Below are 230686 nucleotides of genomic sequence, written 5' to 3'. Positions count from 1 at the left end.
CGGAGAAGAATTTCGCCTGCACGCCCTGTTCGCGCATCTGGCGAACCAGCGGACCGGCTTCCGGGTGACAGCCACCGAAGAACACGACGTCCGGTTTTTGCGCGCCGATCTTGGTCACCAACGCGTTAAAGTCTTTCTCACCGCGAGATAACCCCTCATACATCACATCCTGAACCCCGCGTTTCGCCAGCGCCGCTTTGGTGGCGTCAGCCAGACCCTGACCATAGGTGTCTTTATCGTGAATAATCACCACGCGTTTGGCTTTCAGCTTGTCGATGATGAAGTCGCTGGCAACCTGCCCCTGCTGGTCATCGCGTCCGCACATGCGGAACATATCGCTCATGCCGCGTTCGGTGATCAGCGGGTTAGTTGAGCCGGGGGTAATCGCAATAATGCCCGCGTCGCTATACACCTCGGAGGCGGGCATTGTGGAAGAGGAGCAGAAATGGCCGACCACGGCGTTGACTTTATCCTGGTCAACTAAACGGTTGGCGACGGCCACGGCCTGCTTGGGCTCGCAGGCATCATCCCCCTGAACCAGTTTGATCTTCTCGCCGTTAATGCCGCCTGCGGCATTAATGTCTTCAGCGGCCTGCGTTGCGCCGTGCCAGTACTGATCGCCATAGGTGGCATTCGGACCCGTGAACGGCCCGGCCACGCCAATCACAATATCTGCCCGGGCGGAAAACGCCGTCACCAGGCAACCGGCCAACACAAGAGAAAGAGGAGTTCTGATTAATTTCAGCGACATTATTATGTTCCTTAGCAAAGAGGTTTTTGCACCACGGCGTAAACCCGAACGCCCGACGGCGCAGCCAATCCGAAACACGAGCAAGAACAAAATGCACTAAACGAACAAGATACAGACGGCATCCTGCATATTACGGCGAGATTTCCCTGCGCAGAGGCGCGCGAAGAACGTTAAGCAAAAACGTTGCCAGAATGGTTAACCCATTGACGGGCATGCGACATGTTTGAGTATAGAGCGCCGCGTTATGCCGCCTTGCGGGAGGAGAAGAAATTACAGCGGAGATCACATATCGTTAACAATAAAGCCCATAAGTTGTGCAAAGGTCACGGTTTGCACGTTTTTGCAGCAATAAAGACCTAAACTTCAGCCCGGAGAGGCGTGAGATATGTGTTAGGATCGTTTCCTTTTGCAGGAGTGTCAGCGATGACTGAAGGCCCATTGAATGAAAGCGAAATGGCGTGGCTTGAAGAGACGTTAATGTCTTACGGTCATGATGACGCGTCCGTAATTGACGTGTCCGAACTGGACGGCATGCTTACCGCAGTGCTTTCCGGTCCTGTTGTCGTTGAGCCAGATGCCTGGCTGGTGGCGGTGTGGGGTGGCGAGAAGTACATTCCGCGCTGGAAAAACGATCGTGAGATGAACCGTTTTATCGATCTCTGCTTTAAGCATATGAACGATATTGCCGAGCGCCTGAGCGAGTACCCGGATCAGTTTGAACCGATGTTCGGTTATAACGACGTTGACGGTGAGAGCTATACCGTGGTGGAAGAGTGGTGCTATGGCTATATGCGCGGCGTGGCGCTGACGGACTGGTCAACCTTGCCGGAAGCCCTGAAGGCCGATCTTGGCGTGATTGCGCTGCACGGGACGGAAGAGAACAGCGAAAAGCTGGATGAACTGTCCGAAGAGGAGTATATCGCCAGCATCGAAAGCATCCAGCCTGCGGCACTGCGTTTATATCAATACTGGGTTAACAACCCGCAGCAGCCGGAAGTGAAGAAGCCGACGGTGAACGGCACGAAGGTCGGGCGCAACGATCCGTGTCCTTGCGGCAGCGGGAAGAAGTTTAAGAGCTGCTGTTTGCACTAATAAAAAAGGGGCTGATGATAGCCCCTTTTTTTATTTAACCCACTTCCGGCAGCATCCCGGCTGCAATCAATACCTGCACCAGAATAATCACCACTCCACAGCCAAACACAACGCACAGCAGCGGTTTTCCTCCCGCCACGCGATATCCCTGCTGAGGATGCTGCCGGCGGCTCTTCCACGCCAGCAGGGAAGGGAGCAGCAGGGCCAGGATAGAGAGCGCCACCCCTGCGTAGCCCAGCGCCATCACAAACCCGCGTGGGTAAAACAGCGCAAAAGCGAGCGGCGGCAGGAAGGTGATGGCACCCGTCTGCAACCGTCCGGCCGCGGTATTGCGACGCTGGAACAGGTCGGCCAGATAATCAAACAGGCCGAGCGCCACGCCCAGGAACGAGGTTGCCAGCGCCAGGTCGGCAAACAGGTGTACCGCCAGCTCCACGTGCGGGGAGGTGACGACCTCGCGCAGCGCCAGCAAAAAACCGTTCAGGCCAGCGTGTTGCGCCATCAGCCCAATAAAGGTTGAAGAGTCAATGCTGCCCAGCGTCACCAGCTGCCAGAAAATATAGGCGATCAGCGGGATCGCGCTGCCGATGACAAAGACGCGGCGCAGCTTGCGGATATCGCCGTTCATATAGCTGACGATACTTGGCACGCTGCCGTGGAAGCCAAACGAGGTGAAAATGACCGGGATAGCGGAGAGCGCCAGCCCTTTTTCCAGCGGCAGCGTCAGCAGGTTGACCTTGTGCACGTGCGGCGCCAGCAGCACCAGCATGACGATCAGGAAGAGAATTTTGGCGCTGAACAGAAAGCGGTTAAACAGATCGACCAGCGATGTCCCCACGCAGACCACGCCGCCGCCGATGAGCGCAAAGAAGATAGCCCCCGTCGCCGGGGTGATGTCAGAGCCAAACCAGTCGTTGACGCTTGAGGCGATGAGCTCCCCGGCGCCGCTGATGTAGGCGGCGGTCAGGGCGTACATCAGGAACATCATGCTAAAGCCGGTTATCCACTGGCCGTAGCGTCCCAGATAGCGCGCCGCAAGCGAACCCAGACCGGTGTCGGCGGGCACGTGCTGGTAAACCTCAAGCAGCAGCAGGGCGGTGTAGCACATCAGCGCCCAGAGCGTACCCAGTAGCAGCAGGGTCATGCCAAATCCCACGCCCGCGGCTGCCAGGGGCATTGCCAGCATTCCTGCGCCAATCGTCGTTCCGGCGACGATAAAAATACTTCCCAGGGTTCTGTTTCTCACGCTTTCCTCTACAACGATGCTTAACCGCGACAAAATCTGCGGCGCAGAGTAAGGGAAAAGCCGTAATTCGTCAAATCACCGTTACAAGTAGTGTAATGAATTATTTACGAACTGCTTGCGCTCTGACCCTTTTTAGGCGCAGGCCTACTTCATAAGGGCAATGTTGCCAGGCGACATTCCGGCGTAACGTAAACAATAAATATAAATTATCAAATTAAGTGAGGGTTTTATGGCTGGGGCGAATCCATTCACCGCGGCATGGAGCCGGGGAGGCAACCTGTTGTGCCATGGCCACTGGATAATCAGCTGGCAGAACCAGCCCCTGATACTTCCCGAGTCCCGCCGTGAAAAGGATATGGGCACCTGGGCAATCTACTCGGTTATCGATCCTGAAGACGAAACCTTTGCGCAAGGCTTACAGGAAGATGAATGGATCGTTGAGAATGTCGACTGGTTAACGGATATGTTCTTCGAGGTGGGTATTCCGCTGGAGACGTCCAGCTACCGCTATTTTTACCAGGCGGTGAATCCTCATGACTGGCGCTGCACCAGCTGCGCCGGGTGTATGTAAATTAACGCGGTGCCGGAAACCGGCACCGCGCTAAAATTAATTCTGCGTATCGAGAGTGGAAAGTTCTTTATCAATAAAGTAAAGACCTTCGCCGGATTTACCCACCAGAGATAATTTATCCAGTACGGATTTAAACAGCTTCTCTTCTTCGTGTTGCTCAGCGACGTACCACTGCAGGAAATTAAAGGTTGGGTAATCCTGGCTGGTCATTGCGGCATGAACCAGTTCGTTAATTTTCTGCGTGATCAGCTGCTCGTGCTCGTAGGTGGCGCGGAACAGTTCATCGAGAGAATTATACTCGGCAAAGGGGGACGTCACGGTTTCAATGCGCGGCAGGCTGCCCGTATCCGTAAGATAATCAAACAGACGCTGCATGTGGGTCATCTCTTCCTGAGCGTGACGACGCAGAAACGCGGCCGCACCTTCGAAGCTGTGGTAGCTGCACCAGGCGCTCATCTGCTGGTAGAGCAGGGATGAAAAAAGCTCAAGGTTCATTTGTGCGTTGAGCTTGTCGATCATTTCAGTTTTCAGCATGGTGACGCTCCGGATTATTATTTCTGGTTCACAATGAGCGACACTATAATTTGTTATTTAATTATTTGCAAAACGTAAAATTTTTATTTTATTTATTTAAAATACGAATGGGAATAAAACGCATTGGCGATTTTTATAATTTATTAATGAGAATTGTTTTTGTTCGTAATGAAATATACTGCCAGCAAGCGCTGGCAGCGTTGATTAATACCAGGGATTATTTGACTTAGGGTTAACGGCGTAACCCATACATTTATACTGGATAGTCACGCTCTCGTTCAGGCACAAAGAGCCGCTCGTCAGGGTACAGGTTTTGATGGGCTGACCATAGGCTGAAGCGGTGGCATACCCCATGCTCTGACACGCTTTTGCCGCCGTGCCGTTATTCACATACTCATCGGAATACGCATTTTGCAGCGCTGCCTGGCCGTAATCGAGGCGGACGATGCCGTTCGGCGCGTCGAGGCTGCTGACTTCAGCCTGGCGGTTGATACTACACCCCGCGAGCAGCAGGATTGTGCCGGCTACAATGACTCTTTTCATGGTTCGCTCTGAGTGGATGGAAATACCTTATCGTACCCGCAGATGCCCGCTGCAATGCCTGGAATAGCCGGACAATCTGCCCTCACTCTTCGCAACGGGTCAGAGGGGAGTGCTATCAGGCCAATCCCTCATAAAAATGTGATGAGTATCACAAAATGATTGATTTTTGTGATAATGGTCATATTATAAGCACGTTGACAATAAAGTTGTATAACAAGTTAATGGAGCATCATCGTGAAACTGCGCAAAATCCTGAAAAGCATGTGGGCCAATTACTGCCGCACGTTCAAAGACGTGCCGCCAGGCGCCATGTTCTGATTAAAAAAACCTGCTTCGGCGGGTTTTTTTGTACCTGCAGGCGACGAAGGGAAGATGTCAGGGGGCGTGTTTTGCTACTATGGCGGCCTTTAAATAAGGAGAAAACCCATGTCACAAAACCTGAGCGCCGATCAGGAACTGGTCTCTGACGTTGTCGCCTGTCAGCTGGTTATCAAACAAATCCTTGATGTTCTGGACGTGATTGCGCCGGTTGAAGTGCGCGAGAAGATGTCTACGCAGCTGAAAAACATCGATTTCGCCAGCCATCCTGCTGCCGCTGACCCGGTTACGCTTCGTGCGATCCAGAAAGCTATCGCGCTGATTGAGCTGCGATTCACGCCGCAGGGTGAGTCCCACTAAAGCAGGGGTAGGGGCGACGGCACGTGTCGCCCTTTGAAGCGGTTAAAAGAACGTCTGGACCAGCAGGTAGCTCGCCGCACACGCGCAGCTTACCCCAATCAGCCCTGGCAGAATAAAGCTGTGGTTGATGATAAATTTGCCGATGCGGGTGGTGCCTGAACGGTCAAAGCCGATGCAGGCCAAATCACTTGGATAGGTCGGCAGGACAAAATAGCCGTAGGACGCCGGGAAAAAGGCGATCAGCATTTTCGGGTCGATGCCGAGCATGAGACCCATTGGCGCAACGGCCGTCAGCGCAGCCGCCTGGCTGTTCACCAGTTTTGACACCAGAAACAGCACAATGGCATACGTCCACGGGTGGCTCTTCACCACGCCTTCCAGCGCCAGCTTTAACTCGTCGAGATGCGCCTGGAAAAAGGTATCGCTCATCCACGCCACGCCGAACACCGAGAAGATCGCGACCATACCGGCCTTAAACACCGCGCCGTTGGAAATGGCCGACGCATTAACCTTACAGGCCATCAGCATCACGGCGCCCGCAATTAACATCATCATCTGAATGACAAGGTTCATCGACAGCGCCGTCATTTTGCCTTTCACTTCAAAGGCGGGGCGCAGTTCCGGAAATGCCCCCAGCAAAACGACCACGGCAATACCGGCAAAGAAAATCCACGTGGACCAGTAGGCCTGTTTAGGGAAACGCTGATTCATTAACGTCTCGGTCCCGCCATAGATAAACTCGCGCTGCTTAGGGTCTTTCAGCTTTTCCTGAAACTCTATGTCGTCAGCCAAATCTTTCCCACGGCGTAAACTCCACAGGGCCGCAATGGCTACGCCGAAGAGCGAAGCGGGAACCGACACGGCGAGAATTTCCAGGATCCCCCACGCGTGGCCGATCCCATGCTGGGCCGCCAGGATAGACACCAGCGACACAACGGCAACGGATACGGGGGATGCCGTGATCGCCATCTGTGACGCGACCGACGCCACGGCCATGGGGCGCTCGGGGCGGATCCCTTTTTTCAGGGCGATATCCGCGATGATGGGGAACATGGTGTAGACCACATGGCCGGTGCCGCACAGAAAGGTCAGCATCCAGGTGGTGAAAGGGGCGAGCAGGGTGATGTGCTGCGGGTGTTTGCGCAGCAGACGTTCGGCAAACTGCATCATGACGTTGAGGCCGCCCGCAGTCTGCAGCGTAGCCGCACAGCCAATCACCGCAAGGATGGTCAGCATAACGTCAACCGGCGGTTTACCCGGTTGCAGACCAAAGACAAAACATAAAATAAAAAGACCAATACCGCTGATTAACCCAAGCCCCATACCGCCGAAACGCGTACCCGTCAGCAGGCAGAGGAGAATGACAACAAACTCAATGGTGATCATGATGCTCCCTCGTCAATGATTATGTAACTAAATAAATCATCACACGTTGTGTGGTTAATCATTGGGAGCCAGATCTGATTTGTTAAATTTCAGCAAAAGCAGAAGGTTGGAGATGGGAGGGGGGCCTGCTCCCCGGGACGGAAGCAGGCCAAAACTCAATGGTGCTGGACCGCCACAATGTCGAGCAGATGACGGTCGGTTTGCTCAGGACATAAACCCGCCTGCTGCGCATTATGGATCTCATCCGCCAGCGTCTTCAGCAGCATTCCATCCTGCTGCTGCTCTTTGTCCATATCGCGTAAGAATTTGAGCGTTGTAATATCCTGCTGCGCTTTGGCTTCATCGGCAAGTTTGCTGAGCGTGCTGCAGCGTTGCTCGTACTCTTCAAGCGTTTTCTGAAACAGTTCTTCCAGGCAAGAGTAGTTTTCGTTGATCCCATCAAGGGCTTTAACGACAGGATTTGCCCCTGCGGCTTTCAGAAAGTTAAAGACACGCATCATATGGGTGACGTTACTTTGCGCCTGAGAGCGAAAGAATGTGGCAGACCCCGTAAGGCTATTCTCGGCACACCACGCACTTAAGTGAAGGTGCAGATTCGAGGCGTAGAACTCAAGGTTCATCTGCGCATTAAGTTTTTGCATCATCGTTTGGGTAGCCATACTCATATCCTTATTGACTGTGGGACGTGATGTCCGTTGCGTAACCTGAGCGCCAGGCAAATACGAAGAGAAGAGCAGAAATAGACATTCTGCCGTGACCGAAGTCGACCGAAATTCACTTCCTGTGTTCGATATAAATAAGCATACCCTTGTATTGGGTCTAAGAAAACTCTTAATCAGACTATATTTACCATACATTACAAAGTTTAATATAGTACAGAAATACAATTAGCTCGCCATGAATTGAATGTGACTTAATGGCCTAATAATTAACGGTTTTTATCTTGAGGGCACACTGTTACTCTTTCGAAAATATTAAGTTGGAATATTACTCCGGGAAAAGGAAAAATACGGATTAATCATTTCGAATATATGATGTGTCAATAAAATTGCGCTAAATCAAATTCTGCGGAATAACGTTTTTTCAGGTGCGTTGTACATTCGTGATGAAAAACATGTTGAACCCCTTAACGCCAGGTGCCGTTTTGTCCGCTGAGAGGCATCAGGGATATCTTGGCTAATCTTATGGATAATTCTGCTTAACCCTCTTCTATTTGTCTGACAAATTCTGCCTTTTTTATGTCATTTTTCGCTGAATTTATGTACGCAATTACTGTAATTCTGCGGTGTGATGGGGCTCTCTTATGGATGATTAATTTCCCGCTAAAACTATCACCAGCAATAACGCTTATGACGAGGTAAGCGCTAATGCCTTGTTTTAAGTCCGATTAAATAAGAAGCACGCACTTATTCCCTACAGAAAAGATTGCTAAAGCTGGAGTTTACCATGCACAAATTTACTAAAGCGCTGGCGGCCATCGGTCTGGCTGCCGTTATGTCACAATCCGCTATCGCTGAGAATTTAAAACTCGGTTTTTTGGTAAAACAGCCAGAAGAGCCCTGGTTCCAGACTGAGTGGAAATTCGCAGATAAAGCCGGGAAAGATTTAGGTTTTGAAGTCATTAAAATCGCCGTGCCTGACGGCGAAAAAACCCTGAACGCCATCGACAGCCTGGCGGCCAGCGGTGCAAAAGGTTTCGTTATCTGTACTCCGGATCCAAAGCTGGGGTCGGCAATCGCGGCGAAAGCGCGCGGTTACGATATGAAGGTCATCGCGGTTGACGATCAGTTCGTTAACGCCAAAGGCAAGCCGATGGACACCGTCCCGCTGGTCATGATGGCGGCGACCAAAATCGGCGAACGCCAGGGCCAGGAACTCTATAAAGAGATGCAAAAGCGCGGCTGGGATGTCAAAGAGACCGCGGTAATGGCTATCACGGCTGACGAACTGGACACCGCCCGCCGTCGTACTACCGGCTCAATGGATGCGCTGAAAGCGGCCGGCTTCCCGGAAAAACAGATCTATAAAGTCCCAACCAAATCCAACGATATCCCGGGCGCTTTCGACGCCGCGAACTCTATGCTGGTCCAGCATCCGGAGGTCAAACACTGGCTGGTGGTCGGCATGAACGACAACACCGTGCTGGGCGGGGTACGCGCGACGGAAGGCCAGGGCTTCAAAGCGCCTGACGTGATCGGGATTGGCATCAACGGCGTTGACGCCGTCAGCGAGCTGTCCAAAGCGCAGGCTACCGGCTTCTACGGTTCTCTGCTGCCGAGCCCGGACGTTCACGGCTACAAATCCAGTGAGATGCTCTACAACTGGGTAACCAAAGGGGCCGAACCGCCGAAATTTACCGAAGTGACCGACGTGGTGCTGATTACCCGCGACAACTTCAAAGAGGAGCTGGCGAAAAAAGGGCTGGGCGGTAAGTAATACGCTGTGATTGTGCCCCTCATGCATCGTGAGGGGCCAGACGTACACACTACAGGAATCACGGAGACGTTATGCGACAGTCTGATCCGTATCTCTCTTTTCGCGGCATCGGGAAAACTTTCCCCGGTGTTAACGCGCTGACCGATATCAGCTTCGACTGCTATGCCGGCCAGGTTCACGCCCTGATGGGGGAAAACGGCGCGGGGAAATCCACGCTGTTGAAGATCCTCAGCGGCAACTACGCGCCTACGACCGGCACGCTGGCCATTCGCGGCGAAGAGGTGGCGTTTGCCGATACCACGGCGGCGCTCAATGCCGGGGTGGCGATCATCTATCAGGAGCTGCACCTCATTCCCGAGATGACCGTGGCGGAAAACATCTATTTAGGACAGCTCCCGCACAAAGGCGGTGTGGTAAATCGTTCGCTACTTAATTATGAAGCGGGGCTGCAGCTTAAACACCTGGGTCTGGATGTCGATCCCCAGACGCCGCTGAAATATCTCTCCATCGGCCAGTGGCAGATGGTTGAAATTGCCAAGGCGCTGGCGCGTAACGCCAGAATTATCGCCTTCGATGAGCCCACCAGTTCGCTCTCTGCGCGTGAAATTGAAAATCTGTTCCGCGTGATCCGCGAATTGCGTCAGGAAGGCCGTACGATTTTGTATGTCTCGCACCGCATGGAAGAGATATTTGCCCTGAGCGACGCCATCACCGTCTTTAAAGACGGGCGCTATGTGCGCACCTTTACCGACATGCAGCAGGTTAACCATGACCAGCTTGTTCAGGCGATGGTCGGACGCGAGCTGGGTGATATTTATCACTGGCAGCCGCGTCAGTACGGCCCTGAACGCCTGCGTCTGGACAGCGTCAAAGCGCCGGGCGTACGCACGCCGATTTCGTTATCCGTTCGCAGCGGCGAAATTGTCGGCCTGTTTGGTCTGGTGGGTGCGGGGCGCAGTGAATTGATGAAAGGCCTGTTCGGCGGTACCCGCATTACCGATGGGCTGGTTTCTATTGATGGTGAACGGGTCGATATCCAGAAACCGGCCCACGCAATCAGGGCGGGCATGATGCTCTGCCCTGAAGACCGTAAAGCCGAGGGGATTATTCCGGTACATTCGGTACGCGACAACATCAATATTTCCGCTCGCCGCAAGTTTATTCGCGCAGGCTGCCTGATAAACGATGGCTGGGAGTCGAGCAACGCCGACCACCATATTCGCTCGCTGAATATCAAAACGCCGGGTCCGGAACAGCTGATCATGAATCTATCAGGCGGAAACCAGCAGAAGGCGATTTTAGGCCGCTGGCTGTCGGAAGATATGAAGGTCATTTTGCTGGATGAGCCGACGCGCGGTATCGATGTGGGGGCAAAACACGAGATTTATAACGTGATCTATGAGCTGGCAAAACGCGGCGTGGCGGTGCTCTTCGCCTCCAGCGATCTGCCGGAGGTGCTTGGCGTGGCCGACCGCATTGTGGTGATGCGTGAAGGCGAAATTGCCGGTGAATTGCTTCATGAACAGGCGAATGAACAACAGGCGTTGAACCTCGCCATGCCTAAAGTCAGCCAGGCTGTCGCCTGAGTAAGGAGTTAATGATGTCCTCTGTTACTACATCCGGAGCGCCGAAGTCGAAGTCGGCGCTGAGTTTTGGACGTATCTGGGATCAGTACGGCATGCTGGTGGTCTTTGCCGCACTGTTCCTCGCCTGCGCGATCTTTGTTCCTAACTTTGCCACCTTCATTAATATGAAGGGGCTGGGGCTGGCCATTTCCATGTCCGGGATGGTGGCCTGCGGGATGCTGTTCTGCCTGGCCTCCGGCGATTTTGACCTGTCGGTGGCGTCGGTGATTGCCTGTGCGGGCGTCACGACGGCAGTGGTGATCAACATGACGGAGAGCCTGTGGATTGGCGTTCTCGCCGGTCTGCTACTCGGCGTCATCAGCGGTCTGGTGAACGGTTTTGTTATCGCACGCCTGAAGATTAACGCCCTGATCACCACGCTTGCGACGATGCAAATTGTCCGCGGGCTGGCCTATATCATCTCCGACGGTAAAGCGGTGGGGATTGAAGACGAGCGCTTCTTTACCCTGGGTTACGCCAACTGGCTGGGGCTGCCTGCGCCAATCTGGCTGACCGTGGCCTGCCTGATCCTGTTCGGCTTCCTGCTCAACCGGACCACCTTTGGCCGCAATACCCTGGCGATTGGCGGTAACGAAGAGGCCGCCCGTCTGGCCGGGGTACCGGTGGTGCGAACCAAGATTATTATCTTCGTGCTCTCAGGGCTGGTTTCTGCCGCCGCGGGGATTATCCTGGCTTCGCGTATGACCAGCGGCCAGCCGATGACCTCTATTGGCTACGAGCTGATCGTCATTTCGGCCTGCGTTTTAGGGGGCGTTTCCCTCAAGGGCGGCATCGGAAAAATCTCATATGTGGTGGCCGGTATCCTGATTTTAGGCACGGTGGAGAACGCCATGAACCTGCTGAACATTTCGCCGTTCTCGCAGTACGTGGTTCGTGGTCTGATCCTGCTGGCAGCGGTGATTTTCGACCGTTACAAGCAAAAAGCGAAGCGTACCCTGTAACCCTTTTTTCCGTCTTTTATTGCTCAACTTATAACCATAGTTGACCCCTTAACCGCCCCGCCAGTTTTACTGGCGGGGCGGTTGTCAAATGGCGAGCGACGTCACACTGTCTATACTTACATGGCTATGAAAGAGGTAAAGGCGTTTACCTCTCGTAAACCGTAAGGAGGAAAAGGGTGGCTGACATGTTAACCGCACCGCCTGTACTGCCCGGACACTATGCTTTCTTTTTCGATCTCGACGGCACGCTCGCCGGGATAAAACCGCACCCTGACCAGGTGTCTATTCCGGATGCGGTGTTACAGGATTTGCATCAGCTCTCGCTCATGAACGAGGGAGCACTGGCATTGATATCAGGGCGCTCAATGGCCGAGCTGGATACGCTCGCCAGTCCTTACCACTTTCCGCTGGCCGGTGTACACGGAGCGGAGCGCCGCGACATCCATGATCACACGCATATCGTTTCACTCCCTGACGCACTCACGCAAACGCTCCAGAAGCAGCTTTCTGCTGCGCTGGAAGCGCTGCCTGGCACCGAGCTGGAAGCCAAAGGCATGGCCTTTGCCCTGCATTATCGTCAGGCGCCGCAGCATGAGGAGGCCGTACTGGCGCTGGCTCAAACGGTTGCGGATGCCCATCCACAGCTGGCGTTGCAGCCCGGCAAATGCGTCGTAGAGTTAAAACCGAAAGGGATTAATAAAGGCGCGGCCATCGCCGCGTTTATGGCGTCGCCGCCTTTCAAAGGGCGAACGCCCGTTTTCATTGGGGATGACCTGACCGACGAGGCCGGGTTTCGCGTGGTGAATCAGGCCGGAGGGATCGCCGTCAAGGTGGGGCCTGGTGACACGGTTGCCGAATGGCGACTGGCGGATGTCGCCAGCGTCTGGCAGTGGATATCTGACATCGCTAACCAGCAACAACAACAAATAGCGCAAAGCAAAGGGGGAAACCATTATGGGTCGCTTAGTCGTCGTCTCTAACCGAATCGCACCGCCGGATGATAAAAAAGCCAGCGCGGGTGGCCTGGCGGTAGGGGTGTTAGGTGCCTTAAAAGCCGCTGGCGGGCTGTGGTTTGGCTGGAGTGGAGAAATCAGTGAAGAAGAGAAACCGCTCAACAAGGTGACGCGCGGAAACATTACGTGGGCTTCATTTGCATTGAAAGAGAAAGACTATGACGAGTATTACTCGCAGTTCTCAAATGCCGTCCTGTGGCCTGCGTTCCACTATCGTCTTGACCTGGTCAAATTCCAGCGTGAATCCTTCGAAGGCTACTCGCGCGTAAATGCGCTGCTGGCGGATAAACTGCTGCCATTAATAGAGGAAGACGATATTTTATGGATCCACGATTATCACCTGTTGCCCTTCGCGAGAGAGCTGCGAAAGAGGGGGGTGAATAATCGGATTGGCTTCTTCCTGCACATTCCTTTCCCGACGCCGGAAATTTTTACCGCGCTGCCGCCGCATGAAGAGCTGCTGGAGGCGCTGTGTGATTACGATTTGCTGGGCTTCCAGACCGAAAATGACCGCCTCGCGTTCCTTGACTCCGTGTCTGGCAAAGCGCGTCTGGTGACCAAAGGCGGGAAAACCCATACGGCGTGGGGAAAAACCTTCCACACTGAGGTCTATCCAATAGGGATTGAACCTGACGAAATCGCGGAGCAGGCTTCCGGGCCGCTGCCGCCGAAGCTGGCGCAGCTTAAGAATGAACTCAAGCACGTGAAAAATATCTTCTCGGTTGAGCGCCTTGATTATTCCAAAGGGCTGCCGGAACGCTTCCTGGCGTATGAAACGCTGCTGGATAAATACCCGCAGCATCACGGGAAAATTCGCTATACCCAGATTGCGCCGACGTCGCGCGGTGAGGTTCAGGCCTATCAGGATATTCGTCATCAGCTGGAGACAGAAGCAGGCCGCATTAATGGCCGCTACGGCCAGCTGGGCTGGACGCCGCTGTTTTACCTGAATCAGCATTTTGACCGTAAGATCCTGATGAAGGTCTTCCGCTATGCGGACGTTGGGTTGGTCACGCCGCTGCGTGACGGGATGAACCTGGTGGCGAAAGAGTATGTGGCGGCCCAGGATCCTGCCGACCCGGGTGTTCTGGTGCTTTCCCAGTTTGCCGGAGCCGCAAATGAGCTCACGTCGGCGCTCATCGTTAACCCTTACGACAGGGATGACGTGGCGAACGCGCTGAATCGCGCCCTGACAATGCCGCTCACGGAACGTATTTCCCGCCATGCTGACATGATGGAGACGATCCGGAAGAACGATATTAACCACTGGCAGGCGCGTTTTATTCAGGATCTCCGGAATATCGCTCCGCAAAGCCATGAAGGCGATCTGCAAAAAAAGATCGCGACCTTCCCTAAACTCGCCTGATTTACTGCTGGGGGGCTAATGCCCCCCAAGCGGCACTAACAGCACATCGACCTGGCTCGACGCGACAATAGATTTCGCCGCGCAGGCTGCCCGCGATAAAAAGCTGTGGTTATGGTTCCCGCAAATCACTAAATCTATATTTTGTCTGCGACACATATCGAGAATATGGGCGTTAAGTTCCCCGGTCGCAATAACAGTTTCATAAACAGGATATTGTGCCTTTTCCACTAATTCGCGCAGAAATTGCTGCGTTTCTTCCTGCAGAACCTCGCGAATATCCTCCAGCATGGGTGCGGCCAGCTGATTATACATTTCCGGCTCAGCGGCGAGCGTGATGAGGCTGATGCGGGCATTGTGGGGTCTGGCAATGGAAACTGCCCGGGCGACAAGCTGATGGCTTTCGGGGGAAACTGCAACGGAAACAAGAAGATGGGAGTAACTCATGGCGCACTCCTTTGATGTCTGAAAGACAGCTTTTAACCACCTTTACCGCGAAATCTCCGGTTCTGCAAGAGCAGATTACGACATTAGTGTGAAGCTTATCATAATTATTCATTAATTATTCTTATAAGAAGAATAACTGAAAAATGCGCCTAAATGAAAAAAATTAACAACTTAACGTAAATCACACAAATTCACGCCTTGACTGTTAAATCGTTTTGACCCGTTACAAACTCATTTCGAATGATCACGTCCTGAAACATCTTTTTTGTGCTACCTGCATAACTATATGTTTTTTCACGGTAAGAAAAATGTTTCCAGGAGAGGGGCCTGATGTAAATGTTTCCGCGCGGCGCTTACGGTATGAAAAGCACGTTGCATGCCAGTTCGGATCACCCTTCTGCATGAGTATTCGTCAATTAAGAATACAAAACAGTACCGATTGGCTAAATATTGAACAAATTACAAGTCATACTGATGGATTTATGGGTCATATTCACTTAAATTGTGTGACGTGGATCACATTTTTTTTAAATTTGAGGGTGGCTGGATTGTATGTGTCAAAACTGACGAGTAGAGTTTGCGTCGAATTAGGAAAAATCTTAGTTATTTGTAAGAAATGATAAATCATGTAAGAGACGCATTCGCGGTTTCTCTCTTACGGTTTCAGTGAATACAAACCTAAATTCAACTATGCATTTAGCCTTTTCTTTTTTATACCGGGTGATTTCCCGGCGACATCACGGGGTGCGGTCTTTCCGCATAAAAATAATAGTTGGTTATTCGGGATGGGAACAATGCATACATCCGAGTTGCTAAAACATATCTATGACATCAATTTGTCGTATTTACTGCTCGCGCAGCGTTTGATTAGTCAGGACAAGGCGTCCGCGATGTTTCGTCTGGGTATTAACGAAGAAATGGCAACCATGCTGGGCGGCTTAACCCTCCCGCAGATGGTTAAACTGGCTGAAACGAATCAACTGGTTTGCCAGTTCCGTTTCGATGATTCACAGACAATAACGCGTCTGACGCAGGAATCCCGTGTGGACGATCTTCAACAGATCCATACCGGTATTCTTCTTTCCACTCGCTTGCTTAACGAAATCAGCCAGCCTGATGACGTAGCCCGTAAGAAAAGGGCCTAGCAATGAGCGAGAAAAGCATTGTTCAGGAAGCGCGTGACATACAGTTGGCCATGGAGCTGATTACACTGGGTGCTCGTTTACAAATGCTGGAAAGCGAGACTCAGCTGAGCCGTGGTCGTCTCATCAAACTGTACAAAGAGTTACGTGGTAGTCCCCCGCCGAAAGGCATGCTGCCGTTTTCTACCGACTGGTTTATGACGTGGGAGCAGAATATTCATGCTTCCATGTTCTGTAATGCCTGGCAGTATCTTCTCAAAACCGGTTTGTGTAGCGGCGTTGACGCCGTGATCAAAGCGTACAAACTTTACCTTGAACAATGCCCACAGCAGGAAGAAGGCCCTCTGCTGGCGCTGACCCGCGCATGGACGCTGGTGCGTTTTGTTGAGAGCGGAATGCTTGAACTGTCTCGCTGCAACTGCTGCGACGGCAATTTTATTACCCATGCTCATCAACCTGCAGGCAGCTTCGCCTGTAGTTTATGTCAGCCTCCATCCCGCGCAGTAAAAAGACGTAAACTTTCCCGGGATGCTGCCGATATTATTCCACAACTGCTGGATGAACAGATCGAACAAGCTGTTTAACCCGAACGTGTGGGAAAGATTCCAGCAGCGGTAAGCAATTACCGCTGCTTTTTTTTACCCCGCAAACGGTAAACGCTGCGAGCTGAACGTCCTTGCCATAGTCACTAGCGGAAGGATGATGTCGTGCTTATCTTATTAGGTTACCTGGTAGTTCTCGGTACAGTTTTCGGCGGTTACATGATGACCGGCGGGCAACTTGGAGCACTCTATCAACCGGCTGAACTTATTATCATCGGCGGTGCAGGGGTAGGGGCTTTTATCGTTGGTAACAACGGTAAATCGATCAAGGGCACGCTGAAAGCGATTCCGTTGCTGTTCCGTCGCTCGAAATACACCAAAAGCATGTATATGGATCTGCTGGCACTGCTCTATCGCCTGATGGCGAAGTCGCGTCAGCAGGGCATGTTCTCGCTTGAACGGGATATTGAAAACCCGAAAGAGAGCGAAATTTTTGCCAGCTATCCGCGAATTCTTGCTGATGCCATGATGCTGGATTTCATCGTCGACTATCTGCGACTCATCATCAGCGGCAACATGAACACCTTCGAAATCGAAGCGCTGATGGACGAAGAGATCGAAACCCACGAAAGCGAATCTGAAGTGCCGGCCAACAGCCTGGCGCTGGTCGGCGACTCGCTTCCGGCATTCGGTATCGTTGCCGCGGTAATGGGCGTGGTTCACGCCCTGGCCTCGGCAGACCGTCCGGCAGCCGAGCTGGGCGCGCTGATTGCCCACGCGATGGTGGGGACTTTCCTCGGTATTTTGCTGGCGTACGGCTTCATCTCTCCGCTGGCGAGCGTTCTGCGCCAGAAGAGCGCGGAAACCACCAAAATGATGCAGTGCGTGAAGATCACGCTGCTCTCTAACCTCAACGGTTACGCGCCACCGATCGCGGTTGAGTTTGGCCGTAAAACGCTTTACTCCAGCGAGCGTCCGTCGTTTATCGAGCTTGAAGAACACGTGCGTGCGGTGAAAAACCCAAACCAACAGACGACAACTGAGGACGCATGAAAAACCAGTCCCATCCGATCGTCATCGTAAAAAAACGCAAGCACAAGGGCGGCGGGCATGGCGCACACGGCTCGTGGAAAATTGCGTACGCCGACTTTATGACCGCAATGATGGCGTTCTTTCTGGTGATGTGGCTGATCTCCATCTCCAGCCCAAAAGAACTGATCCAGATTGCCGAATATTTCCGAACGCCGCTGGCAACGGCGGTGGCCGGTGGGCCGCGTATCTCTAACAGCGAAAGCCCGATCCCGGGCGGCGGCGATGATTACACCCAGCAGAAGGGTGAGGTGAAAAAAGAGCCGAACATCGACGAGCTGAAAAGAAAGATGGAGCAGGCGCGTCTGAAGAAACTGCGGGGCGATCTCGATCAGCTTATTGAAGCGGATCCGAAGCTGCGCGCGCTGCGCCCGCATCTGAAGATCGACCTGGTGCAGGAAGGGCTGCGTATTCAGATTATCGACAGCCAGAACCGCCCAATGTTTAAAACCGGAAGTGCGGAAGTCGAACCGTACATGCGCGATATTCTGCGTGCCATTGCACCGGTGCTGAACGGCATTCCTAACCGAATCAGCCTGTCAGGACACACGGATGATTTCCCGTACGCCAGTGGGGAGAAGGGATACAGCAACTGGGAGCTTTCTGCCGATCGTGCCAACGCCTCGCGTCGCGAGCTGGTGGTAGGTGGGCTTGATGATGGCAAGGTACTGCGCGTAGTCGGCATGGCCGCAACCATGCGCGTTTCCGACCGCGGGCCGGATGATGCCATCAACCGTCGTATCAGTCTTTTAGTGCTGAACCAGCAGGCGGAGCAGGCCATCCTGCATGAAAACGCCGAAAGTCAGAATGAGTCACTGGACGATTTAAAACAGCCTGGGGCCGTTCCTTCGGCTGCCGTTCCAACATCGCCACCAGCCAATCCGAGGTGATAGCGTGAGCATGGATATTAGCGATTTTTACCAGACATTCTTTGATGAAGCCGACGAATTGTTGGCCGATATGGAGCAACACTTGCTCGATTTGGTGCCCGAAGCACCGGACTCCGAGCAGCTCAATGCCATCTTCCGTGCGGCGCACTCTATTAAAGGCGGAGCCGGAACGTTTGGATTTACCATCCTGCAGGAAACGACCCATTTAATGGAAAACCTGCTTGATGAAGCACGACGCGGTGAGATGCAGCTCAATACCGACATTATCAACCTGTTTTTGGAAACCAAAGATATTATGCAGGAACAGCTCGACGCCTATAAAAGTTCGGCAGAGCCTGATGCCGCCAGCTTTGAATACATCTGCAATGCGCTGCGCCAGCTCGCCCTGGAAGCAAAAGGTGAAGTCGCTGCAGCCGTTGTCCCTGCGGCGAAACTGAGCGTTGTCGATGCGGTTGCTGCCGACGAGGCCGCGCCAGCCGCTGCACAATCGGGCAAACTGCGCGTTGTGCTGTCACGTCTCAAAGAGAATGAAGTTAACCTGCTGGAAGAAGAGCTGGGTAACCTGGCGAAGTTAAGCAACGTGGTAAAAGGCAAAGACAGCCTTGCCGCGACGCTTGATGACGGTATTGGCCAGGACGATATCGTCGCGGTGCTGTGCTTTGTGATTGAAGCTGACCAGATCGCCTTCGAAACCGAAACGGCTGCGGTTGACGCCCCTGTGGCAGTGGAAGAGGTGGCCGTTGTCGCTCAGGCCGCCGCACCGGCTGTGGCTCCTGCGGCTCCGGCGCTGAAGGCAGTGCCAAAAGAGGCCGCAGCACCTGGCCGCGGTGAGAAACCTGCCGCGCGCTCCAGCGAGTCAACCAGCATCCGCGTTGCGGTTGAGAAGGTCGACCAGCTGATTAACCTGGTGGGCGAACTGGTGATCACCCAGTCGATGCTGGCTCAGCGTTCTAACGAACTGGACCCGGTTACGCACGGTGATCTGATCACCAGCATGGGTCAGCTGCAGCGTAACGCCCGCGACCTGCAGGAATCGGTCATGTCCATCCGTATGATGCCGATGGAATATGTCTTCAGCCGCTTCCCGCGTCTGGTGCGCGACCTTGCCAGCAAGCTGAATAAACAGATTGAACTGACCCTGATGGGCAGCTCAACCGAACTGGATAAGAGCCTGATCGAGCGCATTATCGACCCGTTAACGCACCTGGTGCGTAACAGCCTCGACCACGGTATCGAACTGCCTGAAAACCGCATTGCCGCCGGGAAATCCCCGGTCGGTAACCTGATCCTCTCTGCGGAACACCAGGGCGGGAATATCTGCATCGAAGTGACCGATGATGGCGCGGGTCTTAACCGCGAGCGCATCCTTGCAAAAGCGATTTCGCAGGGGATGGCGGTCAATGAAAACATGACCGACGAAGAAGTGGGCATGCTCATCTTCGCGCCGGGCTTCTCTACCGCAGAGCAGGTGACCGACGTGTCCGGACGCGGCGTAGGCATGGACGTGGTGAAACGTAACATCCAGGAGATGGGCGGCCACGTTGAGATCCAGTCTAAACAGGGTTCCGGCACCACCATTCGCATCCTGCTGCCGCTGACGCTGGCGATCCTCGACGGCATGTCTGTCAAAGTGGCGGACGAAGTCTTTATCCTGCCGCTGAACGCCGTGATGGAATCCCTGCAGCCGCGTGAAGAAGATCTGCATCCTCTGGCGGGCGGCGAGCGCGTCCTCGAAGTGCGCGGCGAATACCTGCCGCTGGTTGAGCTGTGGAAAGTGTTCGAAGTGGACGGGGCGAAGACAGAGGCCACGCAGGGCATCGTTGTGATCCTGCAAAGCGCGGGCCGTCGCTACGCGCTGCTGGTCGATCAGCTGATTGGTCAGCACCAGGTGGTAGTGAAGAACCTCGAAAGCAACTACCGCAAAGTGCCGGGTATTTCTGCCGCCACCATTCTGGGTGATGGTAGCGTGGCGCTGATCGTCGATGTGTCGGCGCTTCAGGGATTAAATCGTGAACAACGTGTGGCGTACACAGCCGCCTGATTAAGTAGAAGGTAATAACATGACCGGTATGAGTAATGTAACGAAACTGGCGGGCGAGCCATCAGGGCAGGAATTCCTGGTATTCACTTTAGGCGATGAGGAGTACGGCATCGATATCCTGAAAGTGCAGGAAATCCGTGGTTACGACCAGGTTACCCGCATCGCTAACACGCCTGCTTTTATTAAAGGTGTCACCAACCTGCGTGGCGTCATTGTGCCAATCGTGGACCTGCGCGTGAAGTTCAGCCAGGGCGACGTTGACTACGACGACAACACCGTGGTGATCGTTCTGAATCTGGGGCAGCGCGTGGTAGGTATCGTGGTGGATGGCGTATCTGATGTGCTTTCCCTGACCTCTGACCAAATTCGTCCTGCGCCGGAGTTTGCGGTCACGCTGTCGACCGAATACCTGACCGGCCTGGGCGCGCTCGGCGAGCGTATGCTGATTCTGGTGAACATCGAGAAGCTGCTGAACAGCGATGAGATGGCGCTGCTGGATATCGCCGCGAGTCACGTAGCGTAGGTAAATGCAAAACGGCAACCCAGGTTGCCGTTTTTTGTGTTTGCTTCCTCTCCCTGTGGGAGAGGGCAGGGGTGAGGGCATCAGGCCTCACCCTTTTTTTCACCTTACGCTTCCTGCTTTACCAGCTCAGCTTCAGCTTCCGCTTCCCGCGCGCCTTCATTCTGTGACAGCATCGCGGTCGCAATACCATTGCCCAGCACGTTAATTGCGGAACGGCCCATGTCCAGGAAGTGGTCGATCCCCATCAGCAGCAGAATACCCGCCACCGGAATATTAAAGCTCGGAATGGTTGCTGCCAGCACCACCAGTGAAGAACGCGGTACGCCGGCAATCCCTTTCGACGCCAGCATCAGGGTCAGCATCAGCACCGTCACTTCAGAGAAGCTCAGGTGAATGTTGTACGCCTGAGCGATAAACATCGAGGCGAAAGAGCAGTACACCATCGAACCCACCAGGTTGAAGGAGTAGCCAATCGGCAGAACGAAAGAGGCGATGTTGCGCGAGCAGCCGAAGCGCTCCAGCTGTTCCAGCGTTTTCGGGTAGGCGGCTTCAGAGCTGCTGGTGGTAAACGCCACCAGAACCGGATCTTTCAGCATGCTGACCAGGCGAAACACCTCTTTTTTCAGCACCATGTAGCCCACGGCCAGCAGCACCATGCAGGTAAGAAGAATGGCAACGTAGTAGCCGCCAATAAAGGAGGCGTAGTTCAGCAGAATGCCCAGACCCTGCGTGGCAATGACGGATGAAATCGCCGCGAAAATGGCCAGTGGAGCAACGTACATCACGTAACCCGTTACCTTCAGCATAATGTGGGAAACCACATCCAGCGCGGCCACCAGCGGCGCGTTGAATTTCTGCCCCAGCGACGCGCCGCCGATGCCGAAGAACATTGAGAACACCACAATCTGCAGGATCTCATTGTTCGACATCGCCCCCGCGATACTGGTCGGAATGGTGTGCGACAGGAACGCTTTCAGCGTCATGCCGCCCACGGCCAGGCCGGTATCCACCGCTTCTGTCGGAACCGTCAGGTTCAGACCGCTTCCCGGATGCTCCAGCGTGACGATGAACAGGCCAACCAGAATAGAGAGCACGGATGAGCTGATAAACCACACCATCGCTTTGCCGCCAACGCGGCCAATAGTGGAGGTTTCGCCCAGCTTCATAATGCCGACGGTGAGCGTGCTGAAGACCAAGGGTGCAATGACCATTTTGATCAGACGGAGGAAAATATCGGTCAGAAGGGTAATATTATCCGACCAGGCTTTGATGGCATCCGCAGATGCGTACTCATGAATTGCTGCCCCTGAAAGAATACCCGCCAGCATGAATATCACGATGAAGAGTGTGAGTTTGTTTGCACTTGCCACGAAAAAAGACCCTCTATGCGCTTCAGATGTAGCCCGCGTCGATACATATAAATTTTTTATTACGATGCGGGAAATTATTCGGCACATAAATTGACGCAAAGTGTAGGGGGATACAACTCCTTTTTAATTTTTATTAATTTTGTTGCTAAAGCGCTGACGATATATTGTGATCGTCGTCACACTTTAATGGATATATTCTCCCCGAATAGAATAAAATCGCTGCCTGAATTAATTTAACTTTCTGTTATTTATAAGAAAATTGAGTCAATAAGACATATGCCTTATGCGTTAACGGGCTGGTGGTCGAAGCGATATCCATAAACTAAATTCTCAATAACCCCCTCAGAGGAACGTTAAGCGGGGCTAACATCTTGAACGACAAAAATAAAATGTGGCAAGGGAACGGAGACGTCTTCTGGAGGGTGGTAAATGAAAAGAAAACTTCTTTTGATCTGCGCAGGCACCTTACTGGCTGCGACAACGGCCCATCAGGCGCTGGCCGTCACCAGCAGCGGCACCATCGGTGCAACGCTGACGCTGACAAACGGGTGTCTGATAAACGGCTCGCCCGCGCAGAGTGGTATTAACTTCGGTACGCTCGATTTCGGTACCCATCCGGCAACCTTTTCCACGCTTACGACGCAGCTGAGCGGCGCCAGCGGCGGAAACACCTTCACCATTCAATGTACGACCGCCAGCTATACGGTCGCGATCACCGGTAATACCCACTCCACCGCGCCCGGCTCGGTTGTCGGTTCGCCGGGCACGCCTGAACGCTATCTGGTGAATACGGCCAACGCGGCACAGGGCGTGGCTTACAGCCTGTACAGCGACAGCGGGTTTAACACCGTGATTGCCAATAACGCCGCGCTGCCGATCGCGTCTACGGCCGGAGGGGTGGACAGTTACACCCTCTACGGACGGATTACCGGCGGCGGTAACAGCGTGACGGTCGTTCCGGGAACCTACACCGACACGATTAACGTCAGCGTCACCTACTAGTCCCGAACCGCCATGAAGGCATCTCTCACAGGTCTGCGCAAACGCGCAGAGGGACGCGTGCAGCCTTTTTTCGCGCTGATCGTCGGATTGCTCATGATGCCCACGGCGGATGCGGTGACATCCCAGTCGTTTAAGGTCAGCGCGACGATTGTCCCGGGATGCGCGGTGGCCACCGGTAGCGGAGGGCTTCTCGGTACGCTGGATTTTGGCAGCCATAACGGCGTCGAGAGCGCGCCGGTGAGCACCAGCTTTGTGCCAAACGGGGCGTTGTCTATTGCCTGTACGCCAGGTGTGGCGCTGAGCATGAGCATTAATGGCGGTCAAAATTATTCATCCGTTCGCCGCATGAAGCGCGCGAACGGCGTCGATATGGTGCCATACCGGCTCTACAGCAGCAGCTCGCTGGCCGCGAACAGCGAAATTGGCGTCAACCAGGCGATAGCGGTGACCTATACCAACAGCAATAACATCGCGCTGCCGCTTTTTGGCGTGGCGCTACTGACCGGGTTTAGCCCGGCGGGAACCTATTCCGATCAGCTCACCGTGACCTTGTCATGGTAATAAAGGGAGAGTGTTGATGAAGCCATTTTTCAGACCGGTTTGTCTGGCGGGCGCGTTGGGAATGGCGGTTGCTGGCCAGGCGCAGGCGGCGGCCACCATCCTGCTCTGGCCCATCGATCCCTGGCTTGCTGCAGACGCCAACGCCACGGAACTGTGGATCCAGAATCAGGGAAACAGCGCCACGACGATGCAGGTTCGCATCGTGCGCTGGAAGCAGGAGGACGGACACGAGCGCTATACCGCGCAGCAGGACGTGGTCGCCAGCCCGCCCATCGTCACGATTGGCACAGGCAACAAGCAGCTTATTCGCCTTATCAAACAGGCTTCGGTTCCCGCTGGGGTCGAACAGGCCTATCGCATTATCGTCGATGAAATTCCCCAGCCAGATGCCAAAGCCGAACCCGCCATCGGCCTGAAATTGCAGATGCGTTACTCCATCCCTCTGTTCGTATATGGACAGGGGATCCCGACCATCAAAGAGGGCGCGCATCACGCGCTGGCGGAGACCCAAAACCTGAGCTGGCGGGTGACGCAGGCGGAGGGGAAGCCTGCGCTGGAGGTCAAAAATCGGGGTGATGTTCACGTCAGGCTGAGCCAGGTGGCGCTGGAGCAGGGCGGTCAGAAACGCACGGTGGCGGAGGGATTGCTGGGTTACGTCCTGCCGGGCAGCACCCGCAGCTGGCCTATACCCGCTGGCGTTCGTCAGCCAGAGCGGATGAGCGCGCAGATTAATGCCAGGGACGAACAATGGCAGTCGACGCCCGTCAACTGAAGCCGGCGATGATGATACTGCTATGCGTCAGTTCAGCGACCCTGGCCGGGCCCGGCGACGACAGTTTACCGCCGCCTCCCCAGGCACAGGCGATAAATGATGAAGCGGTTTTCCAGCTGGCCATCGTGGTCAATCACTACGATACCGGCCTGGTCGTGCCCGTGACGCAGCGTAAAGGCGCTTTCTTTATCTCCAGCGCCGATTTGCTGCGCGCGGGTCTGCCCCCGGCGCATGTTCCCACCGGCGAGGTAAATCTCTCCTCGCTTGCTCAGGTTCGGGTGGAGTACGACAGCGCCGCGCAGCGCCTGCTGCTGACAGTTCCCCGCGACTGGGTGACGGCCCGCGTGACGCCTTTCAGCGCGCAAGCGGCGCAGGCCAAACCGCACTACGGGCGCGGGGCGCTGCTGAATTACGATCTCTACACCAACCACACGGAACATATCGGCGGACAGGCGTCGATCTGGCATGAGTTCCGCTACTTCAACGAGAACGGCTCGTTTTCCTCGACCGGTTACGCGCGGGAAAATTTCACCGGTAACGACGGACAGCAGGAAGGGTATGTCCGCTATGACACGACCCTGCTGTTCACCAACGAAGATGACGCGATGAGCTGGAGCGCCGGGGACGTGATCAGCGATGCCCTGAGCTGGAGCTCCAGCGTGCGGATGGGGGGGATAAGCGTCGGGCGGGATTTCTCCCTGCGTCCTGACCTGGTGACATGGCCGCTGCCCGAGTTCGCGGGGGAAGCCGCGGTACCCACTTCGGTCGATCTTTTTATCAACGGCTATCGCTCCGGCTCAACCCAGCTTCAGCCGGGCCCCTTCACCCTGACTAATCTGCCCTATATCAACGGCGCCGGGGATGCGGTGCTGGTCACAACGGATGCGCTGGGGCGCCAGGTAAGCACCACGCTACCGTTTTACGTCACCAGCGACCTGCTCAAACAAGGGCTGAGCGACGGCGCCGTGACGCTCGGCAGCCTGCGGCGTAATTACGGTATCAAGAATTTTGACTACGGTCCGGCAGCCGGCAGCGGCTCGTATCGCTACGGGATGACGGACTGGCTAACCCTCGAGGGCCACGTGGAAGGGGCGCAGGAGCTGGCGCTGGGCGGCGCGGGGACAGTGATAAAACTCGGCCAGTTTGGCGTGGTGAATACCTCTTACTCGCAAAGCCGCATGCGCGGTGATGCGGGCGGGCAAATCAACTGGGGTTACCAGTACAGTACCAGCGAGTTTAGCGTCGCCACCCAGCACACGCGTCGCGACCGAGGCTTTGGCAATTTGGCCCTTTACGATCAGCCGACGGTGTATGACGAAAACGATAAGCCCATCGCCAGCTTTAGCCGTAATACGGACCAGTATTCGCTGACCTTCAATCTGGGACGGTACGGCAATATCGGTGCGGCCTGGATAGGCGTGGAGAGTTTTGACAGCCAAAAAACCGAGCTGCTCAATCTCTCCTGGAGCCGAAACCTGTGGGGAGCGAGCAGTATTTACCTGGCCGGCAGCCGGGATCGGCAGCGGGGAGACTGGACGGTCGCGCTGTCGCTGCAGGTGCCGCTGGGGGCGCGCGACAGCGCTGCCGTCACCGTTGAAAACACCCCGGATGCAGGCAGTACCCAGCGCATTAACTACAACCACTCCATGCCTTCTGACGGTGGGTTCAGCTGGAACATGGCCTGGGCCAACCAGTCAAGATCCAGTGATTATCAACAGGGTACGCTGGGCTGGCGCAATAACAACATCGAGCTGCAGGGCGGCGGCTATGGCGAAAGGGATACCATGACCTGGTGGGGCGAGGCGATGGGCGCCGTTGTGCTGATGGACGGCGAGCTGTTCGCGGCGAATAAGATCAACGATGCGTTTGTGGTCATCAGTACCGATGGCCACCCGGACGTGCCCGTCAGCTATGAGAACCAGCCCGTCGGTAAAACCAATAACAACGGCTACCTGCTGGTCAGCGGGGTGTCGGCGTATTACCCGGCAAGCTACCGGATTGATACTTTGAATCTGCCGGCGGATACCCGTCTGAAAGAGACCGAGCGGCGGATCGCGATTCGGCGCCACAGCGGCTATCTGGTCGATTTCCCGATGGAGCAGGAACGGGTGGCCAGCGTTATTCTGCATGACGCGCGCGGGAAGGCGTTGCCGGTGGGAAGCCAGGTTCGACGCGCCTCGCGCAGCAATGCGGTGGTGGGGTATGACGGCATCGCCTGGCTGGAAAATCTCAGCGATGTGAACCCGCTGGAGGTGATCGCACCTGACGGGAGGCGCTGTAAGACTACCCTGACCGTGGGGGCCAATCCGGAGCACAAGCTGAAAACCTACGGGCCGCTGGTTTGCCGGGAGGAGCCATGACGCGCCTGCTGCTATTCATCCTGCTGCTGTTCTCCGGCGGCGGCTGGGCGGCGTGTACCGTCAGTACGGTTAATGCGTCGTTTGGCAGCGTCACCTCGTTCGCGCTTAGCGGAACCGGAGAAGTTCAAACCACCGGCACGCTGGTAGTGGCCTGCGATGCCGTACTGAATCTGCTGACCAGCGACTCGGTAACGCTGACCTACACCGCGGCATCGGTTTCGGGCAGCAGCCGGGCCACGATGAAACGCACGGATAATGCGGCCATCACCGACGTGATCCCCACCCGGCTGTGCGGGTTATCGGGATGCGCGAGCAGCAGCGAGGTACAGATAAGTAAATCATATACCTGGAGCGGGAGTACCCTGCTGGGATTGCTGGGGTCAAAGCAGTACAACATTCCGCTCTATTTCCGCACCGTCGCCGGGCAAAACGTCACTGCCGGGCCATATCAGGTGCAGTTAACCTTCAGCATTAACTACAGCGTCTGCTCCGTGGGCGCGCTTGGCATTTGCACAATCAATCAGACGGGAACCGCGACAACCACCATCCTGCTGGATATGACCGTTACCAACGACTGCAGCGCCATGACCACGCCAGATGTTAACTTCAACAGCGCGCCGCTGGTGCAAAGTTTCCCCACCGTCTCGCAGGCGATTGCCGTCACCTGTACCAAAGGAAGTTCGTATACCATCGGCATTAATAACGGTGCCAACGCGCTGAACAACGTGCGGCGGATGGTGAGCGGCAGCAACGCCATGAGCTACGACATCTATAAGGAAGCCACCGGTAACCGCTGGGGCGGCAGCGGCAGCGAGCGCTGGTCCAGCGCGGTATCGTCCCAGGTCAGTACCGACGGTTTACTGCGCACCTACAACTACACCGCGAAAGTCCTGACCAATCAGGCCACGCCGCCCGCCGGAACCTACACCGACACGCTGATTGTCGACGTGGCGTTTTAACCCCGCGCTTTTCCCTTTCGCAAATGTAAAGTTCCTGTGGGCTGTGCCGATAACACCGTTAATAAATCTATGAGAAGGTGTTGTATGTTGAACCGTATCCGCGTTGTCACAATGCTCATGATGGTGCTGGTCATTTTCGCACTTCTTCAGCTCATCTCCGGCGGGCTTTTTTTCTCGTCATTAAAACAGAACCAGGACAGCTTCGCGGCCTCGAACGATCTCCGCCTGCAGCAGAGTGAACTCACCTCAACGTGGGATCTGATGCTGCAAACGCGTATCAACCTGAGCCGCTCGTCCGCGCGCATGATGATGGACCCCAACAATCAGCAGAGCAGCGCGAAAACCGATCTGTTGAAAAATGCCCGTGCCACCCTCGCTGACGCCGCGAAACACTACGACGCCTTCAAAAAGATCGCCCCGCAGCCTGCTATGGAGCAGGTGAGCCAGAATATCGATGAAAAATACAATGCCTACCATACCGGCCTGACAGAGCTGATTCAGTTCCTGGAGAGCGGCAATATGGACGCCTATTTCGCGCAGCCAACGCAGGGGATGCAAAACGCACTCGGCGCGGCGCTGGGGGAATACGCGAAGGTCAGTGGCGATCTCTATCACTCGGCCTTTACGGCAAGCCAGAATGACTACCGCTTTGCAAAATGGCAGATGGCCGTGATGGCGCTGGCGCTGGTCATTGTGCTGGTCGCGGTCTGGTACGGCATTCGCCATATCCTGCTGAACCCTCTCGGCCGCGTCATTGCCCACATTAGTGAAATTGCCGGCGGTGACCTGACCAAAACGCTGACCGTTTCCGGGCGCAATGAGATCACCGAGCTGGCAAACAGCGTTGACCATATGCAGCGTTCGTTAATCGAAACCGTTGCCAACGTGCGCAACGGGTCGGAGGCTATCTACACCGGTACCAGCGAAATTGCGATGGGGAATAACGATCTCTCATCCCGTACCGAGCAGCAGGCGTCCGCCCTGGAAGAGACGGCCGCCAGCATGGAGCAGCTCACCGCGACCGTGAAGCAGAACGCCGATAACGCCCGCCAGGCGTCTCAGCTGGCGGAAAGCGCCTCCGAGACGGCGCAGCGCGGCGGCCGCGTGGTGGATGGCGTGGTGAAAACCATGCACGAAATCGCCGACAGCTCGAAGAAAATCGCCGACATCATCAGCGTTATCGACGGCATTGCCTTCCAGACCAACATTCTGGCGCTGAACGCCGCCGTGGAAGCGGCGCGCGCGGGTGAACAGGGGCGCGGGTTTGCCGTGGTGGCCGGAGAAGTACGCAACCTGGCCAGCCGCAGCGCCAACGCGGCCAAAGAGATCAAGTCTCTGATTGAAGATTCCGTCTCCCGCGTGGATACCGGCTCCGTGCTGGTGGAAAGCGCCGGGGAGACCATGAATGACATCGTGAATGCCGTCACCCGCGTGACGGACATCATGGGTGAAATCGCCTCTGCGTCCGATGAGCAGAGTCGTGGTATCGACCAGGTTGCCCTGGCGGTATCGGAAATGGATCGCGTGACACAGCAAAACGCCGCGCTGGTGCAGGAGTCCGCTGCGGCGGCCGCTGCTCTGGAAGACCAGGCGAGCCGTCTGAAGATGGCCGTCTCGGCGTTTCGTCTCGCTTCACTCGCTGGAAACACGGTCACCCCGCAGGCGACGTATCGCGTGCCAGCCGCTGAATCGGCTGTAAACCGTACGCGCACCGCGACGACCGGACAAGATGAAAACTGGGAAACATTTTGACTGACAATTAAACCGCGGCTGCTTGCCGCTTGATGGGAGCGTGGATGTTAAATCGTATTCGTATCTCGACCACACTGTTTTTGATTCTGATCCTTTGCGGTGTGTTGCAGGTTGGCAGTAACGGGTTGTCTTTTTGGGCGTTTCGCGATGGCTATCAGAATTTGCAGGAAGTTGAGGCGAGTAATCAGCAGCGCTCCGCACTGGCACAAACGCGTGCCGTGCTGTTGCAGGCAAGCACTGCGCTGAACAAGGCGGGAACCTTAACCGCGCTGAGTTATCCGCCGGATGACATTAAAGCGCTGATGGCGACCGCGCGCGACAGTCTGAAGCAGGCTGACGCACAGTTTAAAGCCTTTACGGCGCAGGCCGCCGACAGTGAGAAAGAGAAAGCGCTGAAGGCCGCCATGAAGACGAACTTTGAGCAGTGGTACAGCGATCTGGACCACCAGGCGACGTGGCTTGAGAACAACCAGCTTTCGGACTTTATGACCGCACCGGTTCAGGCCTCGCAGGCGGCGTTTGACGGCAGCTTTAACGCGTGGCAGCAGGATATTAACCAGTCTGTTCAGCGTGCCGGTGACCAGAGTCGTCAAAGCTATCACATGTCGGGCGTCATCTTTGCCGTGGTGGTGATCCTGGCAGGGCTGCTGACCGGCGGGGCACTGCTCTGGTCGCGCAGAATGATCGTGCAGCCGCTGGCGATTATCAGCAGCCACTTCGACAGTATTGCGAAAGGGGACCTGGCGCGTCCGGTGGCGGTGTTCGGCAAGAACGAAATTTCGGCGATCTTTGCCAGCCTGAAGGCGATGCAGGGATCGCTGCGGGAAACGGTGAGCGACGTGCGGCAGGGCAGTTATGCCATGCACACCGGGATCTCTGAGATTGCGGCGGGCAACAACGATCTCTCGTCCCGCACCGAGCAGCAGGCGGCCTCGCTGGCGCAGACGGCGGCCAGCATGGAGCAGTTAACCGCGACGGTAAGCCAGAACGCCGATAACGCGCGTCAGGCGTCTGACCTGTCAAAACAGGCGGCGATGACGGCGAAGAAAGGCGGCGACCAGGCGTCCCATGTCGCCAGCACCATGCAGGAGATTGCCACCAGCTCGCAGAAAATTGGTGACATCATCAGCGTGATTGACGGTATCGCGTTTCAGACCAACATTCTGGCGCTGAATGCCGCCGTGGAAGCGGCGCGCGCCGGTGAGCAAGGGCGCGGGTTTGCGGTGGTGGCGGGGGAGGTGCGTAACCTGGCGAGCCGCAGCGCCAACGCGGCGAAAGAGATTAAGGTGCTGATCGAAGAGTCAGTTTCGCGCGTTCAGCAGGGCTCAACGCTGGTGGATACGGCGGCGAAAACCATGCACGAGATCGTCACCTCCGTGACGCGGGTGAACGACATCATGGGCGAGATTGCCTCTGCGTCGGATGAACAGCGCCGCGGGATTGAGCAGGTTGCCCAGGCCGTCAGCCAGATGGATCAGGTGACGCAACAGAACGCCTCGTTAGTCGAGGAAGCGGCAGCGGCAACCGATCAGCTGGCCAGCCAGGCGGATCGTCTGACCGGACTGGTCGCGGTATTTAATGTGAAAGAGCACGTTGAAGCAGTAACAGAAGTCGGGCGGTCGCAGGCCGTGCCAGTTGTATCCTGAATGTAATTAAGAAGGCGCTATGACATCACCAATGCCCCCTGGGCAAACGTCATTATTGTTGCAGATGACACAGCGCCTCGCGCTGTCCGACGCGCATTTTCGTCGGATATGTCAGTTAATCTACCAGCGTGCGGGGATCGTGCTTGCGGATCATAAGCGGGACATGGTCTACAACCGTCTGGTGCGGCGCTTGCGTACGCTGGGGCTGGATGATTTTGGCCGCTATCTGAGCATGCTCGAGGCGAACCAGAACAGCGCAGAGTGGCAGGCTTTTATTAACTCGTTAACCACCAACCTGACGGCGTTTTTCCGTGAAGCTCACCACTTCCCGGTCCTGGCCGAGCACGCCCGCCGTCGCACCGGGGAGTATCGCGTATGGAGCGCGGCCGCCTCGACGGGTGAAGAGCCGTACTCGCTGGCGACCACCCTTGCTGACACCCTGGGCATGACGCCCGGACGCTGGAAAGTCTACGCCAGCGATATCGATACCGAGGTGCTGGAGAAGGCGCGTAACGGCGTGTATCGCCAGGATGAACTGAAAACGCTGTCGCCGCAGCAGCTGCAGCGTTATTTCATGCGCGGCACGGGCCCGCATGAAGGCCTGGTGCGCGTACGCCAGGAGCTGGCGAACTGCGTCGAATTCGCGCCCGTTAACCTGCTGGATAAGCAGTACAACGTGCCGGGGCCGTTCGATGCCATTTTTTGCCGTAACGTCATGATCTATTTTGATAAAACGACGCAACAGGACATTTTGCGTCGGTTTGTTCCGTTGCTCAAGCCTGACGGTTTACTGTTTGCCGGGCACTCGGAAAACTTCAGCAACCTCGCGCGTGAGTTTAGCCTGCGTGGGCAAACGGTATATGCGCTGAGTAAGGAAAAAGCATGAGTAAAATCAGGGTGTTGTCTGTCGATGATTCAGCGCTGATGCGTCAGATCATGACTGAAATTATCAATAGCCACAGCGACATGGAGATGGTGGCGACTGCGCCCGATCCTCTGGTAGCGCGGGATTTAATTAAAAAATATAACCCCGACGTGCTAACGCTGGATGTCGAGATGCCGCGCATGGATGGCATAGATTTCCTCGAAAAATTAATGCGCCTTCGGCCCATGCCGGTGGTGATGGTCTCTTCCCTGACCGGAAAAGGATCGGAAATCACCCTGCGCGCGCTGGAGCTGGGGGCGGTGGATTTTGTCACCAAACCGCAGCTCGGCATTCGCGAAGGGATGCTGGCCTACAGCGAAATGATTGCGGAGAAGATCCGCACCGCGTCGCGGGCGAAGCTTGCTGCCCATACGCCATTGGCCGCGCCTGCGACCCTGAAGGCCGGTCCCTTACTCAGCTCGGAAAAACTGCTGGTTATTGGGGCGTCAACCGGAGGAACAGAGGCAATTCGTCATGTACTCCAGCCATTGCCGCTTTCAAGTCCGGGTATTCTGATCACTCAGCATATGCCGCCAGGCTTTACCCGTTCGTTCGCCGAACGCCTGAACAAGCTGTGCCAGATCAGCGTGAAGGAGGCGGAAGACGGCGAGCGCGTGCTCCCGGGACATGCCTATATCGCCCCGGGCGACAAGCATATGGAGCTGTCGCGCAGCGGCGCTAACTATCAAATCAAAATTCATGACGGACCGCCGGTCAACCGGCACCGTCCGTCGGTGGATGTGCTGTTTCATTCGGTGGCGAAACATGCGGGGCGCAACGCCGTTGGGGTGATCCTGACGGGGATGGGCAACGATGGTGCCGCCGGAATGCTTGCAATGCACCAGGCTGGCGCCTGGACGATTGCGCAGAATGAAGCAAGTTGTGTGGTGTTCGGCATGCCGCGCGAGGCCATCAATATGGGTGGCGTGAGCGAAGTGGTCGATCTTAGCCAGGTAAGCCAGCAGATGCTGGCGAAAATCAGTGCCGGACAGGCAATACGTATTTGACTCAGGAGTATTATTTTATGGCGGATAAAGAGCTTAAGTTTTTGGTTGTGGATGACTTTTCCACCATGCGTCGCATCGTGCGCAACCTGCTGAAAGAGCTGGGCTTCAACAACGTTGAAGAAGCAGAAGACGGCGTTGATGCGCTGAACAAACTGCAGGCTGGCGGGTTTGGTTTTGTTATCTCCGACTGGAACATGCCAAACATGGACGGTCTGGAACTGCTGAAAACCATTCGTGCTGATGCCGGAATGGCGTCTATGCCGGTTCTGATGGTTACTGCAGAAGCGAAAAAAGAGAACATCATTGCCGCTGCACAGGCGGGCGCAAGCGGCTATGTGGTGAAGCCATTCACCGCGGCAACCCTGGAAGAGAAGCTCGGTAAGATCTTCGAGAAACTCGGCATGTGAGGTGATGGAAATGTTGCAACCTGCTATGAAACCCGTTGAAGAACACTCGCCGAGCGATATCATCGTCCGCATCGGCAGCCTGACGCGCATGCTGCGTGACAGCCTGCGTGAGCTCGGTCTGGATCAGGCGATTGCCGAAGCGGCGGAAGCCATTCCTGATGCCCGCGATCGTCTGGACTATGTTGTGCAGATGACCGCTCAGGCCGCGGAACGTGCGCTGAACAGCGTCGAAGCGTCACAGCCGCACCAGGATGCGATGGAAAAGGGGGCGAAAGCGCTGAGCAAACGCTGGGACGAGTGGTTTGAGAACCCTATCGAGCTGGCGGATGCCCGTGAGCTGGTGACGGATACCCGTCAGTACCTGGGTGATGTGCCGGGGCACACCAGCTTCACCAACGCTCAGCTGCTGGACATCATGATGGCGCAGGATTTCCAGGACCTGACCGGTCAGGTGATCAAGCGCATGATGGATGTTATTCAGGAGATTGAGCGTCAGCTGCTGATGGTTCTGCTGGAGAACATCCCGGAACCGGCGGCCCGTCCAAAACGTGAGAACGAAAGTCTGCTCAATGGTCCACAGCTCGACGCCAGCAAGGCGGGCGTTGTGGCAAGCCAGGATCAGGTAGACGATCTGCTCGATAGCCTCGGCTTCTGATTGTTCTGATTACCCTCAGGCTGCGGCGTCAACCTGAGGGTAGTTCGGTTAGCGAAGATCCATCTTCACCGTCACGTTACCTTCAAAGCGGCCCGGGGCCGGAGAGGCATTGGTCGTGCTGACCGGTACAGCCTGAATTTTGACCACACCGTTTCCCTGCGCGTCCATCGTCACCGGAAACTCATAGGTCCCGTCCAGCGCGACGTTCTGACTGTGTTCATCATATACACGCACCCCGAGGTCGTCCCTGTCCAGAAGTTTTGCAATGTACGGCGTACTGCTGTCCGCGACCCCCTGATCTGCGGTCAGCGTGAGCTTTATCCGGTCCGTGTTTCCCACTGCGTTATCATCACAGTGATAGGCAATATCAACGTTTTTGATGGCATAACGTTTTGGCGGTTGCCCCTTGATGACGAATTGCTTGCTGACAATGCTGCCGAACTCAACCTCAATAGTGCTGCCTTCGTTGATAACGCAGCTTAGCGGCGCAGAAAGCGTGCCGCTAAACCAGATATCAGAGACCTGATCTGCCTGCCCGGGATCGCAGCTTCCCCCCGAGCCGAAATAAAGACAGGCATAGTTTTGCGCGACGATCGTCGAAGGGATCACCTCTTGACCCAGGATGGGTTTTTTAATGTGAAGAAGGATCGCAACGACGTTCCAGCGGAAATTACGCTTTACTGTAGCGGCGTTGCTCGGCTGGGTGCCACTACTGCAAACGTTGGCATCTCCCTCCGTTTTGGCGAGTGCATTCTCGCTAGTGTTACGCATATTAGCTCTGGACGTCGGGTATTCATTGACAGCTATCGGGGTCAAAGAAGTGCCGTCCGGAGAGTTGATTGCATCCGCATAGGCGGTGATATCGGCATCGATCTTTTCTGTCAAATAGCCGTATCCGCTTGTTCCCGGTTTCAACGGGCTTCCGGCGAAGGTTTTTTCATAAACCATGCTCGAAGAAAATATATTCCCGGGACAGCTGCAGTTGGCCACTATCACCGGGCCATTGCCGACCAGATGATTTGGCACATCATAGTCATGATTGGCGATATTTTCGCTGGACGAAAACTCATGATCGAACGTCGTGGTGTAGGCTTGCGGCGCACCGAAGCAGTCATGAAGTAAAGTCGCGGCCATGCTCGGGCTGGTTGCGGTCAGGCTCAGTGCCGTGGCCAATGAAGCCCAGACGGCCCGTTTCTTGAATATAGTTGTCATGTGCTTATTCCTGCTGACAAAGCTCGCTAACCGAGCGAATACCGTTAGGGCTTTCGGTTTGGTTGGCTGACTGTTGCGTAATGCTGGCGCGGCACTGTTGGCCCGTGCCGTTGCCCCACTTCACGGTGAGCTGCGCGGTCTCTCCAATGCCTGACAGATAGACGGTGCTGGTTTCATCGACAATGCCGCTCATCACCGGGTCGCTACTGGTCGCGATGGCGCCGAACGGAACGGGGAGACCGTTTGGACGCTTCAGGGTGACCAGCATCCGGTAGCCTGTGTGGGCATCAAATCTGGCCAGCACCGCCGCGTTGCGCGAGGGAATGACGGTGATGGCGGTATCGCTGCTGTCCACATTTTCCGGCAGGCTCGAGGTATCAATACGAATATTGTTCTCCTGGTACGGAGTGAGTGATGGAATGACTGCGTTACCCTGCCAGTCGGTCTGAATACCCCGCTGGTTCAGGAAACGGACGCCGGAAGCGTCGTTGGCATTGACGATAGCAAACTGGCTTCCTAAAGGTTGAGCCAGCGTGATGCCCTGAGGATGGGCAACAATAGCGCCGCTAATGCCGTAGTTAAGCTGCTGAGAGTGATCGGTGGAAGCGTAATATCCGGCGGTCAGATTGGCGTATTGCGAGCGGTAGCTGCCATAGACGCTGCTGATATCTTCCCCGTCCTGGTTGGAGTGGCTCTGCTGCAACGAGTAGCTCAGACGCTCATCCTCCAGAAGCGTGCCGTTGAGGCCCACGTTTTGCCGCGTGTAGCCATTTTTAGTGTTGCTGATGTTATAGCTACTCCAGGCGCGTGGCAGCCATCTGGCGAGAGGAATGCTAAATCCCAAAGAGACCATCCTGTCAGACTCGTCGCCGTTGGTTTTGCTGTACGTATAGGCAATGTGATAGCTCGTGCCGGCAACAACGGTATTGAATCCCAGAGACAGGCTGCGCTCTTTTTTAGAGGTGCCCCAGTAATCCTGCTGATAACCGTTAAGATACAGACTCACCCCAGCAACGGTTTGGCTAACGCTGGCCTGAATGCGGTTGCGTTTATTGTAACGAAACTGCAGATCGTCTTCGTGAGCGTCAAGTTTTTGGTTGGCGTCGGCAAAGCTGTAATACCCGCGGCTGGAGTATCGGTAGCTGCCGAGGCTGAAGTTGGTATCGGTCGAATCCAGTTTACCGGTATAAAGCAAACGCCATGACTGGCCGGAATGCTGGCTGTTATCGTCTAGCCGGGTATCGGCCATGGTAACGTCAGCGGACAGCGAGCCCAGCGGCCCGAGCGCCAGACCGGCACCGGTATTGGCTGCGTTATAGTCTTTCGAGAGCGTCAGCCCTCCAAACCAGGTGAGAAGGTTATTTAAACCGTAAATCATGCTTCCCTGGAAAAAATCGGGTTCCTTTTGGTCGCTCCCGCTTTCAGCACGATAACGGCCTGCTGTCATTTCGTACTTCATACGCCCAGGCCGCAGCATAACCGCGATACTGGAGTAGGGCTGCGTAAAGCGATGCTCGGTGCCGTCAGCCTCTTTCACCGTAACGTCCAGATCGCCGCTGTTGGTCGTGGAGTAGAGATCGTCGATTTCGAACGCGCCCGGCGCGACATTTTGCTGATAGATGAGGTAGCCATTCTGGCGTACCGAGACTTCCGCATTTGAACTGGCGATGCCGCGTATGACAGGGGCATAGCCGCGTTGGCTGTAGGGAAGCATCTCTTCATCCGACGCAAGGTTAACGCCCCGGTACTGTAAGCTATCAAATACCTCGCCCCGCGTGTTGCTTTCTCCGGCCGTGAACTGTGCCTTGAGGGCGTCAACGTCATGCTGGAGGAAGGTATTGATGTTTTCCCACAGGTTTTCATTCTCTGAATTGCTCCACGTTGAATAGTTGCGCACTCGCCAGCCACCCAGGTTGGCGCCGGTGCGCAAATTCAGATACTGACTGGTGGCGCTGTTGTCGCCGCTCTCCTTATTTTTTGATCCTGAGAAAGCGTAGTCACTGAACAACACGGGAACACCGTCGTCCCACCGAGAGGGATCGATGTAATCGCGACCGGTACCACTTAACGCGGCCTGAGGAATACTCAACGCTAATGTCATGGTTGAAAAATCAAGCCGCGCGGAGGCCTGGGGGATATAGTTGCTGATATCTTTGGGTAAAGCCTTGCCTGGTAACGCAAGCAAGGCGGGATACTGGTCGATAGCAACCCCCCATGCCCGCAGCATATCCGGTGTGAGCTGCGGTATCAGTGACCCTTCCGGCGAGCTGACGTAAGCGATATTGGTGGTGCTCAGGCGGTGTTCGTTCACCTGCACTCGTGAAGAATAGGTGCCGGGTAGCTGAGCATTCGACTTTGAAAAGAGTGAAAGGTCGATATCCTGCTGGGCCAGCATGTCTCCTTCAAGCGATGAGGGAGAGAAACGATACTCACGGGCCAGCGTCGAGAAGCTCGCGATGAGCAAGACACCGCCAAGGCAGCGAAGAAGCGGATTCGGTCTAAAGAGCCGCTCGTATGACATATCATTACGTCCTGTCATCATCGCGGTCTTTTATTCCTGCGCCAGGGTGGCGGTGTATTTTTCGGAAGCATTGCCATAATCGGTTATGCAGCGCCAGGTGACGCTCGTCCCCTGAGCATTGTCAGGGAGAGGAATGTCAGCGTGGGATTTAGGGGCAACCATGTCGGCTTTCTCCACTTTGTGCACTCCCAGCGCAAGTGAATCAAAGACGCTGTAGAACGCCCCCTCGTTGATGACAGTGAGCTGTTGACCATGACGCGCGAAGCGCAGGTTTTTGCAGGATTCAGAGGGCGTACCGCTCAGTCCGACAGGGCGCCAGAACAGTTTCAGACGCGTTTTATAGATTAACCGCAGGACGTTTTTGTCTCCCTCATCCGTAGCCGTGGCAGGAACGGTTCGTACGTTCATATAGAACAGAGACTCTTTATCGCCTGCTAAGGTTGTCCCGTTCCAGGTAATACGCAGGCTTTGCTCTTTTTGCGGATCGAGCCGAAAGAGAGGCGGTGTCACGATAAACGGTCCGTGCGTTTTACCATCACCTGTATCCGTCCATGACTGTATTAACCATGGAAGCTCTTTATCATTATTTTGTAAGGGCAGGGCAACTTCCTTTTTCGCGGCATCGTAGATTATGCGTGTGCGACCGATCTGAATACCTGCTGCGTGACAAAAGGTGCTCGCAATAACAGGGATGCATAATAAGACCTGGAGTGAAATGCGCATAGTGAAACCTTTAATAAAGGAGGTTGAAGGGAAATGATAATAGTCCGAGTCCGGACTATTATCAGATCATGACTCCTTAAATGTCATGACGCCTAAATATATATATTATGAATATCAGTAATACGATTATTAACGGTAAAGAATATTTACCGTCATATCAGCATCTGCCGGACCGGCGGTAACCGCATCTGCAAATGATTTATAGCGGGCATTAAAATCAGCTTTAATCGTATCTTCGGATTTTGTCGCCAGTTCGATATAGATCTGCCCTTCAGCGCCGTCCATCGTGATGAGCTTATCATCTTTACCCGCCGGGCTGACGGCAATGCCGATACCGGTGGCCGCGGTTTCGCCCGTGGTGGTAATTTTACTGACGTCCAGCAGCGTCTTGGTCTTGGTCAGGGTCGTTGGGCCGTTAAAGGTCAGCTGAACAGCCGGAAGCCCAGCGCTTGTTAACGGGCAGTTCGCCAGCGTAATGGAGAACTCCGTAAGTGCGGTCTCCTTCCCAACGGTATTAAACAATGATGTAGGATAGGTACCCAGTGGGATAGTACTGTCTGTGCCGTCGGCACCCTGAATGGTACAGCTTGATTCGATAATTTCACCCGTAAAGTGAATAGTGCCGGCATTCATTTCTGCGGCGAAACCATTCATCGACAGTGTTGCAAGGGCTAAGCCCGCAATAATATTCTTTTTGAAATCCATATTAAATGTCCCTTTAAGTAAAAAGAAATATCTGGCATACATTTTGCTTTCTGGTGAAAAGTAAATTATGTCGTATGAAATTATAACATTTAATTTCCTGCTGGTAAGGTAGTCTCAGGATTAATGTTATATAGATTTATCCATTTTTGGATTATGTAGGGGAATGATTTATATGGTTTCGATTGCTGTGAATTATTAAATTTACATAGTTATATCATTCCTGCAATGCCGGGAGGTTAAAATCGACGGTTATGTTAATTTTCTTTCGGGATATTTTAGAGTGAATGTTCTTTAAAACTGCGCTTAATTCATTTTGTAATATGAAACACATCACAAAAGCTGGAGAATGTTCGTTCGAACATTCCTTGCCCTTTTTTCCCTAACCCGAATTGCGGAGGGGGGCTTAAACAGGATAAAAAGACCCGGTTATAGGGGTTTTTCTGCCCATTGATGAAAGGCGGTGCTGGCATGATACCCGTGACGTAATGGGCTGAGCATGCACTGTGGCAGAAGAGAACGACGACAAAACGGAAGCCCCCACACCCCACCGACTAGAAAAAGCGCGTGAGGAAGGGCAGATCCCCCGATCCCGAGAATTGACCTCCCTGCTGATCCTTATCGTAGGGGTGTGCATTATCTGGTGGGGCGGGGAGTCGCTCGCCCGCAAGCTGGCGGGAATGTTGTCCACCGGGTTACGTTTTGACCACAGCATGGTCAACGATCCGAATCTGATCCTCAGCCAGATTATTCAGCTTATTAAAGGGGCCATGGTCGCGCTGCTGCCTTTGATTACCGGGGTCGTGCTGGTCGCGCTGGTTTCTCCGGTGATGCTCGGCGGCCTGGTTTTTAGTGCCAAATCGCTACAACCGAAATTTTCCAAACTGAACCCGCTGCCGGGTATCGCGAAAATGTTCTCTGCGCAGACCGGGGCTGAGCTGCTCAAAGCCGTTCTCAAATCGGTGCTGATGGGCAGTTCCGCGGGATTTTACCTCTGGTACCACTGGCCGGAAATGATGCGTCTTATCAGCGAATCGCCGCTCACCGCGATGAGCAACGCGCTGAATCTGGTTGGGCTTTGCGCGCTGCTGGTGGTGCTCAGCATTATCCCGATGGTGGGTTTTGACGTGATCTTCCAGCTTTATACCCATTTCAAAAAGCTGCGCATGTCGCGTCAGGATATCCGTGACGAATATAAGCAGATGGAAGGTGACCCGCACGTGAAAGGGCGCATCCGCCAGATGCAGCGTGCCGCCGCCCGTCGCCGGATGATGGACGATGTGCCGAAGGCCGACGTCATCGTCACCAACCCGACACACTATTCCGTTGCGCTGCGCTATGACGAAAACAAAATGAGCGCGCCGAAAGTCGTTGCGAAAGGGGCGGGGCTGATCGCACTGCGTATCCGGGAAATTGGTACTGAAAACCGCGTGCCGATCCTGGAAGCCCCTCCGCTGGCGCGTGCCCTGTACCGCCATGCGGATATCGGACAACAGATCCCGGGACAACTCTACGCCGCCGTGGCGGAAGTGCTGGCCTGGGTGTGGCAGTTGAAGCGCTGGCGTCTGGCTGGCGGTCAGCGGCCTGTGAAACCTGAAAACCTTCCGGTGCCTGCCGCGCTGGATTTTATGAACGAGAAGGACACTGATGGCTAATCTGGTGGCAATGTTGCGCCTGCCCGGCAACCTGAAATCGACTCAATGGCAGATCCTTGCCGGACCGATTCTGATCCTGCTAATTCTGTCGATGATGGTACTGCCGCTCCCGGCATTCATCCTCGATCTGCTTTTCACTTTCAATATTGCGCTGTCCATTATGGTGCTGCTGGTGGCGATGTTCACCCAACGTACCCTGGAGTTTGCCGCGTTCCCGACCATTCTGCTGTTTACCACCTTGCTCCGACTGGCGTTGAACGTGGCGTCCACGCGTATCATTCTGATGGAAGGTCACACCGGTGCTGCAGCGGCAGGTAAAGTGGTGGAGGCATTCGGCCACTTCCTGGTGGGCGGCAATTTCGCTATCGGTATCGTGGTGTTCGTTATCCTCGTTATCATCAACTTTATGGTTATTACCAAAGGTGCAGGGCGTATCGCGGAAGTGGGCGCGCGTTTTGTGCTGGACGGGATGCCGGGCAAGCAGATGGCGATCGACGCCGACCTGAACGCCGGCCTTATTGCCGAAGATGAAGCCAAAAAACGCCGTTCGGAAGTGACGCAGGAGGCGGACTTCTACGGCTCCATGGACGGTGCGAGCAAGTTTGTGCGCGGTGACGCTATCGCAGGCATTCTGATCATGGTGATTAACGTGGTCGGCGGCCTGCTGGTGGGGGTATTGCAGCACGGGATGGACATGGGGCACGCGGCGGAAAGCTATACGCTGCTGACCATTGGTGATGGTCTGGTCGCACAGATCCCGGCGCTGGTTATCTCGACTGCGGCGGGTGTGATTGTGACCCGCGTGAGTACCGACCAGGACGTTGGCGAGCAGATGGTCGGCCAGCTCTTCAGTAACCCGCGCGTTATGCTGCTGGCCGCTGCCGTTCTGGGTTTGCTCGGCCTGGTGCCGGGGATGCCAAACCTCGTCTTCCTGCTGTTTACGGCGGGTCTGCTGGGGCTTGCCTGGTGGATGCGTGGCCGTGAAATCAAACCGGCAGCGGAGCCTGTTCAGGTAAAAATGCCGGAAAATACCCAGGCCGTCGAAGCGACCTGGAACGACGTTCAGCTGGAAGATTCCCTGGGAATGGAAGTGGGCTATCGCCTGATTCCGATGGTCGATTTCCAGCAGGATGGCGAGCTGCTTGGCCGTATCCGCAGTATCCGTAAAAAATTCGCCCAGGACATGGGCTTCCTGCCGCCGGTTGTACACATCCGCGACAATATGGACCTGCCGCCCGCGCGCTACCGCATTCTGATGAAAGGGGTCGAAATAGGCAGCGGTGATGCCTATCCGGGCCGCTGGCTGGCGATTAACCCGGGCACCGCCGCAGGCACGCTGCCGGGCGAGCAAACCATCGATCCGGCCTTTGGTCTGGCCGCTATCTGGATTGAAAGTGCCCTGAAAGAGCAGGCGCAAATCCAGGGCTATACGGTTGTTGAAGCCAGTACCGTGGTGGCGACCCATCTTAATCACCTGATCGGGCAATTCTCGGCAGAGCTGTTTGGCCGTCAGGAAGCGCAGCAGCTGCTTGACCGCGTCACGCAGGAGATGCCGAAGCTGACGGAAGATCTGGTCCCGGGCGTGGTGACTTTAACCACGCTGCACAAGGTGCTGCAAAACCTGCTCGAAGAGAAAGTGCCGATCCGCGATATGCGCACCATTCTCGAAACCCTTGCCGAGCATGCGCCGATACAAAGCGATCCGCACGAGCTGACGGCGGTGGTACGCGTGGCGCTGGGTCGTGCGATCACCCAGCAGTGGTTCCCGGGAACCGGAGAAGTGCAGGTCATTGGCCTCGATACGCCGCTTGAACGCCTGCTGCTGCAGGCCCTGCAGGGCGGGGGCGGCCTGGAGCCGGGCCTGGCGGACCGTCTGCTGGCGCAAACGCAGGAGGCGCTGGCGCGCCAGGAGATGCTGGGCGCGCCGCCGGTGCTGCTGGTGAACCATGCGCTGCGTCCGCTGCTGTCGCGCTTCCTGCGTCGTAGCCTGAACCAGCTGGTCGTGCTGTCGAATATGGAGCTGTCGGATAACCGTCACATCCGCATGACCGCGACGATCGGAGGAAAATAATGCGTAAATGGCTCTGGATTTTGTTCTTCCCGCTGGCGGCGCACGCTGCCGGGGAAGGCACCTGGCAGGCAAGCAGCATGGGTGTGACCCTCAGCAACCGGGGCGTTGCTATGTCATCTAACCCGCTGTCGCCTTCTGAAGGCGTTTCCGGTCAGATGGGCCTTGTGGTCTGGAATTACCGGCTGATTGGCCCAACGCCCGCAGGGCTGCGGGTGCGCCTCTGTTCTCAGACGCGCTGCACGGAAATTGACGGCGAAAATGGCACGACGCAGGCGTTCAACGGCGTACCGGCCATTGAACCTTTGCGTTTCATCTGGGAAGTGCCGGGCGGGGGACGTTTAATCCCGGCGCTGAAAGTACAGAGTAATTCTGTCATCGTGAACTACCGCTAACACCCTGCCTTTTCACCAGCCATCAGCAATTTTGATGGCTGGCTCTCAAAACTGACCTCACCTTTTGATCAAATAGAAACGCTGTTTTATAAATCAGTGACGCGCGTGACGGTACTCTTTGCATTATTGCCATTGACCCTCTTAGTGATGGCAGAAACAGAAAGGTATCAACCGGTCGATGCATTTACTGTAGCCGTCTAAAAGCTCCCGGAAGACGCTTGCTTGCAGGGAGTCTCCCAAAACTGATTAGGGGTGACGGCAATGAGAACACGTAAAATTGGGCTCGCAAATTATCTCGCTTACGGGTCAGGCGATTTCCTCGGGGCGGGTACCACCGCCCTGACGGCGGCCTGGCTTTTATATTTTTATACCACCTTCTGCGGGCTCTCACCGATCGAAGCAACGTTTATCTTTGCCGCTGCAAGGGTGCTGGATGCCGTCGTTAGCCCGTTAATGGGCTTTTTAACCGATAACTTTGGGACGACCTGGCTCGGTAAGCGCTTCGGCCGTCGTAAGTTTTTTATCCTGCTGGGGATTCCGTGCGTGTTCAGCTACTCGCTGATGTGGGTTGGGGACATGAGCTTCTGGTACTACCTGCTGACCTATCTGGTGTTTGATATTGTCTACACCATGATTCTGGTGCCGTACGAAACGCTGGTACCGGAAATGACCGATGACTTTAAACAGAAAACCAAGTTCTCCGGGGCGCGTATCTCTATGGCGCAGATGTCCGCCATTCTGGCCTCCTTCCTGCCGGGGATCCTGTTAACCCACTTCGGGAAAGAAAACGCCATCTCCTTCTTCTACGCAAGCCTGGTCTTCTCCTTGCTCTGCGCGCTGATGCTAACCTTCGTCTGGTTCTTTACCTGGGAACGCCCGCGCGAAGAGTGGTCAGAAGCGGCGCTGCGTGCTGAAGAAGAGAAGAAGAAGCTGACGCTGGGACAGAGCCTCAACCGCCTGATCGTTGAGTTAAGCTCCACGCTGCGCATCAAGATTTTCCGTCAGCATCTGGGCATGTACCTTGGCGGCTATATCGCGCAGGACGTGTTTAATGCGGTATTCACCTACTACGTGGTGTTCGTGCTGATGCAGGAAGCGTCAATGGCGTCCAATCTGCTGGGCACGATGGCTATTTTCCAGTTCTTTGCGGTTATCGCCATGATCCCGCTGTGCATCCGTTTCGGGCTAGCACCGTCCTACCGCATGGTCGTGGTGCTGTTTGGTCTGGCGTCTCTCTCTTACGCCATGCTCTATTACGCGGGCCTGAGTGACGTCTACGCTCTGCTGTTGCTGATCTCAGCGGTTGCCGGTCTCGGTCGCGGCGGTATCAACTACGTGCCGTGGAACACCTATACCTACATTGCTGACGTGGATGAAGCGATCACCGGCCAGCGCCGCGAAGGGATCTTCGCGGGCATCATGACCCTGACCCGTAAGGCGTCACAGGCCGGTGCGGTGATGCTGGTGGGCATCGTGATGCAGATGTCCGGCTTTGTCAGCGGCCAGAAAGTGCAGCCTGCGGAAGTGAGCCACACCATTTTGACGATCCTGAGCGTGGGCACGATCCTGGTGCTGTTCTGCGGCTTCCTCGTTTCCCTGCGCTTCAGGCTCAATTTGCAGACCCACAGCACGCTGCGCGAGGAGACCGCGAAAATGCGTGAGTGTGGTCATGCGATGCCTGAGTCAGCGACGCCACACGCCCGCGCCACCGTTGAGATGCTGGCCGGTATGCCTTATGAGTCACTCTGGGGCAATAACAACATCGGTTATCTGAATCGCAATAAGCCAGCGGCACCCTCGCTGAAGGATCGCGCGGTACTGAATTCGACATACAACAGAGGTTAAGATAATGAAAGTTTGGCCTGTCAAACATAGCCCGTTATTACGTCAGCCAGAGCGCTTTATCGCCCGGGACGAGCTGAAATCGCTGATTCAAAAGGTGACGCATAGCCTGGTCAATATCCACGACAAAACGGGTGAGTTTTTGCTGCGGCTGGACGACGGGCGCGTGAACGACACTAAAGGCTGGGCCGGATGGGAGTGGACGCACGGCGTTGGCCTGTACGGTATCTGGCAATATTACTGCCAGACCGGCGACGAAGGTATGCGAGACATCATCGACAGCTGGTTTGCCGACCGCTTTGCGGAAGGCGCGACCACCAAAAACGTGAATACCATGTCGCCGTTCCTGACGCTGGCTTATCGCTACGAAGAGACCAAAAATCAGGCCTGGCGGCCGTGGCTGGAAAGCTGGGCGGAATGGGCGATGGCCGAGATGCCGCGTACGGAACACGGCGGGATGCAGCACATCACCCTGGCGGAAGAAAACCATCAACAGATGTGGGATGACACGCTGATGATGACGGTGCTGCCGCTGGCGAAAATCGGCAAGCTGCTCAACAAACCGGAATACGTTGAAGAGGCGGTGTATCAGTTCCTGCTGCACGTGCAGAACCTGATGGACCGGGAGACCGGGCTGTGGTTCCACGGCTGGAGCTACGACGGCAACCATAACTTTGCCCGTGCCCGCTGGGCGCGCGGCAACAGCTGGCTCACCATCGCGATCCCGGACTTCCTTGAGCTTGTGGATCTGCCGGAAAACAGCGCCGTGCGCCGCTACCTGGTGCAGGTATTGAATGCGCAGATTGCCGCGCTGGCGAAATATCAGGACGACAGCGGGCTCTGGCATACGCTGCTCGACGATCCACATTCTTATCTTGAGGCGTCCGCCACGGCAGGGTTTGCCTACGGTATTCTGAAAGCCGTGCGCAAGCGCTACGTTGGCGCGGAGTATGCCGAAGTGGCAGAAAAAGCGATTCGCGGTATCGTCAAAAATATTTCGCCGGAAGGCGAGCTGTTGCAAACGTCGTTCGGCACGGGCATGGGCAGCGATCTTGAGTTTTATCGCCAGATCCCGCTGACGTCGATGCCGTACGGACAGGCGATGGCGATTCTCTGTTTAACGGAATATTTGCGGAAGTATTTCTGATAAGAAAAAACCCGGCGCTTGCCGGGTTTTTTGTATTACATGCGTTCTACGGTTTCGATACCCAGGGTATCCAGACCCAGCTTCAGGGTCTTCGCCGTGAGCTGCGCCAGCTTCAGGCGGCTGTTGCGGACCGATTCGTTTTCCGCAGACAGAATAGGGCAGTGTTCGTAGAAGCCGGAGAACAGCCCCGCCAGATCGTACAGGTAAGCACACATCACGTGCGGCGTGCCGTCACGCGCGACAACCGTCAGCGTCTCTTCAAACTGCAGCAGGCGCGCCGCCAGCTGTGCTTCACGATCTTCCGTGATGGTCACTGTCGCATTCGCCAGTACGTTTTCATCAATGTTCGCCTTACGGAACACCGAGAGCACGCGGGTGTAGGCATACTGCATGTAAGGCGCCGTGTTGCCCTCAAACGCCAGCATGTTATCCCAGTCGAAGATATAGTCGGTGGTACGGTTCTTGGAGAGATCCGCGTATTTCACCGCACCGATACCCACGGCGTTGGCCAGTTTTTCCAGCTCATCGGCAGACATGTCCGGGTTCTTTTCGGCCACCAGACGGCGAGCGCGTTCCAGCGCTTCGTCCAGCAGGTCGGACAGCTTCACGGTACCGCCCGCACGGGTTTTGAACGGCTTGCCGTCTTTACCCAGCATCATGCCGAACATGTGGTGTTCCAGCGGCACGCAATCCGGCACGTAACCGGCTTTACGCACGATGGTCCACGCCTGCATCAGGTGCTGGTGCTGACGGGAGTCGATGTAGTACAGCACGCGGTCAGCATGCAGCGTCTCGTAACGGTATTTCGCGCAGGCGATGTCTGTGGTGGTGTAGAGGTAGCCGCCATCCTTTTTCTGGATGATCACGCCCATCGGTTCACCTTCCTTGTTTTTATACTCATCAAGGAACACCACCGTTGCGCCTTCGCTCTCTACCGCCAGGTTTTTGGCTTTCAGGTCAGCCACAATGCCGGGCAGCATTGGGTTATAGAGGCTTTCACCCATCACGTCGTCACGGGTCAGGGTGACGTTCAGACGGTTATAGGTCAGCTGGTTCTGAGACATGGTGATGTCGACCAGCTTGCGCCACATCTCGAGGAAGTATTGGTCGCCGCCCTGCAGTTTTACCACATAGCTGCGCGCGCGCTCGGCAAAGGCTTCGTCTTCGTCGTAGTGTTTTTTGGCTTCGCGGTAGAACCCTTCCAGGTCCGCCAGCGCCATTTCACCCGCGTTTTCCTGCTGCTGTTTTTCCAGGTAAGCAATCAGCATGCCGAACTGGGTACCCCAGTCGCCCACGTGGTTCGCGCGGATCACCTTGTGACCGAGGAACTCGAGCGTGCGCACCGCGGCATCACCGATGATAGTGGAGCGCAGGTGGCCAACGTGCATCTCTTTCGCCACGTTCGGCGCAGAGTAGTCGATCACGACGGTCTGCGCCTCCGGCTGGGAAACGCCCAGACGGTCAGATTTCAGCGCCGCGTCAACGTGGCTTGCCAGGAATGCAGGCTCAAGGAAGATGTTGATAAAGCCCGGACCGGCGATTTCGGTTTTGCTGGCAATGCCGGAAAGATCCAGATGCGTCAGTACCTGCTCAGCGAGCTGTCGCGGCGGCATGCCCAGTTTTTTAGCCACTGCCATCACGCCATTAGCCTGATAGTCGCCAAACTGTACTTTTGCTGACTGACGAACCTGCGGTTCGCAATCCGCAGGTGCGCCTGCGGCAATCAGTGCCTGACTGACTTTTTCGGAGAGAAGAGCCTGAATATTCACCTGGATACCTTACGTTTTTGATGCGGGCTTACAGCCGCCCGCGCCAGTTAAAGAATTTAGGGCGGGAGTATACTGCAAATGCCCTCTGGCGTCAGCATTGCGGGGCCTGAAGATTGCTCAGAATCCAGGCGGTGAAGGTGTGCATAATCATGCAGTCGCAAAAAGCCGGATTCTGCGGTTGGTCAAAACAGGGCAACAGAGTAAATTAGCGGCTTTGCGACATGAAAAGAGAGTGACTTATGGCGAACTGGCAATCCATTGACGAACTGCATGATATTTCCGCAGATTTACCGCGCTTCACCCAGGCGTTCACAGAACTTGCCACCCGTCTTGGTCTGGATATTGCGCCGCTTGAGGCCGATCACATCTCTTTGCGCTGTCATCAGAATGCCACGGCCGAGCGCTGGCGTCGCGGGTTCGAACGGTGCGGCGAGTTGCTCTCCGAGAACATCATCAATGGTCGCCCCATTTGCCTGTTCAAACTGCATGAACCGGTGAACGTGGCGCACTGGCAATTCAGCGTGGTTGAGCTGCCGTGGCCAGGCGAGAAACGCTATCCGCACGAAGGCTGGGAGCATATCGAAATAGTCCTGCCGGGTGAGCCGGAAACGTTGAACGCGCGCGCGCTGGCCCTCCTTTCCGACGAAGGCTTAAGCAAGCCGGGGATTTTTGTGAAGACGAGTTCACCCAAAGGCGAGCGCGAGCGGTTACCTAACCCGACGCTGGCCGTCACTGACGGACAGGTCACGGTGAAGTTTCATCCGTGGACCATTGAGCAGATCGTTGCCAGCGAAGCGTAAGAGATGTGAGTTCACGCCGGGACTGAAAACGGACGGCGTGTCATGATGTTTCGTTTAGTGGAATTTCAGGAGGATTAAATGGCGCTGCTGGAGATTTGTTGTTACAGCGTGGAGTGTGCCGTGACCGCGCAAAAGCACGGGGCTGACCGCATTGAACTGTGTGCGGCACCCAAAGAGGGCGGGCTGACGCCGTCTTACGGCGTGTTGAGGTCTGCCCGTCAGGCCGTCACCATTCCCGTTCACCCGATTATTCGTCCGCGCGGCGGTGATTTTTGTTACACGGCGGGCGAGTTCAGTGCCATGCTTGATGATATCGCACTCGTTCGGGACCTCGGGTTTCCGGGGCTGGTGACCGGCCTGCTGAATGAAGACGGCAACATCGATATACCGCGCATGCGTCAGATTATGAGCGCCGCGCAGGGGCTGGCCGTCACTTTTCATCGCGCATTTGATATGTGTAAAGATCCGCTCCAGGCTTTTGAAACGCTTGAAGAACTTGGCGTGGCGCGCATCCTGACATCGGGTCAGCAGGCGTCAGCTGAAAAAGGACTGCAATTAATTACGGAACTAAAAGCACATTCCGGTGTTCCAATAATAATGGCGGGTGCGGGAGTCCGCGCCAGCAATCTGGAACGGTTTTTAAACGCAGGGGTAGAAGAGCTGCACAGCTCCGCGGGTAAATGGATACCTTCGCCCATGCGTTATCGCAATACAGGATTGTCAATGTCGACGGATGCTGAAGCGGATGAGTATTCACGCTATGGCGTAGAGGGAGAGTCGGTTGCGGAAATGAAGTCGCTGATTGAGCGCCATCACGTGTAGCAACGTACCGATTTTTACCGCGCATCATGTCGCCCAATATGATGCTTGCTTGTACCAGGCCCCTGCAATTTCAACAGGGGCCTTTTTTTATCCCCTCACCCTAACCCTCTCCCCATAGGGGAGAGGGGACGGCTCGGTGCGGTTTTTCTCCCTCGCCCCTATGGGGAGAGGGCCGGGGTGAGGGGAAAACTACGGCTTGGTCGCAATCAACACCGCACGCATCGGGGCTGGATAGCCTTCGATGGTTTTGCTGTGGTCGGCCGGGTCGAGGAACTGCTCCAGCGATTCGGTGATCATCCAGTCGGTGCGGCGCTGTTCCTCAATTGAGGTCACGCTGACGTCGGCAATCCGCACATCCACAAACCCGCACTTCTCCAGCCAGTTCTTCAGCGCCAGCGCGGAAGGGATGAAGTAAACGTTGCGCATCTGCGCGTAGCGATCGCCCGGGACCAGAACGGCATGTTCATCGCCTTCAATCACCAGCGTTTCCAGCACCAGCTCGCCGCCGCTGACCAGCTGATCCTTCAGTTGCCACAGGTGTTCCAGCGGGGAACGACGGTGGTACAGCACGCCCATGGAGAAGACGGTATCAAAGGCTTTCAGGGCAGGGAGTTGTTCAATGCCCAGCGGCAGCAGGTGCGCGCGCTGGTCGTTACCCAGCAGCTTACGCACCGCTTCAAACTGGCACAGGAACAGCTGCATCGGGTCAATACCTACCGCCAGATGCGCCCCCGCGCCAATCATGCGCCACATGTGGTAACCGCTGCCGCAGCCTACGTCCAGAATGGTACGTCCGGTCAGGTCGGAAAGGTGGGGCAGCACGCGATCCCATTTCCAGTCCGAGCGCCATTCGGTATTGATGTTCACGCCGTAAAGTGAAAACGGCCCTTTGCGCCACGGCATCAGGTTACGCATCAGCGTTTCGATGCGGTTGATCTGCCCGACCGGGAGCGGCTCTTCACTCTCGGCGGTTACGCTGTGCAGAAGATCCAGACGATGTGGGGTCAGTTCGGGCAGATACTCCACCGCGTTTGACCACTGCTTTAACAGGCCGTGCTGCTGATCGCGCTGCCAGGCGGCAATCTGCGCGGGCAAGGTTTCCAGCCAGTGGGAAAGCTGGTTTTTGGCAATCAGCTGATAGAAGTTGCTGAATTCGATCATGCGGATTCTCCCGCTTTCAGCGCCACCAGAGAGCCAAAGTTAAAGCACTGGAACCACAGTTCGCTGTGCTCAAAACCGGCTTTGCTCAGACGCGCTTTGTGGGTTTCTACGGAATCCGTCAGCATCACGTTTTCGAGCATGCTGCGCTTCTGGCTGATCTCCAGCTCGCTGTAGCCGTTCGCCCGTTTGAAATCGTGGTGCATATTGAACAGCAGTTCGCCAACCTCGGCATCTTCGAAGCTGAATTTCTCCGAGAGCACCAGCGCGCCGCCGGGATTCAGCCCCTGATAAATTTTGTCCAGCAGCAGCTGGCGGTCTTCAGGCACCAGGAACTGCAGGGTGAAATTCAGCACCACCATCGACGCGTTATTGATCTCAATCTCGCGGATATCGCCTTCCACCACGTCGACCGGAACAGGAGCTTTGTACGCGTTAATGTGGCGTCGGCAGCGCTCAACCATCGCCGGGGAGTTATCGACGGCAATGATTCGGCAGCCTTCGTGGTGAACATTACGACGAACCGACAGCGTTGCCGCGCCGAGCGAGCAGCCCAGGTCATAGACCTGCGTGCCGGGTTGAACGAAGCGCTCAGCCAGCATGCCGATCATAGAGATAATATTGGAATAACCGGGAACAGAGCGCTGGATCATATCCGGGAAGACTTCGGCTACCCGTTCATCGAAGGTCCAGTCGCCCAGGCTGGCGATAGGCGCGGAAAAAAGCGTGTCGCGATCTGACATAACGTAAAAATCCGGGAAAAATAAAGTGGCGTATTGTGCGCTAATGGAGGGAGAAAACCAACTCCCACGGCATATACCACAGGTTAGCCAGCACCATCAGCAAAAGCGAACACCAGGTCGCGCTCATGCCGGAACGACGCCAGCGGATTAAGCGGTGGTGAAAACCGTAATAGTGCATCAGGCGGCCAGCAATAAGAAGCAGGCCACAGATGTGCACCATCCAGGTTTCTGCGCCATTCATCTCCATAAAAAGCAGCAGGATTAAGGCTGCGGGGATGTATTCGACCGCGTTGCCGTGAATGCGGATAGCGCTTTGTAGCTCGGAAAACCCGCCGTCACCGTAAGAGACGCGGTACAGCGTTCTGAGGCGCACAACATCAAATGAAAACTTAATCAGCAGTAATGCACCTAACACCGCATACAGCGCGCTGACCATACAAACTCCCTGTTTTTGGCAGATGGCACTTCACTATGATAGGGGGTGATATCAGAAAAGAGAAGATTGTTGTGGGATGGAAGGGGCGCTGCCCACGGACGGCACCGCAGCCTGCAAGGCCTGCCACAGAGCATCGACCAGTTCGGGCGCCTGGGCGATATCCGGCGTGTGCAAAAAGAGATACGGCGTGGTGGTGTGTTCCCACTTCGCTAACGTTTGCAGCCAGACGGCGAACATCGCCTGATTTTGCTGCATGTTATCGCTGCCGATAAACCTGACCATTGGGTTATGCGCGGTCACGATGGCGTGGACCGGCACTTTGGGTTTTTTACGCTGAGCTTCAACGATGGCTTCGCTATGGGGGACAGCGCTGTGCACCGGCCGGCTATCGAGGATCACCCGGTTAACGGAACGCTCAAGCAGGCCGCGATTGAGCGCTTTTTCTGCTTCGCCCTTCGCAAAAAATTCAGGATGCCTGACTTCAACGCCGTAGGCGAATTCACGGGGCAGGGCATCCAGGAACTGCCAGAGCGCAGGTAAATCGCGCGGGCCAAACGTGGCGGGCAGCTGGATCCAGTACTGACCGATGCGGTTCGCCAGCGGCGACATGCGCGTAAAAAACTCTTCGGTCAAATCCCCGCAGTTGCGCAGCGCGGCCTGGTGGGAAATGGTGGCCGGAAACTTAAAGCAGAAGCGGAAGTCGTCGGTCGTTTGTTCCCGCCAGCGCGTAACAATCTCGGCTTTGGGGAGCGCATACAGGGTGGTGTTACCCTCGACACAGTTGAAGTGCCGGGCATACTCCTCAAGGCTGGTGATGCCAAGGCGCACCCATTTCGGGTGCGACCACTGGGGCAGGCCCACGTACATCATAGCGCGCTGACAATCTCATCCGTGCTGCGCACGCGGCCGATGCGCGGGAAGATATGGGTCATGCTGCCCTGGTGCTGTTCCGCGGAGGCCGCGCTGCAGGCATCTTCGGCGATCACCAGGTTAAAGCCCAGCTCCCACGCGTTGCGGGCGGTAGACTCCACGCCGATGTTGGTGGAAATGCCGCACAGGATGATGGTGTCGATGCCGCGACGGCGGAGCTGCAGCTCGAGATCGGTACCGTAAAATGCCCCCCACTGGCGTTTGGTCACTTCGATGTCGCTGTCGCGTTTGCCGAGTGCGGCCGGGTACGTCCACCAGTTTTCAGGCAGGGCGTGTGCGGAAGCCTTTGCATCAACGGGCTGTTTTAACGCTTCAGCGTAATCCGCAGACCAGCCGACGCGCACCATGACAACAGGCGCACCGCTGGCACGACATGTTTCCGCCAGGCGAGCAGCGCGGCTGACCACATCATCCGCGGTATGCGGGCCACCGGCGAAGGGCAGAATGCCTTCCTGTAAATCAATCACGACAAGTGCGGTTTTACTGGCATCAAGTGTTAACATCGTTACTCCCGTTAAATGAATCACTTCCAGACACCATACGACGTGATGGCCTGTTCCTGGTCGGATAATTTTGTTAATTTTTGTGAGAATGCGCAATAAGAGTGCAGCAAACGACCGCCAGGCCGTGGTTCGCTCTTATCGTCCGGCGGAATTTCCAGTATAATAGCCGCCTTTTTTCATCCAGTTGTGACATACAGAAAGCTGCGACATAGTAGCCTGCATACCAGGCGACATTTAGCCTGCGGCTAATTAAGGGATATCTCATGCGTACAGAATATTGCGGGCAGCTGCGTCAGTCCCACGTTGGACAGCAGGTAACCCTGTGTGGTTGGGTCAATCGTCGTCGTGATCTTGGTAGCCTTATCTTCATCGATATGCGCGACCGCGAAGGTATCGTTCAGGTGTTCTTCGATCCAGATCGCGCAGATGCGTTGAAGCTGGCCTCTGAGCTGCGTAATGAGTTCTGCATTCAGGTTACCGGCACCGTGCGCGCGCGTGACGAGAAAAACGTCAACGCCGACATGGCGACGGGCGCCATCGAAGTGCTTGCGTCCGATCTGGTGATTATCAACCGTGCAGAAGCGCTGCCGCTGGACTCCAACCACGTCAACACTGAAGAAGCGCGTCTGAAATACCGCTACCTGGATCTGCGTCGTCCGGAAATGGCTCAGCGCCTGAAAACCCGTGCGAAAATCACCAGCCTGGTGCGTCGCTTTATGGATGACCACGGTTTCCTCGACATCGAAACCCCGATGCTGACCAAAGCCACGCCGGAAGGCGCGCGCGATTACCTGGTCCCATCCCGCGTTCATAAAGGCAAATTCTACGCGCTGCCGCAGTCTCCGCAGCTGTTCAAACAGCTGCTGATGATGTCCGGCTTCGATCGCTACTATCAGATCGTGAAATGCTTCCGCGACGAAGATCTGCGCGCTGACCGCCAGCCAGAATTTACCCAGATCGATGTGGAAACCTCCTTCATGACCGCCGAGCAGGTGCGTGAAGTGATGGAAGCTCTGGTGCGTAGCCTGTGGAACGACGTGAAAGGCGTTGAGCTGGGCGATTTCCCTATTATGACCTTCGCTGAAGCCGAGCGTCGTTACGGCTCCGACAAACCCGACCTGCGTAACCCTATGGAGCTGGTGGACGTAGCAGACCTGGTGAAAGGCGTTGAGTTTGCCGTCTTCGCTGGCCCGGCTAACGATCCTAAAGGCCGCGTAGCAGCGCTGCGTGTACCGGGCGGTGCGGCACTGAGCCGCAAGCAGATCGACGACTACGGCAACTTCATCAAGATCTACGGCGCGAAAGGTCTGGCCTATATTAAAGTGACCGAGCGTGCGAAAGGTCTGGAAGGCATCACCAGCCCGGTAGCGAAATTCCTTAACGCGGACATCGTGGAAGCGATCCTTGAGCGCACCGGCGCGCAGGACGGCGACATGATCTTCTTCGGCGCAGACAACAAGAAAGTCGTGGCGGATGCGATGGGCGCGCTGCGTCTGAAGCTCGGCAAAGACCTGAGCCTGACCGATGAAAACAAATGGGCACCGCTGTGGGTTATCGACTTCCCAATGTTTGAAGACGACGGTGAAGGCGGCCTGACCGCAATGCACCACCCGTTCACCTCGCCAAAAGACATGACGGCGGCAGAGCTGAAAGCGGCACCGGAAGATGCGGTCGCCAACGCTTATGACATGGTGATCAACGGCTACGAAGTGGGCGGCGGTTCCGTGCGTATTCACAGCGGTGAAATGCAGCAGACCGTGTTCGGCATTCTGGGCATCAACGAGCAGGAGCAGCGCGAGAAGTTTGGCTTCCTGCTGGACGCCCTGAAATACGGTACGCCGCCGCACGCGGGCCTGGCCTTCGGTCTTGACCGTCTGACCATGCTGCTGACCGGCACCGATAACATTCGTGATGTTATTGCCTTCCCGAAAACCACTGCCGCAGCGTGTCTGATGACCGAAGCGCCAAGCTTTGCCAACCCGGCCTCTCTGGCCGAGCTGGGCATTGAAGTGGTGAAGAAGGAAGAGAAAAACTGATATGGCATATAAGCTTCCCGTTTCGGTCCTGGTGGTCATTTATGCAGAAGACACGAAGCGGGTGCTGATGTTGCAGCGGCGCGATGACCCTGATTTCTGGCAGTCGGTTACCGGCAGTCTGGAAGAGGGGGAAACTGCGTCGCAGGCCGCCGCGCGCGAAGTAAAGGAAGAGGTCACCATTGACGTTGCCCGCGAGCAACTGACCCTGAAGGACTGCCAGCGCACGGTGGAGTTTGAAATTTTTAGCCATTTACGTCATCGCTACGCGCCGGGTACCGAGCGCAATACGGAGTCGTGGTTCTGTCTCGCGCTCCCCCATGAACGGGAGATCGTGTTTACCGAACATCTGACCTACCGCTGGGTGAATGCGGCGGATGCCGCCGCACTGACCAAGTCGTGGAGCAACCGGCAGGCGATTGAAGAATTTGTAATTAACGCAGCCTGAGAAGGCGCGATTTTTGGAGAACTTTTTATGGCAGGTCATAGTAAGTGGGCCAACACCAAACACCGCAAAGCGGCACAGGATGCCAAGCGCGGTAAGATCTTTACCAAAATCATTCGCGAGCTGGTGACAGCAGCGCGTCTGGGCGGCGGCGACCCGGCATCTAACCCGCGTCTGCGCGCGGCTGTAGATAAAGCGCTGTCTAACAACATGACGCGCGACACCCTGAACCGTGCAATCGCACGTGGCGTGGGCGGTGACGAAGACGCGAACATGGAAACCATCATTTATGAAGGTTACGGCCCTGGCGGTACTGCGGTGATGGTTGAGTGTCTGTCCGACAACCGTAACCGTACCGTTGCGGAAGTGCGCCACGCGTTCACCAAAACCGGTGGCAACCTGGGCACTGACGGTTCCGTTGCTTACCTGTTCAGCAAAAAAGGCGTCATCTCCTTCGAGAAAGGCGACGAAGATGCGATCATGGAAGCGGCGCTGGAAGCCGGTGCGGAAGACGTGGTGACCTTCGATGACGGTGCTATCGACGTTTATACCGCGTGGGAAGAAATGGGTGCCGTGCGCGACGCGCTGGAAGCGGCTGGCCTGAAAGCGGACAACGCTGAAGTGTCCATGATCCCGTCCACCAAAGCGGACATGGATGCGGAAACGGCACCGAAACTGCTGCGTCTGATCGACATGCTCGAAGACTGCGACGACGTGCAGGAAGTGTACCACAACGGTGAAATCTCTGATGAGGTTGCAGCGACTCTCTGATGAGAGCGTATAAATCCGTTACAGGAGACGCGTGATGTCGATTATTCTCGGAATTGACCCAGGCTCACGCGTCACCGGTTATGGCGTTATCCGTCAGGTGGGACGCCAGTTAACCTACCTGGGCAGCGGCTGTATTCGCACCAAAGTGGACGATCTTCCTTCGCGCCTGAAGCTCATTTATGCGGGCGTGTCGGAGATCATCACCCAGTTTCAGCCGGACTATTTCGCCATCGAGCAGGTCTTTATGGCGAAAAACGCCGATTCAGCGCTAAAGCTCGGTCAGGCGCGCGGTGTCGCCATCGTCGCTGCCGTGAACCAGGATTTGCCGGTATTCGAATATGCGGCACGTCAGGTCAAGCAGACGGTGGTGGGAATTGGGAGCGCGGAGAAAAGTCAGGTGCAGCATATGGTGCGTACCCTGCTGAAGCTTCCCGCGAACCCGCAGGCCGACGCCGCGGATGCGCTGGCGATTGCGATTACCCACTGTCACGTCAGCCAGAACGCGATGCAAATGAGCGAGTCGCGGCTCAATCTGGCGCGAGGCAGGTTACGATAATCAGAAATCAGGCTGGATAAACATCCAGCCTTTTTTTATTATGTCGGCAGTTAATTTCTCTCAGAACGCAGGAGCGTCACGTGATAGGCAGACTCAGAGGCATCATCATTGAAAAACAACCCCCGTTAGTGCTGCTGGAAGTAGGTGGCGTGGGCTATGAAGTCCATATGCCGATGACCTGCTTCTACGAGCTGCCGGACGCGGGCAAAGAGGCGATTGTCTTTACCCAGTTTGTGGTGCGTGAAGATGCCCAGCTGCTGTACGGCTTCAATAACAAGCAGGAACGGACCCTGTTCCGCGAGCTGATTAAAACCAACGGCGTCGGTCCGAAGCTGGCGCTGGCGATTTTGTCCGGCATGTCGGCACCACAGTTCGTGAATGCCGTTGAGCGCGAAGATCCTGCGGCGCTGATTAAGCTTCCGGGCATTGGTAAGAAAACCGCCGAGCGCCTGATTGTCGAAATGAAAGACCGCTTTAAAGGTCTGCATGGCGATCTGTTCACTCCGGCTGCCGATTTGGTACTGACCTCTCCTGGCGGCCCTGCAACGGATGATGATGCCGAGCAGGAAGCGGTTGCCGCGCTGGTGGCGCTGGGCTATAAACCTCAGGAGGCCAGCCGAATGGTGAGCAAAATTGCCAAACCGGACGCCAGCAGTGAAACCCTGATTCGTGAAGCGCTGCGCGCTGCATTGTGAGGTAAAGGATGATTGAAGCAGACCGCCTGGTGTCGGCAGGCACTATTCAGGCAGATGACGTGGTGGATCGCGCGATCCGCCCAAAACTGCTTGATGAGTATATCGGCCAGCCGCAGGTTCGTTCCCAGATGGAGATTTTCATCCAGGCGGCAAAGCTGCGCGGCGATGCGCTCGATCACCTGCTCATTTTTGGCCCTCCGGGTTTAGGCAAAACCACGCTGGCTAATATCGTTGCCAATGAAATGGGCGTCAACCTGCGCACCACCTCCGGTCCTGTGCTGGAGAAGGCGGGCGATCTCGCGGCGATGCTGACCAACCTCGAACCGCATGACGTGCTGTTTATCGATGAGATCCACCGTCTGTCACCGGTGGTGGAGGAAGTGCTCTATCCGGCGATGGAAGATTACCAGCTGGATATCATGATCGGTGAAGGCCCGGCCGCGCGCTCCATCAAAATCGATCTGCCGCCGTTTACCCTGATTGGCGCCACCACCCGCGCCGGGTCGTTGACCTCTCCGCTGCGCGACCGTTTCGGCATAGTGCAGCGTCTCGAGTTTTACCAGGTGGCGGATCTCCAGCACATCGTTGGCCGTAGCGCCCGCTATATGGGGCTCGAAATGAGCGAAGAGGGCGCGTTTGAAGTGGCGAAGCGTTCCCGCGGTACGCCGCGTATCGCCAACCGCCTGCTGCGCCGCGTGCGTGACTTTGCCGAGGTGAAGCACGATGGCTCGATTTCCGCGGAGATCGCCGCTCAGGCGCTGGATATGCTTAACGTCGATGCCGAAGGCTTTGACTATATGGACCGTAAACTGCTGCTGGCGGTGCTGGACAAGTTCTTTGGCGGCCCTGTCGGGCTGGATAACCTGGCTGCGGCTATTGGGGAAGAGCGTGAGACGATTGAAGATGTGCTGGAGCCGTATCTGATCCAGCAGGGCTTCCTGCAACGCACCCCGCGTGGACGTATGGCAACGGTGCGGGCGTGGAATCATTTCGGCATTACGCCACCGGCAATGCCGTAATGTTGTGTTCCCTCTCCTTGAGGGAGAGGGGCAGGGTGAGGGCCTCAGCGCCCTCCATGTTAGTTCGCGGTCTTTTTCATCATACTGAAGATAAACAGCACCGCCGCACTGAGCACCACTGACGGCCCCGCTGGCGTGTCATAGAACGCCGAGAAGGTTAATCCCCCCGTTACCGCAATCATTCCGATAATCACGGCTACGCCGGCCATCTGCTCCGGCGTACGGGCAAAACGACGCGCCGTGGCGGCAGGGATGATCAGCAGCGACGTAATAATCAGCGCGCCGACAAACTTCATTGCGACACCAATCGTTAACGCCGTCACCAGCATCAGCAGCAGTTTTACGCGCTGCAGCTTCACGCCGTCGACAAATGCCAGATCCGGACTGACGGTCATGGCCAGTAAATTCCGCCACTGCCAGAGCAGAATAGCGAGCACCACCACCACGCCAACGGCGATAGCGATGAGATCTTCCGGCGTTACGGCCAGAAGGTCGCCGAAGAGGTAGGCCATCAGATCCACGCGGATGTTCGACATCAGGCTGACCACCACCAGGCCCAGAGACAGGGCACTGTGCGCCATAATGCCAAGCAGCGTATCAATGGCGAGGTGAGGGCGCTTTTCCAGCCAGACCAGACCGGCGGCCAGCAGCAGCGTGACCACAATCACCGCGTAGAAGGGGTTTACATCCAGCAGCAGACCAAAGGCTACGCCCAGCAGGGACGCATGCGCCAGGGTATCGCCAAAATAGGACATTCTGCGCCAGACAACAAACGAGCCGAGCGGACCCGCGGCGCAGGCAAGCATAATCCCGGCCAGCCAGCCGGGCAGTAACAGTTCAATCATGAGTGTCCATTTCCCCGACGCAGTACGATTCGTCCCTGTAAATCATGGCGATGATTATGATGATGACGGTAAATACCCAGCTGTTCAGCGCCGCGGGGGCCGAACATGGAGATAAACTCCGGGTGCATTGACACCACTTCAGGCGTACCGGAACAGCAGATATGGTGGTTGAGACACAGCACTTCGTCGGTTTTTGCCATTACCAGATGCAGGTCGTGAGACACCATCAGCACGGCGCAATCAAGTTCCCGACGGAGCTGGTCGATCAAATCATAAAGCGCAACCTGACCATTCACATCCACACCCTGAGTTGGTTCATCCAGTACCAGCAGCTGCGGGCTGCTCAGCAGCGCGCGGGCAAGCAAAACACGCTGAGTTTCACCGCCGGACAGTTTTTGCAGCGGCGCATCGACAAGATGGCCCGCCTGCACGCGTTTCAGCGCCGGGAGAATATCGGCTTTACGGGTGCCGGGGCGCAGACGCAGGAAACGGCTGACCGTCAGCGGCAGCGTGGCGTCGAGATGAAGTTTTTGCGGCACATAACCAATACGCAATTTTTCCTCGCGCTTAATCACGCCTTCATCGGGTGCGACCAGACCCAGCACCACGCGCACCAGGGTGGATTTGCCTGCGCCATTGGGGCCGAGCAGCGTCAGAATTTTGCCGGGCTTCAGATCGAGCGACACGTCAGAGAGGACGCGGCGCTGCCCGAATGAGACCGAAATATTTTCAAGAGAAACCAATGTCGTCATGTCATTTTAAGCTTGAAGAAGTCAACGAATGTTATAATATCACATTCCACGCATTCACTACGATGATTAGTCGCATTATGTTACATAAAAATACGCTTCTTTTCGCAGCATTATCCGCTGCCCTTTGGGGTACAACCGCACAAGATGTTAACGCTGCGGTTGTCGCTTCGCTTAAACCACTCGGATTCATCGCGTCGGCCATTGCCGACGGGGTAACGGAAACCCAGGTTCTGCTCCCTGATGGTGCATCTGAGCATGACTATTCCCTGCGCCCGTCAGATGTAAAACGCTTACAAAACGCGGACTTAGTCGTCTGGATTGGTCCTGAAATGGAAGCGTTTATGCAAAAGTCAGCAAAACAGGTTGCTGGCGAAAAACAGGTCGCGATTGCCGAACTCTCCGGCGTGAAACCGTTGCTCATGAAAGGGGCGGATGACGACGGCGACGAACATGACCATCATGCCGCAGACGGCGAAAAAGGTGATGGAGATCACCATCACGGCGAGTACAACATGCATCTTTGGTTATCCCCAGAGATAGCGGGGCTTTCAGCGGTTGCAATCCACGACAAATTAGTGGAACTTATGCCGCAAAGTCGAGCCAAACTAGACGCCAACCTGAAGGATTTTGAGGCACAATTAGCCGCAACCGATAAGCAGGTTGGTAATGAGCTCGCACCGTTGAAAGGTAAAGGGTATTTCGTTTTTCATGACGCCTACGGCTATTACGAAAAACACTACGGTTTGACCCCACTGGGCCACTTCACCGTCAACCCTGAAATTCAGCCTGGTGCGCAGCGTTTACATGAAATCAGAACACAGTTGGTTGAGCAAAAAGCGACATGCGTTTTTGCTGAGCCACAGTTCAGGCCAGCGGTCGTAGAAGCCGTGGCCAGGGGAACATCCGTGCGCATGGGAACCCTTGACCCGCTAGGTACGAATATCCAGTTGAGCAAAGCGAGCTATTCGCAGTTCCTCAGCCAACTGGCGAACCAGTATGCGAGCTGCCTGAAAGGAGATTAACGAGGAAGTGAATACGTGCAACAGATAGCCCGCTCTGTCGCCCTGGCATTTAACAATCTGCCACGACCCCACCGCGTTATGCTGGGGTCGCTTACAGTTCTCACCTTAGCGGTCGCCGTCTGGCGGCCCTATGTTTACCACCCGAGTTCTGCCCCTATCATTAAAACCATTGAGCTTGAAAAGAGCGAAATCCGTTCTTTGCTGCCTGAAGCCAGTGAGCCTATCGACCAGGCGGCTCAGGAAGATGAAGCTATCCCGCAGGATGAGCTGGACGATAAAACCGAGAACGAGGCGGGTATCCACGAATATGTTGTCTCTACCGGGGATACGCTGAGTAGCGTGCTGAACCAGTACGGCATAGACATGGGCAATATCAGCCAGCTGGCGGCTGCGGATAAAGATCTTCGTAACCTGAAAATCGGACAGCAGCTCTCCTGGACATTAACGGCGGATGGCGATCTCCAGCGTCTGACCTGGGAAATGTCCCGCCGCGAAACCCGCACCTACGATCGCACTGCAAACGGTTTCAAAATGACCAGCGAAATGCAGAAGGGCGACTGGGTTAACAGCGTTCTGAAAGGTACCGTGGGCGCGAGCTTTGTCTCCAGCGCGCGAGATGCAGGCCTGACCAGCGCTGAAATCAGCTCGGTGATCAAAGCCATGCAGTGGCAGATGGATTTTCGCAAGCTGAAGAAGGGCGATGAGTTCTCCGTCCTGATGTCCCGCGAAATGCTGGACGGCAAGCGCGAGCAAAGCCAGCTGTTGGGCGTACGTCTGCGCTCCGAAGGCAAAGATTACTACGCAATTCGTGCCGAAGACGGTAAGTTCTATGACCGCAGCGGTACGGGCCTTGCAAAAGGTTTCCTGCGCTTCCCGACGGCAAAACAGTTCCGCGTCTCCTCTAACTTTAACCCGCGTCGTCTGAACCCGGTAACCGGGCGCGTCGCGCCGCACCGTGGCGTTGACTTTGCCATGCCGCAGGGCACGCCGGTACTGGCGGTTGGAGATGGCGAAGTGGTGGTGGCCAAGCGTAGCGGTGCCGCCGGATATTATGTCGCGGTACGTCATGGTCGTACTTATACGACCCGCTATATGCACCTGCGTAAGCTGCTGGTGAAGCCGGGCCAGAAGGTGAAGCGTGGTGACCGTATCGCGATCTCCGGCAATACCGGACGCTCTACCGGCCCGCACCTGCACTATGAAGTGTGGATCAACCAGCAGGCCGTGAACCCGCTGACGGCGAAACTGCCGCGCACCGAAGGCCTGACAGGTAAAGATCGTACTGATTATCTGGCGCAGGTGAAAGAGGTGATGCCGCAGCTGAGCTTAAACTAAGCCCTCTGTTTTTGTTAAAAAAGCCGGCGCACACTGACGCCGGCTTTTTCTTTTGTGCGTGGACGACTGCCTCGCTACACTATCTGAATAAAATTTTGCGTCATCAGACCCTGGATCCAGCATGGAAACCAAAAAAAACAATATTGAATACATTCCTGAGTTTGAAAAATCCTTCCGCCATCCGCGCAACTGGGGCGCCTGGCTTGGTGTTTACACTTTTGCGGGGATGGCGATGCTGCCTGCTTCCGTACGCGATCCCGTTCTGGGGAAAATTGGCCGTCTGGCCGGGCGTTTAGGCAAGAGCGCCCGCCGCCGCGCGCAGATCAACCTCTACTACTGTTTTCCTGAGAAAAGCGACGCCGAGCGCGAGGCAATCATTGATGAGATGTATACCACCGCGCCGCAGGCAATGGCGATGATGGCTGAACTGGCGCTGAAAGGGCCGGATAAAATCGTCGATCGCGTTGACTGGAAAGGGCTGGACATCATCGAGGAGATGCGCCGCAATGACGAGAAAGTCATTTTCCTCGTCCCCCACGGCTGGGGCGTTGATATTCCGGCGATGCTGATGGCGTCTCAGGGCCAGAAAATGGCGGCGATGTTCCATAACCAGGGAAATAAAATCTACGATTTTGTCTGGAATACGGTGCGTCGTCGTTTTGGCGGACGTTTGCATGCGCGTAACGATGGCATTAAGCCCTTCATTCAGTCGGTGCGTCAGGGGTACTGGGGCTACTATCTGCCGGATCAGGACCACGGCCCCGAGCACAGCGAGTTTGTCGATTTCTTTGCGACCTATAAAGCGACGCTCCCCGCGATTGGTCGCCTGATGAAAGTCTGTCGTGCCCGCGTGATCCCGCTGTTCCCGGTCTATGACGGCAAAACGCATCGCCTGAGTATTGAGGTCCGTCCGCCGATGGATGATCTGCTGACCGCGGACGACCACACGATCGCGCGTCGAATGAACGAAGAGGTGGAAATTCTGGTGGGGCCGCATGCCGAACAGTACACGTGGATCCTGAAGCTGCTTAAAACGCGTAAGCCGGGTGAAACCGAGCCCTATAAACGCAAAGAGCTTTATCCGCGGAAATAAAAAAAGCCCTCTCCATCTGGAGAGGGCTTTTTAACACAGACATTATTACTCGACGGTCATAACGCGCGTGGTGTTGGTTGAGCCGATGGTGCTCATCACGTCGCCCTGGGTCACAATGACGATATCACCGGACACCAGATAGCCTTTATCGCGCAGCAGGTTTACGGCATCATGCGCCGCAGCTACGCCGTCGTTGGTGCTGTCGAAGTGAACCGGCGTCACGCCGCGGTACAGCGCCGTCAGGTTCAGGGTACGTTCGTGACGGGACATAGCGAAGATCGGCAGACCAGAGCTGATACGAGAGGTCATCAGCGCGGTGCGGCCAGATTCGGTCATGGTGATGATCGCGGTAACGCCCTTCAGATGGTTTGCCGCGTACATCGCAGACATCGCAATCGCTTCTTCCACGTTGTCGAACTGCACGTCCAGACGGTGTTTAGAAACGTTGATGCTTGGGATCTTTTCAGCGCCCAGGCAGACGCGCGCCATAGCGGCCACGGTTTCTGCCGGATACTGGCCCGCAGCGGTTTCCGCAGAGAGCATCACCGCATCGGTACCGTCCAGCACGGCGTTAGCCACGTCCATGACTTCTGCACGGGTTGGCATTGGGTTGGTGATCATCGATTCCATCATCTGAGTCGCGGTGATCACCGCGCGGTTCAGCTGACGTGCGCGACGAATCAGCGCTTTCTGGATCCCTACCAGCTCAGGGTCGCCAATCTCCACGCCCAGGTCACCGCGCGCAACCATCACCACGTCAGACGCGAGGATCACATCGTCCATGGCATCCTGATCGCAAACGGCTTCCGCGCGTTCAACTTTCGCGACGATTTTAGCATCGCAGCCTGCATCACGTGCCAGGCGACGCGCATAGTTCAGATCTTCGCCGCAGCGCGGGAAGGAGACCGCCAGGTAGTCAACGCCGATCAGCGCAGCCGTCACGATGTCCGCTTTGTCTTTATCGGTAAGCGCTTCTGCAGAGAGGCCGCCACCCAGTTTGTTGATGCCTTTATTGTTGGAGAGCGGGCCGCCGACGGTGACTTCGGTGAACACTTTCATGCCCTGAACTTCCAGCACCTTCAGCTGTACGCGACCGTCGTCGAGCAACAGGATATCGCCCGGCACCACGTCAGCCGGCAGGCCTTTATAGTCGATACCGACTTTCTCTTTATCGCCTTCGCCTTTGCCCAGGTTGGCATCAAGCAGGAATTTGTCGCCGATATTGAGGAAAACCTTACCCTCTTTAAAGGTCGATACACGAATTTTTGGACCCTGCAAATCGCCGAGGATAGCAACGTGGCGGCCCAGTTTGGCTGCGATTTCACGCACTTTATCGGCACGTAATTTATGGTCTTCTGGCGTACCGTGAGAGAAGTTCATACGCACCACGTTGGCGCCGGCGGCGATAATTTTCTCAAGATTATTATCGCGATCGGTGGCCGGGCCTAAGGTGGTTACGATCTTGGTTCTGCGAAGCCTTCTGGACATGTAATACTCCGTTGACTGAAACAACTTTGGTGTTGCGTGAACATTGAATCGGCCTTCATCTGCTGCAAGGCAGCGGAGAGGGGACCGAATGCCGTAAATCGTTACATCGTAATTATTGGTTACGTCTTCGTTATCAACTATCAGGGAACATCGCTCTTTATAAGCAATTCTTTATCAAAACGCGATTCCTTCAGCGCTTCCTTGACCCGCTTCAAGTTATCCCGGAATTTTGCGCCCCGACGTAAGGTAAAACCGGTTGCCAGCACGTCAATCACGGTGAGCTGCGCCAGTCGGGAAACCATCGGCATATAAATGTCGGTGTCTTCCGGCACGTCGAGGGTGATCGCCAGCGTCGCCTCACGCGCCAGCGGCGTGCCTGCCGTGGTGAGGGCAATCACCATGGCATCGTTTTCACGGGCCAGCTGCGCCAGCTCTACCTGACTCTTGGTGCGGCCGGTGTGCGAAATCAGTACCACGACGTCATCTTCACTGCAATTCATACAGCTCATGCGTTGCAGCACAATGTCATCGGAATAAATCACCGGGACGTTAAAGCGGAAAAATTTGTTCATGGCGTCATGCGCCACTGCGGCAGACGACCCGAGACCAAAGAACGCAATCCGCTTGGCCTGGGTGAGCAAATCCACCGCGCGATTCACGGAACTCATGTCCAGAGACTGGCGGACGTGGTCAAGCGAAGCCATAGCCGATTCAAAAATTTTCGCGGTATAGGCATCAACGCTGTCGTCTTCATCCACATTACGATTAACATATGGGGTGCCGTTAGCCAGACTTTGTGCCAGATGCAGTTTAAAATCAGGAAAGCCGCGCGTTTCGAGGCTGCGGCAAAAGCGATTGACCGTCGGTTCGCTAACACCCGCTTCCTGTGCCAGAGCGGCGATGCTTGAATGAATCGCCTGAGCGGGGGAGGCGAGAATGACCTCGGCCACTTTTCGCTCGGATTTGCTAAGGTGTTCCAGTTGAAACTGGATTTTTTCCAGCATGTTCATGTTAACAGGACGCTCATGGGTGTAAACGATTTCATAAATTGATGAAATCGTGATTCGATTTAACCGATATTACCCTTGTGGCTTCCATTAAGGGTAACAATCGACAAGATAATGTTGTTGTTTTTTTTCATTACTTGATCGGTGTCGGGTTTTGCTGTGACCCCGTTGCGCAAAGAAACGACGGTTGTTGCGTCATTGCGCCGTCGTAATCCTCCAAAGGGGGAAAAATCGCGTTATCGCACGCGACGATAAGCGCTAATGGTTTCGGGAATGACGTAAAAGCAGTACAGTGCATTGTAATAAAATTACAACGATACCTGGCAGAAGTACCAGGTGATCCAACTGAGGAGAATGACATGGCGGTAACGCAAACAGCCCAGGCATGTGACCTGGTCATTTTCGGCGCGAAAGGCGATCTTGCACGCCGAAAATTGCTGCCTTCCCTGTATCAACTGGAGAAAGCGGGCCAAATTCATCCGGATACCCGTATCCTGGGTGTCGGGCGCGCAGACTGGGATAAGGACGCTTATACCAAAGTCGTCCGCGAGGCGCTCGAAACTTTCATGAAGGAAAAAATTGATGAAAGTTTGTGGGATACCCTGAGTGGACGCCTCGATTTCTGCAACCTGGACGTTAATGACGTCAGCGCGTTTACCCGCTTAGGCGCGATGCTGGATCAGAAAAACCGTGTCACCATTAACTATTTCGCCATGCCGCCAAGCACCTTCGGCGCCATCTGCAAAGGTCTGGGCGAAGCCAAACTGAACGCCAAACCGGCTCGCGTCGTGATGGAAAAGCCGCTGGGTACGTCGCTGGCAACCTCGCGTGAAATCAACGACCAGGTGGGCGAGTTCTTTGAAGAGTGCCAGGTCTACCGTATCGACCACTATCTCGGTAAAGAGACGGTACTGAACCTGCTGGCGCTGCGTTTCGCTAACTCCCTGTTTGTGAATAACTGGGACAACCGCACTATCGACCACGTGGAAATCACCGTGGCGGAAGAGGTGGGGATTGAAGGTCGCTGGGGTTACTTTGACCAGGCCGGTCAGATGCGCGACATGATCCAGAACCACCTGCTGCAAATTCTGTGCATGATTGCCATGTCTCCACCGTCTGACCTGACGGCTGACAGCATCCGTGACGCAAAAGTTAAAGTGCTGAAGTCACTGCGCCGCATCGATCGCTCCAACGTGCGTGAGAAGACCGTCCGCGGCCAGTACACCGCCGGGTTTGCGCAAGGCAAAAAAGTGCCGGGCTACCTGGAAGAAGAGGGCGCTAACAAGTCCAGCAACACCGAGACGTTCGTGGCGATCCGCGTGGATATCGACGATTGGCGCTGGGCGGGCGTTCCGTTCTACCTGCGCACCGGTAAACGTCTGCCGGCCAAATGTTCCGAAGTGGTGGTTTACTTCAAAAACCCGGAACTGAACCTGTTCAAAGAGTCCTGGCAGGAACTGCCGCAGAACAAACTGACTATTCGTCTGCAGCCGGACGAAGGGGTGGATATCCAGATCCTGAACAAAGTGCCGGGGCTGGATCATAAACACAACCTGCAGACCACCAAGCTGGATCTGAGCTACTCCGAAACCTTTAATCAGACGCACCTGGCCGATGCTTACGAGCGTCTGCTGCTGGAAACCATGCGCGGTATCCAGGCGCTGTTCGTGCGTCGCGACGAAGTGGAAGAGGCGTGGAAATGGGTCGACTCCATCACCGAAGCCTGGGCTGCCGATCAGGATGCGCCAAAACCGTATCAGGCGGGTACCTGGGGACCTGTCGCGTCGGTGGCAATGATCACCCGCGATGGCCGCTCCTGGAACGAGTTTGAGTAAGATAATCCTCTAGCTCGAAAGTGTTATTTTACCGGTAACATGATCTAACACAGCTAGTGGCACAATTTTCAACTTTTAAGCTCCGCGTGGATTCACCCGCGGAGCTTTTTTTATTACACTGCCGGAAGTGATTTTGCCCCTGAGCTCCGGACAGCAAGCGTTTCAGCGTTGTTAACAACTGCCAGCGACTTTGTAAACTCCCGAGCCGGACAGATAATTTAGAGGAGCTTTTATGAATCCGACATTGTTACGCGTAACACAGCGCATTATCGAGCGCTCGAAAGAGACCCGTTCGGCCTACCTCGCCCGGATTGAACAGGCAAAGAGCAGCACCGTCCACCGATCACTGCTGGCCTGCGGGAACCTGGCGCACGGCTTCGCCGCCTGCCAGCCTGATGATAAAGCGTCGCTGAAAAGCATGTTGCGTAACAATATCGCCATCATTACCTCCTATAACGATATGCTTTCCGCGCACCAGCCGTATGAGGTCTATCCCACTATCATCCGCAACGCGCTGCACAGCGTAAATGCGGTGGGCCAGGTGGCGGGCGGTGTACCTGCCATGTGCGACGGCGTGACGCAGGGGCAGGACGGCATGGAGCTGTCCCTGCTGAGCCGCGAAGTGATTGCGATGTCTGCCGCGGTGGGCCTGTCACACAACATGTTTGATGGCGCGCTGTACCTCGGCGTGTGCGACAAGATTGTCCCGGGCCTGGTGATGGCGGCGCTGTCGTTTGGGCATCTGCCTGCGATCTTCGTCCCGTCCGGCCCAATGGCGAGCGGTCTGCCGAACAAAGAAAAAGTGCGTATCCGCCAGCTGTACGCGGAAGGGAAAGCAGACCGTCAGGCGCTGCTGGAGGCGGAAGCCGCGTCCTATCATGCGCCGGGGACCTGTACGTTCTACGGTACGGCTAACACTAACCAGATGGTCGTGGAATTTATGGGGATGCAGCTTCCGGGCTCGTCCTTTATCCAGCCGGATGCGCCGCTGCGCAAGGCGCTGACCGAGGCCGCGGCCCGTCAGGTCACGCGTCTGACCGGCAACGGCAACGAATGGATGCCGATGGGCAAAATGGTTGACGAAAAAGTCATCGTCAACGGGATTGTTGCGCTGCTGGCAACCGGGGGCTCAACCAACCACACCATGCACCTGGTGGCCATGGCGCGTGCGGCGGGCATTCTGATTAACTGGGATGACTTCTCCGAGATCTCTTCCGTGGTGCCGCTGATGGCACGGCTGTACCCGAACGGTCCGGCGGATATTAACCACTTCCAGGCCGCAGGCGGTGTACCGCTGCTGATGCGCGAGCTGCTGAAAGGCGGACTGCTGCATGAAGACGTGAATACCGTGGCGGGCTTTGGCCTTCAGCGCTACACCCAGGAGCCGTGGCTGAACAACGGCGAGCTGGACTGGCGTGAAGGGGCGAGCGCGTCCCTTGATGCGCAGGTGATTGCCACGATCGACAAACCGTTCTCTCCTCATGGCGGCACCAAAGTGCTGAGCGGCAACCTCGGTCGTGCGGTAATGAAGACCTCTGCCGTACCGGAAGAGAACCAGGTTATCGAAGCGCCGGCGGTGGTATTTGAAAGCCAGCATGACGTGTTACCTGCCTTTGACGCCGGTCTGCTCGATAAAGACTGCGTGGTGGTGGTGCGTCACCAGGGGCCTAAAGCCAACGGGATGCCAGAATTACATAAACTTATGCCACCACTTGGTGTATTATTGGACCGCCGTTTCAAAATTGCGCTAGTCACCGATGGACGCCTCTCCGGGGCATCCGGTAAAGTGCCTTCAGCCATCCACGTGACGCCGGAAGCCTACGACGGTGGCCTGCTGGCGAAAGTACGCGACGGTGACATGATCCGCGTGAACGGTCAGACGGGCGAGTTAACCCTGCTGGTGGATGAAGCCGAGCTGGCGGCACGTCAGCCTCATATTCCTGACCTGAGCGCATCGCGCGTGGGGACCGGACGCGAAATGTTCAGCGCGCTGCGTGAGAAACTCTCCGGTGCGGAGCAGGGCGCAACCTGTATTACGTTTTAAGACGACTTGATTTTAACGATCTGGCGAGAGAAAACTCTGATGAAAAACTGGAAAACAAGTGCAGAAGCAATCCTGACCACTGGCCCTGTCGTGCCGGTTATCGTGGTAAACAAGCTGGAGCACGCTGTACCGATGGCGAAAGCGCTGGTTGCGGGCGGCGTTCGCGTTCTGGAAGTCACCCTGCGCACCGCCTGCGCGATGGACGCTATCCGCGCTATCGCCAAAGAAGTGCCGGACGCCATCATCGGTGCGGGTACCGTTCTCAACGCGCAGCAGCTGGCGGAAGTGACCGAAGCGGGCGCGCAGTTCGCCATCAGCCCTGGCCTGACCGAGCCGCTGCTGAAAGCCGCCACGGAAGGTACTATTCCGCTGATCCCTGGCATCAGCACCGTCTCTGAACTGATGCTGGGCATGGACTACGGTCTGAAAGAGTTCAAATTCTTCCCGGCCGAAGCGAACGGCGGCACCAATGCGCTGCAGGCGATTGCGGGTCCCTTCTCTCAGGTACGCTTCTGCCCGACGGGCGGTATCTCTCCTGCCAACTACCGTGACTACCTGGCGCTGAAAAGCGTGCTGTGCATCGGTGGTTCATGGCTGGTTCCGGCGGATGCGCTGGAAGCGGGCGACTGGGATCGCATTACCAAACTGGCTCGCGAAGCGGTTGAAGGCGCGAAGCAGTAAGCCATTCGCCATATGAAAAACGGGCCTTCTGGCCCGTTTTTTTATCCTGCAACCTTAACGCTCGCAGCAGCCGCTTTCGCTCTTGCCACAGCGTCGTCAACGTTATCTCCGGTGGCTAATGCCACGCCAAGACGGCGAGTTCCGTCGATCTCCGGCTTGCCGAACAGACGTACCTGCAATCCTGCGCCCACTGCCCCGTCGACGTTATCAAACGTGACGTTCTGGCTGGTTAACTGCGGCAGGATCACCGCCGAGGCGGCAGGGCCATACTGACGTACACCGCCGACGGGCAGGCCGAGGAACGCGCGCACGTGCAGGGCGAACTCGGAGAGATCCTGCGAAATCAGCGTGACCATGCCGGTGTCATGCGGGCGAGGGGAGACTTCGCTGAAAATCACCTCATCACCGCACACAAACAGCTCCACGCCGAACAGGCCATAGCCGCCCAGCGCCAGGACGGTTTTACGGGCGATCTCCTGAGCACGCTCCAGCGCCAGGGTGCTCATCTGCTGCGGCTGCCAGGATTCGCGGTAATCGCCATCCTCCTGACGGTGACCAATCGGGTCGCAGAAATGGACGCCGTCAACGGCGCTGACGGTCAGCAGGGTGATTTCGAAATCAAACTTCACGACGCCTTCGACGATCACGCGACCGGCCCCGGCACGGCCGCCCTGCTGGGCATAATCCCACGCGTTATCTAGGGTACCGCTGTCGCGAATAAAGCTCTGTCCTTTTCCGGAGGAGCTCATCACCGGCTTAACGATGCACGGGTAACCAATTTCCTCGACGGCCTGCAGGAACGCGGCCTTATCGCCAGCAAAACGGTAGCTCGAGGTGGGCAATCCCAGCTCTTCCGCCGCCAGGCGACGAATGCCTTCGCGGTTCATGGTCAGCTTTGCGGCTTTCGCACAGGGCACCACGCGCTGGCCTTCCTGCTCCAGGGCGATCAGCGTATCGGTGGCAATGGCCTCAATTTCCGGCACGACAAAATCGGGTTTTTCGCGCGTAATCAGCTCGCGAAGGGCATCGCCATCCAGCATGTTAATCACATAAGAACGATGGGCGACGTGCATGGCGGGTGCGTCGGCGTAACGGTCTACGGCAATGACTTCCACACCTAAACGCTGGCACTCAATGGCGACCTCTTTCCCCAGCTCGCCCGATCCCAACAGCATCACTCGCGTCGCCGCAGGTCGCAGCGCAGTTCCTAAACGAATCATAACAATCCCCCTGAAAAAGTTGCGCGCAGTATAAACGAAAACGTTTGCGTCTGTCTCGTGCACGGCTAAACGAGGGGACAGAAATTTGCGCTTCTTTAGCCCGACCAGACATTTCCTGACGCCTGCTCGCTTACGCTGTGAAACATGTTCACCGTTAAGTGAGGGAAACCATGTCTGGCTGGTTAAATCAATTGCAATCCCTGTTAGGGCAGAAAACATCGTCTGGCGAGCGGGACCTCAGCAAACTGCTGGTACCCGGAGCGCTCGGCGGGCTGGCAGGCCTGCTGGTCGCGAATAAATCCTCACGCAAGCTGCTGGCAAAGTATGGTACAGGCGCGTTGCTGGCCGGCGGCGGCGCCATCGCGGGCTCCGTGCTGTGGAATAAATACAAGGACAGAATACGGACCGCGCACAGCGATGAACCGCATTACGGCGAGCACACCTCGCCGCTGGATCTGCGTACCGAACGGCTCATTCTTGCGCTGGTTTTTGCCGCGAAAAGCGACGGGCATATTGACGATAAGGAACGAGCGGCGATCGAGCAGCAGCTGCGCGAAGCCGGCGTTGAAGAGAAGGGAAGAGTGCTGGTGGCGCAGGCGATAGAACAGCCGCTCGAGCCGCAGCGTCTTGCCCAAAGTGTGAAAAATGAGGAAGAGGCGCTGGAGCTCTATTTCCTCAGCTGCGCAGCCATCGATATCGATCATTTTATGGAGCGGAGCTACCTTAACGCCCTGGGCGATGCGTTAAAGATCCCTCAGGACGTGCGCGAGGGCATTGAGCGGGATATCCGGGAGCAAAAACAGGCGTTACAGGGATAGTCGTCGCCGTCGCGACGCTGTTTCGCTTGCATCATGCGTGGGTTTTGCCAACCTTATAGGGTGTAAAACTTAAAAGAATGATGACATGCCACCGAAAGCCCGACGTACTCCTTATGCGATCACCACGCATGGCGATACGCGTATAGACAACTATTACTGGCTGCGGGACGATTCGCGCTCCCGGCCAGAGGTACTCGACTACCTGCACGAGGAAAACGACTATGGCCGCAAGGTCATGTCCAGCCAGCAGACGCTTCAGGACCAGCTCCTGAATGAAATGGTGCAGCGTATTCCCCAGCGCGATATCTCCGCGCCCTGGACCAAAAACGGCTATCGCTATCGCCATATTTACGAGCCCGGCAATGAGTATCCCATCTACCAGCGTCAGTCGGTGTTAAGCGCCGAATGGGATGAGTGGGATATTCTGCTGGATGCCAACCAGCGCGCCGCCCACAGCGAGTTTTATACCCTGGGCGGCATGTCCATTTCCCCTGACAACGCGGTGATGGCGCTGGCGGAGGATTATCTCTCCCGCCGCCAGTACGGCCTGCGGTTTCGCAATCTGGAGACCGGCAACTGGTATCCGGAAATGCTGGAAAACGTCTCCCCGGATTTTGTCTGGGCGAATGATTCCGAGACGGTTTACTACGTCAAAAAGCACGCGTCGACGCTGCTGCCTTACCAGGTGTGGCGACATACCGTGGGAACGGACTCCGCTGACGACGAGCTGGTTTATGAAGAGAAAGACGAAACCTTCTATGTCAGCCTGCATAAAACCTCCTCACGCCACTATGTGATTATCTTCCTTGCCAGCGCGACGACGTCGGAAGTCCTGCTGCTGGATGCCGAACTGCCGGACGCCCAGCCGCTCTGTTTCCTGCCGCGCCGTAAGGATCACGAGTACAGCCTGGATCACTTCCAGCACAGCTTTTATTTGCGCTCCAATCGCGAGGGCAAAAACTTTGGTCTCTATAAAACCAAAGTGCGCGATGAGCGCAAGTGGGAGGTGCTTATCCCCGCGCGGGATCAGGTGATGCTGGAAGGGTTCACCCTGTTTACCGACTGGCTGGTGGTGGAAGAGCGTCAGCGCGGGCTGACCAGTATCCGGCAAATCAACCGTAAAACCCGGGAAGTGGTGGGGATTGCGTTTGATGACCCGGCCTACGTGACGTGGATTGGATTCAACCCTGAACCCGAATCGTCGCGGTTGCGCTACGGCTACTCCTCCATGACCACGCCGGACACCCTGTTTGAGCTGGATATGGATACCGGGCAGCGCCAGGTGATTAAACAGACCGAGGTAAAAGGGTTTGAGTCCGAAAACTACCGCAGCGAGCACCTGTGGGTCACCGCCCGTGATGGCGTGGAGGTGCCGGTCTCTCTTGTTTACCATCGTGCTCATTTCCAGAAAGGCAAAAACCCGATCCTGGTGTACGGCTACGGCTCGTATGGCTCAAGCATGGACGCCGATTTCAGCAGCAGCCGGCTAAGCCTGCTCGATCGCGGTTTTGTTTTCGCCATCGCCCATATTCGCGGCGGCGGTGAGCTGGGCCAGCACTGGTATGAAGACGGGAAATTCCTGAAGAAGAAAAACACCTTCAATGACTACCTCGACGTCTGCGATGCGCTGATTGAGCAGGGCTACGGCGATCCGCAGCTTTGCTTCGGGATGGGGGGCAGCGCGGGCGGCATGCTGATGGGGGCGGCGATCAACCAGCGTCCCGATCGCTTTAAGGGGATTGTCGCGCAGGTACCGTTTGTCGATGTGGTCACGACCATGCTCGATGAATCCATTCCTCTTACCACCGGGGAGTTTGAGGAGTGGGGGAATCCGCAGGATGAGATGTACTACCGCTATATGAAAGAGTACAGCCCGTACGATAACGTTGAGGCGAAAGCCTACCCGCATATGCTGGTCACCACCGGTTTGCATGATTCTCAGGTGCAATACTGGGAGCCGGCAAAATGGGTGGCAAAACTGCGTGAGCTGAAAACCGATGACAATCTGCTGCTGCTGTGTACCGATATGGATTCCGGACACGGGGGGAAATCGGGGCGATTTAAATCGTACGAAGGGGTTGCTCTGGAATATGCTTTTTTAATAGGCCTGGCGCAGGACACGCTGCCAGGCCGTGCGGAGCGTTAAGCGTCGCCCAGATAATGTTTCAGCGTTAAGCGCAGCTCCGGGCTCATTCTGTCGAGGTTGTTATACAGCCAGCGCAAATAGCCCGGGTCTTTATCCGCCACCTCGGACACCGGCTTCCCGCGATATTTACCAAAGGTAAACGTGGTCAGCAGCGCGGGACGTCCTGTGATCGTCGCCATGTCATCCGGCGTCCAGCCAGAGATATTCATAATATCAATCAGCAACGCGGCGGTGATATAGCAGTCATACAGGGCGCGGTGATGGTGAAGCCCCTCAGGGGTACGAACGCTGAGCTTGCGGGACTTGTACAGCGCCATGTTGCTGTATTTAATCCCCGGCCACAGACGACGCGCCAGCTTCATGGTGCAAATCCATTCCCCCGGCATTTCAGGCAATACCCGGCGGTCAAAGCTGGCGTTATGCGCGACGTACCACGGGCTACCGTAGTAGTGCGGAATGATCTCTTCGATCCACGGCTTATCCGCCACCATCGATTCGGTAATGCGATGGATAGCCATCGCCTGAGGGCTGATGGGGCGATCGGGACGCACCAGATGGCTCATTGGGTTGACGATTTTACCATCAACCACGTCGACAGAGGCCACTTCCACTATTCCGCCCTGAAGATCGCAAGTTTCGGTATCGATGACGCGCAGCATTGAAAACTCCTGAGCTTAAAACGCCTAGCCTAAAGGAATGATATCGCCTTGCCAACCCTCTCCGCCGAGCGTGCCGGTCACCAGAAGCTCGCCCTTATCCGCGCGCACGATCAGCTGGCCTTTTTCATCCCAGAGCGCGCTGCCGCCGCAGGCGTTCGCCATCAGCACCGCAATGGCATATTTATGCGCGAAGCGCTGCAGGTTACTGATGGACTGCCGCCAGCGATTATCCCCCACCGACTGGCAGCTGGTAACAAGCGTTGCCCGGGGATCGAGATTGGGCGAATCGGGATGTGCATCAAGGATGGTAAGGTGTTTATCCCCCGGCACGAGGCTGGCACCGCCCCCTTGCGGATAGCGCAAAATGCGATGGCGAGCGGGCGAAAACAGCACAAGGCCTTTCTGGCGCTGGCCATTCTGTTCCAGGGGGAGCCCGGCAATAACGGTGATCTGGTGTTGATGTGCCGCGTTGAGCAGCGGCTCCAGCTGCGCGTCATCGGGCGGGGGAGGTAACGTCGGCGAGCCAGAGCCCGTTAATGAGAGTTCAGGGAAAACCAGCAGATCGCACCGCTGCCGTGCTGCTTCGGCGATGAAGCGCAGGTGGTGCGTAACATGGTCATCTACAGTCTGATGCAGCCCGCCATACTGGGCTGCCGCTATATTCCAATGTGACATCGTGACTTCCTTATACACTGAGTCGCAGAGATTTAAGAATACACCTAAAATAATCAGAGTTTTCTTATCCTGCCAGATTCCGCGTAAGGAAATGTAACGACTCGTTAAGCTTATTTAACTTTAGGCTCGTACGGTAAACGGGAGAGGTTGACCGAGGCGAGGCGGTGGGCGATGAGTCTTTCGCGAAACCAGTCGCGCAGATGGGCGGGCTGTTCCCGTTCCACGACTTCAGCCACGACGGGCATGTTGTAACGCTCTTTGAACGCGACGCCAGCGGCAGCGAGATCGACATTCACTTTATCCATCTCGTCCTGCGGAAGGGCGGCCAGATTGATCTTCATTACCTTCTCCTTTTTATGCGGCGGCAACGTTACCGCGATTGCACGACGATGACAAGCGGAGGCAGGATGATCCTCGACTCGTTTATTATACAGCGTTATTCTTTAGCATACAGACATAACAAAAAGGAATGATAGGATGGGTTTCTCCGCTTCCCGCGCGGTCTGCGCACTGGTTTTTGTGGCCTCGACAATGATGACGCCTTCCGTGCTGGCACATGCACATCTTAAACAGCAGATCCCGGCAGCAGACAGCGTGGTGACCGCACCGCAGGCACTTACGCTGAATTTTTCAGAAGGTATCGAACCTGGATTTAGCGGTGTGGTGGTAACGGATGCGCAAAAGCAGGTCATCAAAACGGGAACCGCTACGCGCGACGAAAAGAACAAAGCTCAGCTTACCGTGCCGCTGGAACAAACGCTGGCATCAGGGACTTACCAGGTGGACTGGCATGTGGTTTCCGTGGATGGCCATAAAACCAAAGGCAGCTATCACTTTAGCGTGAAATAGCATGCTGACGCTGTGTTATATCGGGCTACGCTTTATCCATTTCGGGGCGCTGATGCTGGTGTTTGGCAATGCGCTTTACAGCGTCTGGTTTGCGCCTTCGTCTCTTCACCGTCTGCTGTCCCGGCGTTTTCTGTCGCAGCAGAAAGTGGCGGCCTTAGTGAGCCTGGCGGCTGCGGTCCTGATGTTTGTGCTGCAGGGCGGATTGATGGGCAACGGCTGGGGAGATGTGTTTGCGCCACAGGTATGGTTCAGCGTGATGGGAACCCGGTTTGGCGGCGTCTGGCTGTGGCAAATAATCCTCGCTGCGCTGACGGTCGGTGCGGCATGGCTTGCGCCGCTGAAAGGTTCGCGGCTGCTGCTGCTCGCAATGGGACAGCTTATCCTGCTGGCTGGGGTAGGGCATGCGGCGATGAACGACGGTCCGACGGGGGCGCTGCAGCGTCTTAATTATGCTTTTCACCTGATATGTGCCGCCACCTGGCTTGGCGGATTAATGCCCCTGCTGTTCTGCATGCGTCTGGCGAAAGGGCGCTGGCAGAATGCCGCCATCTTTACCATGATGCGCTTCTCGCGCGTGGGGCATTACGCCGTTGCGGGCGTGCTGCTCTCCGGGGTGATAAATGCGCTCATGATACTGGGCCTCGATATTCCCTGGCAGGCTGGCTACGTGCGGTTTTTGTTGTTCAAATGTGCGCTGGTGGCGTTGATGGTGGTAATTGCGCTGGCAAATCGGTATTTTCTGGTGCCACGGTTTCGTCCGGAGAGCGGGCGAGCACAACAGATTTTTATCAGGATGACACAGGCAGAAGTGGTGCTGGGAGCGCTGGTGCTGGCAACGGTCAGTCTGTTTGCCACCTGGGAACCCTTCTGACAAGGTTAAATATCATATGAAAAAGACAGTACTTTCTCTCTTATTGCTGGCCTGTACGGGGAGCGCGCTTGCCGCACCGCAGGTCATCACCGTGAGTCGTTTTGAAGTGGGTAAGGACAAATGGGCGTTCAATCGCGAAGAGGTGATGCTGACCTGCCGTCCGGGCCATGCGCTGTATGCCATCAACCCGAGCACGCTTGTGCAATACCCGCTGAATGATACCGCAGAGCAGCAGGTAGCCAGCGGCAAGAGCAGCGGCCAGCCGATTAGCATTATTCAAATCGATGACCCGGCGCATCCGGGACAAAAAATGAGTCTGGCACCGTTTATCGAGCGCGCCGACAAGCTCTGCTAACGTTCGGGTTTCCAATAAAAAACCGCAGATGCTTGCGAAAGCACTGCGGTTTTTCACTTTTAATGATGCTCTGGCGCTTTTTTTCCGACCGCTTTTGCTGTGGACTGGAAAACCTGGCGTCGTCATCTATTCTTAAAAGGCAAGGCGACTTAGCCTGCATTAATGCCAACTTTTAGCGCACGGCTCTCTCCCAAGAGCCATTTCCCTGGACCGAATACAGGAATCGTATTCGGTCTCTTTTTATCTGTATGTTTTTCAAAGTGTTGTTCGGTGTTGATTCTAAATCACCCGAAACTTTCTTGAACATTCCATATCCTGTCTAAACCATAACATACTCAGGACCGCGTGCGTCCAGGGTTTTTTGGGATCTTTGTTAAAATTTTGTGGCCGAGCGACCGCTGAGCAAACGCCCTCTGGCGAGCAAAAGGGCATCCCTAAGCTAAATAATGAACGCGCTGAATTTGTCTTTGTGGCGGACAATGTACTCCGGGAAGTTTTCAACCGTTAGCTCTTGCTTGATTAATGTCCTGTCCCGACCCCAGATATCTTCCGCATTTTTAATGACCTTCATGATGTGTTCCGGGTTGTTAAACTCAGGAAGATCGTATTCAGTATGGGATATGGTCGACATTTTTTCTGAGATGCGCTCGGGTGTCATTACCCACGAGAAGTGCCAGCCACCATTGTCAATAATGCTGTTGTTAATCTTGAACCAGTTCCACTTTAGCCAGGACCAGTTTTTAACGCTTCGGGTGCGTTTAAGATTCCTGAATGATTCAGGTTCGCCGCCAAAGAAACTAACGAGATTTTTATATTGTGTGGCTCGCGGTAATTTACATTTTCTTGGCGTGTTGTCAGTATTAAAAACCTGCAGGTTGAACTGATAATTATAGAAATTCTGATAAATAGTGGTGCAGAGCTTTTTGGGATTTATCGATGCCACCACCTGTGGTGAAAATATCTCATCGACATCGGAAACTAAAATCAAATCATCATCGTTGGCATGCTTCAAACCCTGCATGATGGCATTCCTCTGCGCGGCTTCATTTGCCCACGCATCCACCACCATTCCCTCTGGCAGACCCGGAATCACCTCCCGAGCAGGGTGTGATTCTTCAGCGGCTTTCGTAATCGGTTCTTTATCATGAACAACGTAGATAATTTTATCTTTAAACTGGCTGTATTTATTAATGTCAAAATGCAGCGGCCTCTTTTTACCGGTAAAGGTATGCGTTGACTCAACGATAACGAAGCGATCGACAACGTCCGCGAGCGTGTTTAGCCTGATTTCGAGAAGCATATCTTCATCGTAATATAAGAAGCAGTCATAGATCATTACCGAAGTCCCTCATTTTTGCGCCCACATTGCGCTCTTCCCAACGCATTCGCCGGTTTCATTTCGCGCAATGCTAACTGAGCGCCCTCGCCCTGTGCAATAGTGGGCTGCTTTATCATTCTTTTTTAAACGGAATGCATCCGCTATGCAGTGAGCGAAGACGCCAGCCAGGCTTAAAAGTGGGACTTAACGGATGCCTCTATTTCATCGAGCAGCTCAAAGCGACGGCGGTATTCGGCGCGTTTTTTACTGGCAATTTCTTCAAGGGATTTACGCTCCATCTGCAGCGGCAGTTGCCAGCAGAAGCTTGAAAGTTTTTTACCGTCCAGAGACGCCCAAAATTCATCGTAGCTGGCGTGGAAATGGCGGCCTTTGCTCAGGCGATATCGCAACGCGCGGAAAACGTGCCCTTCATCGCTGACGGCAAAAATCGCCCGGACAGATGACTGTGCAGCCAGCTGAAAAAGAACTTCCATTAACACGCGCTTAGGGAACAGGCCGTGACAGGCGCGGGTGGCCTGCTTAATGACGTCTCGCGATACGCTGCGGCGGGGCCCCTGAAGCCCGCCGATGACCATGACTTGCTGGCCGTTACTGCGCGCGACGCTAAAGGTCAGGCTGGCCAGCAGCGTATCCTCGTTGTCGCGTAGCCACAGCGTGCTTTCGCCTTCGCGCTCGGCTTTCCCCGCAGAGGAGGCATTGACCGTATAGGTTACGCCGTCTTTGGCGTGGAACTGCACAACAGTTTGCTCCTGCGGGCTGCTCAGGGCCTGAGCGAGACCGCTCTCTCTCAGGCTATCAATCCAGTAGTAATGGTTGACGATAGCGTCGGCGCGATCGTTAGCCGTCAGGCCGCGCATCAGATACTGTCGGTGGGTCTTGCTGGGCAACGTAATTTGAGAGGCCAGCAGCCTGTCGAAATCGTCGCGACCCGAAAGGGCTTCCAGCATGCGATGGGTAGAAGACCAGAACAGAAGCGAGCGTAAAAGGAACTTCAGGCGATATTCGCGTTTACGCCAGATTGGACCCGGCACGCGTTTGCCGTTCACCAGCTCGGAAATAATGTTTGTGCGATGCGGATAGAAAACATCGTTATGCAGGTGCGTATTAGACACGTGAAGACCCCTCTTTTTTTATACCCTTATTCTAAAGAGCCAATAAAAAGGGATTAATAGCGCGAGGATCTTTATTTCTGTTTGGTTTACCGTTTGTTTCACTTCGTGACGACCGCGCCGGTCTGTCGCCTTTTCTGCGGCGGCTATACTGTTTAAAGGAGGTTCTATGTATCAGCGAATTGAAGGTGGGATGTGGCGTCACGTCTGGGTTGTCAGCGATATACACGGTTGTTACCAGTGGCTTATGGATGAGCTTAAACGCCGTCACTTTAACCCGTATGAGGATTTACTTATTTCGGTCGGGGATGTGATCGATCGTGGCCCTGATAGCGTTAAATGCCTGCAGTTAATTCATGAAAAATGGTTTCGTGCCGTGCGGGGAAACCATGAGCAAATGGCTCTCGACAGTCTGGATAATAACGATTTTTCACTCTGGACGATGAATGGCGGAATATGGTTTTCGCATCTTGAACGCGACCAGCAACAGCTTGCCCTGTCGTTGCTCGATGCCTGTCGCGATTTACCGCATATCATCGAGATAACCTGTGCGAACGGTCTGAATGTGATTGCCCATGCTGATTATCCGGCCGCGGAATACCGATGGCAAAAACCGGTCAGTGCCCAGCGCGTCTTATGGAACCGCGACAGGCTGATGGGATTTATGGTGGGTAAAGGAGAGGGCATCAGCGGCGCGGATCATTTCTGGTTTGGACATACGCCTCTCGACAGAAGATACGATTTTAATAATCTTCACTACATTGATACGGGTGCTGTTTTCGACGGTTACTTCACGCTGGCGCAGCTGCAGTAATAAATAACCCGCCTTCGGGCGGGTTCTCTTTAGGTCAGGCAAGACGCATGACCCAGGCATCGGTTTTACTATCGTAATGCTCGCGGTAAAGGACAGAATGTTCGCCATCAAGTATTGCCGGGACGCTGGTGTCTGCATCCCATGCATCGAGCTGCATGCACAAATCCGGGTCGGATTTGCAGGGAATACTTAACGTTCGATCGCCTTGTGCTTCGCCGCGCAGCTCTGCGTCGTCGATCTCAAAAGCGCCAATACGCACGCTGGTTTTCGTCATAGTGCTCTCCGGGTCGGTTGTCAAAATCTGGTATGACCAGTGCGATCACCCATTTTTGATCGTAGACAAGGAGAGCAAAATCGCCAGTAAAAAAATGCGCTTTTTTTCAGGCTGTGCGATCGTTACCGGTAAACAGACGGCCGTCCCGAACCAGCTCGCGCGGATAGCTGTTTTTCAGCCTTGAGCCGACCTTTTTTGCCAGCCCCAGCGGATATCCCTGATACGTCACTATCACTTCATCGCCTGATGGCGTGCTGTCCGGATAGACATCGCGACCACGGTACCACTCTTCGGCTTCCTGATGCGTCAGGGCAAAGGTATTCTCGCATCCGGCAAGGGCGATAACGGCCTCATGCTGCCAGCGATACCCTTTATTATGCACTTCCGCCAGGCGGATACCGATTCGGGAAAAACGGACCTTTCCGATGAGCGGCTCGATCTGTGCCGGGAACAGCCATATCTCTTTATCACGCATCCAGGGGCGCAGGCTCTCATCCCAGACCAGCCCAACCTTTTTGGCGGCGGCTTCAAGCTGTGCTGCATCGCGACCTTTAAGGGGAGCAAACGGGAAGTTGCCGACCTTGAATTTAGGTGCGGGCAGGGGAGCAACCGCCTGCGTTTTACGCAGACGCGCCACAAAGAACCCTTCGCAGTCGTAAATCTGCGGGAACACGTGGAGGAAACCCTCCGGCGTGACCGCCTCCTGTGCCGAGGCGAACAGGCCGTTAAGCGGCAGGAACTCAACTGCCTCCGGGTAGTTCGCTTTCAGCCACAGGCAGACGTCTTCGTTTTCATCGCGGTTTAAGGTGCACGTTGAATAGACCAGCGTGCCGCCAGGGCGCAACGCGTGAAATGCGCTGTCGATCAGCTCGCGCTGCGTGGCGGCGATCTCCAGGTTGCTCTCCACGGACCAGTTCTTTAACGCGTCGGGATCTTTACGCACCACCCCTTCGCCGGAGCAGGGCGCGTCCAGCAGAATGGCATCGAAGGCTTCCGGTAAAGCGGCGCCAAACACGCGTCCGTCGAAGTGCGTCAGGGCAACATTATGAATACCGCAGCGGCTGATGTTGGCATGCAGCACCTTCACGCGGCTGGCGGAAAACTCGTTGGCGAGGATCGCCCCGTGGTTACCCATTCGGGCGGCAATTTGCGTGGTTTTTGAGCCAGGAGCGGCGGCAACATCCATCACGCGTTCAGGCGCATTGCCATTGGCGAACAGGGCGGCCACCGGCAGCATCGAGCTGGCTTCCTGAATATAGAACAGGCCGCTCAGATGTTCAGCGGTACTGCCCAGCGGCAGCGAGGCTTCGTCATCGCGTTCGATCCAGAACCCCTCGGCGCACCACGGTACCGGCGTAAGCTGCCAGCCGTACGGCGAGACCAGCGCCAGAAAATCATCGACGCTGATTTTCAGCGTGTTGACGCGAATACTTCGGCGTAACGGACGCTGGCAGGCGGCGATAAAATCATCTAACGACAGGTGAGAAGGAAGCGCCTCGCGCATCTGCGCCAGGAATTGTTCAGGAAGAAATACGGAGTTTTGAGCCACGGGCACACCACAGGGAAAAGTTCAGGTGCGCAGTGTAACATAAAGGCTCCGGTGCGTTGACACCGGAGCCTTTCAGATTAACGCGGCAGGGCGGTTCCCCATTCGCGCCACTCTTTCGGTTCGCTTTCGAGCAGCAGGAAGTGTTTACCCGGCTGCGCTTTCGGCGCCAGCGGCGTGCCCGGCGGCGTGGCAAACGCGATACCGCCGCGAATGAACTGGTTGAAGGTGCCGGTTTTCACCACGCCTCCCGTCAGGCCAAAGTCCAGCGAATAGCCGGATGCCAGCCAGAATACCGAGTTATTACGGACCAGGTGCTGGTAGCGTTCGCTGATGCGTAACGCCACCATTACGCGGTCGGAGAGCGTACCGAGCGTCAGGCCCGTGACCGTACCCACTTCAATGCCGCGGAACAGAACCGGGGTGCCGATGCTCAGCGAGCCCGCTTCCGGCACTTCCACCACGATGCTCAGGCCGCCAAGATAGCGCGAGTCGGTGATCGTGGCTTCCTGAAGCTCGAAATCACGACGTGCATTGCCCTGGCCCGGCTCAACGTTGATGTACGGCTGCAGGATGGTGTCGAGATGCTCAACGCCTGCGGCCGAGATCTGCGGCGTCACCACCGAGAAGCGCGAACCCGTGCGGGCGAAGGTCTGCACATATTCCGGGTACAGCACGGCGGTGGCCTGCACCTCGTTGCGCGAGGTAATCAGCGTCAGCTTCTGGATCTGTCCAATATCAATGCCCAGATAGCGGATTGGCATGCCTTCCGCCAGCTTGCCGGCATCAAACGCGTGCAGGGTAATCTGTCCACCCACGGCACGCGCGGCGGTTTCGGACGGGAAGAGAATACGCTTATCGCCTTTGCGCAGATTCGCCCCCGCGCCGCTAAGATTATCGAAGCTAATTGCCCCGCGCAGCGCGCGTGAGAGCGGGGAGGCCTGCACGGTCAGCCCGTTACCGTTAAGCTGAACTTTCGCGCCGCCTTCGGCCCAGAAGACGCTGTTTGGCGTCAGCAGCTTGCGGTACTCCGGCTTGATATGCAGTTCGATATCAAACGCGTCCGCACGCGGGCGAACGGCGATCACTTCCCCAACTTCAAACTTGCGATACAGCACCACGGAACCTGCCTGTACGTCCGGCAGCGTCTCGGCGCTTAATGTCAGCGTGGTGGTCGGGAGATCGCTCAGGCTGTTTTCAACCGCTTTCTCCAGGTTGGCATACAGCGGATAGCTGTCGCGAACGGGGCCTTTATCACCGGGCAGAATGCGGATGCCGCCGTTAACCCATTCGCTGGCGCTGGCGCCGAGGAATTCCACGCCGTCCAGTCCCACCTTCACATCGACGCGACTGTTCACCACGAATTTGCTGTCACCGTGCACCAGGTCGCTGTACTGCGGATCGATGGCGACCGAGAAGGTCACGCCATTCGCGGAGAGCTTACGCTCCAGCACCTGGCCGACCTGCACGCCGTGTAAAATTAACGGCTGGCCGGCTTCGATTCCGTAACTTTCTGGCGCATTCAGCGTGACGGTCACTACGCCCGGCTTTTGCAGCAGGGATTTATCCGCCGGGGCAATCACGAAGCTATTGCTGGGCTCACCTTCGCCGGGGATGAGTTCAAACGTATTGCCGGTCAACAGCGTGCTGAGGCTGGCATCGTTCAGGGAGAGCTTTGGACTGCGCATTTCGATACGCGTTTTCTCGCGCAGGAGGTCGACCACGCTCGGGTCGACAGTCATTTCTCCTGTGACCGAGCCGCCCGGGTTGAGCGTCATTTTGGTGAGCTGACCAACCTGCAATCCCTGATACATCAGCGGCGTTGAACCCGCTTTTAGCCCCTTAGCATCGGGCAGAGCGAGTTTGACGATCACGCCGCGCTGGCTGTGCGCCAGGTCTGCGTACAATCCAAATGAGTCATCCGCGGTGGCAGGGCTTGAGTTTTCCGGGGAGTCAAAGGCAATGGCACCATTTACCAGCGCGGCCAGACTCTCCAGCTTCACTTTCGCACCGCTCAGGCTGACGTCCGCATCCACGCCGGAGACGTTCCAGAAGCGGCTGCCTTTTTTCACCAGATTGGTGAAGCGACGCTCGATCAGCACGTCGATGGTGACGCCCTGTTTATTCGGGTTGATCGCGTAATCGTACACGCGGCCAACCGGGATTTTGCGGAAATAGACCAGCGAACCGCTGTTCAGAGAACCGAGATCCGGCGCCTGCAGATGGATCATTAAATCGCCGTTGTTGAGGCGGTACTTGGGCTGTGTATCCAGGGCAACAAAGTGATCCTGCGGCTCTCCTTTACCCGGCATCATGCCGATATAGTTACCGCCCACGAGCGCATCCAGCCCTGACACGCCGGCCAGAGACGCTTTTGGCGTGACCAGCCAGAACTGCGTTTCGCTGCGCAGGGCATCCTGCATGTCAGATTTAATACTGACCCGCACCTGAATCTTGTTCAGCCCTTTTCCAAGGGAGATGTCCTGAACCGTACCCACTTCAACCCCCTGGAAGCGAACGGGCGTTCGCCCGGCGACGATGCCGTCGGCGGTCTGGAAATCAATGGTGACGGTACTCCCGCGATCTTCATAGCTCGTCCAGATCAGCCAGCCTGCAATCATCAGGGCGATGACGGGCAGCAACCAGAATGGCGAAATGCGGCGTTTTGTTTTAATTCTCGCTTCAGTCGGCGAAGCGGGGGTTTCCTGACTCATGTGCATCCCAAAGTAAGCGGCTATCCAGCCATTCCACAGCAAGAATAGTCAATATCACCGCAGAGCCGAAATAAAAAGCCGCGGGTCCCATTGTAAAAGCAAGTAGCTGGTCGCGATTGATGAGCGACATCATCAGCGAAATCACGAACAGATCTAACATTGACCAGCGGCCAATCCAGGTGACGAACCGCAGCAGCAGAATGCGGGTCCGTAAGCCTTGTTCACACTTAAAGTGAATGCTGATGAGCAGGGTAAACATCACCACCACTTTGGTAAAGGGAACCAGGATACTGGCAATAAAAACGATCGCCGCCACCCCGACGTTGCTGTGCGCAAGGGAGATAATCCCGGAGAGGATAGTATCCTCCTGACGCCCGCCATTCACGTAAATGATGGAAATCGGCAGCATATTGGCTGGGATCAGAAACACCAGGGAGGCGATCAGCGCGGCCCAGCATTTTTGCAGGCTGTTGTTGCGCCGCAGTCTCAACGGAATGTGACACCGCGGGCAGCGCCCACGCGCGTCGGGCAAGCCGGTATAGTGGCATCCCAGACAGACGCGCAGATTTTCATCAGGACGCGTGGCGGGGCGCTGAGGGTAAAATCGCTCCCAGAGCTGTTCAACGTTCAGGTGGATCAGCGTCAAAATACTCAGCAATACCAGGCTGATGAAAGCAAAGAGTCCGATGCCGGGCTGCAAAAAGGCGTAGTCCTGCACCTTTATTGACGCAACGCCCACGCCCACCAGATAAATATCCAGCATCACCCACTCTTTGAGCTTATCCAGCATCAGCAGAACCGGGCGAAGGTTCATGCCGAGAATATTGCCAAACCACAGATAGGCAATGGCGGCGACCAGCACCAGCGGCGCGCCAACGGTGCAGAACAGCACCATGGCAGCGGTGATGGGGTCACCCTGACGGGTCATCTGCCAGATACCCTGCAGCACGTTGGCGTCAATGCGTACGCCAAGCAGGTAGAGTTTCAGCAGCGGTTCGCTCCAGGCGAAGGGCATCAGCAGCAGCATGGTGACGGCCATGGCGGCGAGGCGGGTGAGCGACCAGTCGCGGCCGTCGCGAATTTTGGCGTCGCAGCGGGGACAAAAGGCACTTTGGTGCGATTTCATCTTCGGCAACATAAAAAGCGTATCGCACTGGGGGCAACGCTGATAATGTGCACGTGGCAAAGCTTCGCTCACCGTATGGACAGTTATCTTTCTTGTCGGCGTAATTTTGGTTGTTTTTAAGGCCATCAGCTGCGCACAAATAAGTATTGTTGAAAGTTATAATAACTCATGAACGGATTCATCTTGAGCATGAGCGCATTTAATGCTTATTTTAATAGGCTATGCGGTAAATTTGTAAGACAACTAAGTGATTGAATAATGAACAAAACAGAATTCTACGCGGATCTGAACCGCGATTTTAAGGCATTGATGGCGGGTGAGACCAGCTTCTTAGCCACTCTGGCAAATACTAGCGCATTGCTGTTTGAACGTCTCTCTGACGTGAACTGGGCCGGCTTTTACCTCCTGGAAGGTGAAACGCTGGTGCTCGGCCCGTTCCAGGGCAAACTGGCCTGCGTGCGTATTCCGGTAGGGCGTGGCGTATGCGGCACGGCGGTGGCCGAAAATCAGGTCCAGCGTGTGGAAGACGTTCATGCGTTTGACGGGCACATTGCCTGTGATGCCGCCAGTAATTCTGAAATCGTTCTGCCGCTGGTGGTCAAAAATCAGATTATTGGCGTTCTGGATATCGACAGTACGGTCTTCAGTCGCTTTACAACCGAGGACGAACAGGGGCTGCGCGAGCTGGTGGCGAATCTGGAAAACGTACTCGATGCAACCGATTATCAAAAATTCTTTGCGAGCGTCGCAGGATAATCAACGGATAACGTAGCATTTACTGATAGCGTCATTATAATGACGCCTGTTCATGCCTGCGCTTGTTGGCAACGTCCGTTGTAATCAGGAAATTTCATGGAAAATCAACCTAAGTTGAATAGCAGTAAAGAAGTTATCGCATTTCTGGCCGAGCGTTTCCCGCAGTGCTTCAGCGCGGAAGGTGAAGCTCGTCCCCTGAAAGTCGGTATTTTTCAGGATCTGGTGGCGCGTGTTGAAGGGGAAATGAACCTCAGCAAAACTCAGCTGCGTTCCGCCTTACGTCTTTATACTTCGAGCTGGCGCTACCTGTACGGTATCAAACCTGGCGCGACCCGCGTGGATCTCGACGGCAACCCGTGTGGTGAACTGGACGAGCAGCACGTTGAGCACGCGCGTAAGCAGCTTGAAGAAGCCAAAGCACGCGTTCAGGCACAACGTGCAGAACAGCAGGCGAAAAAACGCGAAGCCGCAGCGGCAAACGGCCAGGAAGAAGCGCCTCGTCGTGAGCGTAAACCACGCCCTGCGCCGCGCCGTCACGATAATAACGATCGCAAACCGCGTGCAGACAAACCAGCAGCAAAAGCCCCGCGTGCCCCTCGTGAAGAGCCGCGCCATACGCCGGTTTCTGACATTAACGCCCTGAGCGTAGGTCAGGCGCTGAAGGTAAAAGCGGGTAACAATGCTATGGACGCCACCGTACTGGAAATCACCAAAGATGGCGTTCGTGTACAGCTGACTTCTGGTATGTCAATGATTGTACGCGCAGAACACTTGTTGTTCTGAAACGGAGGCCAAGCCTGGCATGAACACTTTTTTTAAGCTCACCGCGCTGGCGGGCCTGTTTGCCATAACAGGTCACGCTTTTGCAGTGGACGATATCACGCGTGTTGATCAAATTCCGGTTCTCAAGGAAGAGACGCAGCACGCGACGGTGAGCGAGCGCGTGACCTCACGTTTTACCCGCTCGCACTATCGTCAGTTCGATCTCGATCAGGCCTTTTCGGCCAAAATCTTTGACCGCTATCTGAACTTGCTGGATTACAGCCATAACGTTTTGCTCGCCAGCGATGTCGAGCAGTTCGCTAAGCGCAAATCCGAGGTGGGTGACGAGTTGCGTTCTGGCAAGCTGGATCTGTTCTACGATCTCTACAACCTGTCGCAAAAGCGCCGCTTTGAACGCTATCAGTACGCGCTGAAAGTGCTGGAACGTCCGATGGACTTCACCGGTACTGACACCTTTAATCTGGATCGCAGTAAAGCACCCTGGCCGAAAGACGAAGCCGAGTTGAATGCGCTGTGGGACGGTAAAGTTAAATACGACGAACTGAGTCTTAAGCTGACCGGCAAAGACGAAAAAGAGATCCGTGACACGCTGACGCGTCGTTATAAATTCGCCATTCGTCGTCTGGCGCAAACCAACAGTGAGGATGTTTTCTCACTCGCGATGACCGCCTTTGCGCACGAAATCGATCCGCATACCAACTATCTCTCTCCACGCAACACCGAACAGTTCAATACCGAGATGAGCCTGTCTCTGGAAGGTATCGGCGCGGTGCTGCAGATGGATGATGATTACACGGTGATCAATTCCATGGTCGCGGGTGGCCCGGCATCCAAAAGCAAAGCGATTAGCGTAGGCGATCGCATTGTGGGTGTAGGACAAACAGGCCAGAACATGGTCGACGTGATCGGCTGGCGTCTCGATGACGTGGTTGCGCTGATCAAAGGTCCGAAAGGCAGCAAGGTTCGTCTGGAAATTCTGCCTGCCGGTAAAGGCACCAAAACCCGTATCGTTACCCTGACCCGCGAGCGTATCCGTCTGGAAGACCGCGCGGTGAAAATGTCGGTGAAAACCGTGGGTAAAGAGAAGGTGGGTGTTCTGGATATTCCTGGCTTCTACGTGGGGCTGACTGACGATGTGAAGGTTCAGCTGCAGAAGCTTGAAAAGCAGAACGTCAGCAGCATTATCATCGACCTGCGCAGTAACGGCGGCGGGGCGCTGACGGAAGCGGTTTCACTCTCCGGTCTGTTCATTCCATCTGGCCCGGTGGTTCAGGTGCGCGATAACAACGGTAAAGTGCGAGAAGATGCCGACAACGACGGTGTGGTCTACTACAAAGGCCCGCTGGTGGTCCTGGTTGACCGCTTCAGTGCTTCCGCGTCTGAAATCTTTGCCGCTGCAATGCAGGACTATGGTCGCGCGCTGATTGTCGGTGAGCCAACCTTCGGGAAAGGCACCGTTCAGCAGTATCGCTCTCTGAATCGTATTTACGATCAGATGCTGCGTCCGGAATGGCCTGCGCTGGGCTCGGTTCAGTACACCATTCAGAAATTCTACCGCGTGAACGGCGGCAGTACGCAGCGTAAGGGCGTAACGCCGGACATCATGATGCCGACAGGCACGGAAGAGACGGAAACCGGCGAGAAGTTTGAAGATAACGCCTTGCCGTGGGACAGCATCAATGCCGCGACCTACGTGAAAGCGGGTGATATGACGCAATTTGGCCCTGAACTGCTGAAAGCGCATAACGACCGCATCGCGAAAGATCCGGAGTTCCAGTACATCATGAAGGACATTGCACGATTCAATGCCCTGAAAGATAAGCGGAATATCGTTTCTCTGAACTACGCACAGCGTGAGAAAGAGAACAACGAAGACGATGCAACCCGCCTGGCGCGTATCAACGATCGCTTCAAGCGCGAAGGTAAGCCTCTGCTCAAAAAACTGGACGATCTGCCAAAAGATTACCAGGAGCCGGATCCGTATCTGGACGAGACGGTGCATATCGCTCTCGACCTGGCGAATCAGGAAAAAGAGAAACCTGCCGTACAGCCCGCTCCGGCAAAATAATCACCCAACAGGCACAAGGAATTGTGCCTGTTTCTTTTTGTTCTTCATCCTTCCGTCAGCCAGATTTCCAATTGTGTAAAGTTGTGTCTTTCTGGTGACTTACGCCCGCCGGATGCTTGAAAATAGCCGCAATACCCATACGATGTGGGTAATCGCATAGTGCGTTTTGTTAAACTGAGGTAAAAAGAAAATTATGATGCGAATCGCGCTCTTCCTGCTCACCAACCTGGCGGTCATGGTGGTTTTCGGGCTCGTGCTAAGCCTGACAGGAATTCAGTCGAGCAGCGTTCAGGGTCTGTTGATTATGGCGCTGCTGTTTGGTTTTGGTGGCTCGTTCATCTCCCTGCTGATGTCGAAGTGGATGGCACTGAAATCGGTGGGTGGTGAGGTTATTGAACAGCCGCGTAACGATATGGAACAGTGGCTGATGAATACGGTGGCTCAGCAATCCCGTCAGGCCGGGATCGCCATGCCGCAGGTGGCGATTTACCATGCCCCGGACATCAACGCTTTCGCGACGGGCGCCCGTCGCGATGCGTCACTGGTTGCCGTCAGCACCGGATTGCTGCAGAACATGAGCCGTGACGAAGCCGAAGCGGTTATTGCCCACGAAATCAGCCATATCGCCAACGGTGACATGGTGACCATGACCCTGATTCAGGGCGTGGTGAACACCTTCGTGATCTTCATCTCCCGTATTCTGGCGCAGATCGCGGCAGGCTTTATGGGCGGCAACCGTGACGAAGGTGAAGAGAGCAACGGCAACCCGCTGATCTACTTCGCCGTTTCGATGGTTCTGGAACTGGTATTCGGTATTCTGGCCAGCATCATCACCATGTGGTTCTCCCGCCACCGTGAATTCCACGCGGATGCCGGCTCGGCGAAGCTTGTTGGTCGTGAGAAGATGATTGCCGCGCTACAGCGTCTGAAAACCAGCTACGAGCCGCAGGAAGCGAACAGCATGATGGCCTTCTGCATTAACGGTAAATCCAAATCGCTGAGCGAGCTGTTTATGTCTCACCCGCCGCTGGATAAACGTATCGAAGCGCTGCGCAGTGGGGAATACCTGAAGTAACGCTAAGAACCCTAATAAGCCGGGCAGGAGAACACTCCGCCCGGCTTTTTTTATGCCTGAACTTTGGGCTGGGTCACCCGCAGGCCGCTGACGACCGCCGCGAGGGAAGCAAGGGCTCCCGCGGTGAGAAGCGCAACGTGGTTGCCGTTTTGTCCGGCGAGGTTAAACATCAGGGCGACCAGCGCTGCGCCGCTGCTTTGTCCCAGAAGGCGCGCGGTCCCCAGCATGCCGCTGGCACCACCGCTGCGATGGCGCGGCGCGGAGGTGATAATGGTGTGATTGTTAGGGGACTGGAACAGGCCAAACCCTGCGCCGCACAGGATCATGCGCCATATTATGTCCAGATCGGTTGGCGAGGACGGTAGCAGAGCCAGCGCGAAAAGGCCTGTCGCCATCACCGCCAGCCCCAACGCTCCCAATAAACCGGCATGGACGCGTTCAATTAAGTAACCTGCCAGCGGCGCCATCACCATGGTCGCCAGCGGCCAGGGGGTTAACAGCAGGCCGGTCTCCACTTCTGAACGGCCGATCGCGCTCTGCAGAAAGAAGGGCAGAGAAACCAGAGCCAGCATCTGGGCGCAGAACGAGCAGACGGACGTGCAAATGGAGAGGGAAAAGAGGGGAATACGCAGCAGATCGACCGGCAGCAAAGGCACGGGGAGAGTGAGCTGGCGGCGAACAAAGAAGAAGCCGATCGCCAGCAGGGCGATGAGCTCCGCGCCGGTAAGCATCAGGGACTGTCCCTGCGCAAAGCCGCTCAGCGCCGTAATCAGCAGGCCAAAGGTCAGGGCATTCATCACCGCACTCGCCACATCGAAGCGCGGCATGGTGCTTTTGGGGCCGTTAGCGGGAAGAAAGCGCAGGGCAAAGAATATAGCGACAATGCCCAGCGGCACGTTAATAGCAAACAGCCATTGCCATGACGCAACGGAAAGGATCGCCGCCGCTATGGTTGGCCCGGCGGCTGAAGAGACGGCCACGATGAACGAGTTAATCCCCATGCCGCGCCCCAGATGACGCTGAGGATAAATTAAGCGGATTAACGCCGTATTTACGCTCATGAGCGCCGCGCCGCCAAAACCCTGCGCAATGCGGGCAAGCGTCAGGGTATGCAGTGAATCTGAAAGTGCGCATAACAACGACGTGAAGGTGAAAACCACCAGACCGCATTGATACACCCGACGGTAACCGAACATATCGCCCAGGAAAGAGAACGAGAGCAGGGAAACCACAATCGCAATCTGATAGGCGTTAACGATCCATATCGAACTGGCGGGGGAGGCGTGCAGGTCGCTGGCGATGGTTGGCAGGGCAACGTTCGCGATTGCGCCGTCAAGGACGGCCATTGAGATACCAATAATGATGGTCGCTATAGCGCCATACCGCTGGGGTAAAGGCAGGCCATCGGAAAGGGTCTTTTCCATTAGGATTAAAAAAGCTCAGCGTGAAATTATTTTCAGGGTAACTATTTTAGCATTGTTACAGCCGCGATATGTCGCAGATTTGTAACGAAGTAAACGCGGATTGATTGCAGGTGACATGACGGGAACTTATAATAAAAACCGGTTCTGATTTTTATAAAACACTCTCTATGAGGTGGTAAATGGCTATTGCGGATTTGGATAAACAGCCAGATTCTGTTTCTTCCGTGCTGAAGGTGTTTGGTATCTTACAGGCGCTGGGGGAAGAGCGTGAAATAGGTATTACAGAGTTGTCGCAGCGCGTGATGATGTCTAAAAGCACCGTATATCGCTTTTTGCAAACCATGAAGTCGCTGGGCTACGTAGCCCAGGAAGGCGAATCTGAAAAATACTCTCTGACGCTGAAGCTGTTTGAGCTGGGCGCCCGTGCGCTACAAAATGTTGACCTGATCCGCAGCGCTGATATTCAGATGCGTGAAATCTCTCGCCTGACCAAAGAGACAATCCATCTCGGCGCGTTGGATGAAGACAGCATTGTGTACATCCATAAAATCGACTCCATGTACAATCTGCGCATGTATTCGCGCATTGGTCGTCGCAACCCGCTCTACAGTACCGCGATTGGTAAGGTTCTGCTGGCGTGGCGCGATCGTGAAGAAGTGAAGCAGATCCTCGAAGGCGTGGAATACAAGCAAAGTACTTCCCGAACCATTACCAGCACGGACGCGCTGTTAACGGTGCTCGATCGCGTACGCGAACAGGGCTATGGCGAAGATAACGAAGAGCAGGAAGAGGGGCTTCGCTGCATCGGCGTTCCGGTATTTGACCGCTTTGGGGTTGTGATCGCGGGCTTGAGTATCTCCTTCCCGACCTTACGCTTCTCCGAAGAGCGCCTGCATGAGTATGTGGCTATTCTGCACACTGCCGCACGTAAGATTTCTGAACAGATGGGTTACCACGACTACCCGTTTTAATCTCTGCTCGTATAAAAAAACGCCGCATCTGTTGCGGCGTTTTTTTTGCAAGTCATTTCACCGGCCGATTAGCCATTATCAATCACGACGGATGTCTTACGCAGGACCGGACAGTGGGTCAAGCCAACGATCCCGCTGTCAGTATGCAAATATTGCGCAGTGCTCACGCCCTGTGCTGTTAAATATTTACATTGAATCCCTAACCCGGCTGCGTTCTCGGTGCTTCCCACTAGCACACCGTAACCCGTGAGCAGAAGGCCAATCCAGACGATGGCCAGCGCAATAATTGTTCGAATGATGAAGCGCATCATTAACCTCTTTTGTCGTTGTTATCATAAAGCTAGCGTAAAGGGTTTACACGATGAAACAAGTGCAGGATTCTGAAAAAAGCGCGATGGCGGTACAGTTAGCCCTTGTTTAAGATAAGCGTGATAACCTCGTTACATCAGGTTTTTAGACGGAGTGTGGAGTGAAAAAAATACGCTGGGTAATTCTGATTATCGTGCTGATAGCGTGCGTGGTGTTATGGACGCAGACGATCAATGTGATGTGCGATCAGGATGTACAGTTTTTTAGCGGCGTCTGCGCAATCAATAAGTTTATTCCGTGGTAATACGCATTTTTTCTCAAGGTGATTTCCTTCCTTCGCGCCAGTGGTAAAATAGACGTTTTTATTGAGGTGGTGAAATGGGTGAGTTACTGAATTCAGGGCTGCTGAATATGGCATCCCTGATGATTTCTTTGGTTGTTCTGCTTGTGGGCCTGGTCATTTGGTTTTTCGTGAACCGCGCCAGTTCCCGTACTAACGAGCAGATTGAACTGCTGGAAGCGCTGCTCGATCAGCAAAAACGTCAGAATGCGCTGCTGCGCCGTCTGTGTGAGGCTAACGAACCGGAAGAAAAAGACGCGCCGAAAGACGCGGTCGCTGAAGATAACAAAGACGAAGACGACTTTATCCGCCTGGTGGCTGAGCGTTAATCTTTTGTCCGGGAGGTGGCTGTGGTCTGGAAAAATCCCTGGTATGACCCCTCCCTGAAACATCACACTCCGAATGGTTTTCGTAATACCGATCCTGTTGGACATCAACCCGGCGACCTTGACCGTTGGCGCAAAGCGCGTAAAGAGGCCGGTTTACCGAAGCCACCCGCGCTGGGTTATGAAGACTTTATCCAACAGTGGTGGCAACCGGTTGAGCTTACGCAACCTCATGAAGATGGGGTATGGTGGCTGGGACACGCGAGCGTGATGCTGCAGCTGGACGGCAATATCATCCTTACCGATCCGGTTTTTTCACGGCGCGCTTCTCCACTCCCTTTCCTGGGACCACAGCGCAAAACGCCTCCCGCTCTGTCAGTCGATCAACTCCATCAGCTTGATGCGGTCGTCATCTCCCATAATCATTACGATCATCTTGATGACGCGACCATTCGCCGTATTCTCAAACGCTTCCCCGAGGTCAGTTTTTTTGTTCCGCTGGGCCTGGCCGCCTGGTTTCGCCGCCGGGGGGCAAAATGCGTGGTTGAGCTCGACTGGTGGCAGAGCTTCACCTGGCAGGGGATGACGCTAACCGCCGTACCGGCACAGCACTGGAGTATGCGCACGCCATGGAACCGCAATCGCTCATTATGGTGCGGCTGGGTTATGGAAGGTCGACATCATCGTTTCTGGTTCAGCGGAGATACGGGGTATTCGCCCGAGCTGCTGTTGATACCTGAACGTCTGGGCCATATAGATGCTGCCGCGTTACCGATTGGAGCCTATGCCCCACGCTGGTTCATGGCTGTCCATCATATGGATCCGCAATCTGCGGTGGCATTGTGGCAGCAGCTGGGCTGCCCTCTGGCGTTTCCCATTCACTGGGGCGTGTTTGAACTGGCAGATGAATCCCTGGATGAACCTGTGCGGGAGTTAACTGACGCGCTAGATAATTTAGCACCAGTTAATCATTCTTTCAGGATACTGAAAGTTGGTGAATATTTATCCTTATAAACGAAGCGATAACGTAGTGCATATATTCTGTCTGTAAACGCGTGCAGGAATTTTTTATTTTTATCGAAACGTTTTGCTTGCCTTCTTTTGATGCAGAGTCATAAAAATTTCATTATTTTGGTGCATAACACTGTTTATTAGTTGGTGCATTTTAATACAGTTCGGCGCGGGTTATTAACAGTGTTTTTTGTCTGAAACAATTTGGTCGCGTTACAATGATTTAAGCATAAGTTTTCACAAATTGTTCTAACTCAATCAGGACGTAAGATTTCTTTTCCCGGTTGCTGGACGCTTCGTAATGATTGAGCTATGTTAAAAAAGTCTTAGATTACAGCGCTTGTGAAAGCAACGCTGGGTCTTTGTTACGCAGCAGAGCTGTCTGTAAGTGATGCGCATAATTGTGCAAAACCTGACAGGCACTGTTCGAATTTGTGCGGCGGATCGAGACATGTTTAAAAATGGCTTGCCATATTAAACATAGTGTGTGATAACACGTTTTGGGTCAAACGAGGTACAGTTCTGTTTATGTGTGGCATTTTCAGTAAAGAAGTCCTGAGTAAACACGTTGTCGTTGAATACCGCTTCTCTGCCGAACCTTATATTAGTGCCTCATGCAGTAATGTCTCAGTTTTATCTCAGTTAATGCCTGCGGGCTAAGAAAACACTCTAAGGAATTTTGCAAAATGGCAAAGATTAAAGGTCAAGTTAAGTGGTTCAACGAGTCTAAAGGTTTTGGTTTCATTACTCCTGCTGACGGCAGCAAAGACGTGTTCGTACACTTCTCTGCAATCCAGGGTAACGGCTTCAAAACTCTGGCTGAAGGCCAGAACGTTGAGTTCGAAATTCAGGACGGCCAGAAAGGCCCAGCTGCAGTTAACGTAACTGCTATCTGATCGAACCGCTGCTGACTGAAGCGCTTAGCGCTTCAATCTCAGACATAAAGCCTCGCATAACGCGGGGCTTTTTTATGTCCTTTATCTTTCAAAATATTACCATTTGCGGTCTTGTTAGTAACTTGTTGCAAAGCTGCGAGGTTAGTAGCACTGTTTTGCCACCTTAACCCCATCTTTTCCCGTTAAATCAGGGCGTTGTTTAACAGTCCTGGGGTTCAGGTGAAGAAGAAATTGATAACGACCGCTGGCAATTTCACGCCGGCGCGTTTTGTGCTGCTCTGTTTAGCTATTTTTTGTAGTCTGGCTTTTTTGCTGGGCCGCGTTGCCTGGCTGCAAATCATCAAGCCTGACAATCTGGTGAAGCAGGAAGATATGCGTTCCCTCCGCCAGCTGGCGATTGATGCGCCGCGGGGCATGATAATGGATCGCGAAGGTCGCCCCCTGGCGGTGAGCGTGCCCGTCCGGGCCGTCTGGGCCGACCCTAAAACGGTGCTGGCAAAAGGGGGCGTTGGCGTTGATGAACGCTGGCAGGCGTTGGCAAATGCGCTGCATCTCTCCCTGGGCACACTTTCGGCGCGAATCAACGCCAACCCGCAGGGGCGTTTTATTTATCTTGCCCGTCAGGTCGATCCTGCTCAGGCGAAGTGGATCGATAAGCTGAATCTGCCCGGCATCAATTTACGCGACGAGTCACGCCGTTTTTATCCTGCCGGCCATGTGGCAGCGAACCTGATTGGCTTCACCAATATTGACGGGCAGGGCATTGAAGGCGTGGAAAAAAGCTTTAACGCGCAGCTGACCGGCAAGCCGGGTGTGCGGCAGGTAAGGGAAGACCGATACGGTCGCGTGGTTGAAAACCTGACGGAAGTGGCGCCTGCACCGGCGCATAACATCCAGTTAAGTATCGACGAGCGGCTGCAAACCATCACCGAAGATGCGCTCGATAATGCCGTGGCCTGGAACAAGGCCGAGTCTGGTGCATCGGTGCTAATTAATATCCCAACCGGGGAAATACTCGCCATGGCGAGCTATCCGGATTTCAATCCCAATAATCGGGAAGGCGCGACGATAAACGATTTCCGCAATCGCGCCATCAGCGATACGTTCGAGCCCGGTTCGACGGTCAAGCCGCTGGTGCTGATGACGGCCCTGCAGCAGGGCCTGGTCCAGCCGGACAGCGTGATTGACACTCACCCGTATACCCTTGACGGGCATCGTATCCGCGACGTGGGCTATTATCCTGAACTGACGATGACCGGGATCCTGCAAAAATCGAGCGACACCGGCGTGTCACGACTGTCCCTGGCAATGCCTGTCCAGCATCTTATTGATACCTATCGCAACTTTGGATTTGGCACGAATACGGGGCTTGGCTTAACGGGCGAAAGCGCGGGGCTGTTGCCAAATCGTAAATACTGGAGCCAGCTCGATCGCGCGACCTTTGCTTTCGGCTACGGGCTGATGGTGACGCCGCTCCAGCTGGCGCACGTCTACGCCACGATTGGCGGCTTCGGGCTCGAGCGACCTCTCTCGATTACGCGTATCGATCCACCCGTTATCGGGCACCGCGTCATGCCGGAAGAGATTGCGCACGAGGTGGAGCACATGATGGAGAGCGTTGCGCTGCCCGGCGGCGGGGGCGTTAAGGCCGCCGTTCGTGATTACCGGGTGGCGGTGAAAACCGGTACGGCAAAGAAAATTGACGACAGCGGGAAGTACGTCGATAAATACGTTGCCTATACGGCCGGCGTCGCGCCCGCCAGCGATCCGCGCTTTGCCCTGGTGGTGGTCATTAACGATCCGCAAAATGGTGCCTACTACGGCGGTGCCGTTTCCGCACCTGTCTTCAGCGAGATTATGGGCAACGTGCTGCGTCTGGAGAATGTGAAACCTGACGGGTTACCGGCGGGTTCCGATCACCTTATCGTTATGCGTTAACCGGGCGTTTATAACCAGGGCGAATAGCGGTACACTTCGCCCTTTGATTATGCTCCGGAGTCACCATGTCCTTCAGCTGTCCCCTTTGCCACGCCCCCCTGACGCATTCAGATAAAAGCTATACCTGTCCGCAGGGGCATCAGTTTGATATGGCAAAAGAAGGCTACGTGAATCTTCTGCCGGTGCAGCATAAGCGCTCCCGCGATCCAGGCGACAGTGCAGAGATGATGCAGGCGCGTCGTGCGTTTCTGGATGCCGGGCACTATCTGCCGCTGCGGGAGACCGTCGCGCAGATGCTGAATGACATCCTGCCGGGTTCAGCCACCGCCATGCTCGATATCGGCTGCGGGGAAGGGTACTACACCGCACGCTTTGCCCAGATCGCCCGTGAGAAGGGCGCGTTGACATTCGGTCTGGACGTGTCGAAAGTGGCCATTCGCGCGGCGGCAAAGCGTTACGCTGACGTGACGTTCTGCGTGGCATCCAGCCACCGGCTGCCGTTTGACGATGCCAGCATGGATGCGGTTATCCGTATTTACGCGCCCTGCAAGGCGGAAGAGCTGGCTCGCGTGGTGAAACCGGGCGGATGGGTAGTCACCGTAACGCCGGGCCCGCGTCATCTGATGGAGCTGAAAGGGCTGATCTACGACGAAGTGCGACTGCATGCCCTTCATTCTGAACAGCTGGCCGGTTTTACCCTGAAGCAAGAGCAAACCGTGGCGTATGAAATGACGCTGAAAGGGGAAGAAGCAACCGCGCTGCTGCAGATGACGCCGTTCGCGTGGCGGGCAAAACCGGAAGTGTGGGAAGCGTTAGCTGTACAATCAATATTTAACTGCCAGACGGATTTCAGTATCCACGTCTGGCAGCGCGAAGATTAACCGGCGAAGTGTGCCCAGAGGATCTGGGCACCAATGCCAATCAGCACAATTCCACCCAGGATCTCGGCGCGTTTACCCAGCAGCGGGCCGATAAACCGTCCGACCATCATGCCCAGCGTGGACATGATCAGCGTTGCGCAGCCGATGGCAAGCGCGGTGGCGATAATATTGACCTGCAGGAATGCCAGACCGACGCCGACGGCCATTGCATCAAGGCTGGTGGCAATCGCCGTGGTGACCAGCAGCCAGAACCCGTGACGGTGCTGCGGCTCTTCGTCTTCATCATCACCGCCGCGAAAACCTTCAATCACCATTCGGCCACCTAGAAACACCAGCAGTACGAAGGCAATCCAGTGGTTCCACTCCAGCACTAACTGGCTGGCGAGCATGCCAAGACCCCAGCCGATAAGCGGCGTCAGCGTTTCGATAGCGCCAAAAATGAGGCCGGTACGCAGGGCTTCTGAGAACTTAGGTTTGTGGAGCGTGGCACCTTTTCCGATGGAAGCCGCAAAAGCGTCCATGGACATGCCAAAAGCGAGGAGGATCGTAGCGGAGATATTCATAACAGCGTCCAGACCGGGGATATCCATATGACACATCACTGCCCCCAGTAAACAGCAGTTGATGTATCTATGGTCTCGCCTGATCGCACCGCACATAAGATGTGCTGTCAGCGAACCGTACGCGCCACGTTTTTCAACGAGTATGTTGACACGTACATTTCCTGCGAGCAGGAAATCGGCTACTCCCCAACGACGGGCGCAACCTTAACATATTTTGAGAATATAAAACAACAATGGATAAGCATTATTTAAAATGCTTGTTGATAACGATTTTCATTTGTCTTTAAGCGTGAAATTATCGTTAAAAAATAGAAAAGCAAATTAACGAAAAGGATATAGCTTAGGCTATATTTCTTGCGCAAGATAAACACAGAATATAGCCATTGCTATATATCCAAGTCATTGATTTTTAAGAAGTAAATTGTATATCTTTTCCAGGTCGTCAATATTCTTCACCCGAATAAGCAGGCGGCGTTGTTCTAATTGCATCACCAGCACACCGTCTTCGGATAAATTCATCTCTTTAATACGGTTATATTCTATCCACACATTGGCGAAGAAAAATCCGCGGGATTTAAAAATGATTTTCGGCGTGCGGATCCAGAACAGATAAACCGCCATTAATGCCAGCGCACATAATAACCATGTGGTTAATATTGCACCATGACTGGTGACGTTATTGTAAATAAGAATAACGATGAGACCCGCGAAGATAAACGCATCTACGCGCCCGCGTCGCAGAAGGGGAAGGGAGAGCAGCGTCTCGCCGTGACGGCGGGGCATGATGAACTCGTCATAGATCGCGTAAGCCAGAAGGGCAGCAATAAATAAAACCAGTACGATGTCCGTGACAGTCATTCATCCTCCAGATAAAAAAACCGGGGGCAAGCCCCCGGCCTATAGCATTGAAACTTACAGACCCAGCAGGCCGACTGCGTAGCCCGCGATACCGATGACGAAGAAGCCAACGATAATCCACAGCGGGTTCACTTTCTTACGCAGCAGCCACATGCAGGCGAAGGTCAACAGCAGCGGTACCAGGCCCGGCATCAGCTGGTCCAGAATCGTCTGCACGGTGGTGACGCGCGTCTGACCATCCTGACCGGTGATGGTCGATACCACCAGCGGGATGTTCACGTGCGTCCACTTGTTAACCAGCGCCCCCATGACAAACAGGCCGAGGATTGACGCCCCCTCAGTCAGTTTCTGCAGGAAGCCGCCGCCCATGTCCTTAACGATGTCCACCCCTTTACGGTAGCCGTAGGCCACACCGTAGTAACGGGTCAGCAGGCGCACGGCGTTGAACAGGATGAAGAACAGCAGCGGGCCAAGCAGGCTGCCGCTCATCGCGATACCGGCACCCAGCGCCGCGAAGACCGGACGCACGGTACCCCAGAAGATTGGGTCACCGACACCGGCCAGCGGACCCATCAGGCCGACTTTGATACCGTTGATGGCACCGTCGTCAATCTCTGCGCCGTTCGCACGCTGTTCTTCCATCGCCAGCGTTACGCCCAGTACGGGGGCCGCTACGTAAGGATGGGTGTTAAAGAATTCCAGGTGACGCTTGATCGCCTGACGGCGCGCTTCGTTATTTTCCGGGTACAGGCGCTTGATCGCCGGTACCATGGAGAAGCAGAAGCCCAGCGCCTGCATACGTTCGAAGTTCCATGAACCCTGAAACAGGTTAGAACGGATGAACACGCCACGAATATCACCCGGAGTGAGTTTTTTCTCGGTGGTAGTTTTTGTCATATCAACCATTTCGCTCACCTGCTAGTCCAGTTCGTTATCGAGATCGTTGTTACCAGCAGCCTGCGCTGGGGCACCCGCGACGCGGTTATATTTCGGGCTGAGCTGGATGTAGAGAATCGCCATTACCGCACCAATCACACCCAGTGCAACCAGGTTGAAGTTGGTGAAGGCAGCGGTCACGAAGCCGAGGTAGAAGAACGGCATCAGATAGCCTGCGCGCATCATGTTGATGACCATCGCATAACCGACGACCACGATCATGCCGCCCGCGATGTTCAGACCGCCGGTGACCACTTCTGGAATGGCGTTCAGCATGCTCTGCACTTCACTGGTACCAACAGAGATCGCCACGATAACCGCCGGGATCGCGATACGCATCGCCTGCAGGAACAGGGATGAAACGTGGATCCACGACAGTGCCGTGAGGTTGCCGTTTTCGGCCGCCTTATCCGCCGCGTGCTGGAAGGCAACGGTGATAGTACGAACGATGATGGTCAGAACCTGGCCTGCTGCAGCCAGCGGTATCGCCAGGGCGATACCGGCACCAATACTCTGGTGACCAGCAATAACCAGAACGGTCGAAATGATAGAGGCCAGCGCCGCATCGGGCGCAACCGCCGCGCCGATGTTCATCCAGCCCAGGGCGATCATTTCCAGGGTACCACCGATGATGATACCGGTTTTCATGTCACCCAGAACGGCCCCAATCAGCGTACAGGCCACCAGAGGGCGGTGGAACTGAAATTCATCAAGTACGGATTCCATACCCGCAATACATGCGACGACGAACACCAGCACAATCTGAAGAGTGGTAATCTCCATTGCACTTCTCCTATTACATAAACTTTATATGAGAACCGGCGCGGGCTTATTTCCCAACTTTGCCGATCAAATCCATCATTTTCAGTTTTTGATCCGTAGAAACCTTACGGGCTTCCAGTTCAATACCGCGCGCATTCAGCTTGTTGAATGCCTCGATATCTTTCGCATCGACTGAAATGGCGTTGTTGACCTGCGTTTTGCCCTGACGGAATGCCATACCACCAATGTTCACGGAGGTGATTTTCACGCCGCCTTCAACAATGCGCTCAACGTCTGTCGGGTTAGTGAACAGGAGCATTACGCGTTCGCCCGCATATTTTGGGTTGTTGTACACGCGGATCATCTTGGCGACATCCACGACGTGCGCGGTAACGCCAGGAGGAGCAACCTGAGTCAGAAGGGTTTTACGTACGGTATCGGCGGCAACTTCGTCGCTGACCACGATAATGCGTCGAACGTTGGTCTCTTTGGTCCAGCGCGTGGCGACCTGGCCGTGGATTAAGCGGTCATCAATACGCGCAAGGCCGATGACCATGTAATCGTTCGGACCCATCGGTTTTGCAGGTGCTGCCGCTTTTGGTGCCGCTGCAGGTGCAGGGGCAGGTTTTTCAACCGGCTGCGCTTTCAGGGCTTTTACCCCTTCGCGACCGGTTTCAACGGCCAGCGCCACCAGCTCATCGAACGCCGGATTGTCGTCGCGCGCCATGAAGGTTTCCACCAGCATGGGAATATTAACCCCGGCGACAACTTCATAGTGCTCTTTATCGACGACAATGCGGCTGGCGGCATTGAACGGGCTGCCGCCCCATGTATCGACGAGAAACAGCACGCCTTTGCTGGTATCCAGCTTCGCGAGTTGAGCGTTGTACTTCTCTATCAGCGTCTCGGCGTTTTCACCGGGAACGAAATCGATCCAGCCGACGTTTTCCTGCTCGCCCAACAGCATCTCTGCCGTTTTGAGTAGCTGCTCAGCAGCCCAACCATGTGTGCCTATGACAATAGCAATGGTCACTTGCTACCTCCTTTTATTATCATTAATACGCCTGCCAGGCAGCCGTACTGAGAATCGTATTGGCGAACCGAATCGATTCAGATAAGGGTTAGAGTTCAAAAAAACTAAGACTTCCGCGAATTATTTTAGATAGTGAAAAAATAATTTATGTGATGAAGATCCGTAATTTAGCCACGCGTTACAGATTTATCTGTAGCGTAAAGCCGCTGTGTTACAGAACTTTGCAAAGGAACGTAAATCTTTGCTAAAAACACAGTGTCTCTGATATGTTTAGCCTCCGTTTAATCGTTCAGGAGTATAGGGTTACAGCCCACTATATGGACCGTCACCGACGTCAGTCATCAACCAGGCCATTTCGCGCCTTATTCACCGGCGATCCTCGCCACGTATCAACTCTGTTTACCTCTGTTTTGCCCACGTTGAGTGGGGCACCGTTTCGTCATTCCTTTAGCAGGAGCTTGTCATGGAATTCTTAATGGACCCGTCAATCTGGGTGGGATTGCTCACGCTGGTGGTGCTGGAGATTGTTCTCGGCATTGATAACCTGGTGTTTATCGCCATCCTTGCGGACAAACTGCCGCCAAAACAGCGTGATAAAGCGCGTCTGATTGGTCTCTCGCTGGCGCTGGTTATGCGACTGGGGCTGCTTTCCGTCATCTCCTGGATGGTCACGCTGACCAAACCGCTGTTCTCCGTCATGGACTACACCTTCTCCGGGCGTGATTTAATCATGCTGATCGGGGGGATATTCCTGCTTTTCAAAGCGACGACGGAGCTACACGAGCGGCTGGAAAACCGTCAGCACGATGATGGGCACGGTAAAGGCTATGCCAGCTTCTGGGTGGTAGTGCTGCAGATCGTGGTGCTTGATGCGGTCTTCTCGCTGGATGCGGTGATCACGGCGGTCGGCATGGTGAATCATCTGCCGGTAATGATGGCGGCTGTTGTCATTGCGATGGCGGTCATGCTGCTGGCCTCGAAGCCGCTGACGCGCTTCGTTAACCAGCATCCGACGGTGGTCGTGCTGTGTCTGAGCTTCCTGCTGATGATTGGTCTGAGCCTGGTGGCGGAAGGTTTTGGCTTCCATATTCCGAAAGGCTACCTGTACGCCGCGATTGGCTTCTCGATCCTGATCGAGCTGTTCAACCAGATTGCGCGCCGTAACTTTATTAAGCAGCAGTCGAATCAGCCGCTGCGCGCCCGTACCGCAGACGCCATTCTGCGCCTGATGGGCGGTCGTCGTCAGGTGAACGTCCAGTCTGATTCCGAAAACCATAACCCGGTTCCGGTCCCGGAAGGGGCGTTTGTGGAGCAAGAACGCTACATGATCAACGGCGTGCTCTCCCTGGCCTCCCGTTCGCTGCGCGGCATCATGACGCCGCGCGGGGAAATTAGCTGGGTCGATGCAAACCTGAGCGTCGATGAAATTCGCCAGCAGCTGCTCTCTTCTCCGCACAGCCTGTTCCCGGTGTGTCGCGGAGAGCTGGATGAGATCATCGGCGTGGTGCGGGCAAAAGAGATGCTGGTGGCCCTGGAAGAGGGCGTCAACGTGGAAGCCGTTGCCGCCGCGTCGCCTGCGATTGTCGTGCCGGAAACGCTGGATCCTATCAACCTGCTCGGAGTGCTGCGCCGCGCTCGCGGTAGCTTTGTTATCGTCACCAACGAGTTTGGCGTGGTGCAGGGGCTGGTTACGCCGCTGGACGTGCTGGAAGCGATTGCCGGTGAATTCCCGGATGCCGACGAAACGCCAGAGATCGTTGCCGACGGTGAAGGCTGGCTGGTTAAAGGTACCACCGACCTGCACGCGCTCTCGCACACGCTGGGGCTGGAAAACGTGATCAACGATGAAGAAGACATCGCGACCGTTGCCGGCCTGGTGATCGCGGTTAACGGGCAAATCCCGCGCGTCGGAGATGTGATCGAGCTGGCGCCGCTGCACATTACGATCGTTGAAGCCAATGACTATCGCGTTGATATGGTTCGTATTGTTAAAGAACAATCAGCCCACGACGAAGATGAGTAAGCCGGCTTAGCGCAGCGGCATTAACGGCACGATGTGCCCGTTATGATGCGCTGGCGGGGATGAACTTCCCGCCAGCCACTTCGGAAAATCCCGTAGCGGCATGGGCCGCGCATAGAAAAACCCCTGCAGGACAGGCACGCCATGGCGGCGCAAGTAGCGCGCCTGCTCCTCCGTCTCGACCCCTTCAGCAACCAGTTCGATATTCAGCCGCTGACCCAGCGCAATAATCATATCCGTCACCGTCGAGTTCACGGCGTCGGTACCGATGGCGGTGGTAAACGACTGGTCGATTTTCAGCACGTCCGGGTGCAGCTTTTCAAGCCAGGAGAGGGAGCTGTTCCCGGTACCAAAATCGTCGATGGCCAGCTTCACCCCTTTGCGATGCAGTTCGCGCACGATGCGATAATCCGCATCCAGCAGCGCATCCCGTTCCGTGAGTTCAATCACCAGCTGCTGGCGCGGACAGGCGCTGAACCAGAGGCGATTCAGGTCCTGTATCAACACCGCGTGACGGAAATGGCTGGCGGCGACGTTAATCCCAATGTGAAAACCGGCGCTGGAAGGGAAGTAACCTATCTGGCGCACCGTTTCGGCGATGACATAGCGGGTCAGAGGGACAATCTGGTTATGTTCTTCTGCCAGGGGGATAAACACCTCCGGGGTGATCCAACCCTGACGGGGGTTATTCCAGCGCAGCAGGATCTCCACGCCGGTGCACGCCTGGGTACGGGCATTCACCAGCGGCTGGCAGAAAAGCTCAAATTCCCGCGCCGCAATGCCCATATCGATCTCCCACGTAAAGCTCATCCGGTTTGCCGTTGCCAGCCAGGCGAGATAGCCCAGCAGCAGGCTGAGCATGAGTCCCAGCGGCAGCTGGGCTGGCAGGCTTTTTAAGGCTAATTCTCCAGGGCCTGGCCCGCTGACCGTAATGGTGAAAGGGTTTCGGGTTGACGATTGCCGGAAAAGAGAGCCCTCCTCATCAAACGTCAGGCTGTCGCTGACGCGTTGTCCATAGCGCAGAAAGCGATCGCCTACGGTTAGCGCCACGTCATTAATAAGCGGGCGCTGGGGCTCAAGGATCATTTTGGCGATCAGATCGATATTGATGATCTCGATAACGCCTGCTTCACCGTCCTGAGAGACGGGATACCACTGGATCAATATCGGGCTACCCTTAAGCAGCCACTGGTCGCTCGATAAAATCAGCTTCGCCGTGCTGGCGGGTAATTCTTTCAGGAAGTCGCGAACGGGCACATTGCGGCTCCCGAAAATACTTGAGCAGTACAGGATACCCTCGTCAATCAGGGCGATGGAGCGTACCGTCTGCAAAATGGCGGCCTGCTTTCGCAGCGCCAGATGCGCCTGCGGGCAGGGCTGCCCTACCAGGGGCTGCAGCACGCTGCGGCGGTTCTCTAAAGAAAGCAGGACGTTATCAAGGGCGCGAACGGTGTGGCTGGTAAAATCGAGGATCCGCTGTTGGTTAACATTGCGCTGTGAAATAAAGCGAATGCCTAACGTCAGGATGAGCGTGAGGAGCGCAACCGTGACACAGACGATAACGCGTTTTCGGCGATAGTTTTTAATGATCGTTTGTGCAGTTTGCATGAACGGTCGCCTGATAAGCCACCAGCCACAAAAGCCGGACGCAACAGTAAAAGTGTAGTGGGGAAAGCAGAAGGAGACGAGAAAGAAGAGGGAAATTCGCCCATCCGTTGCAGATGGGCGAAAGGCAGTATTAGTCGCACTGCACCTTAATGGCCAGGCCACCGCGGGACGTCTCGCGGTATTTCGCGTTCATGTCCTTGCCGGTTTCGTACATGGTTTCAATCACCTTATCCAGCGATACGCGAGGTTCGCTGGTACGGCGCATCGCCATACGTGAGGCGTTGATGGCTTTCACAGAGGCAATCGCGTTACGCTCGATGCACGGCACCTGCACCTGGCCCGCGACCGGGTCACAGGTCAGACCGAGGTTATGTTCCATACCGATCTCCGCCGCCACGCAGACCTGCTCAGGGCTTGCGCCCAGCAGCTCTGCCAGACCCGCCGCCGCCATGGAGCAGGCAACGCCCACTTCACCCTGACAGCCCACTTCCGCACCGGAGATGGAGGCGTTCATTTTGTACAGCGCACCGATGGCACCTGCCGCCAGGAAATAGCGGATGTAGATGTCCGGCGTCACGGGCTCAATAAAGTGATCGTAATACGCCAGCACTGCCGGAACGATACCGCAGGCGCCGTTGGTTGGCGCCGTCACGACGCGTCCACCTGCGGCGTTCTCTTCGTTAACCGCCAGGGCAAACATGTTTACCCAGTCAACCACGTTCATCGGGTCGTTGGAGAACTTGTCCGTGGTCACCAGCATACGGCGCAGGGCAGAGGCACGACGCGGTACGCGCAGTGGACCCGGCAGAACGCCTTCGGTGTTCATCCCGCGGTCGATACAGGCGCGCATGGTTTGCCAGACGTTCGCAAAATAGTCTTCAATCTCTTTTTTGCTGTGCAGGGCCAGTTCGTTTTGCATCACCATGCCGGACAGTGAAAGACCGGTCTCTTTGCAGTAGCCCAGCATTTCTGTAGCCGATTTGAACGGGTACGGTACGCTGACGTCGCCGACGCTGTCTTTGCCAAAATGCTCTTCATCCACGATGAAGCCACCGCCGATGGAGTAGTACGTTTTGCTGTAAATCTCTTTTTCACCGCTGTAAGCGTGAATGGTCATGCCGTTTTCGTGCAGCGGCAGGTTGTCGCTACGGAAACGCATGCCGTCTTCCTGCGGGAAATCGACTTCCTGCTGGCCGTTTGCCAGCAGCAGGCGGCCGCGTGTTTCCACGTCGCGGATGAATGCCGGGATGGCATCAATATCTACGGTATCCGGCATATTGCCTGCCAGACCCATAATAATGGCGATATCGGTGTGGTGGCCTTTACCCGTTAATGACAGCGAGCCGTAAACATCCACGGCGACACGGGTAACGCTTTCCAGTAATCCTTTTTCGACCAGATCATCGACGAACTGTTTACCGGCCTTCATCGGGCCAACAGTATGGGAAGACGAAGGGCCAATTCCCACTTTGAACATGTCGAATATACTAATCACTTTCACACTCCTGACAGGGTTACCGGGGTTCCAGTAACGATGTTATAACTGCGCATAGTGTAAGAGGGAACACCGACCTCGGCTTAACTATTCACATGAATTAAACTAATGGTTAACGATGGGTTTTGCTAATAGCGCGACGCGGATCGCAAACCTGCGAAAAAGGGTGGAATGTAAAGTATAGTCAAGGTTTCAGGCCGATTTGCAGCGCCAGTTCGCGAATGATGCCCGCCGTCATGCCCCAGACAAAATAATGCTGATACCAGGACAACCAGACCCGATGGTCATGCCCCCGTCGATGGATATCGAGCGGATGATAACGGCTGAGCCGGAGCGCCTCTTCAAGCGGCATTTCAAATACCGCTGAAACTTCATCGACGCTGGCGTGATACTGCAGGCCGGGCGGGATAATGCCCACCACCGGCGTGACCTGAAAACCGGTAACGCTGTCGACGGGCGGCAGCACGCCGATGACCTCCACCGCCTCCGGCGGAATGGCAACCTCTTCCTGCGCTTCCCGCAGCGCGGCGGCAATCAGCGAGGCGTCGGAGCTGTCCACTGCGCCACCCGGAAAGGCGACCTGACCCGCGTGCTTGCGTAAATGGGGAGAACGCTGGGTGAGCAGCAGGCCCGGCTGCGCGCGACGCACGACCGGGATCAGCACGGCCGCCTGACGCTGATTGAGCGCTTCGCGGTTGACCTGCGGTCGTAAAAGCTGAAAACGAGATAAAAAATCGTCCAGCGTCAGGTTCTCTTTTTCCACCCGTGATTACTCCAGTTGTTTCAGGATACGGTTAACTTTATCAAAGGTTTCCTGATATTCCGCATCGACCTGGCTATCGGCAACAATGCCGCCCCCGGCCGAGCAGTAAAGGTTTCCGTCGCAGGCCGTCAGCGTGCGAATGGTAATGCTGGTATCCATGGTGCCGCACAGGCTGATATAGCCGATGCTGCCGCACCAGGCGTTGCGGCGGTGCGGCTCCAGCTCATCAATGATCTCCATCGCCCGTACCTTTGGCGCGCCGGTGATGGAGCCGCCCGGGAACGCGGCGCGGAGCAGATCGCAGGCGGTGCGAGAGGTGGGTAGACGCGCGGTAATGGTACTGACCAGATGATGCACCGCCGGGAAAGGCTCGACGACAAACAGTTCCGGCACGCGCACGCTACCCGGTTCGGCGACGCGGCCAATGTCGTTACGCATCAGATCGACAATCATCAGGTTCTCGGCGCGGTCTTTCGGCGAGGCGGCGAGCTTTTCCGCCTGCTGGCGATCGGCATCGGGGTCCGCAAGACGCGGTAACGTGCCTTTAATCGGACGGGTTTGAATCGTACCCTCGGCCAGATGGATAAAGCGCTCGGGTGACAGGCTAAGAATTACACCCTGTTCCAGACGGACAAACGCGCTGAACGGCGCCTTATTGCTGGCGTTAAGACGGGTAAACGCCTGCCACTCATCTCCCCGGTATGTCGACTGGAAGCGCTGGGCGAGGTTAACCTGGTAGCAGTCACCGCTTTGCAGATACGCCTGAACGCGCGCGAATTTTTCGGCATACTCCGCTGCGGTCATGTTCGAGCGCCAGCCAGAGGTAAGGGTAAACGTCTCTGCCGGGGCAGGCCGTTGCGCCTCCAGCCACGCCAGACGCGCCTGCACGTCATGATGGCTCAGCAGTGAAACCGTTTTTTTCTGATGATCGACAATTAACGCCCAGTCATACAGCCCCACGGCCATGTCTGGCAGGGAAATATCAGCCTGCGCATGCTCCGGCAGCGTTTCGAAAAGGCGACCCAGATCGTACCCAAACAGGCCCAGCGCGCCGCCCTGGAAAGGGAGGTCCGGGTTCGGCGCAGCAGATAAGCCCAGCGCGTTAATGGCCTGCTGCAGCTGCTTCAGGGGATCGTCCGTTAACGACAGGTCATCGGTTGTTAGCGTCTTTAGCGGATCGGCCACCAGAATGTCGAAGCGGCTATAGGGATGGTCCGCATGGCCAGAATGCAGCAGCATCGCAAACGGCAGATGGCTCAGGCGGGCAAACCAGAATTCAGCGGCGTCTGCACGCCAGGGCAAGGTAATAACAGTGGGGAAGCGCATGTTCATGTGTGGCATACTACCGGGCAGCGTGAAATAATTAGCGCGAATAATTTAGCAGGAGTTGACGATGTTTGCAGGTTTACCTTCTCTGAGCCATGAACAGCAGCAGAAAGCGGTTGAGCGAATTCAGGAACTGATGTCCCAGGGGATGAGCAGCGGACAGGCGATTACGGTTGTCGCCGAGGAGATTCGCGCCAGTCATTCCGGCGAGCGGATCGTGGCGCGATTCGAAGATGAAGATGAAGATCCAGAAGAGTAATCGGGCTTACACCGCCGCGATAATCTTAATCTCTACCTTATATTCCGGCTTCATCAGCGTGGCCTGTACGGTACAGCGTACAGGCGCGTGACCCGCCACCACCCATGCATCCCAGGCTTTGTTCATCGCCGCGAAATCATCTTTGTTTGCCAGGAAAATCGTCGCATCCAGAATGCGGGATTTGTCGCTGCCCTGTTTTTCCAGCACCGCATCAATCTGCGCCAGAGTGTTAGCCGTCTGCTCGAACGCATCCGCGTCCAGGTTAGCCGGTACGCCGGTGTAGTAAAGCGTCTGGTTATGGATCACCACATCAGACCAGCGGGCTTCGGCATCAATGCGCACAATTGTCATAAACGTTTCCTCGTTATTTTTCGTCGTCAGGCGGCAAGACTGCCATATTGTTCTCGTGTCGTCACTATTTGGGGTGGCACAGGAGAGGTTGGGCTGACATAATCCCTGTGCAAAAATACAGTGAGAGAGCACCGTGGCAGACGATTTTTCCCCTGAAGGTCAATTAGCGCAGGCTATTCCCGGCTTCAAGCCCCGTGAGCCTCAGCGCCAGATGGCGCACGCCGTTGCACGCGCCATCGATAAGGCTCAGCCGCTGGTGGTCGAGGCCGGAACCGGTACGGGTAAAACGTATGCTTACCTTGCTCCGGCGCTGCGCGCGAAGAAGAAGGTGATTATTTCCACCGGATCGAAGGCGCTGCAGGATCAGCTCTACAGTCGCGATTTGCCCACGGTGGCGAAAGCGCTGAAATACAAAGGTCGTCTGGCCTTGCTGAAGGGACGCTCCAACTATCTCTGCCTGGAACGTCTTGAGCAGCAGGCGCTGGCGGGCGGCGACCTGCCGGTACAAACCCTCAGCGACGTCATTATCCTTCGCGCCTGGGCGAACCAGACCGAAGAGGGCGATATCAGCACCTGCGCGAGCGTGCCGGAAGACTCGCCTGCCTGGCCGCTGGTGACCAGCACCAACGACAACTGCCTCGGCAGCGACTGCCCGCTGTATAAAGACTGCTTTGTAGTGAAAGCGCGCAAAACGGCGATGGACGCGGATGTGGTGGTGGTGAACCACCATCTGTTCCTCGCGGATATGGTCGTCAAGGACAGCGGTTTCGGCGAGCTGATCCCGGAGGCGGACGTGATGATCTTCGACGAAGCCCACCAGCTTCCGGACATCGCCAGCCAGTATTTCGGCCAGTCGCTTTCCAGCCGCCAGCTGCAGGATCTGGCGAAAGATTTCACCATCGCTTACCGGACCGAACTCAAAGATACCCAGCAGCTGCAGAAGTGCGCCGACCGTCTGGCCCAAAGCGCGCAGGATTTCCGCTTACAGCTTGGTGAGCCGGGCTATCGCGGTAACCTGCGCGAGCTTCTGGCGGACAAAAACATCCAGCGCGCGCTGTTGCTGCTCGATGATGCCCTCGAACTCTGCTACGACGTGGCAAAACTGTCGCTTGGCCGTTCCGCGCTGCTGGATGCGGCCTTCGAACGCGCCACGCTCTATCGCGGGCGGCTCAAGCGGCTGAAAGAGATTAACCAGCCGGGGTTCAGCTACTGGTATGAGTGCACCTCGCGGCATTTCACCCTGGCGCTCACGCCGCTGACGGTGGCTGATAAGTTTAAAGAGGTGATGGCGCAAAAACCGGGAAGCTGGATCTTCACCTCGGCAACCCTGTCGGTGAATGACGATCTGCATCATTTCACGGAACGTCTTGGCATTGAGGATGCGGAATCGCTGCTCCTGCCGAGCCCGTTCGATTACGAAAAACAGGCGCTGCTCTGCGTGCCTCGTAATCTGCCGCTGCCGAACCAGCCGGGGGCGGCGCGCCACCTGGCCGCGATGTTAAAACCGATGATCGAGGCCAACAACGGCCGCTGCTTTATGCTCTGCACCTCTCACGCCATGATGCGTGACCTCGCCGAGCAGTTCCGCGCCACCATGACGCTGCCGGTTCTGCTGCAGGGTGAAACCAGTAAAGGCCAGCTGTTACAGCAGTTTGTCAGCGCCGGAAATGCCCTGCTGGTGGCAACCAGCAGCTTCTGGGAAGGGGTGGACGTGCGCGGCGATACGCTCTCGCTGGTAATTATTGATAAGCTGCCGTTTACCTCTCCGGACGATCCGCAGCTGAAGGCGCGCATGGAAGACTGCCGTCTGCGCGGGGGCGATCCTTTCGATGAGGTACAGCTGCCGGATGCGGTGATTACGCTCAAGCAGGGGGTAGGGCGATTGATCCGCGACGTTACCGATCGCGGGGTGCTGGTCATTTGCGATAACCGGCTGGTGATGCGCCCTTACGGAGCGACCTTCCTTGCCAGCCTGCCGCCCGCACCGCGGACGCGGGACATAAAACGCGCGGTGCGTTTCCTGGCAAACCCAACGGCGGAGTAATTTACCCCGGAGTGTGCTAAGATGCGCGCCATTTTGTGACTGACCCTTGCGAGAGCGCGACGACTGATGCGAATTCTGGCTATTGATACCGCGACAGAGGCTTGCTCTGTCGCTCTGTTGAACGACGGTGCTGTTTCTGCTCATTTCGAAGAGTGCCCACGGGAACACACCCAACGCATTCTGCCCCTGGTAAAAGCCATTTTAACCCAGGGCAACACCTCCTTAACCGACCTCGATGCGCTGGCCTTTGGCCGTGGCCCCGGCAGCTTTACGGGCGTACGTATCGGGATTGGCATTGCGCAGGGGCTGGCGCTGGGCGCCGAACTGCCGATGATCGGCGTCTCTACGCTTGCCACCATGGCGCAGGGCGCATGGCGCATGACCGGGGCAACGCGCGTGCTGGCCGCGATTGATGCCCGCATGGGCGAAGTTTACTGGGCCGAATACACCCGCGACGAGCAGGGCGTGTGGCACGGCGAAGAGACGGAAGCCGTGCTCAAGCCGGAAGCGGTCACTGAGCGGCTGCAGCAGCTCTCCGGCGAGTGGGCAACCGTCGGCACCGGCTGGCCGGCGTGGCCAGACATGGCAAACGACACCGGGGTGACGCTGGTGGGCGGCAACATGCTGCTGCCGGCTGCGGAAGACATGCTTCCGATTGCCTGCCAGCTGCTCGCGGCAGGAAAAACCGTTGCCGTTGAACACGCGGAGCCGGTTTATTTGCGAAACACCGTTGCGTGGAAGAAACTTCCGGGCCGCGAGTGAATCTCAGTAACAGGAACTGAGAAAAAGGAGTCGCATCATGGCGGTTCGAACTAAAGTAGTACGCCTTATTATGGCAGGCGCGGTTGCCATAGCACTGAGCGGATGCGTTTCCGTTCCTGATGCGATTAAGGGCAGCAGCCCGACGCCACAGCAGGATCTGGTTCGGGTGATGAATGCGCCTGAGCTTTACGTCGGCCAGGAAGCGCGCTTTGGCGGTAAGGTCATCGACGTACAAAACCAGCAGGGGAAAACCCGCCTCGAGATCGCAACCGTTCCGCTGGACAGCGGCGCGCGGCCGGTACTGGGTGAGGCCTCTCGCGGACGTATCTATGCGGACGTCAGCGGTTTCCTCGATCCGGTCGATTTTCGCGGACAGCTGGTGACCGTCGTCGGGCCGATCACCGGCGCCGTGCAGGGCAAAATCGGCAGCACGCCGTATAAATTTATGACCATGCAGGTCAACGGTTATAAACGCTGGCGGCTGGCACAGCAGGTGATCATGCCGCCTCAGCCGATGGATCCGTGGATGTGGGGTCCACATCCTTATCGTTACGGCTACCCGGGCTGGGGCTGGTATAACCCGGGTCCTGCACAGGTTCAGACGATCGTTACTGAGTAACTTACTGTTATTGTTAGAAAAGAGACAGCGGCTCAGCCGCTGTCTCTGTTTTTTTACGGATAAAACGAAAAAAAAGAGTGACGCGCTTCGCAACCTTAAATCTGAACAATTAATAAACTGGTACGCTGAGTTAATATAATGTTAACAAACTGTTTATTATCGGGGTTGTGATGACGACGAACACTCATTTCAGAGGTGATGCATTGAAGAAGGTTTGGCTTAACCGTTATCCCGCAGATGTTCCTGCTGAGATCAATCCTGACCGTTATCAATCCCTGGTGGAATTATTTGAGCACTCGGTAAGGCGCTACGCGGACCAGCCCGCATTCGTGAATATGGGCGAGGTCATGACGTTCCGTAAGCTTGAGGAGCGTAGCCGGGCGTTTGCGGCGTATCTTCAGGAAGGGCTGGGGCTGCAAAAAGGGGACCGCGTCGCGCTGATGATGCCGAACCTGCTGCAATACCCGGTGGCGTTGTTCGGTATCCTGCGAGCCGGGATGATTGTCGTCAACGTTAACCCCTTGTATACCCCGCGCGAGCTGGAGCATCAGCTGAACGACAGCGGCGCGGCCGCGATTGTCATTGTGTCCAACTTCGCCCATACGCTGGAAAAAGTGGTCGACAAAACCCAGGTTAAACACGTCATCCTGACGCGCATGGGGGATCAACTCTCCACCGCCAAAGGCACGCTGGTTAACTTTGTCGTTAAATACGTCAAGCGCCTGGTGCCAAAATACCACCTGCCGGACGCCATCTCCTTCCGCCGCGCGCTGCATGCGGGCTACCGTATGCAGTATGTGAAACCCGAAGTGGTGGCGGAAGATCTTGCGTTTCTGCAATACACGGGCGGGACTACCGGCGTCGCCAAAGGGGCCATGCTTACCCACCGCAATATGCTGGCAAACCTTGAACAGGTGAACGCCACCTACGGGCCGCTTCTGCATCCGGGCAAAGAAGTGGTGATCACCGCGCTTCCGCTGTATCACATCTTTGCGCTGACCATGAACTGCCTGCTGTTTATTGAACTGGGTGGTCAGAACATCCTCATCACCAACCCGCGCGATATCCCGGGCCTGGTGAAAGAGCTGGCGAAATACCCGTTCACCGCCATGACGGGGGTGAACACCCTGTTTAACGCGCTGCTTAATAACAAAGAGTTCCAGCAGCTGGATTTCTCCACGCTGCATCTCTCTGCGGGCGGCGGCATGCCGGTTCAGCAGGCGGTCGCCGAGCGCTGGGTGAAGCTCACCGGTCAGTATTTGCTGGAAGGCTATGGGCTGACGGAATGTGCTCCGCTGGTCAGCGTGAACCCACACGATATCGACTATCACAGTGGAAGCATTGGTCTGCCGGTTCCTTCGACAGAGGCCAAACTGGTCGATGATAACGATAACGAAGTCGCGCCGGGCGAGCCGGGTGAGCTTTGCGTCAGAGGTCCGCAGGTGATGCTGGGTTACTGGCAGCGTCCCGATGCGACCGACGAAATCATCAAAGACGGCTGGCTGCACACCGGTGATATTGCGGTAATGGATGACGAGGGCTTCCTGCGCATCGTCGATCGCAAGAAAGACATGATCCTGGTCTCCGGCTTCAACGTCTATCCAAATGAGATCGAAGACGTGGTTATGCAGCACAGCGGCGTACTTGAAGTGGCGGCTGTCGGCGTCCCTTCCGGCAGCAGCGGTGAAGCGGTTAAAATATTTGTGGTCAAGAAAGATCCTTCCCTGACGGAGGAGGCGCTGGTAACGTTTTGCCGTCGTCAGCTGACGGGCTACAAGGTGCCGAAGCTGGTTGAATTCCGCGATGAGCTGCCGAAATCCAACGTCGGAAAGATATTACGACGAGAATTACGTGACGAAGCCCGTGGCAAAGTAGACAATAAGGCCTGAGCTTCACGCTAATCGCCCAGACGCCGGTTAAGCCGGCGTTTTTTATGGGCGCAAACAAAAGAGAACCCGTTTTGAATTACCAGATGATCACGACCAACGACGAGCTGGCTTCGCTGTGCGAAGTGACGCGCGACTTTCCTGCCATTGCCCTGGATACCGAGTTTGTCCGTACCCGAACCTATTATCCGCAGCTGGGTTTGATTCAGATGTACGACGGTAAACACGTGTCGCTGATTGACCCTCTCGGCATTACCGACTGGACGCCGATGCGTGACCTGCTGCTCGATACCGCCGTGACGAAATACCTGCACGCAGGCAGTGAGGATCTGGAAGTCTTTCTGAACACCTTTGGCATCATGCCCCAGCCGCTGATTGACACGCAGATCCTCGCGGCATTCAGCAATCGTCCGCTCTCCTGGGGCTTTGCTGCCATGGTGGAGGAGTATACGGGCCTGACGCTGGATAAAAGCGAATCCCGTACCGACTGGCTGGCGCGCCCGCTTACAGAGCGTCAGCTGGAGTATGCGGCGGCAGACGTGTTTTACCTGCTGCCGATTGCCGGACAGCTGATGAAAGAGGCGGAAGCCTCCGGTTGGCTCGCTGCTGCGCTGGACGAATGCCGTATGACCCAGCAGCGTCGTCAGGAAGTGGTTGACCCGAAAGAGGCCTGGCGCGATATCAGCAACGCCTGGCAGCTGCGCACGCGTCAGCTGGCATGCCTGCAGCTGCTGGCAGACTGGCGCTTGCGTAAAGCGCGGGAGCGCGATCTGGCCGTTAACTTTGTTGTTCGCGAAGAGCATCTCTGGGCAGTCGCGCGCTATATGCCGGGCAGCCTGGGCGAGCTGGACAGCATTGGGCTTTCGGGCAGCGAGATCCGATTCCACGGTAAAACCCTGCTGGCGCTGGTCGCCAAAGCGCAGGAGCTGCCGGAAGATGCGCTGCCGGAACCGCTGCTGAACCTGATGGACATGCCGGGCTATCGCAAAGCGTTTAAGGATATCAAAGCGCTGGTGCAGGCGGTTGCAACGGAAAGCAAGCTGAGCGCGGAACTGCTCGCCTCACGTCGTCAGATTAACCAGCTGCTGAACTGGCACTGGAAGCTGAAGCCGCAGAATGGCGTGCCGGAGATGATGGCGGGATGGCGCGGGGAATTGATGGCCGATCGCCTGAATACGCTGCTGGACGGTTACCCGCGATAAAAAAAATATGCCGGGCGATATACCCGGCATATTTCCCCGGTGGCGCTGCGCTTACCGGGGCGGCGAAAACACAAACCTACGGACGAGACTCTTCCGCTTCCGGGAGCGTAACGTTCAGCTCCAGGATCGAAATATCCCCGTCTTTTTGTTCCAGCTGCACCGTGACCATCTCCGGGTCAATCTGCACATACTTACAGATCACTTCCAGGATGTCCTTGCGCAGCTGCGGCAGATAGTGAGGCTCGGCGTCGCTACGACGACGCTCCGCAACGATAATTTGCAGACGTTCTTTTGCGATGTTGGCGGTGTTCTTTTTCCGCGAGAGAAAAAAGTCCAGTAATGCCATAACTTATCCTCCGAACAGGCGTTTGAGGAAACCTTTCTTCTCTTCTTCAATGAAGCGGAAAGGACGTTCTTCTCCCAGCAGACGGTCAACGGTATCGGCGTAAGCTTTACCTGCATCTGCCAATGTATCAAGGATCACTGGCTCGCCCTGGTTAGAGGCGCGTAACACGGACTGATCTTCCGGGATAACGCCCACCAGCTTAATGCGCAGGATCTCCAGCACGTCTTCCATGCTCAGCATGTCACCTTTGTTCACGCGGCCCGGATTGTAGCGGGTGAGCAGCAGGTGTTCTTTAATCGGGTCTTCGCCATTTTCCGCACGACGGGATTTAGAAGCGAGGATGCCCAGAATGCGGTCTGAGTCACGCACGGATGAAACTTCAGGGTTGGTGGTGATGATCGCTTCATCAGCGAAGTAGAGCGCCATCAGGGCACCGGTTTCGATGCCCGCAGGGGAGTCGCAGACAATGAAGTCGAAATCCATTTTTTTCAGATCGTCGAGCACCTTTTCCACGCCTTCACGGGTCAGGGCGTCTTTGTCACGCGTCTGAGAAGCCGGGAGAATGTAGAGGTTCTCGGTGCGCTTGTCTTTGATCATCGCCTGGTTAAGCGTGGCATCGCCCTGAATGACGTTTACGAAGTCATACACGACGCGACGCTCACATCCCATGATGAGGTCGAGGTTACGCAGACCGATATCGAAGTCGATAACGATGGTTTTCTTTCCCTTCTGGGCCAAACCAGTAGCGATGGCCGCGCTGGAGGTGGTCTTGCCAACGCCTCCTTTACCCGAAGTAACAACAATAATGCGTGCCATAGAAATTCCTTGTTAAAAAGGGATCAATTCAACGGTTGAACGGTCAACGCGTCGTCTGCCAGAAGCAGGCGAGCCGCTTTGCCATAAAATTCGGCTGGGATCTTGTCGCTCAGCCAATATTCACCTGCGATGGACACCAGTTCCGCCGTCAGGTGAGTACAAAATATTTGCGCATCTCGATCGCCACTTGCACCTGCGAGCGCACGTCCACGCATCATACCGTATACGTGAATATTGCCATCTGCAATCAGCTCAGCGCCAGCACTGACGTGGCTTGTAACAATCAGATCACAGTTTGGTGCATAAATGCGCTGACCGGAACGAACCGGCACATCAATCATTCGCGTTTTTGTGACGGTAGTAACGTTTTGCACCGCAGGAGGGGGCGTTTGCACGGCAACGGGTGCCGCTCGCGAGGCTTTTTCTTTGCCCTCATTCAGAAGGGGCAGCCCCGCACGCTCAATTTCCGCTTTCAGCTCAGTATCTTTGCAGCCGCTGATGCCCACGATACGCAGTCCGGTCGAGGAGACGGCCTGCTGGAGAAGTTTCCAGTTAACCGGAGCCTCAAGACCGCTGACGTTGATAACAACAGGGGCGTGCTTCAGAAAGGCGGGAGCCTGGGCGATTTTGTCTTCTAACGCCTGACGAATAACCTCGGGTTTTGCATCATGCAAATGTACCACTGATAAGGTGAAGCTACTGCCTTTAAGCTCGATGGGCGTGTTTGACATCCTGGCCTTACTCAATTTGCTATTAACCGCAACCACTCGCTGCGATATTCCGAAGAGTATCAGGCATGTTATAGTCAGGAGTATATTGAGGCAAGCAACCACCCATTAATTCAGAGTAAAAACATGTTTTGTGTGATCTACAGAAGTACAAGCCGTGACCAGACCTATCTTTATGTCGAAAAGAAAGACGATTTTTCACGCGTGCCTGAAGAATTAATGAAGAACTTTGGCCGACCACAGCTGGCGATGCTGCTGCCGCTCGATGGTCGTAAGAAACTGATTAACGCCGATCTGGATAAAGTGAAAACGGCCTTAGCCGAGCAAGGCTATTATTTACAGCTTCCACCGCCACCCGAGAATTTATTAAAACAGCATCTTGAGGCGAACGGTAAAAAATAGTCTCAACTGTTTTTGGGCACAACACATCAACCGTTTAGGGGTCGACCATGTATCAACATCATAACTGGCAAGGTGCATTACTGGATTATCCCGTCAGCAAAGTGGTTTGCGTGGGCAGCAACTACGCAAAACATATTCAGGAGATGGGCAGCGCGACGCCAGAAGAACCGGTCCTGTTTATTAAGCCTGAAACGGCGCTTTGCGATATCCGCCAGCCGCTGGCGCTGCCCCAGGGGCTGGGTTCGGTGCATCACGAAGTTGAACTTGCCGTGCTGATCGGCGCGACGCTGCGCCAGGCCTCAGAAGAACATGTTAAAAAAGCGATTGCCGGATACGGCGTGGCGCTGGATCTGACCCTGCGTGACGTTCAAGGCAAAATGAAGAAAGCAGGGCAGCCGTGGGAAAAAGCCAAAGGGTTTGATAATTCCTGCCCGATTTCGGCGTTTGTGCCGGTGAGCGAATTTACCGGCGATCCGCAGGACACGCCGCTCAGCCTCAAGGTTAACGGTGAGATCCGCCAGCAGGGCACCACGGCAGACATGATCCATAAGATTGTGCCGCTGATCGCCTACATGAGTCGCTTCTTTACCCTGAAGCCGGGCGATGTGATCCTGACCGGAACCCCAGAAGGCGTTGGCCCGCTACTCAGCGGTGACGAGCTTGAGGTCGGTTTCAACGGCCTGTCGCTTAAAACCCGCGTGCTGTAACCCCATCTTGCCGCCTGAAGAGGGCGGCAAAACTTGCAACAACGTGCCAGACTCGTTATAAGGTGCGCTTTCTTTTGACGTGTGGACATCCTGATGAACGACATCCCTTTCTGGCAAAGCAAAACTCTCGACGACATGACTGACGCGGAATGGGAATCATTGTGCGACGGCTGCGGGCAGTGCTGCCTGCACAAGCTGATGGATGAAGATACGGACGAAATCTACTTCACCAACGTTGCCTGCAAGCAGTTAAACATTAAAACCTGCCAGTGCCGCAACTATGAGCGCCGGTTTGAATTTGAGCCTGACTGCATCAAGTTAACCCGGGATAATCTGCCGACGTTTGAATGGCTGCCGCATACCTGCGCGTATCGCCTGCTGGCGGAAGGGAAAGGTCTGCCTGACTGGCATCCGCTGTTAACCGGTTCAAAAGCGGCGATGCACGGTGAACGCATTTCTGTGCGCCACATCGCGGTGAAAGAGTCCGAGGTGCAGGACTGGGAAGATCACATCATGAACCACCCGACCCGTTAAGATTAAAAAACCCGCCGAGGCGGGTTTTTTTGTGCTTGTGCGGCCTGATGCCCTCACCCCAACCTCTCCCACAGGAGAGGGCGCAAACGCTAAAAACGGCAACCTTGGTTGCCGTTTTGCGTTTACCTTCCGAACAAATCGCGTTTCTTCGGTTTGAACGGCTGGGCAATCAGCACCAGCAGCGCCACGACGAAGTAGGCGGCAAAAATGCCCACCAGCCACTGCGGCATCTCCAGCGTCAGGAATTCCCACTGGCGAACGGAGCAGTCACCGGATGCGACAAACACCTGCGGCAGCCATTTGTCCAGCGGCAGCCAGCTTGGGAAGCGGGCGGCAAAATCACAGGTCATAAACGGTGACGGATGCAATTGCATCATGGTGTGCTGCCAGGAGAGTTCAATTCCTTTCCAGGCGCTGTAGATCCAGATGGCAATACCGGCATAGCGAAGCGGCGATTTTGGGGCAATCGCACCCACCAGGCCCGCACCCATAATGCCGAACAGCGCGCTGCGTTCGTAAATACACAGTACGCAAGGTTTCAGTCCCATTACATGCTGGAACCACAGCGCGACCATTTCCAGCGCAAAGGCGGTCAGGGCCATTAACAACCACGCTCCGCGACCGCGGGAGCACTGGTTTAAAAATCTCAACATAATCATTTCCCTGGAACATGCTTAGAAAGCGCAGTGTAAACGAATTCGTTTTTCGCGCCACCTGTACCTGGCGAAATAAAACGTAATTGGATGTTTATCGTGCGAAAAGGCAAACGGGCAGCGAACTGCCCGAGATGCATAGTTTACTGCGCCGCAAGTATACCCGCTTGTACCAGCCATTGCGTACAGGGAATGAGGGTAATTTTGACGCAAAGCAATCCCACGATCGTGAGCACCAGCGTATAGGGCAGCGCCATCCATACCATCCTGCCATAAGAAAGACGTATGAGCGGCGCGAGGGCGGAGGTCAGCAGGAACAGGAAGGCGGCCTGGCCATTTGGCGTCGCTACCGACGGCAGGTTGGTGCCGGTGTTGATCGCCACGGCCAGCAGCTCAAACTGTCCGGCGCTGATAACGCCTTGCTCCATGGCCGCTTTAGCCTCGTTGATGTAGACCGTCCCGACGAAGACGTTATCTGAGATCGACGAGAGCAGGCCGTTAAACAGGTAAAACAGCGAGAGCTGAGCATCCGGTGACGCCTGTAATACAAAGGCAATAATCGGCGCGAACAGGTGCTGGTCGATAATCACCGCCACGACGGCAAAGAACACCGCCAGCAGGGCGGTAAACGGCAGGGCTTCGGTAAACGCCTTGCCGATGGCATGTTCGTCCGTCACGCCGGTAAAGGTGGTGGCGAGAATAATGACTGACAGGCCAATCAGCCCCACTTCGGCAAGATGGAACGCCAGCGCCGCGATAAGCCAGACGCCGATGATCCCCTGAGCAATCAGTCGTAGCGTCTCCTGGCGCGTCCGCTGGCTTCGGCTCTGCAGATCGAATTTATGCAGCTCCTGACGAACCGGCTCCGGGAGCTGCGCCCCGTAGCCGAAGAGGTGAAACTTCTCCACCAGCAGACAGGTCGCCAGCCCGCAGATCAGCACCGGTACGCTCACCGGGGCCATTCTCAGGAAGAAATCACCGAAGTTCCAGCCCGCCGCTTTGGCAATGATCAGGTTTTGCGGCTCGCCCACCATTGTCATCACGCCGCCCAGCGCGGTACCCACGCCGGCATGCATCATCAGGCTGCGCAGAAACGCGCGGAATTGTTCCAGCACGTCACGGTTATGCGCCTCGACGTGGCTGTCATCCTGCAGGTCCTCATTTGGGCGAGAGGAGGCCACGCGGTGATAAATACCGTAAAACCCAACCGCGACGCTGATCACTACCGCAACGACCGTCAGCGCATCCAGGAACGCCGACAGGAAGGCGGCGGCAAGGCAAAACGCCAGCGAGAGGAACATTTTCGACGGAATGCTGAGCAGCAGGCGCGTGAAGATGAACAGCAGCAGCTGTTTCATAAAGTAGATGCCGGCCACCATAAAGATCAGCAGCAGAAGCACTTCGAGATTAGACGCCAGCTCTGCTTTGACATGCCCGGCGCTGGTCATACCGATGACGACGGCTTCAAACGCCAGCAATCCGCCCGGCAGAAGGGGATAACATTTCAGCGCCATGGCCAGGGTGAAGATAAACTCCGCCACCAGCAGCCAGCCGGCGATAAAGGGATTCACGCTAAAAATGATGGGATTAACGACCAGGAAAACCAGCAGTATCAGCTTATACCAGTCAGGAGACTGACCTAAAAAATTGCGCCATAGCGCGCGCCCAAAAGAAATTTCCACAACAGACGTCCTTCCCGTCAAGTAAGACAAAACATCAGTATACGCAAAAATCGCGGCCTGGAGGCGGATAAGGCTGCATTGTAAATTTCACAAAAATGAAACGGCGATCCCTCTTTTCTCTCTTTGCCGCGCTACCTGCCACTGCGTGCCTCTGGTATGATGAGTCCAATTTGCTAAAGCTGTGTAATGGAAATCTCACTATGGTCATTAAGGCGCAGAGCCCGGCGGGTTTCGCGGAAGAGTACATCATCGAAAGCATCTGGAATAATCGTTTCCCTGCGGGGTCCATTCTTCCGGCTGAACGCGAACTCTCTGAACTGATTGGCGTCACTCGCACCACGCTGCGTGAAGTGCTTCAGCGGCTGGCGCGCGATGGCTGGTTGACGATCCAGCACGGTAAGCCTACGAAAGTGAACAACTTCTGGGAAACGTCCGGGCTGAACATTCTTGAAACGCTGGCGCGTCTTGACCATGAAAGCGTGCCGCAGCTCATTGATAATCTGCTCTCCGTTCGCACCAACATCGCGACGATCTTTATTCGTACCGCTTTCCGTCAGCATCCGGAAGACGCCCTTGCGGTGCTGGCCAGCGCGAACGAGGTGGAAGATCATGCCGATGCTTTTGCCACTCTCGATTACAACGTGTTCCGCGGCCTGGCGTTTGCCTCCGGCAACCCGGTGTATGGGCTGATCCTCAACGGTATGAAAGGGCTTTACACCCGCATTGGCCGCCACTACTTTGCCAATCCGGAAGCGCGTAGCCTGGCGCTGGGCTTCTACCACAAGCTGAGCAAGCTCTGTACCGAAGGTCTGCACGATCAGGTTTATGAGACGGTGCGCCGCTACGGTCACGATTCCGGTGAAATCTGGCACCGTATGCAGAAAACGCTGCCGGGTGATTTAGCGATTCAGACCCGCTAAAAGAAAAAACCTCTCATACGAGAGGTTTTTTTTTCGCCCGGTAAGCGTAGCCGCCACCAGGCAAAAGCGTCACTACAGCGTATTCAACCGCGCCGGGCAACGTTCCAGCAGCTCGACGCTCCCGTCTTCATTCTGCTGCTCCAGCTGCACGTCAAAACCCCACAGGCGATGCACGTGCTTCAGCACCTCTTTACGCCCTTTATCCAGCGGCGCGCGATTGTGCGGGATATAGCGCAGCGTCAGAGAGCGGTCGCCGCGCAAATCGACGTTCCATACCTGAATATTCGGCTCAAGATTGCTCAGGTTGTACTGGGAAGAGAGGCGAGAGCGGATCTCACGGTATCCCTCTTCGTTATGGATTGCGGAGATCTCCAGATAGTTGTTGCGGTCATCGTCCAGCACGGTGAAGAAGCGGAAATCACGCATGATCTTCGGCGACATAAACTGGCTGATGAAGCTCTCGTCCTTAAAGTCGCGCATCGCAAAGTGCAGCGTTTCCAGCCAGTCAGAACCGGCGATATCCGGGAACCAGTACTTGTCTTCTTCCGTCGGCGACTGGCAGATGCGCTTAATGTCCTGGAACATGGCGAAGCCAAGCGCATACGGGTTAATCCCGCTGTACCACGGGCTGTTGTAGGGCGGCTGGAACACCACATTGGTATGGCTGTGGAGGAATTCCATCATGAACCGTTCGGTCACTTTCCCCTCGTCGTACAGATGGTTAAGAATGGTGTAGTGCCAGAAGGTCGCCCAGCCTTCGTTCATGACCTGCGTCTGCTTTTGCGGGTAAAAATACTGGCTCACCTTGCGCACGATGCGCAGGATCTCACGCTGCCACGGCTCCAGCAGCGGGGCGTTCTTCTCCATAAAATAGAGCAGGTTCTCCTGCGGCTCGGACGGATAGCGACGCGCTTCGGCGATCGTTTTTTCCTCCTCACGCTTCGGCAGGGTTCGCCACAGCATGTTCACCTGGCTTTGCAGGTACTCTTCGCGGCTCTTCTGCCGGGCTTTCTCCTCCTGCAGGGAGATTTTCTGTGGACGTTTGTAGCGGTCCACGCCGTAGTTCATCAGCGCGTGGCAGGAGTCGAGCAGTTTTTCCACTTCGTCCACGCCGTAGCGCTCCTCGCAGTCGGTAATGTATTTACGGGCGAAGATCAGGTAATCGACGATGGAGCTGGCGTCCGTCCAGCTGCGGAACAGGTAGTTATTCTTGAAAAAGGAGTTGTGCCCGTAGCAGGCGTGCGCCATCACCAGCGCCTGCATGGTAATGGTGTTCTCTTCCATTAAATAAGCAATACACGGATTGGAGTTAATCACAATCTCATACGCCAGCCCCTGCTGGCCGTGCTTATATAGCCGCTCGGTTTCAATAAATTTTTTGCCAAACGACCAGTGCGGATAGTTAATCGGCATCCCGACGCTGGAGTAGGCGTCCATCATCTGTTCGGACGTAATGACTTCAATCTGATGGGGATAGGTATCCAGACGATACAGCTTTGCGACCCGGTCGATTTCGGCGAGGTAAACATCCAGCAGCTCGAAGGTCCAGTCGGGTCCATCGCTCAGACGTGTGTTGTCCTTGTTCAGGGAATCAATAGTAGCCATTAGCGCGCCCTCGTTGTGGGTGCTCTCTCTGTCTGGAGAGCCTCCTTTCAAGCATAGATCAACGTGTTAAAAAGCGTGCTGGGGTAGAAATTTATTCTTTGCGATTTCGCGTTTTTGATACGGCAAAAAAACGGTATGGCTCAGCATATTATGCTGGTTAAAAATAACGCGCAGCAGGAGATCCCAAATTAGCACTATCCCCTGATGCTGGGGGATGTGTGAGGTAAGTCACCATAAAAAAGTCGTATGTTGAATAATATTTTCAACTAGGTTATCAATCTGTAATTAGAAGATTGTTCTTTTGCACATAATGGAGTGGCTATGCGTGTTGTCATACTGGGAAGTGGTGTCGTTGGGGTAACCAGCGCCTGGTATTTAAGTCAGGCGGGACATGACGTAACCGTAATCGATCGTGAATCCGGTCCCGCGCTTGAAACCAGCGCGGCGAACGCCGGGCAAATCTCTCCGGGGTATGCGGCGCCGTGGGCTGCGCCGGGCGTTCCGCTGAAAGCGATTAAATGGATGTTCCAGCGCCATGCGCCGCTGGCCATCAGCCTTGACGGCACGCAGTTCCAGCTGAAGTGGATGTGGCAGATGCTGCGCAACTGCGACACCCGCCACTACATGGAGAACAAAGGGCGCATGGTGCGCCTGGCGGAATACAGCCGCGACTGTCTGAAAGCGCTGCGCGCGTCGACGGGGATTGAGTATGAAGGCCGCCAGGGCGGCACGCTGCAGCTGTTCCGCACCGAGCAACAGTACGAAAATGCCACTCGCGATATCGCCGTGCTGGAAGATGCCGGCGTACCGTACCAGCTGCTGGAAGCCAGCCAGCTTGGCCAGGTTGAACCGGCGCTGGCGGAAGTGGCGCACAAGCTGACCGGCGGCCTGCGCCTGCCAAATGACGAAACCGGCGACTGCCAGCTCTTTACGCAACGTCTTGCGCAAATGTGCGAGCAGGCGGGGGTGAAGTTCCGCTTTAACACCTCCGTCGACAAGCTGCTGTCGGAAGGCGAAAAAATTTACGGCGTGAAGTGCGGCGACGAGGTAATCAAAGCCGATGCCTACGTGATGGCGTTTGGTTCGTACTCCACCGCCATGCTGAAAGGCATTCTCGACATTCCGGTCTATCCGCTGAAGGGCTACTCGCTGACCATTCCGGTGAAAGAAGAGAGCGGCGCCCCGGTGTCGACCATTCTGGACGAAACCTACAAAATCGCCATTACCCGCTTCGACAACCGCATTCGTGTGGGCGGCATGGCGGAAATTGTTGGCTTCAACACCGAACTGCTGCAGCCGCGTCGTGAAACGCTGGAGATGGTCGTGGGCGATCTCTTCCCGCGCGGCGGTTTTGTTGAGCAGGCGACGTTCTGGACCGGCCTGCGTCCGATGACCCCTGACGGCACGCCGATCGTAGGCCGCACGCCTTACAAAAACCTGTGGACCAATACCGGACACGGCACGCTCGGCTGGACGATGGCCTGCGGATCGGGCCAGCTGCTGAGCGACCTGATTTCCGGGCGCACGCCGGCAATTCCGTTTGACGATTTAAGCGCCGCGCGCTATCAATCGGGGTTTACGCCTTCGCGTCCACAGCACCTGCACGGCGCGCATAGCTAAGGAGTTGTCATGTCCCGTCCTGTTCTGGCCCAGCTGAACCTGCAGGCCCTCAAGGATAATCTGCAAATTGTTCGTCGGGCGGCCCCGGGTTCGCGCGTCTGGTCGGTGGTGAAAGCGAATGCCTACGGCCACGGTATTGACCGTATCTGGAGCGCGCTGAGCGCGACCGACGGTTTTGCGCTACTGAATCTTGAAGAGGCCATTCTGCTGCGCGAGCGCGGCTGGAAAGGGCCGATTCTACTGCTGGAAGGGTTCTTCCATGCGGACGATCTGCCGCTGCTGGATAAGTACCGGCTGACCACCAGCGTGCACAGTAACTGGCAGATTAAGGCGATCCAGGATGCGAAGCTCCATGCTCCGCTGGATATCTACCTCAAGGTGAACAGCGGCATGAACCGCCTGGGCTTTCAGCCTGAGCGGGTGCATACGGTCTGGCAGCAGCTGCGCGCCATGAAAAACGTGGGCGAAATGACGCTGATGGCGCATTTTGCCGACGCGGAAAAACCCGACGGTATTGCCGATGCCATGGTCCGCATTGAGCAGGCGGCTGAAGGGCTGGATTGCCCGCGCTCGCTGTCGAACTCGGCGGCCACGCTGTGGCATCCCGAGGCGCACTATAACTGGGTGCGTCCGGGGATCGTTCTGTACGGTGCGTCTCCCTCTGGCGAGTGGCAGGATATCGCCAACAGCGGCCTGAAGCCGGTCATGACCCTGCGCAGTGAAATCATTGGCGTGCAGACGCTGAAGGCCGGGGACACGGTGGGCTACGGTAGCCGCTACCGGGCAAAAGGCGAGCAGCGGATTGGCATCGTGGCGGGCGGTTATGCCGACGGCTACCCGCGCATCGCGCCGACCGGCACGCCGGTCTGGGTCGATGGGGTTCGCACGGGAACGGTGGGCACCGTATCTATGGATATGCTGGCCGTTGACCTGACGCCATGCCCGCAGGCGGGCATTGGCTCACCCGTCGAGCTGTGGGGTAACGAAGTTAAGATTGATGACGTGGCTGCCGCGGCGGGCACGGTGGGGTATGAATTGATGTGCGCGCTGGCCCCTCGAGTGCCGGTTGTGACGGTGTAACTTATGTTCGCCGGGTGGCGCTAACGCTTACCCGGCCTACGTTCGAGGGTTTTGTAGGCCGGGTAAGGCGAAACCGCCACCCGGCAAAAAAACTACTCCGCTTCCTCTTCCATCGGCCTTAAACCGACTTTCCGCACCGCGTTATCTTCTTTTTCGGCAACGGTCCAGATCATCCCGGCAAACTCTACCTGATCCCCCACGACCGGGGCAGCGCCAAGCCGCTGCTGGATGATTTCGCCCAGCGTTTGCGGGTTATCACCGTCTTCAGCACCTTCATCCAGACCGTAAATCAGCGCCACATCCGCAAATTTAGCGCTGGCTTCCAGAATAAAATCGCCGAAGAAACGCTGATCCAGCGCCACCGGAGGCGACTGGCTGAACAGCTTGCCCAGCGCGGGCAGGTCGCGCTCGCGACCAATCACGCAGAGAATATCCCCCTCGCGCAGGCGGGTGCTGCCGGTAGGGTGCAGCAGGACATTATCGCGGAACAGGGCGGCAATGCGCGTTTCGGTCGGCATGTGCAAATCGCGCAGCGAGGCCCCCACGCACCATTTGTCGGCGCTCAGCTGATAGACAAACTGTTCCCACGGGTTCTCCGGATGAATATCGAGCCCCACGCGGGAGACCGGCCAGCCCACGGGCGGGACCACCACTTTGGCTTTTTTCGCCGCCCACCCGAGCGAGGTTCCCTGGAACAGCAGGGAAATCAGCACCACGAAGAACGCCACGTTAAAGAACAGCCGCGCGTTATCCAGACCGGCCATCATCGGGAACACCGCAAGGATAATCGGCACCGCGCCGCGCAGCCCCACCCAGCTGATAAAGACCCGCTCGCGCAGGTTGAAGCCGCGAAACGGCAGCAGGCCTGCAAATACCGACAGCGGACGGGCGAAGAAGATCATCCACGCGGACAGCAGCAGCGCCGGAACGGCGATCGGCAGCAGGTCCGATGGCGTAACCAGCAGGCCCAGCACCAGGAACATGCCGATTTGCGCCAGCCACGCCAGGCCGTCGAAGTTCTGCAAAATGGCATGCCGGTTGCGAATAGGGCGGTTGCCCATCAGGAACCCGCAGAGATAGACCGCGAGAATACCGCTGCCGTCCACTGCGGTGGTGACGGCAAAAATAAGAATGCCGCCGCTCAGCGCCAGCAGAGGGTAAAGCCCCGCGGGCAGCGAGATGCGGTTGATCGTCTGCTGTAAGAGGTATCCCCCCGCCAGGCCGATGACAATCCCCAGACCGAACTGCTGCAGGATATGTAACGCAAACATCCAGCTCAGCCCGCTTTCATGCTGCTGAATCATCTCGATAAGCGTAATGGTGAGAAATACCGCCATCGGATCGTTACTACCGGATTCAATCTCAAGCGTGGAGCCAACGCGTTCGTTAAGCCCTTTTCCGCCGAGCAGGGAAAACACCGCTGCCGCATCGGTTGAGCCCACGATGGCGCCAATCAGCAAACCTTCCATGATATTGAGATGGAAAAGCCACGCGGCCATCATTCCGGTGAGGCCAGAGGTAATCAACACGCCGACCGTGGCGAGCGACAGCGCAGGCCCTAAGGCCACGCGGAAGGAGCTCGCCTGGGTGCGCATCCCGCCGTCCAGCAGGATCACCGCCAGCGCGAGGTTACTCACCATGTAGGCGAAGGGGTAGTTATCGAATGGGATACCGCCAATGCCATCAATGCCGGCCAGCATGCCGATGGCGAGGAAAATGACAAGAATAGGTATGCCGAGACGCGATGAAAATGAACTTAATAAAATACTGCTGGTTACAAGGACGGAACCCAAAATGAAAAGGCTGATTATCGCTGCGGCATCCAATGTTCTCTTACTCCCACCTCAATGTTAACGCTGTTACTAAAACCCTAACATATTAACAACGGCAACAGCGTTTTATTAAGGGGGTATAACGGCTTTTTTATGCCTTTATGACAGGATGACCGCTGATGGTCAGCCGACTGCCGGAATCGTTGTGGATCAGGGAGGCATGCGCCCCCAGCGCCAGGGTGACGGTTTGCTGCTCATGGCCGAAATCCAGACCGGTGATGACCGGAATATCCAGCCGCGAGCGAACGAAGTCGACCATGGTCTCCAGGGAGTAACCCGCGTCATAGTCATTCGGAGCAGAGCCGCTGAAGCTGCCCAGCACAACCGCGGACTGGCGTTCAAGAATACCGGCATGATAAAGCTGCAATAGCATGCGCTCGACGCGGAACGGATGTTCGTTGATATCTTCCAGCACCAGAATGCCGTCCTCGATTTGCGGCATCCACGGCGTGCCGATGAGCGAGACCAGCATCGCCAGATTGCCGCCCCAGAGCTGGCCTTCACATTCCCAGTGCGGCCCATTGCCTTGCCACTCCACGCTGTAGGTAGAATTGCGCAGCGCGCGCCAGAAATGTTCCACGGTAAACGCATCCAGCTCCGGTGCGCCGAAGTTACCGGCCAGCATCGGACCGCTGAAGGTGATGACGTTATGCAGGGCCAGCAGCCCAAGCTGGATGACGGTGAAATCGCTGTGGCCGCAGATCAGCAGCGGATCCTGCTGCTGGCGCAGCGCCAGCCCCTGCCAGTCAATGCTCTCCAGCAGACGGCTCGCGCCATATCCGCCGCGCACCGCAAGCACAACCCGGTTTTCGCCCGTCAGGTTCACCAGACTATTGATATCATTCAGCCTCTGCGCTTCGGTACCGGCAAAACGCTGCTGGCGGCGGGGGATAATCGTCTGATTTTCTACCTGATGGCCAGATTCCAGCAAACGCTGAACGCCCCGCTGCGCCGCGTCCTGGTTAATGCAGTAGCCCGACGGCGCGATGAGATGAAACTGAGACATGGCAATTCCTTGCTGAATGAGAAACTAATTGTCTATATCATGCCGCTTATACGCTGCCTGCTTCAAGAGGCGGCGCACCGCGATGACCGGCTATAAGGATAGATGACGTGAAATTGAGATGGTTTGCTTTTTTGATTGTGTTGCTTGCTGGCTGTAGTTCAAAACATGATTATCAAAATCCGCCCTGGAATCCGGAAGTGCCGGTGAAACGGGCCATGCAGTGGATGCCGATCAGTGAGCAAGCCGGGAAGGCCTGGGGCGTCAGCCCGCGTCTCATCACGGCGATCATTGCGGTGGAGTCCGGCGGTAATCCCACGCTTGTCAGCAAATCCAACGCGGTGGGGCTGATGCAGCTTAAAGCGTCAACGGCCGGGAGAGAGGTTTACCGCTACATGGGCTGGAGCGGCCAGCCGTCGACCAGCGAGCTGAAGAACCCGGAACGTAACATTTCAATGGGCACGGCCTATCTGAGCATCATGGAGCATGGCGTGCTGAAGGGGATTAAGGATCCAGAGGTGATGCAGTACGCGCTGGTAGTGTCTTACGTTAACGGTGCCGGCGCGTTGCTCAGAACCTTCTCCTCTGACCGCAAAGAGGCGATAGAAGAGATTAACGGCATGGACAAAGACGAATTCTTTGAACATGTGGCGAAAAATCACCCGGCACCACAGGCGCCTCGTTATATCTGGAAAGTACAGAAAGCGATGGATGCCATGTAATGCCGCAGACGGGCGGCGGTCACGCTGCCCGATTTCTTCACAGGACCTTATTTGCGCGTTCCCGCGCCTCTCGCTCCAGGGAATAGATAATGCGCTGAAGCTCACGCTCTGCGCCGGGCCCGACGTTGAGGAAACGGAAGCTCAGACGCGGCGTGGTGATAGTTTCATTTTTGCTGTCCACGACGGTGCGGTCGCTGATGGCAATCAGCTGCGCATCGAAATAAAAGCGACCCCAGCCCCCCATATCCAGTTCGATTTGCGTAAACCGCATGCCCTCTACCAGCCCGTCCGGTTTCGGCGTGTCCATCAGCGCGCCCATGCCGCCCAGCGACAGATCGAAGAGGCGGAAGCGGATCTCTTTTTTGTCCGGCATTTTGGCCTTACAAAAATAGGCGGGGTGAAGCGGGGCGCTGATGCGGAAATATTCACGACGCTGAACAAACCAGAGATTGGTCGGAAGCGGGGTAACAAAAGCTGGCAGTCCCTGGTATTCGCTCAGTTCCAGCCGCGACAGAACAAACTCCACTTTGGCACCCTGCGTTTCGGCCATCACCGCGATATTCTCCGCTTTCAGCGCCGCGCGGTTTTCATACTCCTGACTGCCTAAATCAATCACCAGCCGATCCTGCGAGGCGTCAAGGATCTTGCTGATGAACTGATTATTCGACCAGCTGATGCGCAGCGGCACTTCACCTTTTTGCAGGTCGCGTAATACCCCTAATACAGCCAGCGGATTTTGCTTGAGGAACTGCTCACTGTAATGACTCACGCCGGATGGCTCCTTGATTGATGACAGACTGTCTTAGCGTTATCGGCAATCTGCAATGAAACTTAATACAAACCGGTGAGTTTTTTTGCCTGTTTAAGCAAAGATAAGTCGGTGAGATGAAAATAGTTTTCCGGCGATGACCTATACTTAAGTTAGCTGTGCAGAAGGTTTTCTGCGCACGCGTTTAACCTGCAAGAGGGCATCGCTATGGGTATCATCGCCTGGATTATCTTTGGTCTTATTGCTGGCGCTATCGCTAAACTGATCATGCCGGGAAACGATGGCGGCGGCTTTATTCTGACCTGTGTACTCGGGGTCGTTGGTGCGGTTGTGGGCGGCTGGCTGGCGACGATGTTTGGCTTTGGAGGCAACATAAGTGGTTTCGACCTGCACAGTTTTCTGGTCGCTGTCGTGGGTGCCATTGTGGTGCTGGGCATATTCAGGTTACTGCGACGAGCATAAATTGACGTAAACGGCTCTCAGCGGAGGGCCGTTTTTTTTGCCTGAGTATTGATTTGTTAATCTAAATGATAATAATTGTCGTTCCGTATTGCATCTAACAACAAGACGACATTATGAATACCTCACGTTTTACGCTTTGCGCTCTGGCAGGGGCCGTAACGCTGGCATTGCAGGTCCCGGCGTTCGCCGAAGAATCCACCATCGTCGTCACGGGCTCAGAGCAGGGCAGCGCGCTGCCGGCCTGGACGAACAGCGCCACGAAATCGGCCGTTGCCGAAAGTAAAACGCCGCAGGTCATCACGACCCTCACTGCGCCGGAAATTGAAAAGCGTCACGCGAATTCGGTGAATGAAATCCTGCGCTATGCCCCGGGCGTCTCAACCGAGGTGCGGGGGAATACCTCCTACATGAGCGAATATAAAATTCGTGGCTTTACCGTTGACCAGGAGTTCTACAACGGGCTGCAGCTGCCCTATAACGTCACCGGCAATACCAAAGCGCGCATCGATCCGCTGCTGATCGACAGCGTTGATATCCTGAAAGGCCCCTCATCGGTCCTTTACGGCGGCGGTTCGCCGGGCGGGTTGGTGAATATTCAAAGTAAAAAACCGCAGCGGGAAGCCCGAACCGAAATCGGCGTTAACACCGGAAACCGTAATCTGAAAGAGGGCTATCTCGATTCAACCGGGCAGATTGCCGACAGCGACTGGAACTACCGTCTGCTGGGCAAAGCCACGGAAAACGACGATCAGCCGCACACTACCCGGTATGAAAACTACCTGGTTGCGCCGTCCGTCACCTGGCAGCCCGACAGCAAAACCCGCCTCACCCTGGACGCGCTGGCGCAAAACACCCCGAGCCTGACGCCGTCTAATCCGCTGCCGCTCGCCTACCTGCGCTCGAAATATGCGGGCAAGCGCGATTACGCCGGAGATGAGTGGAGCGGGTTTAAGCAGCGTCAGTGGATGCTGGGCTACAGCTTTGAACATGAATTCGACAGCGGCTGGGGCTTTAATCAGAAAGCGCGCTATTTCGACGTCGATACCCACCAGCGCAGCGTCTACGCGACAGGGACGGGAAGCGAGGCGTATCAGCTCAACCGCTTTGCCTACACCACCGATGAAGACCTTAAGAGCTTCAACATCGACAACCAGGTGACCAAAACCGTTGCCCTTGGCGACTGGAAACACCACCTGCTGGCCGGGTTTGACTATCAGAAGCTGAACTCCCATTTCCATTATCGCTACGCGTCGGCCACGCCGGGCATCGATATGCGTCATCCAGACTATTCGCAGATCCAGGAAAGCGCGCTGGGGCTCTATACCGCCCAGAAAAACCGTCTCAGCTACCAGCAAAACGGCTATTACTTACAGGATCAGGTAGAGTTTGGCGGCCTCAACCTGCTGGGCAGCCTGCGCTACGACGATTACCGCTCCGTTACCACCAACTACCTGCAAAACGGTGATAAAGCCTGGGTATCGCAGGATCGCGTCACCAAACGCCTGGGCGCGCTTTACGCCTTCGATAACGGGATTTCGCCGTTTATCAGCTATTCAGAAGGTTTCGCGCCGGTGTCACCGCAGGGTACGCTCGTGGCGAAAGACGTTAAACCGACTACCAGCAAGCAGGTGGAAGGCGGGGTGAAATATTTGCTGGCCGACTACGCCACCACCTTTACCGCCTCGGTGTTTAACATCCGACAGAAAAATGTCGTCACCTCCGATCCGGGCTTCCTGAACTATCGTCAGACCGGGGAAGTGGAATCCAAAGGGGCAGAGCTCTCCGCCATCAGCCGTCCGACGGACAACCTGACGCTGATTGCCAACTATGCGTACACCCACGCGATCAACCGGGAAGATGACAAGTACAAAGGCAAACGTCCAACGCAGGTACCGGAGAATGCCTTCAACCTCTGGGGGGATTACACCTTTGACAACACGCCGCTGAAAGGACTGATGCTGGGGGCTGGGGCACGCTACACCGGGCCGATGGAAATCTCTCCGGCAAACGATGCGGGTAAGCTGGGGGGCACCACGCAGTACGATCTGGCGGCTTCCTACCGGATGGGTGAAATCCTGCCCTCGCTGGCAGGGCTAACGCTTAAGGCCAGCGCGCAGAACATCACCAATAAAGAGACGCTGACCTGCTACGACGCGACCAACTGCTGGATTGGGCGTGACAGGACGTATCAGCTAGGGGCGAGTTATAGTTTCTAAGGAACCAGGGGGACCCCGTCAAAAATGCGCAATCGGACTGCCCCTCTCCCTTGAGAGGTGAGGGGGAACATACGGCTCCGGTGGTCATTCCGTTCACTTTATGTTCCTTGCTACTCTGTAACGATGTGACCGGTGAACGTGCCAGGGTGGCTCAGTCGCCACCACCCTGGCAACCCGGGCTCCCGGCGGTAAATCGCCGCTTCTCGGTGTCCTCGGCGTATTCCTTCCGGCTTATCGGGGACGGGCGGAGGTAACATCCCTGTAAAGCCCGCCCTCTCGGCGCATCCATGCGCCTCGCCCCGGCCGGAAGGCAAACGCCTCAGCGATTTACAGCCGGACCATGGCATCGCTGAAAGCGTTCAGGCGTTCTGAAACAACGTTATTGCTTCTGCTCAAAACTTACTGGCTAACCTTCTCCCGGAGGGAGAGGGCCAGCACGCGCAGTCCGGGTAAGGCGTAGCCGCCACCCGGCAATACCCTTACTGCGCCGCAGCTTTCACCGGCTCAGCCTCCTCATTTGCCGCAGGCTGATTCTCCGGCACGCTGTCGCACGGTTTTGCTTTCGGACAGACCCGATCCAGCATTTTCAGCGTCACGCCGTTACTCCAGCCGAAGCCGTCCTGCAGCGGATACTCACCGCCGCCGCCGCCCGTACCGGTTGTCGACACGTCATACTTCTCGACCAGTTTCTTTTCGCGGTCGTAAGTATGCTGAACGTTCTTCAGGAAGCGCCAGGTCACGTCCATCGAGACCTTCTCCTGTCCGTAATTCTGCAGCCCTTCCGCCGCCACCCACTGCAGCGGGGCCCAGCCGTTTGGCGCATCCCACTGCTGGCCGCTATTGACGGTGGTGGTCGCAATACCGCCCGGCTTCAACAGGCGCGACGAGGTTGCCGCGGCGACTTTATCGGCCCGGTCCTGCGCCGCCGCCTTCACGTAAAGCGGGAACAGGGCTGCCGCCGTGAGCTGATTGCGTACCTTCTTGCTCTTGAGATCGTAATCCGCGTACCAGCCCTCTTTATCATTCCACAGGTGGCTCTCGATGGCTTTCTGACGCGCCGTTGCCAGCGCCTCGTATTTACTTGCGCTGGCGGCGTCGCCACTCTCCTGGCTTGCCCGCGCCAGCAGTTTTTCCATCTTGAACATCAGGGCGTTCAGGTCCACGGGGACAATGCTGGTGGTCCGGATGGTGCCGAGCTTTTGCGGATCGTCCATCCAGCGCGAGCTAAAGTCCCAGCCCGAGGCCGCAGCGGAACGCAAATCACGGTAGATCTCGGTCGCAGGCCGGTTAGGGTTACTTTTGGCGGTATTCACGTCGTCAAGCCATGACTCCGGGCGCGGGGTATCGCGGTCGTCCCAGTAGCGGTTGAGGATAGCGCCGTCGTCCAGCTTCACCACGCGTTTGTTAGCCTGCCCCGGCTGAAGGGCGTCGACGCCGTCCATCCAGTAGGCATACTCTTTCTCCATCTGCGGACGGTACTTCTTCAGCGCATCGCTGTCGTGGGTCGCCAGCAGTTCAACCATCATTGAGAAAAACGGCGGCTGGGATCGGCTCAGGTAATAGCTGCGGTTGCCGTTGGGAATGTGGCCGAAGGTGTCAATCTCATACGCAAAGTTATCCACCATGTCGCTGATTTTGTCCCAGTGTTCGCTCTCCGCCAGGCCCAGCATGGTGAAATAGCTGTCCCAGTAGTAGACCTCGCGGAAACGGCCGCCGGGCACAACGTAAGGTTTGGGTAACGGCAGAAGGGAATCCCATTTGTTGCTGGCTTTATCCGTGGTGCGCGTCAGCACGGGCCAGAGATCGTCGATGTGCTCACGTAAACTTTGTCCAGCAGGCGGAACATATTTTTCCCCTTCCGCAGGGAGCGTAAAGTTCATCTCGACAAAGTGGCGTAAGTCAAAGCTGGACTGCGCGTGCTGCATCCGGTAATCCGCCAGAATCATCAGCGGGTCGCTTTTGGGGACGGCATCCGCAAAGGTTTTCTGATCGGGAAACAGTTTGGCGCTTTGCACATCGTTAAACAGAGGGCCCAGCAAAATATCGGGTGAGGTTGTCTGGGCTGCGGGGCTATCGTCGGCATAACCGCAAGTCGTGACGCCGAGCAGCGCGCCTCCTAACGCAAGGGGCAAGAACGCGGGGCGTAGTGTACGAGGTCTTATCATCAGTTCGTCTCCTGTCTTCACTAAACAGCGTGACCGCTGTTGTCAATCACCTGAAAACCTTAGACGAATATTGCCCGCTTCGCGTTAATAATTGCCTGCCCATCAGACCTCTTCCGGCGTCTGGCTGGCTTCCCGCAGCGTGCCCGGCGCATGTCCTATGATGCGCTTAAATGCCCGGCTAAATGCCGCCAGAGAGCCGTACCCCAGCCGCAGCGCGACGGTTTCAATCGGCTGATTTTCGTGGCGAATGTACTGGATGGCCAGCCGCATCCTCAGCTCGCTGAGATATTTTGCCGGGGTGGTTCCCGTCGCGGCCAGGAATCGTTCGGCGAACACGGAACGGGACGTGCCCGCTTCTTTTGCCAGATCCGCCACGCTCCAGTTCAGGCCGGGCTGCTGGTGCATGGCGTAAATGGCCCGGCTCAGGCGCGGGTCGCGCAGAACCTGCACCCAGCCGGTGGCTTTACCACACCCGCCTTCAACCCAGCCGCGCACGATTAACGCCGCCACCACGTCGGCCAGACGCGCAAGGATCCCGGCGTACCCGGCCTGACGCGAAACGGATTCCCGCTCCATCGCCGCCAGCAGCGGGTGGATCTCCGGCCAGGTGGACATCAGCCGGCTGACCATCATCACTTCCGGCATTGCCTTGATCAGCGGCTGCATCCCGCCCAGCTCAAAATCCATGCACCCGCTAAAGATGATGGTGTTCTCGCTTTCCGGGCAGGGTTCGCAGGTGATGGCACACACCGAGCTGCAGATGGGCTCGCTGGGAAAGGCATTGACGGGCGTAATGGTTGCCCGCTCGTCAGAGAGCAGGGCATGAGAATTACCGCAAGGAATAAAGAGGGCATCGCCGCTGCTCAGTTCGAACGTCGCACCGCTTTCCATTCGCAGCAGGGCGCTACCGTGGCTCACAAAATGAAACTGCGCCCTACCGGGCGCCTGATGGAAGGCGACGCCAAACGGCGCGCTGGCCTGGATCCGCCGGTATTTCACACCTGACAGACGCATGCCGCGTAAAAGTTCGCTGATCAGATCGGGTGACTGTAAGGTCATGGCGCAACTCCGGACGAATAATCAATAAGTGGAGATTATATGTCATAGATCGTCCAGGGTGAACCTTCTATGCTTTTGCGACAGTTGTCACATTTTTATAACGGGAGAAAAACAGATGAATTCATGTGTCGCGGCGAGCGAGGCGGTAGCGCCTGCAAAACCCGCCTGGCGGGCCGTCTATTCACTGGGGCTGGGGGTGTTTGGTTTGATTACGGCAGAATTTCTGCCCGCCAGTCTGTTAACGCCGATGGCCGCGAGCCTGGGCGTGAGTGAAGGAATGGCCGGACAGGCCGTCACCGCCACCGCGCTGGTGGCGCTGGTAACCGGACTGCTGATTACGCCAGCGACCAAAAGCATTGACCGCCGCTGGGTGCTGATGTTTTTCTCGGTGCTGCAAATTATCTCCAGCCTGCTGGTGGCCTTTGCGCCCAACCTGCACGTCCTGCTGATGGGGCGCCTGCTGCTGGGGATCGCCATCGGGGGATTCTGGGCGATGTCGACGGCGACCACGATGCGTCTGGTTCCGGCAGATAAAGTGCCGAAGGCGCTGGCGGTGATCTTCTCCAGTGTATCGATAGCCACGGTGGTCGCGGCGCCGCTCGGCAGCTATCTGGGCAGCCTGATCGGCTGGCGCAACGTCTTTGTGCTCTGCATTCTACCGAGCATGCTGGCGCTGCTGTGGCAGCTCTGGGTCCTGCCGTCCATGAAGCCGGAGAGCAGCGGCAGCCTGAGTACGCTGTTCCGCGTGCTGCGTCGTCCGGGGATGATTGGCGGCATGCTGGCGACCATCCTGATTTTCAGCGGCCATTTCGCCTTCTTTACCTACCTGCGCCCGTTCCTGGAAACGGTGGGGCAGGCGAGCGTTGAGACCATTTCGCTCATCCTGCTGGGCTTTGGGCTGGCCAACTTTGTCGGCACCTCGGTTGCCGGGCATCTGCTGGCACGAAATCTGCGCCTGACGCTGGCGCTGGTGCCGTTCGCGATGGGCGTTCTCGCGCTCACGATGGTGGCGTTTGGTCATCTGGCGATGCTGGACGGGTTCCTGGTCGCGCTGTGGGGCTTTGCATTTGGTCTGGTTCCGGTGGGCTGGTCAACCTGGCTTGCCACTACCGTTCCGGATGAAGCCGAAAGTGCAGGCGGGCTGCTGGTGGCCTCAATTCAACTGGCGATAAGTGCCGGTGCGGCCGGGGGCGGTGCGGTATTTGACCTCAACGGCGCCAGCGGTGTATTCGCGGGCAGCGGTCTTTTGCTGGTAACGGCGATGGTGATTGTGTTTATGGGAGTAAAGGTGAAGGCGGAGTGAATTATTTGCCGGGTGAGCGCATGCGCCACCCGGCATCACGGTAAGACTTACAGCCCTTTCTTATCCATCCACACCGCCAGATCCACCAGACGGTTTGAGAAGCCCCACTCGTTGTCATACCACGCCAGGATCTTCACCATGTTCCCGCCAATCACCAGCGTGGAAAGCCCGTCGATAATTGAGGAGCGTGGGTCGCCCTGGTAATCGCTGGAGACCAGCGGTTCATCGCTATAGCCCAGAATGCCTTTCAGAGGCCCGCTGGCGGCCGCGTTGCGGAACGCGTCATTCACCTCTTCGGCGGTTACGTTACGGCTCAGCGTTACCGTTAAATCCACAATCGACACCACCGGCACCGGCACGCGCAGGGAGTACCCGGTCAGTTTGCCGTCCAGAGAGGGGATCACTTTCCCCAGCGCTTTTGCCGCGCCGCTGGAGTAAGGCACAATCGACAGCGCCGCCGCGCGCGCGCCGCGCAGATCTTTCTCCGGCTGATCGTGCAGCGCCTGGCTGTTGGTGTAGGCGTGCGTGGTATTCATCAGGCCATGCTCAATCCCGAACTGCTGATGCAGGACCTGAGCGGCCGGTGCCAGACCGTTCGTGGTGCAGCTCCCGTTACTCACCACCGCGTGACGGGCGGGATCGTACTGCTCGTGATTAACCCCCATCACAATCGTCAGGTCGTCGTTCTTCCCGGGGGCGGAAATGATGACGCGCTTAGCGCCGCCGTGGGTGATATGCACCGCCGCTTTTTCCCGCTCGGTAAAGAAGCCGGTGGCCTCAATCACCACGTCAACGCCGACGTCACGCCACGGGATATTCGCCGGATCGCGTTCGCTAAATACGGCGATCCGCTGCCCGTCTACCTGCAGCGCGCCGTCTGCCGCTTCAACCGGGGCGGGAAGCGTGCCCAGAAGGGAATCATGTTTCAGCAGGTGGGCGAGGGTTTTACTGTCCGTCAGATCGTTAATGGCCACAATCTGCAGATCCGGGTTACCCAACGCCGCGCGCAGGAAATTACGTCCGATACGGCCGAAACCGTTAATACCGACCTTAACCATGGTGCACTCCTTATCTCTGTTGTCTGGAGTCACTGTAGGCGTCGGGCCGATTGGCGTAAATGACAAAAAAGGATCAGATTACGCCATCTTGCGGCAGTGGAAGCGCTGGCGGTACTCGCCGGGCGTGAGGTGAAGCTGTTTCTCAAAGATGCGGCGCAGGTTAATGCTGGTGCCAAACCCGCTTTGCTCGGCAACGCGCTCAAGGGAGTCATGGGTCTGCTCAAGCAGCTGGCGGGCCGCGGCCAGACGCGCTTCGGTCACGTAGCGGGCCGGAGAAACTCCCGCGTCGCGGGTAAACACGCGGGCGAAATTACGCGGGCTCATCGCCGCTTTCTCGGCCAGATTTTCCACGCACAGGTCGGCGGTGAGGTTCTGCAGGATCCAGGTTTGCAGTTCGCTTATCGGGCCCGATGTGCCGGGCTGCTGCAGGCTGTAACGGCTGAACTGCAGCTGGCCGCCGGGGCGGCGCAGATACATCACCATATCCTGCGCCACGTCGCGGGCGAGGGTAAATCCGTAGTCGTCTTCCACCAGCGCCAGGGTCAGATCGAACCCGGAACTCACGCCGCCGGAGGTCCAGATGGGGCCATCCTGAATATACAGCGGACCGCCTTCGACGTGGATAGCCGGATACTGGGCTTGCATCGTCTCCAGTAGCCGCCAGTGGGTGGTCGCGCGGCGACCGTCCAGCAGGCCGGTCTGGGCCAGCAGCATCGCGCCGCCGCAGATGGAGGCTACCCGCCGGGCGTGCGGCGCAGCGAGGTGCAGCCAGTCCACCACCGCCGTGCTCTCCTGCTCGTTCATGCCGCGTCCGGAGATGATAATGGTATCCAGCGGTTCACGCGGGTCCAGCTCCGGCAGGCGATAGTCCGCCAGCAGATTCAGGCCGGACTGGCCGTGGATCACCTGGTGAGGCTGCGTGGTGGCGATGATAATCCGGTAGCGGGGCTGCGCAAGACCTTCCGGATGCAGCCGGTTGGCCTGCATCAGAATATCGGCGATACCGGCGGCTTCAAACAGCATGCCGCCGTCGGGAACAATAATCAGGATCTTCTTCATGTCCTGAAAAGTACCTTTATCACAGAATAAGTCAAGCGACGCGTGCGCCCCACGTTTCTGGCAAAGCAAAGCGATTTAAGTTCTTTGTTATTTCAGTCATTATCCCCGATCGTCAAAGAATTATCTCTGGCGAAACGGCGTCTGAAGGAATGGGTCAACGAAGCTCCCTCTATTTACATCCGCAACAACGCGAACAAATCCGCCACCTTGCATCGGGTTTTTTATGGCGCAGCGAACTGCCCACGTGGCTGTTGATTATCACGATTTATGCAGGCTGGTTTGCCACGCTGGCGTTCTGGCAAACGCTCGGCCTGCTGCCCGCCACGCTCCTGCTCATCGGGTTTACCGCCTGGTACATGTCCCTGCAGCATGAGCTGATCCACGGGCACCCCACGCGTTTTGCCTGGCTCAACCAGCTGTTTGGCACGCTTCCGCTGGCGGTCTGGTATCCGTATGGCCTGTACCGGGACTCCCATCTCGCCCATCATCGGCACCATAGCCTGACCCATCCGGTGGATGACCCGGAGTCGTACTATTTTACCGACGAGAGCTGGGCGCGCTTTTCCCCCTGGCAGAAACGTATGATTCGGGCGCGGAATACCTTCGCCGGGCGGCTGGTGCTGGCCCCGCTGCTGGATATCCTTCAGACGCTGGGCACCGCCGTGGCGGCATTTCGTCACCTTCACCTGCGGGCGATGGCGATGTGGCTGATTCACGTTTTGCTGCTGGTGGCGCTCTTCGCCTGGATGACGCGTACCGGTTTTTCACCCGTCTGGTTCGTGCTGGCCGTCAGCTATCCGGCGCTGGCGCTGACCAAGGTCCGATCGTTTTTCGAACATCGCGCGGCGGACGACCCGCTGGCGCGCTCCGTCATTAACGAGGCCGGGTTATTCTGGCGGGTACTGTTTTTGAATCTCAACTACCATTCAGTGCATCACGATCTGCCGGGCGTTCCCTGGTACGGGCTGAAAGCGATCTACCAGCAAAACCGGGAGGCGTACCAGCAGCGAAACCACGGTTTTCTCGTCAGGGGCTATGGTGAATGGCTGCGTCAGTTCTGGGTGAGACCCGTCGACGTCACCGTTCATCCCGCAAAACAACAGGGGGAAGGGTATGAGTAACCTGCTGGCGTTTCCCATGTATGCCGTGGATCGCGCCGATACCCGCGCGCTCTGGCTGGCGGTAAAGGGGCTGCTGGCCGCGCGCGGTGTGTCCGTCGATCGCGATCCCGGCTGGCCGGAGTCCGATCTGCTGAGGCACTGGCAACAGCCTGCGCTTATCCTCAGCCAGACCTGCGGTTATCCGCTGGTCACGCAGCTCCCGGACGTGCAGGTGGTCGGCTGTTTTCACTACGCGGCGCCGGGCTGCGAAGGGATCCAGTACCGCAGCTTTCTGGCGGTGCGCGAGGAGGATCGGCACCTCACGCTGGCGGATTTTCGCGGACGTCGGGCGGTCTGTAATTCCCCGGATTCTCAGTCCGGCTACAATGCGCTGCGGAAAATAGTGGTTCCCCTGGCGAGCGGCGGTCCCTTTTTCGCGCAAACGTCCTTCAGCGGCAGCCATCGCCAGTCGCTGATTGATGTGAAACGCGGGGCGGGGGATATTGCGGCCATCGACTGCGTGACCTGGGCACTGCTGCAGCGCCATGAGCCGGAACGCCTTGCGGGACTGGCGGTCATTGGCCGCACCCCGCTGACGCCGGGACTGCCGCTGATCACCTCGCATGACACCTCGCCTGAAACGCTTAACGCCATTCGCGATGCGCTTCACGAGCTGGTGGATGCGCCGGAATACCGGGAAGTGCGCGACGCGGTGCTGATCGGCGGTTTTAGCGAGGTGACGCGCGAGGCCTACGCCTCATTGTCCGCGTGATAAATCTCCTGCGCGTCGGTAAAACAGCGCAGCGCCAGCGAGGAGACGGGCTTCTGCCTGCGCATAATCAGGCCGACGGGAGCCTCAATGTTCGCGTCGGCGATGGGTACAATCCTGAAGTTGCTGTTCAGTGCCTCCAGCCCGTTGTTCAGCGGCATCACGGCGCAGCACACGCCGCTCTGAACCGCCTGAATGATCTGGAACGTTGAGTCGCTTTCGAAAACGGACGTGGGTTCGATGCCTGCAGATTTAAAGCTGGCCTCCATATGCGCCCGGTAGTGCATCCCTTTGGTCAGGAACCCCAGCGGAAAATCCGTCAGGTCGTGCCACGTCAGCGCTGCCTGGCCGAGCTGGAAATGGCGGACGTCGTGCAGCAGGCCCATCTTCGTTTTTGGCAGCTGGATAACGTCAAACAGGCTGGTGTCGATGCTGTTGAGGTAGCAAATTCCCAGCTCAAGCTGATTGCGGCTGACGCCGTCGGCGATCTGCGCTGAGGACATGGAATAGAGGCTGTAGGTCAGCTCCGGGTATTTTTGCGTTAGCTGGCGAATAAAGATCATCGGATCCACGCTCGCCAGCGGCACCATCCCCAGACGTAATTCGCCCACCACCTGGCCTTTGCACAGCGCGGCCTCCGCCTGTAACCCGTCATGCGCGGCAAGCAGGGCGCGGGCCCACGCGAGGATGCGTTCCCCCTCCGGCGTAAACCCTTCAAAGCGCTGCCCGCGCACGATCAGCACCAGCCCCAGCTCCTCTTCCAGGCTGCGGATGCGCATGGAGAGGGTCGGCTGGGTGACGTTGCACTGCGAGGCCGCTTTACCAAAGTGCCGGGTCTCGTCGAGTGCGATTAAATATTTTAACTGTTTAATATCCATCATTATCTCTGCGCGAGCAGCCTTACAGCATGCGGATCTCTTTAGAGCGCAGGGTGATGCGAACCGGAACGGATTTATACGACGGCGTACCGCTGTCCTTATCCAGATAATCAAGCGGCACCAGCACGTTGGCCTCCGGGTAATAGGCGCCGACGGTGCCCGGCGCGATGCTGTACGCCACCACGGTAATGTCCTTCAAACGCTGGACGCTGCCGGGGAGGGCGGTTTCGATATCCACGCGGTCGCCGTGTTCCAGGCCTGACTGCGCCATATCGTCTTCGTTCATAAACAGCACGTCGCGGCGGCCAAACACGCCGCGGTAGCGGTCGTCCAGCGCGTAAATGGTGGTGTTGTACTGGTCGTGGCTGCGCAGCGTGATTAACCGCAGAACGTGCTCACCTTCGCCGCTGGCATTCTCGTGAACGCCGTCGAACACCGAGAACATCGCTTTTCCCGTCGCCGTTGGCCAGATGCGTTGCGTCGGCGGCAGCGGCATGCGGAAGCCCCCGGGAACGCGGATCCGCGCGTTGTAATTCTCAAAGCCCGGAATGGTCTGCTCGATCAGATCGCGGATCCGGTCGTAATCTTCTACCAGCGTCAGCCAGTCCACGCGGGTTTCCGGCAGCGTGGCTTTCGCCATGCCGGCGACGATAGCCGGTTCCGAACGGAGCAACGGTGAGGCGGGCTTCAGCTTGCCGGACGAGGCGTGCACCATCGACATGGAGTCTTCGACGGTAATGGACTGACGGCCGGTGGCCTGGAGATCCAGCTCGGTGCGGCCGAGACACGGAAAGATAAAGGTCTCTTTGCCCACCAGCAGATGGGTACGGTTGAGCTTGGTCCCGACGTGCACGCTCAAATCCAGGTTACCCATCGCCGGAAAACCCCGCTCGTGATCGGGCATCGCGACGGCAAAATTACCCCCGAGGCAGATGAGCGCCTTCGCGCGGCCGTCGATCATCGCCTGCGTGGCCTGCACCGCATCGTGTCCGTGGTGAGACGGCGGCTCAAAGCCGAAAACGTCCTTCAGACGGTTCAGGAAGGCCGGGGTAGGCTTCTCGCTGATCCCGACGGTGCGGTTACCCTGAACGTTAGAGTGGCCGCGCAGGGGGCAGATTCCCGCGCCGGGCTTGCCGATGTTTCCGCGCAGCAGCAGCAGGTCAGCGATCAGGCGGACGTTCGCCGTACCTTTATTGTGCTGGGTAATACCCATCCCGTAGGTAATGATGGTGGCATTTGATTTCGCATAGGCGTCGGCCACCTTTTTGAGTGCCGCCCGGTTCAGGCCCGACTCGCGCTCGATCTCGTCCCAGCGGGTTTGCGCGATATCGGCGGCGAAGTCCTCAATGCCCTGGGTGTGTTCGGCAATAAACGCATGGTCGAGCACGTCACCGCGTTCGGCCTCCATTTCCAGCAGATGTTTGGCAATGCCTTTCAGCGCGGCGGCATCGCCCCCGGCCTTCACCTGGAAATAGGTCGAGGCGATATCCGTTGAGCCGTAGGTCGCCATTTCAATCACGCTTTGCGGGTCGGCGAAGCGTTCGAGGGCGCGCTCGCGCAGCGGGTTAAAGACGATAATCGGCACGTTGCGACGGGCCAGCTCGTGGAGCGTCCCCATCATTCGCGGATGGTTGGTGCCGGGGTTGTGGCCGATGGAGATCACCAGCTCGGTCTTATCGAAGTCGTCCAGCGAGACGGTGCCTTTCCCGATGCCAATCGAACGCGGCAAACCGACGCTGGTGGCCTCGTGGCACATATTCGAGCAGTCGGGGAAGTTATTGGTGCCGTATTCGCGAGCGAACAGCTGGAACAGATACGCCGCTTCGTTAGAGGCGCGTCCGGAGGTATAGAACTCGACCTGGTCCGGTTCGAGCCCGCGCAATACTGCGCCGATGCGGTGAAACGCCTCTTCCCAGTCGACGGGCCGGAAGGTATCGCTTGCCCGGTCATAGCGCAGGGGATGCGTCAGTCGACCGTAGCCTTCCAGTTCAAAGTCCGATTTTGCCAGCAGCGAGGAGACGCTGTTTTCGGCCAGAAACGCGGGGGTAACGCGTTTGCTGGTCGCTTCCCAGGTCACGGCTTTTGCGCCGTTCTCGCAGAACTGGAACGTCGACTTGTGTTCTTTATCCGGCCACGCGCAGCCCGGGCAGTCGAAACCGTCAGGCTGGTTGGTGCGCAGCAGCGTGGCGGGAGCATCCAGGGTATCCATTTGGGTACGTACCGCGATGGCCGTCGCTTTTAACGCGCCCCAGCCTCCGGCAGGACCGTCATAGTGTCTGATACCCGGCACCGAGCGTCTTTTCTTATTCATACCCACTCCTGATTTCTTCGGTCACACAACGTCTGAACCCATAAAAACGCTGCAAAGGACAATAAGTGAAAGCAATGACGACCGGATGGCTATGCGCATGCGGTGTAGAAAAATGCTTTATCTTAAATTCGTTTTATTACAGCGATTTATCAGATCTGATGTTTAAATATTTAAAGAAATTATAACGAAATTTTATCATTTTAATAATAAATCTTATCTATCACACGGTAGGCAAGATAGATGAGGCGAGCAGGAGAGGATGTAGCAACAATAAAATTTCGAATGAAGGCTGCGGGCGGCAGCAATAAACACGCGTCGCAGCTGGCGGACCATTGCGAGCATTTTTTGGCGGCGATAATGTCAGGATGGTTAACTCAGGCTTAATGATTAAAGGATAAAATTCAGGCCTGGTTGGGTAATTGTCGCAACGCGAAATATAAAGTTATTTTGAGGCGTAAAATTAACGTCGTGCAACATAAGTGAAATAGTCACATTCACGTTAACACGTGCATTCAATATTAAAGTTACCCTGATAGTGCAACAAATAATTCATCTTTCATATATTCTGCTGACCTCACCAATACGCGAATTCTACTAATTATGGTAGTGGCGATAATAGCCGTATTGCGTTAATGAAAGTGGTTCTCTTTTGTGTTTTTAGTATATAAAACATATGCTTGCAATGTTATGTGGCTAAGAAATAAAAGGGCGTAGGTCATATCGGGTTTTTTCATAGGATTAATCCTATAATTTTCCGACTGCTTCATTTACCAACAGTTACGTACCGGTAAATATTGAATTGAGACGAAGCTCATGTAAACTTGTTTACCGTTTGTCAAAATATGTCAGGAAGACACTGGGCCTTATTCTGAAGGGCTCGTGCGGTAGCTATGCCCTTAAAATAGTAACGCCCCGAAAATATCCTGGCTATTTTAACAATAGCACCTAAGTCAAACTTCACTCCCTTATCTTCATCATCGAAATATCGCTACGGAAAAGCATATGAAAATGCGCGTACTGTTTTCACTTCTGTTTGTAATGGCGGTGGCGGGCTGTAAAGCGCCGCAGAAACCTGTGATCAACGACGATACGATCGAGACCAGCCAGGTCAACGGCGTGACCTTAACCCACCGTCACGCTGTGACGCCGCCGGCGGAGTTCAACCCGGTCAACGAACCGTATCGCGCCATGTATCCAGCCTCCCTGATGAGCCGTCCTGACTTCGGCGGCAAAGTTATCCGCACTCTCGACACCGGAAAAACGTACGTGGTGCTGGGTCAGGTTGAACATTACTGGATGGCGCTTGCCGATGAAGGCAACGATCAGCTGATTGGTTACGTCCCGATGCGCGCCGTGATCAAGGCCGACCTGTACGACGCCGCCGTGCGTAAACAGGCCATTCGTCCGAAGGCGCGTAAAAAAGCGACCTGTGTCGACGTCGATGGCAACAGCAAAGCCTGCAAAGACAGCGCTAACGGTACCTGGATCCTGAACTAAACGGCTTGCATGAGCGCATTTTTATGAATAATAAAAATTTTCATAAGCTGTGGTTATTCTTTTACGCGGTGATTTTCGCCCTGGTCAGTGGTTGTACGTCGTCTTCACACAGCGACCCCTCCCGCTACAATCTGCAGTTTCAGGCTCATCCACAAATCAACGAATCTGCGCCGCTTAAGGTCCGGGTGTTGTTGCTGAAATCCGATGCGGATTTCATGTCCAGCGACTTCTACTCCCTGCAGAACAACGCGTCAGCCACGCTTGGCGCGAATCTGCTGAACAGCGACGTGTTCTTCCTGATGCCGGGACAGCTGTCCAAAACCCTCAGCGGGCAAAGCTCTCCGGAGGCCCGCTACATCGGCGTGATGGCGGAGTATCAGATGCTGGATGGCAAAAAATGGCGCGTTTCACTCCCTCTGCCTGTGCCTGGCGAAAATCATATCTACCAGTTCTGGAAATGGTCCGCGGATGAACTTCAGGCCAACGTTTTTCTCGACGTGAACGGCATTCGGGTCATCAGCCAGTAACGCGCTTCAACACAGGAAACACATCATCATGACGAAAGCAGAAAAGGTCGTCTGGACCGAGGGCATGTTCCTGCGTCCACACCATTTTCAGCGGACTGAAAGCTATCTGCTCAACCATGTTCGTGAATGGGGCGCGCTACAGCGGTCATATCTCTGGGGCTTTCTTGACGTGGAACTGGATGAAGCGATGCTTCGTCAGGGATGCATTGCCCTGAGCTACTGCAGTGGCTTGCTGCCGGACGGCACCTTTTTCCAGGTGCGTAACGGGCGCAACGGTCCTGCACCGCTGAAAATTCCTGACAATCTCACCAACGAAAAGGTGGTGCTCGCGCTGCCGGTTCGTCGTGGCGAGAGAGAAGAGGTGATTTTTAGCGAAGAGCCGGCCTCGCTGGCGCGCTTCATCGCTTTCGAGCAAGAGGTGGAAGACGACAACGCCATGTCGGTGGGGGATGCCACCGTCCAGTTTGGCCGTCTGCGTCTGACCCTGATGCTGGAAAAAGACCTCACGGCGGAATGGACCGCCATCGGCGTGGCGTTTGTAACGGAGAAACGTAACGATAACCACGTGCGGCTCGATAACAGCTACATCCCGCCGATGCTCAACGCTAACAACAGCCCGCAGATCTACAGCATGATCAACGATCTGCACGGTCTGCTGGTGCAGCGCAGCCAGCAAATTGGCGGTCGTCTGCGCCAGCCTGGCCGCTTTAACACCTCCGAACTGATTGAGTTCACGCTGCTGTCGCTGGTTAACCGTCATCTGGGCGAGGTTTCTCATTTAAAAACCCTCCCGCTGCTGCATCCGGAAACGCTCTGGCGCAGCTGGCTGCCGTTTGCGACCGAGCTCGCCACCTGGACGTCGCAGCGTACCGCCGAAAGCGTGCTGCCGATTTACGATCATGACGATCTGGCTAACTGCTTCAGCAAACTGATGCTGATGCTGCGTCAGGGGCTGTCGCTGGTGATGGAAGACCACGCAATTCAGCTGCCGCTGAACGAACGCTCCCACGGCCTGAACATCGCCACGGTGCCTGAAACCAGCATGGTGCGCGAGTTCGGCTTCGTGCTGGCGGTTAAAGCCAATGTGCCAGGCGAACACCTGCAAACCCATTTCCCGGCGCAGATGAAGGTCGCGCCGGTCTCGAAAATCCGCGATCTGGTTCAGCTTCAGCTGCCGGGCATTATGCTGCGCGCCATGCCGGTCGCGCCGCCGCAGATCCCGTGGCATGCCGGCTACAGCTACTTTGAACTGGAGAAGGGCAGCGAGCTGTGGCACGAGATGGATAAGTCCGGCGCATTTGCCCTGCATCTTGCAGGGGAATTCCCGGGGCTGGATATGGAGTTTTGGGCCATCCGTAGCCCGACAGAATAATAAAGCGAGCGCTTAATATGCAGGAACGACAGGACACCGGCAGTGATGCCGCGTTTACCGGAGCCAGTAGCAACAACCAGCTGGTGGCGGCCGCCAATCCGCTGCTCAACGCGATTCCGCAGATCCGTCATTCGGTCTCCCATGACGATCAGGTGGCGTTACGCCAGCGTCTGATCGATGAGATTCGCCGTTTCGAAGTCCGCTGTCAGCAGGCGGGGCTGCCCTACGAAGTGATCGTCGGGGCACGTTACTGCCTGTGTACGGCGCTCGATGAGGCCGCCGCGCTCACCCCCTGGGGCAGCAGCGGCGTCTGGTCAAGCAACGGTCTGCTGGTGACCTTCCACAACGAAACCTGGGGCGGCGAGAAGTTCTTCCAGCTGCTGGCGCGCCTGTCGCAGAACCCGCGCGAGCATATCCTGCTGCTGGAGATGATCAACTACTGCCTGCTGCTGGGCTTCGAAGGACGCTATCGGGTGCTGGATAATGGCCGCACGCAGCTTGAAACCATCAAGCAGCGGCTGTGGCAGATGATCCGCGGCGTGCGCGGCAGCTATCCGCCGCCGCTTTCTCCCCATCCGGAAGATCGTCCGGTACTGCGCAAGCTCTGGCGGCCGATGGTTCCCCTGTGGGCCTGCGTGGCGCTGGCCGGGTTTATCGCCTGCCTGTTTTATATCGTGCTTAACTGGCGCCTTGGCGATAACACCAACCCGGTGCTGGCGAAGATTTACCAGTCCCAGCTGCCGGAAACCACTATTCAGCAGCCGGCCCGTCAGCTTCCGGCGGTGCTGAACCTGCGCGGCTTCCTGAAGCCTGAAATCGAGGCGGGCCTGGTCGCGGTGAAAGACGAAGCGGATCGCAGCGTCGTTATCCTGAAGGGCGACGGGCTGTTTGCCTCCGCCTCTACCGTCGTGCGTGACCGCTATGAACCGGTCATCAACCGCATTGCGCAGGCGATGAATAACGTCAGCGGCAAAATTCTGGTGGTGGGCTACAGCGACAACGTGCCGATCCGCAGCGCGCGCTTTGCCTCGAACTATGAACTCTCTCTGGAACGCGCCCGCTCGGTACAGAAAATGCTGCAGGGAAGCCTCTCTCAGCCTGGCCGCGTGAAAGCGGAAGGGCGGGGCGAGATTAACCCGGTGGCGCCGAACACGACGCCTGAAAACCGCGCCCGTAACCGCCGTGTGGAAATTACTCTGCTGGTGTCGCCTGAAAACACTCAGGCTGAGCTGAACGGATTGCCGCAAGGAAACTAAGGATGCTGACTACACTTCTTTCCATCTTGACCAACCGCATTCTGTGGAGCTTCCTCGGCGTAACGGCGCTTGCGGCGGTGATCTGGATGATTGGTCCCCTGTTGTCGATCGTGGACACCCGACCGCTCGAGTCTGAGCAGAACCGCATTATCAGCATTGCCGTGGTCTATCTGCTCTGGGCGCAGGGCCACATTCTGCCGCGCCTGTACAACGCCTGGCTGAACCGCAAGCTGATGGACAAGCTCAAAGAGAACACCGCCAGCCCGGAAGCGGCGGATCCGCAGAAGCGGCTGAACAGCGAGGAGCAGATCCTCGCCAGCCGCTTTGATGAAGCCGCGCAGATGCTTAAAAAAGCGCACTTCAGCAAAGCGGGCCAGGGCGCCCAGTGGACGCAGCGCTTCAGCACGCAATATCTCTATCAGCTGCCGTGGTACGTCATTATCGGCGCGCCGGGCTCCGGTAAAACCACGGCGCTGGTTAACTCCGGGCTGCAGTTCCCGCTGGCCGATCGCTTCGGTAAAACCGCGCTGCGGGGCATTGGCGGCACGCGTAACTGCGACTGGTGGTTTACCAATGAAGCGGTGCTGCTGGACACGGCGGGCCGCTACACCACTCAGGAGAGCGAGCAGGTGCAGGACGCCGGCGAATGGCTGGAGTTCATGGGGTTACTGCGCAAGTATCGCCGCCGCCAGCCGATCAACGGCGTCATCATCACCATCAGCATTTCTGACCTGCTCACCCAGTCCGCCGAGGCGTCCCGCCAGCAGGCGGTGAACCTGCGCCAGCGTCTGTCCGAGCTGCATGAACAGCTGGGTATCCGCTTCCCGGTGTACGTGATGGTGACCAAGGCCGACCTGCTTAAGGGCTTCCGCGCCTGGTTTGCCGACTACGACAAAGCGCAGCGCGACCAGATCTGGGGCTTTACGCTGCCGTGGGAGCAAACCAAACACGCCGATTACGACCTGATGGGCAACTTCCAGCAGGAGTTTTCCCTGCTCCAGCAGCGCCTTGATGCCGGGCTGCCGGAAACCATGCTGAAAGAGCATGACGCGAAAACCCGCGCCGAAGCGTATCTCTTCCCGCAGGAGTTCGCCGCGCTGCGTCCGCTGCTGGCGGACTACCTGAGCACGGTCTTCGCCCGCTCCAACTTCGAAACCGAGTTCTCCCCGCGCGGGATCTACTTCGCCAGCGGGACGCAGGAAGGTATGCCGTTCGACCGCGTGATGGGCGAACTGAACCGCGCGCTGTCGCTGCCGGAAGGGGGAGAGGCGGATAACTGGGATTCGGTCAGCAAAGAAGCGCCTATCCCGGGGGCAAAAGGTCAGAGTTTCTTCATTAAGAACCTGCTGCAAAACGTCATCTTCCAGGAAGCCGGGATCGCGGGCGAAAACCGCTGGTGGGAGCTGCGCAACCGGGCGGTGATCTGGTCCGGCTACGCGGCGCTGCTGGCCCTGCTGGTCGTCCTCGGCGGTCTGTGGCTGACCAGCTATGCCAAAAACAAGGCCTATCTGGAAGAGGTGGATGCGAAGGTGCCGCTGCTGGACCAGCAGAGCAAAGCGCTGCAGAACCAGACCCAGCGTGACCTGTTCGATCTGCTGCCGCTGCTGAACGGTCTGGTTGACCTGCCGAAAAGCGACGCGTTTGATGTAAACGATCCGCCCCTATCCCGCCGTATGGGGCTCTACCGCGGAGATGACGTCAGCGATGCCTCGCAGTCTCTGTACCAGAAAGCGCTGGATCAGATGCTGTTGCCTGCCGTCGCTATGCACATCACCACCTGGCTGCGCAACGACAACGGCAGCGACGTGGAATACAGCTATGAAGCGCTGAAAGCCTATCAGATGCTGTATCAGCCGAAGCACTACGACGGCAAATTCCTGCATTCGTGGGTGATGCTCAACCTGCAGCGAAATCTGCCGCAGAACGTCACGAAGGCGCAGCTGCAGCAGCTTGAATGGCACCTGACGCAGCTGCTGGAACCGAAAATCCAGGCCTCGCCGTACGCGCAGGATGAATCCCTGGTGGCCCGCGAAAGAGCGATGATCAATCAGCAGCCGCTCTCCACGCGCGTATACGGTCGTCTCAAACGCCTGCTGGAGCATGATGACAACCTCAAGCCGGTCTCCCTTTCCGACCTGGGCGGACCGCAGAGCGAGCTGGTGTTTTCACGCAAAAGCGGCAAGCCGGTGAGCGAAGGCGTGCCGGGTCTGTATACGCCGGACGGCTACTGGAAAAGCTTTAACGGCCAGATTGACAGCGTCACCACCGCCCTGCACGAGGACGACGCCTGGGTGCTGGGGGCCGCGACGGCGCAGGAAGATAAACAGCAGATCGATAACGCCGTGCGCCAGCTCTACATGCGCGATTTTATCGCGAACTGGGATCGCTTCCTCGCCGACATCCAGCTCAATAACAGCGCCGATCTTTCCCAGCGCATCAACACCGCGCGCCTGCTCTCCGGCGCAAACTCGCCTCTGCGCCGTCTGGTGCAGAACCTGAGTCAGGTCCTGACGCTGTCACGCAATGCGCCAGCGCCGGAAGATGCGGATAAAGCGCAGGCGCAGAGCAACCGCGCCACCCGCACGCTGGAAGCGCTGTTCAGCAACAATGACGCTGCGCCGACCCAGGCCGCCGTGGTCACCCAGGCACCGGAACAGCTGGTCACCGACCACTACGCGCCGATGATTGAGCTGGCGCAGCCGCTGGAAAAGGGCGGGAAGACCATCGTGTTTGATGATTTTCTCAAGCAGGTGGATGAGCTCTATCGCTACCTGACCGCCGTCCAGGACGCGGCCAACAGCGGCATGCCGGCACCGGGCGGCGAGGCGATCAGCCGCCTGCAGGCCAGCGCCGGTCGCCTGCCGGGCGGGCTGCAAACCATGTTCAGCAATATGGCGGTGGGCGCCAGCAGCGATACCCAGCGCCGCGACCTCGAAAACGTGCGGAAGCGGATTAACGTTGAGGTGGGCGGATTCTGCCGTCAGGCAATCGCCGGCCGTTACCCGCTGGTGCGCAGCGCCAGCACCGAGGTCACCCCTGACGATCTCGCGCGCATGTTTGCGCCGGGAACCGGGCTGATGGACGCTTTCTTCCGCGACAATCTGACCAATAAAGTGGATACCACGCAGGCAAACTGGCGCTTTATGCCTGGCATCGACGGGAAAACGCTGCCGGGAAGCGAAGGGTTGCTGAGACCGTTCCAGCAGGCCCAGTCGATTCGCGACGCTTTCTTTGCTAATGGCGCCACGACGCCCTCCTTCAAGGTGACGGTTCGCACCGTGCGAATGGATAACTCCATTCTGAACCTGACGCTGGACGTCGACGGCCAGCTGCTGCGCTACAGCCACGGCCCACAGGCCGTACAGATCATGAACTGGCCGGGGCCGGGCGGCACCAACCAGGTACGCATGCAGCTGGGGCTGGCTAACGGCAGCACGGCGACGCTGGTCACCAACGGCGCCTGGGCGCTCAACCGCTTCTTCGATAAAGCGAGCACCAGCCCGGGCGCGGGTAGCCTGAGCCGTCAGGCCACCTTCAACGTCGACGGACATCAGGTCACGCTGGAGTTTGCGCCAAACAGCATTCGTAACCCGTTCCAGCTTCCCCGTTTCTCATGCCCATAACCGCAAGGACAGCCGTATGACGAATACCCCTGCGATGAACCGCTACAGCTGGTATGGCAAATTACCCAGCGCCGGAGATTTTTTGCAGCGTCGCTTTCCTGACACTTTACAGCGCCAGTGGTCACACTGGTTCCAGGTCGGCCTGCTGGCCTGGCAGCAGGAAGAGCAGCGCAGCGGCGAGCGCCAGTTTAACAAAGCGCCAGTCTGGAATTTTGTGGTACCGCCCATGCTGGGCAGCCAGATGATCCAGATGGGCTGTCTGCTGCCCGGCCGCGACAGCGTTGGCCGACAGTATCCGGTTTGCCTGCAGCTGAGCTTCGCCCCGTCAGAGTGGTCGACCAGCCTGCTCAGCCAGGCCGAAAGCTGGTACCAGCAGATTGGGCGCCTGGGGCTGCACGCGGTGCGCAACAGTTTTTCCGCCTCACAGCTGGATGAGATGCTGATGACCATTCCGGCGCCGCAGCCCGTCGAGCCGCAAAAGCGTTCCGACATCCTTGATGTGATTGGCTATGACGAGGACGGGCAGAGCACGCTGGGCTGGCCTCAGGCGGCCGAGTGTTTTGATCCGTTGCGTCAGACCAGCTACTGGTGGACCAACCGCTGCGACGGCTACCCGCTGTACACCCACGTGCACAGCGGTAACTTTACCGGGCAGCTTTTCACCCTGTTGTTCGACCCGGCAGGGGGCGCCCGTCCGGGGCGCCACGGTCTCTATCCGCCCATGTTTGAATAAGCAGGGATCTCATGAATATCGAAGAATTTCTCGCGCCAATCAGTCCCGAAAAACCCTGCGGGGAAAACCTGGAGTACGACGCCGACTTCCAGATCATGAATCAGGCAAGTCTTGGAAAAGCGGAACAGCAGTTTGGCGATACCATTATCCCGGCAGAGCCCGCTGACTGGAACACGGTGGAAAAATACGCCACCAGCCTGCTGACCCGCACCAAAGATCTTCGCGTACTGCTGGCGTTAACCCATGCCTGGACGCGCCGCCGCGGGCTTGCGGGCTACGCGGACGGATTGTTGCTGGTGCAGGAGGCAATCGCCCGTTACTGGGAGACGCTCTATCCGCTGCTGGAAGAGTATGGCGAAACCGATCCGTTCTACCGCATTAACGCCCTGGCAGGGCTGAGCGATAAATCCGACCTCACCGTCGCCGTGCGAAACGCCTCGCTTCTGCGTTCAAACGGCGATGAAATTTCGCTCCGGGATGCCCAGGCCCTGCTGGACGGCAGCAAGACGGAATGCCCGGACTATCCCGGCGGCCGTCCACGGCTGATTGACGAGCTGGCCCGCGGCGACCAGCCGGGAACCGCAGCGGTTATCGTCATTAACGAACGTCTGCTGGCGATTCGCGAGCTGCTCTCCGGGCATCTCGGTGAAAGCGGCGTGCCCGAGATGGAACAGCTGCTGAAAACCGTCGGGCTGGTCGCCAGCGCGTGTCAGGTAACCGACATCAGCAAGCTGCTGCCGAACCGTGAGGCGCAGGCAGAACCCCAGGCCGAGCAGCAGTCGGCGACTGCGCAGCCCGTTCAGCCGGTCACCGACTGGCGCAGCGTGCAGATCACCAGCCGCGCCGACGCGCAGCTGATGCTGGAAAAAGCGAAGCAGTATTTTGCGCAGTACGAACCGAGCCACCCCGCACCGCTGATGATTGAACGGGTGCAGCGGCTGTCAGAACTTAACTTTATGGACATTATTCGCGACCTGGCGCCAGACGGCGTTAACCAACTTGAAAACATCTTTGGGCGCCGCGAATAACGCGTCCAGGCATTATGACGACAGGCATGGAGCCTGCCGTTTCACCTTCACCGCGCATCTTTGATGGAGAACATCATGGCAATGAGTAACAGTGGGCAGAAATTCATCGCACGTAACCGTGCCCCCCGCGTGCAGATCGAGTATGACGTAGAGATCTACGGTGCAGAACGTAAGATTCAGCTGCCGTTTGTGATGGGCGTCATGGCCGATCTGGTCGGCAAACCGGTTGAAAATCTGCCGGCCGTCGACGAGCGTAAATTCCTCGAAATCGACATCGACAACTTTGACGAACGCATGAAGGCGCTGAAGCCGCGCGTGGCGTTCCAGGTGGATAACACCCTGACCGGCGAAGGCAAGCTCAACGTGGATCTGACCTTCGACAGCATGGACGACTTCCTGCCGGATGCGGTGGCCCGCAAGGTCGAGCCGCTGAACAAGCTGCTGGAAGCGCGTACCCAGCTCTCCAACCTGCTGACCTATATGGACGGCAAAAACGGTGCGGAAGAGCTGATCGCTAAAATTCTGCAGGATCCGACGCTGCTCAAATCCCTGAGCCAGTTGCCGAAAAATGACGAAAGCGCGAAAGGTAGCGAGGAATAATCGATGAGCAACCAGACTCAACAACACGAGCAGCAGGCGGGTCAGGCGTTCAGCCAGGATGAATTCAGCGCGCTGCTGAACAAAGAGTTCCGCCCGAAAACCGATCAGGCCCGTTCAGCCGTCGAAAGCGCGGTCAAAACGCTGGCGCAGCAGGCGCTGGAAAATACCGTCACTTTCTCCAACGACACCTACCGCACCATTCAGAACCTGATCGCCGGTATCGACGAGCAGCTGTCGCAGCAGGTAAACCAGATCATTCACCACGAAGAGTTTCAGAAGCTGGAGAGCGCCTGGCGCGGTCTGAGCTACCTGGTGAACAACACTGAAACTGACGAGATGCTGAAGATCCGCTTTATGAGCATCTCCAAGCAGGAGCTGGGCCGCACCCTGAAGCGCTTCAAGGGCGTGGGCTGGGACCAGAGCCCGATCTTCAAGAAAATCTACGAGCAGGAGTACGGTCAGTTCGGCGGCGAGCCGTTTGGCTGCATCGTGGGCGACTACTACTTCGACCATAACCCGCAGGACGTTGAGCTGCTGGGCGAAATGGCGCGCATCGGCTCTGCGGCGCACTGTCCGTTTATCACCGGTACCGCGCCGGGCGTGATGCAGATGGAGTCCTGGCAGGAGCTGGCTAACCCGCGCGACCTGACCAAGATCTTCCAGAACACCGAATACGCCGCCTGGCGTTCGCTGCGTGAATCCGAAGATGCCCGCTATCTGGGCCTGGTGATGCCGCGCTTCCTGTCGCGCCTGCCGTACGGTATTCGCACCAACCCGGTCGACAGCTTTGACTTTGAAGAGCAGACCGACGGCGCGAACCACAACAGCTACTCCTGGGCGAACGCCGCCTATGCGATGGCCGCCAACATCAACCGCTCCTTCAAAGAGTACGGCTGGTGCACCTCGATTCGCGGCGTGGAGTCCGGCGGGGCGGTGGAAAACCTGCCGTGCCACACCTTCCCGAGCGATGACGGCGGCGTGGACATGAAGTGCCCGACCGAGATCGCCATCAGCGATCGTCGTGAAGCCGAGCTGGCGAAAAACGGCTTTATGCCGCTGGTTCACCGCAAAAACTCCGACTTTGCCGCCTTCATCGGCGCGCAGTCGCTGCAGAAACCGGCCGAGTACCACGACCCGGATGCCACCGCCAACGCGCGTCTGGCCTCTCGTCTGCCGTACCTGTTCGCCTGCTGCCGCTTTGCACACTACCTGAAGTGCATCGTGCGCGACAAAATCGGCTCCTTCCGCGAGCGCGAAGAGATGGAGCGCTGGCTGAACGACTGGGTCATGAACTACGTCGACGGTGACCCGGCGAACTCCTCTCAGGAGACCAAGTCCCGTAAACCGCTGGCCGCTGCGGAAGTGCAGGTGCAGGAGATTGAAGATAACCCGGGCTACTACGCCGCGAAGTTCTTCCTGCGTCCACACTACCAGCTGGAAGGTCTGACCGTTTCCCTGCGTCTGGTTTCTAAACTGCCGTCGCTGAAGACGAAAGATGCGTGATGAGTGTAGCCGGCCCATTGGGCCGGCTACTTTTCGGTCAATACGAGATAGCTAATGAATTTGACAGTGAAAGCGTTGATACGAAAATTCATCAGCTATTTAGCCATTTATACGTTGCTAATAATTTCATTCATGTTGTTTGTGACGGTATCCGGCTACTATCTGTTTATCTTTGACTGGCCGGCAGAAGTCCCGCGAATCGCAATGCATGGATTTTTATGCACTGGACTTAATGCATTAGCGATAGGGATATACGTTGTCGCAGAAAAATGGAAAGAGGAAAGTTAGTATTTTACGCGGACTGATGCGCTGTGGGTCTTATGGCAAAGGATATAAGGTGAAACGTTTATGTTTTTTCCTCGTATTTATGACTTTTTATGTGTATTCCGGAAATAACTATCCTGATTTTTATCAGCAGCAAACATACCGGCAGGTTTTAAAAGATTTTGTTCTGGCGCGCTGCCTGGCGCAGGTAGCAGATAAAGGCAGCCAGTTTTCTGCTGATGCTGCCCGCAGTGCGAGTGCATTCATTGAGTGGATTCCTTTTGATGCTGAAAATGGCACTGAGAAAATGGATGCGCTCATTGGAAAATACAAAGATCACATTAACGGCTTTCATGCCGAACGAAAGCCCGATGTAAAAGGCGTTACGTTAAATTGCCTGCGTCTTTATCATAGTGACGAACTTAACAAGCTGGTACCTCAATTAATTATCGGAAATCCTGATCGCACCTGGATTCAGGATAATCCGCAGTAGTAAAGACTTCACATTCTTTCCGTTCATTCAGGGGGAATGTAAGACTGTCAAATGACACGGGTCATTTGATATGAGGCAGAGGTAAAATATGGACGGTTTTATTCAGCCCCATGCTTTCCTGTTTGCCATATAAGTGCTTTTTCGAAAGCAATATTGTTCATCCACGAAGAGTAGATATTATGGCTATTGATATGTTTCTGAAGGTCGAGGGTGTTACGGGCGAATCTAAAGATTCTAACCACACCGGCTGGACTGATATTACCTCCTTCTCCTGGGGCGCTTCCCAGCCAGGTAATATGAGCGTTGGCGGTGGCGGCGGTGCCGGTAAAGTTAACTTCAACGACCTGCACGTTAACGCGCTGATCGACAAATCCACCACCGCTATCCTGAAACACTGCGCCAGCGGCAAACACCTGACCAAAGTTGAGCTGTCCGTCTGTAAAGCCGGCGGCCAGCAGGTGGAATACTCCCGCATCACGCTGGAAGATGTGCTGGTCACCTCTGTTCAGTACACCGGTGCTGACAACGGCGATACCGTTGGTGTGACCTATGCATTCCAGGCTGCGAAAGTGAAACAGCAGTACTGGGAGCAGACCACGTCTGGTGGTAAAGGTGCTGAAAGCAGCGCTGGCTGGAACATCAAAGAAAACAAAGAAGCGTAATTGCGTATGTGGCCGGGGAGTTTTCCCCGGTCATTATGATTGCTTCACTATTCGGCGCGTATTTGCGATGGAAAGAGCGTTAACGGTTATACCCATTGTATTATCATGTAGCGCCTGCATATCCCACCCTGCTCAGTTTCAGAGTTTAACTGTTAAGGTGGAAAAAAATGCACCCTGTTTTGGCGTTTCGAATGACACTGAACCAGGTGAGGTTGTGCTAGTTTATGAACCCTCTATATCTCGACGTGCAGGTAACGAATGGGAAAGCATCTTCTCTCCAGGAGCATTTCCTTCCAGCCGCTTTTTGAAATCTGAAGAGTGCCTACGCTGGGATAAAGTAGACTGGCAGTCAGGGGAGTATGATGTGGTATTACAATCGAGAAATCATAATACTATTGTTCGATATGCTACTCGCTTTATTCTCAGTATAAATTCCAGAGGCGAATTATCGCTGGTTAGAATAGAATAGAATAGAATAGGAGCGTTTTCAAATGTTGATGTTTTTAAGAAAGTGTCAACCTTTGGATATTAATTCAACTCCGTTTTTATTTAAATGGGGATGCTTATTTGTGAGCGTTTTTGTAAAAATCAAAGGGAATGAATATGGCTAGCCAATCATTAGTTAATCCGGGATATTGTATTGTTCAGCAACCCGGAACCCTGGATTTCCAGACAAGGCTTTTATTCAACGATCCAAATAGTGATGCTGCACGTTATTTCATGCAGGTTAATAGTGATGTGCAGTGGTCAAAACCTGGGCAGATGTTGATTCTTGGTGCACCGGGAAGTAATAATTCTGTGCAGCTTAAGCAATTACAGCTCGCTAAAAAGAAAGTCAACGGTGCTCTGGCCGATCTTAATTCTGGTGAAGCGAATTTCTTTAATCAACATTTTAGTACCATAGCTGCAGTCACTAATTTTATGGATAAGTCCCTTGGTGTCGTTGCTGATGCAGGTGAAAAATATTTTAGTGAAATAGAAAAAAAACTTAAATCCATTGAATTGGCTTACCAGAATCAGTACAGAGCACAAGGGACATTGATAAGCCAACAGTTTTTTGTTGAACGTCAGCGCCTCTTTTCTGAGTTGGATAGTTTATTAAACAAATTGTCCCGACTGACCTTAAAGATGAAGCCCTATAACGAATTGAAGCATGCATTAGGCTTGTCAAGCAGATCCATTGTACATGAATGGAGTACAGCCGGGGTCGCCTCTATTCGTGGTTATTCAACTTATATCGATAATGCCTCTAAGGCCGCTCGTTTTCTTAAAGCGGGAGGGTGGCTTGCAATAGGTTTTGCAGGTGCAAATACCACTAATGAAGTTTACAATGCCTGCACCGTAGGACGAGAGCAGAGTTGTTCTAAAGTCGCTGTGAAAAAATACAGCAGCTTTGGTGCAAGCCTGGCAGGGGGTATTTACGGTGGTAAATACGGAGCAATGGCAGGTGCTGGTGTATGCGTTGCGCTTGGTGTTGCGACGGGGGGCGTAGGACTGCTCGCCTGCTCTATTGTTGGGGCTGCTGCAGGTGGATACGTTGGTGGCGAGATAGCGGGCGGAGCGACTGAGTATATGATGGATAAAATATGGTGAATATAGAGAATTTATCATTATTTCTTATCGTGGTTTTATTGCTGGTTGTTGTAATTATGGATTTGTTCAGTTCTCGTTATTTCAAAAAACACGAGGCTGATTATAATCGGTTACTTTCAGACTATCGGCGCAAGGGATATGATCTGGATCTTGTAACCAACTATGCTTCTTTTTTTGGTTCGCTGGCCAATTATCAAAAAATAATCTGGTTTGTTCGCCTTTATAAAGGCGTTGAAATGAAATTCACGCGTGAAAGGCTTGTTCAGGAAGATGCTTATAAATATGTACAGTCGTTACCTGAAGAAAGAATTGGTTGGATGCTAAAATTACATCGCCGTTATAAGTTACAGGCGTTAATATTCACTCTATGGCTCATTGTTGGATTATATTTTATCACCTTCATTAAATAGTTTTGATATTCAATTTCTCAAACGCCGCCGTTCTCGCCCCGAGAGCGGCAGCGTTTGAGCGCTAATCATACCAGCAGGAATACGCCATGCGATTCACGATTATTTCTACGAAACCCGGTCATCAGCCGCCGCAAAGCAGCTGTGATTTTTACGCCCCGGGCGGCACCATTGGGCGCGGTACGGATAACAATCTGGTGTTGCCGGACAATGACCGCACCATCTCTCGTCTGCAGGCCATTGTTCACGTTGACGCCCAGGGCGAATGCCGCGTGACCAACCGTGGCAGCGTCACCCGCGTGGTATTAAATGACATTCCGCTGGAGCGAGGGCGTCAGGTTGAGCTGCAGGATGGCGACATTCTCGGTATTGATGACTACCGTATCGAAGTGACCGAACTGATCCACGATACGCAACCCGTAAGCCGTATGGCGGCAAGCATGCATCAGCAGGCGCGTCCGGCAGCCGCACCCGCGCCCGCTGCGCAACCGAAGCCGGCGAGTGCCGCACCGCGCGGGAAGGCCGAGCCAACCGCCGTGCCAACGGAGATCTGGGATAGCCTGATGCAGGAGTTCTCCATCTCTGACAGCATCTCCAGCAATCGTACAAAACCGCAGCCTGCTCCATCGCACGATCCGTTCTCCCAGCCTGCGGCCCCGGAGCGTAACGCGGAAGATCCGCTGGCGATGTTTAACGACAGCGATCCAAAGCTCGAGCGTAAGAATGTCGACCCGGACACGCTGTTCAGCGACGAAGCGTTGTTCAAAAAAGAGAGTATTTTTGACGACGTCACCCCGTCAACGCTGGTGCCGCCGGGCGAGAATAGCCCCGTGAAGCCAGAAGACGAGGCGACGGATGAGCTCGATCCGCTGGCCCTGTTTGGCGGTAAGGCCAGCGCGCCAGCCGCGCGTAATGACGACCCGCTCGGACTGATGGGCGGCGCGCCATTGACCCATCCGGATGACATTATTGCCGAAAAGCCTGCGCCAGTGCCGGAACCCGAGCAGGAAGAGGACGTGCTGGCCGATTCTCCGCTGTTCGCCCCTGAGCCGCAGGAAGAACCGCGTGCTGAAGAAGAGCCCGCGCGGCCGGATTACGCGGGCTTCACCATGCCAACGCCGCAGGCCGTTGCGCGCAGCAGCGCTCAGGCACCGAAGGGCCGTCTGCGCATTGACCCGGTCAATAACGCCGCCGCCCCAAGCGCTACGGCGAACAGCGGTGAGAAGGGCGAAGTGCTGCAGGGCGAGCTGCTGGAGGCGCTGCTGGAAGGCATGGGCCTGAGCGAAATGCAGCCCGTCCCGCAGTTTGATCGTGAAAATATGCGTCAGCTCGGGCAGATCCTCGGCATGTTCTCTCAGGGAACCGTGGCGCTGCTCTCCTCGCGCTCCATCCTCAAGCGGGGCGTGAAGGCCGATATGACCATGGTGCTGGACGATGCCAACAACCCGTTCAAGCTGCTGCCGACCGGCAAAACCGTGCTGATCCAGATGTTCGGCACTCCGATGCCGGGCTTTATGCCGCCGACCAAATCCGTGCGCGACGCGCTGATCGACCTGCAGGCGCACCAGCTGGGCATGATCTCCGGTATCCGCGCCATCATTGCCGCGATGCTGCAGTCCTTTAACCCGGAACAGCTGGAAGAGCAGGCGAAGCAGAACGGGATGACCTCTCGTCTGGCGCTGCCGGGCAGCCGCAAAGCCGCCCTGTGGGACTATTTTGTTCGCAGCTATGGCGAGACGGCTGGCGAGATTGAGGATGACTTCCACACCCTGTTCGGCGAGGCCTTCCTTCATGCGTACGACATGGAGGTGAATCAGTACAAAGACTCACAGAGCGGATCGGAAGACAAATGAATATCGCAACGGCTTCTCTCTCCCGCCAGGGGACGCGCGCCAGCAACCAGGATCAGACGGGAGAAACCATAGGGGAACGTTCAGCCTGCTTTGTCGTCTGCGACGGCATCGCGGGCCTGCCGGGCGGTGAGGTGGCTGCAGAGCTGGCCCGCAACAGCATTATCTCCCGCTTCGATGGCGACAAACATCTTAATGCGCAGCATATCCGCGACTACGTGCAGACGGCTAACCGCACCATCCTCAGCGAACAGCAGGCCGTTCAGGACTATCGCCGGATGGGCACGACGCTGGTCAGCCTGTTCATTGACCGTGATTACGGCCTGGCCTACTGGGCGCACGCCGGAGACAGCCGCCTGTACCTGTTTCGCCGGGGATGGCTGTGGCATGTGACCACCGACCATAGCCTGGTGCAGCAGATGAAAGATGCCGGTCACCAGACCGACAACCTGAACAGCAACCTGCTCTATCTGGCGCTGGGAATTGAAAACGGCGGGCCGGAAGCGAGCTACAGCGACGTGGTGCAGGTTGAAGACGGCGATGCATTCTTACTCTGCACCGACGGGTTCTGGCACGGCGTTAGCGAAGAGCAAATGAAGCAGTCGCTGCATATGGTCAATACGCCGCAGGAGTGGCTGACCTTAATGAACCAAATCATTCAAAAGAATGGCGAACAGGAGGGGAATGCTCAGGATAACTATACTGCCCTGGCGGTATGGATGGGCAACCCTCAGGACACCACTTTGCTGCACACCCTCTCTGACGCAGCGCAATTTCTTCCCTGCGGAACTGATTAGACACACAAGGAACGATATGAAACTTTGGCTATCGGGTTTGGCACTTCTGGCGGTCACCTCCACCGCGCAGGCTGAGAATTTCCGCATCGTGCAGTCGCCTGCGCAGAAGCTGGATATCTGGATCGACAACATTAAAGACAACACGCCGCAGAGCTGGTGTAAGCCTGAGGTGGCGCTGCGCATTGTGGCGAACGGCAAGAAAGACGTCTCCGTGCTGGAGAACTTTGTGCCGCGTCTTGGCTCCCTGCTGGAACACCAGTGCAGCAAAGTGAATAAGCTTAGCTGGACGCTAAACGATCCGGCGGGTACCACGCTGGCGCAGGGTACGGCAGGCAAAGCGCAGGACTGGGCGCTGGTGGTGAAACAGGACCAGGCCGCGCCTGCTGCGACCGTCACCGCAACCCCAACCAGCGGCGCGCTGCTGCCGCCGGACCAGAACGTGGCTTCCCGCACCGTCGCGGCTGACCGCACGCCGTGGCAGGAATTCACCCTGCAGGACGGCTGCCACCTGCGCACCTTCTGGGAAGGAGGCGCTTCCGCTCCGGCGCTCTTTATTCCGGATTCTGACACCACCCGCTGCGGTAACGGCAGCTGGCTGAGTGGACACACCGTGGTTTCACAGTCCCGCAACGGCGGACAGAAAGAGATGGCGGTGACGTATATCCACGGCTTCCCGGTGACGGGTCTGAATCAAAGCGCCGATCCTGAAAACGCGCTGATCACCTCCGTCAACAAAGAGCGCATGGTGTTCAGCACCCCAAACAGCGACCAGAGCTGGATGATCCTGCCTTACGATAGCGCCCTGAACAGCTGGAAAAGCAACGGCACCGTAGCGGTGGAGATTTCCCGTGAAATCGCCAGCGACGATGCAAAACTGCAGGCGCGTATTGCGGCGGTGAAAAAAACCTGGAGCGCCTGGGTTGCACCCGGCACTCCGCTCAATATCGTCCTGATTGACACCCTGCGTCCTCAGCTGCGCGACCCGGCCGTCGGCGCATGGCGCGCGGCGAATTAAGGAGTGGCTATGAATACGCTCTATCAACACCTGGCGGGCGAGTCGCTCAGCGATGCGCTGGCGCGCCTTGAAGCTGAAATCAAAGCCCGTCCGGCGGATGCCGACCTCCGCGCCGCGTTCGTGCAGTTTTTAACCCTCAGCGGCAACTGGACGCGCGCGCTGACCCAGCTGAAAAGCTGGCTGGCGCTGAAGCCTCAGGCGAAGCCCACCGTCACGCTGCTGGAGCAATCCATTCAGGGCGAGCTGCAGCGCGCGCAGGTGATGGCGGGACAGGCGCGTCCGGCTATGCCTGAAACCCAGTGGCCGTGGCTGACGACCCTGGCCGCGGCGCTGAGCGAGGAGGGCGAGCGCGCCCGGGCGCTGCGTCTGGACGCCCTCGATCGGGCTGAAGCCATCCCCGGCCAGATTATCCTCGAAAACGAGGAGACGCAGGCGTTTGACTGGCTGATGGACGGCGATGCCCGTCTCGGCCCGGTCTGCGAAACCATCGTGAACGGCCGTTATTTCTGGCTGCCGTTCAGCGCCATCGCGGAGATCCGTTTCCAGGCGCCCGCCAGCGTGACCGATCTGGTCTGGCGTCACGCGCTGGTGCGCCTGACCGACGGTACGGAGCAGGTGTGTCAGATCCCGGCGCGTTACCCGTTTGCTGCCGATGCCACTGATGCGGTCAGGCTGGGCCGCACCACCGAATGGCAGCCGCTCGACGAAGACGGCACTCTTTACGAAGGCAGGGGCCAGAAGGCCTGGCTGAGCGAGCAAAGCGAATACCCGCTGCTGTCCTTAAGCCTCGTGACGTTTGCGACGGATGGAGCCGATGAGTAATCCCGCTGGCGAAGGCGATCTGCTGCGCAGCGGCTGGCAAGCCCGCAGCAAGCAGGAGAAGGTGGGGGCGCGCGACAAAATGCAGCCCTCGCTGCTGGATCGTCTCACCGATAATGAGCCGGAAAAAAAGCGCGAGTCGGCCAACAGCAATCTGATCACCCACGCCGCCCTGCGCCGCAACGTCCTGCGCGATCTGCAGTGGCTGTTTAACACCATCAACCACGATGCCTCCGGCGATTTGAGCGCCTTGCCGCACGTGAAGCGCTCGGTGGTCAACTTCGGCGTCGCGCCGCTGGCCGGGAAAAGAATGTCGGATATCGAATGGCACGACATTCAGCGCAAGCTCACCGAGGCCATCATCAATTTTGAGCCGCGCATTTTACCGCAGGGGCTGCAGGTCCGCTGCGTGTCGGATACCTCCTCGCTGGATCTGCACAACGTGCTCTCCATCGAGATCAAAGGGCGTTTATGGTGTGTGCCGTACCCGCTGGAGTTTCTGTTTCGTACCGATGTCGATCTGGAAAACGGCCATTTTGAACTGAAAGATGCGGGGTAATCATGGAAAGTAAACTGCTCGAATACTACAACCGCGAGCTGGCCTACCTGCGCGAAATGGGGGCCGAGTTTGCCGAACGCTATCCTAAGGTCGCCGGACGGCTGGGCATGCGCGGCATCGAAGTGGCGGACCCGTATACCGAACGTCTGATGGAGGGCTTCGCCTTCCTGACCTCCCGCGTGCAGATGAAAATGGACGCAGAGTTTCCGCGCTTCTCCCAGCGTCTGCTGGAGATGATTGCCCCTAACTATCTCGCGCCCACGCCGTCGATGGCGATTGCGGAGATTGAGCCCGACAGCAGCCGGGGCGACCTGAGCAAGGGCTTCATTGTGCCGCGCGGCACCATGATGGACAGCCTGGCGCTAAAAAAAACCGGCGTGACCTGCAGCTATACCACGGCGCACGAGGTCAACCTGCTGCCGCTGAAAATCGACAAGGTCGAGCTGGGCGGCGTGCCCGCCGATCTGCCCCTGGCGCAGCTGGGACTGAGCCAGCGGGGGATCGGCAGCGCCTTAAGGATCCGCATCGCCTGCGACGGCCCGCAAAACCTCGGGCACCTGGATTTCGACCGTCTGGAATTTTTCCTCGGCGGTCCGGACATTGAAGCGCTGAAGCTGCTGGAGCTGGTGATGGAGCATCACGCCGGGATCGTCTGCCAGACGGTCAGTCCGCAGCCGCAGCGACAGCTGCTGGCGTCGGACGCGCTGCGCCAGGAAGGCTTTGAGCCTGACCAGGCCCTGCTTCCGGACGATCTGCGCAACTTTGACGGCTATCGCCTGCTGCAGGAGTATTTCGCCTTTCCGGCCCGCTTCCGCTTCATTAGCCTGAGCGGTCTGGGCACGCTTATCGAACGCTGTGAAGGCGAAAAAGCCTTCGACATCTTCATTCTGCTGGATAAGTCGGATGAACAGCTGGAGCGCGTGGTCGATGCCAGCCATCTGGCGCTGCACTGTACCCCGGTCATCAACCTGTTTCCCAAGGTCGCGGCGCGTCAGAAGCTGAATGAAGGCCAGCATGAATACCATCTGGTGGTCGATAATATCCGTCCGCTGGATTATGAAATTTACGCGGTCAAAAAAATCTATGGCAGCGCGGACGGCCAGCGCGATGACCAGACGTTTCGTCCATTCTGGAGCACCTGGAGCGGCGATGCGGGCAACTACGGGGCCTATTTTTCCCTGCGCCGCGAACAGCGCGTGCTGTCCGAGCACGCCCTGCGCTACGGCACGCGCACCGGCTATATCGGCTCGGAGGTGTTTGTTTCGCTGGTGGATGAACAGCACGCCCCGTGGCAGGACAACCTGCGCTATATCTCTGCCGAGGTGCTCTGCACCAGCCGCGATCTGCCGCTGATGCTGCAGCAGGAGCTCGGGCAGTTCATTATGGCCGACTCCATGCCGGTGAAATCCCTCACCCTGCGCAAAGGCCCGACGCCGCCGCGTCCGGCGCTGGCAGAAGGGTTCAGCACCTGGCGGCTCATCAGCCAGCTGCAGATGAACTACCTCAGCCTGATGGACAGCGAAAACGAAGACGGCGCGGCCGCGCTGCGCCAGCTGTTAGGGCTGTACGCCAACCTGGCAGAAACGCCCGTTGCGCGTCAGGTGGAAGGGGTACGCCACTGCGTGCTGGAGCCGGTTCACCGCCGCGTGCCTGAACCCGGCCCGGTCGTTTTCGCCCGCGGGATCGGCATCACCCTGACGGTCGATGAGCGTGCCTTTTCCGGCGCCAGTCCGTGGCTTTTTGGCAGCGTGATGGAACGTCTCTTTGCCCGCCTGGTGTCCATCAACAGCTTTACGGAGTTCACCCTGAAAAGTCAGCAGCGCGGCGAGATTGGCTACTGGGCGCCGCGCATGGGTAAAAGGGCGCTGATATGAGTGACGCTGCCACTGCACCGCTGCGCGTGCATCGCCTGACCCGGCTGCCGGACGCGTTCTGGCAAGGGGTTCGCGAGACGCCCTGGCGCTACGACCTGTTTCAGCTGTTAAGGCGCATTGATGCCCAGGGCGGCGAACGCTACCCGCTGGGACGCGCGCCGCTGCCGAAATTTGAGCCGCTGCGCATCGGCCAGCAGCCGTCGATGAGTTTTGCGCCGTCGACGCTGGCTCAGGTCCGCCAGCGGGAGGAAAGCGGGCTGCACGAGGTGTCTATCCTCAGTTTCGGCCTGTTTGGCCCGAACGGCCCGCTGCCGGTCCATATGACCGAATACGCCCGCGAGCGAATTTATCATCATCAGGACACCAGCCTCAGCGCGTTTGCCGACCTGTTCCATCATCGCCTGGCGCTGCTGTTTTACCGCGCCTGGGCGGATGCGCAGCCCACCGTCTCCCTCGATCGCGCTGATAACAAGCGCTTTGAGGGCTACCTGGCGTCGCTGATTGGCATGGGCCAGCCGGGGCAGATGAACAAAGGCAGCCTGAGCTCGCATGCCCGCTTTACCCACGCCGGGCACCTGACCCGTCACGGGCGGGATCCGGAGGGGCTGGAGAAGATCCTGCGCAGCTATTTTAAAGCGCCGGTTAAGCTGGTGAGCAACGTGCCGCAGTGGATGCCGCTTTCCACGCGCGAGCAGGCGCAGCTGGGAGCAGGGCGCCGCATGCCGCGCATGGGGGAATCCGCCTTTCTCGGCGTTGCCGTCCGCGACGTGCAGCATAAGTTTCGCATCGAAATTGGCCCGCTGAGCGCGGAGGAGTACAACCGTTTTCTGCCGGGTGAAGCGTGGGTCACCGAGCTGCGCGACTGGGTGCGTCAGTACGCCGGGGTGGAGTTTGAATGGGAAACGCGGGTGATCCTGCGTGAAGACGCGGTGCAGGGCACCACGCTCGGCAGCAATGGGCGATTAGGCTATAACACCTGGCTGGGCCTTCAGCCGCAGCCTGTCCCGCGTGGCGATCTGGTGTATCGCGCAGAGCGGTAATCCTTCCGTATACCGAATCATTGTTAATGGAAACTAACATGTCAGAAATTAGCCGTGCCGTGCTTTTCGGCAAACTGGATACGCTGTTATTTACCTCTCTGGAAAGCGCCACTGCGTTCTGCAAGCTGCGCGGCAACCCGTACGTTGAGCTGGTGCACTGGCTGCATCAGCTGATGCAGCAGCAGGATGGCGATCTGCAGCAGGTCATCCGCCACTTTGCCCTCGATGAACAGCAGCTGACCCGCGATATCGTGGCCGCGCTGGATGTCCTTCCGCGTGGCGCCAGTTCCGTTTCCGATCTCTCCGAGCATATCGACAGCGCCGTGGAGCGCGCCTGGGTGTTTGGATCACTGAAGTTTGGCGTCAGCCGTATTCGCGGCGGTCATTTGCTGATCGGCATGCTGAAAACCTGGAATCTGGCCAACGTGCTGAAAAGCATCTCGTCGCAGTTCACCCGCCTGAACGTCGAGGTGCTGATTGAGCAGTTCGACGCGATTTGCGCCAACAGCAAAGAGACGCAGCAGGCCGCTGCCGCCGCAGACGCACCGGCGGGTACGGTACCGGCGGCGCAGGGGACGCTGGCCCAGTACGGCCAGGACCTGACCGCCCGCGCCCGCGAAGGGAAGATTGACCCGGTTGTCGGGCGCGACGAGGAGATCCGCCAGATGGTGGATATCCTGATGCGTCGCCGCCAGAACAACCCGCTGCTGACCGGGGAAGCCGGGGTCGGGAAAACGGCGGTGGTGGAAGGGCTGGCGCTGCGTATTGCCGACGGCGACGTTCCGGAGCCGCTGCAAAATATTCAGCTGTGGCTGCTGGATATCGGCATGCTGCAGGCAGGCGCAGGCATGAAAGGCGAGTTTGAAGCTCGTCTGCAGGCGCTCATTAACGAAGTCCAGTCCAGCGCCACGCCAATCATTCTGTTTATCGATGAGATCCACACCCTGATTGGCGCTGGCGGCCAGCAGGGGACCGGCGATGCGGCGAACCTGCTGAAACCCGCGCTGGCGCGAGGTCAGCTGCGCACCATCGGCGCCACCACCTGGGCGGAATACAAAAAATACATCGAGAAAGACCCGGCGCTGACCCGTCGTTTCCAGACGGTGCAGGTCCACGAGCCGGACGAAGCGAAAGCCATTCTGATGCTGCGCAGCACCGTGTCGCCGCTGGAGACGCACCACCAGGTGCTGCTGCTCGACGAAGCGGTCAGCGCGGCGGTGAAGCTGTCGCATCGTTACATCCCGGCGCGTCAGCTGCCGGATAAAGCCGTTGCGCTGCTCGACACCGCCTGCGCCCGCGTCGCGGTCAGCCAGAGCGCGCCCCCTGCGCAGCTGGAAGACTGCCTGCGCCACCTTGCCGCGCTGGACGTGGAAATTGAGATTGCTGAACGCGAAGCGCGCGTGGGAGCCGGTGACGCCGATCGCGTAACCGCTTTACTCGCCGAACGCGACGCGTATGAGACAAAACGCGAAGCCCTGGCCCAGCGCTGGGAAGAAGAGCGCAGCCTGGTGCAGGAGATTATCCGCCTGCGCGCGGCGCTGTTCGCGGCGGGCGATGACGATAGCGCCGAGCTGCGCGGCCAGCTGGCGGAACAGCAGCAGGCGCTGAACGCCCTGCAGGGCGATGAGCCGCTGCTGTTTGCGGCGGTGGATGAAAACGTGGTTGCCGCGGTGGTCTCTGACTGGACCGGGATCCCGCTGGGCCGGATGGTGAAAAACGAGATCGACGCGGTGCTCAACCTCGCCGACACGCTTAACCAGCGCGTTATCGGCCAGCGTCACGGTCTGGATCTCATTGCCCGCCGCGTGAAAACCTCGCGGGCGAAGCTCGACGATCCGAACAAACCGGTGGGCGTCTTTATGCTGTGCGGCCCGTCCGGCGTCGGTAAAACCGAAACCGCGCTGGCGCTCGCGGAATCCCTGTACGGCGGCGAGCAGAACGTTATCACCATCAACATGAGTGAGTTCCAGGAAGCGCACACCGTTTCCACCTTAAAAGGTGCGCCTCCGGGGTACGTAGGGTATGGTGAAGGCGGCGTGTTGACCGAGGCCGTGCGCCGCCGCCCGTACAGCGTGGTGCTGCTGGACGAAATTGAAAAAGCGCACCCGGACGTCCACGAGATCTTCTTCCAGGTCTTTGATAAAGGCTGGATGGAAGACGGCGAGGGGCGCCACATCGATTTCCGCAACACCATCATTATTCTGACCTCCAACGTCGGCACCGACCTGATTAGCGCCATGTGCGCCGATCCGGAGCTGATGCCGGAGCCTGATGCGTTAAGCGGCGCCCTGCGCCAGCCGCTGCTGGAGGTCTTCCCACCGGCGCTGCTGGGCCGCCTGCTGGTGGTGCCGTACTACCCGCTCAGCGACGAGATGCTGGGGCAGATTGTTCGCCTGCAGCTCAAGCGCATTCAGCGTCGTCTGGAAGAGAATCACAGCATTATTTCTGAGTTTGACGACAGCGTGGTGGAACAGATTGTTCAGCGCTGTACCGAGGTGGAGTCCGGGGGCCGCATGGTGGATGCTATTCTGACCAACACCTTGCTGCCTCAGATGAGCCAGATCTTACTTACCGCCAGCCGCAGCGACGAGCAGTACCGACGTCTGCACGTCACCTGCGAGCAGGGCGAGTTTCACTGTCAGTTTGCCGCGTAATAATCATCAAGAGAACTGTAAAAGATGACGGATAATGATAACAATCGGACTGTCCCAAACGCGCTCCCGGTCGGGTACCGCTTCAACGAGTTTGAAATCAAAGAGGTGATCGGCGGCGGCGGTTTTGGCATCGTCTATCGCGCGTGGGATCACCAGCTCGAACGCACTATCGCTATCAAAGAATTTATGCCTTCCTCACTCGCCGTGCGCGGCGACGACATGACCCTTGTGCTGCGCAGCGAGCGTTTTGGCAAAGCGTTTTCCGCAGGCCTGAACAGCTTTATTCAGGAGGCGCGTCTGCTGGCGCGCTTTAACCATCCGAACCTGCTGCACGTCCTGCGTTTCTGGGTGCAAAACGACACGGCCTACATGGGGACGCTGTTTTACAGCGGCACCACGCTTTCGCGCCTGCGCGAGGAAAAGCCGGAGCTGATCAACGAGGCCTGGATCCGCCGCACGCTGCCGATGCTGTTCGGTGCGATCAAGACCATCCATAACGAAGGCTATCTGCACCGCGACATCTCGCTGGATAACATTCAGATCCAGGATAACGGCCTGCCGGTGCTGCTTGATTTCGGCTCCGCGCGCCGCACCATCGGTAACCTTTCCGATGAAACGGAAACCATGCTGCGCCCGGGCTTTGCGCCGATCGAGCAGTACACCGACGATAACGAAAGCGAGCAGGGCCCGTGGACGGATATTTACGCCCTCGGCGCGGTGCTGCGTACCCTGATTGTGGGTTCTCCGCCGCCGGTCAGCGTGGTGCGCTCGATTCAGGATACCTGCAAACCGCTGGTGGAAATCATGCCGCAGGGCTATTCCATTCCGCTGCTGCAGGCCATCGACCGCGCGCTGGCGCTGCACATGGAGGACCGTCCGCAGTCAATCGACGAGTTCGCCGCGCTGATTGAGATGCCAGTCGCAGGGATCAACGACGTGCTGACGGCGAAAAAGCCCGGCACGATGCTGGTTCCGGTCGAAGACGAAAAACCGGCTTCGCTGCTCGACTGGCGCCGCTACAAGATCCCTGGCATGGTTGCCGCAGGCGTGCTGGTGGGTATTGTCGCCGGGGCGATGCTGTTCAGCGGCGGTAACGATGCTCCCGAGCAGGCTGCACAGGCACCGGCAGAGACGCGTCCGACTGAGACCTCCGCAAACGCGCCGGACGTGAAGCCGGAAACGGCGAAGGTTAACGAGCAGGCGACGGCCCAGCAGACTCCGCCGCCTGTGGAGAGCCCTGTTGCGCTGGTCTATATCCGCATCCTCGACGGCGAAACGCTGAAAGTGAACGGCGAGCCAAAAGCGCTGCGTCCGGCGACCAACGGCTATGCATCGCTCAAGCTACCGGCCGGTGAGGTGAAGATTGAACTCCAGGGCAACGGAAGAACGCGTGGCCAGACGCTGGATATCACCAAGCCGGGCACCTGGCTGGTGAACCCTTAGAATTACGCTCAGTCACAGATGCGAACCTCTTTTCTGAATCGCATAAGCTAGATGGAATAAAGATTATGCTCAACCGAATTACCGTTCAGCTCCCGGTGGAGGGGCTTCTGTTCTGGAAACTGACGGGCCGCGAGGCGATGTCCGAGTCGTTCGCGCTGACGCTGACCGTGCTCGGCACGGACGCGCGCATTGACCGCAGCAAGCTGCTGGGCCAGCCGGTCACGGTGACCATCCCGACGCAGAACCTGCTGACGTCCCGCTATGTTAACGGCAAAATTACCCGCGTGGCGGTCAGCGCCGTCGAGCTGACGGGCACCCGCTATGCGGTGTACCAGCTGACGGTTGAGCCGGACCTGTGGCCGATGAAGCGCGACCGTAACCTGCGTATCTTCCAAGGGCAGACGGTGCCGCAGATTGTGAAAACCCTGCTGGGCGAGCATCAGGTTAACGTTGAGGATAAACTCACCGGCAGCTACCGGGTGTGGGACTACTGCGTGCAGTATCAGGAGTCGAGCCTGGACTTCATCAGCCGCCTGATGGAGCTGGAGGGGATTGCCTATCACTTCAGCCACGAGGCGGACAAACACACCCTGGTGCTCACCGACGCCGCCACGCAGCATCAGCCGTTCAGCGGCTATGAGGTCATTCCTTACCACCAGACGCCGTCCGGCGGCAGTACGGACGAAGAGGGCATCAGCCAGTGGGCGCTGGAGGACAGCGTGACGCCGGGGATTTACAGCCTCGACGACTATGACTTCCGCAAGCCGAACGCGTGGCTGTTCCAGGCCCAGCAGAACCCGGCGTCGCCGAAGCCGGGCAGCATCGACGTGTACGACTGGCCGGGTCGCTTTGTGGACAAAGGCCACGGAGAGTTTTATGCCCGTATTCGTCAGGAACGCTGGCAGGTGGAGCATCAGCAGATTCAGGCCACCGCCACGGCGGCGGGGATTGCGCCGGGCCACACCTTCACCTTAACCAACGCGCCGTTCTTCAGCGACAACGGCGAGTATCTGGTGACGGCGGCGGGTTACCACTTCGAAGAGAACCGCTACGCGAGCGGCGAGGGTGAAACCATTCACCGCACCGATTTTACGGTCATCCCGTCGGCGGTGGTCTACCGTCCGGCGCAGAACACGGCGTGGCCGCGCACCTACGGCCCGCAGACCGCGAAAGTCGTGGGGCCGAAGGGCGAGAGTATCTGGACGGACAAATACGGCCGCGTGAAGGTGAAGTTCCACTGGGACCGCCTGGCGAAGGGCGATGACACCAGCTCCTGCTGGGTGCGCGTGTCGAGCGCGTGGGCGGGCCAGGGCTACGGCGGGGTGCAGATCCCGCGCGTCGGCGACGAGGTGGTGGTGGACTTTATCAACGGCGATCCGGATCGTCCGATTATTACCGGACGCGTGTACAACGACGCGAGCATGCCGCCGTGGGCGCTGCCTGCCGCGGCGACGCAGATGGGCTTTATGAGCCGCACGAAAGACGGTTCCGTCGACAATGCCAACGCCCTGCGGTTTGAGGATAAAGCGGGCGCAGAGCAGGTGTGGATCCAGGCCGAGCGCAACATGGACACTAGCGTTAAGAACGATGAAACGCACAGCGTCGGCGGGGCGCGCAGCCATTACGTGAAGAAAAACGAGCTGCACCGCGTGGAAGCGAACCAAACCCAGGCCGTGAAAGGCGGAACCGAGATCCTGACGGGGAAAGGCAAGCTGGATGCGGCGGTGGAGCAGTATGTGATTGCTTCCGGGACGAAGCTGCGGCTGGTCTCAGGTGAAAGCGCCATTGAGCTGAATGCCAACGGCAAGATTAACCTGATCGGCAAAGAGTTTAACTTCTTCGTGGAAGGGGATGGGTATATCACCACGGGCGGTAAGCTGCATCTGAATACCTCTGGCACCAAGCCGGGCACAACGGCACCAGGATCGGGGCATAAAGGGGATATTGATGCGGCGGTGCAGGAGAAATTTGCGCCGGGAAAGGAGAGTAAGGCTGGTGTGGCTGCCAGCGCACCTGCCGAAGCCTCTAAAAACGCTACGCCTCCAGCCTCCAATGCTCCTTCAAGCGGATATGGCAAGGATGTAGATAGTCTTGTCGATAAATCACCGACCATGAAAAATGACATAGCTACGTTAAAGAAACGAGGCTGGACATTTGAAGAAGGTGAGGCAGGTAAGGGGACGTTTGCCAATCGTCAAAAGCGAGTTATTACCGTTGATAAAAACGAGCTCGGTAATCCGAATGCGGTTGTTCAGTCTCTGTCGCATGAAAGTGGTCACGCTTTATATGAACCCAACATTGATTTTTCTTCGCGCGACGCCTATCTCAACAGCACACTCAGTGATGAAGGCGCTGCAACGTTGAACAATATCCGGGTCCAACGCGAAATCATAGCCAACAAGGGTGGGGATATCGGTATTGCGGGCAATCCGGCAAATCAGACACAATATAATCGTATTTATGATTCCCTCGAACGTGGAACTATAAAGGAAAGTGAAGCGCGAACGCAGATAGGCCTTATCTTTGGCAAAGGCGAGCAAACGTCCACCACAGGGCAATATTACGAAGATTATTATGGCGGTTGGTATGATAAAAATTATCCATAGTCTAAAAACGGGTGCGGTGCTTGTGGCTTTATTAACGACGGGAATGGCAGGAGGTAACATGCAGAAACAGGATCTTTGGCAGTTCATTGCACAAATGAGCGCATCACTTAAAACGTTGTCCGTTACCAGTCTGAGCAACGCTCCGTTGTCGTTCAAGCTGACGAAACAAAATGAATATATCAATTTCTACAATGCCGACGATATCAAACTGGCGGATGGAACGAACATTACTGCAATTGATTTACGTTTAAGTAAAGAAAGTGACGGTATGGCACCGTTACTGAATTTTTCACCGTCCGGCCAGTGCATCACTCTCGATACCGTTAAAAAGCATTATCCGCAGCTGACGCTAACTGATTATCCACGAGGCCGCTCTGAGAACGAAGTGACCAGTTATACAGCGCCAAAAGATATGAATGGACAAAAGGTGAGCTTCAGTTTCACCGTGAAAAATCCTGACTGTCTGGGTTCAGTCGTCATAAGCGCCGAATAAGAAACGCTGCTTCCATGTCCTGGCGATGTTTCCAGTGGTGAGAAGCGCAATAAATATTCATTGAATGACAACTAATGTGAAAAAACACACTCCGACATTTCTTTGTTCTGCCCTGATGTTTACCTGTCTGGGCAGCAATGTGGTTTTGGCAGAAGCTATGCCGTCCGTTCTGACAAAACAGGATTTTTCCGTCAAGGTTAAAGGCCAGCCTGTCGCATTAGGCGACAGATGGACTCCTGATATTGCCCGTAAAATTGACGTGCCGCTTGAAGGCCATTTTGTCGGTGAGATTCCTTTTGACGGAACGAACTATAAATTCTACCAGCATCAAAAGGATGGTTTAGAAATATTCACTTCCAATCTCTGGTGGGATAAAGCAGAAAGAAGCGTTGATGATTATATCGTCTCCCAGATTACGCTGACTGCCTCAGATATTTTAACGCCGCGTGGAGTTCATGTGGGTTCAACAATCAGAGCACTGAACAATGCATACGGCGATGGCCAGGTTGAAAATGATTCCGGGGAACAGTGGATTTCCTATGAATTGGGTAAGAAATTGCTCTCTTTTGAGGTTAAAGACAGTAAGGTTGTGAAAATAACCATGAATTACGAAAATGGTTCTTCAGAGTGATTTATGACCAAAAAATATCTGGCAGCCGTATTGTTCACGGCTTTATTGGCTGGCGTCGTTGAAGCGTCATCGGCGCTTGAATTATCGCAATACAATAAGCTCGAAACGGTTAGCCGCATCGTTAACGATAGCGAAGTGACAGACAATCTCAGGGCGTTGCTGGGAAATCATTACCAGACCTTTATTGATAACTTTGATGTCTTCGGTGAACCGCATACCACCGCAGGTGGCGGATTGTTTGTTGAAGGCTGGCTAAAAGATCTCTATCTGGAGAACGCGTCAGCGCTGGTTATCGATCCTGACGGCAAAATCTTTGCGGCCTGGGTGGTTCCGGAGTCGGACGTTATTCATTACCAGTCTTCAGATAATAGCCCGGTTATTAATGCCGATATTCAGCAGTGGGCTGCCAGATTTGATGCGATGCATTTTGCAACGAACAACTAATCAAGATTATGCACCCGCGAAATTGGTTGTCAGCAAAGGCGGCCATGTTTTAGTCGAACAGTCAGGTCAATGGCGTAAATAATAAAACAGCCAGCAAGAGGGCCAGCATGGATTGCCCTTTTTGTTTCTCACAATATTAATCATCCCGAGTTCACTTATGAAATACACCCTCCAGGAAGGTTCGTTTTCCCTTTTTCCTGCTGCCTGGCAGGATAACAGCATGAACATTATTCGCGATGACGAAAGCGGGCTGTCCGTGGTGGTCAGCCGCGGCGTTATCCCCGATGGCAGCGACTATGAACAAGAGTTCCACCGCCAGTGGGATGTGCTGCGTCCTCAGATGGGCGAAATTGCCCAGAGCGAATTCCGGAAGGTAAAAGCCGGGCCTGACGGAAAAATTAACGGGCTGGAAGTTGAAACCACCTTTGACCGTAACGGGCAGCGCCTGTGGCAAAAACAGCTGGCCGTGCAGACGCCGGGCAAACCGGTATTGATGATTTTTACCCTCTCGGCACTCAGGGCATTCACCGAAGAGGACGAGGTGCGCTGGAGCGCGCTTAAGCAGAGTCTGACGCTAAACGACAACCGGAATGTGTAAGGCATGAGCGATAACAAGGCGGCCCGTAAGGGCGACGAGATTATTCACTCCAGCATTTTTGCTGACATCACCAGCATTGTGGCGGAGGGTGCCGCCTATGCGGTGATCGGCGCGGCGGTAGGCGCAGCTGCAACCGTAGCGGCGCCATTGCTGGGCGCAGGGGCGGCCGCAGCGGGCGTGGCGGCAATTGGATCCAGCTGTCTGTTAAGCGGAATTATCGGTGGCGTGCTGGCGAACGTCGCGGGGATCACCGACGATATCAGCAACGCCGCTGAGGGGTTAGGTAATGCGCTTTTCCCGCCGTCGCCTGCGGGTAAAATCACTACCGGTTCCAGTAACGTTCTCACCAACGCAATCCCCGCCGCGCGCGCGGCAGGCACGCTGACGCCCGCCGATACACCGTCCCCCGAGCCGCAGTCGCCGGGCAGCTTTGCCGATTACGCGGGCATGCTGCTATCCGCCGCCGGTCAGTTTGGCAGCGAAATGTGGCAGCCGAGCGTGGCCTCTGCCGCCGCGGGAACCTCGCCGCTGGAAGAGGACAAGGTGGCGTGCGAAAAGCACTCCGGGCCGCAGTATCTGGCGGAAGGCTCTAAAAGCGTCTTCATCAACGGGCAGCCCGCGGTGCGTGCCAAAGATCGCACCACCTGCGAAGGCACCGTTTCCGACGACGTCTCCCCGAACGTGATCATCGGCGGCGACACGCTCACGGTCCGCGATATCAAAAGCGGTAAAACGCCGGGTCTGGCGCTGGGGATGATTGCGCTCTCGCTGCTGCGCGGGCGTCCGGGTAAGATCCTGAAAAACATGCCCTGCGCGCTGGCGGCGGCCGGCGGCGGGATGCTGGCCGATATGGCGGTGAATGCCGTGTTTGGCTCCTCGCACCCGGTTCACGCCGCCACCGGCGTGAAGGTGCTGAATGACGACGACGAACTCGATTTCTCGCTGCCGGGGCGCTTTCCGCTTCGCTGGCAGCGCAGCTACAACAGCCTGACCACCCGGGAAGGGCTGTTCGGTCTGGGCTGGGCAACGACCTTTGATAGCTATCTCACGCTGGAAGACAACAACGCCACCTGGTTCGACGAAACCGGGCGCGAGCTGAGCTTCGAGCTGCCGCCTGTCGACCGCGCGTTTTACAGCATCAGCGAAGGCATCATTATCCGCCGCAATGAGAGCGGCGACGTGGCGATTGCCGACGATGACGGCGCGGTGTGGCGTCTGTATAAACCGACCCGGGCGAATCCATCTATCCTGCGTCTGGCCTCCCTCAGCGACGAATACGGCAACGCGCTGCTGACGGAGTGGGACGAGCACGGCAGGCTGGTCGGCCTTCACGACGAGCCGCGGGCGATAGACGTCACCCTGCGCTATGACGATGAACGTTTCCCGCAGCGCGTTACCGCTGCCAGCCATTTTGACGGCAGCCAGGCCTGGCCGCTGATGCAGTGGGGCTACGACGCGCGCGGCCAGCTGGCGAGCGCGACGGATGCCTCCGGCGTGGTGACGCGTGAATACCGCTATAACGAGCACGGGCTGATGGTCTGGCACCGGATGCCGGGCGGTCTGGAGAGCGAATACCGCTGGAAAAAATTCGATCACTGGCGCGTGGTGGAAAACCGCACCAGCACCGGCGACGGCTGCCGCTTTAGCTACGATTTAGCCGCCGGGTTGACGACCGTTGAGCACTACGACGGCCAGACGCGCCGCCACTACTGGAACGCGCAGAATCTGATTGTCCGCTACGTTGACGAGCGCGGTGAAAACTGGCGCTACGAGTGGAACGAGAACGAGCTTCTGACGCGACGCATCGATCCGCTCGGCAATGCCGTTACCTTCGTCTACGACGAAATGGGCAACCGGGTTCAGGAGATCGACGCCGACGGTAATACCCGCACCACCGCCTGGCTGGAGCACCGCGCGCTTCCTGCGGCCATTATTGAAGCCGACGGCAGCGCCACCCGGTTCTGGTACGACGAACATCACGGGCTTAAGCGCGTGGTGGACCCGATGGGGCAGACCACGCAGCTACGCCGGGACGAGTTCGGCCAGGTCGTTGAAGAGGTCGATGCCGCCGGAAACAGCCGCTACCAGGAGTACAACGAGGCCGGGCAGATCGTTCGTTCGACGGACTGTTCCGGGCGTATTACCCGCTACCGCTATCACCCGCTGGGCTGGCTGGTGGCCGAGACTGGCGCCGACGGGGAAGAGACGCGATATCGCTACGACGCAGCAGGGCGTCCGGTGCAGCTCGATCGCCCGGAAGGCTGGACGGAATCGCTCAAATGGAACGAACGCGGCCTGCCGGTGAAGCATGCGGGCGCCGACGGTAAAGAGAGTGAGTTCAGATACGATGAGGCAGGGCGATTAACCGCGACGCGTAATACCCAGGGTGAAGAGGTCCGTCGCCGCTGGGACAGCCGCGGGCGTCTGATTTCCCTGGAAAACGAAAACGGCGAAGCGTATCAGTTCCGCTGGGGCGCGGACTCGCTGCTGCTGGAAGAGGTGGGGCTGGATGGCGTAGCCTCGCAGTATCGCTATGACGCCTGCGGACGCACGATAGCACGCACGTTTGCCGCCGGTCATCCTGAGGCCATCACCCATGCCTTCGCCTGGAGCGCGAGCGGCCAGCTGGTCGCCCGCACCACGCCGGAGGGGCAGACACGCTATCACTACACGCCGTCCGGGCTGTTAAGCCGGATTGGGCTGCATCCTGCGCTTGCAGCCGACGCGTGGACCACCGCGGCAGAGCAGGAGCTGGCCTTTGAGTATGACGCGCTCGGTCGCGTGACGCGCGAGGCGGGCGAGCACGGCGAGCTGGCGTGGGAGTATGACGCGCTGGGCAACCGCACCTCTATCACGCTTCCCGATGGCCGCGAGCTCAAGCAGTTTTACTACGGCAGCGGGCATCTGCTCAGCATTGCTCTCGATAAGCTGTCGGTCTCCGACTTTACCCGCGACGAACTCCACCGGGAGACCAGCCGCACTCAGGGGCTGCTGACCACCCGCAGCGAATACGATCGTCTTGGGCGACTGCATCGCCGGGACGTCTTTACCGGCAATGCGCAGCGCCCGTCGCCGCGCCGCTGGTCCCGCCGCTGGGATTACGACTACCGCAATAACCTGGTGCGGGAAGAGCGGGACGATAACCCGTTCAGCTGGTACCGCTGGCAGTACGACAGCGCCGGGCGTCTGCTCATTCAGGACGGCACGCTGCCCGGACAGGAGCAGTGGCGCTGGGACGCTGCCGGTAACCCGCTGGAAGGGGCTGCCGAGAAGGTCACGCACAACCGCCTGACGCAGCTGAGCGGCATTCGCTGGCGTTATGACATCCACGGCCGCACCGTGGAGAAGGATAACGGCCAGACCCGCTGGCACTACCGCTACGACGGTGAACACCGCCTGACGGAAGTCATCAGCCAGCCGCGGGACCGCAATAAACCGCAGACGCAGGTCAGCTTCCGCTACGATCCGCTCGGGCGACGTATCAGCAAAACGCGACGCCAGATGCTGGGCGGACAGCCAACCGGTAAGCCAGTGACCACCCGGTTTGTCTGGGAAGGGTTCCGCCTGCTGCAGGAGGTGCACGGGGATGTGCCGCTCACCTACGTCTACAGCGATCAGGACAGCTACGATCCGCTGGCGCGTATTGACGGCGTGGATGCTCCGGAGATCTTCTGGTTCCACTGCCAGCCCAACGGCACGCCGGAGCGGATGACGGATATCGAAGGGCAGGTGCGCTGGGAAGGGGTGAACAGCGCCTGGGGCAAGCTGCTGCGGGAAAGCGAGACGCAGGTATCAGGATATTCTCAGAACCTGCGCATGCAGGGGCAATACCTGGACCGTGAGACAGGGCTGCACTACAATCTGTTCCGGTATTATGACCCGGACTGCGGGCGGTTTACGCAGCAGGACCCGATAGGACTGGCGGGGGGGATTAACCTTTACCAGTATGCGCCGAACGCGCTGGGTTGGGTGGATCCGTGGGGGTTGGCATTAAAGGGAGTTGACTTTACAGGAAGTCCAGATCTTTTCCCTACCAATGGAACGAAACAGAATATTGTATCTATTACAATGCAAGGAACTCGAGATAGAGATTTCACCGAGGCTTTCAAGGCAGCCGGTATTTCTAAAAGCGAAGCAACCGGATATACATGGCATCATGTCGATGACTTTGACCCAGCCACAGGAAGGACAACAATGCAATTAGTAAAAACTTCTGCGCATGAAGCTACTTTCCCACATAAAGGCTCAGTCTCACAATTCGAGAAATATTTTGGCGTAAAATATGGTTCCCAAGAAGCCATTGCTGTTTCTCATTCTAAAGGCTGGTTGAAGGGGCGTGTCCCGAAAAAATTGCGTGCAAACTGTCACCAGTGAGGTATAAATCTATGAATCATTTCAGTAACTGTGAAAAAAAGATTGGACGTGCAGATATTGCTAAAACGGAAGAGAAATTATCTATTACTCTTCCGGATGATTTCGTCTCACATTATCTGCAATTTAATGGTGGCATCCCAGAGAAAAGTTGGTGGGACGGTGATGAAGATTTTGAGCCAATAGAGGTGGCTGCGTTTAAGCCATTTGTTTATAATAGTCAGACAAATAATGCCCTTGGATCTTTAATTGACGGTGGCTATATCAGCATGGTGGATAGGGAAGTGATTCCTAAAAACCTGCTTCCTTTCGCAAATGATTGGGGAGGCAATTTCTTCTGCCTGGATTTAGATAATTACTCAATTGTATATTTTGCTACAGATTCTTTTGATGAGGATTTGACTATGCAAGAGAATCACACAAAACTTCAAAGATATCTGACAAATTCATTTGCTAACTTTGTTAACGGATTAGTAGCAGAAGAGGATCTTTCTTAAAGAATACTTAAGAATTTAATCGATTTATTTAATTCGATTGCTGTTATTTTGCTATTCATATTGTTAATAAAACTCTGTGACACAAATCATAGGGTTTTATTATAAAACAGCATGGCGCTTGGTGGTATGAACATCCCTAGGATCCCAGGTGAAATAAATTACATTAAAACATGAAAATATTCCAGTTAGCAACATATATATAAATAATATTAATTGACTTGTTAATCTTGGTATGACAACGGCACTCACTGGTGTTATCTAGGCTCAGTCTCTTAGCTTATTTATAAAATGGCTGAAAACTTATGAATGTGAGAGCACCAACCTGGAAGCAGTTAATGAAATAACGGGTTATCTCGCAAAAAAGAGACTAACAAATATCAATGCTGGAAATCTTTAGTCAAAGAACCTAAGAAAGTTGTGTAGAATAATATTATCCCAAAAATAACCTTCCCGGAGTCTGAGGAAGGCTCAATGACTGAGAACTTAAAATGGAACCTTGTGAATTACTTGCTTGAAGATGCGTATAGTAATTTTCTTCAAGAGCCATTCTTTTTTGACGGATTAATTAATGTTTATGAAGCTGGGCATATGCCCTGTGGGTGGTCAGGTACTTGGCCAGCGGGTAAACTCGTTATCTATTGATAGATCACGCGCAAAAAAAATCCACGCCAAAGCGTGGATTTTTTCATTCAAAACAACTCAAACGTTAAACAAGAAGTTCATCACATCGCCATCTTTAACGATGTAGTCTTTCCCTTCCGCACGCATCTTGCCTGCTTCTTTCGCACCTTGCTCACCCTTGTAGGTGATAAAGTCTTCAAACGCGATAGTCTGCGCACGAATAAAGCCTTTCTCGAAGTCGGTGTGGATCTTACCGGCCGCCTGAGGAGCTGTCGCACCAACAGGAATCGTCCACGCACGCACTTCTTTCACGCCAGCGGTGAAGTAGGTCTGCAGGTTCAGCAGCTCATAGCCTGCGCGAATTACGCGGTTCAGGCCCGGCTCTTCCAGACCCAGCTCGGCCATGAACTCTTCACGGTCGGCGTCGTCCAGCTCAGCGATGTCGGATTCAACGGCAGCGCAAACCGCCACAACCACAGAACCTTCAGCCGCCGCGATTTCACGCACTTTGTCGAGGTACGGGTTGTTCTCAAAACCGTCTTCGTTAACGTTGGCGATGTACATGGTTGGCTTCAGGGTCAGGAAGCTCAGGTATTTGATCGCCGCCTTGTCTTCTTCAGTCAGGTTTTTCAGCGCGCGCAGCATGCCCGCATTTTCAAGCTGTGGCAGACATTTTTCCAGCGCAGCCAGTTCCGCTTTCGCGTCCTTGTCGCCGCCTTTGGCTTTCTTCTGCACGCGGTGAATAGCGCGTTCGCAGGTGTCGAGGTCAGAGAGCGCCAGCTCGGTGTTGATGACATCGATGTCGTCAGCCGGATCCACTTTGTTGTTAACGTGGATGATATTGTCGTTCTCGAAGCAGCGCACAACGTGGCCGATCGCTTCGGTTTCACGAATGTTGGTCAGGAACTGGTTACCCAGACCTTCACCTTTGGACGCGCCTTTTACCAGGCCCGCGATGTCCACGAATTCCATGGTGGTTGGCAGAATGCGCTGCGGCTTAACGATTTCCGCGAGCTGGTCCAGACGCGGGTCCGGCATTGGCACAACGCCGGTGTTAGGTTCGATGGTACAGAACGGGAAGTTCGCCGCTTCGATACCCGCTTTGGTAAGCGCGTTAAACAGGGTGGATTTGCCCACGTTTGGCAGACCGACGATACCGCATTTGAATCCCATTTCTAAATCACCTTAATATCTTGATAATCAATCCGTTAACGATAACCGATTGATGAAAAGTAAATAACTACGCCTATTATACACGTAACCCGCATGACGCGCGGTAAAAAAGCCGGATCGGGTGGATTATTGCGCTTTGAAAGCGTGTAAGCGGTTTGTCGCTTTGGTTAACCCATCTTTCAGCCAGATTTCGGTGCAGCGCGCCGCTTCGTCTACCGCCTCGTCAATCAGTTTCTGCTCAGAAACCGGGGGCTTACCGAGTACGAAACCGACAACTTTGTTTTTATCGCCCGGATGGCCGATTCCAACGCGCAAACGGTGGAAATTCGGGTTATTTCCCAGCTTGCTGATGATGTCTTTAAGGCCGTTGTGGCCGCCGTGCCCGCCGCCCAGCTTGAATTTTGCCACGCCGGGCGGGAGATCAAGCTCATCGTGTGCGACCAGAATTTCATCCGGATTGATGCGATAAAACGTTGCCATTGCCGCCACCGCTTTACCGCTCAGGTTCATAAAGGTGGTGGGCACCAGTAAACGAACATCCGCGTCAGCAAGGTTGATACGTGAGGTATACCCGAAGAATTTAGGTTCTTCACGCAGGGGAGCACGTAACCGCTCGGCCAGCAGATCGACGTACCATGCCCCGGCGTTGTGGCGGGTGGCCGCATACTCTGCGCCCGGGTTGGCGAGGCCGACAATCAGTTTAATCGTCACGATTCAATTCCTAATGGGTTCCAGATCTGGCGCGTAGTTTACTGTCTGGCGCGCCGCTTGACAAAATTCTGCGATCTTCTCGGCGAAATACGAATAATTTCTGATTTGAACCATTAGAATTTCAAGCTGTTCAAAGCCTTATTTGTAAACTTTTGTTTGGGACTTATCTGTAATTGTGATCATTCACGCAACTCATAAAAGGGGCGTTGTCTATACTTTACACACAAGGATTAGGGGCTTTTCCCCTGACAACCCAAAGTTCCGGAGGTGACACATGAAACGCAAAAACGCTTCGTTACTCGGTAACGTACTGATGGGATTGGGGCTGTTCGTGATGGTAGCCGGCGTGGGTTATTCCATTTTAAATCAGTTACCTCAGATTGACCTCCCGCAATACTTCGCGCACGGCGCGATATTGAGCATCTTCGTTGGTGCGGTATTGTGGCTGGCCGGGGCGCGCGTGAGCGGGCATGAGGAAGTCTGCGATAAATACTGGTGGGTGCGCCACTACGACAAACGCTGTCGTCGCGATCAGCATAAGCACAGCTAGTGCCTGATAAAGAACGCCGAAACGGCTCCCGCGGGAGTCGTTTTTTTTTGCATCAAGGGTTGACCCTCACGTAACGTAAGGCTCCAGAGTGGCGTCACTGGCAAAGAAAAAGGAGCAGTTATGTTGATTCAGGTGGGTGAGCTGGCGAAACGCGCCGGGATCACCGTGCGGACATTGCACCACTATGAGCAAACAGGGTTGTTGCTGCCTTCTGCCAGAAGCGCGGCAGGTTACCGGCTTTACAACCTGGCGGATGTCCAGCGTCTGCATATGATCCAGGCGCTGGCAAAAGCGGGGCTGGAACTTGCTGAAATCAGGGATTTCCTGGAACAGGAGTCGCTGTCGTTAACCGAGTTACTCGATGCGCAAATCACGCTGCTGGATAAACAGCTGCGCAGCATACATACGCTGCGCGACCGGCTGGTGGAGCTGCGAACCGGGCTTCTCGACGATGCGACGCCGGATCTGGAATCCTGGCTACAGACTCTGGAGTTAATGAATATGTACGATCGCTGGTTTAGCAAAGAAGAGTTACAGCAGCTGCCGTTTGCGGTGCAGAAGGATGCGCTGGCGGCTATCTGGTCAGGGCTGGTTGCAGAGGCCAACACGCTGCTGGAGCACCATATACCCGCTACGGACGCCCGGGCGATGGATCTGGCGACGCGCTGGATGGAGCGCCTTGAGCAGGACACGGCGGGCAAGCCGGAGTTTCTCACCCGGCTGAACGAGATGCACAGCGTTGAACCGCAGATGCAGGCGCAGACCGGCATCACGCCGGAGATGACGGATTACATCACGCGCGCGTTTGCTGAGTCTAAGCTCTTCATATGGCAGAAGTATCTCACTGCCGAAGAGATGGCCTTTACCCGGTCACACTACTTTGACCGCATGATGGAGTGGCCGCCGCTGGTGGCGAAACTGCATCAGGCGCAGCGGGAAAATACCGATCCTGCCTGTGAGGAGGCGCAAAAGCTGGCTGAAAACTGGCTGGCATTGTTCCAGTCTTACGCGGGCAAGAACCCGGAAACTCAGCAAAAGTTTCGTACTGCCATGCAGCAGGAGCCGCACCTGATGAAAGGAACCTGGATGACGCCTGCCGTGCTTGCATGGCTCCAGCAGGCGATCGGGGTGATGATGCAGAGACGTTTCTCTGCATCAGGTAACTCACAGATCCGCTAACGCGGCTTCACGGTTAGGGTAGAAGGAAAGTCGGCCAGGGATAGGCTGTACGCCCGCGCGCGCCATGGTGCGCAGCGGCTGAAACTCCAGGTTACTCACCCGCAGCTCGCAGCCTTCCGGAAGACGTTTCACAAAGCGCTGGAAGGCATCCAGGCCGCCTGCATCCAGCACCGGTACGGCATCCCATTTCAGCACCACAACCCGTTTGCCCGCGATGCGGGACTCCAGATCGCTGAACAGACCTTCCGCCGCGGCGAAGAACAGCGGGCCAATCACGCGCAGCACCAGCACATCGTCAGGCACCTCGACGTTAACCGGAGAAAGGCGCGTCATCTGCGCGATGCGGCGCATAAACAGCAGGGAAGCCAGCACGATCCCGACGCTGATGGCGATAACCATATCGAACAGCACGGTCAGCGACATGCAGATCAGCATCACGATGATGTCGTCTTTCGGCGCGCGACGAAGCAGGTTCACCACCTTGTGCGCCTCGCTCATGTTCCAGGCCACCATCAGCAGCAGGGCGGCCATGGCGGAAAGCGGTAGCCAGGAGAGCAGCGGGGCGAGGATCAGCAGGGCGAGGATCACCAGCACGGAGTGGATAACCGCCGAAACCGGTGAGGTTGCCCCCGCGCGCACGTTGGCCGCAGAACGGGCGATGGCAGCCGTTGCGGTAATACCGCCGAAGAACGGCGCGACGAGGTTGCCTAATCCCTGACCGACCAGTTCGCTGTTGGCTTTGTGCTTGGTGCCGGTCATGCCGTCCAGAACGACGGCACAGAGCAGGGATTCAATCGCCCCCAGCATTGCCATAGAGAACGCGGCGGGAAGCAGGGCTCGCAGGGAATCCCAGCTTAGGGTGAAGCTGGAGCCGGGCATGTCCCACGGCAGCACCAGCTGCGGTAGCAGTTGCGGAATGCCGCTACCCTGTGAACCGTCCGCCAGAACATAGTGGAACTGCGAGCCGATAGTCGCGACGTGACCACCGAACATATTGACGATGGCCATTACCGCGCAGCCCAGCAGCAGCGCGGGCAGATGGCCCGGCAGACGAATACCGAGGCGAGGCCAGACGATCAGCGTGCCCAACGTCACAATCCCGATTGCGGCGTCGCCCAGGTTGGCTGTCGGCAGCGCCATAAACAGCGCCCCCACTTTTTGCAGGTAGTGCTCCGGTACGTGGGGCATCTGCAGGCCGAGGAAATCCTTGATCTGCATGGTTCCGATGGTAATACCAATCCCCGAGGTGAACCCCAGCGTCACGGAAAGGGGAATATATTCAATCAGGCGCCCAAAGCGGGCCAGACCAAACAGAATCAAAAAGACGCCGGACATCAGGGTGGCGACCAGCAGGCCTGCCAGACCAAACTGCTGCGAAACCGGGTAGAGGATCACCACGAAGGCGGCGGTCGGGCCGGAAACGCTGAAGCGCGAGCCGCCCGTCAGGGCAATGACAATCCCGGCAACGGCCGAGGTGTACAGACCGTACTGCGGCGCAACGCCGCTGCCAATTGCCAGCGCCATCGCCAGCGGGATGGCGATAATGCCGACGGTGATCCCGGCAATCAGGTCACGGACAAAGCGTGACGAGGTGTACTTCTCTTTCCAGCAGGCGTCGATGAGGGCGCGAAAGGGCAGAACATGTGAGGAGGCTACGTTTTTCACAATTATCTATCATCCGTATGCGCATCATCTGTCATATGAATGGCAGGTGAAGGAGGCATTAATCATACAAATAAAACCCGGAGACAAAAAAACCCGCCGCAGCGGGTTTTTCGGCCGTGTTCGATTAGTGTTCGAACATTGCTGAGATGGATTCTTCGTTGCTGATACGACGAATCGCTTCGGCCAGCATCCCGGACAGGGTCAACGTGCGCACGTTTGGCAGTGCTTTGATCTCGTCGCTCAGTGGGATGGTATCGCATACCACCACTTCGTCAATGACGGAGTTGCGCAGGTTGTTTACCGCGTTACCGGAGAAGATCGGGTGAGTCGCGTAAGCGAATACGCGCTTGGCACCACGCTCTTTCAGCGCTTCAGCTGCTTTACACAGCGTGCCGCCGGTATCGATCATGTCGTCAACCAGCACGCAGTCACGGCCAGCAACGTCACCGATGATGTGCATCACCTGAGAAACGTTAGCGCGCGGACGGCGTTTGTCGATGATCGCCATGTCGGTATCGTTCAGCAGCTTAGCGATAGCACGGGCACGTACCACGCCGCCGATGTCCGGAGAAACCACGATTGGGTTATCCAGGTTCAGCTGCAGCATGTCTTCCAGCAGGATTGGGCTGCCGAATACGTTATCAACCGGGACGTCGAAGAAGCCCTGGATCTGCTCTGCGTGCAGATCAACGGTCAGTACGCGGTCAACGCCGACGCTGGACAGGAAGTCAGCGACAACTTTAGCGGTGATTGGCACACGTGCGGAACGGACGCGACGGTCCTGACGGGCATAGCCGAAGTAAGGGATTACAGCCGTGATACGGCCTGCTGAAGCGCGACGCAGGGCGTCGACCATAACAACCAATTCCATCAGGTTGTCGTTTGTTGGAGCACAGGTGGACTGGATGATGAAAATATCACCACCGCGTACATTTTCGTTAATTTGTACGCTGACTTCGCCGTCGCTAAAGCGACCTACGGCGGCGTCGCCGAGGGAAGTGTACAGGCGGTTGGCAATACGTTGTGCTAGTTCCGGGGTGGCGTTACCAGCAAAAAGCTTCATATCAGGCACGAGAAGAACCTCAGGCATGCGTCCAGTGGTGGATAGCGTTCGCCGCAAACTGTGCGGGCCAGGCGAAGGCTATCCAGGCGGTGTATTAAAGAGCGCGATGCAACGTCTGGAACAGGGTGACGTTGTCACCGAAACTCAGTCTGCGCCAGAATGGTCTGCTGTAGGGGGGAGGTGTTCATCCCGCGTGCTACAAAACCATGCAGCCAAACCGGCGCTTGCTCAAGCACCTGACGAGCGGCGGATTCGGTGTCAAATTCAGCAAAGACACAGGCTCCTGTACCAGTCAGGCGCGACGGCGCGTATTCTAACAGCCAGGAAAGCACCGCATCAACCTCGCGAAAACGTTTTCTTGCGATATCCTCGCAATCGTTGCTGAATTCACAATTTAATAACGTTTCTATTGACCGAACCGGGGTATTCCTTTTCAGGTCAGGATCTTTAAAGATGACCGGCGTCGGAATGCTCACGCCAGGATGGGCAACCAGATACCACTTCTCCGGCGGTTCAGCCGGGGAGAGGATCTCACCCACGCCTTCAGCAAAGGCCGCATGACCGCGCACAAACACCGGGACATCCGCCCCCAGCGTCAGGCCCAGGGCTGCCAGTTCGTCCTTCGACAGCCCGCAGCCCCAGAGGTGGTTCAGCGCAACCAGCACGGTGGCGGCGTTGGATGAGCCGCCGCCCAGACCGCCGCCCATCGGCAGGCGTTTCTCGATACGGATATCCGCACCGCTTCCCACGGGCAGACGGCCCGATTCCGCCGCGGCTTTCATCAGCAGACGCGCGGCGCGCACGATCAGGTTGTCCTCATGCGCCACGCCTTCGACCGGCGTTAGCAGGCAAATCTGCCCGTCCTGGCGCAGTTCAATGGAGATCGTGTCGCCATAGTCAATAAACTGAAACAGCGTCTGCAGGGTGTGATAACCGTCAGCACGCTGGCCGGTGATGTATAAAAACAGGTTCAGCTTTGCCGGAGAGGGCCAGTGGGTCATCATTTAACGATCCAGTTGTCCATTTTCAGCTTGATACGCTGGCTGCCCTGGGTCAGCTCCATGTTTGATGGCAGCGACGGTTTACTCTTGCTGTCATAGGCGCTGTACACCACTTTCCAGGTTTTGCCGTTCTGCGTGTAGTTCACCTGGCTCAGACGGTACTGGTCGTCAAGGGTGTAGTCAGTTGCCTCACCCGGCAGGCCAAGGATCCACTGGCGCAGGCTGTTGAGCGGGATAGGCATCCCGGTCAGCTTGCCAATCATCTCTTCGGCATCGGTCGCGGTATAGTGCTGGCCTTTGTTATCGGTGATCTGCGCTTCGCCCGGTTTGGCGATAAGCTCCAGCTCGGTGCTGCCCAGCGGGTTCAGCAGAAGCAGGCGGTAGTTGTCCTGCCCCGTCTGCTGCCAGAAGAAGCGGGCATAAACCTTTTGTTCGTCAGAGAGATAAGCGAAAGCGCCGCGGGTCTGGTACTGGTTCAAATTACGGACGTCCTGCTGGTGCTGACGCCACTGCGGTGAATCAGGGCTTTTGCCCGGGCCTTTTGGTTGGGTGACGGTACACGCGGTCAGAACCAGTGCTGCCAGCGGCAGCAGGCGAATCAGTCGGGTCATAATGAGGACAAATCCTTGAGATACGTTGCAGTTATAACTGTTAATGCTAGCGTCGAAGGGGGCTACCGTCTACGTTCAAATTATCTCAAAGGGTTGTGTAACCTATTACTCCGAAAGGAGGCAGTCCCTTTTATTGATCTCGCGCATCCTGTATGATGCGTTCTGCTAACCTTATTAACGCTGGTACTACTCCCGCTCAACATGACCCTATTAGCACTCGGCATCAACCACAAAACGGCTCCGGTTTCGCTGCGAGAACGCGTGACGTTTTCGCCGGATACGCTTGACCTGGCGCTGGACAGCCTGCTTGCACAGCCTATGGTGCAGGGTGGCGTGGTGCTCTCGACGTGCAACCGTACCGAGCTGTATTTAAGCGTGGAAGAGCAGGACAACCTGCACGAAGCGCTGATCCGCTGGCTATGTGACTACCACAACCTCAATGAAGACGAGCTGCGCAACAGTCTGTACTGGCATCAGGACAACGATGCCGTCAGCCATCTGATGCGCGTCGCCAGCGGGCTGGATTCGCTGGTGCTGGGCGAACCGCAAATTCTGGGTCAGGTGAAAAAAGCCTTTGCAGATTCGCAAAAAGGGCATCTAAAGGCCAGCGAGCTGGAGCGCATGTTCCAGAAGTCGTTCTCCGTGGCGAAGCGTGTGCGAACCGAAACCGACATTGGTGCCAGTGCGGTTTCTGTTGCTTTCGCGGCCTGCACCCTTGCACGCCAAATCTTTGAATCCCTTTCTACCGTCACCGTGATGCTGGTGGGGGCGGGCGAAACCATCGAACTTGTGGCGCGCCATCTGCGCGAGCATAAAGTGAAAAAGATGATTATCGCTAACCGCACCCGCGAACGCGCGCAGGTGCTGGCGGATGAAGTGGGTGCAGAGGTGGTTGCCCTGAGCGACATCGATGAACGCCTGAAAGAGGCTGACATTATTATCAGCTCAACCGCCAGCCCGCTGCCGATTATCGGAAAAGGGATGGTGGAGCGTGCGCTGAAGTCCCGCCGTAATCAGCCGATGCTGCTGGTGGATATCGCCGTCCCGCGCGATGTTGAGCCGGAAGTGGGAAAGCTGCCTAATGCCTATCTCTACAGCGTGGATGACCTGCAAAGCATCATTTCGCACAACCTTGCCCAGCGTAAAGCGGCGGCGGTTCAGGCGGAAACCATCGTTGAGCAGGAAACCAGTGAGTTTATGGCCTGGCTGCGCGCGCAAAGCGTCAGCGAGACCATCCGCGAGTACCGCGGGCAGGCGGAGCAGGTGCGTGATGACCTGACTGCCAAAGCGTTAGCAGCCCTTGAACAGGGCGGCGACGCAAATGCGATTATGCAGGATCTGGCGTGGAAACTGACCAACCGCCTGATCCATGCACCAACCAAATCTCTTCAGCAGGCTGCCCGTGACGGGGATGATGAACGCCTGACTATTCTGCGCAACAGCCTCGGGCTGGAATAGCGCCCTATACCCATTTTCTAAGACAAGGTGCACTTACGCCTATGAAGCCTTCTATCGTCGCTAAACTGGAAGCTCTGCACGAGCGCCATGAAGAAGTACAGGCGCTGCTCGGGGATGCCGGGACCATTGCGGACCAGGAACGTTTTCGCGCGCTCTCGCGTGAATACGCGCAGTTAAGTGATGTTTCTAAATGCTTTACCGACTGGCGACAGGTTCAGGAAGATATCGAAACCGCGCAGATGATGCTCGACGATCCTGAAATGCGCGAGATGGCGCAGGAAGAGTTGCAGGATGCGAAAGCGCGTTCTGAAGAGATGGAGCAGCAGCTTCAGGTGCTTCTGCTGCCGAAAGATCCGGACGACGAGCGTAACGCGTTTGTGGAAGTGCGTGCCGGTACCGGCGGTGACGAAGCGGCGCTGTTTGCCGGGGATCTGTTCCGCATGTACAGCCGCTATGCCGAATCGCGTCGCTGGCGCGTGGAGATCATGAGCGCCAACGAAGGCGAACATGGTGGCTACAAAGAGGTTATCGCCAAGATCAGCGGCGACGGCGTGTACGGTCGTCTCAAGTTTGAATCCGGCGGTCACCGCGTGCAGCGCGTGCCGGCCACCGAATCTCAGGGCCGCATTCACACCTCCGCCTGTACGGTTGCGGTGATGCCGGAGCTGCCGGAAGCTGAACTGCCGGACATCAATCCTGCAGACCTGCGTATTGATACGTTCCGCTCCTCTGGCGCGGGCGGTCAGCACGTTAACACCACCGATTCCGCTATCCGTATTACCCACCTGCCGACCGGCATCGTCGTTGAATGTCAGGACGAGCGTTCGCAGCACAAAAACAAAGCCAAAGCGTTGTCCGTGCTGGGCGCGCGTATCCACGCAGCTGAAATGGCGAAACGCCAGCAGGCAGAAGCGTCTACGCGCCGTAACCTGCTGGGCAGCGGCGATCGCAGCGACCGTAACCGCACCTACAACTTCCCGCAGGGGCGCGTAACCGATCACCGCATCAACCTGACGCTGTACCGTCTGGACGAGGTGATGGAAGGGAAGCTGGATATGCTGATCGAGCCTATCGTGCAGGAATACCAGGCCGACCAGCTGGCGGCGCTGTCCGAGCAGGAATAATGGATTTTCAGCGCTGGTTACGTGAGGCGGCCGGTGAGCTTTCAGAAAGCGAAAGCCCGAAACGCGACGCCGAAATTTTGCTTGAGCATGTGACGGGTAAAGCCCGCACGTATCTGCTGGCTTTTGGCGAAACCGAACTGACCGCGGAACAGGAAGCGCAGCTCGGCGCGCTGCTTGCCCGCCGTAAAACCGGCGAGCCGGTGGCGCACCTTGTCGGTGAGCGTGAGTTCTGGTCGTTACCGCTGTACGTCTCGGCGGCGACGCTGATCCCGCGTCCGGACACCGAGTGTCTGGTGGAGCAGGCGCTGGCGCGTTTACCGGCGGCGGCCTGCTGCATTCTCGATCTCGGTACCGGGACCGGGGCTATCGCGCTGGCGCTGGCCACCGAGCGGCCCGACTGCGCGGTGACGGCGGTGGATGTAATGCCCGATGCGGTGGCGCTGGCGCAGCGTAACGTGGAACGTCTCGGGCTTCGCAACGTGACGGTGCTGCAAAGCAGCTGGTTTGCCGCGCTGGAGAATCGCTCATTTGCGATGATTGTCAGCAATCCTCCCTATATCGACGAATATGACCCGCACCTTGCGCAGGGAGACGTACGCTTCGAACCGCTTACGGCGCTCGTGGCCGCCAACGCGGGATTAGCCGATCTCGAACACATTGTGACAATGTCACGGAAGCATTTACTTCCCGGCGGCTGGCTGCTGGTGGAGCATGGCTGGACGCAGGGAGAAGCCGTTCGGGCACTGTTTACGCAAGCTGGCTACGCCGCTGTCGAAACCTGCCGCGACTATGGCGGCAACGAACGCCTGACGCTGGGGCAGTGGCTATGAGCCTGTTTACCGTGCTCATTACTGTCCACCTCATTTCCGTTGCGCTGACCATCAGCTTTTTCATCGTCCGTTACTGGTGGCGCTACAGCAACAATCCGCTGATGGATGCCCGCTGGGTGCGTATCGCACCGCACTGCATCGACACGCTATTGCTCCTTTCCGGTGCCGGGCTCATGTGGAAGACCGGCTATCTGCCATTTACTGATAAAGGTGCATGGCTGACTGAAAAGCTGTTTGGCGTTATCATCTACATCGTTTTGGGTTTTATCGCGCTTGGGCGTCGTCGTCCGCGCAGCCAGCAGGTCGGGTTTATCGCCTTTCTGCTGGGTCTGGTGGTGCTGTACATCATCATTAAACTCGCCACCACAAGAATACCGTTACTGGGGTAAGTCATGAGGTCCTTAGCCGATTTCGAATTTAATAAAGTGCCGCTTTGCGATGGCATGATCCTGATTTCCGAGATGATTCGCGACGATTTTACGTCGCAGTTTGTCTACGATGAGCTGGAGAATCTGGTCAGCCTGGCGCGTGAAGAGATTAATCAGGCTCGCCCGCAAGACTGGCAATTAGAGAAGCTGCTGGAGCTTTTCTACGGCGAATGGGGTTTCTGCGACACGCGGGGCGTGTATCGCCTGTCTGACGCGTTATGGCTGGACCAGGTCTTAAAAAATCGTCAGGGCAGCGCCGTGGCGCTGGGCTCTATTTTGCTGTGGGTCGCGCACCGTCTGGATATTCCGCTGGTCCCGGTCATTTTCCCGACGCAGATGATCCTGCGTGCTGAGTGGCTGGACGGCGAAATGTGGCTCATTAATCCCTTCAACGGCGACACGCTGGATGAACATACGCTGGACGTGTGGCTGAAAGGCAATATCAGCCCGGTGGCTGAGCTCTTCAACGAAGATCTCGACGAGGCGGATAACGCAGAAGTGATCCGCAAGCTGCTGGATACGCTGAAGTCTGCGTTAATGGAAGAGCGTCAGATGGAGCTGGCGTTGCGCGCCAGTGAAGTACTGCTGCAGTTCAACCCGGAAGACCCGTACGAAATTCGCGATCGTGGGCTGATCTACGCGCAGCTCGACTGTGAGCACGTGGCGCTGAATGATTTGAATTATTTCGTTGAGCAGTGTCCGGAAGATCCCATTAGCGAAATGATTCGTGCGCAGATCAACGCGATCTCGCACAAACAAATTACACTGCATTAATCTTAATTCCGATTCACACCTGAATAAGGCGATCCTATGAAACAAAAAGTGGTTAGCATTGGTGATATCAAGGTAGCAAACGACCTGCCGTTCGTACTGTTTGGCGGCATGAACGTGCTGGAATCCCGCGATCTCGCCATGCGTATCTGCGAACACTACGTGACCGTGACCCAGAAGCTGGGCATCCCGTACGTGTTTAAGGCCTCTTTTGACAAAGCCAACCGCTCCTCTATCAACTCTTACCGTGGCCCGGGCCTGGATGAGGGAATGAAAATTTTCCAGGAGCTGAAGCAGACCTTTGGCGTGAAAGTGATCACCGACGTGCATGAAGCATCACAGGCGCAGCCGGTGGCAGACGTGGTGGACGTGATTCAGCTCCCGGCGTTCCTCGCTCGCCAGACTGACCTGGTTGCGGCGATGGCGAAAACTGGTGCCGTTATCAACGTGAAGAAACCACAGTTCGTCAGCCCTGGGCAGATGGGCAACATCGTCGATAAGTTCATCGAAGGCGGCAACGATCAGGTCATCCTGTGTGACCGTGGCGCAAACTTCGGTTACGACAACCTGGTCGTGGATATGCTGGGCTTCAGCGTAATGAAAAATGTCTCCGGTCAGTCTCCGGTGATTTTCGACGTGACGCACGCTCTGCAGTGCCGCGACCCGTTCGGCGCCGCGTCCGGCGGCCGTCGCGCTCAGGTGACCGAGCTGGCGCGCGCCGGCATGGCGACCGGCCTGGCCGGCCTGTTCATTGAAGCGCACCCGGATCCGGCTAACGCGAAATGCGACGGCCCATCCGCGCTGCCGCTGGACAAGCTGGAGCCGTTCCTGAAGCAGATCAAAGCGATTGACGATCTGGTGAAGAGCTTCGACGAGCTGGATACCAGCAACTAATAAAAAAACCCGCTTCGGCGGGTTTTTTGTTCTCCCTCTCCCTGTGGGAGAGGGTTGGGGTGAGGGCATCAGCCCGCACCGGATAAAATTATGCAAATATCGTCATCAGATACGCAATAAACAAGGCCATATGCGCCGCGCCGTTCAGCACGTTGGTGCGCCCGGTTGAGAACGAAATCTGGCACAGCAGCAACGAGGCGACCATCACAATCATCTCCGGCGCGCCCAGCGCAAACTGCAGCTCGTTGCCCGTCATAAAGGCAATCAGCGTCACCACCGGTACGGTAAGTGAAATCGTCGCCAGTACGGAGCCGAAGAACAGGTTCATTGCGCGCTGTACCTGATTATTCAACACCGCTTTCAGCGCGCCCAGCCCTTCAGGGGACAGGATCAGCAGCGCCACCAGGAAGCCGGTAAACGCCACCGGCGCGTTCAGCTCGGTTAACAGCGTCTCCAGCGGGTTAGCGTTCATCTTGGTGACGGCAATCACCGCAATCAGATGCACGATCAGCCAAACCGTATGCCACGCGCTGCTGTGGGCCGACGGCTTGCCGTGGTGCGGGTCATCATCGTCGCCGTCGTCTTCATGCTCGTACACAAAAAGACTCTGGTGCGTTTTGGTCTGAATCAACAGAAACACGCCGTACATGGCGGCGGAAATCAGTGCGACCAGCAGCGCCTGCCCGGTGGAAAAGTTTGCACCCGGCAGCGCCATCGGGAAGACCAGCACGATAATCGCCAGCGGGAAGAGGGCGATAAGATACTGTTTAATGCCGAACAGGTTCATATACTGGGTCGCAAATTTGCGCCCGCCCAGCAGCAGAGAGAAGCCTACCAGGCCGCCCGTCACAATCATAATGATCGAATAGAGCGTGTCGCGCATCAGCGTCGGCGCGGCATCGCCGGTCGCCATAAGCGCGGAAATCAGGCTGACTTCGAGAATAACAACGGAAAGGCTGAGAATTAACGATCCGTACGGCTCGCCCAGACGGTGGGCCAGGACGTCCGCATGGCGAACAACGCTAAATGCGCTGGTTAAGATGCCGACCAGGGCAAGAATATTGATACCAACCACCACTGGCAGTGACTGACTGCTTCCCCAGAAGAGCAGCACAGCCAGTGCCAGAACCGGGAAAATGAGTGACGTCTCCTTGTGGCGGGTCTTTACCGCCTCGTGTGTTGCTGTCATGTGCTTCTCCATCAATGCAGGTGCTTGTAATTATAGATAGATTTTTGAGGTCATTAAATTAACAGATCTCTGTTGAATACCCTTTGTTTTTTACTTAATTTTACCCTTTGTCATTATTTTCATTGATGATGAGTATAATTCAGATTCTTTGTTGATTACTCATTAAATAACAATTAATTAAAAATGTAATTTATTCATAAATTATTGCCGGGTGGCACCATGGCGTATCGTCGTCCACACTTAACTCTTTAACCAAAAGAGAGGTTAGTGATGCCCTATAAAGCGAAACGCGAATTACCGGATAACGTACAAAACGTGCTGCCCGCTCACGCGCAGGATATCTACAAAGAGGCGTTTAACAGCGCCTGGGATCAGTACAAAGACAAGGACGATCGCCGGGATGATGCCAGCCGTGAAGAGACGGCCCACAAAGTCGCCTGGGCCGCAGTAAAACATGAATATGAGAAAGGAGACGACGATAAATGGCATAAAAAGAAATAGCCGTGAAATGATTCGCTGCCTTCATTTTGACTTTTCAGGCGGTTGAACTTCCGTTGTATTGCAACTGGTCCGCTAATTGCTTATCGTTATTCGACTGCTGGCAAAATGACCAGCATAAAATGCCGGGAAGGCGAATTACAGATGTCGCAAGGAAGCATGCAGTGGCGGAGGTGGAAAGTGTTAACGCGTGATTTCTTAATGAAGGCAGACTGTAAGACGGCATTTGGTGCTATTGAGGAATCGCTTCTCTGGTCAGCTGAACAACGTGCGGCATCACTCGCTGCTACGCTTGCCTGCCGCCCGGATGATGGCCCGGTATGGATTTTTGGCTACGGCTCCCTGATGTGGAACCCGGCTCTGGAGTTTGTCGAATCGGCAACGGGAACGCTGCCTGGCTGGCATCGCGCATTTTGCCTGCGCCTGACGGCCGGACGCGGCAGCGCGTGCCAGCCCGGGCGCATGCTTGCACTGAAAGAGGGCGGGCGCACCACGGGCGTGGCGTATCGCCTGCCGGATGCCACGCTGGAAGAGGAGCTCACGCTGCTCTGGAAGCGCGAGATGATCACCGGCTGCTATATGCCGAGCTGGTGCAAGCTGGAACTGGACGACGGACGCACCGTCAACGCGCTGGTGTTTATTATGGACCCGCGTCATCCCCTGTATGAAGCGGATACCCGCACGCAGGTGATTGCCCCGTTGATTGCCGCTGCCAGCGGGCCGCTGGGCACCAACGCGCAGTATCTCTTCTCCCTCGATCAGGAGCTGACGCGCCTCGGCATGAAGGACGATTATCTGAATGAGCTGGTGGTGAAGGTGAAGGCGCTGCTGGAAGGGAACCCGCTCAACAGCGCGCTGCGACCGGGTTTTGCCTGACAATACGCCCGGCTTGCCGGGCGTTTAAACTTATGCTGCCACGTAGCTGACGGAGTGCTCCAGCGACTGGCTGTGGCTATCGATCAGCACATCCCACGTGCCGGTATACGGCACGGTAAGCCAGGCCTTATCGTCCTGTACGGTGAGAATATCCGCCTGGGACTGTTTTTGTGCTTTCGAACTCATCAGATGAATACGACAGCGTTCTGAGCAACGCACCACTACCGTATCCCCGCCAAACAGTTTCAAACTTGTTTTTACCAGTGCCATTTTTTACCCCGTAGTCTTAAACAACGCTCTCCCTGCTGCCATATCCGAGCGTGATGTTGTTCACAATTCACTCATGGCATAACACCAAAGGGGAGGGGGCGGGATGCTGATTTTGATCAAAAAATGGCACAACGATTAAACAAAAATGACAAAATTCCTCAAAATTTAGGCTGGCGCGCGTTTTACCCGCTAAACGCGCGCCGGAAGAAGATTAAATGCGGAAATGCCCGGCTGTTTCAGCAAGGTCGCCCGCCTGGCTCTGCAGGGCTCCCGCGGCGGCGGCGGATTCCACCACCAGCTCGGCGTTCTGCTGAACCATTCTGTCGAGATGGGTCACCGCGTGGTTGATCTCATGAATCCCTTTCATCTGCTCGCTGGTGGCGATGGAGATTTCGCGCATGATGCCAGAGACGCTGCCGATGCTGGAGCGGATCTCATCCATGCTTTCCCCCGCCAGATGCACGTAGCGGGAGCCGGTTGCCACGCTGTCGGTGGTGGAGTCAATCAGAGATTTGATCTCTTTCGCCGCCTGAGCGCTACGACTTGCCAGGTTACGCACTTCACCTGCTACGACGGCAAACCCGCGTCCCTGCTCACCCGCACGCGCCGCCTCGACGGAGGCGTTCAGCGCCAGAATGTTGGTCTGGAAAGCAATGCCGTCAATCACGCTGGTGATATCGCCAATTTTTGCCGACGCGACTTCAATGGACTGCATGGTGCTGATCGCCTGCGATACCACCTCGCCGCCGCGCGCCGCGGCCGCTGAGGCCTTGCTCGCCTGGTCGTTCGCTTCTGCCGCCGATTCATTCGACTGCGTCACGGAGGCGGTGATCTGCTCCACGGCGCTGGCCGTCTCGCGCAGGCTGGATGCCGCCTGCTCGGTACGTCCGGAAAGATCCTGGTTACCTGCGGCAATCTCCTGCGCGGCGTTTTTCACCGATTCGCTGGCGTCACGGAGCTGCACCATCACCACCGACAGCTTATCGCTGAAGGCGTTAAAGGCCTGGGCAATCTGCGCGACCTCGTCTTCGCCGTTATCCGGCAGGCGCTGGGACAGATCGTTAGTGCCGTTAGCAATGTTGTGCATCGCGTCGCGAATGTCGGACAAACGCTTGAGCAGGCGGGCAATCAGGAAATGCACAATCGCCGCGCCCAGGAGTGCGAGGATCACCAGCGAAATCCCCGAGGCTTTAAGCAGGGAACGCATGCCGGAGGTGGCGTCACCGCTGTCGAGCGCGATGACTAACAGCCAGTTTGTGCCCGGCACGGCTGTCGCCACGAAGGTTTTTTCCGCGTCGTTCAGCGTTCCGTCGACGGGGTTACCGCTTTTCAGCGCAGCAAAATCAATGCCCTTGATCGTCTCACCAAACGGTTTCAGCGTCAGAGCCGGATCGTTAGCGGCAATCACGCTGCCGTCGCTGTTCAGAAGCAACCCGCTGCTGGCCGGGGTGGGATGGATCCCGCGCACGTTTGCCACCACGCTATCCATGGCCACATCGCCCGCCACGACCGCTTTGAGCGTGCCATTTTCTTTCACCGGCACCGCAAAGGTTACCACCAGTTTACCGGTCCCCGCGTCAACGTAGGGCGCGGTGACAACCGGACCGTCCGTGCTGACCACCTGCTGATACCACGGGCGAATAGTCGGGTCATAGTCCGCCGGAACGCCCGCCGGTTCAGAGAATTTCGCCGTTTTGCTGGCGTAGCCAACATAGACGTTGGTGAATCCACCCGCCTGCGCAAGCTGTTTAAACACCGGAACCGGGTCGTCATTCAGCGCAACGGTCTGCGCGGAGGCGATCACCGTCATCTTGCTTTTTACCCAGTCGGCAATCGCCATGTTATGGCTGGCGCTGGTGCTGGTCAGGATATCGCGCTGGGACTGCTGGTTATCCTGGCGCGTGACCTGGAAGTTGATAACGGTATTAAGGAGAAGGGCGACGACCAGACAGCCTGCCGTCGCCACGATGATGCGTGCACGAATCGATCTGAACATAAGTGAAATACCTGCTGTGTTGTTTCCATGCCTATCGGCAACCCCGCAGGTAAACTTGATGCTGAAACCGCGTCCATAAGAAAATAATATTTTTACGGGTTTATTATTAAAAAGTTAATACTTTATCGGCGGACAGCGTCCACTCGGCCAGCTCAACCAGCGTACCAATCTCTACGCCATCAATCAGCGGCAGACCGGTAATGCCGCGGCCGTCGGTGCAGGTCTTGCACAGCTTCACCGGCACGTTTTGCGCGGTGAGGATCTCCAGCATCTGCTGAATGTTATAGCCTTCTGCCGGTTTTTGACCCTTCAGCCCCGCGGTGACCGCGTCCGACATTAAAAAGAGTCGTAACGCCAGGTCGCTCTCTTTTTCACGCAGCGCAATCGCCAGGCGCAGGCTGTTAAAAAGGGATTCGCTGCCGTAAGCCGCACCGTTGGCGACGATCACAATCTTCTGCATGTTGACTCCTGTTCTTATAAAGGCACGAATATTGCTTAGCTTTCCCGAGTTTCGCTGTTCTGGAGAGTAAGCATGACATTAATGGCTGGCATTTCGCCAGGCGCTGGCGAATGGCTCGAGCGCGCAAGAATGATGCGCCGGGAGCAGCTCAGCAAGCTGGCACAGCTTGGCGTGCTTGTGCACGGCATTAGCCAACTGGTGCATATGTTACAGTGCGAGCGTGGGGCGTCCAACGTCTGGCTCTGCTCACAGGGTAAGCTCTACGCCCCCGAATGCAAAGCCAGCCGGGCGCTGGTGGATGAAAACCTCGCTGCACTTTATGACATTCTTGAAAAACAGTCGCCGATCCCGGGAAGTACCGTCTGTGAACGTATCGGCGGCGCGCTTCAGTGCCTTGATATGCTTCCCGCGCTGCGCGACGGTGTTATTCAGCAAACGGTAACGGCGCCGCAGGCGATGGAACACTACTCCCGCATGCTCCGCCATCTGCTCAGTATCGTGCCGCAGCTCAATGACAGCATTGACGATCCGCAAATCGCCGGGCGTTTTGTTGCCCTTTATAGCCTGATGCAGGGGAAAGAGCTGGCGGGACAGGAACGGGCCCTGGGGGCGATTGGCTTCACGCAGGGCTTTTTCGATGATGTGACTCGCCAGAGGCTGGTTGACCGCATCGACGGGCAGCAGGCCTGCTTTGAAATTTTTCTCTCACACAGCTCCGCTGACGTCCAGACCACCTTTTCTCTCCACTGCCAGCCCGATCGTGAAACGGAGCAACTCCGGCGCGTAGCCTGTACTCGCCAGCCTGCCGCGGATGATGGCCTTACCGCTCTGGCCTGGTTTGCTCTGCAAACCGCGCGCCTTGAGCATCTGCGCACGCTGGAGGAGACGCTCATCGCCGATCTGATGACGGCGGTGGACGAGCGTATTTACCGTAACGATGAGTACGTGCCTCCCGCCGATGAGCAGGACGACCCGCTGATACAGTATCCGGAAAAACCGTTGCTCACCCTGGTGCGCCAGCAGGCACGCGAGATAGAACAGCTCTCGCGCCAGCTAGCATCGCTGCGCGATACGCTTGAAGAGCGCAAAGTCATTGATAAAGCGAAAAGCGTGCTGATGACCCACCAGAATATGAGTGAGGAACAGGCCTGGACGGCGCTGCGCAAAATGGCGATGGACAAAAACCAAAGGATGGTGGATATCGCCCGCGCGCTGCTAATGGTGAAGAATTTATGGCAGGTAACACCAAAGGAGTAGCTGCACGGTCAGCGGGCATTTTGTGCCTGATTAAGGTGCGTGCAGGCGAGGGGAGTTCGGTTAGCGCCCCGGAAACTGCGGGTTAAAACCTGGCATTCACTTTGCATTATCGGATTAACCATTTTTGACGATGCGCCAACGGCGGCGCATGCGTCTTCGGGATAAAGGCGTCCACTGGTGCTTCGGCATCGTGGGCGCTTTTTTTTGGTTTTTTTTCAGGAGTGGTTGGTCATGGCGGATTTGTCGAGACGGCGTTTTTTGCAGGCCAGCGTGCTGGCGAGTGGCGCAATGCTGTTACCGGGTATCATGCAGGCCGCATGGGCGGCAGGCTCGGATAAACCGGAGCAGGAAACGGTGCGCATCGGGTTTATCCCGCTGACCGACTGCGCCCCGGTGGTTATCGCGGCGCTGAAAGGCTTTGATAAAAAATACGGTATTACCATCGTGCCCACCAAAGAGGCGAGCTGGGCGGCGGTGCGCGACAAGCTGGTGGCGGGCGAACTCGATGCCGCGCACATTCTCTACGGCCTGCTGTACGGCCTGGAGCTGGGCATCGCCGGCAAGCCGCAGCAGATGGCGAACCTGATGACGCTCAATCAGAACGGCCAGGCGATTACGCTTTCCAGCGATCTGGCTGAGAAGGGCGTACGAGACCTTGACGGGCTGAAAAAGCTCATTGGGCAGCAGGCGCCCGGCACCTACACCTTCGCGCACACCTTCCCGACCGGGACGCACGCCATGTGGCTCTACTACTGGCTGGCCAGCGCGGGCATTAACCCCTTTGACGACGTGCGCACGGTGGTGGTGCCGCCGCCGCAGATGGTGATGAACATGCGCATTGGCAACATGGTTGGCTTTTGCGTCGGCGAGCCGTGGAACGCCCGGGCAATCAACGACCGCATCGGTTTTACCGCCGCCACGTCGCAGTCTATCTGGGCCGATCATCCGGAAAAAATCCTCGGTACGCGCCGCGACTGGGTGGCGAAAAACCCGCACACCGCGCGGGCGCTGGTGAGCGCGGTACTGGAGGCGGCGCGCTGGATCGAAGCCTCCCCGGAAAACAAACGCGAGACCGCGCAGATCCTCTCCCGCCGGGCGTGGCTCAACTGCAAAGAACAGTATCTCACCGGACGCATGCTCGGCGAGTACGACAACGGCCTGGGCCAGCGCTGGCAGGACGCACACCCGATCCGCTTCTTCAACGAGGGGGCCGTCAGCTACCCGTATCTCTCCGACGGCATGTGGTTCTTAACCCAGTTCCGCCGCTGGGGCTTGCTCAAATCCGCGCCGGACTACGCGGGCATCGCGCAGCGCATTAACCAGACCGCGGTCTGGCAGGATGCCGCCACGGCGGTGGGGGGCATCAGCACACCGACTTCACCATTACGCAGCAGCACATTGATGGACGGCACCGTCTGGAACGGTACAGACCCGGAAGGATACGCCAGCCGTTTCGCCATTCACCGTAAAGAGGCCTGATTATGCAGCATCTGCAAAAGACGAATTCACACGAGACGCCGGAGAGTGGGGAGGTGATTGTCCTGCCTCCGGTGCAGGTTCGCCGCCGTACGCCGACGTTTGCGCGTCGGATTAACGCGATCCTCCAGCGCATCATCCCGGCGTTTCTCGGTCTGGGACTGCTGGTGGTGCTCTGGCAGCTGGCGGCGATTAACAGCAAAGGTTTCCCGACGCCGCTCAGCACGCTCGATTCCGCCATCACCCTGTTTGCCGATCCGTTTTATCGCGACGGGCCTAACGATATGGGCATCGGCTGGAACGTGCTCGCCTCATTACAGCGCGTGGCGGTGGGCTTTGGCCTGGCCGCGCTCGCCGGGATCCCGCTCGGCTTCCTGATTGGTCGCTTCACCTTTTTCTCTCGCATGTTCGGCCCGCTGATCGCGCTGTTACGCCCGGTTAGCCCGCTGGCCTGGCTGCCCATCGGCCTGCTGCTGTTCCAGAAAGCGGAACCCGCGTCGAGCTGGACCATTTTCATCTGCTCCATCTGGCCGATGGTGATCAACACCGCCGAAGGCGTACGCCGCATTCCGCAGGACTACCTCAACGTGGCCCGGGTGCTGCAGCTTTCCGAGTGGACCATCATGCGCCGCATTCTCTTCCCGGCGGTGCTGCCCGCGGTGCTGACCGGGGTGCGTCTCTCCATCGGCATCGCCTGGCTGGTGATCGTCGCCGCCGAGATGCTCACCGGAGGTTTAGGGATCGGCTTCTGGATCTGGAACGAGTGGAACAACCTCAATGTCGAAAACATTCTCATCGCCATCGTCATCATTGGCGTGGTCGGGCTGCTGCTGGAGCAGGGGCTGATGCTGATCGCCCGTCGCTTTAGCTGGCAGGAAAAATAAGGAGCGAACATGAAACCATTAATTCAGGTCCAGGCCGTGAGCCAGCGTTTTTCCACCGCCAGCGGCGAGTTTCTGGCGCTGCAAAACGTCTCTTTTGATATCCACGAGGGCGAAACCGTCAGCCTGATCGGGCACTCCGGCTGCGGCAAATCGACGCTGCTGAACCTCATCGCCGGTATTACCCTGCCGACGGAAGGCGGGCTGATCTGCGACAACCGTGAAATCGCCGGGCCGGGTCCGGAGCGCGCCGTGGTCTTTCAGAATCATTCGCTGCTGCCGTGGCTCACCTGCTTCGACAACGTGGCCCTGGCGGTCGATCACGTGTTTCGCCACAGCATGAGCAAGGCGGAGCGCAGGGAGTGGATTGAGCATAACCTCGACCGCGTGCAGATGGGGCACGCCCTGCACAAGCGCCCGGGGGAGATCTCCGGCGGCATGAAGCAGCGCGTCGGTATTGCCCGCGCGCTGGCGATGAAGCCGAAAGTCCTGCTGATGGATGAACCCTTCGGCGCGCTCGACGCCCTGACGCGCGCGCATCTGCAGGACTCGGTGATGCAGATCCAGCAGGCGCTGAACACCACCATCGTGCTCATTACCCACGACGTGGACGAGGCGGTGCTGCTCTCCGATCGCGTGCTGATGATGACCAACGGCCCGGCGGCCACCGTCGGGGAGATCCTGCGCGTGGACCTGCCGCGCCCGCGCAACCGGGTGCAGCTGGCCGACGACAGCCGCTATCACCACATGCGCCAGCAGATCCTCCATTTCCTCTATGAAAAGCAGCCGAAAGCGGCGTAACGAGGGGGCTTTGATGCGACTGGTCATTATCGGAAATGGCATGGCGGCCACGCGGCTGATTGCCGCGCTCACCGGGCGTGCTGCCGGTCGTTTCGCTATCACCGTCATCGGTGACGAGCCGGAGCATGCCTATAACCGCATCCAGCTTTCGCCGGTCCTGGGCGGTGAAAAGCAGGCTGCAGACATCTGTCTGCAGGATGACGACTGGTACCAGTCGCGCGGCGTGACGGTGCTGCGGGGTGAAAAGGCGATCGCCGTGAACGTGGACGCGCGGGAAGTGCAAACCACCGCCCGCACGCTGGGCTGGGACGCGCTGGTGTTTGCCACCGGATCAACGCCCTTTATTCCGCCAATCCCCGGCTGCGATGCGCCGCATGTGTTCACGTTCCGCACCCTGGAGGATACCCGTGCCATTCGGACGATCGCCGGTCCGGCGGTGGTGCTGGGCGGCGGCGTGCTCGGGGTTGAGACGGCGGCAGCGCTGGCGCGCTCAGGTGACAACGTCACGTTGGTTCATCGCGGTCCGTGGCTGATGGAGCAGCAGCTGGATCGGCAGGCGGGAATGCTGCTGGAAGAGACGCTGGCGGCGCGGGGCGTGCGCTGTGAGCTCGCCTCGGGCATCGCAGCGGTGAGCGGGAATAGCGTGACGCTGCTCAACGGGCGCCGCGTCGTCGCCGCTCGCGTGGTGCTGGCGACCGGCGTGCAGCCCAGCGTCGCGCTGGCGCAGGCCAGCGGCATTCGCTGCGCGCGCGGCATCGTGGTGGATCACCAGATGCAAACCTCCGAACCGAACGTCTACGCCATCGGCGAGTGCTGCGAAATTGACGGGAAGACGTTTGGCCTGGTCGCCCCCTGCCTGGCGCAGGCGGAAATCCTGGCCGCGCGGCTGGCCGGGGACGCTACCGCGCCGTTTACCCTGACCGACAGCGGGATGCGCCTCAAGGTGACGGGCGTGGAGCTGTTCAGCCTCGGCCGTGCGGCGGAGCAGGAGGGCGACGTGGTCTGGAGCGCATGGGATCCGCTGACCCGTCACTATCGTCGTTTATTGATCCATCAGGGGGCGCTGGCTGGCGCGCTGCTGATGGGCGACTGCCGCAGCGCGGCAACGTTTACCGATTTACTGGCAACGGCTGCGCCCGCCCACGCGGACTGGCTGTTCGATCGTTTCACTACGCAACCGCAGGTTGCAGGACAGAATGCTATGACAAAACCTACTCTGGTGGTGGTTGGGCACGGTATGGTCGGCCATCATTTCCTCGAAGACTGCGTTAAGCGCAATCTGCATCAGCAGTATCAGATCGTCGTCTTTGGCGAGGAGCGCTATGCCGCCTACGACCGCGTGCATTTGTCGGAATATTTTGGCGGCCGCAGCGCGGCGTCGCTCTCGCTGGTGGAGGGGGATTTCTTTGCCGACAGCGGCATTGAGCTGCGCCTGTCGCAGCAGATCGTCGGCATCGACCGCGACGCGCGCGTGGTGCGTACCGCCAGCGGGCATGAGACCCACTGGGACAAGCTGGTGCTGGCGACCGGCTCATACCCGTTCGTTCCGCCCGTGCCGGGCAACGATTTGCCGGGCTGTTTTGTCTACCGCACCCTTGACGACCTGGACAACATTGCTGCACATGCGGCTGGCTCGCACCGCGGCGTGGTGATTGGCGGCGGCCTGCTCGGACTGGAGGCGGCGAATGCCCTGAAGCAGCTCGGGCTGGAAACCCATGTGGTGGAGTTTGCGCCCAACCTGATGGCGGTCCAGCTCGACAACGACGGCGCGGCGATGCTGCGCAAGAAAATCGAGGCGCTGGGCGTCGGCGTTCACACCAGTAAAGCCACGACGGAGATCGCCACCGCGGACGGCGGGCTGGTGCTGCGCTTTGCCGATGGCGAACAGCTGGAAACGGACATGGTGGTCTTTTCGGCGGGCATCCGTCCGCAGGACGCGCTGGCGCGCAGCAGCGGGCTGGCTATCGGCGAACGCGGCGGGATCTGCATTGACGACGGCTGCCAGACCTCCGATCCGGACGTGCTGGCCATCGGCGAATGCGCCCTGTGGGAGGGGAAAATCTTCGGTCTGGTCGCGCCCGGCTATCAGATGGCGCGCGTGGCCGCCGCCGCGCTGACGGGAGAGGATAAAACCTTCACCGGCGCGGATATGAGCACTAAGCTCAAGCTGCTCGGCGTGGACGTGGCCTCGTTCGGCGACGCCCACGGGCGCACCCCGGGGGCGCTGAGCTACCAGTGGACGCACGGCCCGCAGCAAATCTACAAGAAAATCGTGGTCAGCCACGACGGCAAAACGCTGCTCGGCGGCGTGCTGGTGGGCGATGCCAGCGAATACGCCACGCTGGTGCAGATGATGCTTAACGGCATCAGCCTGCCGAAAGAGCCGGAAACGCTCATTTTACCCGCGTCGTCAGGCAGCGCGCCAAAAGCGCTCGGCGTGGCGGCGCTGCCGGAAAGCGCGCAGATCTGTTCGTGTCATAACGTCAGTAAAGGCGATATTTGCCGGGCGGTGAGCGCGGGCGCGGCGGATATCGGCGCCGTTAAGCAGTGCACCAAAGCGGCGACCGGCTGCGGCGGATGTAGTGCACTGGTGAAGCAGGTGATGGAGTTCCAGCTGGCGGAGCAGGGCGTGGAGGTGAAAAAGGACATCTGCGAGCACTTCCCGTACTCGCGCCAGGAGATTTACCACCTCGTGCGCGTCAACCATATCCGCACCTTTGACCAGCTTATCAGCCGCTACGGACAGGGGCACGGATGCGAGATCTGCAAGCCGCTGGTGGGATCGGTGCTCGCCTCCTGCTGGAACGAGTATCTGCTGAAACCGGCGCACCTGCCGCTGCAGGATACCAACGACCGCTACTTCGCCAACATCCAGAAGGACGGCACATACTCCATCGTGCCGCGCATGCCCGCAGGGGAAGTGACTGCCGACGGGCTTATTGCCATCGGGCAGATTGCGAAACGCTACAGCCTGTACAGCAAAATTACCGGCGGACAGCGTATCGATCTTTTCGGCGCCACTCTGGAACAGCTGCCGGCGATCTGGCAGGCGCTGGTGGAGGCTGGGTTTGAAACCGGACACGCCTACGGTAAATCCCTGCGCACGGTGAAATCCTGCGTCGGCTCGACCTGGTGCCGCTACGGCGTGCAGGACTCCACCGGCCTCGCGGTCCGGCTGGAGCACCGCTACAAGGGCCTGCGCGCGCCGCACAAAATCAAAATGGCGGTCTCAGGCTGCACCCGCGAGTGCGCGGAGGCGCAGAGCAAAGACGTAGGGGTGATTGCCACCGATAAGGGCTGGAACCTCTATCTGTGCGGCAACGGCGGGATGAAGCCACGCCACGCGGATCTCTTCGCCAGCGATCTGGACGACGAAACGTTAATTCGCACCATCGACCGTTTCCTGATGTTTTACATCCGCACGGCGGATCGCCTGCAGCGTACCAGCACCTGGATGGACAACCTGGAAGGCGGCCTCGACTATCTGCGGGAGGTGATCCTCAACGACAGCCTCGGCATCGCCCACGAGCTGGAGCAGGAGATGGCCCGGGTGGTGGAAACCTACCAGTGCGAATGGCAAACCACGCTCAGCGATCCCAGCCGCCTGGCGCTGTTCCGCACGACGGTGAACGAGACCGCGCCGGATGAAAGCAAGCGCTGGCAGGAAATTTGCGGCATCGACGATATCCCCGAGCAGGCGGGCATCGGCGCGCGGCTTGGACGTAAGCCGATTGCGCTCTTCCGCTTTGGTAAAACCGTTTACGCCCTCGACGATCGGGAGCCGGGCGGCGATGCGAACGTGCTTTCACGCGGCATTCTTGGCGATGCGGCGGGCGAGCCGGTGGTGATATCACCGCTCTACAAGCAGCGCATTCGCCTGCGCGACGGCTGTCAGGTAGAGAACGGCGAACCCGCGGTGCGCGCGTGGCCAGTGAAGATTGAAAACGGCAAGGTGTGGGTTGGTAGCGACGCCCTGGTAATGCGTGCGGAGGCCTCATGACGGAAACCCGAACAACGTGCCCCTACTGCGGGGTGGGCTGCGGCGTGGTCGCCCGCGCGGAAGGTGAAGCGGTCAGCGTTCATGGGGATAAAACCCATCCTGCGAACCTGGGGCGCCTGTGCGTGAAAGGATCGGCTCTGGGGGAAACGACGGGCTTACAGGGGCGGCTTTTGCGCCCGGTCGTTGACGGCCTTGAGGTGGACTGGGCGCAGGCGCTGAGCGCGGCAGGAGAGCGCCTGCGGGAGATTATCGATAAATGGGGGCCGCAGGCGGTGGCGTTTTACGCCTCCGGCCAGCTGTTGACCGAGGATTACTATGCCGCCAACAAGCTGATGAAAGGATTTATCGGCGCGGCAAACATCGATACCAACTCCCGGCTCTGCATGTCCTCGGCTGTGGTGGGCTACAAGCGCGCCTTTGGCGAAGACGTGGTGCCGTGCGGCTACGAGGATGTGGAAAACAGCGATCTGGTGGTGCTGGCTGGCTCGAACGCGGCCTGGACGCATCCGGTGCTCTACCAGCGGCTGGTGCAGGCGAAGCACGACAACCCGCAGATGAAGGTGGTGGTTATCGATCCCCGCAGAACCGCCACCTGTGATATTGCCGATCTGCATCTGGCGCTCGCCCCCGGCAGCGACGCCGGGCTGTTTGTCGGTCTGCTTAATGTGATTCAGGGAACGGATGAGTGGCCCGTTGAGCGCGTGGCGGCGTTTTGCGGCCTCTCGCCGCAGGATATAGGCACCTTTTACGACTGGTTTATGACGGCGCCCCGGGCCATCACGCTCTACACCATGGGGATCAACCAGTCCGCCAGCGGCAGCGACAAGTGTAACGCCATCATTAACGTTCATCTTGCCAGCGGGAAGTTCAACCGTCCGGGCTGCGGCCCGTTTTCGCTGACCGGACAGCCAAACGCGATGGGGGGAAGGGAAGTGGGCGGGCTGGCTAACCAGCTGGCGGCGCACATGAACTTTGAGCCGGACGATCTCTCGCGGGTGGCGCGTTTCTGGGGAACGGAACGGCTGGCGCAAACCCCGGGCCTGATGGCGGTGGAGCTGTTTGACGCCATTGCCCGCGGCGAGGTGAAGGCGGTGTGGATCATGGGCACTAACCCCGCCGTGTCGCTTCCGGACAGCCACGCGGTGTGTCAGGCGCTGGCGAACTGCCCGCTGGTGATGATCTCTGAGGTGATGAAGGATACCGATACCAGCCGGTTCGCCCATATCCGTTTTCCGGCGCTGGGCTGGGGGGAGAAGGACGGGACGGTGACAAACTCGGAACGCCGCATTTCGCGCCAGCGCGCGTTTCTGCCCGCGCCGGGCGAGGCGAAGCCGGACTGGTGGATCGTCGCGCAGATGGCGAAACGGCTGGGCTACGGCGAGGCCTTTGCCTGGCAACATCCGCAAGAGATTTTTTGCGAACATGCGGCGCTGACGGCCTTTGAAAATGACGGCGCGCGGGCATTGAGTCTTCATGAACTGGCTGCGCTAACCCGCGAGGAGTGGGATCAGCTTGAGCCTTATCAGTGGCCGACGGGGAGTTTTCCGCGCCGAAACATCGTTCCCGTTAACCCTCTGTCGCACGGCGCGACGGTCAGCGCGTTATACCCGCTGATTCTCAACTCGGGGCGCATCCGCGATCAGTGGCATACCATGACCCGAACGGGATACGTGGCGAGGCTGATGCAGCATATCGCCGAACCGTTTGTTGAGGTTAGCCCGGCAGACGCCGTTCGGTTTTCCCTGTGCGACGGCCAGCTGGCGCGCATCAGCTCGCCGCGCGGCGTGATGGTGGCAAGAGTGCGAATCAGCGACGGGATACGGGAAGGCGAGGCGTTTGCCCCGATGCACTGGAACGCCGGGTTTGCCCGCCAGGGAAAGGTGAATGCGCTGGTGGAAGGGCGCTGCGATCCGGTTTCGGGCCAGCCGGAGAGTAAACAAACCGCCGTCAGGATCCTGCCCTGGCAGCCCGCCTGGCAGGGGGAACTCTATGCCCGGGAATGGCCGGAAATGCCCTCTTCGGCTTACTGGTGGCGTAAAGCCTCACGCCTGACGGTGGCGGGCGATCAACCGCTGCTGCCGTGGGTAATGGAATACGCCAGCGCTCGTGGCTGGCAGCTGCAGGTTGCGCAAACCGGTGAACGCAGCAGCGTGCTGGCCTGGCATGAAGGCCAGCTGATGCTGGGCTTCTGGGAGGGCACCGCGTTACCGGCGCTGGCGCATGCGGTGATTGAAGCCGCTTTTCAATCCCCACCCGTGCTTCTCGCAGAACGCCACGCCTTGTTGAACGGACAGAGCGTCGGGAAGGCGGCGGATCCGGGACGCATCATCTGCAGCTGTTTCAGCGTCGGGGAGAATGCGATACGGGAGGCGATCGTCGGCGGGTGTGATTCCGTCACCGCGCTGGGGGCGACGCTGCGCTGTGGTACGAACTGTGGCTCCTGCGTGCCGGAGCTGAAAGGGCTGTTTCAGGATAATCCTGAAATGTCCGCCAGAACTGCATTTCAAGGCTTATCGCGTTAACATAATAGGAGTTTATTCATAAACACAGGTTCTTATTTACGACGTTGATGGCTGTATCGTCCCGCATTCGTTTGCTGTTATTACTCTCCCTTGTTACGGTCGGAGCCGTTCACGGTGCGCCGAATTCCTTTATCCAGCAGGCGCAAAATCCCTTTGATAATAATGGGGATAGTTTGCCCGACCTCGGCATGGCGGCGCCAACGGGCGAGGGGGAAAAACACCTGGCCGAAATGGCGAAAGCCTTCGGTGAAGCCAGCATGACCGACAACGGCCTGACAACGGGCGAGCAGGCGCGTCAGTTTGCGTTTGGCCAGGTGCGCGACGCGGTGAGCGGCGAAGTGAACCAGCAGATTGAGTCCTGGCTTTCGCCCTGGGGGAACGCCAGCGTGAACCTACTGGTGGATAACGATGGCAAATTTAACGGCAGCAGCGGGAGCTGGTTTATCCCCTGGAACGATAACAACCGTTACCTGAGCTGGAGCCAGCTTGGCCTGACCCAGCAGGCGGATGGCCTGGTCAGTAACGCCGGAATAGGCCAGCGCTGGGTCGCCGGGAAATGGCTGCTGGGTTACAACACATTTTACGATAACCTGCTGGACGAAAACCTGCAGCGTGCCGGGCTGGGCGCGGAAGCGTGGGGGGAAAATCTGCGTCTGTCAGCCAACTATTATCAGCCCTTTGCTGGCTGGCGCGATCGCTCTGACGTCCAGGAGCAGCGCATGGCGCGCGGCTATGACGTCACCGCTAAAGCCTGGCTGCCGTGGTTCCATCATCTGAATACCAGCGTGAGCTTCGAGCAATACTTCGGCGATAACGTCGATCTCTTCAACAGCGGAACGGGCTATCACAATCCGGTGGCGGTGAATCTGGGGCTTAACTATACCCCCGTGCCGCTGGTCACCCTGACCGCCGCGCACAAGCAGGGCGAAAGTGGCGCGAGCCAGAATAACCTCGGGCTGAAGCTCAACTATCGCTTTGGCGTGCCGCTGGTGAAGCAGCTTTCCGCCGGTGAAGTCGCCGCCACGCGCTCCCTGCGCGGAAGCCGCTACGACTCGCCGGAGCGCAATAGCCTGCCGGTGATGGAGTTCCGCCAACGTAAAACGCTGTCCGTCTGGCTGGCGACGCCGCCGTGGGATCTGAAAGGGGGCGAGACCGTTATGCTGAAGCTTCAGGTTCGCAGCGCGCACGGCATTCGTGAGATCCACTGGCAGGGGGATACGCAGGCGCTGAGCCTGACGTCGCCGGCCAAAAGCAACAGCAGCGACGGCTGGAGTGTAATTATGCCTGCCTGGGATGACAGTGAAGGGGCGACAAACCGCTGGCACCTGTCGGCGGTGGTGGAAGATGAGAAAGGCCAGCGCGTCTCGTCCAATGAGATCGTGCTGACCGTCGTGCAGCCGCTGGTCGCATTGCCCGACAACGACCCGCGCTGGAAGCTTCTGCCGGAGGAGTAATCCTTAAAAAATGCGTTCCTGATGCACCCACACCGCGGCTTCAACGCGGGATTTTAGCTTCATTTTCTTCAGCATATGCTTCACGTGCACTTTGACCGTGCTTTCGGTGATGTCCAGGCGGCGGGCGATCATTTTGTTCGGCAGCCCCTGGGCAATGAGTTTGAGAATATCGCGCTCGCGCGGGGTTAACTGGCTGACGTCGCGGTCAGAGGTGGCGCGATTGGCGCGCAGGCTGGCGGCCAGCACTGGCGTTAAGGCTTCGCTGAGAACCATCTCGCCCGCCGCGGCCTGCTGCAGCGCCTTAAGCAAGTCTTCCGGCTCCATATCCTTGAGCAGATAACCATCCGCCCCGCGCTTCAGCGCCGTGACCACATCCTCTTCATGGTTCGACACGCTAAAGACGACGATGCGCCCGGAAAGCGATTTTTCCCGCAGCTTGTCGAGAGTTTCCAGACCGTTCATGCCGGGCATATTCAGATCCAGCAGGATCAGATCGGGATCGAGGGATTCGGCAAGCTCAATGCCCTGTTCACCGTTGCTGGCTTCGCCAACCACGGTGATATCGGGCGCCATGCTGACCAGCTGTTTCACGCCAGTACGCAGCATCGGATGGTCGTCGATCAACAGGATGGATGCCGGTTCCTGATTAGTCATGGGTTTCTCCTTGAGCAGTTGTAAGCGGTTTTTCGGGAATAAAGGTGACGACAACTTCCGTGCCACCCGTCTCTCTCCGGCGAACCTGGCAATCACCGCGCAGGCTTTGGGCGCGGTCTCGCATAATAATTAAACCATAGTGGTTAGTGCGTTCGGCATTTTCCGGCACGCCGCGGCCGTTGTCGTGAACCGTGAGCTTCACCTGATTGCTGTGCTGGCTGACGGTGACCGTTACCGCCGTCGCCCCGGAATGTTTAAGCACGTTGCTCAGCGCTTCACGGGCGATCTGCAGTACATGTATGGCCTGGTGGGAGGGGACAAACCGCGGCGGCAGCTGGTAGTCCAGCTTCACCGGGAACCCCAGCCGGGCGCTAAATTCGTGACAGCTGGCCTCCAGCGCCGGACGCAGGCCCGGCTCGGTCAGCTGCAGACGGAAGGTGGTCAGCAGCTCGCGAAGCTGTATCCAGGAGGTGTTCAGCTCGTTGCGGATCTGGCTGAGCAGCTGCTTGTTGCTTTCGGGCATCTCCGCATCCTGCATCTGCAGGCAGCTCACCTGCATTTTCATACAGGAGAGCGACTGGGCGATAGAGTCGTGAAGCTCGCGGGCGATGGTCGCGCGCTCTTCCATGACGATCAGCTGCTGCTGCTTTTCCTGATGCCTGTCGAGCGCCAGCGTGGCCGTTAGCTGTTCGACCAGCGTATCGACCAGCTGCTGCTGGTCGTGGCTCAGGTGACGCCCGGCTGGCAGCGTTGCCAGCAGAATACCGTACTGGGTGTGGCTGTCGGTCAGGCGCCACTTCAGGGTGGTGCCGCCGGACGTCAGCGGCGGCAGGCCGCGAGGGCAAAGATGGCAGCCTTTGTCATCGCAGGACATATCCGACTGACAGGTAAATTCCTGATGGTTATCTTCGTCTTCCACGTCGTAGACCCGCAGCTCAAGGTCGTGAAGCAGGGTCAGATTTTGCAGGCCGTTCAGCACCGGAGAGAGGCGTTCGCATAGCGGCACCTGCATGTGCAGACGACGGTTGGCCTGCCACAGGAAGGAGAGGATCTCGTTTTTCTGCTCCAAGCCGGCCGTTTTTTCCTGAACGCGCTGTTCAAGCACCGCGTAGCTCTCGGAGAGCTCTGCAGACATGGTGTTGAGCGCCTGGCCGAGCATGGCCATCTCGTTGCGCCCGCTGATGTGCGTGCGCTGGGTAAAATCGCGTGCGGTCACCGCGCGGGCCATTGCCAGCAGCTGTTTCCACGGGTTCAGCAGCCGCGCACGAAGCCAGACGATGGTGAAGATCAGCAGCAGCCCCATAAACAGCGCCATGGCGCGGTGCACCATCACCACCCGATCGATGCGGAGTTCGGTGGTTTGGTCGAAAGAGGAGACCAGCGCATCGATGCGTGAGACGAACCCCGCCACGTCCTGCGCAACGGTTTCGGTGCTGCGCGCCTGTTTCAGCCCGGGCTCCAGCTGGGTGTGCCAGTAGCCCTGAAGGGCTTTAAGCTGATATTGCTGACCGGCGCGGATGGCGGCGTTTTCCAGTTCGGGGCTGAAGACCGTGCGCTCCATTTCATCAATCAGGGGCCGATCGTCCTGCGTCAGGGGAACCGACGCCAGCAGGCGATAACTCTGCATGCGTAGCGAGCCTGCCTCGTTGATGGCATGCGCATTACCCTGTACTCCCTGTACCAGCCAGCCGGAGATCGCCATGCCGGTCACGCCGATGGCGGTGGACAGCAAAACGATAAGGGCTAGCTGATTCACGAGCGTCAGCGGAGATAAACATCTTTTTAACATAGAGGTGGTGTGCTCCTGACGTGGCCTGCTTGCAGGAATGGCGCTATTCTGGTGCATACCCTGGAGTATACCCATACCAATAAAGGATTACCCCTAAATTGCCAACGGAGTAGGGGGAAGGAGGTGGGGGTAGCCAGGAACCGTCAGTGCCGTGAAAAACCACGTCTTTTTTACCGAATTAGCCTACTCACTAAGGGTGAGGCCTTATTTTACGCCGCAAATCCTCCCACTTTTCCTTTGATTTATATCAACTTACCGCCGCCCTAAAACCCTAATGTTTGCAGCATCATTCGAGAATCAGAGGTGTCTATGAGTCACTCATCCGCTCCCGAAAGGGAAAATGGTGCCGTTATTACAGACTGGCGTCCAGAGGATCCGGCGTTCTGGCAACAGCGCGGCCATCGTGTAGCCAGCCGGAATCTGTGGATTTCCGTGCCGTGTTTGTTATTAGCGTTTTGCGTATGGATGTTGTTTAGCGCGGTGGCGGTCAACCTGCCCAAAGTCGGGTTTACGTTTACGACCGATCAGCTGTTCATGCTGACCGCGCTGCCGTCGCTGTCAGGCGCGCTGCTGCGTGTGCCTTACGCGTTTATGGTGCCGGTGTTTGGCGGTCGTCGCTGGACGGCGTTCAGTACGGGCATCATGATCGTCCCCTGCGTCTGGCTCGGCTTCGCGGTGCAGGATACCTCTACGCCGTTCAGCGTGTTCGTGATTATTTCCCTGCTGTGCGGTTTTGCGGGTGCGAACTTCGCCTCCAGCATGGCGAACATCAGCTTCTTCTTCCCGAAAGCGAAGCAGGGCGGTGCGCTGGGCATTAACGGCGGCCTGGGGAATATGGGCGTCAGCGTGATGCAGCTGATTGCCCCGCTGGCGATCTCTGTTTCTATTTTCGCGGCCTTTGGCGGCGGTGGCGTTGAGCAGGCGGATGGTTCTTCCCTCTATCTGCAGAACGCCGCGTGGATCTGGGTACCTTTCCTGGTGGTCTTCACCCTCGCAGCCTGGTTCTTTATGAATGACCTGTCCGCGTCGAAGGCGTCGCTGAGCGAACAGCTGCCGGTGCTGAAGCGTGGACACCTCTGGGTGATGGCGCTGCTGTATCTGGCCACCTTCGGTTCGTTTATCGGCTTCTCTGCGGGCTTCGCGATGCTGTCGAAAACGCAGTTCCCGGAGATTCAGATCCTGCACTTTGCTTTCTTCGGACCGTTTATCGGTGCCCTGGCGCGTTCGCTGGGCGGCATGGTCTCTGACCGTCTCGGCGGTACCCGCGTGACGCTGGTGAACTTCGTCGTGATGGCGGTCTTCTGCGCGCTGCTGTTCCTGACGCTGCCCGTCGACGGGCAGGGCGGTAACTTCATCGCCTTCTTCGGCGTGTTTATGGTGCTGTTCCTGACTGCCGGGCTGGGGAGCGCGTCTACCTTCCAGATGATCTCCGTGATCTTCCGTAAGCTGACGATGGATCGCGTGAAGGCGCAGGGCGGGAGCGAAGAGCAGGCCATGCGCGAAGCGGCGACGGATACGGCCGCGGCGCTGGGCTTTATCTCTGCCATCGGCGCGATTGGCGGCTTCTTTATCCCGAAAGCGTTCGGTATCTCTCTGGACCTGACCGGCTCTCCGGCCGGTGCCATGAAAGTCTTTCTCGTCTTCTATATCGCCTGCGTTGTGATTACGTGGCTGGTATATGGCCGAAATACCAAGAAAAATAAGTAAGTGTGATTATCCGTTTACGCGGCCTTCGGGTCGCGTTTTTTTTGCCAGCATAATAGTTACAACATACTTACGGCTTTTACGGCAGACGCCTGCGGTGACACTGTGATCGCCATCGCTTTGCAGGTGGCTCTACCCCTTAATACCTGAGATGTTAAATTTTGACTGGCTTTTTGTACGATAAAATAAAAATAACTCTATATTTCATGATGATATGAAATTTTTGAAGATACCGCTTTGGTGGTATTTGGTGTAACCCCTCGCCTGAAAGTCCCTCCTCGTCTTGATCGTTATCAATTCTCCCCCTCTTTCAGGGCGTTACCTTCGCTGCAAATCAGCAATGTCGATTTAGAGAGCCACAGGCTCCACACAGGAGATACCCGATGAGCAAATTTTTGGACCGGTTTCGCTACTTCAAACAGAAGGGTGAAACTTTTGCCGATGGGCACGGCCAGGTTCTGGATACCAACCGGGACTGGGAAGACGGTTACCGCCAGCGCTGGCAGCATGACAAAGTCGTCCGTTCGACCCACGGCGTGAACTGTACCGGTTCATGCAGCTGGAAGATTTTCGTTAAAAACGGTCTGGTGACCTGGGAAATGCAGCAGACCGACTATCCGCGCACCCGCCCGGATATGCCAAACCACGAACCGCGCGGCTGCCCGCGCGGTGCCAGCTACTCCTGGTATCTCTACAGCGCCAACCGTCTGAAATACCCGCTGATGCGCAAGCGCCTGATGAAAATGTGGCGTGAGGCGAAAGTACAGCACAGCGATCCGGTGGATGCCTGGGCGTCCATCATCGAAGACGCTGACAAAGCAAAAAGCTTCAAGCAGGCTCGCGGTCGCGGCGGTTTCGTTCGCTCCTCATGGAAAGAGGTAAACGAGCTGATTGCCGCCTCCAACGTCTACACCGTTAAAACCTACGGTCCTGACCGCGTGGCGGGCTTCTCGCCTATCCCGGCGATGTCGATGGTCTCTTACGCCTCCGGGGCGCGCTATCTGTCGCTGATCGGCGGTACCTGCCTGAGCTTCTACGACTGGTACTGCGACCTGCCGCCTGCGTCTCCGCAGACCTGGGGCGAGCAGACCGACGTGCCGGAGTCCGCGGACTGGTACAACTCCAGCTATATCATCGCCTGGGGCTCTAACGTTCCTCAGACCCGTACGCCTGACGCGCACTTCTTTACCGAAGTCCGTTACAAAGGCACCAAAACCGTGGCGGTCACCCCTGACTACGCGGAAATCGCCAAGCTTTGCGATCTGTGGCTGGCGCCGAAACAGGGTACCGACGCCGCGATGGCGATGGCGATGGGCCACGTCATGCTGCGTGAATTCCATCTTGATAAGCCAAGCCAGTACTTCACCGACTACGTTCGCCGCTACACCGACATGCCGATGCTGGTCATGCTGGAAGAGCGTGAGGGCTACTATGCCGCGGGCCGCACGCTGCGCGCAGCCGATCTGGTGGATTCGCTGGGCCAGGAAAACAACCCTGAGTGGAAAACCGTTGCGTATAACAGCAACGGCGAGCTGGTGGCGCCAAACGGCTCTATCGGCTTCCGCTGGGGCGAGAAGGGCAAGTGGAACCTTGAGCAACGCAACGGTACGACCGGTGAAGAGACGGAGCTGCGCCTGAGCATGCTGGGCAGCCAGGACGAGATCGCTGAAGTCGGGTTCCCGTACTTCGGCGGTGAAGGTTCAGAGCACTTCAACAAGGTTGAACTGAAAAACGTTCTGATGCACAAACTGCCGGTTAAGCGCCTGCAGCTGGCCGACGGCTCTACCGCGCTGGTCACCACCGTTTATGACCTGACCATGGCGAACTACGGTCTGGAGCGCGGTCTGGGCGATGAAAACTGCGCAACCGGCTATGACGACGTGAAGGCCTACACCCCGGCCTGGGCGGAACAGATTACCGGCGTGCCTCGCGCGCACATTACCCGTATCGCACGTGAGTTTGCAGAAAACGCGGACAAAACGCACGGCCGTTCGATGATCATCGTCGGCGCGGGTCTGAACCACTGGTATCACCTCGATATGAACTATCGCGGTCTGATCAACATGCTGATCTTCTGCGGCTGCGTCGGTCAGAGCGGCGGCGGCTGGGCGCACTACGTGGGCCAGGAAAAACTGCGTCCGCAGACCGGCTGGCAGCCGCTGGCGTTTGCCCTCGACTGGCAGCGTCCGGCACGCCATATGAATAGCACCTCCTACTTCTATAACCACTCCAGCCAGTGGCGCTACGAAACGGTCACCGCGCAGGAGCTGCTGTCGCCGATGGCGGATAAATCCCGCTACAGCGGCCACCTGATTGACTTCAACGTGCGCGCAGAGCGCATGGGCTGGCTGCCGTCGGCGCCGCAGCTGGGCACTAACCCGCTGCGCATTGCGGAAGCGGCGAAGCAGGCGGGCATGTCACCAGTGGATTACACCGTGAAATCCCTGAAGGATGGCTCAATCCGCTTCGCGGCAGAACAGCCGGAGAACGGTAAAAACCATCCGCGTAACCTGTTCATCTGGCGCTCCAACCTGCTGGGCTCGTCCGGTAAAGGCCACGAGTACATGCTGAAATACCTGCTCGGTACCGAAAACGGTATCCAGGGGAAAGATCTCGGCAAGCAGGGCGGCGTGAAGCCGGAAGAGGTGGAGTGGAAAGATAACGGCCTCGACGGCAAGCTGGATCTGGTGGTGACGCTCGACTTCCGTCTGTCCAGCACCTGCCTGTACTCCGATATCGTGCTGCCAACCGCGACCTGGTACGAAAAAGACGACATGAATACCTCGGATATGCATCCGTTTATTCATCCGCTGTCTGCTGCCGTTGACCCGGCGTGGGAATCGAAAAGCGACTGGGATATCTACAAGGACATCGCGAAGAAATTCTCCGAAGTCTGCGTTGGGCACCTCGGCAAAGAGACCGACGTGGTGACGCTGCCAATCCAGCACGACTCCGCCGCCGAACTGGCGCAGCCGCTGGGCGTGAAGGACTGGAAAAAAGGCGAATGCGACCTGATCCCGGGCGTAACCGCGCCGCACATTATTCCGGTTGAGCGCGACTATCCGGCAACCTACGAGCGCTTTACCTCTATCGGCCCGCTGATGGAGAAAATCGGTAACGGCGGGAAGGGGATCGCCTGGAATACCCAGAGCGAAATGGATCTGCTGCGCAAGCTCAACTACACCAAAGCGGACGGTCCGGCGAAAGGCCAGCCAATGCTGAACACGGCGATTGATGCGGCAGAGATGATCCTGACCCTGGCCCCGGAAACCAACGGCCACGTTGCCGTGAAAGCCTGGGCGGCGCTGAGCGAGTTTACCGGCCGTGACCACACGCATCTGGCGACGAATAAAGAGGAAGAGAAAATCCGCTTCCGCGATATTCAGGCGCAGCCGCGCAAGATTATCTCCAGCCCGACCTGGTCTGGCCTGGAGGATGAGCACGTGTCCTATAACGCGGGCTACACCAACGTTCACGAGCTGATCCCATGGCGCACCCTGTCAGGCCGTCAGTCGCTGTATCAGGATCACCAGTGGATGCGCGACTTCGGTGAAAGCCTGCTGGTCTACCGTCCGCCAATCGACACCCGCTCCGTGAAAGCGGTGATGGGCGCGAAATCGAACGGTAACCCAGAGAAGGCGCTGAACTTCCTGACGCCACACCAGAAGTGGGGCATTCACTCCACCTACAGCGACAACCTCCTGATGCTGACCCTGTCTCGCGGCGGTCCGATTGTCTGGATGAGCGAAACGGACGCCAAAGATCTGGGTATCGAAGATAACGACTGGATCGAAGTGTTCAACAGCAACGGTGCCCTGACGGCGCGTGCGGTGGTGAGCCAGCGCGTACCGGCCGGGATGACCATGATGTACCACGCGCAGGAACGTATCGTTAACCTGCCGGGGTCAGAAATTACCGAGCAGCGCGGCGGGATCCACAACTCCGTGACCCGTATTACGCCGAAGCCGACCCACATGATCGGTGGCTATGCGCAGCTGGCCTACGGCTTTAACTACTACGGCACCGTAGGATCGAACCGCGATGAGTTCGTGGTGGTACGTAAGATGAAGAATATTAACTGGTTAGACGGCGAAGGTAATGACCAGGTACAGGAGAGCGTAAAATGAAAATTCGTTCACAAGTCGGCATGGTGCTGAATCTGGATAAATGCATCGGCTGTCATACCTGCTCGGTCACCTGTAAAAACGTCTGGACCAGCCGTGAAGGTATGGAGTACGCCTGGTTCAACAACGTGGAAAGCAAGCCGGGCACCGGCTTCCCGACCGACTGGGAAAACCAGGAGAAGTGGAAGGGCGGCTGGATCCGTAAAATCAACGGCAAGCTGCAGCCGCGCATGGGTAACCGCGCGATGCTGCTGGGTAAAATCTTCGCTAACCCGCACCTGCCGGGCATCGACGATTACTACGAGCCGTTTGACTACGACTACCAGAACCTGCACAACGCGCCGGAAAGCAAGCACCAGCCGATCGCCCGTCCGCGCTCGCTGATCACCGGTCAGCGCATGGACAAGATCACCAGCGGTCCAAACTGGGAGGAGATTCTGGGCGGCGAGTTCGAGAAGCGCGCCAAAGACCAGAACTTCGAGAACATGCAGAAGGCGATGTACGGCCAGTTCGAAAATACCTTCATGATGTATCTGCCGCGCCTGTGCGAGCACTGCCTCAACCCGGCGTGCGTGGCGACCTGCCCGAGCGGCGCTATCTACAAGCGTGAAGAAGATGGCATCGTGCTGATCGACCAGGACAAGTGCCGCGGCTGGCGTATGTGCATCACCGGCTGCCCGTACAAAAAAATCTACTTCAACTGGAAGAGCGGTAAATCTGAGAAGTGCATCTTCTGCTATCCGCGTATCGAAGCCGGAATGCCGACCGTCTGCTCAGAAAGCTGCGTAGGCCGTATTCGCTACCTCGGCGTGCTGCTGTATGACGCGGACGCGATTGAAAATGCCGCGAGCACCGAGCACGAGAAAGATCTGTATCAGCGTCAGCTGGACGTCTTCCTCGATCCGAACGATCCGAAGGTGATTGAGCAGGCGCTGAAGGACGGCGTGCCGCAGAGCGTGATTGACGCGGCGCAGCAGTCACCGGTGTACAAAATGGCAATGGACTGGAAGCTCGCGCTGCCGCTGCACCCGGAATACCGCACCCTGCCGATGGTCTGGTACGTGCCGCCGCTGTCGCCGATTCAGTCCGCGGCTGACGCGGGCGAACTGGGCAGTAACGGCATCCTGCCGGACGTAGAAAGCCTGCGTATTCCGGTTCAGTACCTGGCGAACCTGTTGACCGCCGGGGATACCCAGCCGGTTCTGCTCGCGCTGAAGCGTATGCTGGCGATGCGTCACTTCAAACGCGCGGAAACCGTAGACGGCGTGACCGATACCCGCGCGCTGGAAGAGGTCGGTCTGACCGAAGCGCAGGCGCAGGAGATGTACCGCTATCTGGCGATTGCCAACTACGAAGACCGTTTCGTGGTGCCGAGCAGCCACCGCGAGCTGGCCCGTGAAGCCTTCCCGGAAAAAAATGGCTGTGGCTTTACCTTTGGCGACGGTTGCCACGGGTCAGACAGCAAATTCAACCTGTTCAACAGCCGCCGCATCGATGCCATGGATGTGACCAGCAAAACGGAGCCGCACCAATGATTGAACTCGTCATTGTTTCGCGTCTGCTCGAGTACCCGGATGCTGCGCTTGCGCAGCATCAGCAGGAACTCTTTGATGCACTCGCGTCATCTGAAAACCTGGATAAAGACGATGCCCAGACGCTGGGTGTTTTCCTCCGCGATCTGCTGGCGCGCGACCTTCTGGATGCCCAGTCGGACTACAGCCAGCTGTTTGACCGGGGGCGTGCGACCTCGCTGCTGCTGTTTGAACACGTTCACGGTGAGTCCCGTGACCGCGGGCAGGCGATGGTCGACCTGATGGCCCAGTACGAACAGCACGGCCTGCAGCTCGACAGCCGCGAACTGCCGGATCATCTGCCGCTGTATCTGGAGTACCTGGCGCAGCTGCCGAAAGAAGAGGCGCTGGGCGGTCTGCAGGACATCGCGCCGATCCTGGCGCTGCTCGGCGCGCGTCTTCAGCAGCGCGAGAGCCGCTATGCTGTGCTGTTCGATCTGCTGGTGAAGCTGGCCAACGCCGCGGTCGACAGTGAAAAAGTGGCGGAGAAAATCGCGGATGAAGCCCGCGACGATACCCCACAGGCGCTGGATGCGGTCTGGGAAGAAGAGCAGGTGAAATTCTTTGCTGACCAGAACTGCGGCGAGTCTGAAATCTCCGCTCACCAGCGTCGCTTTGCCGGCGCGGTTGCCCCGCAATATTTGAATATCTCTAACGGAGGACGGCACTAATGCACTTCCTGAATATGTTCTTCTTCGACATTTACCCGTATATCGCGGGCACCGTGTTCCTGGTGGGAAGCTGGCTGCGTTACGACTACGGCCAGTACACCTGGCGTGCGGCCTCCAGCCAGATGCTGGATCGTAAAGGGATGCATGTGGGCTCTAACCTGTTCCACATCGGTATTCTGGGGATTTTTGCCGGTCACTTCCTGGGGATGCTGACGCCGCACTGGATGTATGAAGCGTGGCTACCGATCGAGGTGAAGCAGAAGATGGCGATGATCGCCGGCGGTGCCTGCGGCGTGATGACTCTGGTGGGGGGCCTGCTGCTGCTGAAACGTCGTCTGTTCAGCCCGCGCGTGCGTGCGACCACGACCGCAGCGGATATTCTGATCCTCTCCCTGCTGATGGTGCAGTGCGCGCTGGGCTTGCTGACCATTCCGTTCTCGGCGCAGCATATGGACGGGAGCGAAATGATGAAGCTCGTCGGCTGGGCGCAGTCCGTGGTGACCTTCCACGGCGGAGCCTCCGCGCACCTGGACGGCGTAGCGTTTATCTTCCGCGTTCACCTGGTGCTGGGGATGACGCTGTTTGTGCTGTTCCCGTTCTCACGTCTGGTGCATATCTGGAGCGCGCCGGTGGAGTACCTGACGCGCAAATACCAGATTGTGCGCGCCCGTCGCTAATTCGCCGTTTTGATACCAACCCCGCACTCGCGGGGTTTTTTTTCGCCCCAGCCCAGATTATTGCCCGCGGCAGCAAACAGGATCAGCGCGCCGCCCGCCAGCTGCGTCAGGTTCAGCGAGTGTCCGAACACCAGATTATCGACAACGATCGCCACCACCGGATAGATAAACGACAGGGAGCCGGTAATGGGCGTAGGCAGCTTCTGGATCGCGCTGTAGAGCAGCTGGTACATAATGCCTGTATGGACGATGCCCAGCGTCAGCAGGATCGGCCAGGGAAAATCACCGGAAAATGACGGCATGTTGGCAAACGGTAAAAGCATCACGACGCCCGTCAGCACCTGGATAAAGGCAATATGCTGCGGCGCAACGGATCTGAGCTTGCGGGCAATAATGGCCGTGACCGCATAGAAGAAAGCCGCGGCCATCGCCAGGCCGATTCCGGCGAGCCATTCACCGCCGTGCGCGCCGGTCAGCTCGCTGGAGAGCAAGATCACCACGCCGCCGAAGGCGAGGAACAGCCAGCCCCATTTCACCAGGCTAACGCGTTCACCTAAAAACATCCCCATTAAGACCAGCATAAACGGCTGGGTGTTATAGACCACGGTAGAAAGACCAATCCAGATCCGCTCATAGGCCGCGAAGAGCAGCAGCCAGTTCACCACGAGCGCTACGCCGCCGAGAATGGCCAGCAGCAGCGTGGTGCGGGTGAGGGGGCTGAAGGGCTTTTGACTTGCCCGGATAAAAATAAAAAGCGCTATTGCCCCGATAAGACAGCGCCAGAACACCACTTCCGTCACCGGCAGACCGCTGAGTAAAACAAACGCACCGATAGAGCCGGAAATTAACATCGCCAGGCTCATTTGCCAGACGCCTTTATGGAAATCACGCATCATCCACCTCCTGATTGTATGACGCTATTGTCGAAAATCGCTGTCGGGTTTTACAGGGATGAGATAAGGTGAAATGCAGTGATGACTTTTTAAAATTAGGTGAAAACGATGGAATACCTTCTCGATGATATCGACCGTCAAATTTTAGCCTGTCTGGTCGAGGATGCGCGCATGTCTTTGAAGGTGCTCAGCGGACGCATCGGTCTGACTTCCCCCAGCACGGCAGAACGCCTGAAGAGGCTGGAAGAGCGCGGTGTGATTCAGGGGTATGGCGCACGGGTGAATCTGGCGGCGCTGGGGTATACGCTGCAGGCGCTGGTGCGCGTGCGGCCTTTGCCGGGGCTGTTGCATAAGGTTGATAAATACATTCAGGCGATGCCGGAGTGTATCGAGAGCGACAAAGTCACCGGGGAAGATTGCTTTGTGATTAGGCTGGTGGTGCGATCGATAGAGCAGCTGGATGAGTTGCTGGACGGCCTGGCGGAGCATGCCCAGTGCAATACGTCGATTGTGAAGAGTTCGCCGGTGAAGCGTCGTTTGCCGCCGATGTAGGCTTCTGGCTTCTGTCGCCAGGTGGCGGCTGCGCCTGCGAAGGTTTCCCCGTTACGGAAATGCATGATGCCTGGTGCAAAAAGGAAGTTTGGAGTTATTTGAAAGTGATGGTGGTGGGGGAAGGATT

At 56.7% G+C, this 230686-nt stretch carries 208 protein-coding genes and 1 pseudogene (1 of these 209 cut by a window edge); 137 read left to right on the top strand and 72 right to left on the bottom strand.

All coding sequences use genetic code 11. The features are described 5' to 3' along the window. Positions 1 to 751, bottom strand: the 5' portion of a protein-coding gene (locus IM317_RS11525; RefSeq protein ID WP_033145885.1) for a branched-chain amino acid ABC transporter substrate-binding protein. Its footprint begins 371 nt before the window's first position; only the first 751 of its 1122 coding nucleotides appear in the window; the start codon lies at positions 749 to 751; its stop codon lies off the left edge, out of view. A gap of 423 nt (positions 752 to 1174) precedes the next feature. Between IM317_RS11525 and IM317_RS11520 the strand changes: the two genes are divergently transcribed. Beyond that, positions 1175 to 1843, top strand: a complete 669-nt coding sequence (locus IM317_RS11520; RefSeq protein WP_033145884.1) for a YecA family protein — start codon at positions 1175 to 1177, stop codon at positions 1841 to 1843. Positions 1844 to 1877: 34 nt separating this feature from the next. Here the strand turns inward: IM317_RS11520 and tyrP are convergent, their stop codons facing one another. Continuing rightward, positions 1878 to 3089, bottom strand: a complete 1212-nt coding sequence (gene tyrP / locus IM317_RS11515; RefSeq protein ID WP_033145883.1) for a tyrosine transporter TyrP — start codon at positions 3087 to 3089, stop codon at positions 1878 to 1880. 229 nt (positions 3090 to 3318) lie between these two features. Between tyrP and IM317_RS11510 the strand changes: the two genes are divergently transcribed. Continuing rightward, on the top strand, positions 3319 to 3660 hold the full coding sequence (locus tag IM317_RS11510) for a hypothetical protein (protein ID WP_033145882.1): 342 nt from the start codon (positions 3319 to 3321) through the stop codon (positions 3658 to 3660). 36 nt (positions 3661 to 3696) lie between these two features. Here the strand turns inward: IM317_RS11510 and ftnA are convergent, their stop codons facing one another. Both ftnA and yecR read right to left on the bottom strand, forming a co-directional pair. Next, the gene (gene ftnA, locus IM317_RS11505; RefSeq protein ID WP_023336146.1) at positions 3697 to 4194 is read right to left on the bottom strand and encodes a non-heme ferritin; all 498 of its coding nucleotides are present in this window, start codon (positions 4192 to 4194) and stop codon (positions 3697 to 3699) included. Between the two features lie 204 nt (positions 4195 to 4398). Further along, positions 4399 to 4737, bottom strand: coding sequence for a YecR family lipoprotein (gene yecR / locus IM317_RS11500; RefSeq protein WP_023336145.1), 339 nt, complete (start codon positions 4735 to 4737; stop codon positions 4399 to 4401). A 234-nt stretch (positions 4738 to 4971) separates the two neighbouring features. On the opposite strand from yecR, the gene azuC reads away from it, so the two are divergent. Together azuC and IM317_RS11490 are read left to right on the top strand one after the other, a co-directional pair. Further along, positions 4972 to 5055 carry a stress response protein AzuC gene (gene azuC / locus IM317_RS11495; protein ID WP_014884364.1) on the top strand — a complete coding sequence of 28 codons (84 nt, stop codon included), beginning with the start codon at positions 4972 to 4974 and terminating at the stop codon, positions 5053 to 5055. A gap of 108 nt (positions 5056 to 5163) precedes the next feature. Continuing rightward, a complete protein-coding gene (locus tag IM317_RS11490; RefSeq protein WP_008500405.1) occupies positions 5164 to 5415 on the top strand; it encodes a DUF2766 family protein in 252 nt (83 codons plus the stop codon). Positions 5416 to 5457: 42 nt separating this feature from the next. On the opposite strand, the gene IM317_RS11485 is transcribed toward IM317_RS11490, so the two are convergent. Together IM317_RS11485 and IM317_RS11480 are read right to left on the bottom strand one after the other, a co-directional pair. Then, positions 5458 to 6801, bottom strand: a complete 1344-nt coding sequence (locus IM317_RS11485) for an anaerobic C4-dicarboxylate transporter (RefSeq protein ID WP_023312271.1) — start codon at positions 6799 to 6801, stop codon at positions 5458 to 5460. Between the two features lie 155 nt (positions 6802 to 6956). Then, positions 6957 to 7460: a non-heme ferritin-like protein gene (locus IM317_RS11480; protein WP_023312270.1), complete on the bottom strand. Its 504-nt coding sequence runs from the start codon at positions 7458 to 7460 to the stop codon at positions 6957 to 6959. Between the two features lie 787 nt (positions 7461 to 8247). On the opposite strand from IM317_RS11480, the gene araF reads away from it, so the two are divergent. From araF to otsA, 5 genes are all read left to right on the top strand, one after another. Further along, on the top strand, positions 8248 to 9237 hold the full coding sequence (gene araF / locus IM317_RS11475) for an arabinose ABC transporter substrate-binding protein AraF (RefSeq protein WP_003859687.1): 990 nt from the start codon (positions 8248 to 8250) through the stop codon (positions 9235 to 9237). A 71-nt stretch (positions 9238 to 9308) separates the two neighbouring features. After that, positions 9309 to 10823 carry an L-arabinose ABC transporter ATP-binding protein AraG gene (araG, locus tag IM317_RS11470; protein ID WP_033145881.1) on the top strand — a complete coding sequence of 505 codons (1515 nt, stop codon included), beginning with the start codon at positions 9309 to 9311 and terminating at the stop codon, positions 10821 to 10823. 14 nt (positions 10824 to 10837) lie between these two features. Continuing rightward, positions 10838 to 11824 carry an L-arabinose ABC transporter permease AraH gene (gene araH, locus IM317_RS11465; RefSeq protein ID WP_029742191.1) on the top strand — a complete coding sequence of 329 codons (987 nt, stop codon included), beginning with the start codon at positions 10838 to 10840 and terminating at the stop codon, positions 11822 to 11824. A 176-nt stretch (positions 11825 to 12000) separates the two neighbouring features. Further along, a complete protein-coding gene (otsB, locus tag IM317_RS11460; RefSeq protein ID WP_033145880.1) occupies positions 12001 to 12804 on the top strand; it encodes a trehalose-phosphatase in 804 nt (267 codons plus the stop codon). Beyond that, positions 12779 to 14203, top strand: coding sequence for an alpha,alpha-trehalose-phosphate synthase (gene otsA / locus IM317_RS11455; protein WP_033145879.1), 1425 nt, complete (start codon positions 12779 to 12781; stop codon positions 14201 to 14203). Before otsB ends, otsA begins: the two co-directional genes overlap by 26 nt. 15 nt (positions 14204 to 14218) lie before the next feature. Here otsA and uspC read toward each other — a convergent pair whose 3' ends face one another. After that, positions 14219 to 14647 (bottom strand): universal stress protein UspC, encoded by a 429-nt coding sequence (gene uspC / locus IM317_RS11450; protein ID WP_033145878.1) that lies wholly within the window; start codon positions 14645 to 14647, stop codon positions 14219 to 14221. A gap of 794 nt (positions 14648 to 15441) precedes the next feature. On the opposite strand from uspC, the gene flhD reads away from it, so the two are divergent. From flhD to cheW, 6 genes are all read left to right on the top strand, one after another. Beyond that, a complete protein-coding gene (gene flhD, locus IM317_RS11445; protein WP_008500415.1) occupies positions 15442 to 15792 on the top strand; it encodes a flagellar transcriptional regulator FlhD in 351 nt (116 codons plus the stop codon). A gap of 2 nt (positions 15793 to 15794) precedes the next feature. After that, entirely contained in the window at positions 15795 to 16373 is a 579-nt protein-coding gene (gene flhC, locus IM317_RS11440) for a flagellar transcriptional regulator FlhC (RefSeq protein WP_013096051.1), read from the top strand. A 123-nt stretch (positions 16374 to 16496) separates the two neighbouring features. Continuing rightward, on the top strand, positions 16497 to 17384 hold the full coding sequence (gene motA, locus IM317_RS11435) for a flagellar motor stator protein MotA (protein WP_033145877.1): 888 nt from the start codon (positions 16497 to 16499) through the stop codon (positions 17382 to 17384). Beyond that, entirely contained in the window at positions 17381 to 18310 is a 930-nt protein-coding gene (motB, locus tag IM317_RS11430) for a flagellar motor protein MotB (RefSeq protein ID WP_032658606.1), read from the top strand. The genes motA and motB overlap by 4 nt, the downstream gene beginning before the upstream one ends. A 4-nt stretch (positions 18311 to 18314) precedes the next feature. Then, positions 18315 to 20351: a chemotaxis protein CheA gene (cheA, locus tag IM317_RS11425; RefSeq protein WP_033145876.1), complete on the top strand. Its 2037-nt coding sequence runs from the start codon at positions 18315 to 18317 to the stop codon at positions 20349 to 20351. Positions 20352 to 20370: 19 nt separating this feature from the next. Next, positions 20371 to 20874, top strand: a complete 504-nt coding sequence (gene cheW / locus IM317_RS11420; protein ID WP_023312262.1) for a chemotaxis protein CheW — start codon at positions 20371 to 20373, stop codon at positions 20872 to 20874. A 104-nt stretch (positions 20875 to 20978) separates the two neighbouring features. On the opposite strand, the gene IM317_RS11415 is transcribed toward cheW, so the two are convergent. Then, positions 20979 to 22244, bottom strand: a complete 1266-nt coding sequence (locus IM317_RS11415) for a dicarboxylate/amino acid:cation symporter (RefSeq protein ID WP_033145875.1) — start codon at positions 22242 to 22244, stop codon at positions 20979 to 20981. A 429-nt stretch (positions 22245 to 22673) separates the two neighbouring features. Between IM317_RS11415 and IM317_RS11410 the strand changes: the two genes are divergently transcribed. From IM317_RS11410 to cheZ, 11 genes are all read left to right on the top strand, one after another. Beyond that, positions 22674 to 23246 carry a spore coat protein U domain-containing protein gene (locus IM317_RS11410; RefSeq protein ID WP_023312260.1) on the top strand — a complete coding sequence of 191 codons (573 nt, stop codon included), beginning with the start codon at positions 22674 to 22676 and terminating at the stop codon, positions 23244 to 23246. A 12-nt stretch (positions 23247 to 23258) separates the two neighbouring features. Continuing rightward, complete coding sequence (locus IM317_RS11405; RefSeq protein ID WP_033145874.1) at positions 23259 to 23807, top strand: spore coat U domain-containing protein; 549 nt, start codon at positions 23259 to 23261, stop codon at positions 23805 to 23807. A 16-nt stretch (positions 23808 to 23823) separates the two neighbouring features. Continuing rightward, positions 23824 to 24579, top strand: a complete 756-nt coding sequence (locus tag IM317_RS11400; protein WP_033145873.1) for a molecular chaperone — start codon at positions 23824 to 23826, stop codon at positions 24577 to 24579. Further along, positions 24555 to 26939, top strand: a complete 2385-nt coding sequence (locus tag IM317_RS11395; protein WP_033145872.1) for a fimbria/pilus outer membrane usher protein — start codon at positions 24555 to 24557, stop codon at positions 26937 to 26939. Before IM317_RS11400 ends, IM317_RS11395 begins: the two co-directional genes overlap by 25 nt. After that, positions 26936 to 27898 carry a spore coat U domain-containing protein gene (locus tag IM317_RS11390; protein WP_033145871.1) on the top strand — a complete coding sequence of 321 codons (963 nt, stop codon included), beginning with the start codon at positions 26936 to 26938 and terminating at the stop codon, positions 27896 to 27898. Before IM317_RS11395 ends, IM317_RS11390 begins: the two co-directional genes overlap by 4 nt. A gap of 84 nt (positions 27899 to 27982) precedes the next feature. Further along, positions 27983 to 29650, top strand: coding sequence for a methyl-accepting chemotaxis protein II (tar, locus tag IM317_RS11385; protein ID WP_033145870.1), 1668 nt, complete (start codon positions 27983 to 27985; stop codon positions 29648 to 29650). Positions 29651 to 29694: 44 nt separating this feature from the next. Further along, entirely contained in the window at positions 29695 to 31296 is a 1602-nt protein-coding gene (gene tap, locus IM317_RS11380; RefSeq protein ID WP_033145869.1) for a methyl-accepting chemotaxis protein IV, read from the top strand. 19 nt (positions 31297 to 31315) lie between these two features. Continuing rightward, on the top strand, positions 31316 to 32182 hold the full coding sequence (gene cheR, locus IM317_RS11375; protein WP_033145868.1) for a protein-glutamate O-methyltransferase CheR: 867 nt from the start codon (positions 31316 to 31318) through the stop codon (positions 32180 to 32182). Next, positions 32179 to 33228 (top strand): chemotaxis response regulator protein-glutamate methylesterase, encoded by a 1050-nt coding sequence (locus IM317_RS11370; protein ID WP_029741783.1) that lies wholly within the window; start codon positions 32179 to 32181, stop codon positions 33226 to 33228. The genes cheR and IM317_RS11370 overlap by 4 nt, the downstream gene beginning before the upstream one ends. 17 nt (positions 33229 to 33245) lie before the next feature. Further along, the gene (gene cheY, locus IM317_RS11365) at positions 33246 to 33635 is read left to right on the top strand and encodes a chemotaxis response regulator CheY (protein ID WP_008500431.1); all 390 of its coding nucleotides are present in this window, start codon (positions 33246 to 33248) and stop codon (positions 33633 to 33635) included. 10 nt (positions 33636 to 33645) lie between these two features. Beyond that, complete coding sequence (cheZ, locus tag IM317_RS11360; RefSeq protein ID WP_023312251.1) at positions 33646 to 34290, top strand: protein phosphatase CheZ; 645 nt, start codon at positions 33646 to 33648, stop codon at positions 34288 to 34290. Positions 34291 to 34338: 48 nt separating this feature from the next. Here the strand turns inward: cheZ and IM317_RS11355 are convergent, their stop codons facing one another. The 4 genes from IM317_RS11355 to IM317_RS11340 form a co-directional block, all read right to left on the bottom strand. Continuing rightward, a complete protein-coding gene (locus tag IM317_RS11355) occupies positions 34339 to 35502 on the bottom strand; it encodes a fimbrial protein (RefSeq protein WP_033145867.1) in 1164 nt (387 codons plus the stop codon). A 4-nt stretch (positions 35503 to 35506) separates the two neighbouring features. After that, positions 35507 to 38044, bottom strand: coding sequence for a fimbria/pilus outer membrane usher protein (locus IM317_RS11350; RefSeq protein ID WP_033145866.1), 2538 nt, complete (start codon positions 38042 to 38044; stop codon positions 35507 to 35509). A gap of 9 nt (positions 38045 to 38053) precedes the next feature. After that, positions 38054 to 38746 carry a molecular chaperone gene (locus IM317_RS11345; protein ID WP_033145865.1) on the bottom strand — a complete coding sequence of 231 codons (693 nt, stop codon included), beginning with the start codon at positions 38744 to 38746 and terminating at the stop codon, positions 38054 to 38056. A gap of 129 nt (positions 38747 to 38875) precedes the next feature. Further along, positions 38876 to 39493: a fimbrial protein gene (locus IM317_RS11340; RefSeq protein ID WP_308417537.1), complete on the bottom strand. Its 618-nt coding sequence runs from the start codon at positions 39491 to 39493 to the stop codon at positions 38876 to 38878. Positions 39494 to 39954: 461 nt separating this feature from the next. Here IM317_RS11340 and flhB point away from each other — a divergent pair, with 461 nt between their 5' ends. The 5 genes from flhB (at position 39955) to IM317_RS11315 (ending at position 46555) form a co-directional block, all read left to right on the top strand. After that, complete coding sequence (flhB, locus tag IM317_RS11335; RefSeq protein WP_033145863.1) at positions 39955 to 41103, top strand: flagellar biosynthesis protein FlhB; 1149 nt, start codon at positions 39955 to 39957, stop codon at positions 41101 to 41103. Then, complete coding sequence (gene flhA, locus IM317_RS11330; RefSeq protein WP_033145862.1) at positions 41096 to 43174, top strand: flagellar biosynthesis protein FlhA; 2079 nt, start codon at positions 41096 to 41098, stop codon at positions 43172 to 43174. The genes flhB and flhA overlap by 8 nt, the downstream gene beginning before the upstream one ends. Beyond that, positions 43174 to 43566: a flagellar protein FlhE gene (locus tag IM317_RS11325; protein ID WP_033145861.1), complete on the top strand. Its 393-nt coding sequence runs from the start codon at positions 43174 to 43176 to the stop codon at positions 43564 to 43566. The genes flhA and IM317_RS11325 overlap by 1 nt, the downstream gene beginning before the upstream one ends. A 261-nt stretch (positions 43567 to 43827) precedes the next feature. Further along, positions 43828 to 45411 (top strand): MFS transporter, encoded by a 1584-nt coding sequence (locus tag IM317_RS11320; protein WP_033145860.1) that lies wholly within the window; start codon positions 43828 to 43830, stop codon positions 45409 to 45411. A gap of 4 nt (positions 45412 to 45415) precedes the next feature. Continuing rightward, the gene (locus tag IM317_RS11315) at positions 45416 to 46555 is read left to right on the top strand and encodes a glycoside hydrolase family 105 protein (RefSeq protein WP_033145859.1); all 1140 of its coding nucleotides are present in this window, start codon (positions 45416 to 45418) and stop codon (positions 46553 to 46555) included. Between the two features lie 35 nt (positions 46556 to 46590). On the opposite strand, the gene argS is transcribed toward IM317_RS11315, so the two are convergent. Continuing rightward, positions 46591 to 48324, bottom strand: coding sequence for an arginine--tRNA ligase (gene argS, locus IM317_RS11310; protein WP_033145858.1), 1734 nt, complete (start codon positions 48322 to 48324; stop codon positions 46591 to 46593). Between the two features lie 239 nt (positions 48325 to 48563). Between argS and IM317_RS11305 the strand changes: the two genes are divergently transcribed. Together IM317_RS11305 and cutC are read left to right on the top strand one after the other, a co-directional pair. After that, a complete protein-coding gene (locus IM317_RS11305) occupies positions 48564 to 49124 on the top strand; it encodes a VOC family protein (protein ID WP_033145857.1) in 561 nt (186 codons plus the stop codon). 78 nt (positions 49125 to 49202) lie between these two features. Next, complete coding sequence (cutC, locus tag IM317_RS11300; RefSeq protein ID WP_033145856.1) at positions 49203 to 49946, top strand: copper homeostasis protein CutC; 744 nt, start codon at positions 49203 to 49205, stop codon at positions 49944 to 49946. 189 nt (positions 49947 to 50135) lie between these two features. Here cutC and cmoB read toward each other — a convergent pair whose 3' ends face one another. Genes cmoB through IM317_RS11275 form a run of 5 tightly spaced genes read right to left on the bottom strand, consistent with a single transcriptional unit; the run spans position 50136 to position 53716 of the window. Further along, positions 50136 to 51107: a tRNA 5-methoxyuridine(34)/uridine 5-oxyacetic acid(34) synthase CmoB gene (gene cmoB, locus IM317_RS11295; protein WP_033145855.1), complete on the bottom strand. Its 972-nt coding sequence runs from the start codon at positions 51105 to 51107 to the stop codon at positions 50136 to 50138. Further along, on the bottom strand, positions 51104 to 51847 hold the full coding sequence (gene cmoA, locus IM317_RS11290; RefSeq protein ID WP_033145854.1) for a carboxy-S-adenosyl-L-methionine synthase CmoA: 744 nt from the start codon (positions 51845 to 51847) through the stop codon (positions 51104 to 51106). Before cmoA ends, cmoB begins: the two co-directional genes overlap by 4 nt. A 40-nt stretch (positions 51848 to 51887) precedes the next feature. Further along, positions 51888 to 52283, bottom strand: a complete 396-nt coding sequence (locus IM317_RS11285) for an MAPEG family protein (protein WP_021240443.1) — start codon at positions 52281 to 52283, stop codon at positions 51888 to 51890. A 51-nt stretch (positions 52284 to 52334) separates the two neighbouring features. Beyond that, positions 52335 to 53153, bottom strand: coding sequence for a DUF72 domain-containing protein (locus IM317_RS11280; RefSeq protein ID WP_033145853.1), 819 nt, complete (start codon positions 53151 to 53153; stop codon positions 52335 to 52337). Further along, positions 53150 to 53716, bottom strand: a complete 567-nt coding sequence (locus tag IM317_RS11275; RefSeq protein ID WP_033145852.1) for a hydrolase — start codon at positions 53714 to 53716, stop codon at positions 53150 to 53152. The genes IM317_RS11280 and IM317_RS11275 overlap by 4 nt, the downstream gene beginning before the upstream one ends. A gap of 263 nt (positions 53717 to 53979) precedes the next feature. Here IM317_RS11275 and aspS point away from each other — a divergent pair, with 263 nt between their 5' ends. The 6 genes from aspS (at position 53980) to ruvB (ending at position 59235) form a co-directional block, all read left to right on the top strand. Beyond that, a complete protein-coding gene (gene aspS / locus IM317_RS11270; RefSeq protein ID WP_023312238.1) occupies positions 53980 to 55752 on the top strand; it encodes an aspartate--tRNA ligase in 1773 nt (590 codons plus the stop codon). A gap of 1 nt (position 55753) precedes the next feature. Next, entirely contained in the window at positions 55754 to 56197 is a 444-nt protein-coding gene (gene nudB / locus IM317_RS11265; protein WP_033145850.1) for a dihydroneopterin triphosphate diphosphatase, read from the top strand. Between the two features lie 27 nt (positions 56198 to 56224). Beyond that, on the top strand, positions 56225 to 56965 hold the full coding sequence (locus IM317_RS11260; RefSeq protein WP_008500447.1) for a YebC/PmpR family DNA-binding transcriptional regulator: 741 nt from the start codon (positions 56225 to 56227) through the stop codon (positions 56963 to 56965). 34 nt (positions 56966 to 56999) lie between these two features. Beyond that, on the top strand, positions 57000 to 57521 hold the full coding sequence (ruvC, locus tag IM317_RS11255) for a crossover junction endodeoxyribonuclease RuvC (RefSeq protein ID WP_003859749.1): 522 nt from the start codon (positions 57000 to 57002) through the stop codon (positions 57519 to 57521). 80 nt (positions 57522 to 57601) lie between these two features. Further along, positions 57602 to 58216: a Holliday junction branch migration protein RuvA gene (gene ruvA, locus IM317_RS11250; RefSeq protein WP_023312236.1), complete on the top strand. Its 615-nt coding sequence runs from the start codon at positions 57602 to 57604 to the stop codon at positions 58214 to 58216. Between the two features lie 8 nt (positions 58217 to 58224). Further along, positions 58225 to 59235, top strand: a complete 1011-nt coding sequence (ruvB, locus tag IM317_RS11245; RefSeq protein WP_023312235.1) for a Holliday junction branch migration DNA helicase RuvB — start codon at positions 58225 to 58227, stop codon at positions 59233 to 59235. A gap of 59 nt (positions 59236 to 59294) precedes the next feature. Here ruvB and znuB read toward each other — a convergent pair whose 3' ends face one another. Together znuB and znuC are read right to left on the bottom strand one after the other, a co-directional pair. Then, a complete protein-coding gene (gene znuB, locus IM317_RS11240) occupies positions 59295 to 60080 on the bottom strand; it encodes a zinc ABC transporter permease subunit ZnuB (RefSeq protein ID WP_029741768.1) in 786 nt (261 codons plus the stop codon). Continuing rightward, complete coding sequence (znuC, locus tag IM317_RS11235) at positions 60077 to 60832, bottom strand: zinc ABC transporter ATP-binding protein ZnuC (protein ID WP_023312233.1); 756 nt, start codon at positions 60830 to 60832, stop codon at positions 60077 to 60079. Before znuC ends, znuB begins: the two co-directional genes overlap by 4 nt. Before the next feature lie 77 nt (positions 60833 to 60909). On the opposite strand from znuC, the gene znuA reads away from it, so the two are divergent. The 3 genes from znuA (at position 60910) to lpxM (ending at position 64282) form a co-directional block, all read left to right on the top strand. Beyond that, positions 60910 to 61854, top strand: a complete 945-nt coding sequence (znuA, locus tag IM317_RS11230) for a zinc ABC transporter substrate-binding protein ZnuA (protein WP_033146550.1) — start codon at positions 60910 to 60912, stop codon at positions 61852 to 61854. Between the two features lie 15 nt (positions 61855 to 61869). After that, positions 61870 to 63189 carry a murein DD-endopeptidase MepM gene (gene mepM / locus IM317_RS11225; protein ID WP_024909694.1) on the top strand — a complete coding sequence of 440 codons (1320 nt, stop codon included), beginning with the start codon at positions 61870 to 61872 and terminating at the stop codon, positions 63187 to 63189. 121 nt (positions 63190 to 63310) lie between these two features. Then, on the top strand, positions 63311 to 64282 hold the full coding sequence (lpxM, locus tag IM317_RS11220) for a lauroyl-Kdo(2)-lipid IV(A) myristoyltransferase (protein ID WP_033145849.1): 972 nt from the start codon (positions 63311 to 63313) through the stop codon (positions 64280 to 64282). Between the two features lie 45 nt (positions 64283 to 64327). Here the strand turns inward: lpxM and pyk are convergent, their stop codons facing one another. Together pyk and IM317_RS11210 are read right to left on the bottom strand one after the other, a co-directional pair. Further along, entirely contained in the window at positions 64328 to 65770 is a 1443-nt protein-coding gene (gene pyk, locus IM317_RS11215; protein WP_008500455.1) for a pyruvate kinase, read from the bottom strand. Between the two features lie 140 nt (positions 65771 to 65910). Beyond that, positions 65911 to 66780, bottom strand: coding sequence for a MurR/RpiR family transcriptional regulator (locus IM317_RS11210; protein ID WP_023312229.1), 870 nt, complete (start codon positions 66778 to 66780; stop codon positions 65911 to 65913). A gap of 356 nt (positions 66781 to 67136) precedes the next feature. On the opposite strand from IM317_RS11210, the gene zwf reads away from it, so the two are divergent. The 3 genes from zwf to kdgA all read left to right on the top strand — a co-directional run bounded on the left by zwf (position 67137) and on the right by kdgA (position 71337). Then, positions 67137 to 68612, top strand: coding sequence for a glucose-6-phosphate dehydrogenase (zwf, locus tag IM317_RS11205; protein WP_023312228.1), 1476 nt, complete (start codon positions 67137 to 67139; stop codon positions 68610 to 68612). A gap of 232 nt (positions 68613 to 68844) precedes the next feature. Beyond that, a complete protein-coding gene (gene edd / locus IM317_RS11200; RefSeq protein ID WP_033145848.1) occupies positions 68845 to 70656 on the top strand; it encodes a phosphogluconate dehydratase in 1812 nt (603 codons plus the stop codon). A 39-nt stretch (positions 70657 to 70695) separates the two neighbouring features. After that, the gene (gene kdgA / locus IM317_RS11195) at positions 70696 to 71337 is read left to right on the top strand and encodes a bifunctional 4-hydroxy-2-oxoglutarate aldolase/2-dehydro-3-deoxy-phosphogluconate aldolase (RefSeq protein ID WP_033145847.1); all 642 of its coding nucleotides are present in this window, start codon (positions 70696 to 70698) and stop codon (positions 71335 to 71337) included. A 41-nt stretch (positions 71338 to 71378) separates the two neighbouring features. Here the strand turns inward: kdgA and purT are convergent, their stop codons facing one another. Next, positions 71379 to 72557, bottom strand: coding sequence for a formate-dependent phosphoribosylglycinamide formyltransferase (gene purT / locus IM317_RS11190; RefSeq protein ID WP_033145846.1), 1179 nt, complete (start codon positions 72555 to 72557; stop codon positions 71379 to 71381). A 170-nt stretch (positions 72558 to 72727) separates the two neighbouring features. On the opposite strand from purT, the gene IM317_RS11185 reads away from it, so the two are divergent. Both IM317_RS11185 and ptrB read left to right on the top strand, forming a co-directional pair. Next, on the top strand, positions 72728 to 73375 hold the full coding sequence (locus IM317_RS11185) for a tellurite resistance TerB family protein (RefSeq protein WP_033145845.1): 648 nt from the start codon (positions 72728 to 72730) through the stop codon (positions 73373 to 73375). A gap of 85 nt (positions 73376 to 73460) precedes the next feature. Then, a complete protein-coding gene (ptrB, locus tag IM317_RS11180) occupies positions 73461 to 75521 on the top strand; it encodes an oligopeptidase B (RefSeq protein WP_033145844.1) in 2061 nt (686 codons plus the stop codon). Here the strand turns inward: ptrB and exoX are convergent. From exoX to IM317_RS11165, 3 genes are all read right to left on the bottom strand, one after another. Continuing rightward, positions 75518 to 76180, bottom strand: coding sequence for an exodeoxyribonuclease X (gene exoX / locus IM317_RS11175; RefSeq protein WP_010432611.1), 663 nt, complete (start codon positions 76178 to 76180; stop codon positions 75518 to 75520). The genes ptrB and exoX overlap by 4 nt on opposite strands. A gap of 24 nt (positions 76181 to 76204) precedes the next feature. Then, positions 76205 to 76855, bottom strand: coding sequence for a carbon-nitrogen hydrolase family protein (locus IM317_RS11170; protein WP_033145843.1), 651 nt, complete (start codon positions 76853 to 76855; stop codon positions 76205 to 76207). A 110-nt stretch (positions 76856 to 76965) separates the two neighbouring features. Further along, a complete protein-coding gene (locus IM317_RS11165; RefSeq protein WP_008500465.1) occupies positions 76966 to 77196 on the bottom strand; it encodes a DNA polymerase III subunit theta in 231 nt (76 codons plus the stop codon). Positions 77197 to 77332: 136 nt separating this feature from the next. Here IM317_RS11165 and yobA point away from each other — a divergent pair, with 136 nt between their 5' ends. Genes yobA through IM317_RS11150 form a run of 3 tightly spaced genes read left to right on the top strand, consistent with a single transcriptional unit; the run spans position 77333 to position 78930 of the window. After that, positions 77333 to 77704, top strand: a complete 372-nt coding sequence (gene yobA / locus IM317_RS11160; RefSeq protein WP_033145842.1) for a CopC domain-containing protein YobA — start codon at positions 77333 to 77335, stop codon at positions 77702 to 77704. Position 77705: 1 nt separating this feature from the next. Further along, positions 77706 to 78575 carry a copper homeostasis membrane protein CopD gene (gene copD / locus IM317_RS11155; RefSeq protein WP_033145841.1) on the top strand — a complete coding sequence of 290 codons (870 nt, stop codon included), beginning with the start codon at positions 77706 to 77708 and terminating at the stop codon, positions 78573 to 78575. A 16-nt stretch (positions 78576 to 78591) separates the two neighbouring features. Beyond that, positions 78592 to 78930 carry a YebY family protein gene (locus IM317_RS11150; RefSeq protein WP_033145840.1) on the top strand — a complete coding sequence of 113 codons (339 nt, stop codon included), beginning with the start codon at positions 78592 to 78594 and terminating at the stop codon, positions 78928 to 78930. A gap of 439 nt (positions 78931 to 79369) precedes the next feature. Here IM317_RS11150 and IM317_RS11145 read toward each other — a convergent pair whose 3' ends face one another. After that, positions 79370 to 80266, bottom strand: coding sequence for a benzoate transporter (locus IM317_RS11145; protein WP_033145839.1), 897 nt, complete (start codon positions 80264 to 80266; stop codon positions 79370 to 79372). 173 nt (positions 80267 to 80439) lie between these two features. Beyond that, the gene (locus IM317_RS11140; protein ID WP_033145838.1) at positions 80440 to 81381 is read right to left on the bottom strand and encodes a VirK/YbjX family protein; all 942 of its coding nucleotides are present in this window, start codon (positions 81379 to 81381) and stop codon (positions 80440 to 80442) included. Positions 81382 to 81547: 166 nt separating this feature from the next. Here IM317_RS11140 and pphA point away from each other — a divergent pair, with 166 nt between their 5' ends. Beyond that, a complete protein-coding gene (pphA, locus tag IM317_RS11135) occupies positions 81548 to 82192 on the top strand; it encodes a protein-serine/threonine phosphatase (protein WP_033145837.1) in 645 nt (214 codons plus the stop codon). A gap of 34 nt (positions 82193 to 82226) precedes the next feature. On the opposite strand, the gene IM317_RS11130 is transcribed toward pphA, so the two are convergent. The 4 genes from IM317_RS11130 to yebS all read right to left on the bottom strand — a co-directional run bounded on the left by IM317_RS11130 (position 82227) and on the right by yebS (position 87978). Beyond that, complete coding sequence (locus IM317_RS11130) at positions 82227 to 82466, bottom strand: YebV family protein (protein WP_008500472.1); 240 nt, start codon at positions 82464 to 82466, stop codon at positions 82227 to 82229. A gap of 106 nt (positions 82467 to 82572) precedes the next feature. Continuing rightward, the gene (rsmF, locus tag IM317_RS11125) at positions 82573 to 84015 is read right to left on the bottom strand and encodes a 16S rRNA (cytosine(1407)-C(5))-methyltransferase RsmF (protein WP_033145836.1); all 1443 of its coding nucleotides are present in this window, start codon (positions 84013 to 84015) and stop codon (positions 82573 to 82575) included. Between the two features lie 77 nt (positions 84016 to 84092). Then, a complete protein-coding gene (locus IM317_RS11120; protein ID WP_033145835.1) occupies positions 84093 to 86726 on the bottom strand; it encodes a PqiB family protein in 2634 nt (877 codons plus the stop codon). Then, complete coding sequence (yebS, locus tag IM317_RS11115) at positions 86695 to 87978, bottom strand: membrane integrity lipid transport subunit YebS (protein ID WP_023312213.1); 1284 nt, start codon at positions 87976 to 87978, stop codon at positions 86695 to 86697. The genes IM317_RS11120 and yebS overlap by 32 nt, the downstream gene beginning before the upstream one ends. A 132-nt stretch (positions 87979 to 88110) precedes the next feature. Here yebS and IM317_RS11110 point away from each other — a divergent pair, with 132 nt between their 5' ends. From IM317_RS11110 to htpX, 4 genes are all read left to right on the top strand, one after another. Next, positions 88111 to 88608 carry a GAF domain-containing protein gene (locus tag IM317_RS11110; RefSeq protein ID WP_033145834.1) on the top strand — a complete coding sequence of 166 codons (498 nt, stop codon included), beginning with the start codon at positions 88111 to 88113 and terminating at the stop codon, positions 88606 to 88608. A gap of 96 nt (positions 88609 to 88704) precedes the next feature. Then, complete coding sequence (gene proQ, locus IM317_RS11105) at positions 88705 to 89391, top strand: RNA chaperone ProQ (RefSeq protein WP_014884292.1); 687 nt, start codon at positions 88705 to 88707, stop codon at positions 89389 to 89391. Between the two features lie 19 nt (positions 89392 to 89410). After that, on the top strand, positions 89411 to 91459 hold the full coding sequence (gene prc / locus IM317_RS11100) for a carboxy terminal-processing peptidase (RefSeq protein ID WP_029741991.1): 2049 nt from the start codon (positions 89411 to 89413) through the stop codon (positions 91457 to 91459). Positions 91460 to 91652: 193 nt separating this feature from the next. After that, the gene (htpX, locus tag IM317_RS11095; protein WP_014884290.1) at positions 91653 to 92534 is read left to right on the top strand and encodes a protease HtpX; all 882 of its coding nucleotides are present in this window, start codon (positions 91653 to 91655) and stop codon (positions 92532 to 92534) included. Positions 92535 to 92584: 50 nt separating this feature from the next. On the opposite strand, the gene IM317_RS11090 is transcribed toward htpX, so the two are convergent. Then, positions 92585 to 93958, bottom strand: coding sequence for an MFS transporter (locus IM317_RS11090; RefSeq protein WP_033145833.1), 1374 nt, complete (start codon positions 93956 to 93958; stop codon positions 92585 to 92587). A gap of 179 nt (positions 93959 to 94137) precedes the next feature. Between IM317_RS11090 and kdgR the strand changes: the two genes are divergently transcribed. Beyond that, positions 94138 to 94929, top strand: a complete 792-nt coding sequence (gene kdgR, locus IM317_RS11085; RefSeq protein WP_023312208.1) for a DNA-binding transcriptional regulator KdgR — start codon at positions 94138 to 94140, stop codon at positions 94927 to 94929. Between the two features lie 68 nt (positions 94930 to 94997). Here kdgR and IM317_RS11080 read toward each other — a convergent pair whose 3' ends face one another. Beyond that, complete coding sequence (locus IM317_RS11080; protein WP_033145832.1) at positions 94998 to 95237, bottom strand: YobH family protein; 240 nt, start codon at positions 95235 to 95237, stop codon at positions 94998 to 95000. Positions 95238 to 95398: 161 nt separating this feature from the next. Here IM317_RS11080 and mgrB point away from each other — a divergent pair, with 161 nt between their 5' ends. The 7 genes and pseudogenes from mgrB to rlmA all read left to right on the top strand — a co-directional run bounded on the left by mgrB (position 95399) and on the right by rlmA (position 100630). Next, positions 95399 to 95542, top strand: coding sequence for a PhoP/PhoQ regulator MgrB (gene mgrB, locus IM317_RS11075; RefSeq protein WP_006175995.1), 144 nt, complete (start codon positions 95399 to 95401; stop codon positions 95540 to 95542). Between the two features lie 74 nt (positions 95543 to 95616). Next, complete coding sequence (locus IM317_RS11070) at positions 95617 to 95907, top strand: YebO family protein (RefSeq protein ID WP_008500484.1); 291 nt, start codon at positions 95617 to 95619, stop codon at positions 95905 to 95907. A gap of 21 nt (positions 95908 to 95928) precedes the next feature. Further along, on the top strand, positions 95929 to 96918 hold the full coding sequence (locus tag IM317_RS11065) for an MBL fold metallo-hydrolase (RefSeq protein ID WP_033145831.1): 990 nt from the start codon (positions 95929 to 95931) through the stop codon (positions 96916 to 96918). Positions 96919 to 97443: 525 nt separating this feature from the next. Continuing rightward, positions 97444 to 97588: pseudogene (locus IM317_RS11060) on the top strand (DUF2627 domain-containing protein). Between the two features lie 13 nt (positions 97589 to 97601). Continuing rightward, positions 97602 to 97811, top strand: coding sequence for a transcription antiterminator/RNA stability regulator CspE (gene cspE, locus IM317_RS11055; protein WP_001062678.1), 210 nt, complete (start codon positions 97602 to 97604; stop codon positions 97809 to 97811). 219 nt (positions 97812 to 98030) lie between these two features. Beyond that, the gene (gene ftsI, locus IM317_RS11050) at positions 98031 to 99749 is read left to right on the top strand and encodes a peptidoglycan glycosyltransferase FtsI (protein WP_033145830.1); all 1719 of its coding nucleotides are present in this window, start codon (positions 98031 to 98033) and stop codon (positions 99747 to 99749) included. A gap of 65 nt (positions 99750 to 99814) precedes the next feature. Beyond that, positions 99815 to 100630 (top strand): 23S rRNA (guanine(745)-N(1))-methyltransferase, encoded by an 816-nt coding sequence (gene rlmA, locus IM317_RS11045; RefSeq protein WP_033145829.1) that lies wholly within the window; start codon positions 99815 to 99817, stop codon positions 100628 to 100630. Here rlmA and mntP read toward each other — a convergent pair. The 5 genes from mntP to manX all read right to left on the bottom strand — a co-directional run bounded on the left by mntP (position 100627) and on the right by manX (position 104782). Next, positions 100627 to 101193, bottom strand: a complete 567-nt coding sequence (gene mntP / locus IM317_RS11040; RefSeq protein ID WP_033146549.1) for a manganese efflux pump MntP — start codon at positions 101191 to 101193, stop codon at positions 100627 to 100629. The genes rlmA and mntP overlap by 4 nt on opposite strands. A 399-nt stretch (positions 101194 to 101592) precedes the next feature. Then, the gene (locus IM317_RS11035) at positions 101593 to 102051 is read right to left on the bottom strand and encodes a DUF986 family protein (RefSeq protein WP_033145828.1); all 459 of its coding nucleotides are present in this window, start codon (positions 102049 to 102051) and stop codon (positions 101593 to 101595) included. A 54-nt stretch (positions 102052 to 102105) separates the two neighbouring features. After that, entirely contained in the window at positions 102106 to 102957 is an 852-nt protein-coding gene (locus tag IM317_RS11030; RefSeq protein WP_006810994.1) for a PTS mannose transporter subunit IID, read from the bottom strand. Between the two features lie 12 nt (positions 102958 to 102969). Continuing rightward, complete coding sequence (gene manY, locus IM317_RS11025; protein WP_008500490.1) at positions 102970 to 103770, bottom strand: PTS mannose transporter subunit IIC; 801 nt, start codon at positions 103768 to 103770, stop codon at positions 102970 to 102972. Between the two features lie 46 nt (positions 103771 to 103816). Beyond that, the gene (gene manX / locus IM317_RS11020) at positions 103817 to 104782 is read right to left on the bottom strand and encodes a PTS mannose transporter subunit IIAB (RefSeq protein ID WP_032658500.1); all 966 of its coding nucleotides are present in this window, start codon (positions 104780 to 104782) and stop codon (positions 103817 to 103819) included. 266 nt (positions 104783 to 105048) lie between these two features. Here manX and IM317_RS24255 point away from each other — a divergent pair, with 266 nt between their 5' ends. Continuing rightward, positions 105049 to 105258 carry a hypothetical protein gene (locus IM317_RS24255; RefSeq protein ID WP_372584218.1) on the top strand — a complete coding sequence of 70 codons (210 nt, stop codon included), beginning with the start codon at positions 105049 to 105051 and terminating at the stop codon, positions 105256 to 105258. Further along, positions 105246 to 106805, top strand: coding sequence for a CNNM family cation transport protein YoaE (gene yoaE / locus IM317_RS11015; RefSeq protein WP_033145827.1), 1560 nt, complete (start codon positions 105246 to 105248; stop codon positions 106803 to 106805). Before IM317_RS24255 ends, yoaE begins: the two co-directional genes overlap by 13 nt. Before the next feature lie 6 nt (positions 106806 to 106811). On the opposite strand, the gene IM317_RS11010 is transcribed toward yoaE, so the two are convergent. The 4 genes from IM317_RS11010 to pabB form a co-directional block, all read right to left on the bottom strand. After that, positions 106812 to 108410 (bottom strand): cyclic diguanylate phosphodiesterase, encoded by a 1599-nt coding sequence (locus IM317_RS11010; protein WP_033145826.1) that lies wholly within the window; start codon positions 108408 to 108410, stop codon positions 106812 to 106814. A gap of 130 nt (positions 108411 to 108540) precedes the next feature. After that, positions 108541 to 109905, bottom strand: coding sequence for an L-serine ammonia-lyase (gene sdaA / locus IM317_RS11005; protein ID WP_060568768.1), 1365 nt, complete (start codon positions 109903 to 109905; stop codon positions 108541 to 108543). Positions 109906 to 110089: 184 nt separating this feature from the next. After that, the gene (locus IM317_RS11000) at positions 110090 to 110668 is read right to left on the bottom strand and encodes a CoA pyrophosphatase (protein ID WP_023312196.1); all 579 of its coding nucleotides are present in this window, start codon (positions 110666 to 110668) and stop codon (positions 110090 to 110092) included. A 6-nt stretch (positions 110669 to 110674) separates the two neighbouring features. After that, entirely contained in the window at positions 110675 to 112000 is a 1326-nt protein-coding gene (gene pabB / locus IM317_RS10995; RefSeq protein ID WP_033145824.1) for an aminodeoxychorismate synthase component 1, read from the bottom strand. Positions 112001 to 112061: 61 nt separating this feature from the next. Between pabB and IM317_RS10990 the strand changes: the two genes are divergently transcribed. Then, a complete protein-coding gene (locus IM317_RS10990) occupies positions 112062 to 112253 on the top strand; it encodes a YoaH family protein (RefSeq protein ID WP_033145823.1) in 192 nt (63 codons plus the stop codon). A gap of 6 nt (positions 112254 to 112259) precedes the next feature. Here IM317_RS10990 and IM317_RS10985 read toward each other — a convergent pair whose 3' ends face one another. Continuing rightward, on the bottom strand, positions 112260 to 112604 hold the full coding sequence (locus IM317_RS10985) for a RidA family protein (RefSeq protein WP_008500498.1): 345 nt from the start codon (positions 112602 to 112604) through the stop codon (positions 112260 to 112262). 133 nt (positions 112605 to 112737) lie between these two features. Here IM317_RS10985 and IM317_RS10980 point away from each other — a divergent pair, with 133 nt between their 5' ends. The 5 genes from IM317_RS10980 to rnd all read left to right on the top strand — a co-directional run bounded on the left by IM317_RS10980 (position 112738) and on the right by rnd (position 119117). Then, positions 112738 to 114648: an ATP-dependent DNA helicase gene (locus tag IM317_RS10980; protein ID WP_033145822.1), complete on the top strand. Its 1911-nt coding sequence runs from the start codon at positions 112738 to 112740 to the stop codon at positions 114646 to 114648. 66 nt (positions 114649 to 114714) lie between these two features. Beyond that, positions 114715 to 115410 carry a tRNA (adenosine(37)-N6)-threonylcarbamoyltransferase complex dimerization subunit type 1 TsaB gene (gene tsaB, locus IM317_RS10975; RefSeq protein WP_033145821.1) on the top strand — a complete coding sequence of 232 codons (696 nt, stop codon included), beginning with the start codon at positions 114715 to 114717 and terminating at the stop codon, positions 115408 to 115410. A gap of 37 nt (positions 115411 to 115447) precedes the next feature. After that, positions 115448 to 116029: a Slp family lipoprotein gene (locus tag IM317_RS10970; protein ID WP_033145820.1), complete on the top strand. Its 582-nt coding sequence runs from the start codon at positions 115448 to 115450 to the stop codon at positions 116027 to 116029. Between the two features lie 203 nt (positions 116030 to 116232). Then, positions 116233 to 117918 (top strand): long-chain-fatty-acid--CoA ligase FadD, encoded by a 1686-nt coding sequence (gene fadD / locus IM317_RS10965; RefSeq protein ID WP_023312189.1) that lies wholly within the window; start codon positions 116233 to 116235, stop codon positions 117916 to 117918. A gap of 71 nt (positions 117919 to 117989) precedes the next feature. Further along, positions 117990 to 119117, top strand: a complete 1128-nt coding sequence (gene rnd / locus IM317_RS10960) for a ribonuclease D (RefSeq protein ID WP_115504063.1) — start codon at positions 117990 to 117992, stop codon at positions 119115 to 119117. A 76-nt stretch (positions 119118 to 119193) separates the two neighbouring features. Here the strand turns inward: rnd and minE are convergent, their stop codons facing one another. The 3 genes from minE to minC are packed head-to-tail and all read right to left on the bottom strand — an operon-like array spanning position 119194 to position 121010. Next, on the bottom strand, positions 119194 to 119463 hold the full coding sequence (gene minE / locus IM317_RS10955; RefSeq protein WP_008500504.1) for a cell division topological specificity factor MinE: 270 nt from the start codon (positions 119461 to 119463) through the stop codon (positions 119194 to 119196). 3 nt (positions 119464 to 119466) lie between these two features. Beyond that, entirely contained in the window at positions 119467 to 120279 is an 813-nt protein-coding gene (minD, locus tag IM317_RS10950; RefSeq protein WP_029742160.1) for a septum site-determining protein MinD, read from the bottom strand. Positions 120280 to 120302: 23 nt separating this feature from the next. Beyond that, on the bottom strand, positions 120303 to 121010 hold the full coding sequence (minC, locus tag IM317_RS10945) for a septum site-determining protein MinC (RefSeq protein WP_023312186.1): 708 nt from the start codon (positions 121008 to 121010) through the stop codon (positions 120303 to 120305). Positions 121011 to 121133: 123 nt separating this feature from the next. Here minC and IM317_RS10940 point away from each other — a divergent pair, with 123 nt between their 5' ends. The 3 genes from IM317_RS10940 to IM317_RS10930 all read left to right on the top strand — a co-directional run bounded on the left by IM317_RS10940 (position 121134) and on the right by IM317_RS10930 (position 122650). After that, on the top strand, positions 121134 to 121409 hold the full coding sequence (locus tag IM317_RS10940; protein ID WP_029742143.1) for a YcgL domain-containing protein: 276 nt from the start codon (positions 121134 to 121136) through the stop codon (positions 121407 to 121409). 47 nt (positions 121410 to 121456) lie between these two features. Further along, positions 121457 to 122116 (top strand): fumarylacetoacetate hydrolase family protein, encoded by a 660-nt coding sequence (locus IM317_RS10935; RefSeq protein WP_029742142.1) that lies wholly within the window; start codon positions 121457 to 121459, stop codon positions 122114 to 122116. A gap of 93 nt (positions 122117 to 122209) precedes the next feature. Further along, positions 122210 to 122650: a YcgN family cysteine cluster protein gene (locus tag IM317_RS10930; RefSeq protein ID WP_033145818.1), complete on the top strand. Its 441-nt coding sequence runs from the start codon at positions 122210 to 122212 to the stop codon at positions 122648 to 122650. A gap of 122 nt (positions 122651 to 122772) precedes the next feature. Here IM317_RS10930 and dsbB read toward each other — a convergent pair whose 3' ends face one another. Both dsbB and nhaB read right to left on the bottom strand, forming a co-directional pair. Then, positions 122773 to 123303, bottom strand: a complete 531-nt coding sequence (gene dsbB / locus IM317_RS10925) for a disulfide bond formation protein DsbB (protein ID WP_023312182.1) — start codon at positions 123301 to 123303, stop codon at positions 122773 to 122775. Positions 123304 to 123446: 143 nt separating this feature from the next. Next, the gene (nhaB, locus tag IM317_RS10920; RefSeq protein WP_033145817.1) at positions 123447 to 124985 is read right to left on the bottom strand and encodes a Na(+)/H(+) antiporter NhaB; all 1539 of its coding nucleotides are present in this window, start codon (positions 124983 to 124985) and stop codon (positions 123447 to 123449) included. Positions 124986 to 125185: 200 nt separating this feature from the next. Here nhaB and fadR point away from each other — a divergent pair, with 200 nt between their 5' ends. Further along, positions 125186 to 125905 carry a fatty acid metabolism transcriptional regulator FadR gene (gene fadR, locus IM317_RS10915; protein WP_023336056.1) on the top strand — a complete coding sequence of 240 codons (720 nt, stop codon included), beginning with the start codon at positions 125186 to 125188 and terminating at the stop codon, positions 125903 to 125905. Positions 125906 to 125977: 72 nt separating this feature from the next. On the opposite strand, the gene IM317_RS10910 is transcribed toward fadR, so the two are convergent. Beyond that, entirely contained in the window at positions 125978 to 127510 is a 1533-nt protein-coding gene (locus tag IM317_RS10910; RefSeq protein ID WP_023293929.1) for a SpoVR family protein, read from the bottom strand. Between the two features lie 321 nt (positions 127511 to 127831). Between IM317_RS10910 and IM317_RS10905 the strand changes: the two genes are divergently transcribed. Then, positions 127832 to 129130 carry a D-amino acid dehydrogenase gene (locus tag IM317_RS10905; RefSeq protein ID WP_033145816.1) on the top strand — a complete coding sequence of 433 codons (1299 nt, stop codon included), beginning with the start codon at positions 127832 to 127834 and terminating at the stop codon, positions 129128 to 129130. Between the two features lie 9 nt (positions 129131 to 129139). After that, positions 129140 to 130210: a catabolic alanine racemase DadX gene (gene dadX / locus IM317_RS10900; protein WP_033145815.1), complete on the top strand. Its 1071-nt coding sequence runs from the start codon at positions 129140 to 129142 to the stop codon at positions 130208 to 130210. Between the two features lie 92 nt (positions 130211 to 130302). Here the strand turns inward: dadX and IM317_RS10895 are convergent, their stop codons facing one another. Both IM317_RS10895 and ldcA read right to left on the bottom strand, forming a co-directional pair. Beyond that, the gene (locus IM317_RS10895; protein WP_023312177.1) at positions 130303 to 132036 is read right to left on the bottom strand and encodes a potassium/proton antiporter; all 1734 of its coding nucleotides are present in this window, start codon (positions 132034 to 132036) and stop codon (positions 130303 to 130305) included. A gap of 97 nt (positions 132037 to 132133) precedes the next feature. After that, complete coding sequence (gene ldcA, locus IM317_RS10890) at positions 132134 to 133048, bottom strand: muramoyltetrapeptide carboxypeptidase (RefSeq protein WP_033145814.1); 915 nt, start codon at positions 133046 to 133048, stop codon at positions 132134 to 132136. Positions 133049 to 133155: 107 nt separating this feature from the next. Here ldcA and emtA point away from each other — a divergent pair, with 107 nt between their 5' ends. Beyond that, positions 133156 to 133767, top strand: coding sequence for a membrane-bound lytic murein transglycosylase EmtA (gene emtA / locus IM317_RS10885; protein ID WP_033145813.1), 612 nt, complete (start codon positions 133156 to 133158; stop codon positions 133765 to 133767). Positions 133768 to 133804: 37 nt separating this feature from the next. Here the strand turns inward: emtA and IM317_RS10880 are convergent, their stop codons facing one another. Then, positions 133805 to 134536, bottom strand: coding sequence for a flagellar brake protein (locus IM317_RS10880; RefSeq protein WP_023312174.1), 732 nt, complete (start codon positions 134534 to 134536; stop codon positions 133805 to 133807). A gap of 207 nt (positions 134537 to 134743) precedes the next feature. Between IM317_RS10880 and IM317_RS10875 the strand changes: the two genes are divergently transcribed. Next, the gene (locus IM317_RS10875) at positions 134744 to 134998 is read left to right on the top strand and encodes a GlsB/YeaQ/YmgE family stress response membrane protein (protein ID WP_008502662.1); all 255 of its coding nucleotides are present in this window, start codon (positions 134744 to 134746) and stop codon (positions 134996 to 134998) included. Positions 134999 to 135111: 113 nt separating this feature from the next. Continuing rightward, positions 135112 to 137214 carry a TonB-dependent siderophore receptor gene (locus tag IM317_RS10870; RefSeq protein ID WP_033145812.1) on the top strand — a complete coding sequence of 701 codons (2103 nt, stop codon included), beginning with the start codon at positions 135112 to 135114 and terminating at the stop codon, positions 137212 to 137214. A gap of 479 nt (positions 137215 to 137693) precedes the next feature. Here IM317_RS10870 and IM317_RS10865 read toward each other — a convergent pair whose 3' ends face one another. Together IM317_RS10865 and IM317_RS10860 are read right to left on the bottom strand one after the other, a co-directional pair. After that, positions 137694 to 139379 (bottom strand): alpha,alpha-trehalase, encoded by a 1686-nt coding sequence (locus tag IM317_RS10865; RefSeq protein ID WP_033145811.1) that lies wholly within the window; start codon positions 139377 to 139379, stop codon positions 137694 to 137696. 102 nt (positions 139380 to 139481) lie between these two features. Then, a complete protein-coding gene (locus IM317_RS10860) occupies positions 139482 to 140438 on the bottom strand; it encodes an AraC family transcriptional regulator (RefSeq protein ID WP_033145810.1) in 957 nt (318 codons plus the stop codon). Between the two features lie 115 nt (positions 140439 to 140553). Here IM317_RS10860 and IM317_RS10855 point away from each other — a divergent pair, with 115 nt between their 5' ends. Then, a complete protein-coding gene (locus IM317_RS10855; protein ID WP_033145809.1) occupies positions 140554 to 141741 on the top strand; it encodes an MFS transporter in 1188 nt (395 codons plus the stop codon). Positions 141742 to 141788: 47 nt separating this feature from the next. Here the strand turns inward: IM317_RS10855 and gap are convergent, their stop codons facing one another. Beyond that, complete coding sequence (gene gap / locus IM317_RS10850; protein WP_033145808.1) at positions 141789 to 142799, bottom strand: type I glyceraldehyde-3-phosphate dehydrogenase; 1011 nt, start codon at positions 142797 to 142799, stop codon at positions 141789 to 141791. Positions 142800 to 142877: 78 nt separating this feature from the next. Further along, positions 142878 to 143858, bottom strand: a complete 981-nt coding sequence (locus IM317_RS10845) for a GlxA family transcriptional regulator (RefSeq protein ID WP_033145807.1) — start codon at positions 143856 to 143858, stop codon at positions 142878 to 142880. A 149-nt stretch (positions 143859 to 144007) separates the two neighbouring features. Here IM317_RS10845 and IM317_RS10840 point away from each other — a divergent pair, with 149 nt between their 5' ends. Beyond that, positions 144008 to 144979, top strand: coding sequence for a fatty acid desaturase (locus tag IM317_RS10840; protein ID WP_033145806.1), 972 nt, complete (start codon positions 144008 to 144010; stop codon positions 144977 to 144979). Further along, positions 144972 to 145730 (top strand): phosphate/phosphite/phosphonate ABC transporter substrate-binding protein, encoded by a 759-nt coding sequence (locus tag IM317_RS10835; RefSeq protein WP_033145805.1) that lies wholly within the window; start codon positions 144972 to 144974, stop codon positions 145728 to 145730. The genes IM317_RS10840 and IM317_RS10835 overlap by 8 nt, the downstream gene beginning before the upstream one ends. On the opposite strand, the gene IM317_RS10830 is transcribed toward IM317_RS10835, so the two are convergent. Both IM317_RS10830 and IM317_RS10825 read right to left on the bottom strand, forming a co-directional pair. Further along, the gene (locus tag IM317_RS10830; protein ID WP_033145804.1) at positions 145709 to 146605 is read right to left on the bottom strand and encodes a LysR family transcriptional regulator; all 897 of its coding nucleotides are present in this window, start codon (positions 146603 to 146605) and stop codon (positions 145709 to 145711) included. The genes IM317_RS10835 and IM317_RS10830 overlap by 22 nt on opposite strands. Before the next feature lie 22 nt (positions 146606 to 146627). Continuing rightward, positions 146628 to 148916: an FdhF/YdeP family oxidoreductase gene (locus tag IM317_RS10825; protein ID WP_033145803.1), complete on the bottom strand. Its 2289-nt coding sequence runs from the start codon at positions 148914 to 148916 to the stop codon at positions 146628 to 146630. A gap of 1002 nt (positions 148917 to 149918) precedes the next feature. Here IM317_RS10825 and IM317_RS10820 point away from each other — a divergent pair. From IM317_RS10820 to IM317_RS23940, 30 genes are all read left to right on the top strand, one after another. Next, on the top strand, positions 149919 to 150413 hold the full coding sequence (locus IM317_RS10820; RefSeq protein WP_033145802.1) for a hypothetical protein: 495 nt from the start codon (positions 149919 to 149921) through the stop codon (positions 150411 to 150413). A 23-nt stretch (positions 150414 to 150436) separates the two neighbouring features. Further along, positions 150437 to 150940: a type VI secretion system lipoprotein TssJ gene (tssJ, locus tag IM317_RS10815; RefSeq protein ID WP_023312162.1), complete on the top strand. Its 504-nt coding sequence runs from the start codon at positions 150437 to 150439 to the stop codon at positions 150938 to 150940. 28 nt (positions 150941 to 150968) lie between these two features. After that, complete coding sequence (gene tssK / locus IM317_RS10810) at positions 150969 to 152312, top strand: type VI secretion system baseplate subunit TssK (RefSeq protein ID WP_024909829.1); 1344 nt, start codon at positions 150969 to 150971, stop codon at positions 152310 to 152312. Between the two features lie 17 nt (positions 152313 to 152329). Then, entirely contained in the window at positions 152330 to 153568 is a 1239-nt protein-coding gene (locus IM317_RS10805) for a DotU family type VI secretion system protein (protein ID WP_033145801.1), read from the top strand. A gap of 2 nt (positions 153569 to 153570) precedes the next feature. After that, the gene (tssM, locus tag IM317_RS10800; RefSeq protein WP_033145800.1) at positions 153571 to 157191 is read left to right on the top strand and encodes a type VI secretion system membrane subunit TssM; all 3621 of its coding nucleotides are present in this window, start codon (positions 153571 to 153573) and stop codon (positions 157189 to 157191) included. 16 nt (positions 157192 to 157207) lie between these two features. Beyond that, entirely contained in the window at positions 157208 to 157924 is a 717-nt protein-coding gene (tagF, locus tag IM317_RS10795) for a type VI secretion system-associated protein TagF (RefSeq protein ID WP_033145799.1), read from the top strand. 11 nt (positions 157925 to 157935) lie between these two features. Then, positions 157936 to 158952: a type VI secretion system protein TssA gene (gene tssA, locus IM317_RS10790; protein ID WP_033145798.1), complete on the top strand. Its 1017-nt coding sequence runs from the start codon at positions 157936 to 157938 to the stop codon at positions 158950 to 158952. A 75-nt stretch (positions 158953 to 159027) separates the two neighbouring features. After that, complete coding sequence (gene tssB / locus IM317_RS10785) at positions 159028 to 159552, top strand: type VI secretion system contractile sheath small subunit (RefSeq protein WP_008502644.1); 525 nt, start codon at positions 159028 to 159030, stop codon at positions 159550 to 159552. A gap of 3 nt (positions 159553 to 159555) precedes the next feature. After that, the gene (tssC, locus tag IM317_RS10780; protein WP_033145797.1) at positions 159556 to 161055 is read left to right on the top strand and encodes a type VI secretion system contractile sheath large subunit; all 1500 of its coding nucleotides are present in this window, start codon (positions 159556 to 159558) and stop codon (positions 161053 to 161055) included. A 367-nt stretch (positions 161056 to 161422) separates the two neighbouring features. Then, positions 161423 to 161812, top strand: coding sequence for a T6SS amidase immunity protein Tai4 family protein (locus IM317_RS10775; protein WP_048980953.1), 390 nt, complete (start codon positions 161423 to 161425; stop codon positions 161810 to 161812). 179 nt (positions 161813 to 161991) lie between these two features. Beyond that, complete coding sequence (locus tag IM317_RS10770) at positions 161992 to 162474, top strand: type VI secretion system tube protein Hcp (protein WP_008502640.1); 483 nt, start codon at positions 161992 to 161994, stop codon at positions 162472 to 162474. A gap of 603 nt (positions 162475 to 163077) precedes the next feature. Continuing rightward, positions 163078 to 164067 (top strand): hypothetical protein, encoded by a 990-nt coding sequence (locus IM317_RS10765; RefSeq protein ID WP_033145794.1) that lies wholly within the window; start codon positions 163078 to 163080, stop codon positions 164065 to 164067. Next, on the top strand, positions 164061 to 164477 hold the full coding sequence (locus IM317_RS10760; RefSeq protein WP_033145793.1) for a hypothetical protein: 417 nt from the start codon (positions 164061 to 164063) through the stop codon (positions 164475 to 164477). Before IM317_RS10765 ends, IM317_RS10760 begins: the two co-directional genes overlap by 7 nt. 86 nt (positions 164478 to 164563) lie before the next feature. Continuing rightward, positions 164564 to 166327: a type VI secretion system-associated FHA domain protein TagH gene (gene tagH, locus IM317_RS10755; protein ID WP_033145792.1), complete on the top strand. Its 1764-nt coding sequence runs from the start codon at positions 164564 to 164566 to the stop codon at positions 166325 to 166327. Further along, on the top strand, positions 166324 to 167121 hold the full coding sequence (locus IM317_RS10750) for a PP2C family serine/threonine-protein phosphatase (protein ID WP_014884226.1): 798 nt from the start codon (positions 166324 to 166326) through the stop codon (positions 167119 to 167121). The genes tagH and IM317_RS10750 overlap by 4 nt, the downstream gene beginning before the upstream one ends. 16 nt (positions 167122 to 167137) lie before the next feature. Then, positions 167138 to 168136 carry a hypothetical protein gene (locus IM317_RS10745; protein ID WP_033145791.1) on the top strand — a complete coding sequence of 333 codons (999 nt, stop codon included), beginning with the start codon at positions 167138 to 167140 and terminating at the stop codon, positions 168134 to 168136. 9 nt (positions 168137 to 168145) lie between these two features. Continuing rightward, positions 168146 to 168958: a type VI secretion system accessory protein TagJ gene (locus IM317_RS10740; RefSeq protein WP_033145790.1), complete on the top strand. Its 813-nt coding sequence runs from the start codon at positions 168146 to 168148 to the stop codon at positions 168956 to 168958. Further along, positions 168951 to 169514, top strand: a complete 564-nt coding sequence (gene tssE / locus IM317_RS10735) for a type VI secretion system baseplate subunit TssE (RefSeq protein WP_033145789.1) — start codon at positions 168951 to 168953, stop codon at positions 169512 to 169514. Before IM317_RS10740 ends, tssE begins: the two co-directional genes overlap by 8 nt. A gap of 2 nt (positions 169515 to 169516) precedes the next feature. Further along, on the top strand, positions 169517 to 171388 hold the full coding sequence (gene tssF, locus IM317_RS10730) for a type VI secretion system baseplate subunit TssF (protein WP_033145788.1): 1872 nt from the start codon (positions 169517 to 169519) through the stop codon (positions 171386 to 171388). Continuing rightward, positions 171385 to 172428, top strand: coding sequence for a type VI secretion system baseplate subunit TssG (tssG, locus tag IM317_RS10725; protein ID WP_033145787.1), 1044 nt, complete (start codon positions 171385 to 171387; stop codon positions 172426 to 172428). The genes tssF and tssG overlap by 4 nt, the downstream gene beginning before the upstream one ends. A gap of 38 nt (positions 172429 to 172466) precedes the next feature. Continuing rightward, a complete protein-coding gene (gene tssH, locus IM317_RS10720; RefSeq protein WP_033145786.1) occupies positions 172467 to 175082 on the top strand; it encodes a type VI secretion system ATPase TssH in 2616 nt (871 codons plus the stop codon). A 24-nt stretch (positions 175083 to 175106) separates the two neighbouring features. Next, positions 175107 to 176525 carry a serine/threonine-protein kinase gene (locus IM317_RS10715; RefSeq protein ID WP_033145785.1) on the top strand — a complete coding sequence of 473 codons (1419 nt, stop codon included), beginning with the start codon at positions 175107 to 175109 and terminating at the stop codon, positions 176523 to 176525. A gap of 65 nt (positions 176526 to 176590) precedes the next feature. Further along, positions 176591 to 179131 (top strand): type VI secretion system Vgr family protein, encoded by a 2541-nt coding sequence (locus IM317_RS10710; RefSeq protein ID WP_033145784.1) that lies wholly within the window; start codon positions 176591 to 176593, stop codon positions 179129 to 179131. Then, the gene (locus tag IM317_RS10705) at positions 179112 to 179624 is read left to right on the top strand and encodes a hypothetical protein (protein ID WP_033146548.1); all 513 of its coding nucleotides are present in this window, start codon (positions 179112 to 179114) and stop codon (positions 179622 to 179624) included. The genes IM317_RS10710 and IM317_RS10705 overlap by 20 nt, the downstream gene beginning before the upstream one ends. 76 nt (positions 179625 to 179700) lie before the next feature. Then, a complete protein-coding gene (locus tag IM317_RS10700) occupies positions 179701 to 180255 on the top strand; it encodes a hypothetical protein (protein WP_223997963.1) in 555 nt (184 codons plus the stop codon). A 3-nt stretch (positions 180256 to 180258) separates the two neighbouring features. Further along, entirely contained in the window at positions 180259 to 180699 is a 441-nt protein-coding gene (locus IM317_RS10695; protein ID WP_049014896.1) for a hypothetical protein, read from the top strand. A gap of 157 nt (positions 180700 to 180856) precedes the next feature. Further along, entirely contained in the window at positions 180857 to 181297 is a 441-nt protein-coding gene (locus tag IM317_RS10690) for a DcrB-related protein (RefSeq protein ID WP_033145782.1), read from the top strand. A gap of 3 nt (positions 181298 to 181300) precedes the next feature. Beyond that, positions 181301 to 185671: an RHS repeat-associated core domain-containing protein gene (locus IM317_RS10685; RefSeq protein WP_033145781.1), complete on the top strand. Its 4371-nt coding sequence runs from the start codon at positions 181301 to 181303 to the stop codon at positions 185669 to 185671. 11 nt (positions 185672 to 185682) lie between these two features. Beyond that, entirely contained in the window at positions 185683 to 186165 is a 483-nt protein-coding gene (locus IM317_RS10680; RefSeq protein WP_033145780.1) for an SMI1/KNR4 family protein, read from the top strand. Positions 186166 to 186636: 471 nt separating this feature from the next. Beyond that, a complete protein-coding gene (locus IM317_RS23940; protein WP_223997960.1) occupies positions 186637 to 186807 on the top strand; it encodes a hypothetical protein in 171 nt (56 codons plus the stop codon). Between the two features lie 57 nt (positions 186808 to 186864). Here IM317_RS23940 and ychF read toward each other — a convergent pair whose 3' ends face one another. Together ychF and pth are read right to left on the bottom strand one after the other, a co-directional pair. After that, positions 186865 to 187959, bottom strand: coding sequence for a redox-regulated ATPase YchF (gene ychF / locus IM317_RS10670; protein WP_010432886.1), 1095 nt, complete (start codon positions 187957 to 187959; stop codon positions 186865 to 186867). A 126-nt stretch (positions 187960 to 188085) separates the two neighbouring features. Further along, a complete protein-coding gene (gene pth, locus IM317_RS10665) occupies positions 188086 to 188670 on the bottom strand; it encodes an aminoacyl-tRNA hydrolase (RefSeq protein WP_033145779.1) in 585 nt (194 codons plus the stop codon). Between the two features lie 274 nt (positions 188671 to 188944). On the opposite strand from pth, the gene ychH reads away from it, so the two are divergent. Beyond that, the gene (gene ychH / locus IM317_RS10660) at positions 188945 to 189220 is read left to right on the top strand and encodes a stress-induced protein YchH (protein WP_023312132.1); all 276 of its coding nucleotides are present in this window, start codon (positions 188945 to 188947) and stop codon (positions 189218 to 189220) included. A gap of 120 nt (positions 189221 to 189340) precedes the next feature. Further along, positions 189341 to 190399 carry a MerR family transcriptional regulator gene (locus IM317_RS10655; protein ID WP_033145778.1) on the top strand — a complete coding sequence of 353 codons (1059 nt, stop codon included), beginning with the start codon at positions 189341 to 189343 and terminating at the stop codon, positions 190397 to 190399. Here IM317_RS10655 and dauA read toward each other — a convergent pair. The 4 genes from dauA to lolB form a co-directional block, all read right to left on the bottom strand. Beyond that, complete coding sequence (gene dauA / locus IM317_RS10650; RefSeq protein ID WP_033145777.1) at positions 190385 to 192064, bottom strand: C4-dicarboxylic acid transporter DauA; 1680 nt, start codon at positions 192062 to 192064, stop codon at positions 190385 to 190387. The genes IM317_RS10655 and dauA overlap by 15 nt on opposite strands. 124 nt (positions 192065 to 192188) lie before the next feature. Then, positions 192189 to 193136: a ribose-phosphate diphosphokinase gene (gene prs / locus IM317_RS10645; RefSeq protein WP_003856663.1), complete on the bottom strand. Its 948-nt coding sequence runs from the start codon at positions 193134 to 193136 to the stop codon at positions 192189 to 192191. Between the two features lie 125 nt (positions 193137 to 193261). Further along, a complete protein-coding gene (gene ispE, locus IM317_RS10640) occupies positions 193262 to 194131 on the bottom strand; it encodes a 4-(cytidine 5'-diphospho)-2-C-methyl-D-erythritol kinase (RefSeq protein WP_033145776.1) in 870 nt (289 codons plus the stop codon). Beyond that, the gene (lolB, locus tag IM317_RS10635; RefSeq protein WP_023312128.1) at positions 194128 to 194739 is read right to left on the bottom strand and encodes a lipoprotein insertase outer membrane protein LolB; all 612 of its coding nucleotides are present in this window, start codon (positions 194737 to 194739) and stop codon (positions 194128 to 194130) included. The genes ispE and lolB overlap by 4 nt, the downstream gene beginning before the upstream one ends. 201 nt (positions 194740 to 194940) lie before the next feature. Here lolB and hemA point away from each other — a divergent pair, with 201 nt between their 5' ends. The 6 genes from hemA to kdsA are packed head-to-tail and all read left to right on the top strand — an operon-like array spanning position 194941 to position 200244. Then, positions 194941 to 196197: a glutamyl-tRNA reductase gene (gene hemA, locus IM317_RS10630; RefSeq protein WP_023335999.1), complete on the top strand. Its 1257-nt coding sequence runs from the start codon at positions 194941 to 194943 to the stop codon at positions 196195 to 196197. 41 nt (positions 196198 to 196238) lie between these two features. Continuing rightward, the gene (gene prfA / locus IM317_RS10625; protein ID WP_021240360.1) at positions 196239 to 197321 is read left to right on the top strand and encodes a peptide chain release factor 1; all 1083 of its coding nucleotides are present in this window, start codon (positions 196239 to 196241) and stop codon (positions 197319 to 197321) included. Continuing rightward, a complete protein-coding gene (prmC, locus tag IM317_RS10620) occupies positions 197321 to 198151 on the top strand; it encodes a peptide chain release factor N(5)-glutamine methyltransferase (protein ID WP_033145775.1) in 831 nt (276 codons plus the stop codon). The genes prfA and prmC overlap by 1 nt, the downstream gene beginning before the upstream one ends. Beyond that, positions 198148 to 198540, top strand: a complete 393-nt coding sequence (sirB2, locus tag IM317_RS10615; RefSeq protein ID WP_032656670.1) for an invasion regulator SirB2 — start codon at positions 198148 to 198150, stop codon at positions 198538 to 198540. The genes prmC and sirB2 overlap by 4 nt, the downstream gene beginning before the upstream one ends. A 3-nt stretch (positions 198541 to 198543) precedes the next feature. Next, positions 198544 to 199353, top strand: coding sequence for an invasion regulator SirB1 (gene sirB1 / locus IM317_RS10610; RefSeq protein ID WP_023312124.1), 810 nt, complete (start codon positions 198544 to 198546; stop codon positions 199351 to 199353). A gap of 36 nt (positions 199354 to 199389) precedes the next feature. Further along, positions 199390 to 200244, top strand: coding sequence for a 3-deoxy-8-phosphooctulonate synthase (kdsA, locus tag IM317_RS10605; protein ID WP_033145774.1), 855 nt, complete (start codon positions 199390 to 199392; stop codon positions 200242 to 200244). A gap of 88 nt (positions 200245 to 200332) precedes the next feature. Here the strand turns inward: kdsA and chaA are convergent, their stop codons facing one another. Further along, complete coding sequence (gene chaA / locus IM317_RS10600) at positions 200333 to 201433, bottom strand: sodium-potassium/proton antiporter ChaA (protein ID WP_023312122.1); 1101 nt, start codon at positions 201431 to 201433, stop codon at positions 200333 to 200335. 270 nt (positions 201434 to 201703) lie between these two features. Here chaA and chaB point away from each other — a divergent pair, with 270 nt between their 5' ends. Both chaB and IM317_RS10590 read left to right on the top strand, forming a co-directional pair. Continuing rightward, the gene (chaB, locus tag IM317_RS10595; RefSeq protein WP_023312121.1) at positions 201704 to 201934 is read left to right on the top strand and encodes a putative cation transport regulator ChaB; all 231 of its coding nucleotides are present in this window, start codon (positions 201704 to 201706) and stop codon (positions 201932 to 201934) included. Positions 201935 to 202111: 177 nt separating this feature from the next. After that, the gene (locus tag IM317_RS10590) at positions 202112 to 202807 is read left to right on the top strand and encodes a gamma-glutamylcyclotransferase (protein WP_033146546.1); all 696 of its coding nucleotides are present in this window, start codon (positions 202112 to 202114) and stop codon (positions 202805 to 202807) included. Positions 202808 to 202837: 30 nt separating this feature from the next. On the opposite strand, the gene IM317_RS10585 is transcribed toward IM317_RS10590, so the two are convergent. The 3 genes from IM317_RS10585 to IM317_RS10575 all read right to left on the bottom strand — a co-directional run bounded on the left by IM317_RS10585 (position 202838) and on the right by IM317_RS10575 (position 205533). After that, entirely contained in the window at positions 202838 to 203077 is a 240-nt protein-coding gene (locus IM317_RS10585; RefSeq protein ID WP_010432930.1) for a DUF1883 domain-containing protein, read from the bottom strand. 211 nt (positions 203078 to 203288) lie between these two features. Continuing rightward, positions 203289 to 205073 (bottom strand): methyl-accepting chemotaxis protein, encoded by a 1785-nt coding sequence (locus IM317_RS10580; RefSeq protein WP_033145773.1) that lies wholly within the window; start codon positions 205071 to 205073, stop codon positions 203289 to 203291. Positions 205074 to 205179: 106 nt separating this feature from the next. Then, positions 205180 to 205533, bottom strand: coding sequence for a DsrE/DsrF/TusD sulfur relay family protein (locus tag IM317_RS10575; RefSeq protein ID WP_008499522.1), 354 nt, complete (start codon positions 205531 to 205533; stop codon positions 205180 to 205182). Positions 205534 to 205605: 72 nt separating this feature from the next. Here IM317_RS10575 and nasR point away from each other — a divergent pair, with 72 nt between their 5' ends. The 7 genes from nasR to IM317_RS10540 all read left to right on the top strand — a co-directional run bounded on the left by nasR (position 205606) and on the right by IM317_RS10540 (position 217924). Next, a complete protein-coding gene (gene nasR, locus IM317_RS10570; RefSeq protein WP_033145772.1) occupies positions 205606 to 206790 on the top strand; it encodes a nitrate regulatory protein NasR in 1185 nt (394 codons plus the stop codon). Between the two features lie 231 nt (positions 206791 to 207021). Next, complete coding sequence (locus IM317_RS10565; protein WP_033145771.1) at positions 207022 to 208269, top strand: CmpA/NrtA family ABC transporter substrate-binding protein; 1248 nt, start codon at positions 207022 to 207024, stop codon at positions 208267 to 208269. 2 nt (positions 208270 to 208271) lie between these two features. Further along, a complete protein-coding gene (ntrB, locus tag IM317_RS10560; protein WP_033145770.1) occupies positions 208272 to 209150 on the top strand; it encodes a nitrate ABC transporter permease in 879 nt (292 codons plus the stop codon). Positions 209151 to 209159: 9 nt separating this feature from the next. Then, positions 209160 to 209948: an ABC transporter ATP-binding protein gene (locus IM317_RS10555; RefSeq protein ID WP_033145769.1), complete on the top strand. Its 789-nt coding sequence runs from the start codon at positions 209160 to 209162 to the stop codon at positions 209946 to 209948. A gap of 13 nt (positions 209949 to 209961) precedes the next feature. Then, positions 209962 to 213948: a nitrite reductase large subunit NirB gene (nirB, locus tag IM317_RS10550; RefSeq protein ID WP_072196632.1), complete on the top strand. Its 3987-nt coding sequence runs from the start codon at positions 209962 to 209964 to the stop codon at positions 213946 to 213948. Then, positions 213945 to 216470 (top strand): nitrate reductase, encoded by a 2526-nt coding sequence (locus IM317_RS10545; RefSeq protein WP_033145768.1) that lies wholly within the window; start codon positions 213945 to 213947, stop codon positions 216468 to 216470. The genes nirB and IM317_RS10545 overlap by 4 nt, the downstream gene beginning before the upstream one ends. 47 nt (positions 216471 to 216517) lie before the next feature. After that, positions 216518 to 217924: a YchO/YchP family invasin gene (locus tag IM317_RS10540; RefSeq protein ID WP_033145767.1), complete on the top strand. Its 1407-nt coding sequence runs from the start codon at positions 216518 to 216520 to the stop codon at positions 217922 to 217924. A gap of 3 nt (positions 217925 to 217927) precedes the next feature. On the opposite strand, the gene narL is transcribed toward IM317_RS10540, so the two are convergent. Next, positions 217928 to 218578, bottom strand: a complete 651-nt coding sequence (gene narL, locus IM317_RS10535) for a two-component system response regulator NarL (RefSeq protein ID WP_008499531.1) — start codon at positions 218576 to 218578, stop codon at positions 217928 to 217930. Then, positions 218571 to 220367: a nitrate/nitrite two-component system sensor histidine kinase NarX gene (narX, locus tag IM317_RS10530; protein WP_033145766.1), complete on the bottom strand. Its 1797-nt coding sequence runs from the start codon at positions 220365 to 220367 to the stop codon at positions 218571 to 218573. Before narX ends, narL begins: the two co-directional genes overlap by 8 nt. Before the next feature lie 309 nt (positions 220368 to 220676). On the opposite strand from narX, the gene IM317_RS10525 reads away from it, so the two are divergent. The 5 genes from IM317_RS10525 to narI all read left to right on the top strand — a co-directional run bounded on the left by IM317_RS10525 (position 220677) and on the right by narI (position 229114). After that, a complete protein-coding gene (locus tag IM317_RS10525) occupies positions 220677 to 222074 on the top strand; it encodes a NarK family nitrate/nitrite MFS transporter (RefSeq protein ID WP_033145765.1) in 1398 nt (465 codons plus the stop codon). Between the two features lie 380 nt (positions 222075 to 222454). Continuing rightward, positions 222455 to 226198 carry a nitrate reductase subunit alpha gene (locus IM317_RS10520; RefSeq protein WP_033145764.1) on the top strand — a complete coding sequence of 1248 codons (3744 nt, stop codon included), beginning with the start codon at positions 222455 to 222457 and terminating at the stop codon, positions 226196 to 226198. Continuing rightward, positions 226195 to 227730 carry a nitrate reductase subunit beta gene (gene narH, locus IM317_RS10515; RefSeq protein WP_023312109.1) on the top strand — a complete coding sequence of 512 codons (1536 nt, stop codon included), beginning with the start codon at positions 226195 to 226197 and terminating at the stop codon, positions 227728 to 227730. Before IM317_RS10520 ends, narH begins: the two co-directional genes overlap by 4 nt. Further along, positions 227727 to 228437: a nitrate reductase molybdenum cofactor assembly chaperone gene (gene narJ, locus IM317_RS10510; protein ID WP_033145763.1), complete on the top strand. Its 711-nt coding sequence runs from the start codon at positions 227727 to 227729 to the stop codon at positions 228435 to 228437. Before narH ends, narJ begins: the two co-directional genes overlap by 4 nt. Then, positions 228437 to 229114: a respiratory nitrate reductase subunit gamma gene (gene narI, locus IM317_RS10505; RefSeq protein ID WP_023312107.1), complete on the top strand. Its 678-nt coding sequence runs from the start codon at positions 228437 to 228439 to the stop codon at positions 229112 to 229114. Before narJ ends, narI begins: the two co-directional genes overlap by 1 nt. On the opposite strand, the gene IM317_RS10500 is transcribed toward narI, so the two are convergent. Next, a complete protein-coding gene (locus IM317_RS10500; RefSeq protein WP_033145762.1) occupies positions 229111 to 230007 on the bottom strand; it encodes a DMT family transporter in 897 nt (298 codons plus the stop codon). The genes narI and IM317_RS10500 overlap by 4 nt on opposite strands. A gap of 108 nt (positions 230008 to 230115) precedes the next feature. On the opposite strand from IM317_RS10500, the gene IM317_RS10495 reads away from it, so the two are divergent. Further along, positions 230116 to 230559, top strand: coding sequence for an Lrp/AsnC family transcriptional regulator (locus tag IM317_RS10495; RefSeq protein ID WP_033146544.1), 444 nt, complete (start codon positions 230116 to 230118; stop codon positions 230557 to 230559). Further along, positions 230502 to 230686 (top strand): hypothetical protein (locus IM317_RS23935; RefSeq protein WP_227010893.1); only part of this gene is annotated, 185 nt, incomplete at its 3' end. The genes IM317_RS10495 and IM317_RS23935, both read left to right, overlap by 58 nt.

Source organism: Enterobacter cloacae complex sp. S3, assembly GCF_014930495.1.
Classification (GTDB): Bacteria; Pseudomonadota; Gammaproteobacteria; order Enterobacterales; family Enterobacteriaceae; genus Enterobacter; species Enterobacter asburiae_B.
The sequence above is the reverse complement of the archived record's forward strand: the minus strand, read 5'-3'. Positions and strand labels throughout refer to the sequence as shown.

What these genes read in the sequence shown, in the direction of transcription:
- IM317_RS11110 (WP_033145834.1), top strand. Translation starts at nt 88,111, where the DNA reads ATGAACAAAACAGAATTCTACGCGGATCTGAACCGCGATTTTAAGGCA.
- IM317_RS10585 (WP_010432930.1), bottom strand. Translation starts at nt 203,077, where the DNA reads ATGGCACTGGTAAAAACAAGTTTGAAACTGTTTGGCGGGGATACGGTA.
- prc (WP_029741991.1), top strand. Translation starts at nt 89,411, where the DNA reads ATGAACACTTTTTTTAAGCTCACCGCGCTGGCGGGCCTGTTTGCCATA.
- IM317_RS10705 (WP_033146548.1), top strand. Translation starts at nt 179,112, where the DNA reads ATGATAAAAATTATCCATAGTCTAAAAACGGGTGCGGTGCTTGTGGCT.
- IM317_RS10875 (WP_008502662.1), top strand. Translation starts at nt 134,744, where the DNA reads ATGGGTATCATCGCCTGGATTATCTTTGGTCTTATTGCTGGCGCTATC.
- IM317_RS10870 (WP_033145812.1), top strand. Translation starts at nt 135,112, where the DNA reads ATGAATACCTCACGTTTTACGCTTTGCGCTCTGGCAGGGGCCGTAACG.
- dadX (WP_033145815.1), top strand. Translation starts at nt 129,140, where the DNA reads ATGTCCCGTCCTGTTCTGGCCCAGCTGAACCTGCAGGCCCTCAAGGAT.
- hemA (WP_023335999.1), top strand. Translation starts at nt 194,941, where the DNA reads ATGACCCTATTAGCACTCGGCATCAACCACAAAACGGCTCCGGTTTCG.
- cheY (WP_008500431.1), top strand. Translation starts at nt 33,246, where the DNA reads ATGGCGGATAAAGAGCTTAAGTTTTTGGTTGTGGATGACTTTTCCACC.
- kdsA (WP_033145774.1), top strand. Translation starts at nt 199,390, where the DNA reads ATGAAACAAAAAGTGGTTAGCATTGGTGATATCAAGGTAGCAAACGAC.
- IM317_RS10910 (WP_023293929.1), bottom strand. Translation starts at nt 127,510, where the DNA reads ATGGCTACTATTGATTCCCTGAACAAGGACAACACACGTCTGAGCGAT.
- IM317_RS10565 (WP_033145771.1), top strand. Translation starts at nt 207,022, where the DNA reads ATGGCGGATTTGTCGAGACGGCGTTTTTTGCAGGCCAGCGTGCTGGCG.
- flhD (WP_008500415.1), top strand. Translation starts at nt 15,442, where the DNA reads ATGCATACATCCGAGTTGCTAAAACATATCTATGACATCAATTTGTCG.
- tssA (WP_033145798.1), top strand. Translation starts at nt 157,936, where the DNA reads ATGAATATCGAAGAATTTCTCGCGCCAATCAGTCCCGAAAAACCCTGC.
- lpxM (WP_033145849.1), top strand. Translation starts at nt 63,311, where the DNA reads ATGGAAACCAAAAAAAACAATATTGAATACATTCCTGAGTTTGAAAAA.
- ldcA (WP_033145814.1), bottom strand. Translation starts at nt 133,048, where the DNA reads ATGTCTCAGTTTCATCTCATCGCGCCGTCGGGCTACTGCATTAACCAG.
- IM317_RS11345 (WP_033145865.1), bottom strand. Translation starts at nt 38,746, where the DNA reads ATGCGCATTTCACTCCAGGTCTTATTATGCATCCCTGTTATTGCGAGC.
- IM317_RS10935 (WP_029742142.1), top strand. Translation starts at nt 121,457, where the DNA reads ATGTATCAACATCATAACTGGCAAGGTGCATTACTGGATTATCCCGTC.
- flhC (WP_013096051.1), top strand. Translation starts at nt 15,795, where the DNA reads ATGAGCGAGAAAAGCATTGTTCAGGAAGCGCGTGACATACAGTTGGCC.
- aspS (WP_023312238.1), top strand. Translation starts at nt 53,980, where the DNA reads ATGCGTACAGAATATTGCGGGCAGCTGCGTCAGTCCCACGTTGGACAG.
- IM317_RS11185 (WP_033145845.1), top strand. Translation starts at nt 72,728, where the DNA reads ATGTCTGGCTGGTTAAATCAATTGCAATCCCTGTTAGGGCAGAAAACA.
- IM317_RS10845 (WP_033145807.1), bottom strand. Translation starts at nt 143,858, where the DNA reads ATGAAGAAGATCCTGATTATTGTTCCCGACGGCGGCATGCTGTTTGAA.
- cheR (WP_033145868.1), top strand. Translation starts at nt 31,316, where the DNA reads ATGACATCACCAATGCCCCCTGGGCAAACGTCATTATTGTTGCAGATG.
- narJ (WP_033145763.1), top strand. Translation starts at nt 227,727, where the DNA reads ATGATTGAACTCGTCATTGTTTCGCGTCTGCTCGAGTACCCGGATGCT.
- tssE (WP_033145789.1), top strand. Translation starts at nt 168,951, where the DNA reads ATGAGTAATCCCGCTGGCGAAGGCGATCTGCTGCGCAGCGGCTGGCAA.
- IM317_RS10990 (WP_033145823.1), top strand. Translation starts at nt 112,062, where the DNA reads ATGTTTGCAGGTTTACCTTCTCTGAGCCATGAACAGCAGCAGAAAGCG.
- IM317_RS11305 (WP_033145857.1), top strand. Translation starts at nt 48,564, where the DNA reads ATGGCGAACTGGCAATCCATTGACGAACTGCATGATATTTCCGCAGAT.
- narX (WP_033145766.1), bottom strand. Translation starts at nt 220,367, where the DNA reads ATGTTAAAAAGATGTTTATCTCCGCTGACGCTCGTGAATCAGCTAGCC.
- tap (WP_033145869.1), top strand. Translation starts at nt 29,695, where the DNA reads ATGTTAAATCGTATTCGTATCTCGACCACACTGTTTTTGATTCTGATC.
- cheZ (WP_023312251.1), top strand. Translation starts at nt 33,646, where the DNA reads ATGTTGCAACCTGCTATGAAACCCGTTGAAGAACACTCGCCGAGCGAT.
- tssM (WP_033145800.1), top strand. Translation starts at nt 153,571, where the DNA reads ATGCTGACTACACTTCTTTCCATCTTGACCAACCGCATTCTGTGGAGC.
- htpX (WP_014884290.1), top strand. Translation starts at nt 91,653, where the DNA reads ATGATGCGAATCGCGCTCTTCCTGCTCACCAACCTGGCGGTCATGGTG.
- otsA (WP_033145879.1), top strand. Translation starts at nt 12,779, where the DNA reads ATGGGTCGCTTAGTCGTCGTCTCTAACCGAATCGCACCGCCGGATGAT.
- minC (WP_023312186.1), bottom strand. Translation starts at nt 121,010, where the DNA reads ATGTCAAACACGCCCATCGAGCTTAAAGGCAGTAGCTTCACCTTATCA.
- cutC (WP_033145856.1), top strand. Translation starts at nt 49,203, where the DNA reads ATGGCGCTGCTGGAGATTTGTTGTTACAGCGTGGAGTGTGCCGTGACC.
- IM317_RS11350 (WP_033145866.1), bottom strand. Translation starts at nt 38,044, where the DNA reads ATGATGACAGGACGTAATGATATGTCATACGAGCGGCTCTTTAGACCG.
- tssC (WP_033145797.1), top strand. Translation starts at nt 159,556, where the DNA reads ATGAGCAACCAGACTCAACAACACGAGCAGCAGGCGGGTCAGGCGTTC.
- IM317_RS11485 (WP_023312271.1), bottom strand. Translation starts at nt 6,801, where the DNA reads ATGATCACCATTGAGTTTGTTGTCATTCTCCTCTGCCTGCTGACGGGT.
- kdgR (WP_023312208.1), top strand. Translation starts at nt 94,138, where the DNA reads ATGGCTATTGCGGATTTGGATAAACAGCCAGATTCTGTTTCTTCCGTG.
- motB (WP_032658606.1), top strand. Translation starts at nt 17,381, where the DNA reads ATGAAAAACCAGTCCCATCCGATCGTCATCGTAAAAAAACGCAAGCAC.
- fadR (WP_023336056.1), top strand. Translation starts at nt 125,186, where the DNA reads ATGGTCATTAAGGCGCAGAGCCCGGCGGGTTTCGCGGAAGAGTACATC.
- IM317_RS11070 (WP_008500484.1), top strand. Translation starts at nt 95,617, where the DNA reads ATGGGTGAGTTACTGAATTCAGGGCTGCTGAATATGGCATCCCTGATG.
- IM317_RS11130 (WP_008500472.1), bottom strand. Translation starts at nt 82,466, where the DNA reads ATGACGAAAACCAGCGTGCGTATTGGCGCTTTTGAGATCGACGACGCA.
- IM317_RS11090 (WP_033145833.1), bottom strand. Translation starts at nt 93,958, where the DNA reads ATGGAAAAGACCCTTTCCGATGGCCTGCCTTTACCCCAGCGGTATGGC.
- IM317_RS11145 (WP_033145839.1), bottom strand. Translation starts at nt 80,266, where the DNA reads ATGATCTATGACTGCTTCTTATATTACGATGAAGATATGCTTCTCGAA.
- IM317_RS11370 (WP_029741783.1), top strand. Translation starts at nt 32,179, where the DNA reads ATGAGTAAAATCAGGGTGTTGTCTGTCGATGATTCAGCGCTGATGCGT.
- IM317_RS11150 (WP_033145840.1), top strand. Translation starts at nt 78,592, where the DNA reads ATGAAAAAGACAGTACTTTCTCTCTTATTGCTGGCCTGTACGGGGAGC.
- IM317_RS11170 (WP_033145843.1), bottom strand. Translation starts at nt 76,855, where the DNA reads ATGTCACATTGGAATATAGCGGCAGCCCAGTATGGCGGGCTGCATCAG.
- IM317_RS10555 (WP_033145769.1), top strand. Translation starts at nt 209,160, where the DNA reads ATGAAACCATTAATTCAGGTCCAGGCCGTGAGCCAGCGTTTTTCCACC.
- IM317_RS11080 (WP_033145832.1), bottom strand. Translation starts at nt 95,237, where the DNA reads ATGCGCTTCATCATTCGAACAATTATTGCGCTGGCCATCGTCTGGATT.
- yebS (WP_023312213.1), bottom strand. Translation starts at nt 87,978, where the DNA reads ATGGCCTTAAAAACAACCAAAATTACGCCGACAAGAAAGATAACTGTC.
- IM317_RS23940 (WP_223997960.1), top strand. Translation starts at nt 186,637, where the DNA reads ATGACTGAGAACTTAAAATGGAACCTTGTGAATTACTTGCTTGAAGAT.
- pyk (WP_008500455.1), bottom strand. Translation starts at nt 65,770, where the DNA reads ATGTCCAGAAGGCTTCGCAGAACCAAGATCGTAACCACCTTAGGCCCG.
- IM317_RS10580 (WP_033145773.1), bottom strand. Translation starts at nt 205,073, where the DNA reads ATGTTCAGATCGATTCGTGCACGCATCATCGTGGCGACGGCAGGCTGT.
- copD (WP_033145841.1), top strand. Translation starts at nt 77,706, where the DNA reads ATGCTGACGCTGTGTTATATCGGGCTACGCTTTATCCATTTCGGGGCG.
- IM317_RS11480 (WP_023312270.1), bottom strand. Translation starts at nt 7,460, where the DNA reads ATGGCTACCCAAACGATGATGCAAAAACTTAATGCGCAGATGAACCTT.
- IM317_RS11400 (WP_033145873.1), top strand. Translation starts at nt 23,824, where the DNA reads ATGAAGCCATTTTTCAGACCGGTTTGTCTGGCGGGCGCGTTGGGAATG.
- IM317_RS10770 (WP_008502640.1), top strand. Translation starts at nt 161,992, where the DNA reads ATGGCTATTGATATGTTTCTGAAGGTCGAGGGTGTTACGGGCGAATCT.
- prfA (WP_021240360.1), top strand. Translation starts at nt 196,239, where the DNA reads ATGAAGCCTTCTATCGTCGCTAAACTGGAAGCTCTGCACGAGCGCCAT.
- pabB (WP_033145824.1), bottom strand. Translation starts at nt 112,000, where the DNA reads ATGAACATGCGCTTCCCCACTGTTATTACCTTGCCCTGGCGTGCAGAC.
- IM317_RS10830 (WP_033145804.1), bottom strand. Translation starts at nt 146,605, where the DNA reads ATGGATATTAAACAGTTAAAATATTTAATCGCACTCGACGAGACCCGG.
- dsbB (WP_023312182.1), bottom strand. Translation starts at nt 123,303, where the DNA reads ATGTTGAGATTTTTAAACCAGTGCTCCCGCGGTCGCGGAGCGTGGTTG.
- IM317_RS11325 (WP_033145861.1), top strand. Translation starts at nt 43,174, where the DNA reads ATGCGTAAATGGCTCTGGATTTTGTTCTTCCCGCTGGCGGCGCACGCT.
- IM317_RS10775 (WP_048980953.1), top strand. Translation starts at nt 161,423, where the DNA reads ATGACTTTTTATGTGTATTCCGGAAATAACTATCCTGATTTTTATCAG.
- minD (WP_029742160.1), bottom strand. Translation starts at nt 120,279, where the DNA reads ATGGCACGCATTATTGTTGTTACTTCGGGTAAAGGAGGCGTTGGCAAG.
- ychH (WP_023312132.1), top strand. Translation starts at nt 188,945, where the DNA reads ATGAAACGCAAAAACGCTTCGTTACTCGGTAACGTACTGATGGGATTG.
- IM317_RS10860 (WP_033145810.1), bottom strand. Translation starts at nt 140,438, where the DNA reads ATGACCTTACAGTCACCCGATCTGATCAGCGAACTTTTACGCGGCATG.
- uspC (WP_033145878.1), bottom strand. Translation starts at nt 14,647, where the DNA reads ATGAGTTACTCCCATCTTCTTGTTTCCGTTGCAGTTTCCCCCGAAAGC.
- IM317_RS10905 (WP_033145816.1), top strand. Translation starts at nt 127,832, where the DNA reads ATGCGTGTTGTCATACTGGGAAGTGGTGTCGTTGGGGTAACCAGCGCC.
- lolB (WP_023312128.1), bottom strand. Translation starts at nt 194,739, where the DNA reads ATGACCCGACTGATTCGCCTGCTGCCGCTGGCAGCACTGGTTCTGACC.
- IM317_RS11035 (WP_033145828.1), bottom strand. Translation starts at nt 102,051, where the DNA reads ATGACTGTCACGGACATCGTACTGGTTTTATTTATTGCTGCCCTTCTG.
- IM317_RS10760 (WP_033145793.1), top strand. Translation starts at nt 164,061, where the DNA reads ATGGTGAATATAGAGAATTTATCATTATTTCTTATCGTGGTTTTATTG.
- IM317_RS11210 (WP_023312229.1), bottom strand. Translation starts at nt 66,780, where the DNA reads ATGAACATGCTGGAAAAAATCCAGTTTCAACTGGAACACCTTAGCAAA.
- nirB (WP_072196632.1), top strand. Translation starts at nt 209,962, where the DNA reads ATGCGACTGGTCATTATCGGAAATGGCATGGCGGCCACGCGGCTGATT.
- tssF (WP_033145788.1), top strand. Translation starts at nt 169,517, where the DNA reads ATGGAAAGTAAACTGCTCGAATACTACAACCGCGAGCTGGCCTACCTG.
- proQ (WP_014884292.1), top strand. Translation starts at nt 88,705, where the DNA reads ATGGAAAATCAACCTAAGTTGAATAGCAGTAAAGAAGTTATCGCATTT.
- IM317_RS11510 (WP_033145882.1), top strand. Translation starts at nt 3,319, where the DNA reads ATGGCTGGGGCGAATCCATTCACCGCGGCATGGAGCCGGGGAGGCAAC.
- IM317_RS10745 (WP_033145791.1), top strand. Translation starts at nt 167,138, where the DNA reads ATGAAACTTTGGCTATCGGGTTTGGCACTTCTGGCGGTCACCTCCACC.
- IM317_RS11410 (WP_023312260.1), top strand. Translation starts at nt 22,674, where the DNA reads ATGAAAAGAAAACTTCTTTTGATCTGCGCAGGCACCTTACTGGCTGCG.
- yecR (WP_023336145.1), bottom strand. Translation starts at nt 4,737, where the DNA reads ATGAAAAGAGTCATTGTAGCCGGCACAATCCTGCTGCTCGCGGGGTGT.
- cspE (WP_001062678.1), top strand. Translation starts at nt 97,602, where the DNA reads ATGGCAAAGATTAAAGGTCAAGTTAAGTGGTTCAACGAGTCTAAAGGT.
- chaB (WP_023312121.1), top strand. Translation starts at nt 201,704, where the DNA reads ATGCCCTATAAAGCGAAACGCGAATTACCGGATAACGTACAAAACGTG.
- IM317_RS10545 (WP_033145768.1), top strand. Translation starts at nt 213,945, where the DNA reads ATGACGGAAACCCGAACAACGTGCCCCTACTGCGGGGTGGGCTGCGGC.
- IM317_RS11030 (WP_006810994.1), bottom strand. Translation starts at nt 102,957, where the DNA reads ATGGTTGATATGACAAAAACTACCACCGAGAAAAAACTCACTCCGGGT.
- IM317_RS10820 (WP_033145802.1), top strand. Translation starts at nt 149,919, where the DNA reads ATGAAAATGCGCGTACTGTTTTCACTTCTGTTTGTAATGGCGGTGGCG.
- tssB (WP_008502644.1), top strand. Translation starts at nt 159,028, where the DNA reads ATGGCAATGAGTAACAGTGGGCAGAAATTCATCGCACGTAACCGTGCC.
- IM317_RS10750 (WP_014884226.1), top strand. Translation starts at nt 166,324, where the DNA reads ATGAATATCGCAACGGCTTCTCTCTCCCGCCAGGGGACGCGCGCCAGC.
- ychF (WP_010432886.1), bottom strand. Translation starts at nt 187,959, where the DNA reads ATGGGATTCAAATGCGGTATCGTCGGTCTGCCAAACGTGGGCAAATCC.
- chaA (WP_023312122.1), bottom strand. Translation starts at nt 201,433, where the DNA reads ATGACAGCAACACACGAGGCGGTAAAGACCCGCCACAAGGAGACGTCA.
- sirB2 (WP_032656670.1), top strand. Translation starts at nt 198,148, where the DNA reads ATGAGCCTGTTTACCGTGCTCATTACTGTCCACCTCATTTCCGTTGCG.
- IM317_RS10500 (WP_033145762.1), bottom strand. Translation starts at nt 230,007, where the DNA reads ATGCGTGATTTCCATAAAGGCGTCTGGCAAATGAGCCTGGCGATGTTA.
- IM317_RS11315 (WP_033145859.1), top strand. Translation starts at nt 45,416, where the DNA reads ATGAAAGTTTGGCCTGTCAAACATAGCCCGTTATTACGTCAGCCAGAG.
- tsaB (WP_033145821.1), top strand. Translation starts at nt 114,715, where the DNA reads ATGCGAATTCTGGCTATTGATACCGCGACAGAGGCTTGCTCTGTCGCT.
- IM317_RS10680 (WP_033145780.1), top strand. Translation starts at nt 185,683, where the DNA reads ATGAATCATTTCAGTAACTGTGAAAAAAAGATTGGACGTGCAGATATT.
- tssK (WP_024909829.1), top strand. Translation starts at nt 150,969, where the DNA reads ATGACGAAAGCAGAAAAGGTCGTCTGGACCGAGGGCATGTTCCTGCGT.
- araF (WP_003859687.1), top strand. Translation starts at nt 8,248, where the DNA reads ATGCACAAATTTACTAAAGCGCTGGCGGCCATCGGTCTGGCTGCCGTT.
- purT (WP_033145846.1), bottom strand. Translation starts at nt 72,557, where the DNA reads ATGATTCGTTTAGGAACTGCGCTGCGACCTGCGGCGACGCGAGTGATG.
- IM317_RS10940 (WP_029742143.1), top strand. Translation starts at nt 121,134, where the DNA reads ATGTTTTGTGTGATCTACAGAAGTACAAGCCGTGACCAGACCTATCTT.
- IM317_RS11275 (WP_033145852.1), bottom strand. Translation starts at nt 53,716, where the DNA reads ATGTTAACACTTGATGCCAGTAAAACCGCACTTGTCGTGATTGATTTA.
- znuC (WP_023312233.1), bottom strand. Translation starts at nt 60,832, where the DNA reads ATGACGACATTGGTTTCTCTTGAAAATATTTCGGTCTCATTCGGGCAG.
- ispE (WP_033145776.1), bottom strand. Translation starts at nt 194,131, where the DNA reads ATGATGACCCACTGGCCCTCTCCGGCAAAGCTGAACCTGTTTTTATAC.
- rlmA (WP_033145829.1), top strand. Translation starts at nt 99,815, where the DNA reads ATGTCCTTCAGCTGTCCCCTTTGCCACGCCCCCCTGACGCATTCAGAT.
- IM317_RS10985 (WP_008500498.1), bottom strand. Translation starts at nt 112,604, where the DNA reads ATGACAATTGTGCGCATTGATGCCGAAGCCCGCTGGTCTGATGTGGTG.
- yobA (WP_033145842.1), top strand. Translation starts at nt 77,333, where the DNA reads ATGGGTTTCTCCGCTTCCCGCGCGGTCTGCGCACTGGTTTTTGTGGCC.
- IM317_RS10525 (WP_033145765.1), top strand. Translation starts at nt 220,677, where the DNA reads ATGAGTCACTCATCCGCTCCCGAAAGGGAAAATGGTGCCGTTATTACA.
- IM317_RS10690 (WP_033145782.1), top strand. Translation starts at nt 180,857, where the DNA reads ATGAAATACACCCTCCAGGAAGGTTCGTTTTCCCTTTTTCCTGCTGCC.
- sirB1 (WP_023312124.1), top strand. Translation starts at nt 198,544, where the DNA reads ATGAGGTCCTTAGCCGATTTCGAATTTAATAAAGTGCCGCTTTGCGAT.
- exoX (WP_010432611.1), bottom strand. Translation starts at nt 76,180, where the DNA reads ATGCTGCGCGTCATCGATACCGAAACTTGCGATCTTCAGGGCGGAATA.
- znuA (WP_033146550.1), top strand. Translation starts at nt 60,910, where the DNA reads ATGTTACATAAAAATACGCTTCTTTTCGCAGCATTATCCGCTGCCCTT.
- ntrB (WP_033145770.1), top strand. Translation starts at nt 208,272, where the DNA reads ATGCAGCATCTGCAAAAGACGAATTCACACGAGACGCCGGAGAGTGGG.
- ruvC (WP_003859749.1), top strand. Translation starts at nt 57,000, where the DNA reads ATGTCGATTATTCTCGGAATTGACCCAGGCTCACGCGTCACCGGTTAT.
- IM317_RS10825 (WP_033145803.1), bottom strand. Translation starts at nt 148,916, where the DNA reads ATGAATAAGAAAAGACGCTCGGTGCCGGGTATCAGACACTATGACGGT.
- yoaE (WP_033145827.1), top strand. Translation starts at nt 105,246, where the DNA reads ATGGAATTCTTAATGGACCCGTCAATCTGGGTGGGATTGCTCACGCTG.
- ftnA (WP_023336146.1), bottom strand. Translation starts at nt 4,194, where the DNA reads ATGCTGAAAACTGAAATGATCGACAAGCTCAACGCACAAATGAACCTT.
- IM317_RS11260 (WP_008500447.1), top strand. Translation starts at nt 56,225, where the DNA reads ATGGCAGGTCATAGTAAGTGGGCCAACACCAAACACCGCAAAGCGGCA.
- IM317_RS11010 (WP_033145826.1), bottom strand. Translation starts at nt 108,410, where the DNA reads ATGCAAACTGCACAAACGATCATTAAAAACTATCGCCGAAAACGCGTT.
- tagF (WP_033145799.1), top strand. Translation starts at nt 157,208, where the DNA reads ATGACGAATACCCCTGCGATGAACCGCTACAGCTGGTATGGCAAATTA.
- tssH (WP_033145786.1), top strand. Translation starts at nt 172,467, where the DNA reads ATGTCAGAAATTAGCCGTGCCGTGCTTTTCGGCAAACTGGATACGCTG.
- IM317_RS10805 (WP_033145801.1), top strand. Translation starts at nt 152,330, where the DNA reads ATGCAGGAACGACAGGACACCGGCAGTGATGCCGCGTTTACCGGAGCC.
- IM317_RS10710 (WP_033145784.1), top strand. Translation starts at nt 176,591, where the DNA reads ATGCTCAACCGAATTACCGTTCAGCTCCCGGTGGAGGGGCTTCTGTTC.
- IM317_RS10970 (WP_033145820.1), top strand. Translation starts at nt 115,448, where the DNA reads ATGGCGGTTCGAACTAAAGTAGTACGCCTTATTATGGCAGGCGCGGTT.
- IM317_RS24255 (WP_372584218.1), top strand. Translation starts at nt 105,049, where the DNA reads ATGTTTAGCCTCCGTTTAATCGTTCAGGAGTATAGGGTTACAGCCCAC.
- IM317_RS11320 (WP_033145860.1), top strand. Translation starts at nt 43,828, where the DNA reads ATGAGAACACGTAAAATTGGGCTCGCAAATTATCTCGCTTACGGGTCA.
- IM317_RS10655 (WP_033145778.1), top strand. Translation starts at nt 189,341, where the DNA reads ATGTTGATTCAGGTGGGTGAGCTGGCGAAACGCGCCGGGATCACCGTG.
- narI (WP_023312107.1), top strand. Translation starts at nt 228,437, where the DNA reads ATGCACTTCCTGAATATGTTCTTCTTCGACATTTACCCGTATATCGCG.
- cheW (WP_023312262.1), top strand. Translation starts at nt 20,371, where the DNA reads ATGACCGGTATGAGTAATGTAACGAAACTGGCGGGCGAGCCATCAGGG.
- narH (WP_023312109.1), top strand. Translation starts at nt 226,195, where the DNA reads ATGAAAATTCGTTCACAAGTCGGCATGGTGCTGAATCTGGATAAATGC.
- narL (WP_008499531.1), bottom strand. Translation starts at nt 218,578, where the DNA reads ATGACTAATCAGGAACCGGCATCCATCCTGTTGATCGACGACCATCCG.
- IM317_RS10715 (WP_033145785.1), top strand. Translation starts at nt 175,107, where the DNA reads ATGACGGATAATGATAACAATCGGACTGTCCCAAACGCGCTCCCGGTC.
- IM317_RS10495 (WP_033146544.1), top strand. Translation starts at nt 230,116, where the DNA reads ATGGAATACCTTCTCGATGATATCGACCGTCAAATTTTAGCCTGTCTG.
- manY (WP_008500490.1), bottom strand. Translation starts at nt 103,770, where the DNA reads ATGGAGATTACCACTCTTCAGATTGTGCTGGTGTTCGTCGTCGCATGT.
- IM317_RS11395 (WP_033145872.1), top strand. Translation starts at nt 24,555, where the DNA reads ATGGCAGTCGACGCCCGTCAACTGAAGCCGGCGATGATGATACTGCTA.
- IM317_RS10765 (WP_033145794.1), top strand. Translation starts at nt 163,078, where the DNA reads ATGGCTAGCCAATCATTAGTTAATCCGGGATATTGTATTGTTCAGCAA.
- tar (WP_033145870.1), top strand. Translation starts at nt 27,983, where the DNA reads ATGTTGAACCGTATCCGCGTTGTCACAATGCTCATGATGGTGCTGGTC.
- IM317_RS10520 (WP_033145764.1), top strand. Translation starts at nt 222,455, where the DNA reads ATGAGCAAATTTTTGGACCGGTTTCGCTACTTCAAACAGAAGGGTGAA.
- IM317_RS10695 (WP_049014896.1), top strand. Translation starts at nt 180,259, where the DNA reads ATGACCAAAAAATATCTGGCAGCCGTATTGTTCACGGCTTTATTGGCT.
- IM317_RS11490 (WP_008500405.1), top strand. Translation starts at nt 5,164, where the DNA reads ATGTCACAAAACCTGAGCGCCGATCAGGAACTGGTCTCTGACGTTGTC.
- minE (WP_008500504.1), bottom strand. Translation starts at nt 119,463, where the DNA reads ATGGCATTACTGGACTTTTTTCTCTCGCGGAAAAAGAACACCGCCAAC.
- cmoA (WP_033145854.1), bottom strand. Translation starts at nt 51,847, where the DNA reads ATGTCAGATCGCGACACGCTTTTTTCCGCGCCTATCGCCAGCCTGGGC.
- IM317_RS10840 (WP_033145806.1), top strand. Translation starts at nt 144,008, where the DNA reads ATGGGTCAACGAAGCTCCCTCTATTTACATCCGCAACAACGCGAACAA.
- IM317_RS10930 (WP_033145818.1), top strand. Translation starts at nt 122,210, where the DNA reads ATGAACGACATCCCTTTCTGGCAAAGCAAAACTCTCGACGACATGACT.
- IM317_RS10740 (WP_033145790.1), top strand. Translation starts at nt 168,146, where the DNA reads ATGAATACGCTCTATCAACACCTGGCGGGCGAGTCGCTCAGCGATGCG.
- flhA (WP_033145862.1), top strand. Translation starts at nt 41,096, where the DNA reads ATGGCTAATCTGGTGGCAATGTTGCGCCTGCCCGGCAACCTGAAATCG.
- edd (WP_033145848.1), top strand. Translation starts at nt 68,845, where the DNA reads ATGAATCCGACATTGTTACGCGTAACACAGCGCATTATCGAGCGCTCG.
- pphA (WP_033145837.1), top strand. Translation starts at nt 81,548, where the DNA reads ATGTATCAGCGAATTGAAGGTGGGATGTGGCGTCACGTCTGGGTTGTC.
- araH (WP_029742191.1), top strand. Translation starts at nt 10,838, where the DNA reads ATGTCCTCTGTTACTACATCCGGAGCGCCGAAGTCGAAGTCGGCGCTG.
- IM317_RS10685 (WP_033145781.1), top strand. Translation starts at nt 181,301, where the DNA reads ATGAGCGATAACAAGGCGGCCCGTAAGGGCGACGAGATTATTCACTCC.
- znuB (WP_029741768.1), bottom strand. Translation starts at nt 60,080, where the DNA reads ATGATTGAACTGTTACTGCCCGGCTGGCTGGCCGGGATTATGCTTGCC.
- IM317_RS11405 (WP_033145874.1), top strand. Translation starts at nt 23,259, where the DNA reads ATGAAGGCATCTCTCACAGGTCTGCGCAAACGCGCAGAGGGACGCGTG.
- IM317_RS11340 (WP_308417537.1), bottom strand. Translation starts at nt 39,493, where the DNA reads ATGTATGCCAGATATTTCTTTTTACTTAAAGGGACATTTAATATGGAT.
- prmC (WP_033145775.1), top strand. Translation starts at nt 197,321, where the DNA reads ATGGATTTTCAGCGCTGGTTACGTGAGGCGGCCGGTGAGCTTTCAGAA.
- cmoB (WP_033145855.1), bottom strand. Translation starts at nt 51,107, where the DNA reads ATGATCGAATTCAGCAACTTCTATCAGCTGATTGCCAAAAACCAGCTT.
- IM317_RS11390 (WP_033145871.1), top strand. Translation starts at nt 26,936, where the DNA reads ATGACGCGCCTGCTGCTATTCATCCTGCTGCTGTTCTCCGGCGGCGGC.
- ptrB (WP_033145844.1), top strand. Translation starts at nt 73,461, where the DNA reads ATGCCACCGAAAGCCCGACGTACTCCTTATGCGATCACCACGCATGGC.
- IM317_RS10575 (WP_008499522.1), bottom strand. Translation starts at nt 205,533, where the DNA reads ATGCAGAAGATTGTGATCGTCGCCAACGGTGCGGCTTACGGCAGCGAA.
- araG (WP_033145881.1), top strand. Translation starts at nt 9,309, where the DNA reads ATGCGACAGTCTGATCCGTATCTCTCTTTTCGCGGCATCGGGAAAACT.
- IM317_RS11280 (WP_033145853.1), bottom strand. Translation starts at nt 53,153, where the DNA reads ATGATGTACGTGGGCCTGCCCCAGTGGTCGCACCCGAAATGGGTGCGC.
- IM317_RS10540 (WP_033145767.1), top strand. Translation starts at nt 216,518, where the DNA reads ATGGCTGTATCGTCCCGCATTCGTTTGCTGTTATTACTCTCCCTTGTT.
- nudB (WP_033145850.1), top strand. Translation starts at nt 55,754, where the DNA reads ATGGCATATAAGCTTCCCGTTTCGGTCCTGGTGGTCATTTATGCAGAA.
- IM317_RS10855 (WP_033145809.1), top strand. Translation starts at nt 140,554, where the DNA reads ATGAATTCATGTGTCGCGGCGAGCGAGGCGGTAGCGCCTGCAAAACCC.
- IM317_RS10835 (WP_033145805.1), top strand. Translation starts at nt 144,972, where the DNA reads ATGAGTAACCTGCTGGCGTTTCCCATGTATGCCGTGGATCGCGCCGAT.
- zwf (WP_023312228.1), top strand. Translation starts at nt 67,137, where the DNA reads ATGGCGGTAACGCAAACAGCCCAGGCATGTGACCTGGTCATTTTCGGC.
- tssG (WP_033145787.1), top strand. Translation starts at nt 171,385, where the DNA reads ATGAGTGACGCTGCCACTGCACCGCTGCGCGTGCATCGCCTGACCCGG.
- kdgA (WP_033145847.1), top strand. Translation starts at nt 70,696, where the DNA reads ATGAAAAACTGGAAAACAAGTGCAGAAGCAATCCTGACCACTGGCCCT.
- ruvB (WP_023312235.1), top strand. Translation starts at nt 58,225, where the DNA reads ATGATTGAAGCAGACCGCCTGGTGTCGGCAGGCACTATTCAGGCAGAT.
- gap (WP_033145808.1), bottom strand. Translation starts at nt 142,799, where the DNA reads ATGGTTAAGGTCGGTATTAACGGTTTCGGCCGTATCGGACGTAATTTC.
- IM317_RS11120 (WP_033145835.1), bottom strand. Translation starts at nt 86,726, where the DNA reads ATGAGTCAGGAAACCCCCGCTTCGCCGACTGAAGCGAGAATTAAAACA.
- nasR (WP_033145772.1), top strand. Translation starts at nt 205,606, where the DNA reads ATGACATTAATGGCTGGCATTTCGCCAGGCGCTGGCGAATGGCTCGAG.
- tssJ (WP_023312162.1), top strand. Translation starts at nt 150,437, where the DNA reads ATGAATAATAAAAATTTTCATAAGCTGTGGTTATTCTTTTACGCGGTG.
- mntP (WP_033146549.1), bottom strand. Translation starts at nt 101,193, where the DNA reads ATGAATATCTCCGCTACGATCCTCCTCGCTTTTGGCATGTCCATGGAC.
- IM317_RS11165 (WP_008500465.1), bottom strand. Translation starts at nt 77,196, where the DNA reads ATGAAGATCAATCTGGCCGCCCTTCCGCAGGACGAGATGGATAAAGTG.
- IM317_RS11355 (WP_033145867.1), bottom strand. Translation starts at nt 35,502, where the DNA reads ATGACAACTATATTCAAGAAACGGGCCGTCTGGGCTTCATTGGCCACG.
- IM317_RS11520 (WP_033145884.1), top strand. Translation starts at nt 1,175, where the DNA reads ATGACTGAAGGCCCATTGAATGAAAGCGAAATGGCGTGGCTTGAAGAG.
- IM317_RS10865 (WP_033145811.1), bottom strand. Translation starts at nt 139,379, where the DNA reads ATGATAAGACCTCGTACACTACGCCCCGCGTTCTTGCCCCTTGCGTTA.
- tagH (WP_033145792.1), top strand. Translation starts at nt 164,564, where the DNA reads ATGCGATTCACGATTATTTCTACGAAACCCGGTCATCAGCCGCCGCAA.
- IM317_RS11285 (WP_021240443.1), bottom strand. Translation starts at nt 52,283, where the DNA reads ATGGTCAGCGCGCTGTATGCGGTGTTAGGTGCATTACTGCTGATTAAG.